The 193,576-nt window shown below is 40.0% G+C and carries 168 protein-coding genes, 1 tRNA gene, 1 pseudogene and 1 other annotated feature (1 of these 171 only partly in view); of the genes and pseudogenes, 51 read left to right on the forward strand and 119 right to left on the reverse strand.

Translation table 11 applies throughout. From position 1 onward, the window contains the following. From IGI50_RS20225 to IGI50_RS20250, 6 genes are all read right to left on the reverse strand, one after another. A protein-coding gene (locus IGI50_RS20225) for a hypothetical protein (RefSeq protein WP_438778315.1) crosses the window boundary here: on the reverse strand, positions 1-2,394 show its 5' portion. 2,100 nt of this gene lie to the left of the window's left edge; 2,394 of the gene's 4,494 nt are visible here — the first part of the coding sequence; it begins with the start codon at positions 2,392-2,394; its stop codon lies off the left edge, out of view. Further along, complete coding sequence (locus IGI50_RS20230; protein ID WP_035019375.1) at positions 2,387-2,776, reverse strand: hypothetical protein; 390 nt, start codon at positions 2,774-2,776, stop codon at positions 2,387-2,389. Before IGI50_RS20230 ends, IGI50_RS20225 begins: the two co-directional genes overlap by 8 nt. Next, positions 2,766-3,845 (reverse strand): DUF916 and DUF3324 domain-containing protein, encoded by a 1,080-nt coding sequence (locus tag IGI50_RS20235; protein ID WP_438778316.1) that lies wholly within the window; start codon positions 3,843-3,845, stop codon positions 2,766-2,768. Before IGI50_RS20235 ends, IGI50_RS20230 begins: the two co-directional genes overlap by 11 nt. A gap of 68 nt (positions 3,846-3,913) precedes the next feature. After that, entirely contained in the window at positions 3,914-4,597 is a 684-nt protein-coding gene (locus IGI50_RS20240) for a WxL domain-containing protein (protein WP_028020192.1), read from the reverse strand. Between the two features lie 369 nt (positions 4,598-4,966). Further along, positions 4,967-6,073 (reverse strand): tyrosine-type recombinase/integrase, encoded by a 1,107-nt coding sequence (locus IGI50_RS20245; RefSeq protein WP_438778317.1) that lies wholly within the window; start codon positions 6,071-6,073, stop codon positions 4,967-4,969. 752 nt (positions 6,074-6,825) lie between these two features. Continuing rightward, positions 6,826-8,268, reverse strand: coding sequence for a sialate O-acetylesterase (locus IGI50_RS20250; RefSeq protein ID WP_438778318.1), 1,443 nt, complete (start codon positions 8,266-8,268; stop codon positions 6,826-6,828). A gap of 178 nt (positions 8,269-8,446) precedes the next feature. Here IGI50_RS20250 and IGI50_RS20255 point away from each other — a divergent pair, with 178 nt between their 5' ends. After that, entirely contained in the window at positions 8,447-9,244 is a 798-nt protein-coding gene (locus tag IGI50_RS20255; RefSeq protein WP_218257377.1) for a MurR/RpiR family transcriptional regulator, read from the forward strand. A gap of 103 nt (positions 9,245-9,347) precedes the next feature. On the opposite strand, the gene IGI50_RS20260 is transcribed toward IGI50_RS20255, so the two are convergent. The 13 genes from IGI50_RS20260 to IGI50_RS20320 all read right to left on the reverse strand — a co-directional run bounded on the left by IGI50_RS20260 (position 9,348) and on the right by IGI50_RS20320 (position 25,955). Beyond that, positions 9,348-10,190: a histidine phosphatase family protein gene (locus tag IGI50_RS20260; RefSeq protein ID WP_438778319.1), complete on the reverse strand. Its 843-nt coding sequence runs from the start codon at positions 10,188-10,190 to the stop codon at positions 9,348-9,350. 18 nt (positions 10,191-10,208) lie between these two features. Further along, positions 10,209-11,594 carry a glycoside hydrolase family 1 protein gene (locus tag IGI50_RS20265; RefSeq protein WP_438778320.1) on the reverse strand — a complete coding sequence of 462 codons (1,386 nt, stop codon included), beginning with the start codon at positions 11,592-11,594 and terminating at the stop codon, positions 10,209-10,211. Positions 11,595-11,635: 41 nt separating this feature from the next. Next, on the reverse strand, positions 11,636-13,045 hold the full coding sequence (locus IGI50_RS20270; protein ID WP_438778321.1) for a PTS transporter subunit EIIC: 1,410 nt from the start codon (positions 13,043-13,045) through the stop codon (positions 11,636-11,638). A gap of 408 nt (positions 13,046-13,453) precedes the next feature. Beyond that, positions 13,454-14,314: a PRD domain-containing protein gene (locus tag IGI50_RS20275; RefSeq protein ID WP_438778322.1), complete on the reverse strand. Its 861-nt coding sequence runs from the start codon at positions 14,312-14,314 to the stop codon at positions 13,454-13,456. 10 nt (positions 14,315-14,324) lie between these two features. Continuing rightward, complete coding sequence (locus tag IGI50_RS20280) at positions 14,325-15,779, reverse strand: glycoside hydrolase family 1 protein (RefSeq protein ID WP_438778323.1); 1,455 nt, start codon at positions 15,777-15,779, stop codon at positions 14,325-14,327. Further along, entirely contained in the window at positions 15,779-17,617 is a 1,839-nt protein-coding gene (locus IGI50_RS20285) for a beta-glucoside-specific PTS transporter subunit IIABC (protein ID WP_438778324.1), read from the reverse strand. Before IGI50_RS20285 ends, IGI50_RS20280 begins: the two co-directional genes overlap by 1 nt. Before the next feature lie 395 nt (positions 17,618-18,012). Continuing rightward, positions 18,013-18,753 (reverse strand): winged helix-turn-helix domain-containing protein, encoded by a 741-nt coding sequence (locus IGI50_RS20290; protein ID WP_218257381.1) that lies wholly within the window; start codon positions 18,751-18,753, stop codon positions 18,013-18,015. Positions 18,754-18,818: 65 nt separating this feature from the next. Next, on the reverse strand, positions 18,819-19,049 hold the full coding sequence (locus IGI50_RS20295; protein ID WP_438778325.1) for a hypothetical protein: 231 nt from the start codon (positions 19,047-19,049) through the stop codon (positions 18,819-18,821). A gap of 13 nt (positions 19,050-19,062) precedes the next feature. Then, positions 19,063-22,302 carry a hypothetical protein gene (locus tag IGI50_RS20300; protein ID WP_438778326.1) on the reverse strand — a complete coding sequence of 1,080 codons (3,240 nt, stop codon included), beginning with the start codon at positions 22,300-22,302 and terminating at the stop codon, positions 19,063-19,065. After that, a complete protein-coding gene (locus tag IGI50_RS20305; protein WP_438778327.1) occupies positions 22,289-22,642 on the reverse strand; it encodes an LPXTG cell wall anchor domain-containing protein in 354 nt (117 codons plus the stop codon). The genes IGI50_RS20300 and IGI50_RS20305 overlap by 14 nt, the downstream gene beginning before the upstream one ends. A 5-nt stretch (positions 22,643-22,647) precedes the next feature. Beyond that, entirely contained in the window at positions 22,648-23,691 is a 1,044-nt protein-coding gene (locus tag IGI50_RS20310) for a DUF916 and DUF3324 domain-containing protein (protein WP_438778328.1), read from the reverse strand. A gap of 60 nt (positions 23,692-23,751) precedes the next feature. Beyond that, positions 23,752-24,396 carry a WxL domain-containing protein gene (locus IGI50_RS20315; RefSeq protein ID WP_438778329.1) on the reverse strand — a complete coding sequence of 215 codons (645 nt, stop codon included), beginning with the start codon at positions 24,394-24,396 and terminating at the stop codon, positions 23,752-23,754. A gap of 443 nt (positions 24,397-24,839) precedes the next feature. Further along, positions 24,840-25,955 carry a tyrosine-type recombinase/integrase gene (locus IGI50_RS20320; protein ID WP_438778330.1) on the reverse strand — a complete coding sequence of 372 codons (1,116 nt, stop codon included), beginning with the start codon at positions 25,953-25,955 and terminating at the stop codon, positions 24,840-24,842. 632 nt (positions 25,956-26,587) lie between these two features. On the opposite strand from IGI50_RS20320, the gene IGI50_RS20325 reads away from it, so the two are divergent. After that, complete coding sequence (locus tag IGI50_RS20325; protein WP_438778331.1) at positions 26,588-27,286, forward strand: hypothetical protein; 699 nt, start codon at positions 26,588-26,590, stop codon at positions 27,284-27,286. Between the two features lie 148 nt (positions 27,287-27,434). On the opposite strand, the gene IGI50_RS20330 is transcribed toward IGI50_RS20325, so the two are convergent. From IGI50_RS20330 to IGI50_RS20350, 5 genes are all read right to left on the reverse strand, one after another. Beyond that, positions 27,435-28,049 carry a CPBP family intramembrane glutamic endopeptidase gene (locus tag IGI50_RS20330; RefSeq protein WP_438778332.1) on the reverse strand — a complete coding sequence of 205 codons (615 nt, stop codon included), beginning with the start codon at positions 28,047-28,049 and terminating at the stop codon, positions 27,435-27,437. 14 nt (positions 28,050-28,063) lie between these two features. Beyond that, positions 28,064-28,375, reverse strand: coding sequence for a heavy metal-binding domain-containing protein (locus IGI50_RS20335; RefSeq protein WP_438778333.1), 312 nt, complete (start codon positions 28,373-28,375; stop codon positions 28,064-28,066). A 1,189-nt stretch (positions 28,376-29,564) separates the two neighbouring features. Next, positions 29,565-30,251 carry a nucleotidyl transferase AbiEii/AbiGii toxin family protein gene (locus IGI50_RS20340; protein WP_438778334.1) on the reverse strand — a complete coding sequence of 229 codons (687 nt, stop codon included), beginning with the start codon at positions 30,249-30,251 and terminating at the stop codon, positions 29,565-29,567. Next, on the reverse strand, positions 30,236-30,448 hold the full coding sequence (locus tag IGI50_RS20345) for a hypothetical protein (RefSeq protein WP_218257386.1): 213 nt from the start codon (positions 30,446-30,448) through the stop codon (positions 30,236-30,238). The genes IGI50_RS20340 and IGI50_RS20345 overlap by 16 nt, the downstream gene beginning before the upstream one ends. Further along, complete coding sequence (locus IGI50_RS20350; protein ID WP_438778335.1) at positions 30,445-31,314, reverse strand: type IV toxin-antitoxin system AbiEi family antitoxin domain-containing protein; 870 nt, start codon at positions 31,312-31,314, stop codon at positions 30,445-30,447. The genes IGI50_RS20345 and IGI50_RS20350 overlap by 4 nt, the downstream gene beginning before the upstream one ends. A 141-nt stretch (positions 31,315-31,455) precedes the next feature. On the opposite strand from IGI50_RS20350, the gene IGI50_RS20355 reads away from it, so the two are divergent. The 3 genes from IGI50_RS20355 (at position 31,456) to IGI50_RS20365 (ending at position 33,293) form a co-directional block, all read left to right on the forward strand. Beyond that, positions 31,456-31,794: a hypothetical protein gene (locus IGI50_RS20355; protein ID WP_028020614.1), complete on the forward strand. Its 339-nt coding sequence runs from the start codon at positions 31,456-31,458 to the stop codon at positions 31,792-31,794. A gap of 927 nt (positions 31,795-32,721) precedes the next feature. Then, positions 32,722-32,952, forward strand: coding sequence for a type II toxin-antitoxin system PemI/MazE family antitoxin (gene mazE, locus IGI50_RS20360; RefSeq protein WP_438778336.1), 231 nt, complete (start codon positions 32,722-32,724; stop codon positions 32,950-32,952). Next, complete coding sequence (locus IGI50_RS20365; RefSeq protein ID WP_438778337.1) at positions 32,952-33,293, forward strand: type II toxin-antitoxin system PemK/MazF family toxin; 342 nt, start codon at positions 32,952-32,954, stop codon at positions 33,291-33,293. The genes mazE and IGI50_RS20365 overlap by 1 nt, the downstream gene beginning before the upstream one ends. A gap of 134 nt (positions 33,294-33,427) precedes the next feature. On the opposite strand, the gene IGI50_RS20370 is transcribed toward IGI50_RS20365, so the two are convergent. Together IGI50_RS20370 and IGI50_RS20375 are read right to left on the reverse strand one after the other, a co-directional pair. Then, positions 33,428-33,625, reverse strand: a complete 198-nt coding sequence (locus tag IGI50_RS20370) for a CPBP family glutamic-type intramembrane protease (RefSeq protein ID WP_143142301.1) — start codon at positions 33,623-33,625, stop codon at positions 33,428-33,430. Positions 33,626-34,554: 929 nt separating this feature from the next. Continuing rightward, positions 34,555-34,980, reverse strand: a complete 426-nt coding sequence (locus IGI50_RS20375) for a MarR family winged helix-turn-helix transcriptional regulator (protein ID WP_438778338.1) — start codon at positions 34,978-34,980, stop codon at positions 34,555-34,557. 105 nt (positions 34,981-35,085) lie between these two features. On the opposite strand from IGI50_RS20375, the gene IGI50_RS20380 reads away from it, so the two are divergent. After that, complete coding sequence (locus IGI50_RS20380; RefSeq protein WP_218257417.1) at positions 35,086-36,084, forward strand: YhdH/YhfP family quinone oxidoreductase; 999 nt, start codon at positions 35,086-35,088, stop codon at positions 36,082-36,084. 615 nt (positions 36,085-36,699) lie between these two features. On the opposite strand, the gene IGI50_RS20385 is transcribed toward IGI50_RS20380, so the two are convergent. The 6 genes from IGI50_RS20385 to IGI50_RS20410 all read right to left on the reverse strand — a co-directional run bounded on the left by IGI50_RS20385 (position 36,700) and on the right by IGI50_RS20410 (position 46,782). Continuing rightward, positions 36,700-38,115, reverse strand: coding sequence for a Cna B-type domain-containing protein (locus IGI50_RS20385; RefSeq protein WP_438778339.1), 1,416 nt, complete (start codon positions 38,113-38,115; stop codon positions 36,700-36,702). A 72-nt stretch (positions 38,116-38,187) separates the two neighbouring features. Beyond that, entirely contained in the window at positions 38,188-39,555 is a 1,368-nt protein-coding gene (locus IGI50_RS20390) for a hypothetical protein (protein ID WP_438778340.1), read from the reverse strand. 1,010 nt (positions 39,556-40,565) lie between these two features. After that, complete coding sequence (locus IGI50_RS20395) at positions 40,566-41,879, reverse strand: family 20 glycosylhydrolase (protein ID WP_438778341.1); 1,314 nt, start codon at positions 41,877-41,879, stop codon at positions 40,566-40,568. Between the two features lie 59 nt (positions 41,880-41,938). Further along, a complete protein-coding gene (locus IGI50_RS20400) occupies positions 41,939-42,799 on the reverse strand; it encodes an ROK family protein (protein ID WP_060789571.1) in 861 nt (286 codons plus the stop codon). A gap of 4 nt (positions 42,800-42,803) precedes the next feature. Beyond that, positions 42,804-45,476, reverse strand: coding sequence for an alpha-mannosidase (locus IGI50_RS20405; protein WP_438778342.1), 2,673 nt, complete (start codon positions 45,474-45,476; stop codon positions 42,804-42,806). A gap of 16 nt (positions 45,477-45,492) precedes the next feature. Then, on the reverse strand, positions 45,493-46,782 hold the full coding sequence (locus tag IGI50_RS20410) for a glycoside hydrolase family 125 protein (RefSeq protein WP_438778343.1): 1,290 nt from the start codon (positions 46,780-46,782) through the stop codon (positions 45,493-45,495). A 155-nt stretch (positions 46,783-46,937) separates the two neighbouring features. Here IGI50_RS20410 and IGI50_RS20415 point away from each other — a divergent pair, with 155 nt between their 5' ends. Both IGI50_RS20415 and IGI50_RS20420 read left to right on the forward strand, forming a co-directional pair. Then, on the forward strand, positions 46,938-47,978 hold the full coding sequence (locus IGI50_RS20415) for a GntR family transcriptional regulator (RefSeq protein ID WP_438778344.1): 1,041 nt from the start codon (positions 46,938-46,940) through the stop codon (positions 47,976-47,978). Then, positions 47,971-50,112 (forward strand): GH92 family glycosyl hydrolase, encoded by a 2,142-nt coding sequence (locus IGI50_RS20420; protein ID WP_438778345.1) that lies wholly within the window; start codon positions 47,971-47,973, stop codon positions 50,110-50,112. Before IGI50_RS20415 ends, IGI50_RS20420 begins: the two co-directional genes overlap by 8 nt. 56 nt (positions 50,113-50,168) lie before the next feature. Here IGI50_RS20420 and IGI50_RS20425 read toward each other — a convergent pair whose 3' ends face one another. From IGI50_RS20425 to IGI50_RS20450, 6 genes are all read right to left on the reverse strand, one after another. Continuing rightward, positions 50,169-51,674, reverse strand: a complete 1,506-nt coding sequence (locus IGI50_RS20425; RefSeq protein WP_438778346.1) for a response regulator transcription factor — start codon at positions 51,672-51,674, stop codon at positions 50,169-50,171. After that, entirely contained in the window at positions 51,664-53,394 is a 1,731-nt protein-coding gene (locus IGI50_RS20430; protein WP_438778347.1) for a sensor histidine kinase, read from the reverse strand. The genes IGI50_RS20425 and IGI50_RS20430 overlap by 11 nt, the downstream gene beginning before the upstream one ends. Next, positions 53,387-54,001 (reverse strand): YesL family protein, encoded by a 615-nt coding sequence (locus IGI50_RS20435; protein ID WP_438778348.1) that lies wholly within the window; start codon positions 53,999-54,001, stop codon positions 53,387-53,389. Before IGI50_RS20435 ends, IGI50_RS20430 begins: the two co-directional genes overlap by 8 nt. A gap of 225 nt (positions 54,002-54,226) precedes the next feature. Further along, complete coding sequence (locus IGI50_RS20440; RefSeq protein ID WP_060789578.1) at positions 54,227-55,687, reverse strand: ABC transporter substrate-binding protein; 1,461 nt, start codon at positions 55,685-55,687, stop codon at positions 54,227-54,229. Between the two features lie 23 nt (positions 55,688-55,710). Next, positions 55,711-56,634, reverse strand: coding sequence for a carbohydrate ABC transporter permease (locus IGI50_RS20445; protein WP_028020592.1), 924 nt, complete (start codon positions 56,632-56,634; stop codon positions 55,711-55,713). A 10-nt stretch (positions 56,635-56,644) separates the two neighbouring features. Further along, entirely contained in the window at positions 56,645-57,589 is a 945-nt protein-coding gene (locus tag IGI50_RS20450) for an ABC transporter permease (protein WP_028020591.1), read from the reverse strand. Between the two features lie 257 nt (positions 57,590-57,846). Here IGI50_RS20450 and IGI50_RS20455 point away from each other — a divergent pair, with 257 nt between their 5' ends. Next, the gene (locus IGI50_RS20455; protein ID WP_438778349.1) at positions 57,847-58,956 is read left to right on the forward strand and encodes an ABC transporter ATP-binding protein; all 1,110 of its coding nucleotides are present in this window, start codon (positions 57,847-57,849) and stop codon (positions 58,954-58,956) included. A 175-nt stretch (positions 58,957-59,131) separates the two neighbouring features. On the opposite strand, the gene IGI50_RS20460 is transcribed toward IGI50_RS20455, so the two are convergent. Next, positions 59,132-59,626, reverse strand: a complete 495-nt coding sequence (locus IGI50_RS20460) for a hypothetical protein (RefSeq protein WP_438778350.1) — start codon at positions 59,624-59,626, stop codon at positions 59,132-59,134. A gap of 241 nt (positions 59,627-59,867) precedes the next feature. Here IGI50_RS20460 and IGI50_RS20465 point away from each other — a divergent pair, with 241 nt between their 5' ends. Next, positions 59,868-59,969, forward strand: a complete 102-nt coding sequence (locus tag IGI50_RS20465) for a type I toxin-antitoxin system Fst family toxin (protein ID WP_373278400.1) — start codon at positions 59,868-59,870, stop codon at positions 59,967-59,969. A gap of 358 nt (positions 59,970-60,327) precedes the next feature. On the opposite strand, the gene IGI50_RS20470 is transcribed toward IGI50_RS20465, so the two are convergent. Continuing rightward, positions 60,328-60,675 (reverse strand): hypothetical protein, encoded by a 348-nt coding sequence (locus IGI50_RS20470; protein WP_438778351.1) that lies wholly within the window; start codon positions 60,673-60,675, stop codon positions 60,328-60,330. 28 nt (positions 60,676-60,703) lie between these two features. After that, positions 60,704-61,099 carry a VOC family protein gene (locus tag IGI50_RS20475; RefSeq protein WP_438778352.1) on the reverse strand — a complete coding sequence of 132 codons (396 nt, stop codon included), beginning with the start codon at positions 61,097-61,099 and terminating at the stop codon, positions 60,704-60,706. A gap of 681 nt (positions 61,100-61,780) precedes the next feature. On the opposite strand from IGI50_RS20475, the gene IGI50_RS20480 reads away from it, so the two are divergent. From IGI50_RS20480 to IGI50_RS20500, 5 genes are all read left to right on the forward strand, one after another. Beyond that, complete coding sequence (locus IGI50_RS20480; RefSeq protein WP_028020996.1) at positions 61,781-61,990, forward strand: hypothetical protein; 210 nt, start codon at positions 61,781-61,783, stop codon at positions 61,988-61,990. An 11-nt stretch (positions 61,991-62,001) separates the two neighbouring features. Next, complete coding sequence (locus IGI50_RS20485; protein WP_010746621.1) at positions 62,002-62,214, forward strand: DUF2922 domain-containing protein; 213 nt, start codon at positions 62,002-62,004, stop codon at positions 62,212-62,214. A 63-nt stretch (positions 62,215-62,277) separates the two neighbouring features. Next, positions 62,278-62,661: a hypothetical protein gene (locus tag IGI50_RS20490; RefSeq protein WP_438778353.1), complete on the forward strand. Its 384-nt coding sequence runs from the start codon at positions 62,278-62,280 to the stop codon at positions 62,659-62,661. Positions 62,662-62,706: 45 nt separating this feature from the next. Further along, positions 62,707-63,309 carry a DUF2922 family protein gene (locus IGI50_RS20495; RefSeq protein WP_438778354.1) on the forward strand — a complete coding sequence of 201 codons (603 nt, stop codon included), beginning with the start codon at positions 62,707-62,709 and terminating at the stop codon, positions 63,307-63,309. Positions 63,310-63,392: 83 nt separating this feature from the next. Further along, complete coding sequence (locus IGI50_RS20500; RefSeq protein ID WP_111945260.1) at positions 63,393-63,485, forward strand: type I toxin-antitoxin system Fst family toxin; 93 nt, start codon at positions 63,393-63,395, stop codon at positions 63,483-63,485. An 87-nt stretch (positions 63,486-63,572) separates the two neighbouring features. On the opposite strand, the gene wecB is transcribed toward IGI50_RS20500, so the two are convergent. From wecB to IGI50_RS20540, 8 genes are all read right to left on the reverse strand, one after another. After that, positions 63,573-64,685 (reverse strand): non-hydrolyzing UDP-N-acetylglucosamine 2-epimerase, encoded by a 1,113-nt coding sequence (gene wecB / locus IGI50_RS20505; protein ID WP_222227503.1) that lies wholly within the window; start codon positions 64,683-64,685, stop codon positions 63,573-63,575. A gap of 98 nt (positions 64,686-64,783) precedes the next feature. Further along, on the reverse strand, positions 64,784-66,088 hold the full coding sequence (locus IGI50_RS20510; RefSeq protein WP_438778355.1) for a glycosyltransferase family 2 protein: 1,305 nt from the start codon (positions 66,086-66,088) through the stop codon (positions 64,784-64,786). 409 nt (positions 66,089-66,497) lie between these two features. Continuing rightward, a complete protein-coding gene (locus IGI50_RS20515; protein ID WP_438778356.1) occupies positions 66,498-68,489 on the reverse strand; it encodes an Ig-like domain-containing protein in 1,992 nt (663 codons plus the stop codon). A gap of 34 nt (positions 68,490-68,523) precedes the next feature. Next, positions 68,524-69,891, reverse strand: coding sequence for a pectate lyase-like adhesive domain-containing protein (locus IGI50_RS20520; protein ID WP_438778357.1), 1,368 nt, complete (start codon positions 69,889-69,891; stop codon positions 68,524-68,526). 472 nt (positions 69,892-70,363) lie between these two features. Further along, positions 70,364-71,212, reverse strand: a complete 849-nt coding sequence (locus IGI50_RS20525) for an aldo/keto reductase (RefSeq protein WP_438778358.1) — start codon at positions 71,210-71,212, stop codon at positions 70,364-70,366. Positions 71,213-71,229: 17 nt separating this feature from the next. Then, the gene (locus IGI50_RS20530) at positions 71,230-71,973 is read right to left on the reverse strand and encodes an SDR family NAD(P)-dependent oxidoreductase (RefSeq protein ID WP_438778359.1); all 744 of its coding nucleotides are present in this window, start codon (positions 71,971-71,973) and stop codon (positions 71,230-71,232) included. Between the two features lie 721 nt (positions 71,974-72,694). Further along, positions 72,695-73,480 (reverse strand): class I SAM-dependent methyltransferase, encoded by a 786-nt coding sequence (locus tag IGI50_RS20535; RefSeq protein ID WP_148405752.1) that lies wholly within the window; start codon positions 73,478-73,480, stop codon positions 72,695-72,697. A gap of 45 nt (positions 73,481-73,525) precedes the next feature. Continuing rightward, entirely contained in the window at positions 73,526-74,008 is a 483-nt protein-coding gene (locus IGI50_RS20540) for a GyrI-like domain-containing protein (protein ID WP_028021010.1), read from the reverse strand. Between the two features lie 268 nt (positions 74,009-74,276). On the opposite strand from IGI50_RS20540, the gene IGI50_RS20545 reads away from it, so the two are divergent. Next, positions 74,277-75,746: a helix-turn-helix domain-containing protein gene (locus tag IGI50_RS20545; RefSeq protein WP_438778360.1), complete on the forward strand. Its 1,470-nt coding sequence runs from the start codon at positions 74,277-74,279 to the stop codon at positions 75,744-75,746. Between the two features lie 134 nt (positions 75,747-75,880). Next, positions 75,881-77,368, forward strand: a complete 1,488-nt coding sequence (locus IGI50_RS20550) for a helix-turn-helix domain-containing protein (protein WP_438778361.1) — start codon at positions 75,881-75,883, stop codon at positions 77,366-77,368. A gap of 146 nt (positions 77,369-77,514) precedes the next feature. Here the strand turns inward: IGI50_RS20550 and IGI50_RS20555 are convergent, their stop codons facing one another. Together IGI50_RS20555 and IGI50_RS20560 are read right to left on the reverse strand one after the other, a co-directional pair. Further along, positions 77,515-78,732, reverse strand: a complete 1,218-nt coding sequence (locus IGI50_RS20555; RefSeq protein ID WP_438778362.1) for an MFS transporter — start codon at positions 78,730-78,732, stop codon at positions 77,515-77,517. Between the two features lie 146 nt (positions 78,733-78,878). Further along, the gene (locus IGI50_RS20560; protein ID WP_438778363.1) at positions 78,879-81,272 is read right to left on the reverse strand and encodes a sugar-binding domain-containing protein; all 2,394 of its coding nucleotides are present in this window, start codon (positions 81,270-81,272) and stop codon (positions 78,879-78,881) included. A gap of 115 nt (positions 81,273-81,387) precedes the next feature. Between IGI50_RS20560 and IGI50_RS20565 the strand changes: the two genes are divergently transcribed. After that, entirely contained in the window at positions 81,388-82,350 is a 963-nt protein-coding gene (locus IGI50_RS20565; RefSeq protein WP_438778364.1) for a helix-turn-helix domain-containing protein, read from the forward strand. 16 nt (positions 82,351-82,366) lie between these two features. On the opposite strand, the gene IGI50_RS20570 is transcribed toward IGI50_RS20565, so the two are convergent. Then, a complete protein-coding gene (locus tag IGI50_RS20570; RefSeq protein WP_028021016.1) occupies positions 82,367-83,383 on the reverse strand; it encodes an AraC family transcriptional regulator in 1,017 nt (338 codons plus the stop codon). A gap of 281 nt (positions 83,384-83,664) precedes the next feature. On the opposite strand from IGI50_RS20570, the gene IGI50_RS20575 reads away from it, so the two are divergent. The 4 genes from IGI50_RS20575 to IGI50_RS20590 are packed head-to-tail and all read left to right on the forward strand — an operon-like array spanning position 83,665 to position 90,403. Next, on the forward strand, positions 83,665-85,350 hold the full coding sequence (locus tag IGI50_RS20575) for a glycoside hydrolase family 3 protein (protein ID WP_438778365.1): 1,686 nt from the start codon (positions 83,665-83,667) through the stop codon (positions 85,348-85,350). Positions 85,351-85,368: 18 nt separating this feature from the next. Continuing rightward, the gene (locus tag IGI50_RS20580) at positions 85,369-88,194 is read left to right on the forward strand and encodes a family 78 glycoside hydrolase catalytic domain (protein WP_438778366.1); all 2,826 of its coding nucleotides are present in this window, start codon (positions 85,369-85,371) and stop codon (positions 88,192-88,194) included. Next, positions 88,187-88,843 carry a beta-phosphoglucomutase gene (pgmB, locus tag IGI50_RS20585; protein WP_438778367.1) on the forward strand — a complete coding sequence of 219 codons (657 nt, stop codon included), beginning with the start codon at positions 88,187-88,189 and terminating at the stop codon, positions 88,841-88,843. Before IGI50_RS20580 ends, pgmB begins: the two co-directional genes overlap by 8 nt. 15 nt (positions 88,844-88,858) lie before the next feature. Then, on the forward strand, positions 88,859-90,403 hold the full coding sequence (locus tag IGI50_RS20590; protein ID WP_438778368.1) for a family 43 glycosylhydrolase: 1,545 nt from the start codon (positions 88,859-88,861) through the stop codon (positions 90,401-90,403). Between the two features lie 43 nt (positions 90,404-90,446). Here the strand turns inward: IGI50_RS20590 and IGI50_RS20595 are convergent, their stop codons facing one another. Genes IGI50_RS20595 through IGI50_RS20620 form a run of 6 tightly spaced genes read right to left on the reverse strand, consistent with a single transcriptional unit; the run spans position 90,447 to position 98,178 of the window. Continuing rightward, entirely contained in the window at positions 90,447-91,310 is an 864-nt protein-coding gene (locus IGI50_RS20595; protein WP_438778369.1) for an ROK family protein, read from the reverse strand. A 10-nt stretch (positions 91,311-91,320) separates the two neighbouring features. After that, entirely contained in the window at positions 91,321-92,691 is a 1,371-nt protein-coding gene (locus tag IGI50_RS20600) for a glycoside hydrolase family 1 protein (protein WP_438778370.1), read from the reverse strand. Positions 92,692-92,702: 11 nt separating this feature from the next. Continuing rightward, positions 92,703-93,494 carry a MurR/RpiR family transcriptional regulator gene (locus IGI50_RS20605; protein ID WP_010743966.1) on the reverse strand — a complete coding sequence of 264 codons (792 nt, stop codon included), beginning with the start codon at positions 93,492-93,494 and terminating at the stop codon, positions 92,703-92,705. Between the two features lie 11 nt (positions 93,495-93,505). Next, the gene (locus IGI50_RS20610) at positions 93,506-96,127 is read right to left on the reverse strand and encodes a glycoside hydrolase family 38 C-terminal domain-containing protein (protein ID WP_438778371.1); all 2,622 of its coding nucleotides are present in this window, start codon (positions 96,125-96,127) and stop codon (positions 93,506-93,508) included. 49 nt (positions 96,128-96,176) lie between these two features. Next, positions 96,177-96,632 (reverse strand): PTS sugar transporter subunit IIA, encoded by a 456-nt coding sequence (locus tag IGI50_RS20615; protein ID WP_028021023.1) that lies wholly within the window; start codon positions 96,630-96,632, stop codon positions 96,177-96,179. A 13-nt stretch (positions 96,633-96,645) separates the two neighbouring features. After that, a complete protein-coding gene (locus IGI50_RS20620; RefSeq protein WP_438778372.1) occupies positions 96,646-98,178 on the reverse strand; it encodes a PTS fructose transporter subunit IIC in 1,533 nt (510 codons plus the stop codon). A gap of 280 nt (positions 98,179-98,458) precedes the next feature. On the opposite strand from IGI50_RS20620, the gene IGI50_RS20625 reads away from it, so the two are divergent. Beyond that, on the forward strand, positions 98,459-99,406 hold the full coding sequence (locus IGI50_RS20625) for an alpha/beta hydrolase (protein ID WP_438778373.1): 948 nt from the start codon (positions 98,459-98,461) through the stop codon (positions 99,404-99,406). Positions 99,407-99,461: 55 nt separating this feature from the next. Here the strand turns inward: IGI50_RS20625 and IGI50_RS20630 are convergent, their stop codons facing one another. The 4 genes from IGI50_RS20630 to chvE all read right to left on the reverse strand — a co-directional run bounded on the left by IGI50_RS20630 (position 99,462) and on the right by chvE (position 103,695). Continuing rightward, entirely contained in the window at positions 99,462-99,785 is a 324-nt protein-coding gene (locus IGI50_RS20630; protein WP_438778374.1) for a PTS sugar transporter subunit IIB, read from the reverse strand. An 11-nt stretch (positions 99,786-99,796) separates the two neighbouring features. After that, positions 99,797-101,002, reverse strand: a complete 1,206-nt coding sequence (gene mmsB, locus IGI50_RS20635; RefSeq protein ID WP_028021026.1) for a multiple monosaccharide ABC transporter permease — start codon at positions 101,000-101,002, stop codon at positions 99,797-99,799. Beyond that, entirely contained in the window at positions 101,002-102,534 is a 1,533-nt protein-coding gene (gene mmsA, locus IGI50_RS20640; RefSeq protein WP_010743973.1) for a multiple monosaccharide ABC transporter ATP-binding protein, read from the reverse strand. Before mmsA ends, mmsB begins: the two co-directional genes overlap by 1 nt. A gap of 69 nt (positions 102,535-102,603) precedes the next feature. Next, positions 102,604-103,695, reverse strand: a complete 1,092-nt coding sequence (chvE, locus tag IGI50_RS20645) for a multiple monosaccharide ABC transporter substrate-binding protein (protein WP_028021028.1) — start codon at positions 103,693-103,695, stop codon at positions 102,604-102,606. A gap of 223 nt (positions 103,696-103,918) precedes the next feature. Here chvE and IGI50_RS20650 point away from each other — a divergent pair, with 223 nt between their 5' ends. From IGI50_RS20650 to IGI50_RS20660, 3 genes are read left to right on the forward strand one after another with little or no spacing between them, the layout of a single operon-like run. Beyond that, complete coding sequence (locus IGI50_RS20650; protein WP_261661034.1) at positions 103,919-104,884, forward strand: ABC transporter substrate-binding protein; 966 nt, start codon at positions 103,919-103,921, stop codon at positions 104,882-104,884. 9 nt (positions 104,885-104,893) lie between these two features. Beyond that, positions 104,894-106,339, forward strand: coding sequence for a sensor histidine kinase (locus IGI50_RS20655; RefSeq protein ID WP_438778375.1), 1,446 nt, complete (start codon positions 104,894-104,896; stop codon positions 106,337-106,339). Continuing rightward, a complete protein-coding gene (locus IGI50_RS20660; RefSeq protein WP_438778376.1) occupies positions 106,332-107,864 on the forward strand; it encodes a response regulator in 1,533 nt (510 codons plus the stop codon). Before IGI50_RS20655 ends, IGI50_RS20660 begins: the two co-directional genes overlap by 8 nt. Positions 107,865-107,934: 70 nt before the next feature. On the opposite strand, the gene IGI50_RS20665 is transcribed toward IGI50_RS20660, so the two are convergent. The 9 genes from IGI50_RS20665 to IGI50_RS20705 form a co-directional block, all read right to left on the reverse strand. After that, positions 107,935-110,319 (reverse strand): phosphoketolase family protein, encoded by a 2,385-nt coding sequence (locus tag IGI50_RS20665; RefSeq protein WP_438778377.1) that lies wholly within the window; start codon positions 110,317-110,319, stop codon positions 107,935-107,937. Positions 110,320-110,482: 163 nt separating this feature from the next. Continuing rightward, positions 110,483-111,907 carry an L-arabinose isomerase gene (araA, locus tag IGI50_RS20670; protein ID WP_438778378.1) on the reverse strand — a complete coding sequence of 475 codons (1,425 nt, stop codon included), beginning with the start codon at positions 111,905-111,907 and terminating at the stop codon, positions 110,483-110,485. Positions 111,908-111,935: 28 nt separating this feature from the next. After that, complete coding sequence (locus IGI50_RS20675; protein ID WP_060789377.1) at positions 111,936-112,634, reverse strand: L-ribulose-5-phosphate 4-epimerase; 699 nt, start codon at positions 112,632-112,634, stop codon at positions 111,936-111,938. A gap of 12 nt (positions 112,635-112,646) precedes the next feature. Then, the gene (locus tag IGI50_RS20680; protein WP_438778379.1) at positions 112,647-114,236 is read right to left on the reverse strand and encodes a xylulokinase; all 1,590 of its coding nucleotides are present in this window, start codon (positions 114,234-114,236) and stop codon (positions 112,647-112,649) included. Positions 114,237-114,400: 164 nt separating this feature from the next. Further along, positions 114,401-115,483 (reverse strand): GntR family transcriptional regulator, encoded by a 1,083-nt coding sequence (locus tag IGI50_RS20685; protein WP_438778380.1) that lies wholly within the window; start codon positions 115,481-115,483, stop codon positions 114,401-114,403. Between the two features lie 184 nt (positions 115,484-115,667). Continuing rightward, entirely contained in the window at positions 115,668-115,952 is a 285-nt protein-coding gene (locus IGI50_RS20690; protein WP_438778381.1) for a DUF1905 domain-containing protein, read from the reverse strand. Positions 115,953-116,049: 97 nt separating this feature from the next. Then, positions 116,050-116,146: transfer RNA gene (locus tag IGI50_RS20695), tRNA-Sec, on the reverse strand. A gap of 146 nt (positions 116,147-116,292) precedes the next feature. Then, positions 116,293-116,655 (reverse strand): DUF1622 domain-containing protein, encoded by a 363-nt coding sequence (locus IGI50_RS20700; RefSeq protein WP_010743984.1) that lies wholly within the window; start codon positions 116,653-116,655, stop codon positions 116,293-116,295. Positions 116,656-117,141: 486 nt separating this feature from the next. Further along, positions 117,142-119,208: an LTA synthase family protein gene (locus tag IGI50_RS20705; protein ID WP_438778382.1), complete on the reverse strand. Its 2,067-nt coding sequence runs from the start codon at positions 119,206-119,208 to the stop codon at positions 117,142-117,144. Positions 119,209-119,637: 429 nt separating this feature from the next. Between IGI50_RS20705 and IGI50_RS20710 the strand changes: the two genes are divergently transcribed. Continuing rightward, positions 119,638-120,156 carry a hypothetical protein gene (locus IGI50_RS20710; protein WP_438778383.1) on the forward strand — a complete coding sequence of 173 codons (519 nt, stop codon included), beginning with the start codon at positions 119,638-119,640 and terminating at the stop codon, positions 120,154-120,156. 27 nt (positions 120,157-120,183) lie between these two features. Further along, on the forward strand, positions 120,184-120,387 hold the full coding sequence (locus IGI50_RS20715; RefSeq protein WP_010743987.1) for a helix-turn-helix domain-containing protein: 204 nt from the start codon (positions 120,184-120,186) through the stop codon (positions 120,385-120,387). A 31-nt stretch (positions 120,388-120,418) separates the two neighbouring features. On the opposite strand, the pseudogene IGI50_RS20720 reads toward IGI50_RS20715, so the two are convergent. From IGI50_RS20720 to IGI50_RS20865, 30 genes and pseudogenes are all read right to left on the reverse strand, one after another. Continuing rightward, positions 120,419-122,069, reverse strand: a pseudogene (locus IGI50_RS20720) (IS1182 family transposase). A 151-nt stretch (positions 122,070-122,220) separates the two neighbouring features. Next, on the reverse strand, positions 122,221-124,023 hold the full coding sequence (locus tag IGI50_RS20725; protein ID WP_438778384.1) for an ABC transporter permease: 1,803 nt from the start codon (positions 124,021-124,023) through the stop codon (positions 122,221-122,223). A gap of 11 nt (positions 124,024-124,034) precedes the next feature. Next, positions 124,035-124,787, reverse strand: a complete 753-nt coding sequence (locus IGI50_RS20730; protein WP_010743989.1) for an ABC transporter ATP-binding protein — start codon at positions 124,785-124,787, stop codon at positions 124,035-124,037. Positions 124,788-124,835: 48 nt separating this feature from the next. Beyond that, complete coding sequence (locus IGI50_RS20735; RefSeq protein ID WP_028021041.1) at positions 124,836-125,195, reverse strand: YxeA family protein; 360 nt, start codon at positions 125,193-125,195, stop codon at positions 124,836-124,838. Positions 125,196-125,398: 203 nt separating this feature from the next. Then, complete coding sequence (locus tag IGI50_RS20740; RefSeq protein WP_010743991.1) at positions 125,399-125,944, reverse strand: CD3073 family putative ECF transporter S component; 546 nt, start codon at positions 125,942-125,944, stop codon at positions 125,399-125,401. Next, entirely contained in the window at positions 125,934-126,443 is a 510-nt protein-coding gene (locus IGI50_RS20745) for a CD3072 family TudS-related putative desulfidase (RefSeq protein ID WP_438778385.1), read from the reverse strand. Before IGI50_RS20745 ends, IGI50_RS20740 begins: the two co-directional genes overlap by 11 nt. A 12-nt stretch (positions 126,444-126,455) precedes the next feature. Beyond that, positions 126,456-127,832: an L-seryl-tRNA(Sec) selenium transferase gene (gene selA, locus IGI50_RS20750; RefSeq protein WP_438778386.1), complete on the reverse strand. Its 1,377-nt coding sequence runs from the start codon at positions 127,830-127,832 to the stop codon at positions 126,456-126,458. A gap of 15 nt (positions 127,833-127,847) precedes the next feature. After that, on the reverse strand, positions 127,848-128,972 hold the full coding sequence (locus IGI50_RS20755; protein ID WP_438778387.1) for an aminotransferase class V-fold PLP-dependent enzyme: 1,125 nt from the start codon (positions 128,970-128,972) through the stop codon (positions 127,848-127,850). A gap of 53 nt (positions 128,973-129,025) precedes the next feature. Beyond that, complete coding sequence (gene selB, locus IGI50_RS20760) at positions 129,026-130,906, reverse strand: selenocysteine-specific translation elongation factor (RefSeq protein WP_438778388.1); 1,881 nt, start codon at positions 130,904-130,906, stop codon at positions 129,026-129,028. A gap of 4 nt (positions 130,907-130,910) precedes the next feature. Continuing rightward, entirely contained in the window at positions 130,911-131,177 is a 267-nt protein-coding gene (locus IGI50_RS20765; RefSeq protein ID WP_438778389.1) for a DUF3343 domain-containing protein, read from the reverse strand. A gap of 30 nt (positions 131,178-131,207) precedes the next feature. Beyond that, positions 131,208-131,798, reverse strand: a complete 591-nt coding sequence (yedF, locus tag IGI50_RS20770; RefSeq protein WP_438778390.1) for a sulfurtransferase-like selenium metabolism protein YedF — start codon at positions 131,796-131,798, stop codon at positions 131,208-131,210. 14 nt (positions 131,799-131,812) lie between these two features. Continuing rightward, on the reverse strand, positions 131,813-132,835 hold the full coding sequence (gene selD, locus IGI50_RS20775; protein WP_438778391.1) for a selenide, water dikinase SelD: 1,023 nt from the start codon (positions 132,833-132,835) through the stop codon (positions 131,813-131,815). A 218-nt stretch (positions 132,836-133,053) separates the two neighbouring features. Further along, positions 133,054-134,628, reverse strand: a complete 1,575-nt coding sequence (locus tag IGI50_RS20780) for a hydantoinase/oxoprolinase N-terminal domain-containing protein (RefSeq protein ID WP_438778392.1) — start codon at positions 134,626-134,628, stop codon at positions 133,054-133,056. Next, the gene (locus IGI50_RS20785; RefSeq protein ID WP_438778393.1) at positions 134,616-135,713 is read right to left on the reverse strand and encodes a DUF917 domain-containing protein; all 1,098 of its coding nucleotides are present in this window, start codon (positions 135,711-135,713) and stop codon (positions 134,616-134,618) included. The genes IGI50_RS20780 and IGI50_RS20785 overlap by 13 nt, the downstream gene beginning before the upstream one ends. A gap of 3 nt (positions 135,714-135,716) precedes the next feature. Then, positions 135,717-137,009: a cytosine permease gene (locus tag IGI50_RS20790; protein ID WP_438778394.1), complete on the reverse strand. Its 1,293-nt coding sequence runs from the start codon at positions 137,007-137,009 to the stop codon at positions 135,717-135,719. A gap of 141 nt (positions 137,010-137,150) precedes the next feature. Next, positions 137,151-138,632, reverse strand: coding sequence for a PucR family transcriptional regulator (locus tag IGI50_RS20795; RefSeq protein ID WP_438778395.1), 1,482 nt, complete (start codon positions 138,630-138,632; stop codon positions 137,151-137,153). Positions 138,633-138,835: 203 nt separating this feature from the next. Next, positions 138,836-139,714, reverse strand: coding sequence for a TSUP family transporter (locus tag IGI50_RS20800; protein WP_028021054.1), 879 nt, complete (start codon positions 139,712-139,714; stop codon positions 138,836-138,838). An 18-nt stretch (positions 139,715-139,732) separates the two neighbouring features. Continuing rightward, entirely contained in the window at positions 139,733-140,749 is a 1,017-nt protein-coding gene (locus tag IGI50_RS20805; protein ID WP_010744008.1) for a proline racemase family protein, read from the reverse strand. A gap of 246 nt (positions 140,750-140,995) precedes the next feature. Further along, complete coding sequence (locus tag IGI50_RS20810) at positions 140,996-141,475, reverse strand: glycine/sarcosine/betaine reductase component B subunit (RefSeq protein WP_438778396.1); 480 nt, start codon at positions 141,473-141,475, stop codon at positions 140,996-140,998. A gap of 26 nt (positions 141,476-141,501) precedes the next feature. Beyond that, entirely contained in the window at positions 141,502-142,239 is a 738-nt protein-coding gene (prdD, locus tag IGI50_RS20815) for a proline reductase cluster protein PrdD (protein WP_438778442.1), read from the reverse strand. 197 nt (positions 142,240-142,436) lie between these two features. Further along, entirely contained in the window at positions 142,437-143,162 is a 726-nt protein-coding gene (gene prdB, locus IGI50_RS20820; protein WP_081630564.1) for a D-proline reductase (dithiol) protein PrdB, read from the reverse strand. A 3-nt stretch (positions 143,163-143,165) separates the two neighbouring features. Beyond that, positions 143,166-143,471: a CBO2463/CBO2479 domain-containing protein gene (locus IGI50_RS20825; protein ID WP_035019875.1), complete on the reverse strand. Its 306-nt coding sequence runs from the start codon at positions 143,469-143,471 to the stop codon at positions 143,166-143,168. A gap of 9 nt (positions 143,472-143,480) precedes the next feature. Beyond that, entirely contained in the window at positions 143,481-145,379 is a 1,899-nt protein-coding gene (gene prdA, locus IGI50_RS20830) for a D-proline reductase (dithiol) proprotein PrdA (protein WP_438778397.1), read from the reverse strand. A gap of 25 nt (positions 145,380-145,404) precedes the next feature. Beyond that, positions 145,405-146,694: a proline reductase-associated electron transfer protein PrdC gene (gene prdC, locus IGI50_RS20835; protein WP_174520513.1), complete on the reverse strand. Its 1,290-nt coding sequence runs from the start codon at positions 146,692-146,694 to the stop codon at positions 145,405-145,407. Positions 146,695-147,232: 538 nt separating this feature from the next. Next, the gene (locus IGI50_RS20840; protein ID WP_438778398.1) at positions 147,233-148,594 is read right to left on the reverse strand and encodes a peptide MFS transporter; all 1,362 of its coding nucleotides are present in this window, start codon (positions 148,592-148,594) and stop codon (positions 147,233-147,235) included. 25 nt (positions 148,595-148,619) lie between these two features. Next, on the reverse strand, positions 148,620-149,501 hold the full coding sequence (pepI, locus tag IGI50_RS20845) for a proline iminopeptidase (protein ID WP_010744017.1): 882 nt from the start codon (positions 149,499-149,501) through the stop codon (positions 148,620-148,622). Positions 149,502-149,516: 15 nt separating this feature from the next. Then, positions 149,517-150,593, reverse strand: coding sequence for a M24 family metallopeptidase (locus tag IGI50_RS20850; RefSeq protein WP_010744018.1), 1,077 nt, complete (start codon positions 150,591-150,593; stop codon positions 149,517-149,519). 528 nt (positions 150,594-151,121) lie between these two features. After that, positions 151,122-151,586, reverse strand: a complete 465-nt coding sequence (locus tag IGI50_RS20855) for a threonine/serine exporter family protein (protein ID WP_010744019.1) — start codon at positions 151,584-151,586, stop codon at positions 151,122-151,124. Positions 151,587-151,665: 79 nt separating this feature from the next. Further along, complete coding sequence (locus tag IGI50_RS20860) at positions 151,666-152,424, reverse strand: threonine/serine ThrE exporter family protein (RefSeq protein ID WP_028021063.1); 759 nt, start codon at positions 152,422-152,424, stop codon at positions 151,666-151,668. A 132-nt stretch (positions 152,425-152,556) separates the two neighbouring features. Further along, on the reverse strand, positions 152,557-153,627 hold the full coding sequence (locus IGI50_RS20865; RefSeq protein WP_028021064.1) for a M24 family metallopeptidase: 1,071 nt from the start codon (positions 153,625-153,627) through the stop codon (positions 152,557-152,559). Between the two features lie 195 nt (positions 153,628-153,822). On the opposite strand from IGI50_RS20865, the gene IGI50_RS20870 reads away from it, so the two are divergent. Further along, positions 153,823-155,724: an alkyl/aryl-sulfatase gene (locus IGI50_RS20870; protein ID WP_438778399.1), complete on the forward strand. Its 1,902-nt coding sequence runs from the start codon at positions 153,823-153,825 to the stop codon at positions 155,722-155,724. A 64-nt stretch (positions 155,725-155,788) separates the two neighbouring features. Here the strand turns inward: IGI50_RS20870 and IGI50_RS20875 are convergent, their stop codons facing one another. The 5 genes from IGI50_RS20875 to IGI50_RS20895 all read right to left on the reverse strand — a co-directional run bounded on the left by IGI50_RS20875 (position 155,789) and on the right by IGI50_RS20895 (position 162,667). Then, positions 155,789-157,303: a chloride channel protein gene (locus IGI50_RS20875; protein WP_438778400.1), complete on the reverse strand. Its 1,515-nt coding sequence runs from the start codon at positions 157,301-157,303 to the stop codon at positions 155,789-155,791. Positions 157,304-157,361: 58 nt separating this feature from the next. Beyond that, positions 157,362-158,447 (reverse strand): replication initiator protein A, encoded by a 1,086-nt coding sequence (locus tag IGI50_RS20880; RefSeq protein WP_438778401.1) that lies wholly within the window; start codon positions 158,445-158,447, stop codon positions 157,362-157,364. 652 nt (positions 158,448-159,099) lie between these two features. Beyond that, complete coding sequence (locus IGI50_RS20885; RefSeq protein ID WP_010744024.1) at positions 159,100-159,639, reverse strand: hypothetical protein; 540 nt, start codon at positions 159,637-159,639, stop codon at positions 159,100-159,102. 12 nt (positions 159,640-159,651) lie between these two features. Next, complete coding sequence (locus IGI50_RS20890; RefSeq protein WP_010744025.1) at positions 159,652-160,500, reverse strand: ParA family protein; 849 nt, start codon at positions 160,498-160,500, stop codon at positions 159,652-159,654. Positions 160,501-161,599: 1,099 nt separating this feature from the next. Continuing rightward, positions 161,600-162,667 (reverse strand): iron-containing alcohol dehydrogenase family protein, encoded by a 1,068-nt coding sequence (locus IGI50_RS20895; protein ID WP_060789445.1) that lies wholly within the window; start codon positions 162,665-162,667, stop codon positions 161,600-161,602. A gap of 202 nt (positions 162,668-162,869) precedes the next feature. Next, positions 162,870-163,102 (forward strand) — a binding site (T-box leader). A 93-nt stretch (positions 163,103-163,195) separates the two neighbouring features. Here IGI50_RS20895 and IGI50_RS20900 point away from each other — a divergent pair. The 12 genes from IGI50_RS20900 to IGI50_RS20955 all read left to right on the forward strand — a co-directional run bounded on the left by IGI50_RS20900 (position 163,196) and on the right by IGI50_RS20955 (position 176,011). Next, positions 163,196-164,020, forward strand: coding sequence for a MetQ/NlpA family ABC transporter substrate-binding protein (locus tag IGI50_RS20900; RefSeq protein WP_028021069.1), 825 nt, complete (start codon positions 163,196-163,198; stop codon positions 164,018-164,020). Positions 164,021-164,037: 17 nt separating this feature from the next. Further along, positions 164,038-165,051, forward strand: coding sequence for a methionine ABC transporter ATP-binding protein (locus IGI50_RS20905; protein WP_060789446.1), 1,014 nt, complete (start codon positions 164,038-164,040; stop codon positions 165,049-165,051). Continuing rightward, positions 165,051-165,713, forward strand: coding sequence for a methionine ABC transporter permease (locus IGI50_RS20910; protein ID WP_060789447.1), 663 nt, complete (start codon positions 165,051-165,053; stop codon positions 165,711-165,713). The genes IGI50_RS20905 and IGI50_RS20910 overlap by 1 nt, the downstream gene beginning before the upstream one ends. A gap of 89 nt (positions 165,714-165,802) precedes the next feature. Continuing rightward, positions 165,803-166,093 (forward strand): hypothetical protein, encoded by a 291-nt coding sequence (locus IGI50_RS20915; protein WP_438778402.1) that lies wholly within the window; start codon positions 165,803-165,805, stop codon positions 166,091-166,093. Positions 166,094-166,180: 87 nt separating this feature from the next. Then, complete coding sequence (trhA, locus tag IGI50_RS20920; RefSeq protein WP_060789448.1) at positions 166,181-166,816, forward strand: PAQR family membrane homeostasis protein TrhA; 636 nt, start codon at positions 166,181-166,183, stop codon at positions 166,814-166,816. A 621-nt stretch (positions 166,817-167,437) separates the two neighbouring features. Further along, positions 167,438-169,630 (forward strand): GH39 family glycosyl hydrolase, encoded by a 2,193-nt coding sequence (locus IGI50_RS20925; RefSeq protein ID WP_438778403.1) that lies wholly within the window; start codon positions 167,438-167,440, stop codon positions 169,628-169,630. Between the two features lie 240 nt (positions 169,631-169,870). After that, complete coding sequence (locus IGI50_RS20930; protein ID WP_438778404.1) at positions 169,871-171,274, forward strand: MFS transporter; 1,404 nt, start codon at positions 169,871-169,873, stop codon at positions 171,272-171,274. A 147-nt stretch (positions 171,275-171,421) separates the two neighbouring features. Further along, the gene (locus tag IGI50_RS20935; RefSeq protein ID WP_438778405.1) at positions 171,422-172,519 is read left to right on the forward strand and encodes a Gfo/Idh/MocA family protein; all 1,098 of its coding nucleotides are present in this window, start codon (positions 171,422-171,424) and stop codon (positions 172,517-172,519) included. 22 nt (positions 172,520-172,541) lie between these two features. Further along, entirely contained in the window at positions 172,542-173,420 is an 879-nt protein-coding gene (locus tag IGI50_RS20940) for a sugar phosphate isomerase/epimerase family protein (RefSeq protein WP_438778406.1), read from the forward strand. 8 nt (positions 173,421-173,428) lie between these two features. Next, positions 173,429-173,836 carry a C-glycoside deglycosidase beta subunit domain-containing protein gene (locus IGI50_RS20945; RefSeq protein ID WP_438778407.1) on the forward strand — a complete coding sequence of 136 codons (408 nt, stop codon included), beginning with the start codon at positions 173,429-173,431 and terminating at the stop codon, positions 173,834-173,836. Positions 173,837-173,863: 27 nt separating this feature from the next. Beyond that, positions 173,864-174,919 carry a Gfo/Idh/MocA family protein gene (locus IGI50_RS20950; protein ID WP_438778408.1) on the forward strand — a complete coding sequence of 352 codons (1,056 nt, stop codon included), beginning with the start codon at positions 173,864-173,866 and terminating at the stop codon, positions 174,917-174,919. Positions 174,920-175,099: 180 nt separating this feature from the next. After that, the gene (locus IGI50_RS20955; RefSeq protein WP_438778409.1) at positions 175,100-176,011 is read left to right on the forward strand and encodes a sugar phosphate isomerase/epimerase family protein; all 912 of its coding nucleotides are present in this window, start codon (positions 175,100-175,102) and stop codon (positions 176,009-176,011) included. Between the two features lie 270 nt (positions 176,012-176,281). Here the strand turns inward: IGI50_RS20955 and IGI50_RS20960 are convergent, their stop codons facing one another. Then, the gene (locus tag IGI50_RS20960) at positions 176,282-177,457 is read right to left on the reverse strand and encodes an AI-2E family transporter (RefSeq protein ID WP_060789449.1); all 1,176 of its coding nucleotides are present in this window, start codon (positions 177,455-177,457) and stop codon (positions 176,282-176,284) included. A gap of 140 nt (positions 177,458-177,597) precedes the next feature. Between IGI50_RS20960 and IGI50_RS20965 the strand changes: the two genes are divergently transcribed. After that, positions 177,598-178,140, forward strand: a complete 543-nt coding sequence (locus tag IGI50_RS20965; RefSeq protein ID WP_438778410.1) for an acyl-CoA thioesterase — start codon at positions 177,598-177,600, stop codon at positions 178,138-178,140. 133 nt (positions 178,141-178,273) lie between these two features. Here the strand turns inward: IGI50_RS20965 and IGI50_RS20970 are convergent, their stop codons facing one another. The 5 genes from IGI50_RS20970 to IGI50_RS20990 form a co-directional block, all read right to left on the reverse strand. Then, entirely contained in the window at positions 178,274-179,146 is an 873-nt protein-coding gene (locus tag IGI50_RS20970; RefSeq protein WP_438778411.1) for a cation diffusion facilitator family transporter, read from the reverse strand. Between the two features lie 540 nt (positions 179,147-179,686). Beyond that, complete coding sequence (locus tag IGI50_RS20975; RefSeq protein WP_438778412.1) at positions 179,687-180,583, reverse strand: alpha/beta hydrolase; 897 nt, start codon at positions 180,581-180,583, stop codon at positions 179,687-179,689. A 3-nt stretch (positions 180,584-180,586) separates the two neighbouring features. After that, a complete protein-coding gene (locus IGI50_RS20980) occupies positions 180,587-181,471 on the reverse strand; it encodes an alpha/beta hydrolase (RefSeq protein ID WP_438778413.1) in 885 nt (294 codons plus the stop codon). A gap of 2 nt (positions 181,472-181,473) precedes the next feature. Then, a complete protein-coding gene (locus IGI50_RS20985; RefSeq protein ID WP_438778414.1) occupies positions 181,474-182,880 on the reverse strand; it encodes a PTS transporter subunit EIIC in 1,407 nt (468 codons plus the stop codon). Positions 182,881-183,044: 164 nt separating this feature from the next. Continuing rightward, complete coding sequence (locus IGI50_RS20990) at positions 183,045-184,034, reverse strand: substrate-binding domain-containing protein (protein WP_438778415.1); 990 nt, start codon at positions 184,032-184,034, stop codon at positions 183,045-183,047. Positions 184,035-184,394: 360 nt separating this feature from the next. On the opposite strand from IGI50_RS20990, the gene IGI50_RS20995 reads away from it, so the two are divergent. From IGI50_RS20995 to IGI50_RS21015, 5 genes are all read left to right on the forward strand, one after another. Then, complete coding sequence (locus IGI50_RS20995; protein ID WP_438778416.1) at positions 184,395-185,093, forward strand: MarR family winged helix-turn-helix transcriptional regulator; 699 nt, start codon at positions 184,395-184,397, stop codon at positions 185,091-185,093. A gap of 33 nt (positions 185,094-185,126) precedes the next feature. Continuing rightward, complete coding sequence (locus IGI50_RS21000) at positions 185,127-185,567, forward strand: GNAT family N-acetyltransferase (RefSeq protein ID WP_028021078.1); 441 nt, start codon at positions 185,127-185,129, stop codon at positions 185,565-185,567. A gap of 48 nt (positions 185,568-185,615) precedes the next feature. Then, entirely contained in the window at positions 185,616-185,786 is a 171-nt protein-coding gene (locus IGI50_RS21005) for a hypothetical protein (RefSeq protein WP_010744040.1), read from the forward strand. A 225-nt stretch (positions 185,787-186,011) separates the two neighbouring features. Continuing rightward, a complete protein-coding gene (locus tag IGI50_RS21010) occupies positions 186,012-186,317 on the forward strand; it encodes a PD-(D/E)XK nuclease family transposase (protein ID WP_438778417.1) in 306 nt (101 codons plus the stop codon). A 99-nt stretch (positions 186,318-186,416) separates the two neighbouring features. Next, on the forward strand, positions 186,417-186,749 hold the full coding sequence (locus IGI50_RS21015; RefSeq protein ID WP_438778418.1) for a hypothetical protein: 333 nt from the start codon (positions 186,417-186,419) through the stop codon (positions 186,747-186,749). A 168-nt stretch (positions 186,750-186,917) separates the two neighbouring features. On the opposite strand, the gene IGI50_RS21020 is transcribed toward IGI50_RS21015, so the two are convergent. Together IGI50_RS21020 and IGI50_RS21025 are read right to left on the reverse strand one after the other, a co-directional pair. Beyond that, positions 186,918-187,064, reverse strand: coding sequence for a hypothetical protein (locus IGI50_RS21020; protein WP_187373415.1), 147 nt, complete (start codon positions 187,062-187,064; stop codon positions 186,918-186,920). Between the two features lie 31 nt (positions 187,065-187,095). Next, complete coding sequence (locus tag IGI50_RS21025) at positions 187,096-187,413, reverse strand: YrhK family protein (protein WP_438778419.1); 318 nt, start codon at positions 187,411-187,413, stop codon at positions 187,096-187,098. 483 nt (positions 187,414-187,896) lie between these two features. On the opposite strand from IGI50_RS21025, the gene IGI50_RS21030 reads away from it, so the two are divergent. The 3 genes from IGI50_RS21030 (at position 187,897) to IGI50_RS21040 (ending at position 189,851) form a co-directional block, all read left to right on the forward strand. Beyond that, complete coding sequence (locus IGI50_RS21030; RefSeq protein ID WP_438778420.1) at positions 187,897-188,433, forward strand: hypothetical protein; 537 nt, start codon at positions 187,897-187,899, stop codon at positions 188,431-188,433. A 454-nt stretch (positions 188,434-188,887) separates the two neighbouring features. Beyond that, positions 188,888-189,298 (forward strand): DUF4430 domain-containing protein, encoded by a 411-nt coding sequence (locus IGI50_RS21035; RefSeq protein ID WP_438778421.1) that lies wholly within the window; start codon positions 188,888-188,890, stop codon positions 189,296-189,298. Continuing rightward, the gene (locus IGI50_RS21040; protein WP_438778422.1) at positions 189,261-189,851 is read left to right on the forward strand and encodes an ECF transporter S component; all 591 of its coding nucleotides are present in this window, start codon (positions 189,261-189,263) and stop codon (positions 189,849-189,851) included. Before IGI50_RS21035 ends, IGI50_RS21040 begins: the two co-directional genes overlap by 38 nt. A 162-nt stretch (positions 189,852-190,013) precedes the next feature. Here IGI50_RS21040 and IGI50_RS21045 read toward each other — a convergent pair whose 3' ends face one another. The 5 genes from IGI50_RS21045 to IGI50_RS21065 all read right to left on the reverse strand — a co-directional run bounded on the left by IGI50_RS21045 (position 190,014) and on the right by IGI50_RS21065 (position 192,824). Next, positions 190,014-190,589 carry a DUF2922 domain-containing protein gene (locus IGI50_RS21045; RefSeq protein WP_438778423.1) on the reverse strand — a complete coding sequence of 192 codons (576 nt, stop codon included), beginning with the start codon at positions 190,587-190,589 and terminating at the stop codon, positions 190,014-190,016. A 54-nt stretch (positions 190,590-190,643) separates the two neighbouring features. Continuing rightward, positions 190,644-191,027, reverse strand: a complete 384-nt coding sequence (locus IGI50_RS21050; protein ID WP_438778424.1) for a hypothetical protein — start codon at positions 191,025-191,027, stop codon at positions 190,644-190,646. Between the two features lie 63 nt (positions 191,028-191,090). Further along, a complete protein-coding gene (locus IGI50_RS21055) occupies positions 191,091-191,303 on the reverse strand; it encodes a DUF2922 domain-containing protein (protein ID WP_438778425.1) in 213 nt (70 codons plus the stop codon). An 11-nt stretch (positions 191,304-191,314) separates the two neighbouring features. After that, positions 191,315-191,524, reverse strand: a complete 210-nt coding sequence (locus IGI50_RS21060; protein ID WP_010744070.1) for a hypothetical protein — start codon at positions 191,522-191,524, stop codon at positions 191,315-191,317. Between the two features lie 379 nt (positions 191,525-191,903). Then, complete coding sequence (locus IGI50_RS21065) at positions 191,904-192,824, reverse strand: sugar-binding transcriptional regulator (protein WP_010744053.1); 921 nt, start codon at positions 192,822-192,824, stop codon at positions 191,904-191,906. 159 nt (positions 192,825-192,983) lie between these two features. Between IGI50_RS21065 and IGI50_RS21070 the strand changes: the two genes are divergently transcribed. After that, a partial coding sequence (locus tag IGI50_RS21070; RefSeq protein ID WP_438778426.1) for a class II fructose-bisphosphate aldolase occupies positions 192,984-193,576 on the forward strand: 593 nt, incomplete at its 3' end.

Here is a 193,576-nt window from a genome sequence, read left to right on the forward strand (position 1 = left end):
GACTCTGTTTGTAATTGCTGGCGTGGTATCCGCTGTAATTGTTGTCCAAGTCGAATTGTTGGTACTGATCTGAATATCCGTTGATGTTGGATGAGCAGCTACGTTCCCTACATTATAAGTAGCGCTCACTTGAGCTGTTGCATTGTTCGCAGCCGTTGGCGTATTCAGGGTTGGAACTGCGGGCTGATTGACTGTATTTGCGGTATAAAAATACGCACTCCATGCTGAATATCTCCACGTTCCGCCATAATCCTTGATGGCAACTCTACCTTTATACCTTGTTCCAGCAACTAAGTTAGGTACTGTTACATTGTGATAGGTTCCTCCTCGAGAAACAGTGTGCGTTAAATTCGTCACCTTATCCTGAACCGTCGCTCCATCATCAGAAGTTACTTGCACTTTTCCTTGCCCACTCGTTTGGAAAATATCTCCCGTATAGGTCGTTCCCGTCATATAAATGGCATTATGGGTGGCTGTTGTCTGCGTGAATGTCGGGGTTCCAATAGATAATGTCATTGCTCCCGTGGTAAATTCCCGAGCAGTTGAATAGCCTGACCACACATTACTGGCATTTCGAACACGATAGCGCACATAATACTTTGTTCTAGCATTGAGCTTTGACAGGGTAAAACTTACACTTTTGCTACTAGTATTAAAAACTCTGTTCGTAATTGCTGGGGTTGTATCCGCTGTAATTGTTGTCCAAGTCGAGTTATTAGTACTGATCTGAATATCCGTCGATGTAGGATGTGCTGCCACATCTCCAACATTATAGGTAGCACTCACTTGTGCTGTTGCGTTATTTGCTGCACTTGGTGTATTCAGCGTTGGAGCTGCAGGTTGATTCACTGTATTAGCAGTGTAAAAATACCCGCTCCATGGAGAATAACGCCATGTTCCTTCATAGTCTTTTATCGCCGTTCTTCCCTTATATCGTGTTCCTGCAGTTAATCCCGACACAGTAGCACTGTTGTAGGTTCCCCCTTGAGAAATTGTATGACCTAAGTTTGTCACCTTATCTTGAACGGTTGTTCCATCGTTTGAAGTTACCTGCACTTTCCCTTGTCCACTCGTTTGGAAAATATCTCCAGTGTAGTTCTTTCCAACCATTGGAATCGTGTTGTGAGTCGCACTTGCTTGTGTAAAAGTCGGAGCAGCGATAGATAATGATACCGCTGAATCTGTCTTAAATGTATAGGGAGAATAAATACCTTTTGAATCAACGGAGGAAGTCTCTTGAGGATGATAAAATTCCGCTCGTCCAGGTGCTGGTCCCCCACCCTCATAGGTTTTAAAAAGCCAAACATAATATGTTGTGTTTGGTTTTAGATTTGTCATTGTTCCTCCCCAATAAGCTGACGGTGTTGAGGCTCCACCTGTATGATTATTTATCCACGGTGTGACCACATTAGTTCCTTCACCCTTCAACTGTAGCCACAAATCTTTGGGTATTCCGAGAGAAACACTAGATGTATTGGCGCATAAATTTTTAATTCGATTAGGATCAGTACTCCATACCGCATAACGCGTAGAACCTGCATCTTCATATTTATGACGAAGATATTTAATAGTAGCTGTTCTAGAAGTTATCCCAGATATTGTGACATTCGCATATGCCTTATTATAATATTGCCCATTATATACTACATCACTTACTGCTCGCGGACCAATAAGAGTCGGTGTCTCGTCTTCACCTTCATTCTGCGATGCTGGTGTCGCCATTTGAACTTTTTTATCACTTGCTTCTTCCTCTTCAGTTTGGTACTCATTATCGGATCGTTCGTCTTGCTCTAAAAGACTGTGTCCTTTATGAATTGTGCGTACTAGGGATTGCTCTTCGGCCAATTCTTCTATCACATAGTCCAAAATAAATCGATAATTTTTATCTTCTGAAAGATCACTATACTCAAAGTGGAAAGCCTGCTCATTTAAGACATGATTCTGTCCAGCCTCAAATTCCTTCACTTCATGCCATTCGGTGTTTTCCTCTTTAGCCTGCAAAACCATTTTTTTAATGATTGTTGTTGACTCATCGGAGGATTCAGAGCTTCGTTGAATTTCTCCACTTAGCCCTTTCTGATCTATTTCTGCTTGGACAAACGGTTGTGAACCATTTTCTTCATCTTTTTTTGATAAATCCCGCTCATCATAGTTTTTCTCTGCATAAATCTCTTGCTCCTGCGCTTCGACAATTGGTTCTTCCTCAGAATCTGCTGTTTCGTTTGGCGCTCCCAGCACATCACTAGACATAGTCGTCAGCGTATTAGTAGAGGCTTCTGTTTGACTCTGGGAGTTCTGTGTCCCCTGTGAAACGGCTATACTAATCGCCGGATGAATCACCGTACTAGATAAAAAGCCTACGAACATAAAAAATGAAACCCATTTTTTATTCACATCCATCCCTCCTTCTTCGTTCATAATTGCCAATGAAGAAAAAGAGCAAAGTAAATAGGAATGTTGTCCATCCTAGACAAGACAGAACACTATTATATTCTTCCCCAGTGGTGGGCAATCTTCGCTGACCTGAATAGGCTAAAAAAGATTCATCTCTCTTTTTTTCTCTTGTATGTTTAATCAATGGTAGATCAGTCGTTGACTCACCCTCTCTCTCTCTTTCTTGACTAGAAAAAGTGATTGTCATCGTTGTACTAGTGGCACAAGACTTTATAGGGTCTATAAAAAGAACGAGGCTAATTATTATCCCAATGAAGAAAGAAATTGCCATTCTCTTTTTTTTCATCTCTTCACCTTCTTTTTGAGATTTTTTAAGGTACATTCCATTTTTTACTCCGCACATAAAGGCAACCTATCAAGATAATGCTAACCACTCCTATCAAAATAGTGACAAGCGGTACCCATTCCGGGAAGGTAATCGTAAAGCTCGCTTCCTCGTTGATCTTTTTCGCTTGCTTTTCTCCAATAGTAAAGTCTTTTTTCCATTCCCATGTATTTGTCCCTGACTGTGCACGCACTTGGAGAGTATATGTGCCGCTTTTGATCGGATCAATCCCCCAATTCGTTGAAAAATCAAATTGAGAATTTGGTGCCATTCGCATATTATTGGCTGTTCTCTTCTTAATTACCTCACGGCTGCCCTTTTTGTATAATTTGGTCTCAATCATTAAATCTTTCAATACTTTTGGTTCAGGATTTTGCATTCGAGCTTGGATCACCCGCTTCCCCTGATGCACTGTGGAACGGACTTTTAAGAGGTTCAAGGAAGAGCCATCATCATAAACTTCTGAGTCTTCCGTAAGCAGTAATCCGATACGATATCCAAACGTGGAACTCAGTCCTTCTTTTTCTTCTGACGAATCAGCTTTCATGATGCAAATCGTTCCCCCTTTAACCCCTGAAAATTTTTCATTGGGAGGATTAACACTAATTGTTACAATTTTCTCTTCATAATTTTTGACGGTTACCTCTTTCTCGGAAACGGACGTTAATTCTTCGACAGAATCTGTCAAAGTGGCATCTCTTTCATAGTCATCACTATCGTAATCAATCGAACCGTTTTGATTGGTATACGCATTTTTTACATAGATACTGACAGTTGCTGGCGCGACGTTTGTACTCCTGATTTTTATCGATAGTTCTTGCGGCTGATTCGGTTCAACCTTAATAAAATAAAAGCCCTTTTGAGAATCGATTTGTGTAGCAGTTTGTACAGGCTCTACCGCAAAGCCTACATCATTTTCAGGTTGTGTTGCTTTTTCCCCCGAGCTCCCCGCTTCTTCTGCTAAACTCACAGTGCTGAATAGAAAACAACTGGAAACTATCAATAAACAACAAAAACTCTTTTTAACTAGAAATAAAAGATCTTTTATGAGAAGCTTTTTTTTCATTTAATGGTTCTCCTTAAATAAAAGAAAGAGAAGAGAACAATCCTCTTCTCTTTCACTCAGTAAAGTAATTAGAATGAATCAGTTAACGCCCAAGTGATATTTCCTTGGAATGATTGTCCGGCAAACGCAGTATTTGAATCGCCGGCAGCCAATTCTAATGTCATTGAATCGATTGGCAACGCATAACCATGATCACTAATACTTGAGTCCGTCTTCGCTAACTCAGTAGTCGTTCCATCCAAGGCTAACTCCGCAACACCTGCTGTGATGCCACTGCCTACAGTAATATTTGCGGCATTGGTTGTTGTATTCGCAGAAGTAGGAGCACTAGGCGCGCCCCAATCTTTCATACTTCCTACTGCAACTTTGATCTTCCCTGAGTTGATCACTTGTGCAGGAGCGACTGGGTTGGTTAAGTTAGAAGCACTGGCAGATAATGTCCACTCATTATTTGTAAGAGCAGTATCTCTTCCATCATATAACGCAACATACTTTCCGCTTGTGCCGATTGATTGTGTCAGTGCATTTCCAGCAGTATGTGTATTACCAAAATCGACAAGGTTTGGAACAAAGCGCAATTGTAATTCATCCGGATCTGGGTTGGGGTTAGGAATAAGCCCCTCTGCCTCAAATTGAACCCGTACTGGTGTGTCCAACGTATCCGCAAATCCTCCTATGCTCCCAGCAAATGCCAAACCCAGAACGGATAGGCTAGCTAAACTAACGACTAATTTTCCTTTCAAATCTTTCATTAAAAAACACTCCTTTTTTTATTCTAAACAGAAAGAAAAGTTTCTGTTTTAGCAAATAGATGACTTTCTGTTAAAATAGATCCGTGATACTGATACGCTATCTCCATTCGTTTACTTTTCACTTGGTTTTGTTAAAACCAAGGTAGAAGTCAAAAACACTGATAGATAAACACATTAGAGGAGATGCCTGACGGAAGTTGACGGTAAATGAGACCGCGATAACCCTTCACGAATGATCGATAGCTCTATCTACTATAAAAAGAATCGCTCGCATTTCAACAATAAACAAGTAAGCGCTTTCACGAATTTTAAAAAAAGCTCTGCCCGAATATTGCCTTTTTTAAAATTTTTTTGTTATTGGTTAACAAACTAATGTAAGAGTTTCTCCATTTGATAGACCACTTGGACTCGCTGCTCAATCATGGAATCCGCATACGTGTCTAGCGTCAACCGTGTAGAAGTATGCCCCAACATCGCACTCACAGATAAGATATCGCTTTGTGCTTCCAAGCAACGTGTCGCAAATGTGTGGCGCAATTGATGAAAGTGAATGCCCTTGATCCCTGCTTGTTCACGCAACCGATGAAAGTGATACGTTAGCAAACGCGGTTCGATAGGATGATTCTTATGGGAAAAAACATACCGACTCTTCGCGTTTCTTTTTTGTTGAAGCAACAGCTTCCTTAGCTTTGACCCAAAAGGAATGATACGAACAGCCGCCTCTGTCTTAGCCGTGTCATAGAGTAGTTGTGTTTTTCGTTTCCCGACTGATAACGCGAGCCTTTGATAGGTGTGGCTCACTTGAATCACATTTCGCTCAAAATCAATATCCGACCAGCGTAAAGCGGCGATTTCCCCGATTCTTAAGCCTGTGTATAATGCTAAGTACGTTGGTAGCCCTCGTACTCCACCTTCCTTTAGAGCGGATTTTTCCAATCGCTGCTGCTCTTTTTTTGACAATGCTGGAATTTTTCTTTTCTTCTCCTTTGGCAATTGAATAAAAGTAAATGGATTTTCCTTCAAATACATCATTTTTATTGCTCGGTTCAAGCACTGACACACTATTTGTAGGATCACTTTCATCGTAGAGACCTTCAACCCCCGACGGCTCCACTGTTGGACCATTTCTTGACCATCCTTTGAGGTTAATTCATTTAACTGCTGACTTCCCAAAAAGGGAAAGACATACTTCGTTAATTTGTATTGGTAATTGGCAAATGTAGCAGGCTTGACGCTGGATTGGATTTGCAGCAGCCATTGATTCCCCCACTCCTGCAGTGGGATACACAGCTCTCCCTGTGTATTTTGAATGCTTTGATAGCGAACCTTCAATGGATAGAGCTTCATACGTACTTCTTGCAATGATCGACCATACACATAGCCATACTTTACTTGTCCATTAGCCTTACGACCTTTTCGATACCGACCTTCCCAACGACCATCCTTTCTTCGATAGATATTCTCTCCTCTGCGCATACGATTTCCCCTTTTCTTTGACGGCGAAATTGACGCTCTATATATAGGGTCTTTTCTCCGTTTTTTAATTGTTCATTGTATATACCGATACTTTTTATTTAGCAAAAAATGAACTTTAATAACTTTTCGCCAAAAAAACATTGAAATGTGACTTTAATTAACTTATAATTACGTCGACAGTTAAAAATAATCTGATTTTCGTTTTTTAAACTTAACTTTTTCACTTGGTTTTAACAATACTAAGAAATTTTTCATTATAATTATTACTTAGGTAAGTTTCAGCTTAAAAAGTATCTCCTCATATTTGAGGGGATACTTTTTATGTATTCATTGGTCCGTTTATTCTTACTAACGCTATGTATGTCTAGTAATATACCGTGTGAAAACTTATCGTTGGTTTACAAAATAATCGTAGATGTATATAGATAAAACTTTATTTTCGACAAATAAAAAAGGCATATCCGATGGATATACCAAAATAATGATGGTTTAATTTATAATTATTTATTAATCTGACCTTCTTCAGAAAAGCGAGCGTGCTATTCATACTATTGGGAACGGGTATAAAAAAAGAGACGCCGATTGTTACCGGCTGTCTCATACAAGATTATAAATTTTTGACTTCCCCATATGTCATGATCAATGAATGGTTTCCTAGGATTTTTTTCTCTTCAATTTTCAGCAAAAAATCCATACCCTAAGGTAAGCTTCTGTCCATTTCTTTTAACCGCTTTTTCTTAGAGAATTTCCGCTTATGGTCTTTCAAAACGAAATGGAGCGACGGGATAACCTACTTCATTAAAAAGAACTACATCGGGTGCATTCTCCCAAGCATAAGAAATTTTATGACTGCTTGAGGTTGTTTCAATGAAAATTTTGTTTTTCTCCAAAGTTAGCTTTTTAATGGATGTATCAAGTTCGAAAATTTGATGATCCTGCAATTCGAGTGAATTGGCGTATTCTACCTCAATACTGAGTCCCGTTTCACACCAATCAGCAATTTTTGCGACAGGCGCGCTAGGATAATATACCTTGTCTACTATCTCACCCACTCTTTGTCCCAAAAGAGCTTTTTCTTTCGGATGAATATCATCTACTTCACCACAATCAAGTCCTGTGATTAAAAAGAGACTGTCCAAATCTTGAATCGCTTGCGCTTGGGCCTGTCTCACAGTCGCCCAATCATGCTGAGGTTTATCCTGACACAAAGGAAGCTGGATGATATAGAAGGGAACTTGTTCCATTAAATCCTTGCGCCAGCGATGAATCAATCGATTAAGCAGGACGGAATAAAGATGTCCTTTAGCGGTGTCCTCTTCTCCCTGATACCAGATGACTGCTGAAAAGCTGAAGGGCGCAATTCGTTTAAACATTGTTTGATATAACCCTCCAGGCCGATTGAAGAGATAGGGATTTGCTGGTGGTGGCCAAGGAGAATGACCGATCTGTTGTTTAATTTCTCCTAAGGTCAACTCAGGATGCTCTCTTATCCACATAGCTCTTTTTTCCGAATACTGTTGATAGGATTGAATATATTCCTTGAATTCCTCGTCAAAGCTTTTTTTATTTCGACCCTCTATTGCTTTAGAAAAAGGACTCATGATCTCTTCATTCAGCACTGCTTCCTCCGTCAGATCTTCCTCGCTGATCCAACAACTAGCACTCGTCCCCCCTTTACTGCATACAACGATTCCAATAATTCGATCGGGATGATTCTTCTTATGCTCTTTCATTGAGTAATAAGCGATCGCTGATAGTTCACCCAAATTGTCAGAAGTCAGTTTTTGCCAGTTGCCATGTGCTTCTTCTATTTTGAGCTCATACTCAGGCGTATCTACTACGTGAAAAAAGATTTTTTCATCACTGATACTTGAGCGCTCTTCTAAAAAATGCTTTTCCTCTGCCATTGTATATTGCATATTTGATTGCCCGGCGAAGAGAAATACGTCCCCATATTGCACTGAAAATTCTTTTGATTCTTCTTCTGCAATAATTCGTATCCTCATAGAGGTTCCATAATCTTGCGGAGGTAAGATAAATGAAAACTCACCTTTGTGATTGCTCCGTCCTTCCAAAATCAAGGTGTCTGCAATTAGCTTGATTGTCTGATTTGGTAATGTTCTGCCACCAACAATATGATTCTTTTCTGCTTGAAAAACCGCATTGTCAGTAACTAATGGATTCATTTTTAACATAGTTCTCAATTCCTTTTTATTTAAAATTATAATGATGGATTGTTTTTCTTAGCAATACGTTTTCTATTGTTTCTGTCAAGTCGGGTTGAAACATGTTTCTACATCTATATTCAGTTTGAAATTTGTTACTTTTATTGTTACGATAGTTTTAGGAAGACGAAGAAAGGCGGTACAATCAATGCAAAACATTGAAGAAGCAATCACGATTCACTATACTAAGATGTCAAAAACAGATAAAAAGATTTTTGAAAATATCATGGCGGACCCGCCAAAATTTGTCGGACTCTCTATTCACGATATGGCGAATCGCTTTGATGTTAGTTCACCAACAGTTTTACGAGCAATCAAAAAAATCGGTTATAGCGGATATCCTGAATTTAAGTTAGCCTTGGATGCATTTGTAACAGAGAAAAAGCAGGAAGAAACGCCTGTTAAACATTCCTTATTTCAAGAAATTATTGGTACCTATGAACGCTCCTTTGCCAAATTAAAAAAAGAAAATATGGAGAAGGACCTTATTGAGGTCGTCGAGTGGATGATGGATTCACAGGATGTAAAATGTGTGGGCTTTGATAATACTGGTTTGGCCGCACAACAACTCGTTTATTCATTATACTCTCAAGGCGTTTTCTATGAAGCGATCACTACAGAGACACAGATGCATTATTTGAGTCAAACGATAAAAAAAGATTGGGTCTACATCATTTACTCTGTAACAGGCATGGCTCTCTACAGTGAGTTAATAGAAGCCGCAAATTCGGCGGGAGCAAAAACTATCCTAATCACAATGAATAAAGACGCTGAAATTGCTGATCAAGCAACGAAAACCTTTGTTTTACCAGCCGCTTCAACTTACTTAAGAGATGACGGTTCTTTGAGACAATTAGATGTTCGCTTTGAGCTATTTCTATTTTCTGAAATCATCTCTTACTATTATAATTGGGTAAGCGACCAACGAGAACAAATGATGGATTAGAAAAGACCGTAAAAAACGCGAATTTGTTTTTTACGGTCTTTATTGAAGAAAATCCAACGAATTCTTTTAAACAATTTTTCTTATTCGTTTACTTGAATAGCTGCTAATTCTTCGCCCCTTTTTCTGCATAACTCATATCATTGACTGATTCTACTCTCCATTTTCCGTCATGATAGATAGCTTTTGAAATACTTGCATTTTCTAACCCAGACATTGGAATTTTACTAGAGACACTCGCATCTAGTTCATTTAGCAGTGTCGCTAAAGTCATTCCGTGAGAAACAATTAAAATTGATTCATCGCCATTTTCACTTGCTTTGTTTACGATCTCCTTCAATGCTTCAGTAGAACGCTTCGCAACTGTTTCATAATCTTCAGCCGGCCAGTTACTATCTTCTTGAACATTTTCTTTGTCGATCTCCGCTAGATCATCTGAGAGTTCTTTAATGAACCCTGTATAGCCGCCACCTTCATTCGCTGCTTTTTTTGTATATTCATCTGCAGAAAGATTCTTTCTCTCGGCAATCGCTTTTACCGATTCTGCACCTGACGTGGCTTCAAAGGTACCGAAGTTGAACTCACGTAGACGTTTGTCCTTGAGAACCTTTTCATTTTGCCCTGCATTATCCATAATAATTTCGGCTGTTTCAATAGCACGTCCGCTGTCGCTGCTATATACTTTGTCGAACTTAATAGTATCCCCAATCCCTTTGCCAACATCCTCCGCCACTTCAATGCCTGCTGGTGTTAATGGCGAGTCACTCCACCCTTGTGATCTTCCAGTTGTATTCAACATTGTTTTTCCGTGTCGGGTGAAATAAACCGTGACTTCTTCCCTCTCTGTTGATGGTACCTCAGTAGAACCCGTACTTTCTCCACTAGACGAACAACCGGACAGTATCCCTATGGATAATAGACCAATAATAATTTTTTTGGCTAGATTCATTCGTTTCTCCTTTCACAGCTACAGTGTTTCCCCATTACTCTCAATTACTTGCTTAAACCAATTGAAGCTTTTCTTTTTGTATCGCTTTAAGTCCATTAGATCTGTTTCATCGCGATTTACATAAATAAAGCCATAGCGTTTCTTCATTTCTCCTTGTGAGCTGAGGATATCGATAGGTCCCCAGGTAAGAAAGCCCATCAAATCAACGCCGTCCTCAGCGACTGCCAATTTCAGCTGTTCAACATGATCCCGCAAATAATCAATTCGATAATCATCTGCAACAGTTAGATCGTCATTCAAGCTTTCTTTGACTCCAATCCCACACTCCACTGTGAATACGGGTATTTTGTAACGATCATACAGTTCCTTTGCCGCTAATCGTAATCCCTTTGGATCAATGATCCAACCCCATTCACTCACACCCAAAAACTCATTTTTCGGTTGTGTACCATCTAGAAAAGAATCTAAAAAAGAATTAACGGTAATATCTGCACCTGTTTTAGCCATTGCGCTTTGATAATAGCTAAATGGTAAAAAGTCTACCACTCCTTCTTTTAGATACTGTTTATCTCCAGCAGTGATTTCTGGCATAATCCCATTTTTCTCCCAATCATGAAGCAAATCTTGCGGGTATTCCCCATAAACAAAAACATCCGTTGATTGATAGGTCATTCTACGATTTGCAATTTGTGCACTCAAGATCGCATCAGGATTACAGGTTTCTGGATAGAATGGAGAGAAGGCGACCATCCCCCCTACCTTTGCATGAGGGGCAAACGCTTTGACTAAGTGCTTCACTGATGCTGAAGCCAAGAATGAATGATGCTGCGCCTGTGCTTCATACTTCGCCAATTCTTTAGGGTCAATACCCGCTGGTAATAGATCGCTCGTCAATGTATAGGCGACATTTTGCTCATTGATGGGGATATAGTAATTCACTTTTTTACCAAAATGTTTGATAACGACTTCCGCATATTCCTGATAAGCTTCTAAAACTTTTCTCGATTGCCAGCCCCCATATTTTTCAGCCAACGCATCTGGCAGGTCAAAATGATACAAACAAACGATCGGTTCAATCTGATGAGCGAGCAATTCATCGATCACGCGCTCATAGAAGTCCAAGCCTGCTTGATTTACCTTTCCTTCACCATCAGGTAAAATGCGCGCCCAGCTTATTGAAAAGCGATACGAATTGAAGCCCATTTCAGCAAATAGTGCGATGTCTTCTTTATAGTGATGATAAAAGTCTATGCCGTTTTCCCAATCAGATGACGTTTTTGCATACGTTCGTTTCTTTTTTGTATCGTATACAGTGAGACCTTTTCCATCCTCATCCCAAGCACCTTCAGTCTGCATACTTGAGACAGAGCCTCCCCACATAAAATTCTCTTTAAATGTAGTCATAATCATTCTCCTCAATTTCGAATACAATTTGTTCCTATCGGTTAAGCAACTTCTTCATCCTCTTTCCAGAAGAAATAGACAAGACCAAAAGATAGAACAAGAGTGACGATAATTCCAATCACTAATCCATAAAATCCTTGATCGATTCCATTTGGCCCGATGACACTTGGCAGCAAGAAGATTCCTGCGATCAGCGCATAGCCTTTTGTCCCCATCAAACCAACAATCAATCCGCCGACAACAGCACTAACACATCCTAGAATAAATGGTCTTCTTCTAGGTAAATTAATTCCATAAATCGCTGGCTCTGTAACTCCAAAAATCCCAGAGATAAACGCTGGGTAGGTCAGCGCCTTCAATTTCTTATCCTTCGTTTTCAACATAACTGCCAAAACTGCTCCAACCTGACCAAATATCCCGATGGTCGTCGCTGGAATCGTCATATCATAGCCGAGGACCGCCAAATTATTCAACGTGATCGGAACGATCCCCCAATGGATTCCAAAGATCGTACAAATCTGCATCACACCTGCTAATACAGCAGAAGTAACGACTGGGCTCAGGTTATACAAAGCTTGTGTTCCTGCGCCAAAGAGCTGTGAAGCCCATGTTGCGATCGGTCCAATAATGATGAAAGTTAATGGAATGACGATCAACAGTGTTCCAGCAGGTACGAAGAAGGATTTCACAACATCAGGGACCATTTTTTTCAGTCTACCTTCCACTTTAGCAGCAATCCAAGTAGCGATAATAATCGGAATAACACTTGACGCATAGCTCATCAAGATGACTGGTATACCTAAGAAGGTCAAATGAACAGGCGATTCAATTATTGTTCCAGAAAATAAAGTATAAAGTGGTTTTTCCGCCATGATTCCAGCGAGTGTCGGATAAACCATTGATGTCCCAATCGCCATACCAATAAGAACATTTCCCTTAAATTTTTGTGCTGCTGTATAGCCTAAGAACACTGGGAAAAAATAAAAGAAACAATCTCCGATAACCGTTAGAATCTGATAGGTTCCAGAAGTCATGGTTAATAACCCAGTCGCTACAAATACCGTACTTAATCCCTTGATCATCCCAGTTGCAGCTAAAATACCTAAGGTTGGGGTAAACACGCCCGAAACTAGATCAATGAAACGGTCGAAAATCGAGGCGTTCTTGTTTTCTTTTTTTGTATCGTCGACACTTTTTTCTTCATTAATAGTAAAAATGGTGTTGATATCGTTATAAACATCGCCAACAGAATTTCCAATAACCACTTGATATTGTCCACCGCTTTGAACCACAGATACTACTCCATCAGTACGTTTTAAGATACCCGTATTCGCTTTCCCTTCATCCTTTAATTTGAATCGAAGGCGAGTCATACAATGACTCAGGTCAATAACGTTCTCTTTTCCCCCAACATTTTGCACGATCGTACGTGCCAATTCTTCATATTTCATTGTTCATTATCCTTTCCATATTTATCATTCAATTAGTTGAAAAATAAGTGCATTTACTTGTTTTCGTATACCTTTTACCGAACCTAAGCCGCCGACATAAACCCTTTTTCATCGAAAAACACTTTGCTCAGATGTAAACTCCTTTCGTCATTTTAGAAACTTATTACTTAATATCGAAAACACATGAAATATATTACATTTTCATGATAGCGGTTTCCAGATTGGTTGTCAATAGATTTTGAAATTTTTATCTGCATTAATCTCAAACATGTAATTAATTACAAACATCTAGAGGACTGGACTTCTTTCTTTATCAAAAAAAATACTATTCTAAAAAAGCTCTTCTAAACAAAAAAAGAGACGCCGATTTTTAGGCTGTCTCTCATGAAATCATTTTTTATTTTGAACCTATTCAGATTTTGACTGATCAATCGCCTCGCTATTCATTAAGCGATTGATATGGACGGTCAAATAAGCGACCTCTTCTTTTGTAATCGGTGTTTTGTGCAGCAGCTCGACATAGTCCTTCGCTGTAAAGGCAATCGTGAGTGCCTTGGGGTAAAGTGTCGCTATCTGTTCAAAAAAGGATCGGTCCTCCTCCACCAGCATTTTCTCTTCAAAATAGCGTTCCACAAAAAATTTTAAATGGGTTAAGAATCGCTGGTAATGAATATCGCTTTTATCAAATTCAATCCCTAGCTCATACCGAACAATGTCTGAAATACCCGAAACTAACTTCGCATACTCCATCCCTTTACGATTGGTGTAATCACTGCTTTGGGCATTAATGATATGGAAGGCAATGTTCGCTGCTTCCTCTTCTGGCAAGACTACGCCTAATCGCTTTTTCAAGACTTTTAACGCATAGGTTCCTACTTCAAACTCTTTTGGGTAATAGTTTTTTATTTCCCAGAACACACGATTCATAATTTGCACATCATTTTTTTGGCGTTCGATCGCAAAGTTTAAGTGATCACTCAAGGTGAAATAGACACTGGAATTCAGCTTACTATCCAAACCTTCTTCTGCCTTTTCCACAATGCTTTGGGTGATTTCTAAAAAGATTGGCGGGATGGATTCCAGCAGCTTCACATATTCCTGTATTTGAGAATTTTCTACCGGAATAAAGACTTTATTAATCACATCTTGTTCTACCTGTTGGCCGATTTTTCTTCCATAACCAATCCCTTTTCCAAAAAAGACATATTCTTGGTGTTCTTCATCTTCAGCCAAAATCGTATTTGCATTCAATACTTTTTTGATTTTCATACCGAAGCTCCTATCCTAACTCTTCACCATTTGTTTCAATAACCTTCTTGTACCAATAAAAAGAATCTTTTTTGTATCGTTCTTGAGTCCCGTTCCCTAGATCATCTTGATCCACATAGATATAGCCATATCTTTTACTGATTTGAGAAGTTGAGGCACTGACTAGATCAATCGGCGCCCAGCTTGTGTAGCCAAATAGATCGACACCCAGCTCGACAGCTTCCTTCATTTGTTGGATATGCTGCTTAAGATAGCTAATACGATAGTCATCATGCACCTTCTTATCCTCTGTCAGTTCATCCTTGGCACCCATGCCGTTTTCAACAATAATCAATGGCACTCGATAACGATCGTAAAGTTCAAGTAGAGAGATTTTTAATCCTATTGGATCAATTTGCCAGCCCCAATCCGTCGAAGGAAGGTATGGATTTTTCACACCCATGACCGTATTTCCGGCTGCTCGTTCTTTTGAAGTATCTGCTGACTCTGTTCGGGACATATAGTAACTAAAGGCTAAATAATCGGCGGTATTTTCTTTTAAGAGTTTATCATCATTTGGTTCTTTTTTGAGTTCAATTCCTTTAATTTCTAAATATTTCTTGTATAACGGTGGGTATTCGCCTAATACTTGAATATCCGCATGAGAATGATTGTCTAAATTGCTATTTAAGGACAATAACACATCCTCTGGATTACACGTATTAGGATATGTCGTCAATTTTGTCAGCATACAGCCCATTTGACTGCCTGGAATAAGCTCATGACATTTCTTAGTAGCAATAGCCGCCGCTACATATTGATGATGTAAAGCCTGATAGATCGCCTCTTCATAAGAATAACCCTCACACTTATCCTCCACGATTCCCGCTGTGGTGAATGGATGTCTTCCCACACTATCTACTTCATTGAAGGTCAACCAATACTTGACATACTCACCGAATTCTTTAAAGCAGACTTCCGAAAATTTCACGAATAGCTCTACCAGCTTGCGGTCTACCCAGCCATTGTATTTGTCCGATAATTCCAAAGGCATTTCATAATGAGACAGCGTAACAATCGGTTCAATCTTGTATTTCTTTAGCTGTTCAAAGACTTTCTTATAATAATCAATGCCCAGCTGATTTGGTTTTTCTTCTTCACCCGTGGGGAAAAGTCTTGTCCAAGCAATTGATAACCGTAATGTTCTAAAGCCCATCTCCGCGAAAAGCTCGATATCTTCCTCATATCTATGATAGAAGTCGATTCCTCTTCTTTTAGGGTAGTATTCTGTCGTTTTATCGCTTTTGGCCTTTTCGATAATTGCTGTCGTAATCGTATGGTGCGCCGAATAGTCTTTCACATCTACTTTTGGCTTATAGCTTGCTACATCCGCCACAGACAGCCCTTTGCCATCGACATCCCAAGCTCCCTCGACTTGATTGGCCGCAATCGCGCCGCCCCACAAAAAATTTTCCTTAAAACTCATTAATTCTCCATCCCCAATCTATCAATCGCAAATAAAGGTAATTCCTTACTTACTTCTTCTTGTTCACTGATTTTTAGTTTTACATTTTTCGGATTTGTGACAATAATCATCGTGGTCGGATCAAATCCTGACTCGATAATTTTTTCTAACTCAAAGGAAAGCAACAGGTCGCCTTGACTAACTTTCTGCCCTTCTTGAACATAGCTCGTGAAGTATTTTCCTTCCAGGTTCACTGTATCAATGCCGATATGGAAGAGAATTTCCACCCCATCCGCTGTTTTCAACCCTAATGCATGCTTTGTGCTGTACACCATTTCAATGACTCCATCGATAGGAGCGAATAGCTCGCCTTTAGAAGGAACGATCGCCACACCGTCACCCAACATCTTGCTAGAAAAAACGTCATCCTTCACCTCTGATAAAGGCAAGACTTTACCAGCCAATGGTGCGTTAAAAACGAGTTCATTTTCATTTTTTTCAACGTTTTCTTCTTCCAAATCACTTACTGGCTCTTTCCATAAAACAAAGGCTGCGATAAAAGATGCCGCAAATGAGACGACTAATCCGATCACCGCATTCATTAAGTTTCTAGGAAGCTCATCGGATATGAACATTGACAAACTGGCAAGACCAGGTCCAACCGCTACATACGCTTCTACGCCAAGTATGCCGACTGTCGCTCCGCCGATCAGACTTCCTAGCATAACACTGTATAAGACGCGTTTGTGTAAGATCGTTACCCCGTATAGCGCAGGTTCTGTGATTCCAAATAGGGCAGAAATAGCTGCCGATACTGCCGTAGCTTTCATTTCTTTATCTTTAGAACGGAGTGTCACTGCAAAGCAGGCACCAGATTCTGCAATGTTATGCGCCAATGATGCCGCATTATAGATCAATTCTTTCCCTGTTTCTCCAAGAGAAGTAATCACATATGGGATCATCGCTTTATGCATCCCTGTGACTACCATGAATGGTAAGAATGCCGCCAGTAAGGCAACGGCAATCCAGCCAAAACGAGCAAAGACAGCCATGATAACACTTGCGAAGCCTTGACCAAAGGTATAGCCGATTGGTCCAAGAATGAATAATGTTAATGGAACAACAATAACAAGTGACATCATCGGAACAAAGAAGCTTCTGATCACTTTTGGACTGATCTTCGTAAAGAAGCGTTCAAGATACGCATAAGAAATCGTACATAAAATAGCTGGGAACACTTGATACGCGTAATTGATATTTTGCAGGGACAATCCGAACAAGCTTGTTCCTTCTGTTAACATGGTGGTCAGACCCGGAATCAATAAACCACCAATCGCTGAAACAGCGACTAAATTGTTCACCTTCATTTTATTGGCAGTCGTAATCGCAACTAGCATGGGTAAGAAGTACAGCGGCGCATCTCCCACAAAAGTAAGAATCTGATAGGTTGATGTTGTTTTATCTAATACACCGACTAGATTCAAGAGCATCAATACTGATTTCAAGATCCCTCCACCGGCAATAGCTGGAATCAATGGTTGGAAAATACTGATGACAAAGTCGAGAACAACAGCTGAAGGCTTCTGATTTTTCTTTTCTTCTGTTGTTGACGTTTTCCCTTTGATCATCTCTTGCAGCTCATTATAAACTTCAATCACGGCATTACCGATGATAATCTGCGTTTGAGCTGTCTGGTTTACTCCAAGCACCCCTGGAATTTTTTTGATTTTTTCTACATCAACCAGTTCATCCTTCACTATAGTGAATCTCAATCGTGTAGAGCAATGCTCCAAATGAGAAATATTCGACGGGCCACCAACCGCGTCCAGGATCTCAACCGCTACTTTTTTTTCATCCATTTTAACAACCTCCTGATTTTTTTAATAAAAAAAACCGAACTAGACCTCCAACAATTTGTTTGGAAATCCAATTCGGTTATGCCTGTAATCAAATACAGTTACATGCCTTTTATTAAGTTGCCTAATTATAAACACAGAAAAATGAAACCGTCAACATTTTTTTGGAACTTTTTTTAGTCGAAGCATCGATAGTACGCAAACAGCCCTTCAATAAAGGCCTCTTCCACTAAATCCATAGGAATATCCTTACGAAAAACACTCAACACTAGCAGTAAAGCAACAAAAAAAAGAGACGCCAATATCTATCAGCTATCTCGCATAAAATTATATTTTTTTGTGTATCTATGAACCGATGACCAATAAAACCTATCCTATGTTAATAGCTCCCCCTTGTGCTAAGCCTTGACTAAGTAATCCTTGTCAAACACCCCTTGTGTCAACATGTAGCCGCTCCCCCAAATTGTCTGCAGCATCTCTGGGTCGAATCCTGCGATCTGCAGCTTCATCTTGATCCGCTTTATCAAGACAGAAGTTTGCGAAAGATGCGAATTATTCGGTGCCTCGTTCCAGAGACGTGCGCATAATTCTTCTCTTGAGACCACGCCGCCTTTTGAACGAATCAGACAATCCAGCATGGTCTGTTCTCGCTTAGTCAGGCTCTTTTTCAATTGCAGAAGGTTGCCGCTTGGCATGGCTTGCTCGTTCTTATAGAGAAACACGATGTTCGTTTCATCCTTTTGATACGGTGCCAGCTTCTCTGACAGCTGCTCGCGTAAGAGATCAATCGACTGATTGCCAGACAACCAATCCACCACACCCAATTTCTTTAGATGCTCTTCTTCACTTGCGGAGGGCTTATTGCCAGATTTTCGCAGCAACGCCCGTTTGTCCGACTTTAAGATCGGCAACAGCTCACGAATTTCAGAATCCGCCAGCGTCTCACTCAAGATGACCGCCTGATAATTCAACAGGTAGCCCTTCAAGGCTTCCTGCTTAGCTTCTGCCTGATAGACACTGGACTTTAAACATTCCAACAAGTCCACAGAACAAAAGACTTCGTAATTCAGGTGTTGGAGCTGCTGCTGCAGGGGTTGCTCAATGACTAAATTCTTGGTCAAAATCAAAATAGGTTTCATTCATCTGCCTCCTAAAACTATTTTTTAAAGGAAGTAAGTGGCAAATTCCACTTACTCCCCTCATTTTAATTTCCTAAAAAGTAATTCAACTGCGCTTGCCAATCAAGGTAAAGGAAGATCGCCGCACCGATCGCCACCAGCATGATGAACAACAAGCCGCAATCGACTAATAATACCATCGACTTCTTCCCATGCTCCAAGCGTAAGCGACTGTCCTTGATGAAGAACAACAAGAAGCTGATCAATCCCCCTAAGGCAATCGCGCCGAAGACTCCCAGCCATACTGGAATCGTCATTTATTATTCCCTCCTAAGGTGTGTCGTCTAGACTCCAAACCAAGTTTCCAGCATACATTCCAGTTTGGTTCGCTGGTACATCAAGCGTCACACTGCTCCAGTCTATTTCTGTTCTGAACAGACCTTGTGCATCATTCGGATTTGCAATGCTCCATAAATCAATCGCTGGCGCACCAGAATTTATGTTTACTGTTCCTGGTGATCCGGTAACACCCGTCGTATAATTTGACCAAGTCACACCATCATCGATGGAGTTTTGCAAATTGATGTCCATGGATAAAGTAGCCCAAGGTAAGAGAACACTTGGATTGTCACTGCGTTTTAATTGATCCAGTTTCGCTGTTAATTTCCAGCCTTTTGTGGTAATCGTATTATCTACTTCTACATGATTCTTTTGACTAGCCGCATCTAGGGTTGCTGTCTGCTGGAAAGGTTCATTCTTCAACATACCAAAATCAAATTTAGGCGCATCAATGAGTTCCATGCTCGCAGGTCCTAGTGGCGTTTTGAATGATTCAGAAGCTGACCATGCAGACCAACCGCCCTTGTTTTCTACTCGATACTGTACATAATAGTCGGTATCTGCCTTTAGCTTACTGATAGCAAAAATGCCCTTCGTACTTGATGTATCAATTGATTGACTGTCCAGCTGCGGCGTTGTACTACCATCAATTTCTTGCCACGTAGCATCATCCCGACTGATCCTAACTTGAACTTTATCCGGATGTGCTGGCGATGTACCTGTTGGTCCAATGCCATAAATACCTGAGATATTTGCATAGGCATTGTATTTCCCTGCTGGTGTTGGTAAAGAATCTACAATTGGTTGGTTCACTGTGTTTTTTGTATAAAATAGCCCAGCGTTTAAAGAATCTACATACGTACCAAGATCGTTTTTAAGTCCTACCTTCGCTTGATAGGCAGTCCCTGCTGTTAGACCACTAAGTGTTTCCCCCTTATACTCCCCATTAAGTATTTGATCATGTTGCAAATTACTAGTAACTAGTGTCCAAAGTGTTCCATTATCATTAGATATTTTAATCTGGCCTGTATTAGAATTTGACGCATCAATCGAAACATGTCCGGTATATGAGCCGGTATTCATAGTGATTTGATTCGTTGTTGCATTTACTTGATCAAACGTTGGTGTGGAAACACTTAAAGCTAATCCCCGAGTCGTAAATCCTGATGAAACAGCCCATGGAGACCACGCATTACTAGCATTTTTAACTCTATAACGAGTAAAATATTGTGTACTTGGAGCCAAACCAGAGATTGTATGCGTTACTGTTCTTGTCGAAGTATCAAAGCTGCTTGTAGACGGAACTGTTTCCCAACTATAATTTTTAAGTATTTGTACCTCTACAGAAGATGGATGGGCTGCTCTAGTACCAACTACATACTCCCCTGTTAACGTTGCTGAGGCATCATTACTGGTAGTAGGAACATTTCGAGATTTCAAAATAGAGGATTTTACACTATTGGGTGTATAAAACGTTCTCTGTCCGGATTCCCGCCAAACATCCAACCAATCAGGCAATAACATTTTCCCATAATACTCATTTCCAGCGGTCAAACCACTGACAGTTCTTGTAACATACTCACCACCAGAGAAGCCTACATCGCTTATATGATCTCCCCAAGATGAAGTTCCAAAAAGTTGAAGCTTTCCTCCTGTACTCCTAAAATTGAAGGAGGTGTCTCCTGTGTAGGTACCTTTGCTCATTACAACAGCATTAACAATTCCATCCGATGCCGTAAATGTAGGAGTAGAAATATATGTTAGTTCTTTTGCATTAGATTCCACAAAATCATAATGAATGTAAGACGATGCGTGTTCCCCATTGTCAATTTGATGATCACAAATAAGGTGTGCACCAACAGGGACTCCAGTTATTTCTACAACTGTGCTATTATAAGACCAAACAGTAGTTTTAGCGGTACTGACGTCAATTTTTTTTATTATTCGACGATTATTCGTCAGACTATTTAAGTACCCATGCTCTGCTGTACCAGTCTGATTTAGCTTACCTTTAGTCAAATCTCCATAAATTTGATTAGAGCTCCATCTAGTATTTGAAAATTGAATGTAATACGAATATGGTCTGCTATTTACCCCATTCTGCATCTCCTGATCAGTAATACTAGAATTTGCTGCCGTAAAAGAGTAGTAATTCCACCCTAACTTTACATACATAGTCACTTTTGTTTTACTGGTATACCTTGCACTAACAAGAGATGGATCATCAACAACAGCCTTCGATACATTGGTACTATAGTTATATTGTTCAGAAGTTGCGGGAGTTGCAATTGATAAGTCTTGGCCCGATAACGGCATAATCCCCAACCCTCGTTGAAAGGCCTCACGATACATCTCTTGCATCTTAGGAATTTGACTATTGTTTCCTAAGGTGTTTGGACTAGTTGTATGTACCGCTGGATCAATCATGATCGGTTCTTCTTGTGTAGATTCTCCTTCTGGTCCACTGCTCTCGACGGTACGGTCTTCGGTGGAATCAATAACTTCTTTAGTTGATTCCGTGGTCTCTTCTGGAACAACCTCTGTACTTTCTTGTTCCGTAGAAATTTTTTCCTCAGATTGTTGAGACTCTTCTTTTTCTACTTTGGTGACTGTACCGATCTCTAATGACGCTTTTTGGTTCTGCTCATCATTCGTTGCATACTTAATCGTATACTCCGCAGCTAATCGAAAACTTGCTTCGCCTGTTTTTTCTACTCCTTCTGAATAAGCAAAAGGAAATGCTGATTCGGTGACATTTATTCCATTGTCATCAATGGGAAAACGATGAACCTCTTCCCAACTGCCATCTTCTGCTCGACGTTGAAGAATCAATGCCGATAAGATTGTTTGGCTTTGGTTCTCTTCTTTTGATTCTGTTCCAGCAGAGACATCTCCTTGAATCGTTAAGCCATTTTCCAACTGCTTTTCTTGAAACACGATAGCTGGTATCGCAGAATCGTTTGTTGCTTCATCCAACAATTGCCGATCCTCAAAGGAAAGAGCTTTCTCTTCTTTTGGCTCAACTTCACTAGAAGTAGGCGCTGGATCAGGAATCGATGGCAGGCTTGGAGAGTCGCTCTCTTTCGTCGGTGAGTTCTCGGTTGTTGTGGTTGTTTTTACCTCTTCACTTGGCACTGTATCCGCAAAGACTGCTCCACTCATCACCATAGTATTGAGCAACAGATAACCCACAGTAATTAGGTTCAAAACCTGTTTCTTAGTTCGTTTCATTTCTGTTTCCTCCTTCCTTCGAATCCTCATCATCCTTGATTCGGAAGAATAGAAACAGCCAGAAACAAACCGCTAAACACAGAACACCTAGCCGATTTGCCCAATTCGTGTGAATCATCCCTGTTTTTGGCAAAGTGCCATATCGAGTAGGATAAGACTTATAGCCAGAAGTCAAAGGCAAAACATTTTCTTCTGGTAGAAACGGTACTTCCTTTGGCGCTGGTTGATTTCCCGCAAAGCCAATCCCAATATCTCCTGTTTGATTTTCTGACGCATAAGCAGATATCGGCAAGAATAAACTAACTATCACCAACAAAAAGAACCCCTTTTTATGCTTCACACTCCTCACTTCCTTTCATGCCAAGTTTGTTGCCGACGCTTCAAATAGACGGCCAAGCCAATTAGACTAAGCAACAGAATCCCTGCTGTCCAAGGAACCCATTGTGGAACGACTAACTTAAAGACGGTCTCTTCATTGATCTGATCTGCTCGCTCTTTTCCGACTTTGAAAGTTTCTTCCCACTTCCATGTCCGGCCATCTCCCTTGGCTTCCCCAGTAAATACATAGGTTCCTGCTTCAAAACGTTCCAAACCTAAAGGCAGTTCAAAGTTAAAATTCGAATTTGGTGCCACCGAGAAATTTTCCATTTGATGTTTTGCCAGAACTTCGGATTCCCCTTTTCGTGTGATCTGCCCGTTGATAGTCATTTCTTGCAAAACCTTTGGTTGATCATTTTGAATTTTCGCAGCAATTACCTTTCGCCCATTGGATAAATCCAAGCCCACTTTTTTCAAATGCAACTCCGAACCATGGTTGAATTGCTCTTCATCTTCAGTTAACATCAAGGCAATCACACGCGCATATTCTGGAGTCAATCCGCTTTTGTTTTTCTCGGATTCTTCCCCTTTGCGTACAAACCGCAAAGAACCTAGCTTTACACCAGAAAAGTTCTCTTTAGGCGGCGTAATTTCATACTCAACAATTTTTTCTTCAAAGTTCTTGACCGTGACTTCTTTGACATTGTCTTTGACTTTCACCAAACTAGTAATTGGATTCTGTAAGCTTTTATCCAGTTTTGGCTTTGGATTCGCATAATCAATCGCACCAACGGAACTGCTGACCGCATCATGAACTGCCACACTGATTGTCACTGGTTCTTTCTTTGTACTTTTTACCTTTACTTGAATTGTTTGTTTCTGTGCCGGCTCTACAGATAAATAATAATAGGTCTTGGTCTTATCTACCTGATTTTCAGGGATAATACTTTCTACTGTAAATCCCGCTGGATCTTGTTGTTTTTTTTCTGCATGACCAAGTATTGGGAATAAGAGACTCCCAATAATCAGCAGAAGCAAGCTACCTTTGATGATCTTCAAGCGCTTCGTCATGACATCCTCCTCCAATAAAAAAGGGAGAGGAGACTCCTCCTACCCCTCTTTGTCTTTCTATTAGATTGTGTCGTCCAATGACCAAGTTAATTTACCTGCATATTGTTTACCTGCTTCTGCGGCATTTGCAGGAACATCTAATTGAATATTAGCCATTTCTAACGCTGAGAACCCTTGATGTGTACCAACTCCACCGGTACCATCTTCCATAACTTTTACCGCTGTAGCACCTTGTGCTAATGTGAAGTTAGCTGCTGTAACAGCTGCAGAACCTGTTGGTGCAACAATTGAACCAGCTGCTTCAGGAGCATCTGTTCCTTGGTACCCTTGTTTAACAGAATCAAATTTTAATTGTGCGCCGGTTAATTGCGTTGCACCACTCATCAAGTTACTTAATCCCACACTTAATTCCCATTTATCTGTACCGCCGCCACGTGTATCATCAACAACCACATATTTTTTCAATCCTGATTGTTCATTGAAGGTCGTTCCTGCCGTACTGTTCGTCGTACCAAAATCCAACTTGATTGGCGCCCATTTAATTTGCAATGGTCCAGGATTGACACCGGGGCCATGATTAGTAAAACCAATCCCTACTTCAGAATCTTTACTGTCTACTGATGCGGCTAATGCCGTTCCTCCTGCCACAAACATGCCTAAAACGGTCGCGCTGGCTAACATGCCAGCTAATAATTTTTTCTTCATTTCTTTTCTCTCCCTCTTTTTTATTTTTTGAGATTTATATACCAAACAGCAAGGAGCCATTGATACCAAATAACTGAACTTTCTACTAAGAGAAATGGTAAACTTAGTCCATGTGTGTGATTTTCTAACAGTCAGAGGCTTTCCTGTTTTAATTAAAAATAAGGGGTTTTTATTTAGGAGCTTATTTTCAAGTGGATCGTGAGATGACGGCGACATTTGACGGCTTTGCGGTGAATGCAAAACTTAATTAAATAACAAAAGTGGAAATTTACGACTTATTAATCTTAATATTTTCTTAATAATTAAGCTGTTTTTAGAATAAATGTGCCCTCTTTTGTTCCTCAATTCATGGTAACGCTTACTTGGGATGGACAAAAAAAGTGCTTTCCCGAAAAAGAAAATTAACTTATTTTCATTAAACTTTATTTGATATTTAATAATTTCTAACCAGCAAGTGCCTCAATGGCGTAGACAGCTGTGACCCGTTCCTCCATCATGGAATCCGAATACACATCTAACGTCATTTTCGTGGAAGAGTGACCAAGCAACGCACTCACTGAGGCAATTCCAACATTGGCTTCTAAACAACGAGTCGCAAAGGTATGACGGAGTTGATGGAAATGAATGTTCTCCAGTTTGGCTCGCTTCCGAACTTGATGGAAATAATGCGTCAATAGTCGTGGCTCGCAACCTTTTCTTCCTATAGAAAAGACAAACTCGCAGGTTTTCTTTTTTTCTAGTCTCTTTAGTAGTTCCTGAACTTTTTGATTCATCGGAATAATTCGATGTGACGCTGCACTCTTCACGGAATCATAGCTTACTTTTGTCTTCTTTTCTTTGCTCGTTTGAATACGAGTACAGGTTTGATTCACCGTGAGAATCCCTCTAACGAAATCAACGTTCTCCCATCTCAACGCCGCCACCTCGCCAATCCGCATCCCTGTGTTCAGTGCTAAGGTTGCTGCTTGTGCTTTGTCATCGTTACACCTTTCAACGGCTTCCATTAAATTCCTCTGTTGTTCACGAGTTAACGCACGCACTTTTTGAACTCTTCTTTTTGGCAGGTGCACAGAATCACAAGGGTTTATGTACAACAGCCCTTGTTTTCGTGCGTCATTTAGCGTCTTTTTCAATAAACAAATAATGATCTGAATACTAGTTGGTGATAACTTATTTTCCGCAAACTGATCAACTGTTTCTTGAATTTTTTTTGTTGTCAATTGATATAAAGGAATGTCTCCCAAATAAGGAAGAAGATACCGTGACAATTTGTAGCTATAATTTGAAAACGTTGAGGCTTTAATTAATCGTTGAACGTCTTTTTTCCATTGAATAATCCATTCGTTGTAAGTCATCAAACTTTTTCCATATAACTCCATCATACGTTCCGCTTGTTTTTTTAAGGGGAACAGTTTTTCTTTGACTGTTTGGTAAGATTTCCCGTAGACATAGCCGTATTTTAGCCGACCATTGCTCTTTCTACCGATCGCATAGCGACCTTCCCAACGTCCGTCTTTTCGATAGTAGATGTTGTCTCCTTTTATTGTTTGGTTGTTCATAAAATAACCACTCTTTCTCTTAGATTTGACGAGCTTTTTTGACGGTCACTGAAATTGTTACTTTTCATTAAACTTTCTTGGAGATTTTCACCTTTTACTAATCCAAAAAGTTAAATTCAAACAATAACTTTTAAATTATTATTGCATTCTCCTTTATATTATTTTATAATTTGTAATGTAAAGTTAGTGACACGCAAATCTATGATGTTTTTTTCTGGTTATTTGTCAGATTTCTTATTTTTAATTAAAACAGGAAAACTGAATATTAATATTTTTGCGATTTTCGCTTGTTTTTTATTTTTTTCACAGAACTATTTCAACCACCAAAGAAGTCTATTTCTTTGGGGATTTTTTGTGTGTTTTTTTCACCTTCTGCTCTCTCCCATCAGACAAGATGTATTTTTTTATCACTACATCCTACCCAAACAATAACACCATTATAAATGACTTCCCCACATTTATTAATGTTTTATTTCATAAATAAAACGCTATTATTCTATTCTTTTAAATTAATTCGTTTAATTATATACAACAAAGCCCCTTTCATTGCATTATTTTTTGATTTTATTTGAAAAATTTGATTCCTCATTTTCGGCTATACTATAGACATTAAAGATTGAGGAGTGATGCACATGTCAAATGAAACGTTAACTGGGAAAATTTTGTACAACAAACGGATGTCTGAAGATTGGTTGGAGGTAATGGAGGATGCGCCTGCTTTTGATCGTTTTGATTTGAAAGCGATCTCAGCGTTAGTGATCGCGCCTTGTGAGTTGGGGACGCTGATCGTTCGTGAAGAGGAACGTTCTTTTTGTGAGAGTAACCCCTTAACGACTCTTCGTGAATTTTATCGTACTCATCGCTTATTTGATTATTCCATGACGCGGCGGTGTTTTTCGTTGATGGATGGCTTTTCTTCCTATAAAGCCCCTTTTGTGAATTGGCACTATGCCTTGTGCCCTTTGGAGCAGCCGGAGAATGGTACGTGGGTGAATCCATTGGCTGTCTATGAGGTACAGACGGTTCAGGGCGTCTGTTTTGCGGAATTAACCAATGGTCTGGTGTTGGAGCTGCCGATTCAGCGACGCAGCTTTCTGGAACAATCAGAAAAGGCGCTGTACACTCTTGGGTATTTGCGGAGAGAATACACCCTCACCTTGAAATATGATGGTGTGCCATTGGACTATCTGTCTCTGCCGAATACTCCATTTCTAAATACTTTACGAGAGCGGCCATTGTTGCAGGTGTGGACAACGAAACGCGGGGTGTTCCAACAGAGGTATCTTAGTGAAGTCCTACAGCATAAAGAGAATAGCCTTGCCATTAAATAAAGGCTTCTAAAATAAATGACACCTTTTTGAAAGGATAATTAACGAGCATTCACACTACTCTTCATTCAGTGGAGAGTAGTCTTTTTTCAAACAAAATACCCCATCATCGCTGGGATGATAGGGCTCTAAATAGTTGTAGAATTTTTTTCTATTTCAAGGCCACAGGAATCATGCTCAATAGATCAAATAGATAGTGGCAGATCCAAGAAACCCAAACAGAATTCGATCGCTTCCATACGAAGTTAAGAACTAGGCGAATCGGCATCAAGGTCAATAATAATTGAAGCGGATGGAAACCATATGCCGTAGTATGCCAAAAAGCAAACAGGATAGACACGATAACAGACGCGACCTTAAAGGACAGTCCTTTGTTTTCTAACGCGATCAGCAAATTCGTAGAAAGTAGTTCTTCTCCCATCAGCATGAATGGCACTTGGGTAAAGATCATCATCATAGAAAGTGTCGAATCTATCGTGTTCGTGGTTGGTTTTCCTGCAATGGCATGAAAGATAATTCCAAATACGATCCCAGTCACCATCGTCAACGGAACGCCGTACAATAAGACTTTGAATTTGAAATGCTTGAACTGCTGCAGGAACTGTTCCTTGAAAAAGACAAAGCCGATAAGTCCCGCAAATACCATATTAAACAAAAAACCAACTGATTGGATCAGCTTGATTATTGGTGAAAGAAACACAAGTGCGACAAGAATCGTGAGTCCAATCGCCAGATTTGCTCTTTTTTGACTATCCATCGTCTCCATTTTTTTCTCCCCCTTTAGACATACTTCACTGCTGTACCGTAAGCAGCGACGGTCTGCATATCTGTCCCAATCGAACCTGAGTCAAAGCGCATCATTACTATAGCATCCGCGCCTAATTGCTCCGCGTTCTCTATGAGTCGTTTGATCGCAAACTCCCGCGCTTCCTCCAGCATCTCCGTATAGGCCTTAATCTCCCCACCGACGACATTTTTCAGGCTTGCGCCAATATTTTTAAACACGTTTTTGGATTGTGTTGTTAGTCCGAACACCTCACCGATAATTTCATAGTTTTGACCTGGAATGGTTTCTGTCGTTGTCACTAGCATATGCGTAATCCCCCTTTATCATTTATTCTTACCGCTTAAAATAAATCCGAATTGTTTCTATACGTTCTTATTTATTAAAGACAGTATAGTATGAAGCAGGTGAAACACCGTGCATATATGCTCAGGCCGTTTTTGAGGATGTTGCAGATTTGTTGATGGTTCTTGCTTTTTGTCACTGTATTTCTTTTTTTCTGTAGGAGGAAATATTTTTGAAGAGACGTTCTTAGATGGTTGTATTGGTAGGTTGATGTACTATGAGATCATGGCTTCTCCATGGATATTTTCAGAGTAAAGAAAAGCCTTCCTGTTAGCTCTTTGGTGTTTCTAGATATGATTTTTGTCTTAAGGGGATTTACTGTATTAGAAATAGAAACATATTTTCAAAATAAAAATGGCTTGAACTAGTTTCATATCAGACCGTCATTATCTAATTTTTTTGATGTTAGCTTCATAGCGCTTTAAAAGATTACGGATTCTTTTTTCGTTCTCTCTCTTACTTTTCAGAAAAGTTACTGCTGATTGCCCCATCAGAACAACTGATTTTTCTCTTCTGATTACTTCCTTATCAAACACTTCCTCTCTACTTTTGACTCTACATGATTTCTAAACAATTCCGAGAATTCCGAAATTTCTTATTAAAATCCAAAATATTCGAATGGATTAACAAGTAAATCAACTTTCGTAGGAATAAAGCTGAATGTCTCTGATATGCCGAAGAAGATCAACTACCCAAAAGAGTAGTTGATCTTCAACTGTTTTTTCTTCTAAGAGAGTTCTAAGACCATCTCCTAGAAGAAAAGCTATAATATATATCCTGGATCTGTGTCAATAAAGTGGACTCATTTATTGAGAGTTTTTTTTGAAACCAATCCACTCTCGAGTTGTTTCATGATTTCAGACAATCGTCAAACCAAAACCGTTTGACCCTTCTCTGAAACCACGAAAAGAGATTCTCGTAGATTCGTTCAAAAATTTTGCGTAGTTATTGCGCGTGCTGCCGAGCTAGATCTTCTGCCTGTTGTGGTGTTAGATAGCCAATTGCTCCATGTATTCCAAAGTTTCGAGTACCGTATTAAGCTTCGTGGTTTTAATTCTAATCCTCCCTCATTTTAAATAAAACAATTTTGGTTCAGTGGAATTTTAGACTTATTTGTTGGTGCGAATTAAGCCACGGTACGTTACCTTTGCATTATTCTTTTGTTTCGTTTCTATATTTTTGTAAGGCAATTATATACTCAATGAGTTCATCTATTATTTCGCCCCAAGAAAGTGATTGAGCATATTCTCTATTAGTAATATAGTTTTGCCACAAGCCTTTTTTGAAATTCTGATTGTCTTTAAGTTCATTTACCAAGTATAGCCAATCCTCAAAATCTGCATCTTCAATTTGGTCATGTCGGAAAATCCATGTTTTATTGAACGCTTCATACAGATTTTCTAATGAAGGTTTGTTGGGATCGTTAAGAAGTAAGTGAATGTCATAGAAATCTTTCATACGTGTGTTTTGAATCCCAAGTGCAAAGATTGTTTCGACTTTCTCAGCTAACACAGTTTCAATAGGATAAGAATATATAGTGATTCGCTCATTCTCTCCTTTTTGTTCTTTAAAGGTCAAATTGAAGGTAAGCACTTTAGGTTCCGGCGTAACAACGTCCCCTACACCTAAATCCAAATCAAAAGCGATTTTTGCTGTACTATTGAGGTGCTGCATAGTTAACTTTGCTCGAAATCCAGTATACTTTCTTTCATGTTGTGAATCGCTAAAGTTCCCAAGTTCGAATGAAACGTCATCGTTTAAATCTATAGTTATTATTTCTTCCAACATTGATTTTACAGATTCTCTATCCGCAGCGATGTCCTTTACAAGTGCATCCAAATCTTTGGTCGTTCTATTTCGATTTTATAAATTGTTCCAAGTAGGAATCCACCTTTTAGAATCAATTTATCTTTGTATGGACTGGCTTGCACTCTTAACAAAAAGCGCTCAGTAGCATAGCGAATCCGTAATTCTTCTGCACTGGCTATACTACCTTTTTTAGCTTTAATTAAGTCTCTTAGTCGATCCGAATTCATTTTATTTCACCTCGAGATCTCAAAAGAGTTAAACATTCGTCTAGTCTTTTTTTTACACCTTGCTCATCAGCTATGCGGCGCAGTCTAAGTTCCTTACTTTGGGGATTATTCATATATCTTTTTACAGCATCAAACATAACCTCAGCTTCAGTGTACGAAGAAGTTTTTAGAATGTCAGCGATTGTTCGTTCAGGAGTGGTAACTCTTACTTGATTTCCAAAAGTAGTCTCAAAAGTTTCTATTTCAGAAGCCTTTATCTCATTATTTCTTGCTATATGAATCGAATCGTTTCCTGAGTAATGGACGATTACTCTAACTTTGTTATGAAAAGTACTTGGTGCCTTTGATACAGTCAGATGAGGGCTTTCTCCATCCCACACAAATAATTGGTTAAGGTTGTAGGTCTTCGGTAAACTCATGATTGTAGTTTTAGGAATGACATCTGTTAAATCATGGAAATATAAAGCAGTTTCGTGTGAAATTACGGCTTTTGAATATTGTTGTTGAAAAATGTAGACTCCATCTAAAGCATTTTTGGGTGAAATATATACACTTCCTCCATACATGGATTGAAATCCATACTTAGATAGAAAAAGTTTGGCTTTGTAATGTGTTAGTCCAACGGTGCCCAATCTTTTTTTGATAATAATTCCCTTTGAATCGACGACTAATTTCAAGAAGGTAAATTCGTCAGTATCTTCAGCAGGAAGCTCATCAAAATCAATATAGCGGCTCAATCGATCGCCCAGCGTAAGTTGTTCTAAAAATTCTTGTACATCTTTTAAGGCTTCAGGGTTCATTTCTTTTACTGTATCTAAAAGCCTATTAATTTCTTCTGAGTGATCGAGATTACTTCTGTTAGTCATAGACTCCCCTCTTTCCTCTAACTAGATGATTTCCGTACTATATATTTAATCGTTTGAAAAATTGGGAAATACCTCTATTTATTTTAACACAAAACTACAATTAGTTGTGAATATATAGTTAGTGATTTAAAAGTTTAATTATTGTTCTTCAATTTTTGTCGCTTTTATTTTGTCGAAGTTGATGAACACCAGACTTTTACGTATTTTTACAAGAAAATCGGATCACCCATTCCAGATCCAGCCTATAATAAACTGATGGAAGATATTGAATCTGGAGAATTTGAACCAACATTGGTTCAAATTATAGGAGTGGGAGTAGTTGGAGTCGCCGCACTAGCGCTAGTTTTCTTTGCTGCTGACGTCATAGCTTTTGTTGGAACAATAATTGTAGGGATTACAGGTGCTGTTGTCACAGTTTCCGAAGCATTATTGGTAATAGGTAAATCAATAATGGGAATTTTTGCTCAAATAGTGGGATAATTAAATGGAGTCGCCTTTGTTGAAATTAGGCGGCTCCCTTTTTTTAGACTGAGAAGATATATGTAAAAGCTATGATCAAGAATAGTATCACAAATAAAATACCATTGATGTATTTCAAATACACTTTTCTTATGTAGCCTTTTTCTGACTCATTAATTTCAATCAGAACATTCTGTTTTTTTACTTTAGTAACGATATAGTTTTCCTTTATTAGAGTATAGGTATAAATAAACTTTTTATAACTAATTAGAAATCCGATGATGGCTAGAATAAATGAAATATAGCTGAATAAATAGTATCCTCTTAAAGCAAAGAAACTCATGGGGATTATTAACAATATGGCTACCATGGCAAAAATATTTGTCAGATTAGTATATCTTTTGTATTTAACTAGCCTATGATCATTAGATATAAAATTCGGTATTGCTTTACTATTGTCTAATTTCCCTTCAATTAATTTGGATTTTGATCGTAGGAATTTGTCATTTTTAACTCTATAAATCATAATAATTATGTATGAAAAACCAAAAAATATTGACGCAATATAAAAAAGCAAAATGCTCTCTCCTCTGCTAATTCGTTCTGTAAATTAAGTATATATCATCTAATGAATAAGCATACATCTACACTCTTGAATGGACTTGAGTCAAGATCTTGGACACATTTTTGTAGAGTCGATTACAACATTTTTCTTTTTCATTTTTATCTTCAGTGCTATAAACAAGGGTAAAAACTTCCATCTTTAACACACTACTTTTAAATTTTTAGCTACGGTATGGAATAGCAGCTTTTTTTTTTGACAAAAAATTTAACTACAGGTATAAAGCGAACATAAATTTTGATGTGGGGTTATGAACATATATACGAACGTTCAACATTTGTATAAGATAGTTTGCATTGTATAATTGAAGTAAAGGGGGTGATACTATGTTGACTACAAAATCTAGATTACAGGGAAGTTCAGTTGTAATTACTTTGCCGTCGGATAACGGAAAGATGCCTCCAAAGAACCAAGAATATATAGTTGTTTATTCTGAGGATGGAACAATTACGTTAGTTCCTAAAATTGAAGATCCATTTAGTGATGGAGAAGAAGCAGAGTATTATGAAAAAGATGAATGGAAGGATTTGTCTCCTGAAGGGAGAGAACTCTTGTAATGACTGAAAAAATTAACTACATACCTAAAAAAGGTGACATTGTTTGGATCGATTTCGATCCGTCAGCAGGAAAAGAAATTCAAAAAAGACGCCCTGGACTAGTTGTATCTAGATATGACTTTAATCGCAGAACACTGTTTGCAGTCATTTGCCCAATCACTTCTACTGTAAAAAATATACCCACACGATATTCTTTGCTTGAGGAATTAGATACAAAAGGACAAGTAATAATCTCTCAATTGAAATCATTAGACTTCAAAGTGAGAAAACTGAAAAAAATTGAAAACTTACCGATACAAGATATGGCAAAAATTGATCAAATAATCGAGTATATCTTTTAAACATAGTAATGAATGCCTTTTTCTGTAGGCGTCCATTACTATGTTTTTGTCTCTGACCTAAAGCAAATAAATCTCATTTCGCATCCTATCTTTCATACGCGGAATTACAACGAAAAAGTATATAGAATAGATGGTTATATTCGCTGTTGAGAGCAAAGATGCAAAATTATGAAACTCACTATTACACCAATTATAGGAAAATCTTTTATCCAATCATCTATAATAGCTCCCCGAAAAAGTATTTCTTCCATGATTGGAGCAGCAATCGCCATCATTCGAACATTTATTATTGGGCTTTCTTGACCACAACGATCTATCATTCGCTGTCGCATTCCCCTTAGTTTTCTAATATTCACTTATCTTCTATAAGCAAGCATTCGAAATATGTGCAAAATTTCTTTTAGTGAGAAACCCTTTGTAAAAACGAATAAACCCTAGATTTTTGATAAAATAGACTTATAAAACAAATCGGGGTGGTCGATACGTGTAAAAAATCTATAGTAGCGCTGTCACTAATTCTTTCTGTATTTGCCTTAGCAAGTTGTACAGCGGATAAGGAAAAAATTACTGAACAATCCGAAACCATTTCTTCGTTGCAAAGCCAAAATAGTTCATTAAAGAAAGAACTTTCAGATCTTAGGGAAATTAAAAGAGGTGAAACGGTTGAATTATCTGGAATCGTTCGAGTGGGAAAGACGATATCGGCAGGGTATTACAATATAGAATCGAAAAGCGATAAGGAAGACAGATTTTTTTTCTATAAAGACAAAGAAGCTTTTGAAAAAAATGAGTCAAAAAATGAATTGCTAATCCCTGATTCGAGTGGACAAAAGACAAATATGCGGTACAACTATAAACTGGAGGAAGGGAATATACTAGAAATTCTAGACCCTTTATTTTTTTCCAGAACGGGATAAAGTGCAGGCTAGTCTGGTAAGGTGAAATTGAATTCTACCGAAAACGATCGTTATTTATGGTGTGGTGTTCCCTCAGCTCTATGGATCGTAACCTTATGAACAATAGAAACCACTATTATAATGCTTAAAATGCAACTTATAATAGTGGTTTCTACTTCCGCTATGATTAGTCTTTGTTTACTGCTCTAAACTCAGCATATCCTTCATAGTACTAGCATTAGTTCTCTTGAAGAAAGTATCATGATCATCAATTTAGTCTGTTAAGGCTAGTTTTAGTAATTCGTTAATTAGAGACCTGTTCTCTTATCACTGGATCATTCTAATCTGAGGTGCGACGTATGAACTTACTTAATCTCAGAATGAATGAGCTTAGTCAATAGTTGCTTCAATAACTCTGCGTCTTCTGGAGAAAAATCTTTGAGGACCTGTTGATTCATTTTCTCGGTTGCCCCTTCAATCACCTCTCTCAGGTCATCGGCTTTTTTCGTAGTACTTACAAATATAACTCGTCTATTGTCAGGATCAACGTCCCTATCGATAAGTTCTAATTTCTGCATTTTATCGAGAAGACCGGATATTGTGGGGGCTTCTAGATAAAGTTTTTTTCCTATTTCTTTAGGTGTCATTTTACCGTTAGGAGCGGACCAAATGCAGGTTAAAATCCCTGCCTGCGCAGAGGTAATCCCTTGTTCTTCTAACAATTTACTATAATATTTGAAAACTTTATGTTGAGAGACACTCAATAAAAAGTTCATACAATTTTCTACCATCTTAAATCCCTCCATCAATCGTTGACAGAACCATAATATCATGATAAGTTCTCCTTGGAAATATTTTTGTTACAAAACTATTTTGTTGAAGAAAGGAATTTAAACATGGATACATTTAAAGCATTGGTAGTAAGGGAGAACGAGGAAGAAATCAGTTATCAAGTAGAAGATCAAACAAAAGAGGATATGTTGGACGCTGGGGAAGTTCTGATAAAAGTTGCCTATTCTTCCGTCAATTACAAAGACATGTTAGCCGTACAAAAAAATGGAGGCGTCATCCGCAACTATCCTATGATTCCCGGTATTGATTTAAGCGGAACAATTGAAGCGTCCACGGACCCGAATTATTCTATAGGACAGCAAGTTTTAGTCACTGGATATGATATGGGGATGACACATACTGGCGGGTTCGCTGAATATGCGAGAGTTCCTTCTTCTTGGGTCGTACGATTACCCGAAGATTTATCGATGAAAGAAGCAATGATCTTTGGGACTGCTGGCCTAACCGCTGCTCTTTCTGTCTATGAGTTAGAAAAAAATGGTATGACACCTTCTCTTGATCAAGCCATTTTAGTAACTGGAGCCACAGGCGGTGTGGGTAGTATTGCACTACAAATTTTATCTAAAGCTGGATACAAAAATATCACTGCACTGGTTAGAAAAGAAAATCAGATCAACGTCGCAAAACAATTAGGTGCACATACGGTGATTCTTTTAAGTGACTTTGAATTCACTAAAAAGCCACTGGCTAAACAAACCTTTCATTACATTTTGGATACTGTGGGTGGAGATTTGGTATCAAGTTTACTGCCTTATGTTTATTATCAAGGAAGTGTTTCCTTATGTGGTAATGCTGGCGGGATTAAGTTAACTACAACTGTTCTCCCCTTCATCTTACGTGGAATTAATCTTATTGGTATTGATTCAGTGAACATTTCTCAAGAATACAGACAAATGATTTGGTCTAAATTGGCTCAAGAATGGAAAATAACTGATACTACACTATTTACGGCTATTTCATTAGATGAACTTCCTAATACTATTCACTTGTTAAAAGAAGGAAAACATCTTGGTAGAACCATTGTAGATATCACAAAGAAATAATCCTAAAAGAATCAGATAGAAAATGAGAAGTTTTCATTTTCTATCTGAATAGATGAAGGCCTTCTTTCTATAGATGAAATAAAGGCTCGGATGAATGAAAAAATATAAACGACATCTATCTTCAAGTAGAACGAGATTTATCTGAAATTGTGTTTTATATACAAGAATTCGGCATCTATGTTAGCGATAGTACCAAATTTCTAGACAGAATCTATCTTGCTTTTGATTTTTTGCAAATAACACCATTGTTGGGCCAATCTTTAAAAATTAAAATTGATGTGCCAACAGATAGCCATGTTCCAGATTCAAAGGACGGAGACAAGCAATAATGGGTTGTCTTTTTTTTTGCTGATTTGTGAGTGTAATATGGATGCGATAATTTCCCAGCAAAAAAGCTTATAGCGTGTGAATCCTTTGTCTTCATGTAACCATTTTAAAGAAAAAAGTCCTATGAAAGAGATGATCCATTCTACCTCAGACATTTCCCGCACTTCTTATTTGATGAAATAAAAAACAGCCCAATCATCGCTAGCGATGATTGGGCTTCATAGTAATTATAAATAGACAGAGTTGGTGTGTGGATAGTTTCCAATGATGAGTTGGAGATTACATCCACTATTTATTGCGTCCTTTTTTTAGGATATATAACATCAGTAGTACAAGAATAATCCCACCAATGATGGTCCACCCACTTGTTTTTTGTTCTCCAGTCTTAGGATACGTCTTATTCGTTACTTCTGAGTTATTAGATTTTAAATGCTTTTTCCTAGGTGTATTCGGGTTTCCTGGCTTATTAGGTATAGTAGGTGATAATGTATTGGTAATTTTAATCTGATAATGATTATCCGCAATTTTTTCTAATTTTGAATAGGTTGTTTTATACCCATTAACAGTTACTTCGTCAATTTTGTAACGATCATCTATTGCCAAGTCTTTAAAAGTTCCTCTCCATTGGTCCTTCGCAGAAAGCTGAAGGGTAGCAACTTCACTATTTGCCGCGTTTTTATTCTTTCCTGGCAACGATAACTTAACTGTTATATCTTTTGGTAACTCTTTTCCCTTCGTATTTTTCCATTCTTTTATCACATCTATTTGCATCTTTGGTTTCTCAGGTGTAGGCGGTGTTACAGCAGTATTCGTGATGGTCAGCTGGTAATTTTGATCATCTACTTTTTCTAGATCTGAATAGGAAACATCATAACCAGAAACCTTTTTTTCTTTTACTTGGTACTTATCATTGACTGGTAGATCTTTAAAACTGCCCTTCCATTCATTTTTTTGAGTGAGAGTTAATGTAGCAATAGGTGTTTCCTTATCAGGTAACGTTAGTTCTACCACGATCTCCTTTGGTCGATTTTTATCATTGTTATCTTGCCATTTTTTCAGCACATGAATGGTCATTTTATTCTCTTTCGTAGGCGGTGTCAGTGCTATTGGTGAAATGGCTGATGGTAAATCAGGAATATCTTTCGTATCAAAAAGCGGTGTGTCCCATTGATTGAGATATTGCTGCGATTTGTTATCTTGAAATGGATATGCGGCAGTATTTAATCCTTTCACCGCTTCTGCATAATCCACTAGCTGGTCATGCTTACTGGTCAAACCATTTTGCAAAAATTGTTTATACAACTTCACGAAATCATTATAAAAATCAATTTTCTTTTGACTAGATAATCCGTCGATTACCTCTATTGATTCCCCTTTATACGAAGCATAGAGAGCATTCAGATCTTTCGTTAAATCTTCGTTCAGTGTTTTGATTACAGGATCATCCGCCGCTAAATCACCGGAAGCAGTCAAATTGGCGATACTCTGATTCAGGGTGCCTATATCAGCTTGTATTTCTGATTTCAGCATACCTGCAATTTTTTCATAGGTAGCCAGACGCTCTTGATAAGTTCCTTCTCCTTTATTGTAACCCGCGACAGCTTGATCTAAATCTGTACTTGCAATGGCTCTTTGAGCGCTGAATAACACCCCAAAGACAGCGAAAAGAGCGAGGAAAAAGGCAGAAGCTATTTTTCTTTTCATTTTATCTCCAACTTTCTTTATGAGTCGTGGCTTAGTAAAGGATTACTTACAGCTAATTTTTGGTATCACTTACTAGTTAGCCGGCGAACTAGGTTCGACACTACCACTAGGCGGATACTCTACACTAAAATCTGAAAGATAAGCAGCCACTGATAACTTTGGCAAGCCGCTAAAGTAAGTCTTTTCAGAGACTCGATTTGCGCCCATTGCCGCATCAAAGATTGGTTTATTATAAGTCGTTAACCCTGCATAGCCTTTCTGGGTAGGAGATACGGCTATCCCAGCAGAATCTGTCGCTCCAGCCGAATTGGTGATTTTTTGGAAGGTTGTGCTTGCTTTTCCAAGCGCGTCCCAATCAGTACCGTCTGCTAGTCCAAACTGTGCAGCTATCGTATTTCCACTGATATATTTTTCTACTGTTCCTAGTTTGTTTAAAAAGGTGCCATTTATTCCATTTGAAAGAGGTGTTCCAGGACTAACATCCATGGGCAATATTTCCGCTGTTTGACTCGTTTCTACCGGTTTATTAGAACTGGTGAGTGTTGCATTCTGATTACTTACTAAGTAATCATACCGTACTCTGTTAAATACAGCGTTTAGATCATTCATTGTTCGGCCAGAGATAACAACATAATCAAATGGATAGATGTTCCCAGTTAACAGATATTTCTCATTGACGGATACTTTCGAGTATTTTCGATTCAACGAATCAGCAGATTGATTCATTATAGCCGAATAGAGATCAAATGAAAGATCCCCTCCTTTTGCTGCATCAACATAATTCACTTTAAACGTGTAATTATTCGTTTCTTTATTGACTTGTACAGTGACTTCAGATGCACCAGATTCAACGATTTCTTGGATCATTGGGTTTTCTTTTTTATTTTTGTCATAGTATTCAGCTAAAGAAAGATTGTGGAGCGCACAATACTTTTCAATGACGTTCTTTGCTTTCGCGACAGATTCTGAACTGCGTAAGCCCGTCACCAAGACCGTTTTACCTTCTTCAATAGGAGTTACTTTCGATAAGCCCCCCTCTGCATTAAACTCTGCTATGTACGCTTTGAACGTACTAATATCGTCGCCCGTAGAAAAAAATTCATAAAAACCAGACATATCCAGCTTCACTGCTGATCCAAATATCAGCGCATTCGGATAGGTATCTGCTGGGATGGAACGTAAATATTCCGGTTTAATCTGGTAGTCATCAGTGGCTTGCTTTAAATCGAAAGATGCTTCCGTGGGATCAGATGACTCATCTTTGAGACGATAAACAGTTCTTCCTCCAAAATTGTCGCTGACTAATCTTCTATCACTAGCAACAAAATCTAGTGCCTGCTGAATCTGTGAAGATGTAGACTCTGCAGCACTCGTTTGTGAATTATAGAACAATATTGCGCAAAAAAAAGCAGCAATAATCTCTAACTTATAAATTTTCATGCTAACTCTCCTTTCGATAATGACAACTTTATTACTATTAATAGTTAACAAAATCTAACATCAAATCCTTTTATTTTCAAATAATTAGACCTTTTTCTTTTACAATAAAATAGGTGTCATTTTTCTGTTTTAGTTTAATGAATAATGACTAATTTATTCACAAATGATTTGAGTAACGTTTCGCAAAAGAAGATGGGAAATTTTCTTTGCTTGATTGATTATTTCAACCAAATTTTCCTCTCCAAACAAAAAAACTAATGACCTGTATCAGTCATTAGAGTTAATCTTGATCTTTAATATATCCTTTTTTCATAATAGTTACCCCAAAAAATTGATTGTGATGCCGTCAGGAAAATGACTTTACTCTATCAATTTTTTGAGTTTTTTTACTGCCACACTCGTAGCTTTCTGAAACCATTCGCAGAGCAAACGAGTTCTAATACATATTGATTTTTCATTGCAGGTGATTAATTAGAAACTATTTTTAGGCTCATCTTATAACCTGGTAGGTGTTGAAGTACCTGTGGTCTTCACCAATATTTCAGTAGCACCAAATATTACTAGTATCGTATGATAGGGTATGCTTTAACACTGTTTGCTCTTTTTTTCGTTGGCTATAAAACTATTTTAACTATCACTTTCCGTTTTTATAGTTGTTGGATCATCTGTAAAAGCGGAATTCACATTCTTATCTTTTTCAGATATCGTACATGTAAACAGAAAGAAGGAAATTGTCATCATATTCTAATTGGTATTTCTTTTTAACCTTTATCTTCTCTGTGTAACCACGCTACAACATAATAGCCTTTACCTAAAAACTAATTGTGGTAACCGCTATTTGCTTTAAGGTCGTTTGGTTTCTAAATAAATGTAATTTTTAAATAATTTATTTTTCTATTTCACCTTACTTTAGGATTTCAAAAATTTTCATATAATGAGATTTACCCAAAATTCCAAAAGTATTTTAGGATTTTCTATTAGTAACATTTGATTTACTTATTCTTCCCTTCTCATCTCATCCACTGTTCAAACACTTCTTGATAATCGTCTTTCTTATTTTTATCGCCATACACCTTTTCGCTCAGTGCGGCTTGCAGCCAAAAAATATCAGCAAGGACTTCGTGGGATGATTTGGCTTTGGGAATATCAGCCCAAACGGAAAGAGCGACTCCTTTGGTCTGATTTTGTTTCTTCATTTTTTGATCACTCGCAAAGGTCGTTAATTGAAAGTGCTCGTTGATTTTTTCATATGTGGGATACTGGTAGCCGGCTGCTTCGCCGAGCACGTAATAAAGAAAATTGTCATTGTGATTTATCATGGTGTATCCGCGAGTTAAATATGTTTCGATTGCAGCCATGTGCGGATTCCAACGTGTCCAATAGGAAACCTCGCATTGGTTCGTTAAATGAATGTGTTCTTGGTCATCGTTTCGATAGAAGCCGTCGTTCCACACTCTAACGGTGAATCCAAATCCATTTAGATAATGAATCAGATCGTTGACGTACTGGATGAAGGGGTTGATGCCGCTGGCGGTGCTGCCAAGCTTCAAAGCTGTCGAAGTTAGACTTGGATATTGGTCGAGTTGATCAAAGTCGACAAATTCATCGGCGCCAATATGAAAGTACCGGCTTTCTTGAAATAATTCCGCAAACTCTTGATAGATTTCCTTGATAAAATCGACCGCCTCGGGATTTAATATATCCAGCGCGCTGGTTTCGCGGCTACCATCAGTCTTCGGTAAACACCATTCAAGATGATGTGTTAAAAGCTGGCGTACATGTCCGGGTGTGTCTATGTCTGGAATGATCTCTAGATAAAACTTCTCTGCATATGCGATTAATTCACGAATCTCCTCTTGACTTAAATGGTTGGGGCTGCAGATTTCTGGGTGAAGGAGTGACTCGATGCCAAAGCCTTCATTTTCCGAAAAGTGTAATTGGAGATGGGTAAATTGAAAAAGTGCCAGGCTGCGAATCAAACGTTTGAGCTTGGCTAATGAATAGTATTTTCTGCCAATATCCAGCATCAGAATTTGTTCTTCTAGTGCAGGCTGAATTGTTTGAGGCTGGCTTTTCCCCATTAACTGCTGGAGAATCAGGCGAACGCCCCCCCGAAACAAGCTGCTGGGGGTTTTCCCTGAAAGACGATTTGATGTTAGGCTGATCTTTGTCTCTAGCGTTGGCTCAATCGCTAAAATCAGGCTCGTCTCCGGTCGGCTTCTAAATTGATAGCCTAGTTCAGTAAATAGCTGTATGATATTTTGACGGACTATTTGTGTGGCGCTGTTTTCGGCAATCAAACAACGGTCGATCGTTTTCATCATTATCTTCCCTCAATCAAAAGAAGCTGAACGATTCATTCCTAGTTCAGCTTCTTTGTTTTTTAGTTTAGTGCTTCTTCTGCTAGTAAAAGGCAGCCGATAATGCCGCTCTCATTTGGCAATCCCCAGCGAACGATATACTCGCTGGCTGGCGGAGTTTCCAGATAGCCGGACATTTGGTCGACAAACGATTGACGTATTTTCATCAGCATCTGATTTTGATTCATCACTCCACCGCCTAAGACGATTTTTTCAGGCGCTAAAATTAAGCTATAGCTCATCAATGCTTGCCCAATGTAATAGGCTTGAAGATCCCAGATAGGGTGATCCTCTGCCAGGTCTTGACCTTTGATCCCTGTACGAGCTTCCAATGAGGGGCCGGCTGCTAGGCCCTCCAAGCAGTCTTTGTGATACGGACAGGTGCCATCATAATCGTCATCCGGGTGACGTTTTATGTGCATATGACCCATTTCTGGATGACCGATTCCTGAAAAAATGTTCTCATTAATAACGACTCCGCCACCAATGCCTGTACCGACAGTTAAGTAGATACAACTTTTCTTGCCCTGAGCCGCTCCTTTTTTCAATTCGCCATAAGCCGCCGCATTCACATCGGTTGTCCAAGCGACTGGAATGGCATACCGTTCCTTGATTTTGCCTAGAAAATCTACTTCTGACCAGCCTGGTTTCGGCGTTGCCAAGATGTAGCCGTAGTTGTCTTTGCTGGGATCGATCCCGATCGGACCAAAGGAACCAATTCCCAAAGCGGATAGCTCATATTGATCAAAGAACTCAAAAACTTCCGCAAAGGTCGCTTCTGGAGTCGTCGTTGGGATACTGATCTTCTTTACTAAGTTTTGTTGCTGATCGCTGACGGCGCATACAAACTTTGTCCCGCCTGCTTCTATACCACCAAAATACATTCTGCTACTCCTTCATCTCTAGGGTTTTAATTTCATATGGCTGCAGTTTGGCTTCGTATGCGCCGCAGCGTTCTTCTAAAAGATTCAACAAATGAACGGGCGATTCTCCGGCTTTTTCAATCGTGATATCTGTTGGCTGATCGCTTAGATTGTAGCCGCGCAGAATCAGTGCCTCATCGGCTTTTCGCCGTTTTAATGCGGTGACTTCAAAACACTCGCCGCTTACTGTCAAGTAGTTTTGAGCTGAATTCAATCGACCTTCGTGAATAGACGTTTGCTGTGTCACAAAAGGCACTTGTGCCCCATGGGCTTGCTTGTAAGTCTGATAACGAGTTGCTGGCGCACCGTGGAGTTCGATCCCGAAGTTGAAGGTGTGGTTTCCGATACACTGTGCTTCAGGTGTTGGGAAATAACCCCAATCGCCTAATTCACCGACACAGCGCAGCAGCGTCAATGCCAAAGTATCTCCTACGACCTCGTACTCATTCAAGCCAAAATTAGACAGAGTGACTCCAAATTCTTGATCGTGTAAATTAACAAAAGCGTGTTGGTGTTGTGGATTGGTTGGGTTTTCCCAATGTTTGGCGACTGTATTCGGACGAACCACCGTTTCATAAATGCTGTCTGCTTCATGGGTAGCTGTCTGAATCGTTGTTGGAAACAGCACTCGTAAGCGATGATCCTGTGCTTGATTATTGACAGTCGTTTCAAAGGCTACTCGGCGGTTATAGGCGTCCATAGTGATATCCGTTCTGATTGTAAAGGAGATTGTCTCATTGGAGCGCTGCGCCTTTCTTTCTCTAAAATCCACCACCATTTGTTGTTCTAGCGTCAATCGTTCTTCTGCTGATTTAGGTATCTCCATTTCGTGGATCACGCGAATCGTCGCACGTAGCGGTGTATCTTCGACGATTTCAACGTGATGTGCAAAGGCCGTGGATAGGATCGCGTGATCGTTTTTTGGTTGTTTGAAAATGTACTCATTGGCAATATCACCAACGTCTTCAAACACTAACAAATCTTCCAAGGTCTTCCCTAATTCTTTGTCCGTCAACCGGAGAGAGCCGTCAGAAGCGACCGTTAATTTGACCCACTCGTTTTCTAAAACACGACCGTCTTCTTTAATCAAGGTTGCTTCCGAAACGGGGGCAGCACCTTCAACTAAGGCGAAGCTTTCCCATGAAAAAGCAGCTAAATCTTTGACTTCAACGGAAAGGGTCACGTATTTCTTCATATAGGGAATCCGAAAACGATCCTTTGGCAGATCATAATCAAAACGAATCTGTTCTTCAGAAAGAAATGCGGGAACGCTCTGCCCCTGATGGTTGACCACGTGATACAGTTGTTTAGCTTCTTGGGCCAATGTCTCATAGCCCTCTGAAGGGTATTGCTGGTGGAAAGGAATTCGTTTCACTTCAACATCGACCTGAGCAGTGCCGCTTTTAACCGTGCCCGCCGTATTGAACACCACAAAGGGACGGCTGCCTTCTGGAAATCCGCTCGTATCGATTGTCGCAACCAATTGTGCCACGGCTTCTTCAGCCAGGTATTTTCCCACTTCATTGGCTTTTTCAAAGCGAGGCAGCATTTCCCGATGAACTTCATCTACCGAGCAGCCGCAAATACTATCGTGAGGATGGTTTTGCATCAAGGTCTTCCATGCGTAATCCAACTGGTCATGAGGGTACTCGCCAGTTACTTCATAAGCCATTGAGGCTAAAGGTTCCGTAATGTTTTCTAATTGCCGGCTGACTTTCGTATTCCATTGTTTTAGATACACTCGAGCAGAAGCCGTATTGGCTAAGGTGAACCAGCCGTCGGTCTCCTGACTCGTCAGCTCTCCTGTTACCTGTCCGATGTCTTCTGGCAGCTCCTTTTGAACTGCTGCCAGATACTCTGGGAAGCTCGCGTGGATGAATTCATACTCTGGATACAACCGATTGGCCAAGGCAATCGCCTGCGAGAGATCCTTTTGAACCGGCTGATGATCGACCCCATTCATCATCAGTAAATGTTGAGTCGACGCATACTTTTCGACATCTGCCAATTTTTGATCCCAAAAAGCTTTTGCTGCTGTTTCTTCCGCCGGAATTTCATTGCCGTTGCTGTACCAGTTGGCAAACAATAAGCCAAAAATTTCCGTTCCATCGGGACCTTGCCAGTTCATTTCTGAATATTGCGAAGTGTATTGATCCTCTAATACCTCATTATCAAAACCGATTGGTTTGACCCCGCGACCAAATGCTGCCGCGTTTAAATTTGCTTGCTTCATCATTTGCGGAGTTTGTCCCATATTTCCAAAGGTATCTGGAAAATACCCCAGCATCACGGGCGTGCCCCATTTCTGGCTTTCTTCCATCCCAATCAACATATTTCGTACATTGGATTCCGAGCTAATCAAGAAATCATCCTGCAAAATATAGAAGGGACCAATTTGTAGTTTTCCTTCTGTGATCGCCTGCTGGACCAAGGCTCTTTTTTCTGGTCGAACCTGTAAATAGTCATCTAAAATAATCGTTTGACCGTCTAAGTGAAAGCTGTGGAACGCCGGATCCTTCTCGAAGAGCTCTAACAAGTCATCCATGAGCTGGACCAAACGCATATGATGCTGTTCATAAGCCATGTACCATTCGCGGTCCCAGTGGCTGTGAGAAATGATATATACTTTTTTCTTCATCAACGAATCTCCTCTACTACTTCTCTACTCGAATATCGAAATAATCCATTACTAGTTCACAAAACATCATGTTTGCCCACGAGAACCATTCTCGCGTGTATTGATTGGGGTCATTGACATCAAACCCTTCGTGCATCAGATGCGTTCCACCGTCTGTCGCCACCAGCTGATCCAAAATCCGAGCTTTTTCTTGTTTATCCGCAGTGGTCATCCCTTCCATCGCCAAAGCGATCGGCCAAACATAATTTTCTGGTGTATGGGAAGAACCAATCCCCTTGGCAAATTTTCCTTCATAAAAATAAGGATTTTCGGAACTTAGCAAGGTTTTTCGAGTCGCAAGATAGGTCGGCTCATCCAGTTTTCCGTAACCAAGATAAGGCGCTGAGATCAAATTCGGCACATTGCTGTCATCCATGATGCTTCCATTGCCCTTGCCATCTACTTCATAGGCGTAAATCGTTTCGCCTGCTTGATTGACCGTTCGTCCATGCCTTTCGATCCCCTGCTGAATCTCCTCCTTTAATTTGCGAGCTCTAGCTACGATCTCTTCGTCTATCAACACTTCGCTAAAAAGTTCTTCCAAATAGCCTAAAATGACAACGGCAAACATATTCGATGGAACCAAATAGCCGTATTTACACGCATCATCACTTGGTCTAAAACCTGACCATGTCATCCCAGTCGGTACCACCTCTGCTCCCCGACCTTGATTGATCAGCGTGTCTTCTTGACGGGTCGTATCCCGTTCAAAAGTATACGGTGAATAGTGATGGTCCTGCTCTGTCTCGAAAACGCTTAAAATTTTGGTCACGCCGTTCACAAAGTCTTCATTGAACTGATCTTGTTTTCCAGTATTTTTATACAATAAGTACGCTAACTGAACAGGGTAACACAGGGAATCAATCTCATATTTACGTTCCCAGATCCAGTCATTCATCTGTGTGTGGTCCGCTTGATGACCGGCCTTGTTCGCCGTTTCGTTAAAAGCATTGGCATACGGGTCAATATTAATATAGAAGAATTGTTTCTTGACCAAACCAGAAATCATCGCGGCTAACTCTTGATCTTCTTTCGCAATGACTAAATACGGGCGCACTTGAGCGGTCGAATCTCTTAGCCACATCGCTGGAATATCGCCAGTCAATAGAAACGTTGTCCCATCTTCTTGGCGCTTCACGGTGGTCAATAAGGTATTGGCAAAGGCCGCGTTAAAATTCTCTGCCCAATCAGCATGATCATTGCCACATTTTTCAGTAATTTGTTCCATAAACCGAGTAACCGACTTTGGTATACTTTTATAAGTCATAAATCATCATTCCTCCAAATTTGATATATCATTTATAGAGATGATTATAGCTTAATGTTTGTCCGTTGTCTACGCTTCCATTCAAAAAAATGCCTCTTTACAGAAATAATAAGTATGGTAAGATATTCATATGATATATCAAATAGGAGGGAACTATGGAACCTTTATATCAAACAATCCTAAATGATCTTAAAAATCAGATTACCAACGGCAGCTTCCCGCCCGGCAGTCAACTTCCCACGGAAAAGGAACTGTCTGACACTTATGAAGTCAGCCGCATCACCTCTAAACGCGCATTAACCGAACTAGAAAAAATGGGGTTGATCGAGCGGACACGGGGAAAAGGGAGTTTTGTCAAAGAGCAGACACCGCAAAAAACGACGACCAAAAGAATTTTATTTCTGTTGCCCTTCTCCAATGATCTATCCCTAGGAAACTTTTCTGCCGGCCTGTTCCCTGTACTTCAACGGGAAGGATTTGAAGTGATGATGACGAATTTTGATTATCTGACCAGTCATCAAGCGAATGATATCGTACAGGAATTTGATGGAATGATCTATTATGCAGATGACGAGAGTCAGTATTTAGACCTGTTGTATGATCTTTCTTTCCAGCAATTTCCGATTGTTGCCTTAGATAAGCAGCTCCACGACTTGTCATTGCCAACGATCCTGTCAGACAACTTTGCTGGTGGAAAAGTCGCTTGTGATCACCTAATTGAGAGCGGCCATCGACGGATTGCTTATATTTTTGGGAATAGCCATCCGCCGCAATCGACGCGCCAACGTTACTTAGGCTACATTCACAGCCTAAAAGAGCAACACCTCTCCTTTCATACGACGTTAGAAGATCAACAGGCAAATCCCGATCACTTACTGGAATATATCACGGTAAACGAGATTACCGCTTTGGTTTGTGAGAATGATCTAGTCGCGATTGAATCGATGCAAGTCCTAAAACAAGGCGGCTTTGAGCTTCCACAACAGCTGTCCGTTGTCGGATTTGATGATATTCAGGCTGCTTCACTGGTGGATCCGGCTTTGACGACCGTTTCTCAAAATTTCAAGCAGATCGGGGCATTGGCTGGCGAGGCCTTGATGGATTGGATTCGCACTGAACAACAGCCGGAAAGCCAAAAAGTCGCCGTCACTTTGATTACACGACACTCAACAAAGGAGCTTTTGACAAATGATTGATACGATTGACACTCGTCACGGAACTGCTAATCAACATAGCTTTTCAAATGGCAATTGCCTACCCTATACTGGTGTTCCCTTTGGCATGAACTATTTTGTTCCACAAACCACCGACCAAAAAGGCAGTTGGTTTTTCCATCCTGAAGATCGGGTCTTTCAAGGCTATCGTTTGACCCATCAACCTAGTCCTTGGATGGGGGATTTCAGCCACATGGTGATGACCCCGTTCAGCGGCGCGTTGCCGGAGCTTTCTCTGTTCCACGCCCAAAGCTCTTATCGACCTGAAGAAGCTGTCTTCTCTCCTTATCAATTGAATATCCATCAATTACGCTATAGTCTCCATTCGACTTTGGTTCCCAGCATGTACGGCGGTCTGTTAGCGTTAGACTTTAGTCAAGAGGAAAATGGCCTACTGTTGACACTACCGGGGCTTAAAGCCGTCCGACAGGTAAATGCCCATGAACTTCAGATCAGTCTCGTGAATTACAGCGGCTGTGAAGACCCAGATTTCACTATTTACCTGACTTTCCAATTTGCTGAGCCTGTTTTATCTTTCACTGAAGCGACGAAAGAGGAAAACACCTTTATCCAATTAACTTTTGGGTCCGTGAAGCAGCAAGTCGTCCGTTTCGGGACATCGTTTATCAGCCAAGCACAGGCTTCTCTGAACCTAGAACGTGAAAGAGCCCACGACTTGCAGGACTTTTTAAGCAGCAGCAGACAAGCATGGACGAGCTATTTTGATCGTATTCAAGTGGAACACACAGATCCGAAACAAACAAAAACCTTTTATCACAATTTGTACCGAGTCTTCTTGTTCCCTCAAACCTTTTATGAAATAAACGAAGAGAGCGAAAAAATTCACTACGATACCTTCAATCGGGAAATCAAGCCGGGGGTTTTATACACTAACAATGGCTTTTGGGATACCTACAAAACGGTTTACCCGTTGTTTTCGTTGATTGCTGAGGAAAAATACGGTGAAATGCTGGAAGGCTTCTTGAATAGCTATGAAGAGACAGGCTTTCTGCCAAAATGGTTGTCGCCTGATGAACGGGGCTTGATGCCGGGAACATTGATTGATGCCGTGATTGCAGATGCTGCCATGAAAAAGATTCGTCCTGATTTGATGCCCCGCTTTTTAGCCGCCATGAAAAAAGGCGCGACAGTCCAAAGCGAAAGAAACAATTATGGGCGACAAGGAACCTTAGATTATCTGAGGTATGGTTATGTTCCTAGCAATTATCATGAATCCGTCAATCATACACTGGATTATGCCTACAGTGATTTTTGTATCAGTCAAGTGGCCAACACACTTGGAGAAACTGTAACTGCCACGGCTTACGCGGAACAATCCTTGAATTATCGAAACATTTTTGATCCTACTGTCGGCTTCATGCGGGCAAAGGACTCCGAAGGCCAGTTTCGGAAAGACTTTTCACCGATTCGTTGGGGGAAAGATTACGCAGAAGGCAGTGCGTGGCAAAGCAGCTTTGCGGTTTATCAGGATTTCCAAGGGTTGATTCAGCAAATGGGTGGAAAAGCCGCGTTTACAGAAAAATTGATTGAACTCTGCAACCAACCCCCGAGATTTGATGTGACCGGTTATGGGTTTGAAATTCATGAAATGAGCGAAATGGCCGCGATTGAATTTGGACAATTGGCCCTTTCCAATCAACCAAGTTTTCACTATCCTTATTTATTCAGTTATGTCGGCAAACCTGAAATGGCTCAGCCACTCATCAAGAATCTACTGACCGAATGCTTTAGCTCCGAAAGCGATGGCTATCCGGGGGATGAGGACAATGGTAGCATGGCCGGCTGGTATTTATTCAACTCGTTGGGCTTTTATCCAGTGACACCTGGAAGCGGGGAATATGTTATCGGTATGCCACTAGTCAAACGTGCCGTACTGGCCCTCTCTAATGGGCAAACGCTAACGATTACGGCAGAACCCAACCAGCCGCAGCAACAATTTATCCATCAAACCACTCGCAACGGCATGCCTCATCAGCCCCTCTTCTTCACCCACGAAGACCTGATGACCGGCGGAACAATCGATTACCAACTAGGGATCGTTCCAAATCCGAGAGACTATCAAAAAAATGAGCTGCCCTTTTCGTTAAGCAACTAAAAACAGACCGGAAAATCTTACAAGATTTTCCGGTCTGTTTTGGGTTTGAATTCCAGTTATCCCTCCTGTTCCGTGTCTTCGCTAATAACATTTGAATATTCCTTCAAATACTGCTCACGAAATTCTTTTGGGGTGATGCCGTTGAGTTTTTTGAACATTTTTGAAAAATAGTTGGTATTGTTATAGCCAATCTCATCGGCGATCTCATTGATATTTTGATTGCTGTAGAGCAGCAATTGTTGCGCCTTTTTAATGCGGATCTGGTTTAAATATTGTGAAAAGCTGTTGTTCATTTCTTTTTTGAACAGCTGTCCCAAATAGACCGCATTCAAATGCAGGGTGTCAGCGACCATTTTTAATGTAATGTCCTTGGTATAGTCCTTACGAACCATTTCGATGACCTCTTGAGTAACTTCTGAAATCTGTTTTTCTAGCGGTTGTTCACTTACCGCTTGCAGGACATTCTCCAAAACTTGCTTCAAGCGATAGACGGTTTCGCTTTGGCGAATCTGCTGAATCGTTTCTTCATAGATGACTTTGGTCGCCGTCGGGTACTGACGCGAAATGTCAGTGAACAATAAAAAGGCAATATACCGCGCATTTTCCGGTTGAAGGTGCTGCCGATGAGCTTCTTCAAAAATAGTATCCATCTCTTGTTGAATTGTTTTCGCATCGCCGATCATCAAAGATTTATTAAACCCTAAAAATGAAAATTCCTGTTCATTCAAGTTCTCTACCAAATCCTGCTTATGACTAGGCAGTAAATCAGGATAAAAATTTTTTAACGCTTCGATTTGTCGGACTTTTTCATAGCTTTCATAGACGTTTTCCCAATCGGGGATCGTTTCTCCCGTATAGATGACGATATCCCGGTATTGCCGTTTTATCTCAGCCAAAAAACGTTTTAATTGTTCTGCATCCCCTTGGAAAATCAAAGTGATCTGTTGATTTTGCTGAGAACTTCCAGCGATGATCAAACGCTGGTGGTTCTCTTTTAGCTGTTGTGTGATTGCCTGTAGCTGTGGAGCATCACTCAGTAATTTGATTGCTGTGAAGGGACCCTGTATGGGCAGCTCCAAGTCCGCCATCAGCTCAAGAAACTCCTGCTCATTCATCTCATCATTCAGCCAACGACCGATACTGCTTTCACTATACAACTGCTCCTGTTCCTTGCGATGCTGGCGTTCGGTCAACTCTTGTTCTATCTTCGTCACAACTTCCGTGAGTTCTTCTTGATCGACGGGTTTAACTAAATAATCCTTCACTCCTAGTCGGATCCCTTCCTTTACATACTCAAACTCTTGATAGCCTGACAAAAAAATGGCGGCAAATTCATCTCCTCGTTCATACGCCGCCCCGACCATTTGGATGCCGTTCATTTCTGGCATCGTGATGTCGCTTACGACAAGGTCAACCGAATGAGCCCTCAAGTATGTCAAAGCTTCGGTACCGGTTCGAGCGGTGGCGACAATTTCAAAGCCTAGTTCCTCCCAAGGAATGATCTGCTTCAATCCCTCTAAAATCATATATTCATCATCGACTAGTAGAACTTTATACAACATGTGCTTTTCCCCCTTCCACGCGAATCGTAATCGTCGTCCCTCGATCTATCTGGGATTCGATAGACATTGAGAATGTACCATCAAAACAGTTTTTCAACCGTTCATAGACATTTCGCATCCCAATTGACGACGTTTGCTGATCCTCAGGCATCCTTAGATTTGCTTGTAATTGCTGTAAGGATGTTGACTCCATTCCTTTACCGTTATCAATCACCTGAATCACGATATCTTCCCCTTCAAAAAAGGCTTTGACACTGATAGCATTGTCATTGCGGGTATAGTCGATCCCATGAACAAAATAATTTTCAATCAATGGCTGCAAACTAAATTTCGGAATCACCAGTTGCTCCAATTCCGGCTCAATGGTGAAACGATACGCAACCCGATCCGGATAACGCATTTGATACAAGTAGACATATTTCTCGCAAAAGGATAGTTCCTTTTTCAGGCTTGTCGTCTTTTCTTGAGTCGTATTGTTCCGCAGCAATGCTGAAAAGGCATAGACCACATCCGCTAATTCCTTTTGTTGCTTACTTAACGCGTACATACGAATATACTCCAAGGTATTGTACAGAAAATGCGGATTAATCTGGGATTGGAGCGCCCGCATGTGAGCATCCCGCTGCTTAATCTCCAATTCATAGTTTTCCTTGATGTATTGATCCAAGCTGTCAATCATATAATTGATCGCTTGCGAAAGATCAAGCAACTCATCTTGGACTAACCCAAGATCGATTCGTTCTTGCAGACGCCCCTCCGCAACACTATGGGTAATGCCTACGATCGTCTCCACTTGCTGAAAATAGCGTTTAAAGGTGCGATGCAGGATTAGCAAAAGAAGGCTCGCCAGTAAACCGCCTAATAGGATAATCAGGCTAAAGGTCTTTACATTTTTCCACCAAAGAACCTGTTTGTTCGCGACTAAAACATACGAATAGGTCTTGCTTGTTTGCCGATCGATCACATAGTAATTCTTACGAATCGCTTGCGGAACAGCCCCACGTCCTTCAATGCCTTTTACCAGTGCTTGATATTCCTTGTCGGTTACTTGATGATGGGTAGAGAATTTGACTTGATCGGCACTATCCACGATAAATGCGTCAATCCCTTCATCGACTAAAGATTGAGCCAAATCGCCTAATACAGCGGACTCTGAAAAAACACCGTAGATTTGGCCGATCGTCTGAAAACTATATTGATCCACGATTGGACGATTGATCAAAAAGCTCGTCTTTTTCGGCAGCTTACCTTGTAGCTTTTGCCCGTTATGATTCCTTTGATCCGCTTTCAAATAATTGTTTGAGCCATCCAAGGTGACGAATAGTTCCTCCAAATCAGGAAAGGCAGTAAAAAATCCGCTGATCGTGGAAGAAACCCGCGTATCCTTTTGATAATCGTCCCAGTATTTTTGGGTAAACTCAAAATATTCTGATGGAGACAAATTTAAGTATTTCCGAACATTATCCACCGCCGCATTGGAGCTGGCTAATTCCATGTAAAGGTAGCTCATGGTATTTTCCTTATCTGTCGCATAGCTGTGAATCCGGTTTTCTAAAATGTACATATCGTTCATCAATTTCTTGTAATTCGAATCTGCAGTAAAAACGCACAAAGCAGCCACTACCAGCAGGATGATTCCCACTAGCAGAAGGCTGTATACTTGCATCAAACGATTCATTAAGTGTGTTTTCTTCGTCAATCGAAATCTGCCCTTACTCATAGGAATTCAACTTCTTATCCACCAGCTGACGATTGTCCTTCGTAGCATACCCACTCCAGATTACTAGCAGTGAACAAGTCGCAAATAGCATCAAGCCCTTGAAGTACCAAGTCAGCACAAAGATGCTGGCCACGCCAAACAAGACTTTTAAAAAAACACCAAAATTTAAAAAGACACTAATAAAGGCTAATTTCAATAAATTCCCGGTAGAAATATCATAGCTGGTCTCATACTGAGTTGTATAAAGAAACAGCACTCCGACTAGCAACAGCACAAAGAACAATAAAAACGTAATGATCATCCATAACAATCCTTGGATCTGTGCCGCTAAATAGAGGTTGTAGGCCAACACGAAGGTCAAGGCTGCAAATAAACTAAAATGCAGATTCCCCCGTTTAAAATTCTTTTTCCAACTGCTCAAAAAACGTTTGAAGGTGATTTCTTGATAGTTGATCCCTTGCTCTGTCAGGAGGTCGTTCATCGTTTGAAAGGCTGGTCCGATGCCAAAAACTACGCCTCCCATTAAAGAAAACAAAAGAAAATATAGATTCAATTTAATAATCGTCCAGATTACATAAAATAGCCGTTGAATGCCTGTACTGGCCATGTCTTTCACCTCATCATTTCTGAAAAATGTTCAAATCTTAATCCACAACAGGAGTGTGAACTAAGATCTAGACATTTGTCATATAATAACATGAATCTCATAATAAAGAAGAAATAAAAGCCTTTTCTTAGAGAACCGAAGAATTTGCTTCCAAGATCGTTTTGACCTTGAAAGCAAATCTACAGAATTCAGTTCAACAGGATGCGTTTCATGTTTGAATAACGTTTATTGATTGTCTTTCATGTATTGATCCAATTGAGTTTGCATTTCTTTTTGGGCTTTTTCCCAGCCTGCCGCTTTTAATTCTTTGATCAATTTTGGCAGATTTTCTTTTGGATCAATCGAACCAGTATTCAAGTTCGCTGCGTAACGGTTCATGACATTCATCACGTTAGATAGCTCTGTTTTGAACCCGTCTGTTTTAGCGTTGAAGCCTAAAATTGGGGACGTTGCGGCTTCTTCAATACTTTGATCACGTTTTTGGATCATTTCATCCGTCACTGTTTCGGAAGTATATAGAAGCATATTGTTCCCAGTATTCCAAGCATCCATGTGGGCCTTTGGTTTGTAGCCGTCCAACAACTTGATCTTCTTGTCGCCGACTTTTTCCCACGCTTCGCCTTCAATTCCCCAAACTAAGCCATTTAACAATTTAGGATCGGTATTCAACAGGTTTAAAAATTCTACTGCTTTTTCTTTATTTTTCGAAGTATTCGATACGACGAAGTTCGCCATTTGGGCTTGAGCCGTTGTTTTCAATTGGTTCGTGATCGGACGAGAAGTAAGTGGTTGACTAGCTGCTTGAGAAATAATCGTATCCCCATAATCCAACGGTCCTTGTGTTTCTTCACGCATGAACCACGTGTTTCCTTCTAGTGGGTAAGCTTTTGTATCTGTTGCCGCATCTGAAGGAATCAGCCCTTCTTGATACCATTGATGCAACACTTCTAAATTCTTCTGGAATTGAGGATCTTCGTATTGATTGATGATCTTCGGTGACCCCTCCGCATCCACCTTGACAGCAAACGGATAATCCTTGCCTAATGGATAGTCGAAGTTGCCAGATGCTTTAAAGTTTTGACCAATCGCAAACGCCGCGATATTTGGTTCTTTTTCGTGGAACTGTCTTAAGACGTTGGTTGCTGATTCGTAAGACCCGTCAACTTTGCTGATATCCAGATTGTATTTCTTCACGAACTGGTCATTAAAGGTCAATACTTGTTGCGCCCACGTATTTCCGTATACTGGAATCGCGTACAATTTTCCATCAACTTCATTGCCTTTTTTGTAGGTCTCTGGCAATTGATCCATGTATTCTTTGGCATGGGTCTTCGAAAGCTCCGTCAGATCTGCAAAGGCACCTTTTTGTGCATTCGCAACGTATTGGTAAGCAAACGCGAGGTCATAGCTCTCTCCCGAGTTAATGATCGTCGGCATTTTCTTTTCCCAGTCACCCCAACTAATGTACTGTAAGTCAATCGTTACGCCGATCTTATCTTTGATCTGCTTGTTGGCGATCTTCATCAATTCATCATAGTTATCTGGCTTATCTCCTACCTGATACATCAACAATGTTTTTGAATCTCCGCCGCTGGCTTCCTTTGAATTTGCCGAGCTGCAGGCCGTCAAGCCAACGGTCGCAAGTGCGATGGTCGCTATCCCTAGTACTTTTTTCCACGCTTTCATTTTTCCACTTCTTTCTGTATTGTTTATTCTTTGACTCCGCCAATTGTTAAGCCTCCAACAAAATACCGTTGGAAGAATGGATAGGTTAACGCAATCGGTAGGGTTGAAACCACTACGATTGCCATCCGAGCCGATTCGCTCGGTAACGCCGCTAGTCCTCCTTGAATCTGAGCACCGAGACCAGCGTTTCGCGCCAAGAAATCCAAATCATTTTGGATCTTCATCAACAAATATTGTAATGGAACAAGACTATCTTTTTGGATATACAGCAACGCATTCAACCAGTCATTCCAATAGCCTAAAGCTGCAAAAAGACTAATGGTCGCAATTCCAGGAACCGCTAGCGGCAAGACGATCTTAGTAAAAATCCGCATCTCACTAGCCCCATCGATTCGCGCAGACTCAATAATACTATCGGGAACCGTCTTTTTAAAGAACGAACGCATCACTAAGATATTGAATGGCCCTAATGCGAGGGGCATGATCAATGCCCAAATCGTGTCGTTCAAGTTCAACAGATTTTTAACCACTAAGTAAGTGGCCACCATCCCTGGCGTGAACAGCATCGTGATTAAAGCAAAAATCGTGAAAAAACGCCGGAAGGGAAAGTTAGAGCGAGAAATGACATACGCATATAGCGACGTCATCGAGGCGTTCACCACTGTTCCCAATACTGTTACAAAAACGGTGATGCCAAATGCCTGAAAAATTTTCTTGCTCATTTCCCCCGCAAAAATATAACTATAGGCTGCCATCGAAAATTCTTTTGGCCAGAAACGATAGCCCATCTCCGCTAATGAGGCTTCCTGCGTCAGTGAAATCATGATGACAAAGAAAAACGGCAAAACACAAGAAATCGCAAATAACGCCATCACAATATTAAAGATCAAATTGACTGTCGGATTAAAAGAGCGAATTTCAACTTTATTGATTTTTTTCTTCTTCATTGAGTGCCTCCTAAAATAGTGCTGAATCTGGTTCAACTTTTCTAACGACAAAGTTCGCCATCAGCAGCAATATCGCACCCACAACCGATTGATACAGGCTGGCCGCCGAAGACATTCCCAGATCACCCGTCGACGTTAAACCGTTGTAAATGTACGTATCTAAGACCGATGTCACTTGATACAGCGCGCCGGAATTTCGCGGAACATTGTAGAACATTCCGAAATCCGCACGGAAAATTCCTCCGATGTTCATGATTAACAAAACAAGCATCATTGGAACGATTTGAGGAATGGTAACATTTTTGATCTGCTGCCACTTGCTGGCGCCATCTACCATCGCCGCTTCATAATACGTCGGGTCGATTCCCATGACGGAAGCATAATAAATGATACTATTGTAGCCGAGACTCTTCCAAACATTCATGATGACGAAAATCAACGGCCACCAAGTCGGATCATTGTACCAATTGATTGGATTTTTCCCGCCATTGGTCAACCAATGATTGATGATCCCTTTATCGGGGCTCAAGAAGGCATAAACGAAATACCCGATGACTACCCACGATAAGAAATATGGCAGCAATGACATCGTATGGTAAACCTTCACTAATCTTTTATTTCGCAACTCGCTCATGATAATCGCAAAGGAAATCGCGAAGAACAAATTAAATGCCAAGAATACTATGTTGTATAAAAGTGTGTTGCGAGTAATCAACCAGGCATCCTGTGAAGCGAATAAAAATTTGAAGTTATCAAAGCCGACCCATTCACTCGTCATCAAACTATCAATAAAGCCGTTTGGTGAAATGTGAAAATTCTTAAAGGCTACGACATTGGCGAACACTGGAATATAAAAGAATAATATGAACCAGAGGAAGCCCGGCAACGCCATTAAGATCAACGCTTTATAGCGCCAGACATTCTGCCAAAAACCGACTTTCTTTTTTTTCTGCATCCCTTCAACTCCTTTCGAAAGTAATGATATCGCTTTCTATCGGTAGAAGTAATGAACAAATTTAAGGTATGTTGCAACAAATTAAAGGAAAGTAGAGAAAGTCATTTTTGATCGAAAGTAATTGTGATAAAACGTAGATAGCTTCTTTTTCCATTTTTTCTATTAAAGCAAATGAAAGCGATACCTACTATTAATTTGTTTTTTTGAAGAAAGTGGGAAAGAATAATTGAAGGATGAACGAATTGGAGGAACCACGAATGGTTGAAATGGCTTTAAAAAATGTCTATAAACAATATGACAACAATCCCAAATACTCAGTAACAGACTTTAATTTAGATGTAAAGGATCAGGAATTCATCGTCTTTGTCGGTCCTTCCGGCTGTGGAAAATCAACCACTTTACGCATGATTGCCGGATTGGAGGATATTTCAGAAGGCGAATTTTCGATTGGTGGAAAAATCATGAACGAGGTGGCACCGAAAGACCGCGACATTGCTATGGTTTTTCAAAACTATGCCCTATATCCTCATATGACGGTCTTTGATAATATGGCCTTTGGTCTAAAATTACGGAAAATCAACAAGCAGGAAATTAAAAAACGCGTTGATAATGCGGCGGAGATTTTAGGCTTGACGGACTATCTAGACAGAAAACCTGCAGCTCTATCCGGCGGACAGCGTCAACGGGTCGCTCTAGGCCGAGCTATTGTCAGAGATGCTCAGATTTTCTTGATGGATGAGCCTTTGTCCAACTTGGATGCCAAACTGCGGGTAGCGATGCGAGCGGAAATCGCGAAATTGCATCGCCGTTTAAAAACAACGACGATCTACGTGACCCATGATCAGACCGAAGCAATGACCATGGCGGATCGAATCGTGATCATGAAAGATGGCTTTATTCAGCAGATTGGTTCGCCGATCGAGGTCTATAATTCTCCAAAAAATGTCTTCGTGGCAGGCTTTATTGGTTCTCCTGCAATGAACTTCTTCAATGTCACCTTATCGCGAGGAGTCATCACTGACCACCAAGGATTGCGTCTAACCATTCCTGAAGGAAAAAATAACCTCTTGGTTGAAAAGGGCTACGAAGGCAAAGAATTGATTTTCGGTATCCGCCCAGAAGACATCCATACTGAACAAATCGCGATCGATACTGCCCCAGAAGCCACCGTAAAAGCGGAAATCGTCGTTTCCGAGTTATTAGGTGCTGAAACTATGCTCTATTCTCGTGTTGGCGAAACCGAATTTATCTCGCGGGTAGATGCTCGTGATTTCCACCACCCTGGAAAAAAAATCGATTTGGCCTTTAACTTGAACAAGAGCCATTTCTTCGATAAAGAAACAGAAGAAATCATCGAGGTGAGTTAGAAGCCGCTTCTTAAACTCTTTATTACCAAAAATCAAACATCCCTAGTAAACCAAAATCGAATGAAGATTTTGATTTTGGTTTACTAGGGATGTTTTACTATCTTTTTTTACTATTTGAATCAAGTAGTCAATAAAACCGTCTGAAAATATTCACCAAATCGTATTCCTCCATGAATTACTCCACTCTGAAATAACTTATTGGTTTTGAGACCCCTTCTGTTTTCTCTCTAGTTGTTGCTGAAAAGAAAACTATTTCATTCTGGGACAACTGTTTAAGATTAAATCTAGAATCTGTTCTTTTTAGTGGTTTTAGCATCCACCGATTGTCTGAAGTTAAATGTTCAACAACTTCAAACTCAACCCTTTCATCCTCGTTAGGATTCTTCGCATTTTTTATCTCAAGAATAAAATCATTGTCTATTTTTTTGAACTCAATTACCTGAGATAGCTCCTCTGATTCCCATTTTCCGGAAAGACTCTCCAAAAATTCAGATGTGTCTATAGGTTGCATAACCGAGGAGGAATGAACAGTTGATATTTTTTGTGTCGTCTTATTAGGCGAATTCTTTCTTGGTACCACAAGCAATAGTAAAATCAAGAGCAATAGAAATAATAACCCTAAAAGTTTGTTCCTGTATCTCCCCATACTAAACCTCCTGATTTCATCCAAAGGAATACATATTGTTCGCGTTACCTTCATAATTAAAAGAGCGATTCACACCAAAAAATATCGTTCTTTCACCTTAAATCGGCCTACGCAGCTGCAGAACCAAAACTTCTCGGCGGATGTCCACCAACACTTTTTCAGCGAAAATATTCGATGATACTAGGAATTTTAGGATTATTGCTCTCTAATCTTCCTCGTATGATATACTAACACAGGCAACTTGCCACGTTGGGTGGTGAGGTTGTTGAAAGATTTAATTTCGTTGGTTGTCGCACCTATTTTCGTAGGTATAGTTAGTAAACTATTTTCTTCATGGCTAGATAAGAAGGACAAAGACGATAACTAAAAGCAGGTTGCTATTCTAGCCTGATCGTTCGTACTCGCAGCGAACGAAAAAATAGCCGTTCCCTTTCGTCGCAGTCAGGGGACGGCTTTTTTTAGTGGTGCTGAAAGATTTAATTTCGTTTCGCAAATACATTTTATCATGAAAACAGTGAAAACTCAATTTCTCACTTCAGCCATAAACAATTCGTGTCTTCGAGTATCTACACGCTTTTAATCATCATTATAGTACAACTAAACTACTTGGCAACTACAATCCTTATAAAAAAGATCTGCCTCTATTTTTTTATTAAGTAAATGCCACATTTTAAAAAGTGAAAAGCGGTTCATACATGTTTTTCATTGATTTAATTCATATAACTTCAAATCGGCCTACGCAGCTGCAGAACCAAAACTTCTCGGCGGATGTCCTCCAACACTTTTTCAGCGAAAATATTCGAAGGCACCATGAGCTTCTTTGGAATCTTCTGACTGTTCACCACATGACGCAGCTGTTCAGGGATTAAATAGATCGTATCTTCCTCAAAGACCTTTATCTTGTCGATGAAGGCGGATGTCACTTGATAATTCTCGCCAAAGTGTACCTGCATCTTCGCAATCGGTTCACGATACTGTGAGAACACAAACATTCGGCTGCCCGCACTGCTCACTACTGTCGAAGGCAAAATGTAGACTACCTTTTGTTTTGAAGGTTCCGTTTCGTTATCCATCGTTTGTCTCCTTGTTTTGCTGGCTCTATCAAATGACAATCATGTTCCATACAATGCCGTATTTGTCTTTAACTGATCCATGGAAGGGGCTGTAAAAGGTCTTGGTCGGTGGAAGATAGACCTCACCCGCTTCTTTCAGCGCATCAAACATCGCTGCCGCCTCTTCAACACCGCTTGGATTTACCGTCAAGTGAACGTTATTCCCCACTTGAAACGGAATTGAAAATTCGTCCGCAAAGGTAAACGGCGAACCAAACAACTCCATTTCTCCATGAAGAACATAGTTACTCACGTCTTCCTCCACGCCTTCTGGGATGTAGTCTTGGTACCTTTGGATTGTTAGTTTTTCTCCGGAAAAGACTTCTTCATAATACCGCATCGCCTCTTCGCATTGTTTGTTGAATAGAATGTACGGTGTTACCATGCTTTATCGCTCCTTTGGCTTTGTTTTTTTACTAAGTTATCGTTGAAATAATTAGCCACCAACCCACACCTTATCCTCAATGCCAGATCCGTATACGTTTCTTCAATTGCGTATGCAGCGAGTTGCGAAAGCTTACAACCACCTGTGAACGTATGGAATTTTTCTGAGACAGCTATCTTTTTAGGTAGTAGGGTTTATCTTGTTTCCAAGGAAATTCGATCAACTATAGCTAGGCTGTTGGTAGCGTATCCATTTTATCTTGAGACTCTATTTTACTATATTTCGTGAGAGATAAAAATTGAATTCCTCCTCTTTTCATGAAAGCTAAATATTAAGAAAACATTAAGTACAATAAAAATAATCAGTTTGTCTCAAGTATTTTTTAAGAAAAGTTCAACAGAATTCCTCACTAAAAACATTGATATATCAATTTTTATCAACTAAGCATACACCCCTCTTCGTTGTCAAAGTGCCGAATTCTGCATTTGGCCCTGAATTTTGCAGGGGATTGGGTGCTTCTTTTTTTCAAAAGCCTATGAAATCGGGATTCTTCAAAAAAATTTGGTCGCTAACCCTGCAAAATTGACCCCTAAATGTAATTTTCGCGGTTTTGACCTAGTTTTGTTTTGTGCCTTATCGTTAAGTCACCGGCCGGAACAAAAAACACATGGAGGAATAAACATGATCCAAAAACTAAGCACCAAATTGCAAGTCCAATTGTCTGTCCCTGGAGTGGAAAAACTAAAGAAAATCACTTTTTCAAACGTTGTGGACAACCCTGAGGAAGCAGAAATCATCAAACTAGGGGAAATCATGACGGAGCTAGACCAAGACGACACCTTGTTAGATGGCGTGATCATCACCAGCCAATCTCGTGTGACAAAAAATTAGGAGGAAACTAGATGAAAAAACTTGTATCGATCTTTAAAACCAGCGGCGGACGTTCTCAAACGTGGAGCTATCCAAATCCAGGAGAAGGTAAAGCGCCAGAGGATATTCGCAGTATCTTAGAAAAAATGACGTTGCTGCATTTGTTCAATAAGGATGGCGAAAAGTTGTATAACGAAGTCGTCAGTGCTAAGTATGTAGAAACTGTCGAAACAATCATTTTCTAATCAATGAATTTGAGGAGGCGCGGCTTAACAGTCGCCTTCCTCTACAAAAAAGGAGGAGACCTTATGAATGAACTGACCCTTTCGTACCGCCAATTGTTCCATTTGAAATCAACCACCTTGGAAAAACGTATCAAAGAGTATTACTACAGTACACAAAACAGCAGCCTAACGATTAAATACATTTTAGCTTTACGTGTGAGACACCAACTCGGTGCGGAAGAGTTTGCTTTCATTCTGAAGGATCTTGTCCGTGAGATCTTTATGAACACGAAAGCTACTCGCACCATGAAACGCTTCTTTTACTATTTCCAAGATTACTTCATGGCACCTGAGTGGCAAGCATTAAAAATGAGAACCTTCCCTGTCCGTAATTTCGGTGAAAAAGCCGTGTCCCTTGTCCGTTCCTTGATCACAAAAGTACGTCCCAATGAAACGAATGAACCTTGATAGAAGATGACCTACGCTAAAAAATTGAGAAAGGAAAATACAGCTATGAGACAGGATTTAGTGGCAACCTTTACCAACGGTTTAGGAAAAACACATGACTGGAAATATAACAATCTAAAGAATGATCTGCCGATCCCCGTCATCAAAGAAGCTTGCGAACTCTTAACGACATTAGACATTTTTGAAGAAAATGGCGTAAAACTATTTGATTCCGTGGTTACTGCGAAGATCATTACCACCAAAGAAACCGAGATTTTCGATAAAGAAAAGGAACCTAAAGAAGAAAAAACGGTTCCTTCTCCAAAAATAGAGAAAGAACCGGAAATGCCCGCTGTTAAATCAGGAAACAGCTACGATTATTTGTTTAATACATCGAGAACTGCGATTGCTAAAAGTTTGGAAGAACCAGCAGAAACAAGAAACGACTTCCCTTCATTAATAATACCTGCACCACAAATCGGAGAAAAAACAATTACATCATTAGAAAATACTGCTGCTGAGAATTCTTCTGATCTTTCGGCTGCGCAGTCGAATGTTCCCGAACAAGAGAGTCGGCAAAAAGGCTTTTCCGCTTGGCTTCGTCGAAAAATCAATCGAAACAAGGACGACCCAGACATCCGCTCTCGAAACGGTGACCCCAGCAGCTAAATTCTGCCCTTCTCAAATAAATAATGCGTAGGTCTATCTTGCTCAAGTCGTCAGCCTCCACATCGGAGAGGAGGTGATGCACCTTGAGCGAGCTGATTCGATATGTCCTCGCTCCGCTCTTTGTGGGGCTGATCATTGCCCTGGTCAACCACTGGTTGAGCGGGCGTGATCCGTGACGACTGAAGATACTACATCTGCGATCCTGCGATCGCAGATGTTCAATTCTGAATTTTTAAACTTCTTCTTAGTAACTCATTGATTATTTACGATCGCAGGCTTAAATATATAGCATCAAGTATCTTTTCGCTGGCATACCCATCTCCGTAAGGATTGGCTGCTTCACTCATTTGTTGATAAAGAACATTGTTCGTTAACAATTGCTTTGTAGTCTCATATACCTTTTGCTCACTGGTTCCGACTAGTTTTAGTGTTCCAGCTTCCACTCCTTCAGGTCGCTCAGTCGTTTCCCTTAAAACCAAGACCGGTACCCCTAAGGATGGCGCTTCTTCTTGAACACCGCCAGAATCTGTTAAGATCAGAAAACTTTTCGCGGCAAAATTATGAAAATCCGTTACGTCAAGGGGTTCGATTATTTTGATCTGATCGGACTTATTTAATACAGATTCAGCAATTTTTCGAACAGCTGGATTTTTATGAATCGGAAAAATGATTTGAATATCTGGAAAATCATTGATCAAACGATTGATTGCTCGAAAAACTTCTACCATCGGTTCTCCCAAATTTTCTCGACGATGCATGGTTAGCAAAATATTTTTCTTCTTTTCATCTAGATTTTCATTCTTGTAGTGATCAACAACCGTATACCGCATCGCATCTATCGCTGTGTTGCCAGTTACAAATATTTTTGATTCAGAATGATTTTCTGTTAACAAATTGTTTTTGCTCACTTCAGTCGGTGCAAAATATAAATCCGTTAGCACGTCTGTCAATTGTCTGTTCATTTCCTCCGGGAAGGGAGAATATTTATCCCAAGTTCTCAAGCCAGCTTCTACATGTCCCGTTGGAATTTGGTTATAAAACGCAGACAAAGCAGCAGCAAATGTCGTAGTCGTATCACCGTGAACTAAAACAATATCTGGTTTTTCTTTTTTAAGCACCCCGTCCAATTCCCTCAGGACTTTGTTGGTAATAGACGACAACGTCTGCTCTGTTTCCATCACCTTAAGATCAAAGTCAGGAGTAATCTCAAATACCGATAATACTTGATCCAGCATTTGTCGATGCTGTCCTGTAGAAACGACGATTCCTTCAAATCGATCGTCTTTAGCTATCGCCTTTACTAAAGGTGCCATTTTTATCGCTTCTGGTCTTGTGCCGAAAACGACCATCGCTCTGATTTTACTCACCAAGATCATGTCCCCTTTACCTATAGACTGATTAAAAAGAAAGCAATTATTCCAATTACTAAGCTAACAAATGATAGATTTCTTAAATTCAAATGCTTTTCCATCTTCTACCCCACCTTTTCAAATTTCGCATTGTGCGTTGTTTTATTCCATTTATTTTGAGGTTTGAACCACGTCACAAACCCAAAAACCTGTGCAATCATGTAAGTAATCGAATTGTAGATAAAACTATAAACTAAGCGGCAGAATAGCAATGCTTTTCTCCAAAAATTATTCTGCGCCTCGAAGTACGGTGTCGCTTCTTCAAGAAAATAGACTGTTGGAATAATCAAAAAGTTTAAACATTCCATAGATACCCAAAAAACAAGCAATGAAAAAATATGTGGAAGATAGACGAAGAAGCGATTATCAATTAAAGAAAAAGCAAGAATGATTAAAAAAGCAACAGGTCTTACCATTGAATAAGAATAGAAAAGTGTTTCAATCTTGCTCATTAATTCTGGTAAACTTCGTGATTTGAACCATGAGATCAACTGTTTAACCGTCGTTGTGAAGGCAACATACCAGTGGCCTTGTGCCCAACGTAATCGTTGATTATGACTGGCAATAAAGGAATTCGGTTTTTCATCATGGACGACTGCAAAATGATTCCAACCACTTTTCATTCCTTCTATGGATAATTCAACCTGAAGTTCAAAATCCTCTGTGTAGCTTCTGGGGTTCCACCCACGTTTTTTCAAGTATTTTGTGTCTAGTATAAAACCTGTGCCGCCGATGGCAGAATTCCACCCTAAAACATAGTTTGCATATTGTACGGCTCTATTTGTAATGAAATAGACAGCAGCATAGCCCGATGCAGTTATCGAGCTGACAACATTTTTCATACCAAGATACCCTTGTATGACAACAAGTTCAGGATGAGCGATACTTTGAGAGTTCATTTCCGTAAGATAGTTAGGCTCAACAATGTTATCTGCATCAATAAACGCGATAAAGTCATAGCGCAACCAGTCACCTGTATCAATATACTTGGCGATCGCATGGGGCTTGCCTCTGGGTTCGTCTGGTTTGGAGACATTTTCAAAGACTTTGGCTTTCCCTAAACTTCTAACAATTTCCGCCGTTCTATCCGTGCAATTATCTGCAATGACCACGATGTCAAATAGATCTGGATCATACTCCTGATCAATGAGTGACTTTACTGTATCTGCAATAACATCCTCCTCGTTATGTGCAGGAACTAAAAAGAGAAATCTTTTTTGCGGCGAAACGATTTCATAATCTCTTTTTGGTTTTTTTAAGCCGAAAATGGATAGAGCTGTAAAAAATAGTAGATTCCCAAAGACAATAATGATCAAGATGATAGAAATAAGTACTAATGGTTCAAATAAAAAATTTGGTAATCTAAACATAATGTAACCTTCTTTCCATATATTTATGAGTTCATAGTTTACACGAAAAAATATAAACGACCATAAATTAAATGGATTTCAATATCATAATGTGTGTTTTTTTATTTCCTTCGAATTTATAATTAATATTAAGAAGGATTAATCACAAACTAGAGTCTTCAATCGTCTTCCGTATGAACTCATTTTACATAAATAAGTATACTTATTTATTTCAAGCTTACAAATAATTAGTATCCTTGTGTTTTTTCGTTTAAAAAATAGTATTATTATTATTTATTCTGATGAATTCGTTATATATTTTAATTTTCTCATTTAGCAGAACTTTCTAATATTGATAAAAAAATCACACTTATGACCATTTCAAAAGAAAAAGTCCTGATACATTTTGTATCAAGACTTCAGATTCTCTTTATTGAATGATCAAATAGCCTACGCCATTTGTATTTATTAAACTCAATTGTTTCCCATTGCCAATATCGTTACTTTCAATCTCGTTAAAGTTTGGATGGTAGTCTCCAATTGTTCGTGTTGTCGCTCCAACATTTAAATCTTGTGTTACATCCACGCCATCTGTTGTTTTCAAATTGATTGAAAGCTTGTATTCCCCACCTTCAAGCGTATTTAATTCTGTGTTTTCTAAAATCCCTTGATACCCGTTGAACACACCGGAATTGTACCAATCGATATTCGTACAGTTAAAGGATTTTACAACTTCACCTGCATCATTTACTAGGTTCAATGTTTTTGTCACGTTTTCATTATTGGTCAAATCAAATTCTGCGTTATCGATTGAACCTTCAAGAACCAATCCATAGGGCTGCCAGTAGCCTAGTTTAAAGAAGTTCACCGTTTCCGTCGCCAGATGTGAAACGGTTTGAGAAACTGTTGGGCTTTCGTTGCCATCGATCACTTGAATGACATCAATTACAGTACCTTCCACCTGCGGATTAATCGGCATTGTCCATCTTAAATCAGAACCTACAGTAGTAGTACCGAGTAGCTGTCCGTTGATAAATGCATTTATTGTAGCACCTGCTTCACCCAATCCCGTCAATTGCTTATCCTTGTCATTCACCACATTCAAAACAGGCGCTGGGACAATCACTTCTGGTGTTTCGATAAGTAATTTGTAAGGATCGTTATAGGTCATTTTTGCTTGTAAATCTGGGATGTTTGAGTAAATCACATGATTGATCTTGCCGCCATCCATACCTAGCATAGCGTCGAGTGGCTCATTTACTGAAAAATCAGGTGTTTCAGTAATGCTTGTTTCCCATCCACTAATTTTTTCGGCTTGAATCTTCATCGTTCCGGCATCAGGGAAGTTAGTCACTAGGTTGCCGACTTTTGAGATTAATTCGATTTTTTTCGGATGATTAAATTCCGCCACACTATCTTTAGCGAAATGCAGGACATCGCCTGTTCCATTGACACCGTGATTCACAATGAAGCTCGCCCCTTCATTTACTTCAAGAAGACGATCGATATCCACAGTCGCTTCAGTAGTATGGGCATCGGTTTGTCTATTTACAGTAAGCGAAGCATTGCTTTGTACAGTTAAATCACCAAATCCGTTCACATCAGACAGCTCACTTGCACTATTTATCGTCACATCAGCATTCGGTTTAATGATTAGATCTAGAGAATCATTCGCATTGTTAAACACACAGTCATCTTCGTTAGTAATCGTTACTTTAGCGTCATTATCAACCACCAAGTAAGGCACACCAATATTCCCACCGTTGAAGCTAAAGGTTGAAAGTGAATTTTTTTCGTGGGTCAGGTCAAACTCACCAGAAATCGTCACCCCTCCTACTTGAGCAAATTCTTGGACTGGAGAAGAAGCATTTACATTTTTTACATTAATCTTGTTCGTCCCGCTAAAATTTGCAAACCCTTTTTGATTATAAATCATTTGCGGACCTGTATATTGAATGTTTTCAAACTTAAGAGTGACTCCACTTAATGAATCTCTAATACCAATGGGACCATAGTAGTTTTTCCCTTGAATAATCGCATTCTTTAATGAGACTTTCTTTGTTGTGCTATCCTGTGGAAGATTGATTGTATCTCCAATAGAACTAGAATCTTTTTCTACTAGTGTATTCCCTTGCATATCGATAGAAACGTTCTCTTTATTCTTATTCACTACGATTCCACTAGACAGGACGATGTCTCCTGATACCTTAATATCCGTTATGCCATTATCTTCTTCAAGTGCTTTTTTTAACTCACTAAATGTTAATACCTCAGTGGCATCATTTTTAACTGCGTGTTGAACATTTTCTTCGGCAAACACCCTACTTATAGGAAAATGGAGTCCTCCGATTCCTACAGTTAAAATCGCTGAAGTAATGAATAATCTTTTAGTAATATTTTTTTTAGCTACCGAACACTTCATATTTTTTGTCCCCTTTTACTCATTTTTAATATTTTTAATAACCGCCAACAATTTTAGAAACATCACCAGTGTTGTAGTTATTTGCAAAATCTTGATTATTACTTGTCATGTTTTCTTGTTTGACTGTATTTTCATAGCCATCTAAGCTAAAAGAAGCCTCTAATGAACCTTCATAGCTATTTGTTGGTTCACCTGTGGGGTCAGAACCACGTTCCCAAGTTCGGATACCTGTCGAAGATTTAATGTTGACTTTCGTTTTAGATAGCCAACTTCCCATAACAGCGCCTTTTCCTTGTTCGTTTAAATTGGTCATACTAAATCTTGACCCTTCTTCAAAGGTCAATTCATCACCAGTTATTACAGTCCCTTGGTTTCCGCTGCTGGTAACATCAAAAGAAGCTCCTGACCGTACAATAATTTTCCCATTTGTAGCCTCAGCACCTTCCTCCACCGTTCCATAAGAGATACCGATGAATTCACTACCATCTAAAAATTCAGCAGTGCTCTGATTATCCATATGCAGAGCCGCATTCAAGCGCCCTCTGAGTTTTAAGAACCCTTCGTTTGTAAGCTTGAACTTGCTTCCCCCTTGCAACCCTTTGTTTATTCCGTATGCTGATAAGTTTCCGTCTTTCGCTACATTTAGCTCCGCTCCTTCACCAGAAAGATCAATGCAACTCGTCAAAAGTCCAAAACCGATCATAGTAACATTTGCATTTGGTTTTATGGTCAATTTGTTCCCTTGATAGACTTCTTCCAAATACGCAATGCTAAAGCAGACTCCTTCCATAATAAGCTCTCCATAAGGTAGATAAGTCATTTGATTCCCTGTGACATGAATATTATTGTAAGTGACCCTTACTCCCTTTTTATCGCTCCAGAAAAAACCGAAAATATTTGTTTTCTCAACAGATAAATCACTAATTTCAGCTTCTCCATTTTCCACATCTAACTTAATATCGTGTGAATTCATATCGAGTTTATGCCCATTCCCCATTACTACTTTTCCTGTAACTGGAATATAAATATTCCCATCCAATGTTATATCCGCAATAATATTTACCTCTAAAAGTTCAGTAGTAGTCAATGCTGCTTTTAACTCTTCAAAATTCGATACGTTAATTTTCTTAACACTATCATTGTGAGAACTGGAAGGATTTAAATTATTGTTATTTCCTTGTACAGCCTCAGCACAATCTGGATCAGAGTTCATTTCATTTAATGCCTCTGATATTATGGGGTTCGTTTTAATTCTTTCCCAATCTGGGGTATCAAGAGTATTTTCTGCATTGGATGATATTCCTGAATGATTTGTATTTTCTTCAGCAAAAGCTGTATTCATACATAGAGCATTCTGAAATAACATAATACCTAGCAAACCCATTGTGATTCTTTTTTTCATTTGTTATCCTCCTAGTTATAGTAATCGTTTACAAAAATAATTATACCACATTAAATCAACTAAAAGTAAAATATAATAAAAAAATTAAAGTTATTTTATTATTTTTTTCAGACAAGTCGTTTTAATTAAAAATAACGTATTTTTTAAAGAAATTTAGTTAATAAAAAAGATTTCCGTAAAAAAAGTTTTGAAGGTGCAAATACTGTTTTTTCTTTTCGCCAACCAGCAGCAATTTTCGCTGTTGATTGCTTGATTCTTATTTATTTTGATCTTTGTTTTTATCTTTGTCATTGTCTTGATATATCGCCATAGGTGTGTGTTATTTCATACCTTCACGCTTTGCATGTATTTACTTCGTCTGCTACTTATATTTCTTCGAAAGCCAAAGGACGCCACGAAAAAGACCAACGAATCCTATCGTTGGTCTAAACGTATTATTGAATTTTTTGTAGAAGAGAGACTCTTTAGAAGCTTAAAAATCTACCTGATCAGGATTTTTAGCACTTCCCGCTAATCCTTTTAAGCCATCAATGATTGCCATGTCCTCTGGTTTTATTTCAAAGTCAAAGACTTCAAGGTTTTCTTGAATACGCTCTTTGTGAACTGACTTCGGTAATGGTAAGAACTGATGCTGCAGGCTCCAGCGTAAAACAATTTGCGCAATGGAGCGATTGTATTTTTCAGCGATTTCTTTTAATTCGCCTACTTTAAAGATTTCACCCGTTCCTAATGGACTATAAGCTTCACTTAAGATGTCATGCGCCTGATTGTACTTCACAACTTCTTGCTGCTGATCACTAGGATTTAGAAAGATTTGATTGACCATTGGTTTTATTTTCGCTGTTTCATACAATGCGTCTAAATGGTGTGGCAAGAAATTAGAAACACCGATGGCTCTGATTTTTTTCTGTTCTACCGCTTCCTCCATCGCTCGCCAGGCTTCTGCGTTCCCTTCCTTCCAATTTTCACGAATGGCTAAGGGACTTGGCCAATGAATCAAGTAAAGATCGATGTAATCTAGGTCTAAGTTTTTTAAAGAGTCATCAATCGCTTGTTTCGCGGCATCATACGAATGTCCTTTACTTCCCAATTTTGTTGTGATAAATAATTCTTCTCGAGGGACTCCAGAGGCTTTTATTCCACTACCTACAGAAGGCTCATTCCGATAGGCTGATGCGGTATCAATATGGCGATACCCTGCTTCGATTGCCCATTTTACCGACTCTTCAGCAACCTCGCCATTCGGTGTTTGCCATGTACCAAAGCCGATGACAGGAATCTCCACTCCATTCGATAATGTATAGGTACTGTTTTTGTTCATACTCGTTCCTCCTAAATCTATTGTTTTTTTTCGTATTCCCGTTCCAATAAGGACAGAGCTTCATCTAATGTTTTTCCGGCAAATTTCTGAGCAGAAATCCACTCACCGCTTACTCCCTTTTTAACAAAAGCGCCCAGAACCATTCCTGGAATTACACTGCCTACTTCATGATGAGCCTCCGCACCCCCAAGATCTGTCCGTACCCATCCAGGATCTGCTAGATTGATTGTGACATCTTTCGTTGCTAATTGATTCACTAGATCCTTTGTTAGTTTATCCAAGGCACCCTTTGATGCTGCATAGGCTCCTTGTTCAGGTTGATTCTTAATGCCGCTTGTTGTGTTGATGATTCTGCCAAAGTTTTGCTCCAGCATTTTTGGTAAGAACCCTTCTATTAAAAGCATCGGTGCAATGACATTGACCCGATAAGTACTGAGATAATCATCAACAGCTACGCCCCAATAATTTGTTTGTTTTTTCGGCTGAACACCGGCGTTATTGAACAAAATGTCAATCGTCACCTTGCTTGAAACGAATGCAATCATCTGTTTAACCTGCTGCTCGTCGGATAATTCCGCCGCAACAGAAAATGCTTGAACACCCAATTCTTCTAACTCCTCAACAAGTGGGCTCGTATGCTCCAGCTTACGACTGTGCACGACAACATTGACACCCTGCTTTGCCATAAATAGCGCTATCTCTCTGCCTATTCCCCTGCTTGCGCCTGTAACAAGCGCCCATTTGTTTGTTAAATCCAACATTCTCATTCCCCCCAACAGTTCTTTCGATGTTTCTGTATAATCCTATGTAGAAGGTATTCACGAACCTATCGAACACCTTCGTAGTAACTCTCTCACTTTCCCTTATAGAAAAATGAAAAGCGGAAAACGGTTCCTAAAATTGATTATACACTTTATCTTTTGTTTGTAAATAACTATATAGATATAATTTTTTAGAGTTGTTTATCCATGATAAAGCATATGATGGTTCTTTTTTAGAACAATACAAATTTACCTAAAAACACTAACTTATTAACATTTTTAATCTTCTTTTTTTATGATAAATAAGTCCGGAACTCTTTTAAAAACATATAGTTTTTCGTTATTCGTGATTAAGATTTTTATTTAGCCCTTCATTAATACTAATCTCCTAAAAATTGATCGACGTTCAGTTACTAATTCTTTACCAAACCGAAAAGTTCACCACCAACTTCTCGATAGCAATCTAGCACAGCACCTTATATACAAATTTTGAAAAGATTGCTTAAGGAAACGGCATACATAACGTTTTTAGATAAATACTACAAACGATATCGTATACAATGAATAGCCTGGCTATACGAAAACATATTAATCGCCACTCAGTACTTTACTAAATAAAAAAAAACAGCTCAAGGAAGCAATTGCTTTCTTGAGCTACGATAATTATAAAACACCTAGTCTCTTTTATCAGGGGGAACACTTTATTTTATAAGTCTACAGCCTATTTCCGACAGACCAGCACCGCATGATTGCTGGTTCCCGCACAGGAGCTGCTGTTGTACATATAGTCCATTATTTCGGTCCAAACCGCATATTTTTCCTCGTCCATACTGTTTATGCCTGTTGGATTGAAGAAGAAATCTACACCCGCATTACGGACGACCGTTAATCCCTCGTCTGTTGCGTCTTGCACCATCTCCTCTGGCATAGTGAAATAGAAAACATCCGGAAGATGGTCATCTATCCCCTCTACAAATACTGAATGATTTGTGGCAGCATTGGGATAGTTTACCTTCATATCATCGTCAAAGCACGCTCGCAGATAAGCGCCTACTTTATTGATATAAGCAAATAGAATTAAGCCGCCCTCTTTACAGACTCGCTTACTTTCTGCGATTACCTTCTTGCGTTCATTGGGCTGCAAATGGTACATGGGACCAAAGACTAACACAATGTCATAGGTGTTTTCTTGAATTTCTGGCAAATGAGTTGCATCTCCAACAGCCGCCTGAACATTCGGGAGTTGGTGATCGACTATCTTTTTCTGGAACTGTTTGATGTGTTTTGGCACAAGATCAATTCCCTGATAGGACTTACATTTCTCTGATAAATACAGTCCATAATAGCCTGTTCCGCAGCCTAACTCAAGCACTGTTTTTGAGGAGTCGATATAAAAATCAAGCAATCGTTTTGTATAGATAAACTCGATCTGATCAGCTCTACTGCCGAAGGCTCTCTGTTCTTCTTCAAAGTGATCATAGTTTGAAATAATTGGATTGTGTTTCATTCTCTGCTCCTTTTTGTTTTCACTTTTATCGTTCTTTGTTTATCTTCAATCACTAGATTTTTTTACAGAAATCCATATTTCCGATAAACTGTCTGGGTAGCTACCGGCTCCTTTGGGATAAACCTCTAGCTGGCAGCCTGCCGGCTCATACTCTGAAGCCGGAAAAAAATCAGAAAAGATCCAGGTCCAGCAGTCTTTATCCGCCGTGTTTTTAACATTTAAGGAAGCACTGCGGAACTTTATCCATAATGAAGAAGGAAGCGTAAGAGTTGTGTATCCTGAAGGAACCGTCTCTGCATGATAGGGTGTCGCAATGTAATACATGTAACCTTCCCCATCGAAAGATTCGCCATCAGCTAAGCCAATCCATTCTTTCTCATCAGAAGTAGAATAAGTGGTTAGTTTCGCAAGCGTCCCATCTTTTTGACACTTCTGCCAAAATAAATCGGCCTTCACCTGACCAACTAATTGCATCTCACCCTTGCCCAACAGTTGGAAGTCTTCCATCGTAACAACTTGATAATCCATTCCTTTTCCTCCTCTATTCAGTAAAGACATTACTAACCTTTATTTTATGTACTATATACAAAAACAGATATTATCTATAACCATTATAATCTAATAAAACATTGTAAACCATAGGAGGAAAAGCCACTCATGATCGCTTCAAGCACTACTGGAAAAAGATCACAGCTAATTTTTATTGAATTTGTCTTCTAATTCTCTCGTGATCGTTCTTCTTTATCTATTCAAATAGATAGTATAGTATGAATTTATTGCAGGAGGAATGGTTGGCATGGACTTTAGATCATTATTAGATAAACCCTTATTATATGAGTTTTCTATCTTAGATGTATTGTTTCAACATGATAGTTGGGTGACCATCAACGAGATTGCCGCTGAAACAGGTTTTAATAGAAAAACAATTATAAAATACCTAGCACTTATTGATGAGTATCCAGAACTTAGCGGATTGATTAGGAAAAAAGGCGCTGGTATTCAACTGAAAATGAGTAGGATCGATTATACCAAAATAAAAACCTCTATTTTAAAAAGAAGTGTTCCATTTGCTATGATTGATAAAATTTTAAAAAATGGCTCTTTTTCTATGTCGGATATTTCCAAAGAAACGTATTTAAGTGAATCAAATATTTATCGCTATATGAGGAAACTAAAGAAAATTCTAAACTCCTACAACATTGATCTGGTAAAAAAAAGAAACCAATACAGATTGATAGGAGACGAGAGAACCATCCGTTTCTATTTATACTTATTCTATTGGCAAGTGTATAAGGGGGTCTCTTGGCCTTTTTCTGAAGGACTGAGGAAAAAAGTAGCAGAGGATCTGCAGATAGTCGCTCAAAAAGCAGGCATGTATCTAGCTGTTCCTTTCGAAAACCAACTTACTTTAATCGTTTCCATTAATTACCTACGCTATAGAACTCGTTGCTTCATTCATAGAGAGGATGCCTTCGAGCAGCTATACGCCTTGAATGAAACGATCCCTGCCTTCAACCAACTAAATCTTTTATTTACTACAAACTATCATATGTCAAAGGATGAGACGCATTTGTTTTTTTTCTATCTTTTAACTCGGCCCTCCTTCTACCATTCATGGGACTATGCGGACCACTTTATAGAAAATCATCAACATGATAAAACCGAAATAGCTAAAGCCTCAGAGCGAGCCGCAAAAGAGATGAAAAAACAATTTCCGTTGCTACACATAAAAACGGATGCAGATTCGTCTTTTTTTAAAAGTTTATTTTCCATTCATTATCACACGATGCTATTCAAAGAATTTACCACTGATATCAGTAATTACAAGCTTACGCCATATATAAATAGGAATTTCCCACAGCTAAAAAAAGAGATCGTGACAGTGAGCCAACACTTGACGACCACCGATAAAAATCCCTGTTTTGAACAAGAAGACTATTTGATTACCCATTATTCAATCCTATTAGCAAATATTCTCTCAGAAACGCACTTTGAGAAAAAAATTTATTTAAAAATGGAGACGGATTTTCCTTTCTTCATCGAACGCATTGTGAAAAACCAGCTGCTCAATCATTTCAAAAATACGTATCATTTGATTTTCACCGAAAATGAACAAGAGTACTTTGATCTACTTCTTACTGTGCCCGGTAGTCATGTGTTAGAACAGTCGATTGCTAAAGAAAAAATTATATATATAACTCCAGAATTAACCATTCAAACCTATAAGACGATTTCTAGAAAGTTAAGAACCCTCATTCAAAAATAATTATTTGTTCCTTCAGTCTAACTAGACTGAAGTTTTTTCTTTTTTTGGTCTGTTCTTTATGCCATTTAATAATAAAAACAACCAGTTTATCAGTGTTATCCTATAATATGAATAAAATAGAAACGAGGGAAACAATGGATTTTACATCATTATTAGATTATTCATTACAATGCGAGCTCAAAATTTTAGATACACTCTATCAAAATTCCGGCTGGATTACACTTTCCGATTTAGAATTCCAAACTAACTATAATAAGAAAACCATTAATAAGCATTTGAAACTGCTCTCTGAAAAAGAGGAGCTTTTAGAGACTGGAAAGCTTTTAATAAAAAAAGGCGCAGGAGTAAAACTTTGCCTGACAGAATTTGAATATAAATTGCTGCTAAATAGCGTTTTAAAGTCTTGTGTGCCCTTTACTCTCATTAAGTTGCTCACAGAACATGGTTCCGTCTCTCTCAACAAAATCAAAGCAGAAACCTTTTTAAGTGAATCATCGATTCAGCGACAGATGACAAAATTAAAAAAGCACCTTCACAAGTATGGCTTAACGTTGATCTATTCTAAAGGGCAGTATTTATTTTCGGGAGAAGAGCATACTTTACGATACTATCTTTATTCTATTTATTGGAGCGTTTATCGGGGGATTACTTGGCCCTTCTCCTCACAGTTATTCGATAAAATCTCTTCTGATGTTGAGGTCATGACTCAGTCTCTGTCAAAATCCCTCGCAACATCTACCTGCAGCCAGCTTTCACTTATTCTAGCTATTAATTTTTTTAGGTATAAATCAGGGAATCCAGTCGTTTTGAAAACAGAGTGGGCACTCTTAAAAAAAATAAATACGACCTACTTTGCACCGTTTAAGATGGTTCGCGCGTTACTTGTTCGCTCCTATCGTTTATCCGTGACAGAAGCACATTTCTTTGTCTTCTATTTGTTGACGAATGCAGATTTTTACTCCCAGAATATGGGCATACTAATTATGAAGGGACATGAGGAATTAGCGACAGAAATAGCCTCTAGTGTAACAGCCGTTTATCATCATTTAGAGCCGCTTGTTCGTGCTAGCTGCTCAAAAAGAAAAAAAGCACGGATAAAGGAAACCTTGTTCTCAGTCCATTACCACGCAACGCTCTTCCCACAATTTTCTTGCGACATAACGAACTACGACTTAAATTTATACATAAAAGATAACATCCCCTCACTTTATCAAAAAGGCCAAAAAATATATGAACAAGCGAAAAAAGAAGCAGCTTCTCCTATTTTTGACGCTAAAAACTATCTTGTCACTCATTATTCGATCATCTGTGCCTATTTGACTTATGAAACTTATTTTGAAGAACCCTTTGTCCTTTTTTTGGATACCGACTTTCCGGCGCTTGTAAACGAACTTATCAAAGAAAGCTTAAAAAATCATATCAAACGATATTTCAATATTGTATTTGCGGATTCTTTTTCTGATCCTATAGATATTTTACTCACTGTCCCTTTGAAAGATCGATCTACCTACACCATCCCAAAAGTGTTCATTTCTCCCCAAATTAAACACAGTGAACTAAAACAAATTTATCTAAAAATCAGCGAACTGAATGAGCTGCGAAAACAAGAGTATAAGAGCTAAGCTTTTTTTGCCCTTATACTCGATTACTAAGTAATGAATGAACACCGTATTAAAAAGTTTTTTCTGCTACGCATAGAAAAAGGCAAAAAACAGGCTCATTCACATGGAATAGAGCCTGCTTTTTAGCTTGCGAACAAGCCTCTCCTTTATGCCTCTCGTACTCCTTCAGCTTTAGGAATTGCTGCCTGTTCAGACTTTTTTTCGATCCGACTTCCTAAGCGAGTAATCAACAAGACTACTGCCATAAGACCACTGATTACGATCCCTGCAAGATATGAATTGGTTCCCGCAGAAATTTTTGTTGCGGCAAGGAGCATCGGTGCTGCAAAACCGGCTAAAGAGGAAATCAAGGTGTTCATAGCGATGGCTACTGGAAATTGTTGATGATTCGCCAAAATTGATAGTTCAAACGGAATCGTCGCATTCACCATAACGATCCCCATCCCTGAAAACATATTACCAACGATATGCAAAACAGGATTGTTGAAGAAGACAATACAGATATAGGACAATCCAAAGGCGACAAAGCCCCAAGCCATTGTGTCTGTCTTCGTAAGTTTACGAATGTATTTCAATCCGAAGGCGGTGCAGATTCCCCCAACATTTCCTAAAGCAGTGACCATCGCGGTATAGGCGGTCCCATTCCCCTTTGAAGCCAATAAAATTGATTGATTCGCCATAAAGATCATTAGACAAAGAGAGGTAACAAAGGTAACGATCAGCATCACATATATATAGCCATTTAAACTTTTCACTGTTTTGCCAAAGCTGACTGAGTGTTGCTTGGATACTTCCTCTTCAGATAATTTTCGATCCTTAGGTACCAGGACTAACACCACCAACAAGATAACAATGGCTGCACCGTAGACCCAGAAAAGATTTTGCCAGTTTGTACTTCCTAAGACACCGCCAATAGCAGTAAAGCCCATCATTCCTAGGTTGTTAAAGCCCACTGCCCAACCCATGACAGTCGCTCGTTCTTCTCCTTCAAAATGCTCCTGAAGCAATACCGGACCAACATTACTGATCAAGCCAAGTCCAAAGCCTAAAGCGATCATGCATGCTAGAATAATATTCAGGCTGCTGTTGTAAAAGATCGGCAATAACCCACTAATGGCGACAATAGCGACAGACAGAACCCCGATATTCTTACGAGTTATTTTGTAGGTGAGCCAAGTAAATAGCAGCGTGGCTATTAATTGCCCCAACTGGGGAATTGAACTAAGCATTTGAACCTTTGAGATCGGTTCCTGTGGAAAAGATTTCGAAATAGCGGCAATCGCCGCTCCTACGACAGAACCGGACATCAGTAAAAGATTCATACTTAAGATACCTAAAGCTAGAGATATTTTTTTCTTATTCATAATAATTGCGCTCCTTCATCTTTTTTGTTTCCGCTTTCAATTGATAACCAAAGTATAGGCTAGAAAAAAACGCCTCGCCATATGCAAAATTCATGCGCTTTGTGGTCTTTTCATAGGTGGTTCTTTTCTGCCTACTACTTTGCACGCTAATCTTGTAGTGTCGCTTTGATCTGACTAGCCTTTTCTCCTGAACGAACAATCGCCAGGGCTTTTCCTTGAAATAAACGGACACTTTCCAAACTATTCGCCGCTTGATTTATTGGATCTCCATTTGCCAAACCGACAACTTCTCCGTTTTCGACACAGATAGACAGGTTGTTATCTGCTGTGGGAACCACTCGCTGTTGCTCATCTATTCCTTCTAACTGATAAAGACTGTACTCTTTTCCTGTAAAAATCCGTTCACAGCGAATGGCTTGTACCGTACCACTTGTTTCACGACTCACTTCAGCGATTCTTTCATCCTGTTCGTACGCTATTGCGGTTAATGTCCCTTCCTCATAAGGAACTTCCCAATCCGCGCGGCAATCCTTTACAGGTTTTCTGCCATAGCCTTTTCCATTAACAAATACCTCAACCTCGCTCACGTTGCTAAAGACACGAATAGCTACTTGCTCATCAGCAGTGCGTTCTAGCCCCTGCTGATTCCAATGAGGCATCACATGCAGAACCGGTTCTTTACGCCAAAAGGCTTGATAGTAATAATAGTAATCCTTGGGAAAGCCGCATAGATCAGCGATTCCAAATTGTGAAGAAATAGCCGGCCAGCTAAAAGGAGAAGGCTCGCCATAATAATCAAAGGCTGTCCAAAGAAATACGCCGCCCATATATTGATGTTCAGCTAAATATCTCATGACCTTTTCCGGCTTCGCTGTTCCTCCCGCTCCAGGGTCTTCCGGTCGTCGTTTTCCCGGTAAGACCATAGAAAACAGCGAACCAAAATTCGAACACTGACACTTCTCTTCATCGTCTTTATACACACCTCGAGTAGAAAAATAAGACGCACTTTCCGTACTCATCATCGGCAAGTCTGGATGTTTTTCTTTAATTTTAGCCGCACCTGGTCCCATCACATCGGCTTCTGGATAATTGACGCCCAGGACATCATAATTGGCCAGATACTCTTCATTTACTAGCCCCGCGGGATTAAGCAATTCTGCCGAAACAACTAAGCTTTCATAGTTGTTGCTTTTAATACAATGCACCAGCTTTTTAGCAATCCGGCTGCCCATAGTTGTATTGCCGATAACTTCCTCATTCGCTGCGGACCAAAAGGCTAGTGAGGCGTGCATCCGACTTTTCTTCACCATTTTTTCCAAATCGGCTATTCGCCAAGGCGTGCTTTCTAGTAGGCGATTTTCATTCATCAATAAAATTCCGAAACGATCACAGGCAGTTAACAGCTCCTCAGAGGCAAAATGATGGGCGCTGCGCCAAGCATTTACTCCCATTTCTTTCATTGTCTTTATCTTATAATCTACGATATCTTGGTTCAATGCGACCCCTACTCCGGCAAAATCTTGGTGTTCACATACTCCCCGCAGCTCATAGGCTTTTCCATTTAAATAAAAGCCTGCTGTGTCGTAATGAAAGGTACGAATACCAAATGATTTCCGGCATTCGTCTGTCTCCATTTGAAACACCGCTTCGTAAAGATGAGGATTTTCTGGGGTCCAAAGTGACGGTTCCGGCAATTGAAAGGTTTCTTTTAATAGCCGTTTTTCATAGGGCGCTAAGGTCTGGATACCTAGTTGAATCACCTGATCGTTGATTTTTATCACTGGCGAAACAGTCACGGTATCCGCTGACTCGTTCTCTACCAAGAGCTCTGCGCCTAACAATGCTTGCTTCTCTTGAATTTCTTTCGTGTAAATATAAACACTGTCATAGTCAAACGAGACCAACGGCAAGTATTCTACCCACACGTCACGATAAATCCCTGCCCCTTCGTACCACCAGCCTTCTGGGCCGGTCGTCGTGTCTACCCGCACCAGCAATACATTCGTGCCTTCTTCTCCGTATTTAGCCATCTCGGTGACATCAAAAGAAAAGCTCGTGTATCCGCTATCATTCTTTCCTAAATAAGCGCCATTCAGCCAAACTTCCGCTGAGCGCATCACACCCTCAAAATGAAGGACAACTCTACTAATATTTAAAAGACTTGATTCTAGCTGGAAAGTCTTACGATAATATCCGATCCCCTCTTCCTTTGAACCTGACATCAGCAGTTCTGGGTCTTGTTTAAACGGCTGCCTCACTTTCCAGTCATGAGGCAGTGTTAATGTTTGCCAATGCTCATCAAGACCAGAAGTAAAATCGGTGCCAGCTAAATTTTTTAATCCTTGAAGGGGATCCCCCTGCGCGATCAGCTTGAGAAAGTGCTCGCCTCCTGCGCCATAGGTCACCGCAGCTCCAGTTTCTCCAGCTAATGGCGCGGTTAGTCCGCCTAACGCATGGGCTTTTTTCGCTGTTCTTTTCGGGATTCCTACTTCCCCGTAATGAAATTGCCAATGCTGATTGATTTTTTTCTTTTCTCGCATCTTCGTTCCTCCTCTGATATCCCCCATTCTAGTTCGTCAATCCCTGTGATATAATGAAAAATACCGACTTGAAGAAAACGTTTCCTGCATTTTTCCGACCTTATGGAGGTGTCCAATGACAAACGATCCTTTTTCTGAACTGCATTCCACGAATAGCGAGCTGCCTCAGATCAGTACCCGCTCTCCGATCGCGATTTTCTATAAGCAAAAAATTGGTGAGACGATTCTTTATACTAAAGTGCAGGATGGCGACATTACGGCCTTTGAAGATGAAGAATATCAAGCATTGCACAAAAACCAGAACTTTGAATTGATGTATGTCCTACAAGGCGAGCTGACTAATTTCATCGAGGACAAGGAATATCAATTTCACGCTGGCGAAGGCTGTTTGCTAAATACTCAAATACTGCATCGAGAGATTCTTTCGGAAGGCTGCAACGTTGTCTTTTTAAATTTATCTCCCGCGCTGCTTAGAGAGCTGCTGGCTATTGACTCTGGCGAGGGACCAATCTTTCAATTCCTGCAGCAAAATTTGCAATCCGATTCTCAATGGAAGCGCAGCTATATTGAATTTTCTCCCTGCTTGCCTTATCAAAGCGAAGGCTTCCACGTTATCATAGATTCCCTGCAGTTAGAAGTTGCGACTTCCAAAATTGGCCGCGCTTATTTTCAACGAGGATTGATTTTACGCTTATTAGACGCTTTAGAGAACGCCAATCAGTTTTCTTTGCAGCAGGTGGATCTGGATTTGTCAAAGGAGGATTACCTCGTAAATCGCGTGATTCATCTAATCGAAAGTCGCTTCGGCAATATTTCCCGCAAAGAACTCGAAGCGTCTCTCCACTATAATGCAGAATACTTGAATCGCTTATTAAAGCGCCAAACAAAAATGACCATTGTCGGATATGCGCAGAAGATCCGCACACAAAAGGCGCAGCAATTATTACAAACCACCGATCTGACGATTCAGCTCATCGCTGAGCGCTTGGGCTTTTCCAGTGAAGCTTATTTTTATCACTATTTTAAAAAGCAAACCGGACTTTCTCCCAATCAATACCGCCAAAAATTTACGCTCTAAAAAACCGATTGACGCATCAATCGGTTTTCTTCGTGTTAAAGGAGTATTTCTCACGATATTCTGTTGGTAGGATTTTTAAATTTTTGCGAAACATCTTATAAAAGTAGGAGGGATTTTCATACCCCACTTTTAAAGCAATCTGTTCAATCGGAGCATTTGTATAGGTTAGATATTCAGCAGCTACATTGACCCGCTGCAGATGAACCAATTTGATAAACGTAAGACCTGTGTGTTTTTTTAAGTAAGAGGAAAGGTAATTGGGATTAAAGCCAAAATGCTGGGCCATCTCCTCCAAAGTTATCTGAGCGTAATTCTTTTCAATATACAACAGTAAGGACAATAGATTGACCGATCCATCCTCTTCTCCAGAGATGACCTCCTGTTCATTTGCGGCTGAACGAATGAGTCTAGCAAAGAGGGTCAATAATTCCAAGCGAATGAGTTGATTCGATTGTGCATCTGGATAGTAATATTCCTGAATGATGTCGTCCACCAGTCGATGAATCTTAGTGTCCTGATGTGTTCGAAACAAACGATAAATATTTTCTCCCTGTGTCTCATTTGAGAGGAGGGAAAAGAGCAAGGAGGAGACTTTTTTCGTCACACGATCCTCATACATAAAATGATAATCATTCAACGTGAAGGCGGTATCCTTTAGGGTTAGATTAATTACAATGCTGTCTGCTTTAATCGGCTCAACTCGATGAATCGTGTGGTTGCCAATGATAATTAAATCATTTTCTCGCAGATGCAGCTCATCATTTTTTGTAATGACTGTGCACTCGCCTACAATCGGAACGATGATCTCTACATAGTCATGGATATGATAGGGAATAAAAGATTTTACCGGCTGAACAGAAATAGCGATTGATTGCGGATTCACCTCTAACGAATCATCCAGCGTATGAAAAAATTCATACACCGGCTCGTTTTTCAACACACCCGCCTTTTTAGGCTTCATTTCCGGTCCTAACTCATCCCAGTTACGTGGCTGGTTTTTCTCCTGTAAAATGTTTAATACCGTTTCCTCCATAGTCTCCTCTCCTTTCAAAAAAAACGCTCATTTCCTGCACTAAGTCGAAAAATTACAGGTTTGCTCTTCTTAAGTTGTTTTTTTCTATGACGTCGTCTTCTGACTTCGTCTAAACTATCTCATGAATGAATCCTTCAAGCAAGACACATTTTTCGATAAATGAAAGGAGCTGTGAAATGAACACATACCAGATGTTTTTTCGCAATGGTTGCCGTCTTTTTTCCAAGCTAGAATGAAAGCGTGAACACGTATAGATAATAATAATGGGAGGCTCATCATTCATGGTAGATTTAACGAAAAAACCGTATTACTTAACAGAAAAACAGGTTCAATTGCTGCAGCGCAAGCTTCAGGAGATGACTTTGGATGAAAAAATTGGTCAGCTCTTTTTCGTCATTGGTCAGGATGAAGACCAAGTAGACATTAAGGAATTTGTCCAAACCTATCGTCCTGGGGGCATGATGTATCGCCCCGCTTCAGCAGACAAGATCAAACGACAATTAGCCACGGCTCAGGAAGCCAGCGATATTCCATTATTTTTTTCCGCAAACCTAGAATCAGGCGGGAACGGAATAATTTCTGAGGGCACATGGTTCGGTATGCCTTTGCAAATTGCGGCTACTGATGAGCCAATACATGCCTACGAATTGGGAAATGTTGCCGGGAGCGAAGCCGCTCAGGTAGGCTGCAACATGTCATTTTCACCCATTGTTGATATTGATAAAAATTTCCGCAATCCAATCACCAACACTCGGACCTTTGGCAGCGATCAAGAGCGAGTCCTTCAAATGGCTGCGGCTCAAATCAAAGGACTCCAGGAGAATGACATTATCCCTGTCATTAAGCACTTCCCTGGCGATGGTGTCGACGAACGTGACCAGCACCTTTTAAGCACGGTCAATTCCTTGTCTGCCGATGACTGGATGGCTTCCTATGGTAAAATTTACCAAACATTTATTGATCAAGACATCACCAGTATCATGATCGGGCATATCCTGCAGCCAGCCTGGGAAAGAAAACTTTCACCAGAAATCACCGATGCAGAGCTGCGACCAGCCTCAGCCTCAAAACGATTGATTGACGGTCTGCTGCGGGATGTACTTGGCTTTAACGGCTTAGCAATCACCGACGCTACCCCAATGATCGGCTATAATGCCATTCTCCCTCGAGAAGAGCTGTTGCCGGCGACAATCAATGCAGGCATAGACATGATTCTCTTCAATAAAAATATCGATGAAGACTACGCCTTTATCAAAAAAGCAGTGGAAAATGGAACCTTGAAGCTGGCTCGAATCGAGGAAGCGGTGTTGCGGATTCTGGCTACTAAGCTGACTCATGGCCTATTCGAAGCAAAGCCCCCAGAAAAAATGACAGTGAACCTTATAGAGCATGCCGAAAAAGCAGCAGCGGCAGCGAAAAAATCAGTGACTTTAGTCAAGGATCGCGATCAGCTGTTGCCAATGACGGTGGCGCGTTACCCTAGAATCCGGCTAGTTGTTTTAGGGGATTCAGATGACGGCGGATTTAAAGAAGGCGGAAAGGTTTCCGATCACTTCCAAACCCAGCTGGAAGCACTTGGTTTCGAGGTGAGCCTATATGACCGCCAGCAGTTAGATTTTCATGAGATTTTTGAAGAAGGCATTGCAGAAATGAAGGAAAAATTTGATTTAGCGCTTTATGTCGCAAACATCGAAACCGCCAGCAATCAAACAACGACTCGTTTGGATTGGATTCATTTGATGGCGGCGGATGCACCATGGTTTATGAAATCCGTTCCAACTATTTTTGTCTCAACGGCCAACCCGTACCATCTATTTGATATTCCAGCCGTTTCTACTTATATCAATACCTATACTGGAAATAAAGCTAGCATTGACGCAGTGATCAGAAAAATGACAGGGACGGAAGCCTTTGAAGGGATCAGTCCTGTTGATCCCTTCTGCGGAGATTTTTCTACAAAATTATAAGAAAAGAGGCGTGTAATTATGAACATTTCCACCATTTTAATCAATCACATGATCGAACCGATCGGGTTTCAGCTTGATTCGTTGCGAATCGACTTCACTGTGGAAGCAGATCAGTACACAGAAGTAACCAAACAGCTAGTCATTTGGACAACCTCGTATGAACAGCCCATCTACAAAAGCGACAAGGAAAGTTTTGAAACGAATTTCTTTGATGTACCATTGGACCTCACTCCTCGTACTCGTTACCACGTCGAGGTCTCCCTTTATGATTCAGACACGCTTCTTTGCGCCAAAGAAAGCTTTTTTGAAACCGGGAAAATGTCTGAGCCCTTTGAAGCTGAATGGATCGCTCATCCAGATAAGAACATTCAAAACACACTTTTCAAAAAGGACGTTTGTGTTCCATCGAAGGTCACTAATGCACGACTGTATGCTACAGGATTAGGTATTTATGAAACGTATATCAACGATGACAAGGTGGGCGATGAGTACCTATCTCCTGGAGTTACGGCTTATGACCAGTGGGTTCAAGTTCAAACCTATGATGTGACCGAAGCCTTTCAAAAATCAGATCAGATCAAACTAAGCTTTTCTACTGGAGATGGCTGGTATAAGGGAACTTTAGGCTTTGATGGCGGGAAAAAGAATATCTATGGGGATCAGCAGCAGGTTATCGCAGAATATCACCTTCGCTACGAGGACGGCAGCACAGAAATCATCTCTACCGATGCCACTTGGCTGACAACTAGCGGCAAGGTTACAAAATCGGAAATTTACTATGGCGAAGATCTAGACGATACAATTATCCCTGCTAATTGGCAGCCTGTGATCGTCTCAGAAAAAGACAAGGCTCTTCTACAGGATCGGTTAAGTTTACCGGTAAAAATCATGGAACGCCTCCCTGTTCAAGAAATTCTTGAGACTCCTGCAGGTGAGCAAGTCCTTGATTTTGGTCAAAATCACACCGGCTGGCTCGAGTTTTATAATCGCGAACCGAAGGGAACAAAGCTTGTTTTCCAAATGGGGGAAATTTTACAGGGAGACAATTTTTATCGAGAAAATTTACGAGAAGCGCGTGCCGCCTTTGTCTATACTTCTGACGGAGAAGAGAAATGGGTGCGCCCTCACTTTACCTTTTATGGCTACCGCTATGTGAAGGTCGAAGGCAACACGCAACCACTGGAAAAAGCAGATTACCAATCAGCAGTATTATACTCCGACATGACAACGACAGGTGCCATCAAAACAACGAATCAAAAAGTCAATCGACTCTTCCAAAATATTTTGTGGGGACAAAAAAGTAATTTCCTAGACATTCCAACGGACTGCCCCCAAAGAGATGAACGCTTAGGTTGGACAGGCGATGCGGCAGTGTTCTCTAAAACAGCAGCATTGAACATGAATGTCTTTGCTTTCTTCAAAAAATACGCTAAAGATGTCGCCGTCGAACAAAAAATTTATGACGGCATGGTTCCTATGTATGCTCCCGCAATGGGAAATACAGATGGCGGAGCGGCGGTTTGGGGAGATGCCGCTACGATTATCCCTTGGAATATGTACCAAGGCTATGGCGATCCAGCCATCCTGCAGCAAAATTATTCCGCAATGAAGGATTGGGTAGAATGGATTGGCCGTAACAGCAAGAGCAATGACCTGTGGACAGGCACCTTCCAATTTGGTGATTGGCTTGCCTTGGATGGTGAGAATCCTGCCTTGCCTACAGGAAAAACGGAAGAAGACTTTATTGCCTCGGTTTATTATTTCTATTCCAGCAGTATCGTAGCCGAAACCGCAGAAATTTTACAGCGTTTTGAAGACACCGTTTATTATCAAGAGCAGGCACAACGAATCTTAGAGGCCATCAGAAAAGAATACATCACAGCAAACGGTCGATTGGCGATTGATACACAAACTGCCTATGCGCTTGCATTACAATTTGGACTAATCCCTGAGTCACAGTGCTCACGTGTAGTGGCAGATTTAGTTGCTCGTTTGAAAAAGGACAACGATCATCTGAAAACAGGGTTTGTTGGTACTCCCTTCATTTGTCAGGTCTTATCTCAATATGGCTACCATAAGCTTGCCGCAAAGATTTTTCTTTTAGAAGATTTCCCAAGCTGGCTTTATGCGGTAAATCTCGGCGCTACTACGGTCTGGGAACGCTGGAACTCTGTCCTGCCTGACGGTTCCATGAATCCTGAGGGAATGAATTCTTTAAATCATTACAGCTTCGGCGCGATTATGGAATGGGCCTACAAGTATTTGTTAGGCATTCAAGCTGCGGCCCCAGGTTATCGTGAAATTACCTTCGCTCCACAATTTGATTATCGTTTAAAACAAGTGAGTGGACATTTTGACTCCCCTTATGGAAGAATCGACGTCGCTTATCAAATTGAAGCGGACAAAGAGCACACTATCAAAATCAACTTGACTGTTCCCTTTGGTGCTTCTGTAAAGGTCACGTTGCCTAGAGCTGAGACTACTTCGATCACGGTAAATGATCAATTAAAAGAAAACGACGGCTTCGTGTTAACCTGCGGTACCTATGCTATCAGCTATATTCCCACTGAAAGCTATGTGGAGCATTACAGCAGTGAAACACCTGCCGCGGAAATCATGGCGGATGATCTTTTGGTTAAAAAAATTGATGCGGTGGATCCTGTGCTAAATTTCTTTAAAGCAGACCCTGAAGCGATCAAAGGTGGACTAGGTACGATGTCATTGACTAAACTAAATACACTGTTGCCTTTTATTCAAATCTCACCAGAAAATCTTGCAAAGATTAATGACATTTTGACCACTACTCCTATTCTCAGCGAACGGGAGGAGGTCTCTCTTGTTTAAAGGTGTCTTATTTGATTTAGATGGTGTCATTGCTGATACCTCCACGCTGCATTTTGAAGCTTGGAAAAAACTCGTGTATACGTACTTTTCGGTGACTCTTCCAGATTCTATAGAGGAGAAAACAAAAGGAGTCAGTCGTACTGACTCCTTAAAGGTGATCTTAGAATCTCTCGATGTAGTTGTTTCCGACAGTATGATCCAACAGCTGCTCCAAGAGAAAAATGAATGGTATTGCAACTCGCTGAATACCTTGTCTTCCAGCAATATTTTACCTGGAATAGCCCCGTTCATTTCCGAATTAAAGGAGCAGAAAATGAAGCTTGCCTTGGCCTCTGCTAGTTTGAATGGCCCTTTGATTTTAGAAAAATTGGCCTTAAGTACTGCCTTTGACGCTGTCGTTGATCCAAGTAAAGTGGCCCACGGAAAGCCAGCACCGGATATTTTTATTGCCGCGGCAGAAGCCCTAGGTTTGACTCCGACAGCATGTGTCGGTATTGAGGATTCTGTTGCTGGCGTCTCGGCTATTAACAGCAGCGGCGCCTTTTCGATTGCAGTCGGGAAAAATCCTCAATTGCAATCCGCTGATCTCATCCTTCCATCAACCGCGGAGTTACGCTTAGACACTCTTCGTATAGCTTATTCGAACTAAAAAGGAGTTTTTCATATGATCGAAAACTATCAAAATCCGATTCTAAGAGGAATGTACCCTGATCCAAGTATTGTTCTAGTCGAAGATACGTACTACATGGTTAACAGTACTTTTGAATATTATCCAGGCATTTCTCTCAGCAAAAGCACCGATTTATTAAACTGGACAAAGGTTCCAGGCATCGTCACAAAAAAAGAACAAGCGGATTTATCGAAAGCAAAATCGAATGAAGGCATCTTCGCTGTCTGTATTCGTTTTATCAATAATCATTTTTATGTCATTACAACAAATTTCGCGGAGTTCAAAAATTTTATCATCAAAGGCAGCCTTAATGATCGGGGCGAAATCATTTGGGAGGATCAGCGAATCGAGATCGACATTATGGGGATCGATCCTGACCTATACCACGAAGCGGATCGAACCTATGTCACCTTTACAGGCTTCATTGATGATAAGGGGACTAAGGCGATCCAACAAGTAGAAATCGATCTTTCTACTGGAAAAATTCTGCGAGGACCAGAAGTAATCAGCATGGGCACTGGCGGACGAGATGTGGAAGGTCCCCACATCCTCAAACGAAACGAGGCTTATTATCTTTTAGCAGCTGAAGGCGGAACGGGTGTTGGGCACATAATCACAATGTTCAAGTCTACGAATCTTTGGGGACCCTTTGAAGACACGTCTGGCATCAATCCTCTTTTTACCAATCGTGATCGCGCAAACGAGCCTTTGCAAAACATTGGACATGCGGACTTGTTCCAAGACACTGAAGGAAATTGGTGGTTGACCTGTTTAGGCACGCGTCCATCAACCATTGGGTTTAAGCAAATAACGAATATGGGCCGTGAAACACTCCTCTATCCTGTCATCTGGGATAAGGAATGGCCGGAAATCAATCATGGACTTCCTAGCGAAATTGTGGATATGACCTCTTTTCCAAGCCATCAACGCGTTTTAGTAAACCAACAAAAGCTACCATCCTTTTACGATAACTTTGAACAGGAAACGTTGTACCCCGAATGGCTCAGTCTGCGAGATACACTTGGCAAAGACGTATTATTAAAGAACAACACCTTAACGATAAAAGGGCGTCCCACAACCGTCGAACAAGAAGCTACACCCGCATTTCTGGGCATTCGACAAACCGAAAAAGCGGAATCATTCACTGTCAATGTTGCTGAAACAACAGCCATCAATGATGGGCAAATCGGCCTACTCAGTTTGATTAATGACACGCATTTTGCTGCTATTTTAGTGAAGCAGCAGGCGGATGGGTTCATCGTCTCTCGTTACCAAAAAGTGGAAGATTTAACCATTGAAGAAATACTTGGTACGCTTGATTCAACACCAACACAGTTCAAATTAATCAATCGTCCCGCAACTAAAACCTTCCTTGTAACGGATGGACAAAAAGAACAACGCTTTGAAACAAGCGCACTTCATTTTTCAAACGAAGCCATCGCCGCTTTGAACACCGGCGACATCCAAGGAATGTATGCCTTAGATAACGCTGAATTTGTCATTGAAAATGTCCAACGACAGACAGTTGATAAAGAATAAAGCAAAAACCAAGGCATTGTCTTTGTCGACAGTGCCTTGGTTATTATTTATTCCTCTGCAGCTCAAAATTCAATGCGGCACCGATTAGATTCGCATTGTTTTGAAATCTGCAGCACTTGATTGTCGGCATGATTTCTTCGACGCCTTCTTTTTTCAACAGCTCAAACAGTCGATTGGATAGCTCCTCTGCCAATTCAGGACGCTTGGAGATACCGCCGCCTAAGAGAATTAGTTCAGGATCAAACATGACTTGTATAGCATAAAGATTATTGGTCATGATTTGATATATCTCGTCTAAAAGGGATGTAGCCAGCAGATCCTTCTTTTCTCTTAATATATAGAGTTCTTTTCCATCAACACAAGTATGTGTCTGTTCCGAATAAACCTTAGCCGCTTTCACCAGTGTCCCATTTTGACTGAAGGTCTGTGTCTGTTGACTCTTCAGCAAGCCTATCTCACCGCCGAATAGGTGGCTTCCTTTATATAATTTCCGTTGAACAAAAAGCGCCCCGCCAACTCCTGTCCCTAAGACAACAAAGGCAATATTTTGCGCGTTCTTCCCCTCACCGAGTTCTACTTCAGCAATTCCAGCGCAATTTGCATCGTTTTCTATGGTTACCGGCAGATTAAAATACTGTTCCAGCTCATCAAAAATTGGTCGTTGGTGAATATAATCCACTGCGCTAATCCCCAGGATCTTTCTCTGCTCCTGATCAACTGCACCTGGGGCACTAATCGCGAGACCTTCAAATGTTTGATCGTATTTTTCAATTGCCAGCTGAAGATTTTCTAAAAACGCCTCAAAGGTATCTGGGGTGGAAAATGCGGAAACTTCACTTAACTTGTGCTTTTCCCAAACGCCATGCTTCACAGTAGTTCCACCAATATCAACTACAACTAAACTCATCTGCACTCACCTAGAATCCATTATTTTCACTTACTTGTTGAATCCATCGACCACTTTTCTTTATAGAACGTTCATGTGTCGTTAAATCTAATCGATAGAATCCATACCGATTTCGATAGCCATTTAGCCACGACCAGCAATCTATGAATGTCCATGCATGGTATCCAAAGCAATGACTTCCTTCACTAATCCCCTTATGCAAGTAAGACAAATGTTCTTTCATAAAAGCGATACGATAGTCATCTTCAATTTCTCCAGCGTCATTCATAAAGCGTTCTTCGTTCGCTACGCCCATACCATTTTCACTAACATACCAAGGAATATTGTTGTACTTATCTTTCATCATCATAGCCACATCATAAAGCGCTTCAGGATAAATTTCCCATCCACGATAAGGATTCATTTTTTTATCTGGCCAATCATACGCCGCATAAAAATCTGAAGGCATTTTTGCGGGAACAGTTGGAGATTCAGGAGCTTGTACTCGTCTTGGCTGATAATAATTTAATCCGATAAAATCCACTAAATTTTCTCTAATTCGCTGGTCATCTTCCTCCTTCACCTCTGGCAACAGACCATTTTCTGATAATAACGTGACTAATTCCTCAGGGATTGTTCCTAATACTGACGGATCTAAAAAACTTCGAATATTCAATAAATCGGAACGAAAAGCCGCCAACTGATCTTCATCAGAGGCACTTCTAGGATAGGTTGGAGAAATATTTAAAATAATGCCGATTTCTCCAGTTTCTATGACCTCTCTAAACACCTTTACCGCCGCTTTATGGGCGAGCAAGGTGTGATACCCCACTTGAATCGCACGCTTGAAATCAACAATAGCGGGATAATGATATTGATACAAATATCCGCACTCTATATGAACAAGCGGCTCATTGAAGGTCGTCCATTTCCCAACAAGATCACCAAACAACTCAAAACAAGTTTTTGCATAAAAGGCAAAGGCTTGAACAGATACTCGGTTTTCCCATCCCCCCTGTTTCATTAGCCACATGGGTAGATCAAAATGAAAGAGGTTAATAATTGGTTCGACACCATTTTCCAGCATCGTTGAAAAATAATTTCGATAAAATTGAACAGCTTTTTGATTAATCGCCTTTCCATCAGGGAGCAGACGCGCCCATGAAATGGATGTTCGAATGGAGTTCAAGCCAATCTCCTTCATTCGCTGACAGTCTTCTAGATACTGGTTATAGATATCAGAGGTGACACTTGGTCCTTGATTCTCATAGAAGTTTTCAGGGGACACTCGAAACCAATAGTCCCACGTTGTCTCAGTTTTTCCAAAGCTCAAACTTTCCCCTTCTGTTTGAGGGGCTGACATCGCCGCACCCCACAAAAAATTCTTCGGAAATTTTTTCATGTTTACTCCTTTTATTTGTGCAATATTTGTTCAGACTCTAACCACTGGGAGATCGCATCTGAATATAAGTGAATATATCTTTCATAAACCATGTCCAGTTGGATAAGAATTGGGATTTGCGGAGAAATATTTCCCAACGCTTCTTCTCGCGTAAAGCTTGCGGCGATTAAAACAACATCCGCATGAGGAACTAGCTGAGAATAACGATTGGACGTGATCAATAAAATCGGGACCTTTCGATCTTTGGCAATCTTCATAGCCTCTAGTAGTTCTTCGTCATCCCCTCGTAAACTCGAAACCACGATTAACTCATCCTTATTTGCAAAATGTGCGGACATCAAAATCGAATTTTCATCAGCAATCACTCGTACATATTTGCCAACCCTAGAGAATTTGAATTGAAAGTCAGCACCAGCATAAGAATTGAACCCTTTCCCAAAGAAATGAATAATTTTATGCTGATGGAGCACCTCACAGAAAGCGTCGACTACTTCTTGTGAATAATTACTATCGCTGCGAGTTGCCAGCGAATGATACGCTGCGGTTATTTTTGAAGAAACAGAGACACCGGAAGCTTCATTATCTAACGACAGCTTGTAGAGAAAAATCAATTCTTTGTAATTATTCAATCCAATTTTTTTACAAAATCTTGTAATAGACGCTTTCGATACAGCTAAATGCTCGGATAACTTGTCGATCGTCATGGACGGCTGTTTACTTAGTAAATAATCAGCGATCACTTGCTCAACAGAAGTAAAATTCAAGCGACAGGATTCGATTAAAATAAAAATGTCTTCTTGCATAGAGATTCTCCTCAATCAACGATATGGATCGTTTTTATTTGGCCTGGTTTAAAGGTACCTAGAGGAATAGTATCATTTTTTTCAGTTGAAGAAATAGCCTTTCCTTTAAGATCGACAAATGTGTAACTCATCTCATGCGTTCCTTTAATCGTTCCACCCTCAACTTCCAGACGAACATCCGGATTGTATACACGAACATCAAATCCCGCACCTTCTGTCGTCTTCGTCAAGGCACTAAACACAAGTGTGTCACTATCAATGGTGATCCCTTCCTTTGAAGTTACTTTGTTTTTTAACGGATTCGACACAAAATATTTCAGCGTCGTTGTAAAACGATTCAGTTCCTGCAGCTGATAATAAGGGCAGCTTATCGCATAATCTAAATACTCTTTAGCAAGCTTTGCCGGCTGATATTCCTTATTCAGCTGAAGAGAGAATTTGAAGGTCATTTTTTTCTGCAATTGGCTGTCAGGCGTCGGAATATATTTGAATTCATTTCCCGAAGCCACACCAGGCCGTCTCAAGAGATCCGGTCGACCAAGATAACCGACAGAGCGGAATAAAGTCAGTGCTATGGTTTCAAATCGTTTTCCCACAAACTGGTATTCTTTAATCCCCTTGCTGAAAACTGTCCAGCTAGAGTTGGAATTATGACTGTTTACATACGTCAGCATAGGAAATATTGCTGTTGGTTCTTCTCGCCAGCCTAATTCTTTCCAATCATGAATATGCGGATCTTCAACCTGTCGCTTCACTGTGCCGAAGGGCGTATCCGTGTAAGAAAAATCATTCTCGTGTGGGGTATTGATCAGCACTCTCATACGGTGATCACACGCCTGATTGTCTAGCTCTAGATGGAATTGAATCTGAGAACTTCCTTTCATCAACTGAATCGTCAGCTTATACGGGATCGCCTGTGTTCTCTTTTTCTCCTGACGTTCCTGTAAATCCTTCGCGATTTTCCACTCCCCAGATATGGTTAATTTTTCCATTAAGGTATTTTGTACTAAGTCGCAATTGGCTTCCTTTAAATCTAGTGAGTAGCTATGATCCGCATATGGAGGAGAAAAATCATAGGTATCCCCTTCATCGCCACTGTCTTCAAAAGCCAAAAAGTGACTATAGGTTTTTCCATTTCTCTTATCTACTAGTACTAAAGCGCCTGCTTCATAAATAATTTGATAGTATTCATTTTCGATTGAATCAACTGGCGAGGCTTCGCTAGAGCACTCAGTAGATTCTTCTAAGCTCTCTACTACTTGATACGTAAGGAAGCTAAGTGCTGGAACTTCTGCTTCTAGCAATACTTCATGCACGAAGTAGTAGTCATCTGTATCCGCCAGCTTTTTCTCCCGACGAATAGAGCCGGAAAATTCTTTTCTTGTATTCAACACCTCAAATGGGACTTCGTTGCCATCTTTTTTCAGTGAGATAGAGGAAAACGGTGTGGATACTTCACACTTCATCACTTTTTTGTTTTTCCATGGCAAGGTATTAAAAACAACTAGCTCTCCTTCTGAAATAATCGGACGGGATTCCGCAATTTTTCTCGTCAAATAATCCACTAAAGAATAGGACAACTGATCGGCTTCGACAAAACGCTCCAGAATGATTTGATTGGTTGGGTCACTATTGCATCCGCCAGCCGAATCATGTGCCTGATTTTTATTCAACAGCTTCCAAATCCGATCTAGCAACCCTTTTTTATAGGGAATACCATAGGTTTCAGCCATCACCATTAAAGGTTCCGCTTGATAAAGCATACGTCTTTCAACCTTGTCATTTAAATATTTATGGTCGTATCGTGAAGAATAGATCGATCGATGTATTTTTGAGACAGAGCTGGAGATAAATTCTCCTTCGACCGTTGGAAGCTCTTTCTCCTTAACGGCCTCAAAAAACAATTCATAAGTGCTCTCCATCAATTCCACATCGGTCAATTTATCATTGTATCGCTCTATTCGATCACGCAAATTGAAATCGACATAGCGTTGATCACCTCCTACTGGTAAAACTAACGACTCACTAACCGCTCCCTTGGAGATCGTTTCAATCAACGATTGTGCATCATCTGAATAAATCAATCCAACTCCGACAAAATAGCCGTCCTTTATATTGGAGGTTAATACACTTGAACCATCTTCCGCTTTCCAATGAAATTCTCTCTTAGTAGTAATCTCATTAGGCACACCACGCCAAAAAACTGAATGCTGAATACCGAATCCGTTATATATTTTAGGCATGTCCTTGCTTTGTCCAAAAGAGTCTGGAAGGTAGCCAATATTCATATAACCTCCTAAGGATTCTGCTAACTTGATCCCTAGATTCAAATTTCTAACAATCGATTCTCCCCGAACAATTAATTCATCCGTTTGCGTGTACCAGGGACCAATGGCTAATTTTCCGTTTTTTACCAATTGTGTCAAGCGTTCCTTTTTCTCTGGAAAGCTTGCTAAATAGTCATCTAAAATGCTCATCTGACCGTCTAATAAATAATAATCGATTTGATTTTCTTCTAAAGCCTGCATTACTTCATCTAAATGATAGACCAACTGTACAAATGACTCGTTGGTAGTGAAATACCATTCAAAATCCCAATGGGTGTGATGTATTACATGAACTTTTCTTTGCATAAGTGCCATCCTACTTCATAAGTTATTCTTCTCGGTATTATCTGACGCATTAAGAGAAATCAATTTGATCAATAATTTCTGCTAGTAATTCTGGGTTATCCTGCTTTAGAACTCCGTCTCTAAACTCTTGATCAATTAATTTTCTAGCGATTAAGCTTAGCAATTTCAAATGCTCTGTTGCCCCTTCTTCTGGGATGGTTAAACCAAATGCTACTTTTACAGGCTTCTTATCCAAAGAATTCCATGGAATATCATGAGCAAACTTCAGGAGAAATAAACCGGGCTTCTTATTTACACTGCTTTTGCAGTGAGGGATAGCGATATGATCTTTGAATCCTGTCGTCGCCTCCTGCTCTCTTTCCTTTAATCCATTAAAATAGCTCTCTTCATCAGATACGAATCCAGCGTCATAAGCAAATTTCGCAAGACTCTTGAATGCCTCTTCCTGAGTGGTGGATGTTTCATCAAATAATATATGCTCTTGATTAAATACTGCTTTATTCATTTTTTCTACCTGCCTATTCGTTTACTGTTTCCATCATTTGATCGTGTTCTTCTTGCTCTTCTTGTTCAATGATACTATCCTCAACTATCTGCTTTCTGGTAAATCCAATAAGCAGCCCCGTGGTTAAAATTCCAGCACTAACGCATAAAATCCATGTGATAAAAGGAATCGGCTGTTCTATATAGCCAATGAATGTTCCTAAGGGCGAGCCAATTCCGCCATAGAACTTACATCCTGTCGCGGCCACTAATCCGCCAGCAACGGCTGAACCTACTACGTTAGAAAAAATCATTCTAATTGGATCTGCAGCGACGAAAGGAATCGCTCCTTCTGTGACCCCCACGATCCCCATACCAAAAGCGGCACTTGCGGCAATTTTTTCATTTTTAGAGAATTTCTTTTTGAACAAAATGGTTGCTAACCAAACCCCTAGAGGCGCTACTGAAATCGCTGCTTGCGTAGCTGTACCGGGTACAAAATTTGCGCCATCAATCCCATACTTTGTCAACGTATCCGTAAAAATAGCCGTTCCAAATACCAGTGCTGTTTTATTAATTGGACCGCCTAAGTCAAACCCAATCATGGCGCCGCAAATGGCACCGATCAAAATAGGCGCTCCAGCATAATTATTATTTAAGTTCGTCAACCCTTGATACATCGCATCCATGCCAATAGCAATTGGATTCCCAATGATATAAAGGACGATTAATGTAATAATAGCCGTAGCGATAAATGGAATGATCATAATCGGTACAATTGGTACTAATAGCTTCGGCCATTTGATTTTCTTTAGCCCTTTTACAAGATAGCCAACAATAAAGGCAACCACAATCGCACCAATGAACCCTCCTCCAGCTTCCGTATTCAGAAACTCTGGATCATTTACGAGGTACGCACCAATCATAGCTGGAGCGATTGCTGGTTTGTCGGCAATCGAATTCGCCACAAATCCGGCAAACAGCGGAATCATCAATTTAAAACCAATTTGTCCAACGTAAAACAGCTTCGACATCAAGAAACCCATTTGTGTTTTATTGTCAAAGCCCCAATTAACAATCCGGCCTAGATCATCTTTTTGAAACGCATACAAATTGGCGATGGTCAAAATCAAACCAGCCGCAATGACCATCGGTACCATGTAAGAAATACCACTCATAATATGGGTGAAGAAATTCACCTTCTCCTTATCATTTCCTATTTGGATCTTTCCGACCTTTGATCCTTTTTTCCCAAAGACCTGCGCCTCTTCAAATGCTTGCTTGATCAACGCCTCAGAATCCTCTATCGCAGGAATCGACTTCGTAACAAATAACGGCTTTCCTGTGAAACGAAGCGGATCGATTTTAATATCCGAAGCGACGATGACTACGTCAGCCTGTTCAATGTCTTCAGCAGTCAGAACATTTTCTGCCCCGATCGCTCCATTCGTTTCCACCTTTATTCCATAGCCCATTTTCTTAGCCGCCTGTTCAAGTGATTCTGCGGCCATATAGGTATGAGCAATACCAGCCGCACAAGCAGTTACAGCAACAATTTTTCTCTCCATCTTGTTGTCCCCCATCAATTTATTTTCCATATGAAGAGTAACTTACTATTGTCTATAATTAAAGCGGTTTCTGTTGTTTGGGTACTAGTATCAGCTTTTACTATTTAATTTGAGATTTCTTTCAATTCATCATTGATAGAAAAAATGGGCGTTTTAAGCTTTAGAAAGCCATACATGGCACTGTTTCCATCATTCGTCCATTCCTGAACAAGCTGATGTTTTGATAATGAGAGCGGTTCATACTATGATGTTTGGACAACACAGGAAAGAAGGAATTGATATGACGGAAAGAATTTCTTTAGAAAAATCTGCTTTAGATTTTAGTATTGCCAATGAAAAAGAACCTTATATTTATCAATTACCCGTAAATGACGCACGCGCACTGTTAGAGCAAGTTCAAGATTCTCCTGTAAATAAATTAGAGGCCGATACAACGGACGAAAAATGGGACCTAGGTAATCACGGAATCATTAATGTACGAACGGTAAAACCAAAACATACGACGGAAAAATTACCGGTTATTCTTTATATTCACGGCGCTGGCTGGGTGCTAGGGAGTGCCCACACACATGATAAATTAGTGCGAGAATTGGCGGTTCGGACAAATTCTATTGTGTTTGTTCCTGAATATGACCGTTCCCCAGAGGCAAAATATCCTGTCGCGATCGAGCAAAGCTATGCGGTTCTTCTAAAGCTTGTGGAGGAGGCAGAAGGACGATACGATACAGATCGGCTCACCATAGCTGGCGACAGTGTTGGCGGAAATATGGCGACGGTTCTCACGATGTTGGCGAAAGATCGCAAGGGTCCGAAAATTAAGCAGCAGCTGCTTTACTATCCTGTAACAAATCACGGATTTGATACGGAATCCTATCATCAATTCGCCACCGACTACTTTTTGGCAAAAGAGGGCATGAAATGGTTCTGGGATAATTACCTTCCTGAGGGACAGGACGCATCCATCAAAACAATTTCTCCTTTACAAGCGACCAAAGAAGACTTAACAGACCTTCCAGCCGCGATGATCCTGAACGGTGAAGCGGATGTATTAAGAGATGAAGGTGAAGAATACGCTCGTCACCTGCGAGATGCCGGCGTGGATGTCACGCAAATTCGATTCCAAGGCATGATTCACGACTTTGTAATGGTCAATTCAATGGATCAAAGCAATGCGACTAGAGCAGCGATGGATGTCTCTACGGATTGGTTGAATAAACGAAATAAATAGCTTGTATACGTGAAAAGGGTCGAGAAAAATTTTTCTCGACCCTTTTTACTGTATTCTATTCTAAAAAATTTGTGACAATATCTTGCAGCACTGCCTCGCCATTTAACGTTTCGTAATCTTCTTTTTTGATCATTTTATAAGCTACTGCTTTATAATTTAAAAAGTCTTTCAATCGATTCACTTCGTATTCTGACTGTGGGCCTATCATCAGACCATCAATGTGCTGATTTTGAATGGCTTGTTCCGCGATAATGGCTGGAGCGGAATACACTCGAATAGGAATGTTTTGCTCATCTGCGGCTGTCTGGATGTTTTTTACCAGCAGACCAGAAGTAATCCCTGCTGTACATATGAGTAAAATACGTTTTTCATCAGTCATAAAGTTGCTCCTTAAGAGATTTTGCGTTTTTTATTATAAATATCTAGTACTACGGCAAGAAGTAAAATCAACCCTTTGATCGCTTGCTGCCAGTCCACACCAATCCCTAAAATCGACATCCCGTTATTCAGAACACCCATCACCAAACCACCGACAATTGCTCCAGTAATTGTACCGATCCCGCCTGAGGTAGACGCACCACCGAAGTAAACAGAGGCCATGGCATCTAATTCAAGAGAAGTCCCTGCTTGAGGTGTCGCCGCGTTCAATCGCGCCGCTAAAATCAATCCAGCTAAAGCAGCCATCATCCCCATATTTACGAAGACCCAAAACGTGATTTTTTTCGTCTTGATCCCAGATAATTGCGCCGCTTTTAAATTTCCGCCGGTCGCATAAATTTGACGCCCAGCAACCGTGCTATTGGTTAAGAAACCATAGACACCAACGATAACGCCTAAAATGATTAGGATAACTGGGAATCCTTGATACGCGGCGAAAATGTAGCTTAATCCTAAGACAATCGCGACCGTCAATACTGATTTAAAAATGAAGGCATTCATTGAAGGAACTTCAAATAAATTCTGTTTCCGTTTTTCCCGCGCCTTCCATTGGAAGAATACTAAACCTAGGGCCAACACCGCTCCCAAAATCAGGGTCAAAAAGTGCATACCTGAAGAAGAAACAAAAACTTCTGGCAGATACCCTGTAGAAATCTTTTGGAAGGCTCTTGGGAAGGGCGCCAACGATTGTCCGCCTAAAACGACCTGTGTCAGTCCACGGAACATTAGTAATCCAGCCAGTGTAACAATAAATGCTGGGATCCCAACATACGCGACCCAGAATCCCTGCCAAGCACCAATCAATGCCCCGATTGCTAAACAGATAGGAACAGCGAGCCATGGACTCATATGATTGTTCACCATCATCATCCCGGCGATCGCGCCAACAAAGGCCATAACCGAACCAACAGATAAGTCAACAAATCCCAACAATACAACAAGCAGCATACCGGCTGCTAAAACTAAGATATGGCTGTTTTGCAATACGATATTGGTGATATTTAACGGTCGTAGAAAAATGCCGCCGGTCATTAATTGGAAGGCGATCAATAACGCGATCAAAATAATGACCATACTATATTTACTAAAGATATCCAATACTTTTTCTTTGATATTTATGGTACTTCTTTCTTTGCTTTCCTTCGTTGCATTCTCCATTAGGATACTGCCTCCTCTTCCATCGTCATCAAGTTCATCAAGGTCTCTTGATTTGCGTCTGCTCGTAAGACTTCCCCAGTCATAGTTCCTTCATTCATCGTATAAATACGGTCACACATCCCGATAATTTCCGGCAGCTCCGAAGAAATAATGCATACGCACTTGCCTTGTGCCGCCATTTCTTCGATGATCGTGTAGATCTCATATTTGGCTCCCACATCGATCCCACGAGTCGGCTCATCTAAAAACAACACATCGGGTTCAGTCATCAACCATTTTGCTAAGACGACTTTTTGCTGATTCCCACCACTTAAGCTGCCAACATTTTGAAACACGTTATTGGCTTTTGTCCGCATTTTCTTTCGATAGCTTTCCGCTTCCGTGACTTCTTTTTCTTTATCTAAAACACCGCTTTTGCTTATTTTTCCTAAACTGGCAATGGTTGTATTTTCACGAATGTCCATTAATAGGTTCAATCCCAGTGCCTTACGGTCCTCAGATACATAGGCCAATCCATTATGTATGGCTTGAGAGACATCTTTGATTTTTATTTCTTTTCCGTCCTTATAGATTTTTCCGCTGATATTGCTGCCATAGGAATTGCCAAAGACGCTCATCGCAAACTCTGTTCGTCCTGCCCCCATCAAGCCCGCGATTCCAACGATCTCTCCTCGACGAATAGTGAAATTGATGTGATTATTCATCACTCTGGCAGTATCAATTGGATGATGCACTGTCCAATCCTTCACTTCGAAAAATACTTCGCCAATGTTTGGGTGACGATCTGGGTAGCGGTTCGTGAGGTCTCTTCCCACCATTCCTTTGATAATCCGTTCCTCAGTAATGTCTTCATTTTCTAGGGTTTCAATTGTTTGACCGTCACGTAAAATGGTGATTCGATCCGCGACATCAACGATTTCATTTAACTTATGAGAAATAATGATCGAGGTGATCCCCTGATTCCGAAATTCTTTGATCAATTCCAGTAGATTGGCGCTTTCCTCTTCATTCAAAGCAGCCGTTGGTTCGTCTAAAATCAATAAGCGTACATTTTTCGAAAAGGCTTTTGCGATTTCCACAAGCTGCTGATGTCCTACCCCTATTTGTGAAACAAGCGTATTCGGGTTAATTTTTAAGCCGACTGTTTTAAGTAAGTTTTCTGTCTTCCGTTCTGTTAAGTTCCAATCAATAATGCCATGCTTCGTCTGCTCATTGCCTAAAAAAATATTTTCCTTAATCGATAGGTACGGACTTAATGCCAATTCCTGATGAATGATGACGATGCCCTTCTCTTCACTGTCTCGCAACCCTTTGAACTGACAGGTTTCGCCGTCATAAATAATATCGCCTGAATAATTGCCATATGAGTACAAACCACTTAACACATTCATTAATGTCGACTTCCCAGCGCCATTCTCTCCACAAAGTGCATGGATCTCTCCTCGTTTGATACTTAGGTTGACATCATCCAAGGCCCGAACACCAGAGAACTCCTTCACGATGTTTTTCATTTCTAAAATGTAATCGGCCATTTCTCCACTTCCTTATTAAGAGGATCGAGAAAAGTACGAAGACTGCTCATACTTTTCTCGTTCCCTTTTTTATTCGCTTAAGTCTTTTTCTGTATAGTATTTCGTATCGATCAATTCCTGCTTGTAGTTTTCCTTATCTACAGACACTGGCTTCGCTAAATAAGTAGGAACGACTTTTTCTCCGTTATCATAGGTTTCTTCATCGTTCACTGGCACCTTCTTGTCGTCGTGAATCGCTTCGATCATTTCCACAGTGTTGTCTGCTAATACACGTGTATCCTTAAAAATCGTTTCGGTTTGATCACCAGCGATAATTGATTTCACTCCTGCGATCGTTGCATCTTGTCCAGTAATTACGGGAAGCGGCTTATCTGCTGAACCATAGCCAACACCTTTCAATGAAGAGATAATTCCTAGACTGATTGGATCATAAGGTGACAACACAGCATCCAATTTTTTATCGGTATAATTAGCACTCAATAAGTTATCCATCCGTGACTGAGCGGTTGAGCCATCCCAACGCAAGGTCGCGATTTGATTGAATTTCGTTTGACCAGATGGGACTGTTAGCTGTTTACTGTCAAAATAAGGTTTGAAGACGGACATGACTCCGTTGTAATTAATCAGTGCATTATTATCATCTGGCGATCCGCCAAACAGTTCAATATTGTAAGGGCCTTTTCCATCCTTCAATCCTAATTTTTCTTCAATATAAGATGCTTGCAGAACACCTACGCCGAAATTATCAAAGGTAGCGTAATAATCAACATACTTAGAATTCATTAGTAAGCGGTCATAAGCAATTACTTTGATATCCGACTGATGTGCTTTTTCTAAAACATCGGTAAGTGCGGAGCCATCAATGGATGCGATGACTAAAGTATCGACACCCTTCGTAATCATGTTCTCGATTTGCGCTACTTGATTTTCGACCTTATCTTCTCCATATTGTAGATCTGTTTTATACCCTTTCTTTTTCAATTGCTTCACGATATTGTTGCCATCAGCGATCCAGCGTTCTGCTGATTTGGTCGGCATAGATACTCCGACATAGCCTTTGTCGCCTCCTGAAGCGTTTCCTTTACCGCCGCAGGCAGCTAGCGTTGGCAGCACCACTAGTAAGGCAGCTGCGACTAACATTTTCTTGAACCCTCGTTTCATATTTTTCCCTCCAAAACATATTTGATAGACTTAGTTTACGATTAACAGCAAACGCTTTCATTAATATTCTTATTTGATTTCTTGAAATATTCTGGAAGTTTTTTTCGAAATTCTATATTTCTTGGATTTTTTTTGGTGATTCTTGACATTCTTTTGAAATGCCTAAACATGTTAGAATTAGAAATGATAGCGCTATATAATAGAAAGAAAAAGGAGCAAACAAGTGAAAAAAATCCAAGTTATTCTGTTGGTACTTTTGGCTCTCCTGCTTACGGGCTGTCAAAACAACGAACCCTCAGAAGATCAAAATGAACGCACAATTGGTTTTGCTCAAGCTGGTACAGAAAGCAATTGGCGCAAAGCACAAAATAAATCCATCACCGAAGAACTTGAAAAACAAAATTATCAAGTGATGGCACGAAACAGCTTTTCAGATCCTAAACAGCAGTTTCAAGACGTGATGACCTTTATCGCTTATCAAGTCGATTTGATCGTTCTCTCACCGATTCAGGAAAATGGGTGGGAAACCGTTTTAGAAGAGGCAAAAAAAGCGGGGATCCCTGTAATTATTGTTGATCGCAACATTGCCACGGAAAGAACCGATCTGTTTCTGACTCATATCGGCTCAAGCTTTAAAGCTCAGGGGGGACGAGCAGGCTTATATGTCTCGAATTATTATCAAAAAAAAGAGAAGGAGTCCGTAAACGTTTTTGAAATCAAAGGGTCGGACCATACTTCTCCAACACGTCTGCGCCATGATGGTTTCGCTGAGACGGTCGGACGTGATCCTAGAATAAAGATCACCCAAACTATCACTGGTGATTATATCCGATTAAAGGCAAAGGAGGCTTTTTCGGAGGCGATCAAAGCAGGAAAACTTCAAAATATTGATGTCATCTATTCTCATAATGATGAAATGACGTTAGGTGCCTTAGATGCTCTTGAAGCAGCGAAAATGGAGAACAACTTTGTGATCGTAAGTATTGATGCCCAAAAGGAAATGATTGATTTGCTGAAGCAGCACAAAGTCAATTGTGTAGTGGAATGCAATCCTTTTATGGGCGAGCTGGTGGCAAATACCGTTAAACGCTACTTCGCTAAAGAAACAATTTCTGAGGATATTTATGTTTCTGATACTGTTTTTTCTGATCAAAATCCTCTTTCTACCATCCCACCAAGAAATTATTAGGAGGCGGCCATGAAAAAACAGTTAAGTATAAAGGCACTTCTTCAACGAATCAGCTGGCTGATGTTGATTTTATCCATCGTTCCACTAATTATCAGCGTCTTGATTTATACGCGTTACCTCTTCACCTATGAACGCAGCATCAGCAATATCTCTGAAGCAAATCGAATTGCAAACGATGTGGAAGAAAATATTATGGAGGAAGCCTGGAGCCTCACCTATGGCCAAACGAAGCCAAGTGAGTTTACCGAAAGCAATAGTGTTCGCCGAGTAAAGAAAGAAATCCGACAAATAAAAGAGAACACACAAAGTGCTCAGGAACGTGCGACATTGAATATTGTGATTCGTTCGTTAGACAATGTGAACAGCTTCTTAGAAAAAATCGTTGGAAATGTCCAGCAGGATGCACCATTTAATGAAAATCAAGAATTAATGAATCAAGTCGAAGCCGCTACCAAACTCGTTCATGATATTCTTCAAGATTTTGTTACCGTCGAGATTCAGCTAGCTGCCAATCATAGTGAACAGGTCCGGCGTTCCATCATTGTTTTGTCTATCATTGAAGGCGTGATCATCTGTTTGATCATTCTATTTACAAGAAAAACCAATCAACGACTAGTCAAACAAATTCAACAGCCGATGGATGAAATGATCAAAATGGCAGACGCCTTATCCGATGGGAAGCTCAACTATCGAATTAAAACATTGCCGGGCAACGAACTGTTAAAGCTAAGCAACAGCATGAACGAGATGGCAGATAACCTCGTAGTGCTTTTAGAAGAAAATGCCTTGAAGCAATACAACCTTGCGCAAAGTGAAGTACGAGTCCTTCAGGCACAGATCACCCCTCACTTTATTTATAACAGTTTAGATGCCATCCTTGTCTTGGCGGAAATGAATGACGTGGATAAAGTCAAAGAGATGACCTATGCCCTCTCCGATTTCTTTCGAATTTCTCTGAGTCAGGGGCAGGATTGGATTCCCGTGGAAAAGGAAATCAAGCACATTACCGATTATTTAGTCATCTTACAAATTCGCTATGGAGATTCCTTGACCTATTCGATTGAAATTGAAGATAAAATCAAGAACTACTCCATGCTGAAAATGATCTTACAGCCCCTTATTGAAAACGCGATTTATCACGGAACAAAGCTGGTACGAAGGACTGGAAAAATCATTGTACAGGCCTTTTTAGATGACCAAAGGCATATCCACTTTTATGTTATTGATAATGGAAAAGGCATTCCGCCAGAGAAGCTGCAGGAAATCAATTTAGAGCTGAAAAATGGCTTGGATACTGATTTTAATGCTGGCTATGGCCTGTTTAACGTAAATAAACGCCTGCTGCTTTATTATGGCAAACAAGCGAAAATTGAAATCACAAGCATAGTAGATACTGGGACGACGGTCCACGTAATTATTCCTATTATGGAAGAAGGAGCCCTAAAAGATGTTTAAGGTATTTATAGTCGAAGATGAACACTTGATTCGTGAATCGTTAAAGCGAAACTTAAATCAGCTGGCAGAGACACTTCCCCTCGAAGTTGTTGGGGAAGCAAGTGACGGAGAGGTAGCCCTTTCTCTGATCTTAGAGGAGCAGCCAGATATTCTATTAACAGATATTCGCATGCCCTTTATGAACGGTATCGAACTGTCTCAGGAAGTCAAAAAAAGCTTTCCTGCTACAGAAATTATCTTTATCAGCGGGTTCGATGAGTTTACCTATGCCAAAGCCGCGATTCACTTACAGGTCGCGGAATATTTACTAAAGCCCATCAAGCACGACGAATTAAAAAGCAGTCTCGAAAAAGTAATCGCACGATTGGAGCAAAAAAAGCAGCCCATTCCTGTTGACACTTATTCCTTCGATGTCCAAAAAAATCTTTTTCTAAATGCGATTTTTGGCAATCAGTGGTCTACCTCTGAAGCAATCGAAGAGGCGCGTCGTTTAAACAGACAAATCGCAGGTAAAAAATACATCGTACTTCTTGTCACCAACTATCTCAACAAGAACTTTGCGGATTATGAACGCTTTCGAGAAAAACTATCCCGACTATTTCATTCGGATGAGGAGCTGCTCTTCTCCTGCCTCTCCTCCCGCTTCATTAAAATCATGATCTTTCATCCAAACCAAGCGACACTCTTAAAAAAGGCGGAGGATACAGCGATCAAACTATACTCTGAACTAAACACAGGTGAATCCAATCTCGTCGTGGCGATCGGTCACCCGGTAGAACGAATCAGCGAAATTGAAAATAGCTATGAAACAGCGAAGCAGCTGTTGGAATATTCCGTGATCAAAACTAAGCAAAACGTTCTTCATTATCAAGATTTTAATGAGCAATTCCAAAAATACCAACAGTCGCTTCCGTTAAAAGAGAAGCTCGAACAAATCAGTAACAAGGAGCTTCCGCACCTCGTCGAAGAAATTATTCAGAAAACAGAGAGGGACGAAAATCCGTTATTATTTAGGCTATTTTTACTAAACCAACTAAATCCGCTGATCAGCGAACGAAATAAACAATCAAAAGAGCCTTTCCCGCTTCCTTCACAAGGAAAGCTGTCAACGATCGTTTCCGACACGCTTTTATTCCGTACCTATATTGAGCAATCGCTGGCCTTTTTAAAAAGAACAATCATTAGTGACAGTATGGGACAATATCGCGAGCTTTTAGAACACTCTATCACTTACATTAAGCAGCATTTCTCAGATTCAGACCTGACCTTAGGCAGTGTGGCGACACACATTAATTTAAGCAGCTCCCATTTCAGTACAGTATTCTCACAGGCACTCGGGAAAACGTTTATTGAATACTTAACCGAACAACGACTTACAGAGGCAAAACGCTTATTAAAGGAAACGGACTGGAAATTAGCAACGATCGCCTCAGAGATCGGCTACAATGATCCCAATTACTTTAGCTATATTTTTAAGCGGAAAGAAGGCCTTTCACCAAAGGAGTATCGCAAGAAAATTCAATAACAAGAAAAAAAGAACCGCAATCCGTCCAGTAAACTGGCGATGATTGCGGTTCTTAGTCATTCAGCTATTCTTAGCTAAAATGATATTCTTTACGTTTCAAGGCTTCCCATTTCCAGTCTTCAACTTCTGGAATGTCTCGGCCTTCTGTTCGAATGAAGTCATGGTGCTTTGTTAATGTTTCATCCATTTCGTTAGAGAACGATTGTGCTTCTTCTCCGTAGACAGCGTTAGCCGCATCCTGTGCTAAGTGGAAGCGATCTAATTCGCTGAAGACACGCATATCAAACGGTGTCGTGATGTCCCCATTTTCACGGTAGCCATGGATACGCAAGTTATGATTGTGACGATCAAAGAAGATATCACGAACCATCCCTTCGTAGCCGTGGAAAGCAAAGACGATTGGTTTGTCCGCAGTAAAGATTGCATCGAATTCTTCATCTGTTAATCCACGAGGATCAATATCTGGATGACGTAATTTCAAAATGTCCACTACATTGACAAAACGGATCTTCAAATCAGGGAACTGTTTGTTTAAGATCGATACAGCGGCTAGAGCCTCTAAGTTTGGTTCGGTCCCTGCGGCTGCGATCACAAGATCTGGTTCTTGCCCTTCGTCGGTACTTGCCCAGTCAATGACCTTCAAGCCTTTTTCAACGAGTTCTTCTGCTTCATCGGCAGAGTAAAATTGTGGACGTGGGTGTTTACTTGAAACAATTAGGTTGATAACTTGTTTGTCTTGCATCGCTTTATCCATTACCGCCATCAAGCTGTTAGCATCGGCTGGCAAGTATTCACGGATAAATTCAGGTTTCTTTTCAGCTAAATGAGTCAAGACGCCTGGATCTTGGTGCGTATAACCGTTATGGTCTTGTTGGAATACAGTAGATGTCGCGATCAAGTTCAATGCTGGATATTCCTTATGCCATGCATGGGCACTAGCCTTACGCATCCATTTGAAGTGTTGTGTCAACATAGAATCCACCACGCGCAAGAACGATTCGTAGCTAGCAAAGAATCCGTGACGTCCTGTTAAGACGTATCCTTCTAAAAAGCCTTCCGCTTGGTGTTCAGACAATTGACCATCAATTACCCGACCGGCAGATGATTGCCATTCGTCGGTACTGTTTTTTGGTTCCATCCATTGACGATCGGTTACATCAAATACTTTGTTTAAGCGATTTGATTTTGTTTCATCTGGTCCAAAAATTCGGAAGTTCGTTGGGTTTTCTGTAATCATATCGCGAGCCTGTTGACCAAAGACGATCATATCTTGTGCCATTACCGCACCCGGGGTCGTTGTATCAATCGCATATTGCTTCCAATTTGGCATCTTCATCGGTTTTGTATCGATCCCGCCGTTTGTAATTGGATTGGTTGACATGCGACGATCGCCCTTTGGTGAGATCTCTTTTAATTCATCAATGATCTTTCCATTTTCATCGAATAATTCTTCTGGACGGTATGATTTCAACCAATCGACTAATTTATCGGCATGTTCCATGTCTTCTGAACCAACTGGAATTGGCACCTGGTGCGCACGGAACGTTCCTTCTAATTGTTCGCCATCCCACGTTTGCGGACCTGTCCAGCCTTTAGGGGTACGGAACAAGATCACTGGCCAGTTCGGCATTGCCGCATCTTCCGCTTTGCCTTTGCGAGCTTCTGCTTGAATTGTTTTGATTTCAGTAATTACGTTGTCTAATGTTTCAGCCATAATTGGGTGAACTTTTTCTGGATCTGTTCCTTCAACAAAGTAAGGTTTCCAGCCAAGTCCTTCGAAGTATTTCTTCAAATCTTCATCGCTTTTGCGAGAAAGAATCGTTGGGTTAGAAATTTTTCCGCCATTTAGGTAAACGATTGGCAATACCGCACCGTCGTTTACTGGATTGATAAAGACATTTGAGAACCAGCCGCCAGCTAATGGACCTGTTTCTGCTTCACCATCACCGACAACTGTCGCAGCAATAACATCTGGGTTGTCTAAAATTGCGCCGGTCGCATGAGACAAGGCATAGCCCAGCTCGCCGCCTTCATGAATAGATCCAGGAGTTTCTGGCGCCGCATGAGAAGCGATCCCGCCTGGGAATGAGAACATTTTGCATAATTTCTTCAAGCCGGCTTCATCTTCAGTGATTTCAGGATAGATCTCTGTATAGCTGCCGTCGATGTAGGAATTGGACACCATTACTTGTCCGCCGTGACCAGGGCCTTCAATGTAGAACATGTTTAAATCGTATTTATTGATTGCACGGTTTAAATGCGCATATAAAAAGTTTTGACCTGCGATCGTTCCCCAGTGACCGATAGGATGCGTCTTCACATCTTCTTTTTCTAGTGGTTTTCTTAACAGCGGGTTATCCTTTAAATACATTTGCGCGACTGAGATATAGTTCGCTGCACGCCACCAAGCATCGACTTTTCCTAAGTATTCCTTTGAATCAAAATTAGTTGCCATGAGTAAGACTCCTTTTTAGTCATTTTTACTTTTATTATTTTAGTACAATATACCTTTAATTACCAGAAATGTAAATACCTTTTCGAAAATTAATAGTGATTTTTACTTTTATTAGTCGAATAAAATATTGGCTCAGAAAAATCCAAGCCAATATTCTTATCTCCTACTTGATAGTAACGTATTCTAAATCAACCAATTTCGCCCAAGTAATGATCTGTTCTGTCGTCAAATTCAACGAAACAACCGTATGATGTCCCCCACCTGTTTGAATCCATTGGCCGACACCATCATGGAAGTTTGGTTTTACTTTCCACAATACGCGGGCAACTGGCAAATTCGGCGCAGCTTCTGTCGGTTCAAAAGCTTCAACCTCATTGATCAATAATTTATAGTGGGTACCAAAGTCCGCCATTGAAACAACTACACCGTCCCCTGCTTTTCCATCAAATACTAAGCGCGCAGGATCTTCGCGGTCACCCATTGATAATGGGGAAACAACAATTTTTGGTTTGTTCACGGCTAAAGTCGGATCGACCTCCATCATATGTGATTGCAGAATCGCTTCTTTGCCGGCAGCCAATTCGTATGTGTAATCTTCCATGAAGCCAGTGTTTTCGTTGTGGGCCATTACTTTCATTAAGCGATCCAAGGCCGCTGTTTTCCAGTCACCTTCCCCTGCAAAGCCGTAGCCTTCAGCCATTAAGCGTTGAACAGCTAATCCAGGTAATTGCTGCATGCCGTACAAATCTTCAAAGTTAGAGGTGAAGGCGTTGTAATCACCCGCCTCTAGGAAACGGCGAATCCCAATTTCTTGCTTTGCCTGTACCTTGACATGGGCTTCCCATGTGTCATGATCATAATCACCATAATCAAAATCATATAATTTTTTGTATTCAGCAAATAGCTCATCGACTTCTTCCTCTTTGACAGCCTCTACATACTGCACTAAATCACCGATACCAAAGTAGTCAACGACCCAACCGAATTGAATTTGCGCTTCGACTTTATCCCCTTCAGTGACGGCAACATTACGCATATTGTCCCCAAAGCGCGCTACCTTAATATTGAAGCTTTCATTGTATGCGACAGCGACATCCATCCAGTCAGCGATTTGTTGTTGCACACTATCCGTTTGCCAGTAGCCGACAACAATTTGATTTTGTTTTTTCAAGCGGGCATTGATGAAGCCGTACTCACGGTCTCCATGAGCCGACTGGTTCAAATTCATGAAATCCATATCGATCGTATCCCAAGGAATGCTTTCATTAAATTGTGTCGCTAAATGCAGCAAAGGTTTTTGCAATAATTTTGTGCCGCGAATCCACATTTTTGCTGGTGAGAAGGTATGCATCCAAGTAATGACACCTGCTACATCATCACGATAATTGACTTCCTTCATGATTTTTGTAATCGTATCGGATGTTACCGCTAATTCCTTCAAGACGATTGAGTACTTCATTTTCCCGCTGTCATTCAGACCCTTAACGATTGCTTCTGCGTCTGCCTTCACGCTCTTTAATGCTTCTTCTCCATATAGATGTTGTGATCCTACGACAAACCAAAATTCTTTTTTGCTTACTTCTAACATTCCTGTTCGCTCCTTTATAATAGTGAGTTTAATTTCCTTGCCCGTAATAGGCATTTTTTCCGTGTTTTCTTAAATAGTGCTTATCTAAAACTCGTTGCGGCAGCTCCTCTGCAAAGCTGTTTAACTGACGCGCAAAGAGATTCATCTTCGCTACTTCGTCCAAAACGACCGCATTCATAACGGCACTTTTAGCATCTTTCCCCCAAGTAAACGGCCCATGTCCGTGAAGTAAAACACCAGGGATTTCCATCACATCTATGTCTCGTTTCTTGAAGGTTTCGATAATGACCTTGCCTGTTTCATGTTCATATCCGTCATCTATTTCTTTTTGGGTTAAAAATCTGGCACATGGCACCGTTCCGTAAAAAGTATCTGCATGCGTGGTTCCCATCGCTGGTAAATCCAATCCTGCCTGCGCCCAAATCGTTGCCCAAGTAGAATGCGTGTGACAGATACCGCCGATTTCAGGAAAAGCTTGATATAAGACCGCATGGGTTGGTGTATCTGAGGAAGGATTTAATTCTCCTTCAATGACAGTATTCTCTAAATCAACGACCACCATATCCGAAGCCTTCATTTCGTCATAGCTTACGCCGCTAGGCTTGATGACAAAATAGCCGGTCTCCTTATCAAAAGCACTAACATTTCCCCAGGTATACTTGATTAATCCTTGCTTTGGTAGTTCTAAATTCGCTTGAAAAACTTCTTCTTTTAGTTGTTCTAACATGGGACTCTCTCCTTATTTCAACGCTTGGATGGCTTCTGCTTCAATCTTCAGACCTTTTTCATACCGTTCAATAAATTCGCTATAGCCCTGCAGATCCTCTTCCTTCGGCTCAAGTGTTACTCCTTCACTGCCTGCGAACACCTTCTGCTCTAAGAATTCTGCTAGTGTGAGCACTTCCTCCGACTGATAGGCCGCTAGCAAAGCAATACCCCAAGCACCGCCTTCGCCAGCTGTTTCCATCACGGTCACAGGCGCTTCCATTGCTGAGGCTAAAATTCGTTGACCGACTTCAGGGGTCTTGAAGATTCCGCCATGTCCGACTAATTTATCAATTCGAATTGTTTCCTTTTTCAAAATTTCCATCCCGATTCGCATCGCTCCAAAGGCACTGGATAAATGCAGACGCATGAAGTTCGCTAAGTCAAACTTGCTCTCAGGTGTACGGATAAATAATGGTCGTCCTTCATTCATTCCGGTAATATTCTCACCAGAGTGATACCCATAAGAAAGCAGCCCTCCACAGTCAGGATCCCCCTCCAAAGCCTTTTCAAACAGTGTGGTATACAGCTTTTCTGTACTAATATCCAATCCCAACGCTTCAGAAAATTCTTTAAATAAATGGACCCAAGCGTTAATTTCAGAGGAACAATTATTGGTGTGAACCATCGCCACGAGATCCCCCATCGGCGTCGTCACCAAATCTATTTCTGGGTGAACTTCTTTTAACTTCTCCTCTAGGACGATCATGGCAAAGGCCGAGGTTCCAGCTGAGACATTTCCCGTTCTTTGACGCACACTGTTCGTCGCAACCATCCCAGTTCCCGCATCTCCTTCAGGGGGACAAAGCGGAATCCCTGGCTGCAATGTTCCTGTAGGATCAAGCAGATATGCGCCTTCTTGCGTCAACGTTCCAGCGGCTTCTCCTGCAAGCAGCACCTTCGGTAATACTTGACTTAATTCTTGAGTAAAGGCCGTTCCTTCAGTCAACTGGCTAAAAATTTCCACCATTTGTTGATCATAATTCTTTGTCTCCGTATCAATTGGAAACATGCCGGAGGCATCGCCAACACCCAAGACTTTTTGTCCGGTCATCTGCCAATGAATGTAGCCTGCTAAGGTGGTCAAGAAGTGAATCTCGCTTACATGCTCTTCCTGATTTAGAATTGCTTGATAAAGGTGCGCGATACTCCAGCGTTGTGGAATGTTGTATTGAAAAGCCTCCGTCAGCTTTTCTTCCGCTTCGGCTGTGATGGCATTGCGCCAAGTTCTAAAAGGAACCAGCAATTCATCGTCTTTATCAAAGGCCATATAACCATGCATCATGGCACTAAAGCCGATCGAGCCGATCGTCGACAAAGTTTCACCATACTCCTCGAAGACTTCCGTTGCCATTTTGCGATAGCTTACTCGTAAGCCCTTCCAAATATCCTCTAATGAATACGTCCAAATTCCATTTTCTAAGGCATTTTCCCATTCAAAGCTTCCTGCAGCAATCGGCACCAAATCTGATCCAATCAAGACTGACTTGATTCGTGTAGAACCAAACTCGATTCCTAAAGCTGTCCGGCCATCCATGATATCCAGTTTGATTTTTGCGATCATTTCCTTCGTTTTGATAGGAATCTCCTCCCTTGCTCTCTATTTGTTACCGTTATCATACAATTTATGTACGTACATGTCAACCGATTATTTATTTTTGTTCGTACAAATATTCCGTTGAACACGCAAAAAAAGCAGCTCCTACTACGAGCTGCTTTTTTGATGATTTATAATGGTGTGACTGAATCTCTTTCAATTAACGTTGGTTCATAGAGGATATTCTCTGGATCGCGACCTTCTTCGATCGCTTCGATGATCCAATTAGCCGAATCCTGTCCCATCTGTTCCTTCGGATGATTCAAGGTCGTAAGCTTCACATTCCCTATTTTGCTCAAGGCAGAATTATCATTTCCAATTACCGAAAGCTCTTGAGGAATCTGTAAGCCATTTGCACTTAGACGATCGATTAAGCTGCTAGCCACCTGATCGTTGTAGCAAACAAGCCCTGTAATCTGAGGCTCTTCTTTCAATCGCGCCTGGACCTGATCGAAAATGGTTTTTCTTGTTTCTGTTTCAAAGGTAATGATGTCCTCTGGAGAAAATTGGATACCAGATTTCTCACAGGCCTTAATGAATCCCTTCATCCGATATTTCCCTTGGAGGTCATCTATTTTTGTGACTAACAGCAGCTTTTTATGATTGTTTTTGATCAAATAGTCTGTCGCTAAAAAGCCGCTCTCAACATCATCTACGCAAATAAAAGGCGCACTGATTTCTTCGTAAACAGCATTGATCATAACCATCGGAATCCCCTGCTCTCTTAAGCGAACATACAGTGCTAGATTCGGATTGTACTGATTACTTTTGGTCGGTTCAACGATCAACCCCTCCACCCCTTGAGTGATCATTTTTTCGATACATTGCTTTTCTTGTTGAAAATCATTATTCGTGCTAGCTAATAAAAGCGAATAGCCTTTTTCCCTTAACGTCTTTTCAATGCCGCGAATAATCGAAGGGAAAATGTAATCAGATAAGTAGGTGGTAACAACACCAATGGTTTTATGATTATTGCTTGGCGCTTTACTTTCTTGTTTATACTTTATATCTACGTAAGTTCCCGAACCCTTTTCTTTTCTAAGAAAGCCTTCATTCACAAGCAAGGCAATCGCTTGGCGGATCGTGTGTCGGCTTACCTGATAATCTTTTTGTAGCTGTAATTCTGGCGGAATCGCCGTATTTTCTTTGTATTCACCAGAAAGAATCCTTGATTTCAATTCATCGGCGATCGTCTGATATTTTGATTGGTTCATAGCCTGCCCTTTCCTTCACTAAGTATTTGTATACAGAGTAACAGAAAATTCAAAATATCGCCATATATGTCCGAACAAATTTTCATCATTCAGTTCATTTCCATACATATCTATGAGTATTTCTTTCCTTGTTCTTACGAAAACTTACTCTAACTATCAAAATAGCCTTTTAAACAATTGGCTTTTATTCCATGGCAAAAACACGGACAGAGACAGTATCACCGATATCTTTTTCGATCTTCTTTCGAATATCCTTCCGAATTCCCAAAATATAGCAAATACTGCCGTCTTCGTTTTTTACGCCCATGTTTACGATACTCCCTTGGTAGTCAAAACCATCAAAGGTGGCGCGGACTTTGACACGCCCTTTACCAAATTCTTCTCGAATGTCGTAAGGAAAAATAATATAGGCGCCCCCTTTACCGACTTCAGAAGCATATATCTGGGATTCAAATTTGTATTCCTTCATTACTTTAATCTCTCCAATCCTTTAAAAAATAAAAAACCGATGCTCCTCTACTTAGAAAGAATTCTAAATCTAGCAACATCGGTGATTAAGGTCATATTGGCGGGAATGTGTGGGAATCGAACCCACCCAAGAAGCTCCTAACTCCTCATACTGGTTTTGAAGACCAGAGGGAACACCAGAACCCATCCACTCCCGAAACAAAATAATCATACCACTCCTTCAAGCGGGAATCAATAACAAATCGCAAAGAAAAAAAGAAAGAAATAGTCTTCCATACGTTTACTTCTTTCTTTTAAAAAATTACTAACTTATTGAGTTATCCTTCCACATCATTTTCTTTCTATCTCTTCGCTTCTTCATCAGAAAATTCACTGATTTCCTTATTTAAAAAATAAGAAATCATCGTTCGGATGACGACAATCAATCCCAATTTGATAATGTCTTGAAAGGTTGGATTAATGATCGTTTCAATTATATCCGCCACGATTAGAAACTCTAAGCTTAACAAAATATAGCTGCCTAAATAAGCCTTGATGTATTTATTTTTTTGTAAAACAGAAGAAAATTCATTGTTGCTTCCGTGATGAAGCAGCTTCACAAAAGCAAGCACTGCTCCCACGATAATAATAGCAATTGATAGGACATCCAGTAATAGAACGATCGGATGAAAAAATGTTTGAATAATATGCTCAATAGCTGCCATACCCACCCCGCCTTTTTCCACTATAGTTCTATCTTAAGCCGAAACAGTCTCTGAATCAAATGGATCGATTGTTTTACGTTTTCTTAGAACCTTTTAAGCAAGCGATAAGCTTCACTATCTAGAGTAGGTTTTATCTTAATTTTGAAGGGATGATTATTATGCTGAAAACTTTAAAGGAACGTACCCCCGCTTTTTTAAAAGATGCCTTTTATGACTTACTGATTTTATCGCTTTCCCATTTGTTTTATCAAATAATCAGCCAATTGCTGAATCACTAGATTGGCGGGAATGTGTGGGAATCCAGCCCTTTTTAAAGGTTCTATCAACGAGAAATAGACGTAGAAGAAAACGCGCGTTTCTATTTTCGCTTCACAGTTGCTTCAACGAAACCTGTCATAAAGTTCTATCCTCTAAATGCTTTTTGGCTTTTCCGAAAAGTTGGGCACAAAAAAGAAGCATCCTTCCATTGGATACTTCTTCTTGAACTTACTGTATTGGCGGATAAAGGTTGGCGGTCGTTTTGTTACCATTCTTCGAGTAAAGACTGGTTGATTGACTACCCTTTTCTTTTTCAATCGCCGTATTTTTCTTATCTAAATCATGATAATCGTATTTTTTCGGATCGACGGGCGTGAAGCCTTCTGGTGTGTAGAAACGCAAGAGATTTTCTTGGTTCAACTTATCGGATAAGCTTAAGGCTTGTTTGACCTGCTTCTGCTGCTTATCGATCTCCGATTCAATATTCAAGGCTGTTGGATCAACCTTCTCACCGGTTTTATTGTCATAGGTCTCTCCGCCTAATTCCGTGTAATTTGGTGAGACAAAGTCCCCGTTTCGAAAAGCAACGGTTTGATCATGCTGAGGTGAAAATAAATCCGTCCCAAATTGAATATATTTTTTCGTATCAATGCCCATTAAATGCAGCAGCGTTGGTAAGACGTCAATTTCGCCGCCATATTGATGCTGGATACCGCCCTTTGTATAGCCGGGAATATGGAACATCAATGGTACTCGCTGCATCTGCGCATCATCAAATTTATCCCAAGTCGTTGGATCTTTTCCTAGTGCTTTAGCCAGATCCTTATTATTGCTGTCGGAAATTCCAAAGTGATCTCCGTAGATCATAAAGATCGAGTTTTGATAGATCCCTGAAGCTTTCAGATAATCAAAGAATTGACGCAAGGATTCGTCTAAATAGTGAGCCGTGCGCACATAGTCATCCACTGTACTGTTGCCTGTTTTTAAAGCTGGGAAGTTGAAGTTCTTATCATCCGTTAAATACGGTGTATGATTTGTTACGGTTAAAAATTTCGTATAGAAGGGCTGTTGCAGGTGCTCTAAGTGCCCCACCGTTTCCTTCAGCATGTCCTTATCCAAAATGCCATAGCCTAAACTTTCATCTGACTGATTAAAGTAGGAACGATCAAAGAAATTTTGATACCCTAAATTTTTATAGACATGGTCGCGATTCCAGAAGCTGCCAACATTCCCATGGAAAACTGCACTGGTATAGCCGGCTTGCTGATTCAAGATTGCTGGCGCTGCTTGGAAGGTATTGTCTGAACCTAGTTGCGTAAACAATGACCCCTGTGGCAACCCAAAGGTCCCTGTTTCCAGCATGTTTTCTGCATCGCTGGTCTTGCCTTGACCAACCTCATGGAAGAAATTATCAAAAGCCAGCGTTTGCTTGTTGTCATTTTCCAAACTGTTCAAAAATGGTGTAACCTCTTGTCCATCCACCTTCATATTGATCAGAAATTGTTGGAAGCTTTCCAAGTGGATCACAATAATATTCTTTCCCTTGGCGATGCCGTATTTGCTTGGATCAGGAGCTGCGTAATGACTTTTCGTATATTTTAAAATGTCTGTTAATCCATTGCTTGATGCATGGGCACGTACACTGTTTGTCTGCTCCGTTTTGATCCCATCGTAAACAGTAAAGGCGTCTAATCCTAAATATTTAACGATATAAGACCGGTCAAAGGTTCGTTGCAGTAATTGTGGGCGATTCGCCTCACTTAACGATAAATTGATTGAGAAGGTCAAGGCTGCTAAACAGCTGACTGCTACTGCGAAAGTTTTTTTGACGGGCTTGCTGACGATTTCCTTTCGTTTCGCAAAAATATAAATCAATATTCCTAAGAAAGCGAGTATATCTACCCAATAAAAAATATCATGGGGTTTCATTAAAGCGAAGGAGCTGCCTGAAATTCCCTGTGATACCTTTGAAAATCCTAAAATCGATTTGATCGTCACAAAATCAGTAAACTCGCGATAAAAAATCACGTTCAAATATAGGATCAAGGTATTTAACAGATCCATCAAAAACAATACGATCAAGGCTGGCTTAATTTTTTTGACGTAAAGAAACACCCCAAAAAGCAGCAATGTCGTAGCAATTGGATTGATCCATAAAATGAAGTATTGAATGGACCCTTCCACACCTAATGAAAAATCTACATAGTAGGCTAAGATCGTCTTTGCCCAAAACAGCACGCTGACCGTCAATAAGATAAGCCAACGATTGGTAAAAGCTTTTTTTACCCGGTTCATCCGGAACACTTCTTTCCTTATTAAATTGTCCGCTATTACTATAGAGCAGAATTAAAAAATATGCATTTTTATATGGGATTCGGTAGAGAATTTTATATTTTTTGAACGAAAAATGATCTTTCCTTCAAATTTTAAGGAATGAACCGCTAGTTAATTGACTTTTCGTCGTCAAATGAAAATTTCCTAAGACACAAAAAATTCATAATCTTAATAATTATCCATAAAATAACAAAATAGTCCAGCCTTTATCACTCTTTTTTCTAGGGTAAGACAACATTCCTTGGGAAATCACTAGAACACTCCTAAATGATTCGAATCTCTTATTCGATATATTTTTATCGTTTTTCGATAAATTTTTATTGACTTTGTTTAAATCGATGGGTATAGTTAACTCAACAAATAAATCAAAGAAATAAGGAGTGTATGAAAATGAATTCAGAAAAAAGTGTATTTAAAGGGTTGAAATGGGTATTTAGTTTTTTTGTTGGTATTATGGGGATCGCGGCTGTAGGATTGCTGGTGATGGCCGTTCTCTTTAATCTTCCTACTGTCTCACAGGAATTATCTGTTGTCAGTGTAGACAGCCTGCCTTTTGGGCGCTATACCTTTGATATCTTGTCTTCACCGATTTTTCTCTTGCTGCTGATAGCAAACATTATCTTGTATGGTATCCTGTTCTTGTTTGTCCGCAACTTCTTTAAGAATCTAGAAATGGACTATATTTTTGTAAGAGATAATGTCGAAATGGCTAAAAAAATCGCTGTCATCATGTTGCTATTATCTATAACTTCAGGTCTTCCTGATTTATATGCCTCTTTCCAAGGCTTTGCTACAGACAGTGCTCTCATGGATTTGACCTATATTGTCGGTGCGGCGATTGTTTGGGCGCTGGCGAAAATTTTGGAAAAAGCCAATTTGATCGCAGAAGAAAATGAATTGACTATTTAAGCGAGAGTTACAAAAGGAGGCAAAATAATGATTCAAGTAAATTTAGATGTCATGCTGGCAAAAAGAAAAATGTCGTCCGGGGAGCTGGCAAAGAGAGTCGGTATGACCAATGCCAATATCTCTGTGCTCAAAACCGGCAAAGCAAAAGCCGTCCGTTTTTCTACCCTTAATGAGATTTGCAAGGTACTGGAATGCCAGCCAGGAGATATCTTAGCCTATATTGAAGAATAGAAAGGGTCTGGGACATAAATCCTAAGCTCAACTAAAAACAGGGATCAAAATCGCTTTTTCGATTTTGATCCCTGTTTTTTTATAACTTGATTTCCCCGTATTGCTCTCATGTTGCCTATTAAGCATCATTTTCTTCATATTGACTGCCATTAAGGCGATCCCTACTTCATTTTTTACTTTGTCTTTCCCTCGAACGGAAAAGCGTGTCCATTTCAAACAAGCCTTCAGATGACCAAAAGTTGATTCCACGTCAATCTTACGCTGGGCATAGATTGCACTGGTTTCTGGTGCTGAAAGCAAGTCTCGTTGTTGCGCTTTGAAATATTCTAATGACGGATTGACTTTGATTTTTCTTCGATAGCCGCCTGGTGTGAATGCCTCTGGTAGTTTCTTCTGATTAGCATCCTTTGCTTCGGCCACATATTCTTTGAACTCTCGTTCAAATCCGTAGTCATCTGTTTCTGTACGATAAGTGTTGAAGTTGAAGCGAACGCCTTTAGGATCGACGTAGTAATCATCCGTTTCAAAATAGTCCCAGTTCATGACTTTCTTTTCGTCGGCTTGCCATTTCTTACTCTGTTCCTTGATCATCGTGCTATAAGGAATCAACGGTGTCTGTTGAGGAAGCTCATCCTCAAAGAAGCGATAATTACTTTCTGAGCCATAGCCTGCATCCGCTACAATGTAAGGGGGAAAGGGAGAAATTGCGCCTGCAACGTTTCTAAAAAGGGTTGAAGGGTTCGAGTATCTGTAGGGTTCGCAAAAAGATCATACCCTAATACATATCGGTTGTTCGTAGCGATTTGAAGGTTATAGCCAGCTTTCAATTGCCCATTACGCATGTGATCCTCTTTCATTCGCATGAATGTCGCATCTGTATCTGTCTTGGAATAGCTTTTGCGATCACCTAGAATACGATACTGGTGCTCATATTTTTGAACACGTTCTTGATGGGAGCGGAAATGTTTGAGCTGAGCCTTTGGCAGTTTGCGTTTGGAGCGAAGCTGCTTACGAACAGAACCGACAGGTTCTTGTTCAATTGCTTCGTCGTATTGTTCGACTGTTTCAGTCAAACGAGTAGTGAGCGCATGAATTTCCTCTTTTGATAATTCACCATCAGATTCCCGTTCAAGTGCTGGGATGATCTCTTGTTCGACGAGCGTTTGATAAGCTTCTAAGGATTTTTTTTCTAAATTCTTGTGATTTTTCTCTATGGCAGTTTTCCAAACAAAGGTGTATTTATTGGCCGCAGCTTCAATTTTTGTGCCATCAATAAAAATAGCTTCTTCGGTTATTTGATTCGTTTCTACCAAGTGCGAACGCAGTTGGACAAAACAAGTCTGAATCAGAGGCAACACCCGAGAATCGACTCTGAACCGATTGATTGTGCGATAACTAGGTTCGTGCCCTTGCGCGAGCCACATCATTCGAATACTATCTTTCATCAACCCTTCAATCTTACGACCAGAGGTGATTGATTGCGCGTAAGCGCATAGAAGCAACTTCAACATCATGCGCGGGTGAAAAGAGCTCGCCCCGCGATCATGTTTGAAAGCCTCAAATTCTGAATCCGGGATGCTCTCAATAAAAGAATCGATGAGTCTAGCAATATCATTTTCAGGAATGACAAGTGTAAGATCTAGCGGTAAAACGACCTGATTTGTGTTATACTTTTTAAACATAAGAGAACCCTCCAGACTTTTTGTTTCGACGCTTTAAGTTTATCAGAGAGTTCTCTTTATTTGTAGGGAAAATAAATAGGCATCAGAGAAAATCGATGATTTTCTCTGATGCCTATTTTTATGGAGCTGGATTTATGTCCCAGCCCCTTTTTTAGTCCTCGTGTTTCATCACAATTCCTGTGTAGATCCATACTGTCAATAGATAGTAGATAAAGTACAGGACAAAGAAAATCAAGAATGGCAGCCAAATGTTGCTGTAAGGATCACTCATCAATGTTTTAAATAGCTGCAGACCAAATAATACATGTGTAACGCCCAACAATCCCGGCACTAAAAATAGAATACCGATCTCTTTACGAATCGATTGTTTTAAAAGCTTACGACGTGTTCCAATTTTTTCCAGCATACTGTAGCGTTGAATATCGCTTTTTGCACCAGATAAAATTTTGAACATCAGACAGCTGGCCAACATTGTTAAAAAGGCGATACCTAGGAAAAAGCCCATAAATTCAAAACCTGAGAATAACGCATTATACAATTCATACACCAGCGCTTTTTGATTCATACTGCCCATATCTTTATTAATGGTCGGGTTTTTAACAAAATTCTCTTCCGCTAACTGTTTTAAAGCGGCTTTATCCTTCGAAAAATCTGACACATGAATCAGACGGAGTTCTGTGGCTTTCATTGGTAACGCCGCAAATTCTTCACTGGACAAAAATTGATGCTTCTTCGTACTTTGCTCGGGTAGCTCTAACGAACGCAGTTGATCCGAAGCAGTCAGATCCTTCGCCAGTGTTTCTCCATCATAGCTCTTCTTTTTCGTTTCTCGGCTAGTAGTAAATTCCTTCGCCATGAACGGCGTTTGATTGAATTGCCCGCGATCATAATAAATAGTGTCCTTATCTTCCTTTTGTTGATAAGCCACATCCGAGGTCGCGTCAATCTTCTCCAACTCTGAGGTGTTGAACGCTTGACCATTATTCAAAACTAAATCATAAGCGGAGGTTGCATCTGTCATTTTCATGATCTCATTGTGGAACCCGAGTCCCACAGTGATTGCTCCTAATGCCAGCGCAAAAAGCATCGCTACCATGGATAATATCCGCGTGTAATCTTGGATACGGAAACTTAGCTGTGACAGGGTAAAATTGTTCAATTTCTTCAAGGCGATACTGTCGCTGCGCTTCAAAAGATCCAATACAAAAATCAGGATCGAATGAAAAACAAAGTATGTTCCTAAAACAATCGTAACCAACGCAATAATCAAAGCTAAGAAGGCTAAGGTCATTACCTGGGTCATCATGTAATAGCCAATCCCTAAAAAGGCAATACCCGCAATAACTTCAAGAATCAAAGTAATTACTTTACGGTTTGCAGGGAGCGGTGTTTCACTTGCCCGCAGCAGATTCAGGATCGGTTTTCTCACGATCGTCATGGCATTGACAAAGGCCGCTATTAAGAAAATAACGGTGAAAAAGATCAATGTAAAGAGAACTGCAGAGGAATTAACCGCTGTAAAATGAGTGATCTTAATCTCTAATTGCTTGACCAATAACTGCTGTACAACACCACTCAAGCCGATACCGAGAATCACTCCGACTAAAGTAGCCCCAACGCCCACGACAAAGGTTTCAATAAAGATCAATTGAGCAATCTTTCGTCCTTTTGCACCAAGCATCATAAACATCGCATAATCCTTTTGTCGCATCGACATCAAAAACGAGTTCGCATACAAAATATATACGAAGGTGATGATCGAAAGCAGTACCGTCCCTAGATGGAAAATCATAACCACTGAATTAATCATAGAATTGTTTTTCAAAAAGGCCTCGTTCGTTGCTAAGCCTTCGAACATATAAAAGATTCCTGAAGCGACAACTAAGCCTGAAAACAGCACCACGTAATCTCTCAGGCGTCCTTTGATCCCAGTAAGTGATAATTTTAAAAGCATCGAAAGTCCCCCTACTGTTCCAAGTTACCGAGAATGCTTAAAATCTGACGATAGAAAGCTTCTCGTGTTTGATTTTCACGTTTAACCTCTTGATAGATCACTCCGTCTTTGATAAATAAAATCCGTTGACAGTAGCTAGCGGAGAAAGGGTCGTGAGTGACTAATAAAATCGATACCTGATCCTTTTGATTCAATTCCTCCATCGTATCCAATAGATCGCGAGCACTGTTGGAATCCAGTGCTCCTGTCGGTTCATCTCCTAATAGGATCGTTGGCTGCGTGATCAAAGCCCGAGCGGCAGCGACACGTTGCTTTTGCCCTCCTGAAATTTGAGCAGGATAGCTATTCAAAATACTGTCGATTGACAATCGTTTGGCTACCTCTGAGACTCTGCGATGTATCTCTTTGGCCTTCACGCCTTGTAAAGATAAAGGAACCGCGATATTTTCCGCTGCAGTTAAATTTTCCAGCAGGTTAAAATCTTGAAAAATGAATCCAATTTCGCGACTACGAAAATCAGCTAGCTTGTTGCCTGATAATTTTGTTACATCCGCTTGGTTGATTCGAATCTTCCCATCTGTAGGCTTATCCAAAGTAGCCAATAGATTCAATAACGTTGATTTACCTGAACCGGATGCTCCCATAATTCCGACAAATTCGCCTTTTTCAACTTCAAAAGAAATTCCCTTTAAGGCTTGCGTCTTTTTCTGATTGCCTTTTCCATAGGTTTTCTTTACTTCATTCACTGATACAATTTTTTCCATACTTTCACTCCTAATTGCTTCTTTTTCTCTGTACAGTCCGCGAAATGATCAAACACCTAATTTTTCCGCGGCCTTTTTCGGAACCTCTTTTTGTTGCACCTCTTCGTAAGAAGTTACGCCCTTCTTTTCGTTCCAGGTAACTTTAAGAAACGCTTCGCGACGTAAAGGACGAGATTTTGAGGCATTGAAATCCAGCATTTTTTTATTGCCAGCTTTGTCATAGCCCGGCAACGAATAGCTATAGTCTACATATGTATTTCCACTCGTATCCTTCTCTTCAATTCGTTGACCGTCTGTCGTGATTTGGACATAATAATCATCGCCGCCCTTCACGACTTTATCTGCTATTTGTAAGCCTACATAGGCGATGACAATTAAACTAACTAAACCAATCAAAATTTTTTTCATCACTGATTGCTCCTTTTTATTTCTAGGGCTACTATAAAATATTCCTAGACTATCAACCATTGAAACAACCTAAATTCGTCTAACATTTTTGTCATTTGGCAAAAATAGGCAAAAAAAATAAGCTAGTCTCAACTGTTCTGGTTGATCCTAGCTCACCTTAAAATTTCCAGACTAAGCACCTTAGTCGTAGAAGCTATTCATACTCATTTTACTGCAAAGCGTTTCATTTGCGGTAATTTAACAAACCACGCGACTAGCAGACACGAAACAATCTTATCGACGACATTCCCCATAACTGCACCCCAGTAAGTTGCACTGATCATTTCCTTCCCAGAAGCTCTGAGTGCCATGATCACGATATCCGTACCTGATCCAGTAAATCCACCGAATAGTGCTAGACGAATCGGGGCACCGATCATTGGACAAATAAAGGCTAATAAAATTCCTGCAATCAACGCTTGTTTATAGCCAAAGCCATTTTTCGCCAATAATGCTACTACAATGGCTACCGCTACATTTACCAACGCAAAAGGAATGGAAAGCGGCCCGCTAATTAATCCCATTAGTAAATTGGTTGTTACACCCGTGATGATTCCATACCCCATCCCAAAATTGGCGGCAATAAAAATCGTGCCCATTGTATCTAAAAACAATAATGGAATCTTCAACATAGATACCGCTTCACCCAGTACTACATTTAATACGACTGCAATGGCACACATTGCGATCACTCTTGCTTTACTGTTCATTCTTTATCCCTCTTTCTAAAAAAACGTGTAACTGTTCTTCAAATTCTCCCTGATCGTCCTCCCTGTACCAAGTGGGTACCTCTAAATATTGGGTCGCGATTTGCCGCTGCTCGCATTCCGTAAAAAATTCTTCCATCAGAACACCCCGCTGTCCACTGATAGAGCAATTGGGACTTTCATTGATCCCGATAATTCCCAGATACTGGTAGCCCTCCGCTTGATAAGCTTGAATTTGCTGGATAATGGGCGTTAGCAGCTCTCGACATTTTTGACGGTAGTTTGGCAAATCACGGTACTCCTCATAGGTCATCGGTGGACGATCGCCTCCCAGCACGATAAACTCTGGACAGGGCAGCTGAAGCAAGGCAATCCCGCGACTCAACAGATCAATCGCAAAAGGAAATGCTCCACGTGCCCGTTCCCAACCGTGAATCACGGCGTTTTGGTTCAAAACACAATGAGACACGACAACCAATTGTTTCTGTGGTTGAATCGTCATCCCTCCTTCCATTTATTTAAAAATTTCTTGCAGGGTTTCTTGAATCAGCGGAAATTCATCCAAAGCAATCGTCCGCATATCTAAGAAATTGCAATCATTTTTTACCCTTGTAATAATTGGTGTTGCTGCAAATCGTAGTTTCTCCTGCAGAACATCCGCTGCAAATCGTTCACTGCTTAAAACAACCGCATAGGTCGGCAAGAGATGTTCTGGATACGAACCGCCGCCAATTTTACTGCTGTCTTTTTCGATTTTCACACTTAGCTCTGTAATGAATTGCAGCATCGCAGCCAATTCCGCTGCTTTTCCTAAGCAATCTTCTTCACTCAGTCCGATCATTTGTAATGTCGGCACAGATTTGAGGGCTTCCTTTTCATCAAGGTATAAAGATAAAGTCGCTTCCAGCGCACTTAACGTCATTTTATCAATACGCAACGCCCGTAAAAGCTGGTTCTTCTTCATCTTCTCGATGTATTCTCGTTTTCCGACAATGATTCCTGCCTGTGGTCCTCCTAATAATTTGTCTCCGCTGAAGGTTACAATATCGCAGCCCTGATCCAATACTTCCTTCACAGTCGGCTCATAAGGCAAACCAAAAGGACGCATATCAAGTAGCAGACCGCTGCCTAAATCATTGATCAGCGGTAAATTATTCTCGTGAGCTAGTTCTGCCAAATTCTCCAATTTCGGACATTCGGTAAAACCAACAATGCGATAATTACTGGTATGCACCTTTAGAATCGCCCCAGTGTCTTCATTCAACGCCTTTTCATAATCTGCTAAATGTGTTTTATTCGTTGTTCCCACTTCTACGATTGTTCCACCGCTGGAGGTAATGACATCTGGAATTCGGAAGGCGCCGCCGATTTCTACTAGCTCGCCCCGTGAAACCAGCACTTCTTTTTCCTGTACCAGTGTACTTAAGACTAGCAATACGGCCGCCGCATTATTATTTACGACCAAGACATCTTCTGCTCCCGTGAGCTTTTTCACGATTGATACTAAGTGACTATAGCGAGACCCTCGTTTGCCGCTTTCCAGGTCCAACTCCAAATTTGAATAATGAAAACTAGTCGCTAGCAGCTGCTCCTGTGCTTTTTCGCTTAAGGAGGAGCGACCTAAATTCGTATGAATGACTGTTCCAGTCCCATTTATCACACGACGTAATGAGAACTGCTTTTCTTCCAACTGCTTATGAATCATTGCGATAACTTCTTTTTGATCAATCACAGTTTTTCGTGTCCCATCGACCACTGATTCCCGAAGACGTGCGACTACTTGCTGTGTTGCTTCTTTGGCTTTTCCGTGGGGATAGATCGGATCAATCTGCTTCAATAAAACATCCACGGAGGGCAAGCTTGCTAAAATATTTTGAATCTCTTTTGACATAAGCCACCTGCTTTCTTAGCGTAACGCCAGATTTTTTATTGCAGCCAAGGTCTTATCTACTTCAGCCTTGGTTGTAAAACTTGAGAAGGACAAACGAACTGTTCCGCGATCCGCGGTTCCTAACGCTTCGTGCATCAAAGGCGCGCAATGATAGCCTGGACGTGTAGCAATCTGATACTCTTCCCACAATAAATCACTAACGATTGCCGACTCTGCATCCTTGATGTTCAATGAAAAGACATCCACTCGAGGACCTGTGAAATCCCCATAAATCGTTAACCCCTCAATTGTTTGCAGCTCCTGATAAAAATAAGCCCCGAGTTTTTCCGAAGGTTCGCGGTCTTTCAACCACTGGATACTCGCTGTTAAGCCCGCAATTCCGGGAATATTCATCGTTCCTGCTTCCAATAGCGTCGGCAGCTCCTTAGGCTGTACCTTCGAAAAGGACTGCATGCCGTCCCCGCCGGTCAATACCGGTTCCAACGGTAAGTCTTTTCGCAAACACACACCGCCGGTCCCCTGTGGTCCATACAGCGACTTGTGACCAGTAAAACACAGCGCCGAGATTTTCCCGTCGCTGAGATCGATTGGGACGACACCAGCTGTTTGAGAGGCATCAATAATTAGATAGAGTCCCCGCTCTGTACAGAAATCCTTTACCCATTCAAGGTCCAATAAATTCCCTGTAACGTTGCTCGCGTGATTACAAACTACTGCCTTTGTTTCTGAACGAACTTTTTCTGCGAACTCCTGATAGTTCAGTCGACCAGTCACCGCTTCACTGGAAATAACGTCGACGCTGGCCCCCTGTGCTTCTAATTGATACAACGGACGCAACACAGAGTTGTGCTCCCAAGAGGTCGTCACCACATGATCTCCCGGCTGAATCAACCCCTTTAAAACTTCATTTAAAGAAACGGTCGCGTTGTTAGTAAACGCCACCTCATAATGTTGGTCTGCGTTAAGTAGGGCCTTCACCTGATTGCGCGCCTTCTCCGCTACTCGAAACCCTGCCAGCGAATAGCCGTGGGCTCCGCGAGAGGGATTCCCGTACTCGCCGGTTAGAATTTCCGCCATCGCCTCTGCCACCACCTTAGGTTTTTGAGCCGTCGTGGCGGCATTATCCAAATAGATGCCCATTATTATCCCTTCTTCCTTTAATGGATTTTTTCCTACAGAAGTCTACTAGTCAATTACTTGCCTAGTATTCGATAATTTTCCACACGCTTCGTGATCTCCTGTTTGTCCATATACTCTAGGATCAGCATTGAAGACTTACGGCTCGAGTTGGTTAAATCACGGAAATCACCTAGTATCATTTGCTGGTGCTCGCCAATATACTGCTGAATCAATGCCACCGCTTGATCAAAAACTTCACCTAAAATGACATACTCGTGGGTCAAAAAAACGACGGTTTCGCCGTTCAACGCTTCTAAAACTTCCTCTGCGTTTTTGTCTAAATCAAACAATTCTTCCTTCTTGACTGGTGTATAGCCATTTTTTGCTAAAGTCTTTTCGATCTTTTCTTTCGCCGCCTGCTGGTACTTGTTAAAGGTCACTTCAAAATCAATCAGCGCCAATTTATCATTCGTTTCTTTGACTAGCTCTCCTTTCATTAAGCCGATCAAAGCAGATATTTCTTTTTCAGCTAAGACGCCTCGCATCCGCGAACGAAATTCCTCTAATGGCATCCCGAAACGCAAACGATACTGCTTATGATAGGCGGATAGAATTTCTGTTGCCTGATCTGCTAATTTTTGGTAGCTGACTTGCGCCAAATAGCCGACTTTGGTTTCAATTATTCGCTCTTCTGTCACCATCTCTGTTAAGATCGGCTGCAGTTCTTCAAGGCCTACCCCCAAATATTCCTGCAATTCCTTTTCCTTCGTAAACGGCTGTTTCTTGTTCACCATGAAATCTGCGATTAACTCATCCAGACTGCCCTCTTCTTTTGCCTTCAGGCTCTCTAAGATTTCCACCTTGAACCGGCGATGCTTATGTGGGGCAGCGTCTAAAACTTCGCCGCCAGCGATAGTGTACATTGGAGAATAGGAGCGTAAAATGAAACGATCACGTTCTTTGACTGCGACCTGCTCTTCTAAACGCAACTGTAAAAAGCCATCCTCTCCTGGGCCGATCCAATCCACTCCCAGCGGAACAGTCCGTGCCATGACTTCACGAGTGCCGATCAATAAACGAACTCGATCCCATAAACCAATACCACCTTCTACTTCAGGCAGGCAGGTAACTTTTACATCTAACATCCAAGTATCTTCTAATTTTTCCGACACCGACAAAACATCGCCCCGTTGAATCTCATCTGTCGCGATATTTGCTAAGTTCAACGCCGTTCGTTGGCCGGAACTCGCACTTTTCACATCTGTTTCATGTACCTGAATATTACGTACTCGTGTTTTTTTCTGACTCGGATACAAATATAAGTCATCTCCCGCATTAATCGAGCCATCTAAGAGCGTTCCCGTAACAACCGTCCCAAAACCCTTTACACTAAAGACACGGTCAACATTCAAGCGGGCAGAGCCGCTGCCTGAACGTTCAGGAACTTCCTCTGAATGCTCCTGGATTTTTGCCAGCAGCTCTTTGATTCCAGTACCGGTTACAGCGTCGGTTTCAATCAAATCAGCTTCAGCCAGAGGCGTGTCCGCCAATTGCTCACGAATATCTTCAATGACTAGCTCTTTTAGATCAGGATCAACGGTATCTACCTTCGTTAAGACGATCAAAAAGTCCCGGATGCCCAATAACGTTAATATGTCGATATGTTCTTTGGTTTGCGGCATGATGCCTTCAGCAGCGTCAATCACCAGCAACACCAGATTAATCCCAGGCAAACCAGCCACCATGTTTTTAATAAATTTTTCATGTCCCGGTACATCCACGATACCAACCCGTTTTTTGTTCGGCAGGTCTAGATAGGCGAAGCCTAAATTAATCGACATCCCCCGCTTTTTTTCTTCACTCGTCGTGTCTGTCTCGATTCCGGTCAAGGCTTTGATCAAGGTCGTTTTCCCATGATCGATATGCCCTGCTGTTCCAATTACAATATTTGCCATTTCGTTATCCTTTCTGAGTCAACGTATAGTCGGTTTTCAACCCCTCTTGGACGGCATGATAAAAGCCTTCTGAAGCAATCTCCGCCTCAGTAAGCAAAGACCTTAACATTTCTTCTTCAGCCAAAGGATATTTCAAAGAAAAGCCGCAACTAGCATGAATCTTTTCCGGTGTGGGAATGATTCGAACGGCAAGTTGGGCTTCCTTCGCAATTTCCTCAGCTTTCATGGCCTCTCGGGTTGAATAAAATAGCGCAACACCGTATGTCTGCATAAAAACTGCTCCTTTTTCATCCTCTTGTTCTTATGGTTTAACGATCTTCGGAGCCTGACGCATCATTTCTACGATACGATACATATTCGTAACTTCACCGACAGCTGCTGTCAATTCATAGAAATTCAAGCACGCGCCGCAAGCGTAGATTTCTACCCCTCGATCAGCCAAACCTTGAATATCCTCCAATGAGTCTGAACCTTCTACGACGGATTGCACACCGCCATTGTAGAAAATAACCTTTTCTGGCAGTATATCCTGTTCAGTCAGAGAGTAAATGAATCCCTTCAACAGGTTCTTTCCTAGTTCATCTGAACCGCGTCCCATTACATTCGTATCAACCACAACAATATAATCCTCTACCGTTGCGATCGGTTCCGCTGCTTCAGGTACTTCCTCGGTCAAATCCACATTTGCTTTAGAAATAACCACCGTGTAATGATTCGGCGCATCTTGATCCATCTGATAAATATAGCCTAATTGTTCCGCCATTTTTTTCAAATTCTGTGTGGCAATCTCGTTATCTACTAGTGTTTGTACAACTTCATGCTCCCGTAAGGCCTTCTTCGTTTCAATAACTGGTAACGGACAAGCTTTGCCTAAAGCATCGATTTTAAACATATTTATCCACCTCTCTAATAAACAATCAATTCTTTGTCTTGTTGCTCAATCACAGACCCAAAATCCTGCGCAGGAATCCCCGCCGCTTGTAACTCTTTTAGCAGAGCGTCTACTTCTTCAGCCGGCACACTAACTAACAGCCCGCCAGAGGTTTGCGGATCGAATAATAATTCCTCAATCCCAAAATCATCAATCTGAAAATCAATTTTATCCTCCATGAAATTCCGATTACGCTGGCCACCAGCTGTTAGGATAAATTCTTTGGCTCCTTGATAAGCCTCTTCAAAATAAGGCAGGTCTTTCGATTGGATCTCCGCACTAAAGCGATCATTCAACATTTCATGCAAGTGTCCCGCTAAACCAAAACCCGTCACATCCGTACAACTGTGAATGGAATACTTGCGGATGATTTCCATCGCGTATTTGTTCAGTGTCTCCATGCTCGTGGTGGCTTTCACAAATGCTTCTTCGCTAATTTCTTCAGCACTATAGCCCACCGTTATGATACTGACACCCAGCGGCTTCGTCAAAATCAAATGGTCTCCCAATTGACACGTATTGTTTTGATAAATTTTATTTGGATCGATCGTACCGGTAACAGACAAGCCATATTTTACTGACTGGTCATGAATCGAGTGCCCGCCAGCTAAAATCGCGCCAGCCTCTTGGACCTTCTCTGAACCGCCTCGTAAGATTTCTTTTAAAATGGTCAACTCTTTTTCTTCTGGAAACGCGACGATATTCAGCGCTGACAATACTTCGCCTCCCATCGCATAGACATCGCTCAATGCATTTGCGGCCGCGATCTTACCGAATAGATACGGATCAGTAACCATCGTCGGGAAAAAATCTAATGTCTGGATAATCGCTAAATCATCACGCAGTTTAATAACAGCAGCATCATCTGTGGAATCAAATCCTACCAATAAATTTTCACTGGTTGCTTTAGGTAAATCTGCTAACAGCTTCCCTAAATTTCCTGGACCGATCTTTGCGTTGCAGCCACCACAGACGATTAATTGTTGGACTGTCTCCATGTTTTCCACCATCCTTCACGCTCTCTATTATAACAGTTTACTTTTTGTTTCTCTACGTCTATTTACGCCCAATTTATAACGATTGTCACTTATCATAAAAACGTTTTAAATAATGCTGCCCGCTTTATTAGAGAAGCATAAAAAGTGCGTCACCTAGATATTAGGAAACGCACATTGTTCACTTATTTTCTGAAAAACTGATGGATTAGCTGAGCGGTTTAGCTCCTAACTTTTTCCATTGCTGTTGCTTTAGAAAAGCTTAATTTCCCCGCCACTTTTACCTTGATGTTCACGGCTTGCTTAGGCAAATAAGCTAGTGGAATAACCTCTACAAAAACGGTCTTCAGAGTATCCTGAGAAGCACCTGATGTTACCGCCGCTTGTCTTGCAGCTTCAATCGCGATGTCTACTACTTCCTCTTGAGTATGATGCTCCAAAGAATAAACAGAATTTACTTCACCCGCTACCTCACCTAAAGCGGCCCCAATAGCGTTCGCGGCATCATAATTGTCTGGAATAATGACTTCAGATACACCCGCCATTGTTTCTGGCAAGATGATACTTCCGCCGCCAACTAAAATGGCCGGGATCTCTTGACTATCCGTTTTCATCTGATCAATCGCATCTTCAATCAGTTCTTTTATTTTTTCCTTGGCTTGAAAAACCAGCGCTTCATCCAACTTCTGTGAAATAGCTCCATCAACAGGGTGGTCTGTTTTGTTCGCAATGGCGATATCTGTTGTGCACAGAACCTTTCCGCCAAAGGATAGACTCTCCTCTAAGATTCGGTAGCCTAAGCTATCTGGTCCGACTCTAAAAGGCTCCTCCTCATGAATAAGCGTCCCGCCGCCTAATCCAATAGAAAGTACATCAGGCATTCGGAAATTTGTTCTGATTCCTCCAATTGTCGTCGCTAATGACGATTCTCGAGGAAAACTGTTTTTTAGCACCCCAATATCTGTGGTTGTTCCACCGACATCAACAACTAGAGCATCCGTCAAAGAGCTTAAATGTGCGGCCCCACGAATGGAATTCGTTGGCCCACATCCGATGGTCAATACTGGATAATTCAAGGCTTTTTCTAAATCCATCAAAGTACCATCATTTTGACAAATATATACAGCTGCTTCTAGATCGTTATTCTTCAACGCCTCTTTTAATCCAGAGATCATTTGAGCAATTGTTTCTGTAAGAGCTGCATTCAAAATGCTCGCATTTTCTCTTTCCAGCAATCCTACTGAGCCGATTTCACTAGACAAAGTAACTGGCACGCCGAGTTCTTCTTGAACGATCGCAGCCACTTGATTTTCTTGCGCATTACTTACAGGGGAAAAGACGCCAATAACTGCAACTGCTTCGACTTTTCCTTTCATCTGTTGACAAATTTCTCGAATTTCATTTTCATCCACTTCTGCGATCTTATCGCCATTGTATTCATAACCGCCAGAAGCAATAAAAGACTGCGCACTCATCTGGCTAGCAAGATCCTCCGGCCATCCAACCATTGGCGCAACCGCCGTTGTCGCTGGCTTGGCTAGACGAATTATGCCAATCTTACTCAATTCTTTTCTTTGGACAATGGCATTTGTACAATGAGTCGTCCCTAACATCACTACACTGATTTTTTCTGTCGGAATGTTCGTTTCTTTTAGAATCTTTCTTATCGCTACATTGATCCCCTGACTGACATCCTCCATCGTAGGGCTTTTAATTTTTCCTATACAATTTAATGATTCATCTAAAATCGCGCAATCTGTATTGGTCCCGCCAACATCAATTCCTAATCGATACATATACTTTCTTCTCCCATCAATTCTTCCACCGGTGTGTACTCTATTTCGTAGCCAAAATATTTAGGACCCGCTACTTCAATGCCTTTTTCTGTTCGCCACTTAGGATCACAGGCTAGAGCAATCACATGAACTCGGGAACCATACCGTAAAGTCTCTGTTGTAATCGGTTTTCCTGTCTCATAATCCAACGCACAAATCAAATCTGGTGTAGATGCAAGAACTTTCCCATTTTTACTAGCCAACAATAGTTCATTTTGAAAAAGTAACTCTAGCTTCTCTCCTTTGTTACAGCCAATTCCTGCTAACGTGGCTTTTCCTTTTGTAAAGCCACCTTCGACATTACGTTCGATATGATCAATTTTTCCTTCAAACAAAGAGAAGCCATTTAAAAGAGATAATAATCTTTTGACTGGAGAATCAATTTCATTCAGACTTGATAATTCTTCTCCAATTTTTTTAGCTAGTGATAACGTACCGCCGATACCGCATTCTTTAACAATTTTTCCGGGAAAAATATTATCAGCCATGTTCGCACTCCCACCCATGACATCTGTAACAGCACGAGCAATCTTCTCTGACCATGCTCCATCTTTCGGATAATAAATAATCCGATTTCCCTGACTATCTGCCATTGACACAATCTCTGGTTGGTAGCCCTTCAAAAAGAAGGTCACCATTTGGGACTCAGGAAAAGCTCGCCCCATCGCATCAGCATCAACAATTGGCAGACCCATCTTAGCTGCACAGGCAATTGGCAGTAATGAGTTTCCTCCTCCAATTTCAATGGGCATAATCGCTTGCGTTCTTTCCGGAAAAAAATCTTTTAACGCTTCGGCAGGCGCATATATTTCTTCTTCTGAAGCTATTTTTTCATTCGAAACAGACGGTGCACCGATAGAGCCGACAGGCATAACTAACTCCTCATCATCTAACTCGTCCAGCTGCAATACTTTCACTGGACCATATTTTTGAATTGCTTGCATCGCCATTAACTTACCAACAAAAGGATCGCCACCTCCGCCAGTTCCTAATAAAGTTGCTCCAACTGAAATATTCTCTAAATCTTTTTCCGTGATCCATTCCATAAGTTATTTCCGTCCTTTAGTTAATTTCGTTAAAACAAAATAGCAGATCCCTGCTACAATAATTCCGTCCAAAGCAGAAACATTGGTTAAGGTGAATAGTCCAAAACCTGCAGGCGGTTGACTTGTCATAAAAGCAACCGTACTTCCAATCACCCAAGAAATAATAGATACCGGATAATAATCCTGTAGCTTCTCCTCGTAGGAAAACTCATACTTTTCTTTATAAAGAAAATAATCAATCATATAGATTCCAGCAATTGGAGAAACTAACACTGTAACAATCGATAAGAAGTTTTCAAACATTCCATAAATACCAAACATGGCCATCAAAATCCCTAAAGAACCACAAATAACTGTGATCACTTTAGGATTCACTCGTTTGAATACGATTGAAAAATCTAAAGAAGCCGAATAAAGATTGTTCGTATTCGTCGTCCACTGCGCCAGCGTCAAAACTAAAATAGAGGGAATCCCCAAGCCTAAAGCAAAGAATACCGCCGTAAGATCAGCCGTCTTCATAACCTTTACCAGAATCAATGAAATAATGATCATAAAGCTATTCCCGATCGTAAACCCGACAAACCCTGCAATCATCGCTTGTTTAGGATTTTGCGCCCATCGAGCAACATCTGGAGCCATTACTACCCCTACCATATACACGCCGATTACAAGAGAAACCGCCAAACCAAAAGAAATCGTTGAAGCTTGAGGCGGGATAGCTAATCCCGATGCGCCATTTTTATTGATTGACATAATTGTTGCCACGATAATCAATGCCGCCAATAGTGGAACCGAATAAGTACACAGCTTTTCAATCGCTTGATAGCCCCAAAACGCGGAAAGCATCATTAAACCGCCGCCAATTAAAGATAGCAACCATGATGGAACAGTCGTACTTGTTAATTGACTAATCGCTGATCCGATATTCTCTGCAAAAAAACCAATTTGAACGCCAAACCAGCCTAAAGATGAAATTCCCATAATGGCTCCCATCAGCGATGCACCCTTCTTGCCAAAAGAAATTCTGGATATCATCCCTGTTGACAAACCTGCTTTGGCCCCAATATAGGTTGTACCAATCGCTAGCACACCTAAGATAATTGACCCTATTGCCACTGCTGCGATAGCTGTCCAAAAGGCCATGCCTTGAGACAACGCGACCCCCATAAACATTCCTGACAAGTCGATACCAATTGCAATCCAAACCATACTAATTGATAACCAACGTTTTCGATCTTTTTCAGGGACTCGTTCTCTCTCATAATTTCCCGAATTCGTTTCTACCACTTCTTCCATAATTTCCCCTCATTTCTGAATATTCTGATAAATAAATATTTTATCATTATAGCTAAATGAGAAAATAATGGCTATGTTATTAAGACAAAAGAAAGGAAGTCGTTTTGTCCAATTAGACAAAACCAGCTTCCTTTCAATGTTTTATTTATATTTTCGATAATAAATCAAGTTTTTTATCAATAAGTAGCGTGATGCTGTATGAGAAAAAGATAAGCCTAATCGTTCTTGTGCTCGTTTCAAGCGATATTTAATCGTATTATTATGCAAAAAAAGTAAATGAGCCGTATCATTTATGTTTTCGTTACAATCTAAAAAGAATGCTGCTAAAGTATCGATCAACTCCTCCTCTAAATAACGATCTAAAAAAATAGAGGCAGTTTCTTGTGTTACATCTTGCAGCAAGTAAAGATCTTCAGGATAAAAATAGTGCTTTCGCGGAAAGACCCGCTTACTATCCTCTATTTGAGTTTCTATATGGTTCATTTGAGACGAAACAGAACTCAAACCCATGAATTCTCCACTAATAAAAACATACTCTGAAGGCAAATCATTTAAAGAGAACGCAGCATACGGTACTTCTTCTGAAACATTGACAATCACCCATTCCAGATTTCGCTCTTTATAATAGATTCCCTTCAGCTGAATATTGCGTTCACTTCTCTTCGCTGTTTGTCTCTCGAAACAATACAATCTTAAGGGCCTGCTTCCATCTACGCCTTCTTTTTGAGCCAATAAATCAGCAGTATGATAATCTCCTGTCTGACAAGCCGAAAAGAATTGCTGTCCCGTATTTAACAACTGTTCTTCTCCAAAATACTTAATTGTCTTTTCGATAATTGTTTTTATTCCCTCCAGCTGTTTTTCTGCCAAAGGCTCCTTTTTAAAAATCGTTAAATAATACTGATTTTCAACAGCCGTTAGGTTCAAATGAACATCCGTTTGGAAATAATAAATCTGATTAAACTCTATCGGAGAATTTTTCACTCCCATAGCTGTATTTTTTTCTGCAATGATTTCTCTCAAGCTTTGATCTAGACTTCGTGGCCATGTCTTTGAAAGTAGAACCTCCTCCTCACGGCTCTTAATGAATAGGCTGCATTTGAATTTGTCGGATAAAATGCTCAGTGCGGTCTCAATTTGATTGGGCGGTGGCAAATGACGAATGGTCTCTATCAAAATGTCCAGATGCGGTTCTAATTCGTTTTCCTCTTCATTAATGTATGATAATGCTTCGGATATAACTTCACTGTACCGCAGGTCAATCCGGTTTACGGGCATTAAAATTAAGACCATGTTCAGTTCATTCATTTTTTCAATCAATTTCTCCGAAACATCCGGCATGATCAGTCCAACATAATAGAGGACAATTCCCAGCTGATTATGCTGATGTAAAATGGAAACAATCTCAAGCTGTTTCTCTATATTTTTCGCAATTTGAGCAAATGAGGTAAGAACCAGTTCGTTTCCCGAATACTCTCCCTTAATAGGCATCTGACTATATAAACTTGGTTCCGAAACCTCTAAAACAGTGATTGTAGTAACCAAACATTGGCTTTGAGACTCACCAGCAATTATTTTAGCCTCTTTCATTGAAGGCAGTCTCAATATATCTTGAACATTCATTTATCCTCCTCCAATCCTGAAAACGTTTGGCTTATTCTATCAAAAAATAAATATAATTTCATTGTTTTTCAGTATTTTTCGAGCCACCATTCATTGAACAGAAAAAGAACCCTGCTTGAAGCTCTTTTGGCTTCAGACAAGGTTCAACATAGTGATTATTTTTCAGCAACCGTTTAAAATAAGACGGAAGCTTTTACTTTTTATTACGCTGCAGTTGCTGGCTTACGACTCTTTAAGATATAGGTAATACCCGTATATACAATTACACAGATAATGATCCAAGTTAAAATATCTAAATTCAAGCCAGTGACAAATTTCGCTGCAATAATTACACCGATAATTCCACCAATAGTAATAGCTAAACTAACTTTACGAGCATAATCTCCCTCTTTAACAAAGTTAATACTTGCGACTGGCATTAAACCTGCACAAGATCCCATCATTACAGGGAAAGCTACTAACGGACTTAATCCCAACATATACACCATAGCCATACATGGCGCATATAGACCAACACCAATTGTCATCAACGCACCTAAAATAAAGTTAATGACAATACCAATTACTAATTTGATTCCTGTCAATGCAGTTGCAGTATTTCCTTCCCCTAACATATTCAACATGCCGGTTTGACGTAACGCCATAAGAACTGCAGTAACAATCAATGCCCAGCCCATCCAAAATTGAACTTTCTTTTCTGGCAATTTCGTTACAAATTTAGAACCGATAAATGAACCGATCGTCGCTGAAATAATCAAAGAAAATAGCGTCATAGGTGCAACATCAACAACTGTTGTAAAGATGAACGCTTCAACCAATACCGGAATGGCATGGGCAACGTTTAATGTACCTGGAAGTAGACGGTCAGCACCTAATTGTTTAGTAAAATCTAACAGCATTGCTGTTGGTGCAAAACTTCCGATCCCTAAAGTATCTAAAAAGTCAGTAACGAAACCAATAACTCCTGATACAGCCCAATTCCCATGACCTAAATCGCTTTTATGTTTGACTAAATCCCTTCCCATTACGAATGAATGCATTAAAATCAAACCAACATAAATCGCTAATAATAGTGTTACCATATTACCCCTCCTTCATTTCTATCCTAAAAGGAATCCATCCTTCAAGGAATCTTTCGGATCAACTAAGAATGAGTTGTATCCAGTGACATACGCGGAACCCGTTACACGAGGAATAATTGCTTTGTATCCTCCGACTTCTGCTTCTTCAACAATTTCACCTTTAAACTTCGTGCACAAAATACTTTCATACACAAATGTGTCGCCAACTTTCATTTCGCCCTTGCCATATAATGTCGCAAGTTTTGCACTTGTACCCGTTCCACAAGGAGAACGGTCCACTTGTCCGTCACCAAATACAACAACGTTTTGATAGGTCGCATCTGGGCTTGTTGCTGGACCATAAAATTCCACAAGGTCAACCGTCTTGATGTGATCCAGTGTCGGGTGTTGGATCTCGATTTGCTCATTTACTGCATCACGAATAATCATGCCGAGTTCATTAAATTTCGACGCGTTTTCTGGTTTGATTTCTAGACCGATGGATGAAGCTGGCAAGATAGCAAAGAAGCTTCCACCGAAGGAAATATCCATGGTCAATTCACCGATTTCAGGAACATTGACGGTTACATTTTCTTTATAAAGGAATGATTCCACATTCTCGAATGATACTGACTCTGCTGAGTAGTCTTCATCTAAATGCACCGTTCCGTGAACGATTCCCGCTGGTGTATCCTGAACAACTTTTACTTCACGGTCGCCTTCTTTTACATCGATCCAGCCTTGTTCAACCGCTGAGGTCATTGCTGCAATCGTATTATGACCACACATATTCAAATAGCCGCCTGAATCCATGAAAATAATGCCATAGTCAGCTTCTTTGTGAACAGGCTCTGTAATAAAGGCACCAAACATATCACGGTGTCCACGTGGTTCCAGCATCAACATTCTACGCAAGTCATCTGCTTCGTTTTCTAAATACGCTCTCTTTTCAGCCATTGTTTCTCCAGGGAATTTTGGTATTCCACCGATGATTAAACGAGCAGCTTCACCTGCTGTATGTGTGTCGATTGCTGAAATCATTTTTGATACTTTCATGATTGCCCTCCTTGTTCGTATTAATGAATGATTTTTCCTCTTGAAAAAATCGTCTGTTTCTCACGCCGTATATCATTCTGCTAAAGTATTTGTACTTTTATTTACTGCGAAAAGCAGAACTGACATCCTTATTCATGTTAAGGTATTGATTTTTTTTGTCAAAAAATCGTTTGATTCTCATGCTGTATAGCCTCTTAAGGCTTTTATATTACTAGTGCTTATCTTTGTGAAATGCAGATCGGATAATTAACGTATCTGTTGATTGTCCTTACGCATTTTTAATTTAATTGACGCAAGCGCTTTAACTGCATCTCGTTGATTGATCGTATTTTCACCAACTACTTCTGTTTCGATACCAGCTTCTGATTTATTAAAGTCTAAAACATGCTTCGTAAAGTCATTTTCTACAACAAATTTCGCTTGTGTACCAATGAACTTAAGTCCAATCACACTGATATCTCTCCGTCCGATTTCTTCTAAGGTGTTCGCAAAATCTACATCCGAATTTCCCCAGCCATCCGTTGTAGCGATTACACCATTCGTGCGCATTCCTTCTAACCAGGCAGCGGTTCGCTGTCCGACTAAATACTTCATGGCATTACTTTGGGGTGTCCCTACTACAACGACTCCTTGAAAATCAATGTCAGGATCTTTTCCTAGAAGATTGACGAGCGGATCTTGAAAGTGATGCAGTGATGTTTCCTTCGTTGATGGGCCTATTCCCATAACGCCACCACCTATCCGTTATTCAGTTAAACCATGGAACGAATCGCTCCATCGCGATACTCATTTGCTGTTAGGAAGACGGGCATATTGTTCATATCAATGATAGAACAGCCACCCTTAAAACCACTTGGTTCATTTGGATAAAGCAGCATATCATACATCGCCCCTTGACCAGCCACTTGTTTGACCAAAGCAACTTTAGGTTTTCCAGGATTGATATTCTCTTCATACACATGTGACTCGCAAGAATCTTTGCCTTCTAACATCTTCATTCTTTCACGAATTTCTTGGATAAAATCATCCACAATCGCAAACATTTTGAGACAGAGCTCACGATTAAAAGGAGTCCCCTTTTTCGCTAATAGATCTACTAAAATGATGTAGTCGTCAGCGTTAGGCGTCCCTGCTCGATTCAATACTAAATGATCACGCAAAACACCTTCAGACGAGCCAAATTCATGCATTTGTTCTCCATCCTCGATCGCTCCTGTCATAACGACAGAAACACCGGTAAGTGTATGCGTGATCCCTGAACCCAACACACCCAACACTTTCGTGGAAATCGGAATGATATCCATGATGGTGTTGGTTTCAACATCATGTTGGTGTGGTGGGAGTAATCGAATCGTCAGCTTCTGAATAGCGGCGTCCTTACAGTCAAAGTCTTGATCAATTTGTAACTGATTTGGTTTGACACGAAAGCCGTCTCCAACGGAAACTTCTTCCATGTGAAACACTTTGATCTTTAAAGTTTCGCCTCGCATCATTCACACCTACTTTCAACGTAAGCGGCGATTAATAAGTAGCGTCTCCAGAAACAAGTCGAAAATTCACAAAAATTTGAAAAGCACCAAGTAGGTACCAATCAACATCAGTTCCTACGTCACTGTGTTTCTTGGCAATTTTAGGAATTTTTGCCTTATTTCTCGACGCAGAGCACTTATTAAATCAGCCTCTTGATTTAGACGTGGGCAATGTATTCATAAGGTAATGGAACAATTTTCCCTGGCGTTTCGATTGATACTAATGCTTCTAGAGTATCCTTCATGATACCTGTCTGCATTTCAATGTTATGTGGTTCACCTGCATTGGCGCCCATTGGTACGCGTGGTGCAACGGCACGTGGAGTACCATTTTGACGTACAACTGGTGGTAATGCGGCGATTAAAATAGTAGGAATTCCCGCTTCCTCAATAGCTCTCTGCACGATCACGGCAGTTCTATGACAGGTTCCTCAGCCAGCGGTTAAAATAACTGCATCGACTTCTTCTTCTACTAATTTTTGAGCGATAGCTGGTCCAGTCACATCGTGGAATGCGTCTTGGTCTCCACCACCACCCATAAATGCGTAGTGTACAGGGGCAGATTCTTTAATGAATCCTTCCGCTGCTAATTCGTGTAGACGGTCTAATGGGAACATTGCGTTAATGTCGCGGTTTGCATCGGCATTATCGTATCCACCATGAGAAACCATCAATTCATCTGTTGATGCTGTATCTGGTACTTCACGGAAAGAAGTATCTCCCGCTAAGTTAAACCGTTTATCTGTTTTTAAGTGTACGCCGGCTGCTGTTGCTAATGCCACACGCATTTCTTTAAGCTCTTTTTTCACAGGGGTAAAGACAGATTTTGGCGTAATCGGCACAAAAATTTCTGACTGTAACCCTTCAAAGACTGTTAAGCCCATGTGTTAATTCTCCTCTCCTGCTTCTTCACGTTTTCTTCTGGCTTCGGCCCGACGACGTTCATGCTCATAAATAGCAGTTTTGTAATGCTCGTCCGGCTCTTCCGCCAAAACTTCTGGATAGGTCATTAAAAACCCAACTTCTTGACCGATTTCTAAATCATATTCAGAAATGATCATTCGACGGGGTATTTTAAGCTGGCCTAATCGACCCTTTAAGTCGATCGTAACGCTGGCATCGTGAAGTTCAACGATGATCCCTTCAAACATTTGTTCCGTCGAAATATATTTGAGTTTGTTCATTCCATCCATTACTTCACCTTATTCTACTTCGTAAATTTCTTGGCGTTTTTTACTCTTAGGCAAGACTTGTTCATTATCTACTAGGTCGATCTTCTTACCAGTAGTCTTTTCAATGATTTCAATGTTGTTTGCTTTCACATTTGGGTTCCATTTACGTTCAGCGGCTTTGATTGTTCCGCCACCCATTAATGTTTTCAACATTGCTAAATCACGAATTGCGTCTTCTTTACAAAGTGTGTTGTTTGAAAGGATTTCATTTTCGATCCCTTGCATAGATTTGTTGTTATCTACCATTGCAATCATTTCTGGGTTCCCAACAACTAGCGCACCTTGTACAGCCGAATAAGAGTCTCCGACAACTTTAATGCCGCGTTTACCGATTTCTTCGATATGAGAAGCAAAGTCGATATGGTTGTTACCAAATCCTTCAGTAGTAACAATCGCGCCGTCAACGTCCATTGCTTCGATTGTCATACCTAAACGTTTAGAAACATAGTATTTTTCAGTATTTGCTTGCGGAGAACCAACAAACATAACACCGACTAAATCGATTTCTTCGTCTTCCATCGCTTCACGTACTAATGGTTCTCTCCAATAGTGACGAGAAGTTTCTTTTGATGCTGGTCCAATACATGTTAACGCGTGGATACCACCATCTAATACTTCTGTTGGCGCTAAAATAATTGGCAGATTTCCTAAGTCAACGTTAGGTTTTGCTCCCAATGTTCCAACTGGTTCGATTGGCATAATCAAGTTATCGTGCATCGCACCTTGACCCATGATTTCTTTAACAATGATCACGCGTTTGTTACCAATACGACGTTTTTGTACGATTTCATCTTGCGCTACCACTAGAGATTCGTCTGCTTTTTTAACAGCTTCACGAATTTCTTGTGTAATGTAGTCAGATGCTTTATGAGCGGCTAATGGTCCAGGACGTTCCATATTCGCGCCTTCTTTGATTGTTACTTGTGTTTTGATGAAGATTTCGCCTTTATCTGGTGCACCAGGACGTCCCCACATGATGTTACGGTCTAATTCACCTTCAGATGAACCGAATTCTCCGATTTGTACACCATTTGCATCTGTTCCTGTAAGAACCATAACAACGCCATCTAACACACGAGTAACGCCATGGCCGATATCCGCACCATCAACTTTGGCAGCGATTGGTTGTACGTCCATGATCGTTTCACTATATTCGTTGTATTTATCTGGTGTAATAATTTCAAAAGTAACACTTTCAACTAGTTCTTCTAGTTCTGCTGCTTCCGCACACATATCTTCCATTTTACGTAAAACTAAAGTTGTGCCGTCAATTTTCGTTTCCTCACCAAAGATCACTTTTTCAATCTTCATGTGGTCACGACGAACTGAACGAACGACTTTTTCTTCTACTTTCGCTTCTGGAGCTGCAGCTTCTTCAGCTGGCGCTGGAGCTTGTGCCGCCTCAACTGGAGCAGCTGGTGCTGCTGGAGCAACGCCCATTTGACCTGCAATAGCCATTGGCACTTCTAAATCAATGCCGCGTCCTTCAGCAATATGGATCTTGATCGTTTGTCCGCCAACTGGCGCAACTGGTGCTACCGGAGCAATAGGAGCAACTGGTGCTGGAGCAGCTTCTTCAACAGGAGCTTCCTCTTCCGTTGCTTCTTCAGTGTCTTCAGAAACACCATCTAATAATTCTCTTGTTAATGGAACCAACGCATCCGTTGTTTCTTTCAATGTGGTACCAAGTACCTGTTCGATTGTTAGAGTCGCTTCAGGCAATTCTAATAAACCTGAATCCTCTAAATCTGGGAAGATCGCTGGATCTTCTAAATCATCTGGAGCAATTACTTTGCCTGCTTCTGCACGGCAACATAATACTGCAGGGTCTTTGGCATGTTCTTGAGCAGTTTCTGCTGTAATAGACATTCGTTAAATCCTCCTAAAATTTTGTTTAGTTTGTAGGTAATTTACGATATAGTCTGTGACCATCTGCCCGCAGTACATGATCTGTATGATGATAAACCGGAACTCCTAACCTAGGAGCTACACCCATGACGGTGTTCGTTCAATCGGAACAGGATCCAGTCATCACTACTTCTGCTCCTTGTTTCTTCAAGGACATTACAGTAGCAGCTTGACCTGGACAAATACCTGGCAAGGCACATCTATATCTTCCATTTACTTCTACCATTCGCTTGCATCTTTCAGCAGCGACAACTTCTGCGCCCATGTTATTCGCGATTTCAGTCATTCGTTCCGCTGACCCGCCACATTCGCAGATCAAAAGACCAACCTTACGACTTTCTTGAGGGAACGGCATTGCGACTAATACGCCACCACTTGTTTTAGTGATGGGTGTCATCTCATCACCGCTTCTTCCAGTCATTGGTCCGCCGATAACGATCTCGCCATGTGGTTCAACGTAACCACCGACATTATTGATCAATGTTTTGACCGGTGTTCCGATTGGCACGTCAACAAAGACAGTTTCCTTTTGTTTTACACGACCAGAAACAGTCACGTCTTTGTCAATGAACGGTTTGCGATCTTCAATTGCTTCTGCGATTCGTTTGATCGTTTCCACATTGTCGATCACTGCACCAACTTCAGTTGGAAGCTGGCCTGGTTCTAAAACAATGTCCATTACTTCACGAACGATCATACGCTCATCCCCTGCTGGATAAATATCCGGCAATTGGTAAACGTCAAGCGTTGGTTCGTTGTCCACTGCTTTTAATAAACGCGTTACTAACACACGGTGTTTGCCTTTTACCGCAATCACCCCTTTAGGCGCGTTCGTCATTTCCATACAATACTTCATCCCGCGAATCAATTGATCGATATGTTCGCTCATTTGCTTCACGTTATGAGCTAGCAACGCTTCACATTCTGCCCCGTTTGCGATAAATGTTCCTTCTGGAATATCACAAGCTAGCTTTAAGAATGTTGGGAAACCTGCTCCCCCAGCACCGACAATCCCTGCAGCTTCGACTGCCTTTGCATACGAATCTGTTTCTGGAATAGGCAGATAGTTAGAAAAATCTTGTTCCTCATCAATCGTTAGAACAATATTGTCTCCATCTACATCTACTACTTTTCCAGAAAAACTTGCATGGATGTTTGCACCTAAACCATTCGGCTCAGCAATCAGCTGTCCACGTTGAACTTGATCACCAGCCTTCACGATTCCTTTACAAGGAGCGCCGACATGTTGTTTTAATGGTATAAGAATTTGTGTCAAATTATTTCACCTCCCTGCTTTTTTGTTTGTTCGAACTTGAGCAAATCAGCCACCCGTAGTTCAAGTAAATGATAGCACAATCACCGAACTAGTAAAAGGTCGTTTCCTCAATATTTTGATATTTTCTGACAAACTACTTTTCAAATTGTCTATTTTTTTGAATTCTCTAATTGAATTTTCATCAAACTTTTCAAATAAGCAAAAAACGTTTACAAATACTAATTTTACACTATTCATGAAGATTGTATATTGTCGACAATCCCTACAAATCCTTAGTATGCCCTTTATTTGCACGCGTTATTTCACAAATTTATTCAGTAATAATTACCGTTATTTAACTGCCTGATTTACTCTCATTATCGGCATGCTCTATAAATTATTTTTATCAATAATCACACTTTTTTTAACTTTGATTTATATGTATAATCAATCACATAATGTAATGCTTTCCTTTCTTCCTCTAGTCAAAAGAATCATTTCCATTAAAAAAGCTCTCACCTTTATAAGGCAAGAGCTTGATGAAACTGATTCAAAAAAATTATTCGGCTGTTTCTAATTTGTCTAAAGTTTTACTGCCAACCCATAAGATTAGACCAAGAACAATAACGATTGCACCTAAGATACCATAACCCATTTGGAAGTCGCCAGGTACATCTGTTTCTAACATGCCATAAATGATTGGATAGATCATTTGAGAGAAGAATACCGCTATTGTCCAGAATCCTAGCAACATTCCCATGAATTTCGCGGGTGCCAGTTTGGAAATGAAGGAGTTCCCTAATGGAGAGAAGACCATTTCACCGACAGACATTAATAGGCTGACCAAAACAAGCCACATAATTCCAGTACTACCTTTTCCTACGATATCGGCAATAACCATTACCACATAAGAAACACCTACGAGCATCATACCTAGAGCTGTTTTCTTAAACATACTCATATCGCCTTGAGGACGAGCAGCTAATTTTGTCCATAAACGTCCCAAAATTGGGCCTAAGATGATACATGTCAAAGCGTTCATTGAATCAAAATAAGACGTTGGAACCTTGAAGTTCCCCACTACCCAGTTTGCACGTTCTAAGAACCCAGCACCATCACCATAGCCAAAGTAGTAGTACGCTGGCATGTAAGCCATATACCAAACCATCCAAAAAACAACTGAGAACATTGTTACTAAGAAAATGGCAATCATCCGTTTTTTGTCACCTGAAGTTAACTTCTCATCCGCCCCATCGGCTTTTTTACCAGCCGATTCGAATTTACGTTGGTCAACTTTAAATGGTTTTTTACCGGCATCACCCAAGGCGCGCCCATTAGCAACAAACCAAATAGCATCGAAAATTAATAATAGCCCACAAATCAAAAATACAAAGTTGAAACCAAATGGTTTAATCAATAAAACCAAAAATGTTGTTCCGATAAATGACCCGATATTTACGAATGAATACTGAATCGAGAAGGCTTCATTTAACTCTTTCTCATCATCAAATAGCAACCCATTTACCCCGGAAAGATTGCCTTTAAACAAACCTGTTCCCAGAGCTACTAAAACAGTCATCACAACTACCATGCTCATGGAATTTGCCCAAAAAGCCAAGGAATAGCCGACACCCATCATTAACATCCCCACAGGAACACAAATCCTTGGACTGATCCAATAGTCGGCGATAATTCCCCCGATTGTCGGTGTGATATAAGTTGCAGCTACGAAGTAGGCCGAAATCATTGCACCTTGTGCTGTTGTCATTCCTAGACCACCTGTTGATGCGCTTGCTCGTGTTGCGATCCAAATCGCCAACATATATTTCGCTGTGTAAAAGGCCATACGTTCAAATGTAAATCCTAACGCACAGACATAAAACCCAAAAGGTTTTTTTGATTTTACTGGAGTTGTTTCCACTATCATTCCTTCTCTCTTTTAAAAATTAATCGTTTGCTGCTAACCATTCCGCTAACAGTTTCATGTATTTCTCACGTTCTTCAACAAAAGGCATATGTCTGCTGTAAGCAAACAGCTCCCATTTTGCTCCTGGAATCGCGTCATACATCGTTTTCGCTACTAAAGGTGTACACAAATCGTTTGTGCCGCTAGTAACAAGTGTCGGGATAGTGACATCATGTAATTTTTCTGTGTAATCATATCCCTGCAATGTTCCCTCCGGCGAGTATTCGTTTGGACCCCAAGCTGTAACATAGCTTTCTGTACCTGCGACTTTTTCGCGCCACAATGGTTCTGGATCCTCTTTGGTGAATACTGGCGCCGCGTGGCGTACCATGAAACGGTCATTGGCAGCTAGATAAGCAGGATCATCGTATACGCCGGTTTCTTCAGCTTTTGCGATTGCTGCTTGATCTTCTTCCGACATGAATTTGATCATTCGATGTTGTTCTTGCGCCCACAGCTTTGCAGAAGGTAACGTACTAGAAAGGACCATACTCTTGATCCCCTTCGGTGCGTAATCGCAAACATAAATGATTTCCAACATTCCGCCCCAAGATTGTCCCAATAAATGAACTTCATCAAGACCCAAGTGTTCCCGTAAAGCAATCAGCTCATTGACCCATGTTTCAGCCGTCCAAAGCTCTGGCTGTGAAGGGACCGCAGATTTTCCACAACCTAATTGATCATACATGATGATCTGGCGGCCATCGACCGCCATTTCATCAAGGACTTCAAAATAGTTATGGGTTGATCCGGGTCCACCGTGCATGACAATCAATGGTTTCTTATTGCCTGATTGTTCACCAACAATTCGGTAATAAGTTTTATGCCCTAGATATGGCATATAGCCTTCTTCGATTTTCATACGTTGCGCGGCCTCCTAACCGATTACTTCTAAGTCTTTAGGATAATGATTCAAGTTTTCACAGCCGTCTTCTGTAACGATGACTAAATCTTCGATACGTACGCCCACTTCGCCTGGAATATAGATTCCTGGTTCAATCGAGAAGACATTGCCGACTTCAGCGACGTTATCGTTTGCTCCTGAAACATCGCCCGCTTCATGGCAATCGATTCCGATGAAGTGACCTAGACGATGTGTGAAGTATTCGCCATAGCCTTTTTCAGTGATATAGTCACGGGCAGCTGCATCAATATCAGACAATTTCACGCCTGGTTTTACTAAATCAATGGCACGTTGTGCAGCTTCTTTTACGATTTCATAGACCTCACGACCTTTATCAGAGACTTCTTTGTAGAAGAACGTCCGAGTCATGTCAGAGGCATAAGAATTCTTGATTCCCCCGATATCTAGAATGACAGAATCACCCGGTTTCACTTTTGAATCATCTGTTTCGTGATGAGGATCGGCTGCATTTGCGCCATACCCTACGATTGGGTCAAATGAGAAGCCTGTATTGCCTAATTCTTTGTAGATTTCGCCTAATTTGTCAGCCATTTCAGCTTCAGTCAATTCTTCCGGCAATAGCTTTTTCAAACGATCAATCGCGATCTCGTTATCTGCTTGCGCATCACGCATCAATTGTTTTTCTTCTTCGTCTTTAACAGCACGAACTGCGTCAGTTACTTCTGATCCGTTACCTAATTTGGCATCTGGAACAAGTTCTAACAAACGTAATAAGAAATGGGCAGGCCAATTCTTATCTACACCAATTTTTTGGTCAGTATCAACATACTCAAGCACTTTCTGCACAGCGTCGTCGGTATCATCAATAAATACTTTTTCCACGCCCAAGTCTTCTTCGATTGGGAATAATTTGTTAACGATCAATGTGTTCTTGTTCTCTGGAGTAATCACTAATACTAACAACCGTTCACCAGGATGAATCCAGCGACCAGTTAGATAGAAAATAGTTGTTGGATCTGAAACTAACAGTTGGCCATAACCTTGTTCTTTCATTTTTTCAATTACTCTTTCAACGCGACGTTCTTTCAAAATGTTTCACTCCTTTTATTGATATTGTTTGCCTGCTGGCATTATTAAAAACAGCTCTGTTTTCACGTAGCTGTTAATAATCATCTTTTCGCGGAATCGAACTGCTATGCAACAGTCTGGAATTAGCAATAAAAAATTGTTCAACTATTCACCTATCACTAGTTTTAAAATAACCATAAAATCATTGGGATTTCAAGTATTTCTGAGAAAAAATTTAAACTTAATTATTCGTATCCGCTTCCACTAGTTTACTATATCTTTTCGCTTATTTAAACGATTCTTAAAACTTTTTTTCAAAATCAGCGCTTATTTAGAATATTTAGAAAAATAAATGAGCCTAGTTGTATTATTTCTCGAGTAATTTTGCACCTTATCTCTTTCTCATGATTTTGTTTTTTTATTAAAAAAATGGGCAGAACAATAACATCTTAAAAGCAAATCATTGTATTTTTAATATTTTAAATACAAATAAAAAAACAGTTCTGTTATACAACAAAACTGTCTATAAAAACTGTTCCTATCATTTATTCACGACAATGAATTTTTATTCTTTTGCATTTTGTGATAAGAGTAGAAAAATTTGGGCGATAATTCATACCCTGCTGTAATACCCACAGCGATTGCGATCGCAATTTTTAAAACTTGGACACCAATTTGAGCCGCTTTGATGGAATCACCAATAAAAAAATTATAGGTAAAATTATAGATACCCATCCCAGGGACGAGACAGAAAATTCCGCAAATCAAGAAAATCGTGACTGGAGCTTTTAATGCAAATGATGCTTCTCTTGAAAGATAGATCAATACTAACGAAGCAATGAATGTCGCCGCTACTGGCGCTACAAAAAAATGCATGATAAACAAATAAATGAACCAGCCACAAGCACCGATAACACCGCAATGAACGTAGTAACAACGTGGAACCTCAAATAAGATCGCAAAAGAAATCGTTCCTAAAAAACCTGCTAAGATTTGAAACAAGCCATTTATCATTGGCTGCACTCCTTTCCATCACTATGGTAAAATGACGAATTCAATTTTTATTGGATGATCATTTCTTTTTTTATTCCTATCATAGAAAACTAAAAACACGTAAGACCAGTCCAACACCTACGGAGACACAAAGAGCTGTAATTAAAGCATAAATCATTTGCCCCCAGCCCGAGCTATAATCCCCATCAAACAAGTACCGAATACCATTCACCACAGCAACTCCTGGCAAAAGAGAAATAATTCCGCCGGTGATAAGACTCGTCAGCTGCAGCACAGGTATAAAATGAACGAATAAACAAGCCAAAATACTAACGAACGCACTGCTCGTGATAGTAGAAATAATATCTGACATATTAAACTTCGGTAATAAATACATTGAAAAACAAGCCAATAATACACCTAAAAAGAGCGCGCCGATTGTATCCCATAGACTTCCGCCAAAAATAAAACAAAAGCTGGCACTGCCAAATGCATAAGCAAAAATTTTTAAAGGATTCGAAGCAAAGGATTCATGCTTGATTTCCTGCAACCATTCATTGGCATCTTCTGGACTTAAACGCTTTTCGGTCAATCTTCGTGACAAGGTATTAATCTGTTCGATTCGCCCTAAATTGATCGGTGAAATTGGGATATCCCGAACACGGGCTTGAACAGTCGCATCTTTTAACCGCGCCGTCATAAAAATACCATTGATCAATACAAAGCTATCAAACTCTTTCAACTCTAAAGCCTCTGCAATATGACGAATGGTCGTCTCGATCCGTTTAATCTCCGCACCATTTTTCAATAATGTTTCGCCAATATCATAGACGAAATCAAACGCTTCCCGTTCATTCATCGGGCTTCCCTCCTTTTCAAACGAAAAAATCCGTAAATTTATACAGCCTCTAACGGTCATTTTTTAATAATTAAGTGTGAAAAAACGACGACAGCTCCTGCCGTCGTCGTCTTAGTATAGCTTATCCCACGCTTATAATTCAATCAAATCATGAGAAATACTAATCATATTTTCATAGCCGTCATCCGTAATTAAAACTTGGTCCTCAATCCGTACACCGCCCCAATCTGGAATATAGATTCCCGGTTCGATCGTCATCACCATACCTGTTTCTAAAACATCATCATATTGTTCATCAATGTATGGTAGTTCATGTACGAACAGACCAATACTGTGTCCGATGTTTCGATAAGTATATTGCGGATATTCGGTTCCTTCCAGCGGTTTCAATGAGGCTTGATAAATATCTTTTACTGCTGCTCCGTTCTTCATTACCGCTTCCGCTGCTTCCAAGCTTTGTTTTTCTAATTCATACACTTCCCGTTGCTTATCCGTAGCTTTTCCGACAACAACGGTGCGTGTCATATCAGACATATAGCCTTCATATTGACAGCCAAAATCCATTAAGACAAAATCGCCATATTCAATTGATTTTTTTGATGGGATCCCATGTAATAACGACGTATTCGCTCCAGAAATCAAAATATTTCCATAAGGCTGAGTGTCCGCGCCTTCTTGTACCATGTACATCGATAGTCTAGCTGCTAAATCTTTTTCAGTGACCCCAACTCGGATGTCATCCAAAATTCGATTAAAAGCCCGACAAGAAATTTCACAAGCGTTGCGCATATATTGAATCTCTTGCGGAGACTTAATTGCACGCATACGATCAATCACACCGCCAGCTTGTACGAACTCAGCTGTTGTTTTCGATGTAAAATCAGAATACATATCATAGGTTAGATAATCCGCTTCGAAAGCGATCGTTTTTAAGTTTTTCTCACTAGCCAAACGGGCCACAGTGTCTCCGACAGTCCGTCCCGGCAAGCGCCAGTTGATGATTTCATACTCTGGTACTTCAATGTCCGCTTGTTCAGTATAGCGCGGATCTGTCAAAAAGTATTGTCCCTCTTGTGTGAGCAAAATAAATGAATCGTCTCCTGTCCAGCCGCTAGTGAAACGAACATTTACTCTTTTGGCAATAAAAAAAGCATCCAGTTTCTCTTTTTCCAAATACGCACGAATCTTTGCTTCGTTTAACATTGTCACACGTTCCTTTCTGTTTTGAAGTTCTAGCCTTCTAATGAATAGAGTAGCAGTCAGCAGAAGTTTGGTCAACGCTTTCAAAAATAAGTTTTGCAAACATCTAGGATTCAGCAGGAATTTGACACACTTTTAAGAAAACGCTTACTATATTATTGGATGCTGCTGTTTATTACTACCGAGGAGGAAAAAATTATGGAAAAAGCAAGTCGCTGTACTTGTCAAAAGAACCAACAGATGATGGATACGTTACCTTTTGATAGCAATTCTGAATTGGCATTAGCCCAACAAAATTGTGTTGCCGCTTTTGATAAGCTTGAAATTAAACAAGACGACAAAATTATTTGGAGCCAAAAAGCATATTACTTTTTAGAAAAAGATTGCCCAGATTCAGCAAATCCAAGCTTATGGGAAAACGCCCGCTGCAATCACCAGACAGGCTTATTTCAAGTAACCGACAAAATTTTTCAACTTCGCGGATTCGATATGGCTAATTTAACACTGGTACTATCTCCCAAGAATACTTGGTTGGTTTTTGATACCTTGATGAGCATTGAATGTTCTAGAGAAGCGATTGAATTTGCCAATCATTGGTTCGAAAACAATCATTATCCAACAGTGGATGACCATATTGCCTGTATTATCATCAGCCATTCACATGTCGATCATTTTGGTGGCATTCGCGGGCTGTTTCCTGATTTTAAATTAGATCCAACGATCCCCATTCTAGCACCAGTAGGATTTACTGAGGCGGCCATCTCGGAGAATCTGATGGTTGGTAAAGCAATGGGCAGAAGAGCTGGCTATCAATATGGAACCTTTCTTGAGAGGAACGCTACAGGGGCACTATCCATCGGAATTGGACAAGGACAATCATTAGGGACCGTCAGCTTTGAACTGCCGACAAAAGAAATTACTAAAAATGAAACCCTCACGATAGATGCGTTAGAATTAGTCTTTCAATTAACTCCTGGTACAGAAGCCCCAGCAGAAATGAATACATTTCTTCCCCAGTATGAAGCACTTTGGATGGCAGAAAATTGTACCTGTACCATGCATAATTTATATACTCTAAGAGGAGCACAAGTTCGTGATGCAAACGCTTGGTCAAAATATCTATTAGAGGCTAATCATCTATTCGGTGACCGTGCGAAGGTATTATTCCACGCTCATACTTGGCCCCGATATGCCTATGAAGACTCCAATACCATTAGTGATTATCTCATTTCACAAGCACGACTATACAAAGGAATCCATGATCAGACCTTATGCGCTATCAATAAAGGCTATACAATCAATGAAGTTGAACAGCAGATTCACTTACCAAAATCCTTAACGGAGAAATGGTATTTACGTCCTTATTATGGAACGCTGAGTCACAATAGCAAAGCTGTCTATCAGAAATACATGGGCTGGTATGATTCTAATCCCGTCAATCTCGATCCATTGCCACCTATTGAGGAGGCACAAAATTTCGTTCGCTATATGGGTGGCGCTGCGAATATTTTAGAGAATGCAGCCATCGATTATCAAAATGGAAAGTATCGTTGGGTAGCGAAGGTTACTAATCTCATCGTGTTTTCCGATCCAAGTAACCAAGAAGCACGCCTTTTATGTAAAAAAGCACTTACTCAGCTAGGGTATCAGGCAGAATCCGGAACTTGGCGTAATGAATATTTATCTGGTGCCCTTGAGCTAGCTAATGGTGCGTCAAAAGATCCCGATTCCTATGCAAATAGTTCACAAGATATCATTAGTCATCTTACAGGTGAAATGCTGCTGAATTACCTTAGTTTATTGACTATCTCTACAGAGAAACAGCTATCCGGAGTCGTTCTTTTTGAAGATGATTGGACATTTGAAGAAGGCATGTATCAACAATACACTTCTTGCTATCATCTGGATTATTGGCAAGGAATTTTAACCTATTATCCAGTTCACTCAAGCCATTGGAAGAATGACACGCCTCTTTTCCACGGGAAAAGAATGGCATTTATGGATCAACTGCTGAATAAACCGATAAAAGAGCTGGAAGAATGGCATTCAGTGTTTGAAATCAACACCGTCGATCGCTATTTCAATCTCATTGAGCCTTAAAAACTTTCCGTAAAAAATACAAAAAATCAGCAACAATTGATCCACGGATCAATTGTTGCTGATTTTACTTACGACGATGACGACTCATTCGAGTCATTGGTGTATCAGAAGTCGTTTTGTCTGTTTTAACGGGTGTTTCCTTTTTCGGCTCACGCGGTCTTTTGGCTTCTTTCCGTGCTAAAATCTCTCGTTTTGGCTCCGTCACACGCGGCTGCAGATCTGCTTTTTCAGCTTTTTTACGATCTGCTGCTTTTCTTAGTTCCGAAACATCCCGCGTCTTTTCCTCATTTTTTACCGATGGTTTTTTCGTCCGTTTCGGTAGTTCAGGAAGTTTGAAGGCTTTGATGGTCTGTTCCTCGTGGAAAAAAGGAACCCGCTGTAAAAATAGATTGCCTAAATATCCGGCCAACCAAATCCATAAGAACAGCTCCACTGGGAACAACAGTAAAAATAGACACGCGGTTGCTAGAGGCTGCTTCAAAATCACCGCACAGGCACTCGCTGTAAAAACAGCCACCAATAATCCAGGTGAGTATGGAAGCAGATTCGCAAACGCTAATCCTGTCGCGATACTAGCAAAAATCATTGGAAAAATGGTCCCGCCGCGCCAGTTACAAGCCAAACAAATCATTGTGATGGCCACTTTACCGAAGCCAATCAATAGTAAAAGGAAAAAGTTCATTGTCTCTGCTTGACGAGTAAAAGACAATAAATTATGCTCACCAGAAAATAGAAAATACGGAGAAATCGTCCCCAACAAACCTAAGAGAAGGCCGGAAAAAATAGCTAAAGGTAGAGGATTTCGAATTCGTTGATTCAATTTCTCCCCTCGTTCCCGCAAAACTAAGAAAAATTTTCCAAACAAAGCGCCTAAGAGAATCATTGGGATAACCAGTAATAAGCCTTGCCAAGTAAAACTACTCTCCATTCGTCGAATCGCAAAAACCTGCTCTTGATTAGGAAAAATACTATACGTTAAAAGATATCCAATAAAACCAGTAAAGGTAGTAAAAATATACAAAACGTATTTCTGTAGTTTACTTTCCGTAACAACTTGCCAATCGTCCCGTTCCACTGAACGCCCGACACCAAACAGCGGGGTCATAAAGATAACACCCAGCGAAGTTCCGACACCAAACTCAATCAGATCAGATCGCTGATCTTCAGCAATTTTTCTTCGATCAGCAACGTAGGTAATTAAGCCGCCAAGTAACGCGACTAGTGCAGCCTCTGGTCCTAAGCTTGCACCAAAGAATAAGACAATCAAGGAACCTAAAAGATTCCTTATCAGCTTTCCATCGTGATAATCTATTCGCTTCGTCTCCTGAAATTCTTCAAAAGATTCTTCCAGCGTCCGAGGGTAACGGCCGAAATGTTTAACAAAAAAACCGATTGCCACGCCCCCGATAGTACAGACAATCAAGGGATAAAATCGCGGATCGCCAATCGCTTTAGGCAAGATCTGCCATATCAATTGATTTCCCAGCTCCGTCAGCCCCATAAATAAAGCCACAATGACTCCAACAGCAATCCCTAAAAATCCGCTGTAGCCAAAAAATGCTAGTTTAAACTTATTCATAAAAAATTTAACCTTTCTCTAGATAGACTCCGCTACATTATAACAAAGGTTTGGGTTCTTAGGAGACTTTTTTAGCGACTTTTTGTGATTTTACAGGCTTTTGTCGCGTATTTTTTTGCTGAATCGTCAATTGCACAAATGAAAGCGTTTGTTGCAGTTCTGGTGTTAATTGATAATGATCGACTAAGTATTGGCGTGTCTTTTCCGTAAAGAAGCCCTTCATGAATGCAAAGAAGAAGCCTTCAGGATTTTTCACTGTCTTAAAGCGATACATTTGCTCTAATGCTTTCGCAATCGCGTCACTGATATCTGATTTAAAATACTCATTGTGTTCAAAGGTTAGCACTTCTGCTTCAGCAGGGAGTCCAGCGTTGATATATTGCTGCGTACTTGCATATTTCGCCTTAAAAATCGTGTCAACAAACCAACGTGCCTTTTGATAATTGCCTTTGCAAAACGGCAAGAATCGATTAAACGCCTGTTGCGGCAATAAATGTGCATAGCGCGCACTTAGCCCTTCTATGAGGCTATCCTCTTGAGAAGTTTGGGTATTTTTTGTCGCGTTGCGTGTTACTTTTGTTGCACTTGTGGTTTGTTTTGCTAAATGTTTTTTTGTACTTGTAAGCAAATTTTGCGTGTTCGAGGACGCAGATTCTGCTTCTCTATCCACAGTGGATAATTCCTCTTTAATTTCTACTTCTTTGTTTTCCACAGGAGCCAAGGATTTAGTACTTGTATAATTTTTGAAGGACAACTGTACAACAACATTTTTATCTGGTGCTTTAGGATTTGCGACATAGATACGATAATTTTTAAGTCCATGTCGAAGAACCTGGATTAAACCAGCTTCAATTAGGCTATTCTTCAAATTTGTGACTTTCCGTTCAGAAACGCGTAATAATGTTGCAGCTTCTTCATTGGAAAAATAAATGTATGGATGCCCGGATTCATCAAGCCAGCTACCATCTTTTTCTGCATGATAAATACTACATGTCATACGCATGGTGTACAAAGCATGAAGCATCATGGCTTCAATGGAAAGAGTTTTATATTGTGGATTGTTGATTAAGTTTAAATCAATTGGAATATAATTGCCGTTGGGTAAGTTTGCGGCGGTCATGATGTTATCTAAATTTGTGGACATGACAAAAAAACCTCCTTAGTTCACTCTCAAAGTTGTTACGAAAGTTTTAAAGGAATGCTTACTGTCACAAGATATCTGATTGAGAAAGTAACCAAAATATGGTATACTTAATAAAGGTTAGGCAAACACCAATTTTTCTAACCCTTATAAGTTTATCTAAATGTGACAGGCTAATTCGCCAAAATTAGCTCAAACCTTTGAGTTTAAAGATCGCCAAATCTTTAAACTCTTTTTTTTTCGTTTTTTTCTACATGTATAGAATAATTGATTGAAAGCCTGTTGTAAAGCGATTCCCAACCATCTTTTTTTAGAGTAAACTTTTATTATGTTTATAAAAGCATTTGAGGTTTACTATAATATTGGGATAAAAACAATTTGGGTTTACTTTATTAAATGATATAAAAGTATTTTTGGTAAACTTCAATTAAAGTAATCGTTCTCTTGTTCTCAAGTAAGAATGTGGATAAAAAGTAATGTGGATAAGGGCTTCTTTAGTTATCCACAACTTATAAATTGTGGAAGGAATTTTTTTAAAAGTAAACTTTTAAAATGTACAAACAATAATAAGGGTAAACTTAAATAACAGATAACTTTAAAAAAAGTAAACCATAATGCAGAAGAAAACATGCATTGCGGTTTACTTTTTTTATGGTTATTTCTCATCGTTTTCTAATTCTTTGAATAACTTTTGGTATTTTGGCTTCTCTTTATACTCCTCCATAGAGGCTTCTTCGAGCTGATTTAAGAAGTTTCGGTCATCTCTTGATAGTCCCTTTTCAAGATAATAGTCATATAAGAAGTCAATCATTTTATCAGGTGTATAGCCATCAAACTTGGCGTTGATCAAATTCTGCATACGAATCTTTGTACGGGCTGAGATTTTCTGCATTTCTAAGGCTTTTAAGCGCGGATCATAGTATTGACGCTTACGTCCTCTCTTCCCGACCTCTGTTTCATGCTGCTGAGGGGCTGGTTCATGAGTAATCGTTCTTTCATTTAAATGTCGAGGTTCTTCACGAAAAGAAGTACGCCGAAAATCAGTTTCAGGACTTAAGGTTCTATTTGCTAAGAGGTCTTGAGAGCTGGGTTTCTTTTCCTCTTTATCTTGATTGGAATACTCAGACATTTTTTCAATGCCCTTATTCTTTTTATTCGCCGTTAAAAGCGAATCGAGCTTCATTTTTTTCGCCATTTAACGTCTCCCCTACTCTTCACCGCTTAATATGAGGCGATGTTCATCAATTTCGTCCAAAATATTAACGAAAACTTCGTGTGCGCGCTTGTCCCATTGCTCAACTTTGCCGTTTTTGTTGATTTCATAGGTAATTCCGGACCCATCATAGCGTTTCAAACGGCTCTGATTTAAAACAACAGTGTCTAAAAGATGGGCACCGTAGATTTCCCTTGCTGCGGTATAGATCTCTTGGTCAACAGAATCCCGTTTTTGCATCATAAATGGAACGATGCCTACAACTTCTAAGTCTGTATCGTATTGTTCAATGAAGAAATTCATATAATCGATGTAGTTTTGTGCCCCTTTTAAGGATTTTACCTGAGTTTGCAAAATAACGATAACATACTCTGCTACATACATAGCGGCATTCGAATAGGTACTGATAGTTGGCGGGACATCGATATAGATCACATCATAGATATTCTTAAGTGGTTCAATCAAGTCTTCCATATATTTAAATTGAGACAATTTGTCACCTGGATACTTCTCGATCATATAATCTGGAAAATCAGAAAAGGAAATGTTTGCTGGGATTAAATCTAAATTTGGCATAATTTGATAAATAGAAGATTTTATATCTCCAGTTCGAACAGCCTCCCAGATGGTTGCATCGAATTCATCAGGTAATGTATCATTTCCGAAATTTTCTGCAGTTAGAGATAATACATCACTTGTATTCCCTTGAGGGTCTAAGTCGATAACTAATGTTTTTCGATCTTTACGAAAGGCACTCTCGAATGAGAGCATCTGAACAGTCGTTGATTTACCGACGCCCCCTTTAAAATTTCCTACTACATAGGTTTCAGCTTTTTTTGGCATAAAAAGTCTCCAATCATAATTTCTCTATTAAAGTTTACTATAAAGACTTCCAAATATCAATAAGGTTTACTACAATTGTTCTAAATAAGGTAAACTATAAAAATTAGATAAATTAAAGTAAACTGTTTTTTCTCTAAATAAAGTATACTTTAAATCTCCTTATAAAGTATACTTTAAATAATAAATTAGAGTTTACTTAAATATAGATAAAGTTTACTCTGTAATAAAATTGAGTTTACCCGTATTTTATTTATAGTAAACTATATTAATTAAAAAGTCTACTTTATTGTACGTATAATACTGTTAAATAGGCATTTATAGTAGTAAAAGGTAAACTTAAATAATTAAATAGTATACCTTATTAGAAAACAAGGTATACTTTAAATTGAGTAATTATTAAAAAAGTAAACCTCAAACTTTAAAGGTTTACTGCAAAATATGAATAAAAGGTAAACCATATATAAATAGGTTTACCTTAAAAAATCCATCTGATTAAGGTAAACTTATATTATTGGCTCTTCTAAGAGTAAACCTTTATTAGACTAAAAAGTAAACTTAAATTAAAATCAAAAAGGTAAACCTTGAATAAAAAGTATACTTTAAATTTATATAAAAGGTTTACCTTATAAAAACGAATTTAAGTATACTTTTAATGATTTAAAGTATACTTAAATGTGTCTAATAAAAGTATACTTCTATAACTTTAAATACAGTAAACTTTTATCTATTCTTTCAAATAAATGCAGTAAACCTTAAAATTAATGCTGATAATAAAAGGGATATAGCGAAATGAATTACAGTAAACGTTAAATTGTAGCAAATGGAGTAAACTTTAATTGATACGATTTTTGTCAACTATTAAGGTGTACTCTAATCATTAAAAGTTTACTTTATATAAAATGAATGGAGTAAACCTTATATTTACTAGTTCATGTATCTTTATAAAGTAAACTACAAATAAAGTATTGATTTAAAAGGCTTATATACGGTTAACTTCATTTATATGATAGATTTTTATTAAGGTAAACATTAATTGTTTAAATTAAGGTAGACCACAAAAAAACCAATGAGGTAAACCTCATTGGTTAAAAAGTAAACTTTATAAGGATTCAACGATTTGAATCGCTTCGTAGATCTGATCGGCTGTGATTTTAGGGTCAACCATATTAAATGTTTCATTAGTGGAGGCGGCGTGATTAATGACAGGTTCCAATGCTTCTTTAGAAGTGTTCAGGACGTTTAACTCTTTTAATTTCAGAGGAAGTCCTGTTTCTTGATAAAAAGCCTTCAATTTTTGGATCTCGTCTAAATTGTTCGTATGAGCCAATTGAACAAGGATACCATAAGCAACCTTCATCCCATGAAGCTGTTCATGAGTGCTTTCAAGATAGGACAGGCCATCATGGATAGCATGAGCGCCAGCTGAACGTCCGAATGAGGCAGCAAACCCTCCCGTTTCTCCAGCTAACCCAATGATAGTGTCTGTCACACGGCTGAAAGCAGGCGTTGCTTTCCGATGCTCAAGGTCATTAATCGCTGGGACAGCATCTGCTAGTAGAAGCTCCTGAATCGCTTTAGCACTGGCGATTCCTAAGCGAACGTAAGCAGACTTTTTATCCTCTTCCAGATTTCGAGTGATTCCTTCAATTTCATACCATTTAGCTAACGTATCGCCAATACCAGCAACAAAATAGTCCTTGGGTGTTGCCAAAAGAAATTTTGAATCCACCAAAGTTAGAAATGGTGCGCGCTTCATGAAGCCCATTGCCTTAAAGGTACGATTTGGGTGATAAACCGCGACAATGGGTGTAAAAGGGGCACAATTCGAGATTAAAGTGGGAATGACCATCAGCTCCGCGTTTAGTTCTTCTGCGGTCATCTTCGCTGTGTCAATCACACGGCCGGCACCAATAGCTAAAATCAGTTCTGCTTGTCCAATTTTATTCGCTAGTTCAACAGCATTTTCGTGGCTTGAGCTGCCGTCGTAGCGATAAGTAGGGTAGTGGAGCTCTTTGCGATAGTATTTCTTGAATGCGTTAGAGGATTTTTCCCCTGTAATAACGGAAATTTTCTTAAATCCAGCTAAATAGCTGGGTAAATCCTGCAAAAGGCCTTCTCCGCAGGCGTAGCGATTAGCGCCTGGTCGTACTTCAGTAGTGATGTCCATTGAATTCAACTCCTTATATGTTATCAGAATCCGCTTTTTCCATAAAGCATGTCTGAATTTCACTGATATAAAATAAAAAACGGTGAGATTTCAACTAGTTTATTCCTTGTTAAAATTAAAGTCAACTGTGTTTTTGATGATAAAAAGTATTGACAACGGTTATGGGAACGTGTAAGATACGATTTAACAATTTGCTAAATGAAGAAACGTGATGAAGAGAAAAGTATAAATCACAAAACATCAAAGAGAGTCCGAGTAGGTGGGAGCGGATATGTGGAAGGATTTAGAAAATGGTCTCTGAATGGCATTGTCGATAAGTAGGCAATGACGGGGCAGCGCTCGTTAACAACGCTCAAGTATGGTTGTACTTGTTGAGGCAATAGTTGTGAGGCTGTTGCAAATGAAGGTGGTATCGCGAGTTAGCTCGTCCTTTTCCAGCACATAGTGTGTGGAAGCGGACGGGCTTTTTTCTTTGCTCATTAGCTTATTGACTGAAAAACAGGACATCAAAGTAGGAGGAAAATGAAGATGAAAAAATTAGGTAGAGGGATTTTATTAGGAATAGCAGCATTGGCAGTGAGTGGTGTGTTGGCTGGCTGCGGGGCGAAAGGGGAAGCACAGCCGTTAGATGAAAAGAAGGTAACGATCGGCGTGACTTCGGGACCACACCAGGAAATTTTGGAAGAGGTTGCGAAACAAGCGAAAAAGGACGGCATCGAGATCAAAGTTAAGAGCTTCGATGATTACAATACGCCGAATACAGCACTAAATGACGGCGATTTGGATGGTAACAGCTATCAAACACTGTCCTTCTTGGAGCAGCAGGTGAAGGACAAGGATTATAAAATTGAAACAGCCTTTAAAACAGTGGCTTTCCCATTAGGGGTTTACTCTAAAAAACTTTCTAATTTAAGTAAACTTCAAAAAGGAGATAAAGTGGGTGTACCTAATGACCCAACCAATGAATACCGTGCATTGAAGCTTTTAGAAGAAGCAGGGGTCTTGAAGCTGAAGGACGGCGTTGAAGTAAAGGCGACAAAGAATGATATCGCAGAAAATCCGAAAGATATCGAAATCGTTGAGCTGGAGGCTTCTCAAATTCCTTCACAGTTAAATGAGTTGGCCGCTGCAGCAATCAATACAAACTTCGCCTTTGGAGCTGGACTGACCATCAATGAGGATGCGATCTATCATGAACCATTAGAGGACAATCCGAATTACAATGTGTTTGCCGTGCGGACAGAAAACAAAGACGACAAAATCGTAAAAGAAATCAAAAAGTATTATCAATCGGATGAAACAAAGAAATTTATTGAAGAAAAATTCAAAGGTTCTGTTGTTCCAGCGTTTTAATTATAGGGAGGATTCATATGATCGAGCTTAAGCAGGTATCAAAGGTTTATCAGCAAAAAAAGCGCCGCATCGAAGCGGTGAAGGACGTTGATCTAACCATTGAAAAAGGGGAAATCTTTGGAGTAGTCGGGTATTCAGGTGCCGGAAAATCCACTCTAATCCGCATGATCAACTTTTTAGAGCCACCTACGACAGGAGATATTCTGATTAATGGGCAGAATTTACGAGAACTAAACAAAAAAGAATTATTGTTAACTAGACGGAAGATCGGCATGATTTTTCAGGGGTATAACTTACTGTCTACGGCAACGGTTTATGAGAATATCGCGAAACCCTTAAAGCTGGAGGGGGTCCCCAAAGAGGTTATCACGGAACGGGTAGCAAAATACTTGGACTTGGTTGGGTTGACAGATCGAAAGGATAATTATCCTGCACAGTTGTCAGGCGGGCAGCGGCAACGAGTGGCGATTGCTCGAGCGTTGGCTCATGAACCAGAGATTTTACTATCAGATGAGGCGACGAGCGCCCTGGATCCAGAAACGACGGAATCCATTTTGGCTTTGTTGACGAAGATTAATCAGGAGCTGGGCATCACGATATTTCTAATTACCCATGAAATTGATGTGGTTCAACGAATCTGTGATCGTGTGGCGGTAATGGAGGATGGCAGGATCGTCGAGGCAGGCCCTGTGATCGATCTATTCACCCGTCCGAAAGAGGAAACGACAAAACGGTTTATCGGTGCCAATGAGGGCTACAACGTCCCAGAAGAGGTTTTAGCCAGCTATAAGGGGAGTGGACGACTTGTCCAGCTGCAATTTATCGGAGAAGAAGCCACAGAACCAGTTTTAGCACGGGTCGCGAAGGATTTTCAGTTGAGTCCCAATATTCTAAGCGGCAATATCGGCTATTTGAAGGAAAAGCGTCATGGACAACTCTTGGTTCAATTTGACGGTGGAACAGAGACAGACTTTCATCTGGCGAAGGAATATATCAGAAGCCAAGGTGTCTTGATTGAGGAGGTTGTTTAATGAGTGAGTTTTGGAGCCAATGGGGAAATGTAGTCGTCGAAGGATTAGGACAAACGCTTGTAATGGTCTGTGTAGCCCTTGCACTGTCAATTATTATTGGAATCCCATTAGGTGTACTGTTAGTAATTGCTCGGCCAGGAGGACTGAACAGCAATCTTCCTTTGTATTCGATTTTGAATAGTGTGATCAATGTTTTGCGTTCCTTGCCCTTTATTATTCTTTTATTTTTGATTTTGCCATTAACCAAGCTGATTATGGGGACAACGATCGGAGTTCAGGGCGTGCTGTTGCCGTTGATTATCTATACAGCACCGTATTTGGCTCGATTGGTTGAGACCTCCTTGCTGGAGGTGGACAGCGGGGTGATTGAAGCCTATCAGGCGATGGGGATTAGCCATTTCCATATTATTCGCAGTGTGCTGCTGAGAGAAGCACGAGGCGGGATTATCCGCGGCTTAACGATTGCGATGATTGGTTTGATTGGCGCGACGGCGATGGCTGGCTTAGTCGGTGCAGGAGGGCTAGGCAGTATCGCTTACCAATATGGCTTTTTACGAAATGAGCCGGGGGTGATGTACACGACTATTATTTTATTGATTGTCTTGGTGCAAATCGTTCAATCCTTGGGAAATACGATAGCAAAGAGCTTGGATCGAAGTTAAAATCTAGCGGTGAATGGGGAAGCTTTTCAACCCGATTCACCGTTTTCTTTTTGCTATAATAAAGGAGAATGTAAAGATGCGAGGTGAACATGTTGAAGGCCAAGGATTTATTAACGGCGATTCAAGTCGATGCGGCAGGGGAAATGAAAAAATTGTCTTCTTATAGATACGTATTTGTGAATGATGGAGAAAAACAGACCAATCATTTAACTGTGGAGGTAGAGAATGATGCCATCATTTTGAGCAAACAAGCGGATCAATTATTGACCTTGAGTCACTTGATCACCATTTTGAATGAGGAAAAAGAGGCGGAAATTTTTGTTGGAGATGAGCTAGTATTCGGCTACAAGCTTATTAAACAAGGAATTGTACTAGGATAATCCATCATCTAGTTTTAAAAACTAGTTTGAATTATTTCGTTAACTATGATATAGTGTCTTTAATAAATCATTCGAGGTGACAATGAAATGGATACACAATTTAGCAGGAAATATCTAATCACAAATGAAGTGTTAAATGCAGTTACGCATGGGATTGGCGTGGTGTTGAGTATTGTTGGGTTTGTTTTTTTGCTGAAGAAGGCCGATAGCGGGCTGCATTATGTATCATTTATTGTTTATGGTGTTTCGCTGTTGATGCTATTCTTAGCATCGACCCTGTATCACAGCTTGATCTTTACTAAAGCAAAGAAAGTCTTTCAGGTATTTGATCATTGTTCGATCTACCTGTTGATCGCGGGGACATACACGCCTTATTGCTTGTTGTATATTAAAGGAGCGATCGGGATTGCACTGTTGAGTGTGATTTGGTTAGCGGCGATTGTTGGGATTGTCTATAAGAGCATGACATTAAGCAAAGTGAAGTCCGTATCGAAGCTTTCTACGATCATCTACAATGTGATGGGGTGGGCAGTCGTCATTGCTTTGCCAAGTCTGTACCAAAGCGTCGGTCTGAAGGGGCTGCTATTGTTGGTCGGTGGCGGAGTTGCTTATACCGTTGGTTCTGTCTTTTACAGTATGAAGAATCGTCGGTACATGCATGTGGTTTGGCATCTATTCGTGATGCTGGGCGCGATGCTGATGTTTTTCTCGATTTACTTATAAAAATTATAGTCAAAAGGAGCTGTATCCAGGCGGATACAGCTCCTTTTTCTATCAAATTTATCAAGAGCGCTCGAGGAAATGCGCTATGGTAGATTCAACTTACATGAACAGAAGAGAGAGGTATTTGGGGATAAATTTCATTTAAACGTTGAATATTACACTAGAAAAGTAGCATATTAAGCATTTTTCATCTTCGGATCACTTTTATGAATATGCTATAATTCAATTTATATCAGCCTCAATAGTGAGAAGAGGCTGAGTATCTTGAAATACATATTGTGAAAAACTTTATTGTTGCATGTTACTCTCACTATTTATGTTTAACGGGTGATGCGATTACTACAAAAAGACCAATTATAAAAAAAGTAGGTAGAACGAATGAAATTTACGAATCCGTGGGATATGTTAGAGGTTAGACTTGTCACAAAAAATGAAACGGTACAGTATTATGATAATCGTGTTCACATTATTTATGTACTCGTTGGAGAAACAGCAATTGATTACGACAATAATTTCGTTTCTTTGAAGAAGGATGATTTTATATTATTGTCACGCTCGATACGGCATGATCTATCGTTCTCTTCTTCCTCGATCGTTTTTGAGCTGTCGTTTAACTATTCTTTGGTTAATGAAATTGAAGATAATCACTATGATCTATCCTATTCCGGAAACTCTGTAACGGAGGGATCTTTAGTAGATGAAGAAATTAAATCGGGAATTAATTCTTTAATTGAGGCCTATATTTTTAAGGAGAAAGGAAAGGCATCAAGTCTTTTAAGACAATATTTCTCTCTACTAGAATTACTAGAGGATAATTATATTCATCGAAATAAATTAAATAACATTAAGTCAATGACAAAAAAAGTTGAGGAGCTCAAGAACTATCTTGATAACAATTTTGATCAAGACATAAGTGTTTCTGAAATCGCTGACAAACTGTACGTTTCGCAACACTACCTTTCTAGAAGTTTTACGAAATTGTTTGGAAAATCAATGACAGAGTATTTGATAGAAAAAAGGTTGGCGAAAGTTAGAGTAGATCTTTTAAAGACAGAGAAATCCATTACAGACATTGCCTTTTCAGCAGGATTTAATAATATAAATTCGTTTAATCGACTTTTTAAGAAGCATCAGGGACTAACTCCAAGCACCTATCGAAAAGAGGTCAAAGCGCAAGTAAAGGTTCACTCCAAACCAAATGAAGAAAGCGAAGATTTTTCACATATAAAAGCTTATTTTGGTCAAAAAGCAAAGCAATCTTTGGAAGAAACACTTCAATTAACAAGTGCCACATTGGAAGAACATGATCTAGGAAAATCGCTGATCAATTTAGGGTATGCCGAGGATATTCTTATGTCAGGGTACTATAAACAATTAGAGATGGTGGCTAACTATGGATTCTTTCATTATGGAAGATTGTGGGGATTGTTAAGCAATAGTGTTCTTCCAAAAATCGAAGGTAGATACGACTTTACCAAAGTTGACATGATTTTATCTTCAATCATTGATGCAGGGCTTATCCCATTCATCGAATTAGGTTTTAAAGGCAAAACAATCTATAAGACCCACGGCGAACCGATTATCCACACACCTTACACACTTCATTCAAAAGCTATTGAGGACATTTTAGAAAGGTACAGTGCTTTTTTCAACCATTGTAAAAAGAAATATGGAGAAACTGCATTGGATAAATGGATTGTCGAACTATGGAAACCTAGTAAATTAGTAGTTAAGACAAATGATCTATCTGACTTGATGAAGATTAAAAACGGAAATACTTATGTTAATATCTCAGAGGATACGGGATATCTATGGTTTTTCGATAAGGTTTACACAGAGATAAGAAAAATCAATTCTAAGATAAAAATTGGTGGCTGCGGCTTAGGCTTGGATCTTGAAAAGCAAGATGTAGAAAAATTTTTATCAAACTGGAAAAAGATGGGAACCTTTCCAGACTATTTTAGCATTTCATTATTCCATATGGATGAAATTAGTCAGTCGCTTTATACAGGGAAAAGAGCGAACCCTATTTCACCAGATACGGAATACATGATAAATAGTGTAAAGGATTTCAAAAAATTGCTGAATCAAATTAAGAGAGAAATCCCCCTATTCATAACAGAGTTTAATGTGACGATCTTAAACAGACACATCATAAATGATACGGCCTTTAAGACAACCTATATTATCAAAAATATACTTGACGTAAAGAATGAAGTAGATATGATGGGGTACTGGCTATTGTCTGATATATCAACTACTTCCTATGATACAAATGAACAAGAAATATTTGGTGGAGCTGGGATACTGACAAAAACAGGGATACCAAAACCAGGGTACTATGCTTTTGATTTTCTCAATCGTTTGTTTTTAGAGGTAATCTATAAGGGTAAAGGTGTATATTTTACGAAAAAGAATAGACATCATTTTTCTGGATTGTTCTATTTTTATAATCATTTGAATACCACTTATTATTATAATAGTGAAGGCGATTTTCATGAGAAAAACGTTTATTCTATTTTTAAAAGAAAAAAGAGAAAAAAATGGCATTTGAAAATAGAGGATGTGGAGCCGGGAAATTACACGGTTCTATCTTTTAGGATTGGCAGAGAGCATGGGAGTTTGTTAGAACGAATGATAGAACTTGGAGAAAATACCGAGCTTTCTCAAGAAGAGGTTGATTTTCTTTGGCACAAATCTCGCCCAGATCTTACCAAAAGTATTATTGAAACGAAAAATAATGAACTCCATTTTTCGCTCGAGCTAGAATCACATGAAGCACTATTAATAGATTTTCGTCGAAATCAGACATAACTGTTGAATCAGTTGTGTCTTTTTTTCTTTTTTAGAGTATTTCTATCTCACTACTTTTAGTAAATAGTTATTTTAGAAAAGTCAAACCTGAATGGTACGGATGTGCCAAAGTATTATAACAAAACCTGTTTTGGCATTCGAGTACTATAGATTTCATGTGAGAATACAAAGAAACTTAAAAGGAGAGAGGTTAATATAAAAATGTAATCGATTACAAACACTATAACTAGGAGGACTACAATGGCTGATAGAGAAATGGAGATGGAGCCTATGATGCTTCAGAGAAAGAAAATTTCACGGGTTAGCATGATACTTTATGGTTTAGGAGATTTGGCTAGTCAATTTGTTTGGACTTTTACTGGAACTTATTTAACTGTGTTTTACACAGATATTGTTGGTCTAGCTCCAGGTGTTGTATCGATTATCATGTTATGCGCTCGTCTTTGGGATGGAATCAATGATCCGATGATGGGTGGTTTTGCTGAGAGGACTAAAAGCAAGTGGGGGAGATTCAGACCGTACATTTTGTTTGGAACACCTTTTTTAGCAGTGTCTACAGTTCTCACTTTCACTGCTCCTTTTGGAAATGGGTCGACAGGTATTGCTTGGGCTGCGGGGACATATGTGATATCAGGCATGCTTTATACACTTGTAAATATTCCATATGGAGCATTGCCAGGGGTAATGACAGAGGACGCGAATGAAAGAAATGAATTAAATGCTTGGCGTTCAGTAGGGATGAATGTAGGAATGATTGTTGTGAATTTCTTCTCCTCCTTCATTATGTTGAAATTTTCAGAGGGTTCAGAGGTTGCAACGGGTCGAGGGTATTTCTCTACAGCAGTCATTTATGCGATTATTTCGATTCCGATGTTTCTCGCTGTTTTTATTTCGAGTAAAGAAATTATCAAAGTTGCTGACGATAAGCGCAAAATTCCTATCAAGGAAACATTTAAAAATATTGTTGGAAATAAATACTTGATGCTTCTATTTGGGATCATGGTTTTGCAAATGTCAGGATTTATGGGGAGAATCGCTTTAACCAGTTATTATGTGATCTATTGTTTAGGGGCGTTTACTTTGATTGCTTTGTTAATGACGATACCATCCATTGGCGGTGTGATTGGTTCGCTATTAGTCGTCCCTTTGGTTCGACGTTTTGGAAAAATAAAAATGTTGGCGATTCCATTAGTGATTCAAGGTATTGCATTAGTGATTATTTATATTGCGGATTTTGATAATTTACCGTTGATTGTTTTTGGTCATATCTTGTTTGGGCTCTTTAATATGGGAGCACCAATCACGCTCTCAATGATTGCTGATGCGGTTGATTATCAGGAGCTAAAAACGGGTATTCGCACGGACGGTACCGCATACGCAACGTATGGTTTAGCGACGAAATTAGGAAATGCTATTGGAGCGTCAGTTGGTTTGCTTATTATGGGACACTTCGGGTATCAAGCAAATGCGCAACAAACGTCAGAAGCCCTTCAAGGGATAAATCTGGTTGCCAATTTATTACCAGCGTTCTTATTCTTTGCTGCCGCAGGTTTATGCTTTTTTTGGAAAATGAGTGATTCTGATGCAGACAATATTAGAAAGCAGCTTGATGAACGTCGTGTGGAGCAAGAGTTAAGTGAATAAATATGGATGTGGTTTTGAAATGACTTGGATTCTTTTCGAAGAATAATGTGTGCAAATGAATACCATATCGGAGTGTTCTGATTGAGAAGTGCTGTATCAGAACAAGTAATAGACTATTTATGTACCTAAGCACTAAGGAGGAAAAATATGTCAAAATTAAAAATTGGAATTATTGGCTGTGGCGGAATTGCTCATAGCAAGCACTTTCCAGCATTAGCCAAACTATCAGATGAAGTTGAGATGACGGGCTTTTGCGATATCGTCCTTGAACGTGCAAAAGAAGCCGCCCGACAATATGGAAGTGCGGATGCGTTAGTAACGGCCGATTATAAAAAGCTGTTAGAGGACAAGAGTATTGATGTAATTCATGTCTTAACACCGAATAATTCGCATTCTTTTATTACTGTGGAGGCTTTAGAAGCAGATAAACACGTGATGTGTGAAAAACCAATGGCAATCAACTATGCAGAAGCAAAAAAAATGTTAGATGCGGCGAATAAAACAAAAAAGAAACTAACGATTGGTTATCAAAATCGATTTAGATCGGATTCTTTGGTTACGCACGAAGCTTGTCAGAATGGAGAACTGGGAGATATTTATTTTGCTAAAGCTCATGCGATTCGAAGAAAAGGAGTTCCAACTTGGGGCGTTTTTCCTGATAAAGAGAAGCAAGGAGGAGGCCCACTAATTGATATTGGTACTCATGCACTCGATCTAACCTTATGGTTTATGGACAACTATAAACCTAAGCTGGTTTTAGGCTCGACCTATCAAAAATTAAAAGATAATCCAATGGCCAACATGTTTGGTCCATGGAATCCAGAGACTTTTGAAACGGAAGATTCTGCATTTGGTCTAATAAAGATGGAAAATGGCGCTACAATCTTTTTAGAGGCAGCATGGGCACTAAATATGATTAATCCTAAAGAAGCACAAGTGACATTATGTGGAACAGAGGCTGGAGCTGAGATGTTTGGTAAAGCCTATTTGGATGAGGGATATGTAGTGTTTAACAAAGCGGACCACAATCAATTAGAGCAAACACAGCCTTCTGATGCAGGCGGAGTATTTGGGTTCAGTGGAGAATCTACTGAACAAAGAGATGTTGAAGCTAGACAATGGATTGATGCGATCAAGACAGGCAAAGATCCAATGGTAAAGCCTGAACAAGCAATCGTTGTTACGCAAATCTTGGAAGCAATTTATCAATCTGCAAAAACAGGAAAAGTTATTGAATTTGATTAATCGAGATTTTTTAGGAGGAAAAATGATGAAAGAAGGAATCAAACGAGGAGTCACTGCCTATAGCTACAACAAGGTTTATGGCATCTCTATGGATTTTGATGATATTTTGAAGGATATTAGCGATACGGGAGCGACTGGTGTTGAAATTTTAGCGAATTCGCACATTCCCAGCTATCCGAATGTTAGTGATCAATGGATCGAAGAATGGCATAGTAAATTGGCGGAGTACGCGTTGGAACCAGCTGAATATGGGCATTGGGTAGATGCTCGTTTGTATAAAGGAAGAGAGCTGAGTACAAAAGAAAGCATTGAAATGTTGGAACGAGACTTTGTTTTAGCCAATAAACTTGGCTTTAAGGTACTGCGTACCAAGCTTGGGGTTATTGACGATACATTAACACCTGTAAAAAATTGGCGTGAATTTATAAAGGGCGCCTTGGGATTAGCAGAAAAATATGATGTTCGCATGTGCCCAGAAATCCATAGTCCAACGATTCTTGATTCAAAAATGATCAATGACTACGTTGAATTTATTGAAAAAGAGAAGACAGCGTATTTTGGTCTGAATATTGATTTTAGTATTTTTCAAACAGGTGATAATTCATTGATTGGGTTTGGAGCAAATGATTTTGTTGGTCCACCATGTGAACATAGCAAGGTTGAGGAGCTCGTTCCGTTACTAAAATATGTTTATGTCTGTCATGCCAAGTTCTTGCGAATGGATGATCATTTCAATGAAGTCGTTATTCCGTACAAAGAGATCATTGATATGCTGATAGCAAATAATTGGAGTGGGTATCTCATTAGCGAGTACGAAGGAGCGAAGGCGGATATTCCTGGGCACACGTCAGAACAAATAAAACGTCATCAACTTATGATGAAAAGAATGTTAGGAAAGTGAGGATTACGATGTTAGATAAAGAATGCATTCAGTCAAGAGGCTTCCGAAATACCGTCACAAATGATGAAATTTCAGGTTTCCAATTTGATATACGCTTGATGTATTATCGCGGATTATGGTTGTCTCAGATTCGACCGATTTCAGTCAAAATTGATGGAGTACCAATCCCTCAAGAAGATATCCTTTGGGAAATCGAAGGAGAAACATATAAACAGGAAGACTTAGAGAAGATTGGCGATATCCAATGGAACGTGCTAAGTCCTGCAACCATTCATGTTAAAAAGAAGGGGGGGCTTGAAGAAGGATATCATGAACTTGAAGTGGATCACAGATTCAGTTCTTCTTATATGCCTCCAGCGATGGATGAGGTGTTGAGCTTCGGTTCTCACCAAAGACGATTACTTTTAGTTTCTTAATACGTACAATGGAAAAGAGGAAATATTATGCTGCACTTTGGCATCATTGGATTTGGCTTCATGGGTCAGACTCATGCGGATACGATTAAAAATTTGGACTATGCAGAATTAATAGCTGTTTGTGATATAGATAAGAAAAAAATGCAGCCAGTAGGAGAAGGTGTCTCTACGTATTTAATAGCAGACGATTTACTCGCCGATCCAAACGTTGATACTGTGATTATTGCCGTACCAAATCATTTGCACTTGCCAATGGTAAAAAAAGTTGCTGAAGCTGGAAAAGATATTATCTGCGAAAAGCCTGCGGCGATGAATGCGGAAGAATTTGAACAAATGATTGAAATCACTGAAAAAGCAAACGTCCGTTTTACTATTCATCATCAACGACGGTGGGACAAGGATTATCGCTTAATCAAGGAAGTAGTAGATAGTGGCGGCTTAGGGGATATTTTTACAATTAAAAATGCCCTTTATGGATTTAATGGAAATATGCATGACTGGCATGTTTATCCTGAGTTTGGCGGTGGAATGCTTTACGATTGGGGTGTTCATTTACTTGACCAAATGCTATGGATGATTCCTGGAAAGCTGAAATCGGTTTTTGCGGATGTAAGGAATGTTATCAATACAGAGGTGGATGACTATTTCAATATTCAGTTATATTTTGATAGCGGAATCACCGGACAAATTGAATTAGGAACCTATTTCTTAAATGAAAAACCGGGGTGGTTTGAGCGCCATTGGTTTGTTGGCGGCAGTCGTGGCAGTGCGTATGTAGATGGTTTTAATCCAGAAGGGAAAATTGTTCGAACCAGTGAATTGTTGACGAATGTTCCAGGAAAGATCACGATGACTGCGGCAGGGCCAACACGCTCATTTGGTCCGCCGCCTGAAGGAAGATTAATCACAGAAGAACTTCCAAACATAGACGTCAATCATGAAATGTTTTTTGAACATTATCAAAACCATGTTGTGAATGGAGAGGAACTAGTGGTTAAGCCGACGGAAATCTTACGATTAATGAAATTGGTGGATGCGATTCGCATTTCGGCGAAAGAACATCGGTCAGTAGATTTTGAATAGATAGCGTTTAGCATTATTTAAAAGGATAGACGGTGCGGTCATTTTAGAGTGTGTGTTTTAATTGCAAAATTTGATAAAAGTAAGAATAACAGATGAACCATTGTTGTTCGAAGATGCTCACTGAAATGTGACCGCTACGATAGTTTGAAATTGATCGTAGTATAGAAAGAAGGCGGAAATATGAAATTAGGTTTGGTTTCAGCAATTTTGGATCAAAGCAATTATTTTGAAATGATCGACATCGTGGCAGAAAATGGCTTGGAATGTGTAGAAGTAGCTTGCTGGCCAGCAGGGAAGGCTGAACGACGTTATGCAGGCGTTTCGCATATTGACACAGAAAATCTGACAAAAGAACTAGCTGAAAAATATAAATGTTATGCCGCAGAGAAGAAAGTCGTACTATCCGCGTTAGCTTATTATCCCAACCCGTTAGATGAGGATTTAGCCAAACGTCAGCAGGTGATTGATCATATCTATTCGGTTATTGATGCGGCTAAATTAATGGATATTAATTTAATAACGACTTTTATCGGTCGGATGCCGACAAAAACGATTTCTGAAAACTTAAAGGAAGTAGAAAAAGTTTGGAAGCCTATTGTTAAGTATGCTGAAAAATTGCAGGTGAAGATCGCGATTGAAAATTGTCCGATGCTCTTTACTGAAGATGAATGGCCAGGGGGACAGAATTTGATGACCACCCCCGTACTGTTTCGAAAAATTTTTGATTTACTAGACAGTGATTATCTTGGTCTGAATTTTGATCCTTCACATTTTGTTTGGCAGCAGATGGATTATTTAGCACCTTTATATGAATTCAAGGACAAGCTGTTTCATATCCATTATAAGGACATTAAGCTTTATTGGAGCAAGCTGCAAGAATCTGGAATAATGGCGACACCGCTGGAATACATGAGCCCCAAATTGCCGGGATTAGGTGATGTAGATTGGGGAAAATACGTTTCTGCATTAACGGATATTCGGTATAGTGGCTATACGTGCATCGAAGTTGAGGATCGCGCGTATGAATCTGATTATGAAGATGTCAAACGTTCGATCAAGCAAAGTACGCACTATTTGCGGAACTTTGTCTAATAACTGTAGTTTAAAAATAAATTAACTGCTTGAAAAACGATTTCTCTGAATGGTGAAGTAAGTACTCAAGCAGTTTTTTGTGGAAAATTTTTTTAAAAGTAAGATGTACTTTTAGTCAATTTGCCATTAATAAATTATGAAGCAAATTGACTGAATGTTCTTTTTTGAAATTTTGATGGCTTTATCTAAAGGAATTCAAGGATTCCACTTATATTTTAAACAAAAACTGGTGTTGGTAGCCTTTTACCAACACCAGTTTTTTTAATGTATCTAGAGATAATCATCTTCTGAAAAGCCGGTATTGCGATAAGCGCCTTCGTCAGAAAAATACTTGTTGTAGCGTTGCTTGAATTTTCGGAAGATGAAAACGACCAATAATTTGATCATAGAATAGATCGGAATTCCGAAGATTACACCGACTAGCCCTAAAAGATCTCCCATCACCAATAAGACCACTAAGATCGTAATGGGATGAATCTTTAATTTGTCTCCCATCACTCGAGGAACAACCAGGTCTCCATGGAGAAGCTGGACAACAAACCAGGCGATGACGAATTTGACCACCATGAAGGTTGAATCCTGAAAAGCGATGAACAACCCGGGTAAGAAAGCCAAAAACGATCCGATATACGGAATGATGCTTAAGATTCCTGCGGCAAGTGCGATAACTGTGGCATACTGCAACCCCAGCAATAAGAAGACCACCCAATAAATTAAGCCTAAGAGCAATGAAGCGATGACTTGACCTTTCAAAAAGGCGCCTAATTGTTGATTCGCGATCTTGATTAGGGACTGGCTGTCTTTTCTAAAGCGAGGCGGAATCATATCAATGACCGCACGATAGAGCTTGTGGGGACTTTGAATAAGAAAGAACGCAATGATCGGCCCGGTAAATAAGGTGATAGCGGTACTAGAGACCGCTGAGAAAATTGTTCCTAAGCCTTTCGCTCCGTCTTGCCAATTACTACCTAAATAATTTAATGCTTCCTTCGCTAGCTTATCAATGGAATCCAGAGCTTCACCTGAGGATGCCGCAAAGGGTGTCGTATCCAAAATATTCTTAATCCCGTTTTGAAAATCATCGACATATTTAGGAAATTGTTTTATTAAGTCCTGTGCCTGATCTTGGATGACCGGTACGAGTCTCGCACCTCCAAAGAAAAGCAAACCAAAAATCACCACATACGTAAGCACAATGCTGAGGGTACGGGAAAGCCCCTTTTTACTCAAGAAGTTGACCACGGGATTCAGTAAATAATAAAGCAATAATGCGAAGACCATCGGCGGCAGAACTGTCGTAATGATGACCACGATCGGTCTAAAAATAAAGGAAACAGTATTCAATAAATAGATGGCTAGAGAACTTAAAATAACCAGCCCGATAAGGTAATACGATGTTTTACCGCCAAAAAATTGGATAATCTTCGAGGGTTTTTCTTTTTCCATAAAATGGACCTCCTCCTTTAACTTCCAGTATACCGAATGTCCGTAAAACTGTATACTTTCAGAATTTTTGAAAAAAAGGTAAGAAGGTGGGATAATTTACAGGAATTGAAGAAAAATAATGCAAAGAAAGAGTGAATTTTTTGACTGAAACAAAAACCTGTCGGGAATCTCGTGTGATTCAGACCCACCGAATTTTCCCTTTTGATTTGAATCCTTTTGGCTATTTATTTGGGGGAAAGTTAATGACGTTGATCGATGATGCCGCGTCTATTTCCATTTCTCGCCATTGTCGCAGAGGCGCAGTAACAGCATCCCTAGACAATCTGAATTTTCTAAAACCTCTTCATGCCAATCATTCCGTTTGTGTGAAGTGCTATGTGTCCGGAACACACAATAAGTCGATGGAGGTCTTTGTGAAGGTCATCGGCGAAGATCTCGCGACTGGAGATCGCTATTTAGCAGCTACTTGCTTCACCACCTTTGTCGCAGTGCCTTCTCACATGAATGAAGAGACGGAATTTACAGTTCCAAAGGTCCTCCCAGAAACAGAGGAGGAAAAAATGGTGTGTGGAGGCTATGAAAAACGTCGAAACCATCGATTGAAGGAACGGGATGATTATAAAAAATTCGCGGCGCTGCTATCGACGGACTTGCCTTGGTCAGATGAGGGAACTGGGGATTAAAGTATAACTGCGTGTCAAAGAGTAGGAAGAATTGAGTTTTCTTAACTAATAAATTCAATCATCCTCTTTATAATAACAGAATAATCGTAAAGGAACCTTCTGAGTGAGCGGCTCGGAAGGTTCCTTTTTTCAACTATTCACTTGGTTCCACATGGACATCCGTCTCGAAAACCTGAAATTTATCCCGCAGTAGATTTTCGATCTGATCAGCGACATCATGGCTTTCTTTGACGGTTAGCTCTGGTCGCATAGTCACGGTGACATCAAGATAAATGTTGGAGCCATAGCTTCGTCCTTTGATGTTTTTGACTGATTGGACTTGTTGGATGTTGCGGATGGCCTCATTGAATTGATCTAATTCCTCTTGATCGAAGCCGTCAGATAAGGTAAAGACGCTTTCTTTAAAAATATCGATCGCCGTTTTTAAAATCAGCAGCGCGACAACAATGGCCGCGACGCTATCGAGCCATCCTAGATTAAAGGACGCGGCAAAAACAGCGATAGCAGTACCGATACTTGTCCAGGCATCGCTGCGATTGTCCTTTGCGGCAGCCAGCAGACCAGGACTTTTAACTTCCTCCGACAACCGTTTATTGAAGAAATAGACACCATACATAATAACAGCAGAAACGAGTCCAACAATGGCTGCAGTTATATCGGGGGATTCCATCTTCTTGTTGATTACAGAAAGGATGGAGCTGTAGAGAACCTGCAGACCGACTAGCAGCATAATAAAAGAAGTCACTAAACTTGCGACATTCTCTGCCTTCCAATGTCCATAGCGATGCTCCGCGTCCGCAGGCTTCTGTGAGATACGAAGGCCGATTAAAACTGCGACGGAAGCGAGTATGTCTGTAAAGTTATTCAGACCGTCAGCACGCAGGGCTTCTGAGTTCGCCATATTACCAACGATCAGCTTCATTGCAGAAACGAGGATGTAGGCAGCGATACTAATGATTGCACCAAGTTCTGCTTTTTTTAATTGTTCATAACGGTTATTTACCATAGTTTTTTACACCCCAAAAATTAAAATGTTTTATCACTATACACGTTATTTGATAGAGAAAACAAGGGTTTTTGCAAACTGTAATCATTTTGGGGCAGCTAAAAAAACAAACAGATTTCACCTGAAAAAACCTGTTAGGGAAGCTAATTTTATTCCTAAGGATTCCTATGTAACAATTTTTCTGGGTCAATTGTTGATGGGAACTTTTTAGATTTAAATAGCCGATTTCTTTCATAATAAACAGCTTACTTACAACTCGATAACTAGACCATTCCTTACTGCATTTAAAATATTTTCAATAAACTGGTTAACCTCCTATAAACAATAGATTTGAGCAAATAGTCGGTGTAACAATTGAAAATTTATTTTCGCGATCTTCATTACGCTCTTTTTAAGTAATTGCTTCGATTTTTACCCAATTGAATGAACAGATATGGATTACCACAGCATTCAAGGAATTTTAGTAGAAAACAAGTATTATTTGAAGCTAGATTTATATCTCAGTCTTTTTTTCTTAAGATTTGAATTTCAATTTTTTATTCAATTAAATAATTTTGATTGAATAAATTTCTCCATCAATTCCCACGCTTTTTTTGATTGTTCCTCATGAAATTCCTCAAACCATTTATGTGTGAACCCGTGCATTGTATCCTTAAACTCTTTATATTCTACTTCGACACCACTTTTGAGTAATTTTTTTGCAAATGCTACTTCTTCCTGTTTCAAGGAATCATATTCAGCTGAAATAATAAGGGTAGCAGGAAATATATTACCATCCGCATTAATTGGTGAGGCTAACGGATTTGCTGTATCATCATTCTTATTGAAATACCAATTAAAATACTCCTCCATTCTAGAAACAGGAATTGATTTATCTTTGTCAGTGGTTTTTCTATTTGAAGGTGGGGCATCCTGTCTTAAAACAGCGTAGTCTGCAATTAGTCCTTTGATAGTAAGTTTTTTTCTAGTGTCATTTAATACGCACAGTGCTGTTGAAATATACCCTCCTGCGCTATGGCCCATTAATAGGACATTATTTTTTTGAAGATTGTATCGTTTGCTATTCTCAAGAACTTGGTCAATAAAATCATAAGCGGAAAGGATTGGTAGTGGGAACTTGTACTCAGGAGCGACTGCATAATCAACATTAATAACTGCTACGCCAACCTTATTTGCGATCTCTTGACAATAAATACCATCCTGTTCACAATAACTTAGTACCATCCCGCCGCCATGGAAGTTAAAGACAACAGGCAAATTGGCTTGATAATCGTATCCTTCAGGTCTGTAGATATACCCATCTATGTATCCACAGTGTTTAGAAAAATAAGAAATCTTCTCAATATTGTCTTTTAATCTTTCTTGTTTTATCATGTCACAATACTTTTTTTCTTTTTTCAATCTATAATCAAAAATTGTTTTATCTTCTTCCAACATTCGTTATATTTCTCCCATCCAATTAAAAACTAAAGGTAACCACATACTAATAGATATATTTATATCATCAGGCTTATTGGCATAGTGCTTATTACCACATGCCAATCCATGTCGCCCCTGCCTGAAAAGATGATATTCACAGGGGCGTCCAATATCTTGAATTTTTTTTACTAAAGAAGTGGTATACTTCGCATTCGTTACAGTATCTTCCGTAGTATGCCAGATAAATAGCTCCGGAATTTCTGATTGAAGGTAGTTTTCAACCTCTAATTCTTTGCATTGTTCAAAAGTTGGACTTATACTTTTATGCAGACATTTATTCATCATATCCTTTTGAAATTTGGATAATTCACTATTAGTGAAATGATCCATTCTAGCATTCAGCATGGGATAGCATAAAATACTTCCTCTAGGTTTTAATTCTTTTGATTTTGGCACAAATTCTAATTTGCTTATTAATTCATCCTCATTCCATCTAAAGGCCTCCATAGCAACGATATGTGCTCCTGCTGAGAAGCCCATTGTAAAAACATGATCGTTGTCTATAAACCACTCTTCAGAATTTTCTTTGATAAGAAACAGGGTTTCCATAAGCTCGAGTATTTGCGATGGATAATACCCATTGGCATTTATTTCAGCTAACTCGTTGGAATAAGCTTCTCGACTTTTAACAAATGTGGAGTATCTTAAAACAAAACAAGCATAGCCTTGGGACAAAAATTGCATTGCCACGGCTTCCCCTTCTTTTATCGCAGAGATCATATAACCTCCTCCAGGGCAAATAACTACTGCTGGCCATTTCCTATTAACTTTGTATGAAATGATGGGGTCTGGGATGTACGCCTCAACAAATGCAGTATCATTTAATTCTATTTTTTTATGAAACATATTTACCTCTCTAATCCAGGTTCGTCTTTTTCAAAACCAAAAAGATACGTACAGACAGCAGCCACAACAAGTGCAATCAACGAAGCGATGATGCCGTTATACAGATTACTTGCAGATTTCCCTACGAAAGCGAGTGTTGCCGTCACACTAGATGAGGGTACGAGCGTTGCAGAGATTACTCTAGTGAGCCCACCATACAAACCACCTGCAAAGCCTCCAGCTATCAATCCTATAAATGGTTTTTTATAGCGAGTGCATATTCCATAGATTACAGGTTCAGAAGTTCCAGCAACTATAGCAGTGATTGCATAGCTAGCTGCTAAAGATTTTTGTGACTTGTCTTTTAATCTGAAGAAAGCACCTAGCGCGACTCCCATGACAGAAAAACTAGCATAGCAAAGAGCTGGCCCTGCAAAGCCATCCCATCCCTGAGTAGCAAAGATTTGGAAAAGAGCTGTAATGAGGACCATGTGCATACCAGTCATTACAAGAATTGGATACAAAGCAGAGATAATCGCTACACCTAAAAATCCAATATAATTTTGTAACCCTAAAAGACCGTTGACAACATAGTTTCCTAAAAATGCGCCTGCCGGTCCAATGAAACACAAAGCTAGTGGTAGCATAACAAGTATGGTAAATGCGGGTGCAAATACACTTCTTATCGAACTATGAATATGCTTATTAAAGAAGTTCTCTACATAACTCATTACCCATACAGAAAGGATGGTTGGAATGATTGTTCCACTGTAATCAACCATGTAAACAGGTAGTCCAAAAACTGTAAATTTTGCGCCCTCTGTAACCATTTGTATAAGAGTTGGGTGGATTAAAATTGCTCCTAATAGGATTCCTAAAACAGGTGTAACACCAAATTTTTTAGCTGCAGAATAACCTACAATTACTGGGAAAAAGTAAAAACCTGCGTCTCCGACAAAGGTCAGTAGAGTAAAAATATCGCTTTCCACTGGAAGTAAATTTAATAAATCTGGTCCTAAAATAGCAGTAAACATTTTGAAAAGGGCACAAGCAACGATTGCGGGAATAACAGGCCCCATCGTTCCAGAAAGACCATCGAGAATTCCTAAACCTACGGATTTAAAAATATTTTTTTTACTTTTATCGGACAAAGCTTCAGGTTCATTCTCCTCTGTTCCTTCATTTAAAAGAAGAGCTACCTCATCAAAAACAGCATTGACATCGGCACCAATAATTATCTGCAGCTGATCTCCTACCTTCATAACTCCGAGGACTCTAGGCACCTCTTTTAACTCATCAATATTCACGAACTCAAAATTCTTTATATTAAAACGGACTCTAGTTGCGCAGTGTAGTGCATTGGAAATATTTGTTTTTCCACCAGAAAGTTCAATAATACTTTTAGCTGTTTCTTTAAAATTTTCTGACATGATTTTCCTCCAAATTCTTAAGCATGGCCTGTGCTTACTAATGTTAACGTTTACACCATTAATAGTAAACTTGTTGACTAGTTAAGTCAACAAGTTTACTTAAAATAATAAAATAAAAACAGTATCCTTAAAAAGAATACTGTCTTTAGACTAGTTCACTCGTTTTATGTCGTTTGTTTTTCAATCAAGGCAACAGGTATAATAATTTGTTTGTTCCGTATATCAGAAGTTTCATCACTATCTTTTTCAATGATATCAATCAAAGACGATACTGCTTCATAGGCTATTTGATTTGTATTTTCAGAGATCATTGTTATCTCTGGAAAGCTATAGGAGCTTAACATCTGACTTCCATAGGTAACAATTTTTAGATCTTCGGGAACAACAATCCCCAAGGATTTACAGACTTTTAAACACTGAATAGCCAGAGTATAGGATTCAACAAAAAGGCCATCTGCCTCGGGATTCTCAATAAACATTTGAGTGATTACACTGGGGACATCTTTATTTCTTTCATTAATTCCAGTAAAGTAAGACCGGAGTTTCTTACCGTTTTTTTCTAATTCTTCAGCAAAACCTTTGTATCGATCGTCATTATATTCTCCTACCTGATAGGCGGATATATATAATAAATTTTTGCAGTTCTTCATCATTAAATGTTTAGCTGCTATTACTCCTGCCAAAATATTATCTGACTTAATTGTCGGTATGTTTTCGGAAAGCTGATGTCCTATAGTCACAATTGGAAGATTTTCATCTATAGGTAAATTGGCATCATTTGTAAAGCTCCCATAAATGATTCCGCTAATTCTTTTTTCTCTTAACTCTTCAAAAAAAAGTTCTTCTTTTTCTTTATCATATAAAGAACTACAAATCATCAAACTGTAACCAAAACTATAGGCTGCTTGTTCTAATAATGAGACTAGAACACTGTAATAAGCAATATGTCCTGTGGGAAACACAGCTCCTATTGTTTTAAAAAACTTTTCATCTAAAATTTGATTTTCTCCAGGTATTGAGTATCCCCATTCTTTTGCAACCCGAAATACTTTTTCCTTTGTACTATCATTAAATTTACCTTTTCTATTAAGGATTCTAGAAACGGCTGCTTTAGAAATACCAACTTCATCAGCTATATCTTGTATTGTTGCCATAATTTCACCTTCTTTAGTAAACTTTGTTTACTTCTTAAGAGTTAGTATATCATATCTCTTATAAAAATTAGCAGAACAATTTTTCATGATAGACTGATAAATCCACCTTAAAAAAGGAAGGTTAAGAACCTCTATAGCAGTAGCGTTCGCTAAATTTGGTCATTCTGGGTATTACCAATAGATAGTAAACAAATAAAAAATACAAGGGAGAAGTCCTTTTTCCATTTAATTCGTCAAATAAATGTAAAATTTTTTGATTTAATCCATTGACAATGATTAGGTACCGAAGTATACTGGGTTCAAGTTAAAAGGTTAGGTACCTAAAATATAGGTACCGAATCAAAAGGAGGAAGACTAGCGATGAGTGAGTATACAAAAGAATTATTAAAACGATTATCCTATGTAGGAAGCGCCAGTCGTCGTTTAATGGATGTTGGTAATTGTCAGAAGAGCGCGCCAACGCAGCAGTTGGTTTTAGATATTTTAGCAGAAGAAGACGGGGTAACATCTGGTGTTCTAGCGGAAATCTTGGATATGCGACCAAGCTCCGTTACAGAAATTTTGAATAAACTGGAAAGTCGCGGCGAAATCGAGCGTCGAGAAGATGAACAGGATAAGCGCATCAAACGAATCTATATCACCGAAATCGGTCGTGAAAAAGCCAATGTGAATAAACCGCAGGAACGGTCAGAAGAATTTTTTGCAGGCTTAACCGACGACGAAATGCAAACCTTAGATCAATTGTTGAATAAGGTGATTGATGGGTGGAGTGAAGATTTCGGCGGTCGTCCGGAGTTTCCAAATGACCCATTTGAAGCGATCGAAGCCTTAAAAGCGATGCGCATGCAGTTTGATCCTCATATGAAGGAATTTGGTCGGATGTCGCCAGCTGATCGTCGCAAGTTAAAACGAGCATGGAAGGAACAAATGCGAAATCAATTTGGCAGAGGCGGTTTTGGTCCTGGTCCTTTTGGTCCCGGAGCTGTTGATCCACACGAAGGCCCTCAGAAAAAGGGGCCCCATGATCAGCCCGATAATAGCGATTGGGAGAATTGGTAAAGAACGACAGAAATAAGAAGGAGGTCGTTGACAATGAGAATTGAAATGGCTGAATTATTTAGCAAAGAACATACCAGCGCAGTGAAATTGCGGAAACAGGTATTAGGCGGAAAGATCGATTGGGACAAAGAAAAGAAGCTGCATGTCTTTGTCGCAATTGAAAATGAGGAAGTGGTGGGCACCGCAGCGATCCAGTTGTATCCTTTCGGTATCGCTCGTGTACGCCAAGTAGCGGTTTCACCAGCGTTTCAAGGACAACATATTGGGGACCGATTAATGACACGTGTAGAAGAATTTGCCCAAGAGCAAGGACACTTCAGAATCGTTTTAACCGGTCGCAAAACAGCTCAATTGTTTTACCTGAAGCGTGATTATCACCGAGTATTGTTCCCTTTTACAAAGCATGAGATTGAATTTTTGTGGATGACGAAAGCATTACCAGCAGTGGAAGCCCCAGTTTTTTCAGAGAATTGACGTAGTATTTGTCCGCCTCCCTGAAAAGAGAGGCTAAAGGAGGAATCCATGATGAAGGAATTATTTGATCCAAAAAGAAAAGAAAACGAACCAAAAAAACATACTGGCAAGGAATTTGAAAAATTGCGCATTGAACTTGAAGCAAAGTCGCGATTATTTACTACCTCGCTAGGAATGATCAATTATCAAAAATACCATGATCTGTATGATTTTGGGTAAAAGAAACAGGAAAGAAGTTTTGAGGACATCACGAGATGTCTTCAAAACTTTTTTATGTATCAGCAAAACAAAAAGGAATTTCCTCGCTAAAACCGCCTCATTCCGCGTATTTTAGCAGAGAAGAACGTTGATAGCATGCTATAATGAAGGCAAGAAATGTCTTTCGGCTTGGAATAGCGAGCTATTTGAAAGGCAGGAAAATCATGCAGAAATATTTACCCACCAATGACCTATTGTTCAAAAAAGATGCTGACATCCGAAGATTCCTCGCATATTCTAAAAGCTTTTGTCAAAGATTTGTTAGGTATAGAATTCAAGACCCTGAAGCCAAAAGAAACGTACCATATAGACAGCTATAAGAAATCCTACGAAGAAACCGATATCTTTCGGACCGAGGTAGATATTTTAGCCATTGCTGATGATGGCAGTCATACGACGATCGAATGTCAGATTCAGTCGCACGCGTTTTTCCACGAGCGCTCTGTTTTCTATTTGTCAGAAGCGTTTCGTTCTCCTTTTGGCAACCAATAAGCTACAGAAGTAGAGAAGAAAAATAATTTTTCAAGCCTGCGGCCAGCTTATGGTATCAATAGCATAGATTTTCATCTATTTGATAAACAGGAACAAGCTTTGCAATTGTTTCGATTGTTGAATGAAGAAACCTATCGACCATTCTTGAATAAAGAAACCAAGGAGCTGCTGATGCTGTGCTTTTTAAGCTTGAAAAATCCGCATATCGATAAACGAAGTGCGGAATATCATTGGCAATATTTCTTAAAAACTGGCGAAACAAAAAACGATGCCCCCGATTATATCCAAGAAGCCAAAAGAAAAACCGATTTCTTAGCATTGGAAAGCGAGGAAAAAGAGATGATCATGAAAATCGATAAGTCTAAAGCTATCCATGATGCAGTGTTAGCAACGGCGATAGAAGAAGCAAAGGAGCAAGGTGCAAGGTCGTGAAGAAGAACGTCGAACCCTTGCAGTTAAATTGTTGAAAACAGGACTTAGTATAGAGTAAGTTTATGAGGTTACAGGATTGAGCATTGACTTCTTAAAAAAATTAAAGAGTGAATGAAGGTAATAGAACAGCGGACCATCTAAGTAATGAAATGGTCCGCTGTTTTATTACTACCGCGCATGCAGCCACCTATGTAAAAACTGAGAAATAAGGATAATGACGACTATTCCGATGATCGCGGACAATAATGAGTGCTGTCCGAATAACAGCCAAAGGACAATCGCGATGATTTCCAGACCAAAGATTAAGTAGTTCATAATATAGCTCCTTTTTCTGAGTAGAGAGACATCACGTGTGAGCATCTTTTTTCTTTTTTTCAGCCTTCAGATCATCGTAAATGAAAATATTTTTGATAATCCGAAGAATCGGTCGAATCGTTAGAAAGATCGAGCCCGCTAAATAGAAGTACATGCCGATTCGATCAGGAATGGATGTCAATGCGGCCACGCTGCCGATAATGTAAAAGAACCCCGTCAGCAAATCAACTGTCAGCGAAAGAATCGTGTATCTATTTTGAAAATAAAGCCGAAATCGCTTCCCCTGAATCTCAATATCTTCTTCAAGATCCGCCTCGACTTCATGGGCTTTTCGTTCTATTTTTGGCATGTCAGTTATCAAACCCTTCAAGATTTTTTAGTAATTGATCATTGTACTATCAATTCAGTGAAAGAGTAACTATTCTGCCTATGGGTTTATGTTTAGGTCAATGAAAATATCATTCAGGGAGACAAAATGAATTATAAAATCGGCGTACTATAAAATGACTAGTTAAAAGTGTATATTGGAAGTTTATAGCCAATAGATTAAAAAACATACATTGTCTTTTGGAAGGTTGAATAAAAACTAAATCAAGATTAAAGTATAATTACCTAACGTCAGAAAAAACGGAAAGATTTTGATTCTATTTTTGTTCCTTAATATGTAGAGAGAGTTTGGAAACAAAGATAGCATCAGCTGCCTGAAAACCTATAAAACGTTATGTAAGGAATAAACTCGGTGTAGTAAATATACTTAAGCTGTTGATTTTAGACTTTGGTGTGGGCGTTTCAAGTACGGGGATTATTCACTTCAGAAGAGGACGGAGAACTATTGAACAGAAAAATGATCCTACCGATATTATTAATCGGTTTTGTATTAGCCGGGTGTTCACCCAAAAGCATTTCTAAAGAAAACGATGCTTTAGAATCAATCGAGGTAACTAAAAATGACCCCAAAGAAGTCGAGAAGATCTTAGCAAGTGATACCGACTATACTGGTGAAAATTATACCAACATTGACTATGTTGAAGAAAAGAGTCAAACCTTCGACTTTAATAACTCTTTAGAAACATTAAAAAAATACTCTTGGTATAATGATTCTGTTATCTTAACATTTAATAATGATGGAACCATCACATCAAGTATCATTCAGGGAAGAAGAAATAATATTAAAACAGACACTTATGGAACGTATTCTATTCATGATAATATTCTCCAAATACAAATAGCCGGTTTTGAGAATAGACCTACTATTATCTCCAATTATTCTTTTGAAATCTCAACTATTCGTTCAAATACAATAACTTTCGAAGATACATCAAAGAATCCCGAAAACACTCTGAATCTTACTTGTGTATCTAAGCTTTAAAAGCAAAAAGAAGAAAAAGCTAGTTGAAAATTTTTTTCCTAGTAGTTTTCGAGATGTTATGAAAAGGAGGTACGGAGTGAAGAAAACTAAGTGTATAAAAGGCAAATTTTTCCTACTTCGTATTACTTATTTGTTTTGTCTCGCAAAATAACATGAGATTGTCTTATTAGTGTTTATTTCAAGAGCTATATCTGTTATTTTGAATGTAGGGAAATTCGTTTTCTTCGTTTATAGAAGCACTTTGCGAGTAAAAAATAGAATAAAATTCAATCAGCTGCTAGGAAAAAGGTGAAATTCCTTTACAGTCCCTTTCTACTGTGATGCGTAAGGCAAAGTCAGACACTACACTTGATTGATAAAAACAAGCAATATCAGGGTCGTTTGTTTCAAAAGCAGCTTTAAGACGCCCAGTTCGTTTGGGTGTCTTTTTTAAGAATTTAAGGGGGATTGACGCATGAAAAGAAAAAATCTGGTTTTTGTATTATTATTGAGCTTGCTGTTATTTAGCGGATGCGAATCAAAACAAGCGGGGTCAACGGACACGTCTCAATCAACAGAAAAGGTCGCAGCCAGCAGCGAGAAAGCAGCGATGAAGACAAGCATAACCTTGCTGGATGGGGAAAAAGAGCTGTCGAAAAAAGACCTGTCATTTAAGGATGGCGAGTCCTTGTTTGATGTGCTAAAGGAAAATTATTCGATTGAAGATGATGAAGGGATGATTACCGCAATTGATGGGCACGCGCAGGATGCCAAAAACAATAAATACTGGGTATTCACGATCAATGATGAACAGGTAAATGTAGGAGCAAAAGACGCGAAGTTGAAGAATGGCGATCGTGTGGTGTTCAAGCTTGAACAATTCTAGTCGAAGCATCTATTCCACCTTTTCGTTAGGTGTAAAGGAATTAAGCCTGCTGTCTATGATGGTTGCCTTGTGTGTAGTTAGCCGGACTTTTTTTCAGTTTATCGTGAATGTGCAGCCGGTTACCGCGATCCTATTGATCATCACTATTTACTGGGGATCCTATCAAGGCTTGATAGTCAGCATTCTATCTATCCTCATTACTAATTTTTACATGGGGATGGGCGTTTGGACGATCGCTCAGGTCGCTACGTACTTCTTGCTTATTTTGCTAACGAGTTTGCTAAAAAGAATTCCTAAGTTTAAGGCGAGTCTCCTTCTACAAGCTATTTATGCCGGAATCACTGGGTTGCTCTTTGGGTTCCTTATTTCACTAATTCAAGCCCCGTTTCTTGGAATATCGGCTTTTTTACCTTATTATTTGGCAGGCATTCCGGTGGATACGATGCACGCTGTTGGGAATATCGTCTTCTATCTACTACTAACCCCTGTTATGAAGCGTTTGTTGGTCCAAACCATTCAGAGGTGGCGGAGGGAAAGTAAACATCATGGATAAACGCATTGAGTCTTTTTAAGGCTCAATGCGTTTTCTTTTTTGATGAACAAATCTTGAGAAAGGAAATTTTCATTTTTTGTCGAAGGCTCCTTCAATGTTCAAAAAAGAGTTCAAAAAATTGATCAAATGACCTACGCTTAATTTATTTGAGAAGGGCAGAATTTAGTTTTGGGAATGGTTCTGAGATTGGGGGCCTTCTTTGTTTCGATGCTTCTTCCCACGAAGCCAAGACAGTAGACGCTGGCGTGTCCTTGTGTTTTCGGCTGAAAGCAGCGGCGGCTGAAGATACTCTGGAGGGAACGCAGGCTCGGCACAGGCAGTATTGTCTTTAAATGATGTGTGTTTATGTTTTAGTATTGTTGGTTCTATTAATGAATGTTGGCGAATTAGCTTGTCTGCGGGTGCTTTTGCTGTCTCCACAACGGTATTTTGTACGTGTTCAGCTGGTGTTCGCTGAGCTGTGTTCGTGCCTCTGCACAGGGACTCGGAGTTGTCTGTAATTTTATTGGCTTCATTGGTAGTATCAAAAATCTCAGTTTCTTTGGTAGTAATGATCTTGGCTGTCACCACGGAATCAAATAGTTTTACGCCATTTTCTTCAAAAATATCCAATGTCGTTAAGAGTTCGCAAGCTTCTTTGATCACTGGTATTGGCAGATCATTCTTTAAATTGTTATATTTCCAGTCATGTGTCTTTCCTAAACTGTTGGTGAAGGTTGCCACTAAATCCTGTTTCATAGCCTTCTTTTCCTTTCTCAAATTTTTTTGCGTATTTGCGTAGGTCATCTTCTATCAAGGTTCATTCGTTTCATTGGGACGTACTTTTGCGATCAAGGAACGGACAAGGGACACGGCTTTTTCACCGAAATTACGGACAGGGAAGGTTCTCATTTTTAAGGCTTGCCACTCCGGTGCCATGAAGTAATCTTGAAAGTAGTAGAAGAAGCGCTTCATGGTGCGAGTAGCTTTCGTGTTCATGAAAATCTCACGGATAAGATCTTTTAGAATGAAAGCAAACTCTTCCGCACCTAGCTGGTGCCGTATTTTCAAAGTGAGAATGTATTTAATCGTTAAGCTGCTGTTTTGTGTACTGTAGTAATACTCTTTGATACGTTTTTCTAAGGTTGTTGATTTCAAATGGAACAATTGGCGGTACGAAAGGGTTTGTTCATTCATAAGGTCTCCTCCTTTTTTGTAGAGGAAGGCGACTGTTAAGCCGCGCCTCCTAAAATTCGTTGATTAGAAAATGATTGTTTCGACAGTTTCTACATACTTAGCACTGACGACTTCGTTGAAAAGCTTCTCGCCCTCTCTATCGAATAAATGAAGTAACGTCATTTTTTCTAAGATACTACGAACATCCTCTGGCGCTTTGCCTTCTCCTGGGTTTGGATAGCTCCACGTTTGTGAGCGACCACCGCTGGTTTTAAAGATCGATACAAGTTTTTTCATCTAGTTTCCTCCTAATTTTTTGTCACACGAGATTGGCTGGTGATGATTACGCCATCTAACAAGGTGCCGTCTTGGTCTAGCTCCGTCATGATTTCCCCTAGTTTGATGATTTCTGCTTCCTCTGGGTTTTCCACAACGTTTGAAAAAGTGACTTTCTTTAATTTTTCCACTCCTGGGACAGACAAGTGGACTTGTAGTTTGGTACTTAATTTTTGGATCATGTTCATTCCTCCATGTGTTTTTTTGTTCCGGCCGGTGACTTAACGATAAGGCACAAAACAAAACTAGGTCAAAACCGTGAAAATTACATTTAGGGGTCAATTTTGCAGGGGCAGCGACTAATTTTTTTTGAAGAATCCTGATTTCATCGTCTTTTGAAAAGTAGAAGCGCCAAATACTCTGCAAAATTCAGGGCCAAATGCAGAATTCGGCACTTTGACAATGGAGAGGATTGTATGCTTAGTCGGTGGATGTTAATTTAGCAATGTTTTTCGTGTGAAAGGACCTGGGAAGATTTTTGAAGTTCTTGAAAATAGGGAGTTGCGTTCCATTTAGCCTAATATTTTCTTAATAGTTCATGAACCACAAAAAATCGCTGAGCTACAAAAGCTCAGCGATTTCTTCATCAATAATTAAGTCAGTAATAAAATTCATTTTCAGCAAGGTATGAACACTTTCAGCCTTGTCTTTTCCAGTCGCGACGATCGCGACACGAGGAATCTTCTGAATATCCTTCAGCTCAATGCCTAGGAGACGTTGGGAGAAGCCTTTTTTTAACGGAGTACCATCCGCAGTAAAAATCGTACTGCCAATATCTCCAATCGCATGCTCTCTTTTAAGCAGTTCGGCCTCTTCTTCTGAAATATATTTCAATTTTTTATAGGTGGAAGAGCGAATCGGGTCGCTGACACCTAGGATGGCGAGCTCCACCTTCTTTCCTTCTTCGATCACGTCCTTGATCAGCTCTGTGTGAAGCAGCGTTTTCTTCATTTCTAAGGTATCGGCGATGGCCGGCGCGTAAAAATAAGAAACCTCGCAATGATATTTTTCAGATAAGATAAAGGCTAAGTGATTCGAGTGAAAACGCACCTCTGAAAGACCGATTCCTCCAATTAAGGGTGTAATTTTTAAGTGGTTGAGGTTCAGCATATTGGCCTGTTCGACATACTCATGGAGCGTTGAGCCCCAGCCGATCCCTAACTTATTGATGGATTCCAGCATCGGTTCGATCAGATCGACACAGAGCTTTCCGGCCGCAGCCTTCATATTTTTTTGCGATTTTGCGGCGATTTTAATGTTCTTTAATCCATATTTTTCTAATAGTCGTTCCTGCAGCTTCAATAGATGCAACTCACTGTGTTGAATCGTTATTTTCACGACGCCTTTTTCTTTGGCCTCATGCAGCAATGAAGCAACGGTGGGGCGTGAAATCTTCAATTTTTTGGCGATGTCACTTTGTGTGGCTTCCTCTTCGTAATACATCACAGCAGCCTTTAACATTAAATCTTCTCTATCCAGCACTCTCATCGACCTCCTGTTTATCGTGTAACATATGTTCCGATTCTATTTTTTTTATATCAAATGATATCCCTGAATGCCATTGACTTTTCTACTTAATGATACTACACTTTTTACAAAAGTAAATACTAATTTACAAATGTAAAAAAGGAGAGGATTCTTTTGTTAGTAAACTCGAAAGAAATGCTGTTAAAGGCGAGTAAAGAAGGCTATGCAGTACCTGCAACAAACTTTATCGATCTGGATTCTGCTCGGACGTTTGTCACTGTGGCGGAAAAATTAAATAAACCATTGATGCTGCCATTCGCACAAGCTCACAAGGATTTAATCTCGTTGGAGGAGGCTGCGCTAATCGGCAAGTATCTAGCTGAAAAGGTTTCTGTCCCGGTTGTTTTACACTTAGACCATGGTGAAGATTTTGATTTCATTAAACGCGCGATTGACTTGGGCTTTACTTCCGTCATGATCGACGCCTCGAAGGAAAGCTTAGAGGACAATATCAAGATCACTAAAAAAGTCGTGGAATACGCCCATCAAAAGAACGTAACAGTCGAAGCGGAATTAGGCCATGTAGGCGCCGGCACGAATTATGAAAACCACGAAACCACCGATTCGATCTATACAGAGGTCAAAGATGTGCAACGCTTTATCAAAGAGACGGACGTCGATTCCTTAGCCATCTCAATTGGAACCGCTCACGGCGCGTATAAAGGAACGCCTGTATTGAATTTCGAACGCTTGGCGGAGATTAAAGA

Origin of the sequence: Enterococcus sp. DIV0170, from assembly GCF_051710765.1 — a bacterium.
Taxonomy (GTDB): domain Bacteria; phylum Bacillota; class Bacilli; order Lactobacillales; family Enterococcaceae; genus Enterococcus_A; species Enterococcus_A raffinosus.

What these genes read in the sequence shown, in the direction of transcription:
- IGI50_RS20715 (WP_010743987.1), top strand. Translation starts at nt 120,184, where the DNA reads ATGATTCAAGTAAATTTAGATGTCATGCTGGCAAAAAGAAAAATGTCG.
- IGI50_RS21010 (WP_438778417.1), top strand. Translation starts at nt 186,012, where the DNA reads ATGACCTATTGTTCAAAAAAGATGCTGACATCCGAAGATTCCTCGCAT.
- IGI50_RS20310 (WP_438778328.1), bottom strand. Translation starts at nt 23,691, where the DNA reads ATGACGAAGCGCTTGAAGATCATCAAAGGTAGCTTGCTTCTGCTGATT.
- IGI50_RS20315 (WP_438778329.1), bottom strand. Translation starts at nt 24,396, where the DNA reads ATGAAGAAAAAATTATTAGCTGGCATGTTAGCCAGCGCGACCGTTTTA.
- IGI50_RS20780 (WP_438778392.1), bottom strand. Translation starts at nt 134,628, where the DNA reads ATGTATCGATTAGGAATTGATGTTGGCGGGACCAATACAGATTGCGCG.
- IGI50_RS20405 (WP_438778342.1), bottom strand. Translation starts at nt 45,476, where the DNA reads ATGAAGAAAAAAGTATATATCATTTCTCACAGCCACTGGGACCGCGAA.
- IGI50_RS20550 (WP_438778361.1), top strand. Translation starts at nt 75,881, where the DNA reads ATGGATTTTACATCATTATTAGATTATTCATTACAATGCGAGCTCAAA.
- IGI50_RS20535 (WP_148405752.1), bottom strand. Translation starts at nt 73,480, where the DNA reads ATGAAACACAATCCAATTATTTCAAACTATGATCACTTTGAAGAAGAA.
- IGI50_RS20805 (WP_010744008.1), bottom strand. Translation starts at nt 140,749, where the DNA reads ATGAAAGTATCAAAAATGATTTCAGCAATCGACACACATACAGCAGGT.
- IGI50_RS20600 (WP_438778370.1), bottom strand. Translation starts at nt 92,691, where the DNA reads ATGAAAAAATTTCCGAAGAATTTTTTGTGGGGTGCGGCGATGTCAGCC.
- IGI50_RS20565 (WP_438778364.1), top strand. Translation starts at nt 81,388, where the DNA reads ATGACAAACGATCCTTTTTCTGAACTGCATTCCACGAATAGCGAGCTG.
- IGI50_RS20285 (WP_438778324.1), bottom strand. Translation starts at nt 17,617, where the DNA reads ATGGATGAAAAAAAAGTAGCGGTTGAGATCCTGGACGCGGTTGGTGGC.
- IGI50_RS20490 (WP_438778353.1), top strand. Translation starts at nt 62,278, where the DNA reads ATGAATGAACTGACCCTTTCGTACCGCCAATTGTTCCATTTGAAATCA.
- IGI50_RS20280 (WP_438778323.1), bottom strand. Translation starts at nt 15,779, where the DNA reads ATGAGTTTTAAGGAAAATTTTTTGTGGGGCGGCGCGATTGCGGCCAAT.
- IGI50_RS20930 (WP_438778404.1), top strand. Translation starts at nt 169,871, where the DNA reads ATGGCTGATAGAGAAATGGAGATGGAGCCTATGATGCTTCAGAGAAAG.
- IGI50_RS20975 (WP_438778412.1), bottom strand. Translation starts at nt 180,583, where the DNA reads ATGTTGGAAGAAGATAAAACAATTTTTGATTATAGATTGAAAAAAGAA.
- IGI50_RS20250 (WP_438778318.1), bottom strand. Translation starts at nt 8,268, where the DNA reads ATGTTAAAAATGAATCCATTAGTTACTGACAATGCGGTTTTTCAAGCA.
- IGI50_RS20605 (WP_010743966.1), bottom strand. Translation starts at nt 93,494, where the DNA reads ATGCAAGAAGACATTTTTATTTTAATCGAATCCTGTCGCTTGAATTTT.
- IGI50_RS20485 (WP_010746621.1), top strand. Translation starts at nt 62,002, where the DNA reads ATGAAAAAACTTGTATCGATCTTTAAAACCAGCGGCGGACGTTCTCAA.
- IGI50_RS20440 (WP_060789578.1), bottom strand. Translation starts at nt 55,687, where the DNA reads ATGAAAGCGTGGAAAAAAGTACTAGGGATAGCGACCATCGCACTTGCG.
- IGI50_RS20870 (WP_438778399.1), top strand. Translation starts at nt 153,823, where the DNA reads ATGGAAAAAGCAAGTCGCTGTACTTGTCAAAAGAACCAACAGATGATG.
- IGI50_RS20415 (WP_438778344.1), top strand. Translation starts at nt 46,938, where the DNA reads ATGGAACCTTTATATCAAACAATCCTAAATGATCTTAAAAATCAGATT.
- IGI50_RS20745 (WP_438778385.1), bottom strand. Translation starts at nt 126,443, where the DNA reads ATGACGATTCAACCACAGAAACAATTGGTTGTCGTGTCTCATTGTGTT.
- IGI50_RS20545 (WP_438778360.1), top strand. Translation starts at nt 74,277, where the DNA reads ATGGACTTTAGATCATTATTAGATAAACCCTTATTATATGAGTTTTCT.
- IGI50_RS21060 (WP_010744070.1), bottom strand. Translation starts at nt 191,524, where the DNA reads ATGATCCAAAAATTAAGTACCAAACTACAAGTCCACTTGTCTGTCCCA.
- IGI50_RS20630 (WP_438778374.1), bottom strand. Translation starts at nt 99,785, where the DNA reads ATGACTGATGAAAAACGTATTTTACTCATATGTACAGCAGGGATTACT.
- IGI50_RS20445 (WP_028020592.1), bottom strand. Translation starts at nt 56,634, where the DNA reads ATGAAGAAGAAAAAAATCAATAAAGTTGAAATTCGCTCTTTTAATCCG.
- IGI50_RS21035 (WP_438778421.1), top strand. Translation starts at nt 188,888, where the DNA reads ATGAAAAGAAAAAATCTGGTTTTTGTATTATTATTGAGCTTGCTGTTA.
- IGI50_RS20335 (WP_438778333.1), bottom strand. Translation starts at nt 28,375, where the DNA reads ATGCTAGTGACAACGACAGAAACCATTCCAGGTCAAAACTATGAAATT.
- IGI50_RS20350 (WP_438778335.1), bottom strand. Translation starts at nt 31,314, where the DNA reads ATGACTAACAGAAGTAATCTCGATCACTCAGAAGAAATTAATAGGCTT.
- IGI50_RS20755 (WP_438778387.1), bottom strand. Translation starts at nt 128,972, where the DNA reads ATGGGCATCTATTTGGATAATGCCGCCACGACGGCTCAAAAACCTAAG.
- prdA (WP_438778397.1), bottom strand. Translation starts at nt 145,379, where the DNA reads ATGTCTATTACAGCAGAAACTGCTCAAGAACATGCCAAAGACCCTGCA.
- IGI50_RS20795 (WP_438778395.1), bottom strand. Translation starts at nt 138,632, where the DNA reads ATGAATGTTCAAGATATATTGAGACTGCCTTCAATGAAAGAGGCTAAA.
- IGI50_RS20320 (WP_438778330.1), bottom strand. Translation starts at nt 25,955, where the DNA reads ATGAACAACCAAACAATAAAAGGAGACAACATCTACTATCGAAAAGAC.
- IGI50_RS21025 (WP_438778419.1), bottom strand. Translation starts at nt 187,413, where the DNA reads ATGCCAAAAATAGAACGAAAAGCCCATGAAGTCGAGGCGGATCTTGAA.
- IGI50_RS21055 (WP_438778425.1), bottom strand. Translation starts at nt 191,303, where the DNA reads ATGAAAAAACTTGTATCGATCTTTAAAACCAGCGGTGGTCGCTCACAA.
- selA (WP_438778386.1), bottom strand. Translation starts at nt 127,832, where the DNA reads ATGTCAAAAGAGATTCAAAATATTTTAGCAAGCTTGCCCTCCGTGGAT.
- mazE (WP_438778336.1), top strand. Translation starts at nt 32,722, where the DNA reads ATGTTGACTACAAAATCTAGATTACAGGGAAGTTCAGTTGTAATTACT.
- selD (WP_438778391.1), bottom strand. Translation starts at nt 132,835, where the DNA reads ATGGAGACAGTCCAACAATTAATCGTCTGTGGTGGCTGCAACGCAAAG.
- IGI50_RS20515 (WP_438778356.1), bottom strand. Translation starts at nt 68,489, where the DNA reads ATGAAGTGTTCGGTAGCTAAAAAAAATATTACTAAAAGATTATTCATT.
- IGI50_RS20735 (WP_028021041.1), bottom strand. Translation starts at nt 125,195, where the DNA reads ATGAAAAAAATTTTGATTGGTTTAGTTAGTTTAATTGTCATCGCCTAT.
- IGI50_RS20470 (WP_438778351.1), bottom strand. Translation starts at nt 60,675, where the DNA reads ATGGATAACGAAACGGAACCTTCAAAACAAAAGGTAGTCTACATTTTG.
- IGI50_RS20785 (WP_438778393.1), bottom strand. Translation starts at nt 135,713, where the DNA reads ATGGAATGGATCACGGAAAAAGATTTAGAGAATATTTCAGTTGGAGCA.
- trhA (WP_060789448.1), top strand. Translation starts at nt 166,181, where the DNA reads ATGGATACACAATTTAGCAGGAAATATCTAATCACAAATGAAGTGTTA.
- IGI50_RS20955 (WP_438778409.1), top strand. Translation starts at nt 175,100, where the DNA reads ATGAAATTAGGTTTGGTTTCAGCAATTTTGGATCAAAGCAATTATTTT.
- wecB (WP_222227503.1), bottom strand. Translation starts at nt 64,685, where the DNA reads ATGATCTTGGTGAGTAAAATCAGAGCGATGGTCGTTTTCGGCACAAGA.
- mmsB (WP_028021026.1), bottom strand. Translation starts at nt 101,002, where the DNA reads ATGGAGAATGCAACGAAGGAAAGCAAAGAAAGAAGTACCATAAATATC.
- IGI50_RS20395 (WP_438778341.1), bottom strand. Translation starts at nt 41,879, where the DNA reads ATGATGAAAACGATCGACCGTTGTTTGATTGCCGAAAACAGCGCCACA.
- IGI50_RS20905 (WP_060789446.1), top strand. Translation starts at nt 164,038, where the DNA reads ATGATCGAGCTTAAGCAGGTATCAAAGGTTTATCAGCAAAAAAAGCGC.
- IGI50_RS20900 (WP_028021069.1), top strand. Translation starts at nt 163,196, where the DNA reads ATGAAAAAATTAGGTAGAGGGATTTTATTAGGAATAGCAGCATTGGCA.
- IGI50_RS20235 (WP_438778316.1), bottom strand. Translation starts at nt 3,845, where the DNA reads ATGAAAAAAAAGCTTCTCATAAAAGATCTTTTATTTCTAGTTAAAAAG.
- IGI50_RS20590 (WP_438778368.1), top strand. Translation starts at nt 88,859, where the DNA reads ATGATCGAAAACTATCAAAATCCGATTCTAAGAGGAATGTACCCTGAT.
- IGI50_RS20935 (WP_438778405.1), top strand. Translation starts at nt 171,422, where the DNA reads ATGTCAAAATTAAAAATTGGAATTATTGGCTGTGGCGGAATTGCTCAT.
- IGI50_RS21050 (WP_438778424.1), bottom strand. Translation starts at nt 191,027, where the DNA reads ATGAATGAACAAACCCTTTCGTACCGCCAATTGTTCCATTTGAAATCA.
- IGI50_RS20435 (WP_438778348.1), bottom strand. Translation starts at nt 54,001, where the DNA reads ATGGCCAGTACAGGCATTCAACGGCTATTTTATGTAATCTGGACGATT.
- IGI50_RS20375 (WP_438778338.1), bottom strand. Translation starts at nt 34,980, where the DNA reads ATGGTAGAAAATTGTATGAACTTTTTATTGAGTGTCTCTCAACATAAA.
- IGI50_RS21040 (WP_438778422.1), top strand. Translation starts at nt 189,261, where the DNA reads ATGGCGATCGTGTGGTGTTCAAGCTTGAACAATTCTAGTCGAAGCATC.
- IGI50_RS20410 (WP_438778343.1), bottom strand. Translation starts at nt 46,782, where the DNA reads ATGACTTATAAAAGTATACCAAAGTCGGTTACTCGGTTTATGGAACAA.
- IGI50_RS21000 (WP_028021078.1), top strand. Translation starts at nt 185,127, where the DNA reads ATGAGAATTGAAATGGCTGAATTATTTAGCAAAGAACATACCAGCGCA.
- IGI50_RS20810 (WP_438778396.1), bottom strand. Translation starts at nt 141,475, where the DNA reads ATGGGAATAGGCCCATCAACGAAGGAAACATCACTGCATCACTTTCAA.
- IGI50_RS20970 (WP_438778411.1), bottom strand. Translation starts at nt 179,146, where the DNA reads ATGGTAAATAACCGTTATGAACAATTAAAAAAAGCAGAACTTGGTGCA.
- IGI50_RS20300 (WP_438778326.1), bottom strand. Translation starts at nt 22,302, where the DNA reads ATGAAACGAACTAAGAAACAGGTTTTGAACCTAATTACTGTGGGTTAT.
- IGI50_RS20960 (WP_060789449.1), bottom strand. Translation starts at nt 177,457, where the DNA reads ATGGAAAAAGAAAAACCCTCGAAGATTATCCAATTTTTTGGCGGTAAA.
- IGI50_RS20385 (WP_438778339.1), bottom strand. Translation starts at nt 38,115, where the DNA reads ATGAAAAGAAAAATAGCTTCTGCCTTTTTCCTCGCTCTTTTCGCTGTC.
- IGI50_RS20940 (WP_438778406.1), top strand. Translation starts at nt 172,542, where the DNA reads ATGATGAAAGAAGGAATCAAACGAGGAGTCACTGCCTATAGCTACAAC.
- IGI50_RS20685 (WP_438778380.1), bottom strand. Translation starts at nt 115,483, where the DNA reads ATGAACCAATCAAAATATCAGACGATCGCCGATGAATTGAAATCAAGG.
- selB (WP_438778388.1), bottom strand. Translation starts at nt 130,906, where the DNA reads ATGGCAAATATTGTAATTGGAACAGCAGGGCATATCGATCATGGGAAA.
- IGI50_RS20275 (WP_438778322.1), bottom strand. Translation starts at nt 14,314, where the DNA reads ATGAAAATCAAAAAAGTATTGAATGCAAATACGATTTTGGCTGAAGAT.
- IGI50_RS20915 (WP_438778402.1), top strand. Translation starts at nt 165,803, where the DNA reads ATGTTGAAGGCCAAGGATTTATTAACGGCGATTCAAGTCGATGCGGCA.
- IGI50_RS20690 (WP_438778381.1), bottom strand. Translation starts at nt 115,952, where the DNA reads ATGAAGGAATACAAATTTGAATCCCAGATATATGCTTCTGAAGTCGGT.
- IGI50_RS20945 (WP_438778407.1), top strand. Translation starts at nt 173,429, where the DNA reads ATGTTAGATAAAGAATGCATTCAGTCAAGAGGCTTCCGAAATACCGTC.
- IGI50_RS20520 (WP_438778357.1), bottom strand. Translation starts at nt 69,891, where the DNA reads ATGAAAAAAAGAATCACAATGGGTTTGCTAGGTATTATGTTATTTCAG.
- IGI50_RS20625 (WP_438778373.1), top strand. Translation starts at nt 98,459, where the DNA reads ATGACGGAAAGAATTTCTTTAGAAAAATCTGCTTTAGATTTTAGTATT.
- IGI50_RS20765 (WP_438778389.1), bottom strand. Translation starts at nt 131,177, where the DNA reads ATGCAGACATACGGTGTTGCGCTATTTTATTCAACCCGAGAGGCCATG.
- IGI50_RS20995 (WP_438778416.1), top strand. Translation starts at nt 184,395, where the DNA reads ATGAGTGAGTATACAAAAGAATTATTAAAACGATTATCCTATGTAGGA.
- IGI50_RS20580 (WP_438778366.1), top strand. Translation starts at nt 85,369, where the DNA reads ATGAACATTTCCACCATTTTAATCAATCACATGATCGAACCGATCGGG.
- IGI50_RS20740 (WP_010743991.1), bottom strand. Translation starts at nt 125,944, where the DNA reads ATGAACAGTAAAGCAAGAGTGATCGCAATGTGTGCCATTGCAGTCGTA.
- IGI50_RS20800 (WP_028021054.1), bottom strand. Translation starts at nt 139,714, where the DNA reads ATGGTAACACTATTATTAGCGATTTATGTTGGTTTGATTTTAATGCAT.
- IGI50_RS20610 (WP_438778371.1), bottom strand. Translation starts at nt 96,127, where the DNA reads ATGCAAAGAAAAGTTCATGTAATACATCACACCCATTGGGATTTTGAA.
- IGI50_RS20990 (WP_438778415.1), bottom strand. Translation starts at nt 184,034, where the DNA reads ATGGCAACAATACAAGATATAGCTGATGAAGTTGGTATTTCTAAAGCA.
- IGI50_RS20710 (WP_438778383.1), top strand. Translation starts at nt 119,638, where the DNA reads ATGAATTCAGAAAAAAGTGTATTTAAAGGGTTGAAATGGGTATTTAGT.
- IGI50_RS20700 (WP_010743984.1), bottom strand. Translation starts at nt 116,655, where the DNA reads ATGGCAGCTATTGAGCATATTATTCAAACATTTTTTCATCCGATCGTT.
- IGI50_RS20475 (WP_438778352.1), bottom strand. Translation starts at nt 61,099, where the DNA reads ATGGTAACACCGTACATTCTATTCAACAAACAATGCGAAGAGGCGATG.
- chvE (WP_028021028.1), bottom strand. Translation starts at nt 103,695, where the DNA reads ATGAAACGAGGGTTCAAGAAAATGTTAGTCGCAGCTGCCTTACTAGTG.
- IGI50_RS20345 (WP_218257386.1), bottom strand. Translation starts at nt 30,448, where the DNA reads ATGAATTCGGATCGACTAAGAGACTTAATTAAAGCTAAAAAAGGTAGT.
- IGI50_RS20675 (WP_060789377.1), bottom strand. Translation starts at nt 112,634, where the DNA reads ATGTTAGAACAACTAAAAGAAGAAGTTTTTCAAGCGAATTTAGAACTA.
- IGI50_RS20680 (WP_438778379.1), bottom strand. Translation starts at nt 114,236, where the DNA reads ATGATCGCAAAAATCAAACTGGATATCATGGATGGCCGGACAGCTTTA.
- IGI50_RS20790 (WP_438778394.1), bottom strand. Translation starts at nt 137,009, where the DNA reads ATGGAAGAAGTGGTAGAAACGAATTCGGGAAATTATGAGAGAGAACGA.
- IGI50_RS20255 (WP_218257377.1), top strand. Translation starts at nt 8,447, where the DNA reads ATGCAAAACATTGAAGAAGCAATCACGATTCACTATACTAAGATGTCA.
- IGI50_RS20825 (WP_035019875.1), bottom strand. Translation starts at nt 143,471, where the DNA reads ATGGATGGAATGAACAAACTCAAATATATTTCGACGGAACAAATGTTT.
- IGI50_RS20450 (WP_028020591.1), bottom strand. Translation starts at nt 57,589, where the DNA reads ATGCAGAAAAAAAAGAAAGTCGGTTTTTGGCAGAATGTCTGGCGCTAT.
- IGI50_RS20265 (WP_438778320.1), bottom strand. Translation starts at nt 11,594, where the DNA reads ATGACTACATTTAAAGAGAATTTTATGTGGGGAGGCTCTGTCTCAAGT.
- IGI50_RS21020 (WP_187373415.1), bottom strand. Translation starts at nt 187,064, where the DNA reads ATGAACTACTTAATCTTTGGTCTGGAAATCATCGCGATTGTCCTTTGG.
- IGI50_RS20575 (WP_438778365.1), top strand. Translation starts at nt 83,665, where the DNA reads ATGGTAGATTTAACGAAAAAACCGTATTACTTAACAGAAAAACAGGTT.
- IGI50_RS20245 (WP_438778317.1), bottom strand. Translation starts at nt 6,073, where the DNA reads ATGCGCAGAGGAGAGAATATCTATCGAAGAAAGGATGGTCGTTGGGAA.
- IGI50_RS20295 (WP_438778325.1), bottom strand. Translation starts at nt 19,049, where the DNA reads ATGACGATTCCAGTATGGCTGGGAGTCTTCGGCGCGATTGCCTTAGGG.
- IGI50_RS20655 (WP_438778375.1), top strand. Translation starts at nt 104,894, where the DNA reads ATGAAAAAACAGTTAAGTATAAAGGCACTTCTTCAACGAATCAGCTGG.
- IGI50_RS20260 (WP_438778319.1), bottom strand. Translation starts at nt 10,190, where the DNA reads ATGAATCTAGCCAAAAAAATTATTATTGGTCTATTATCCATAGGGATA.
- IGI50_RS20430 (WP_438778347.1), bottom strand. Translation starts at nt 53,394, where the DNA reads ATGAGTAAGGGCAGATTTCGATTGACGAAGAAAACACACTTAATGAAT.
- IGI50_RS20330 (WP_438778332.1), bottom strand. Translation starts at nt 28,049, where the DNA reads ATGGAGACGATGGATAGTCAAAAAAGAGCAAATCTGGCGATTGGACTC.
- IGI50_RS20230 (WP_035019375.1), bottom strand. Translation starts at nt 2,776, where the DNA reads ATGTACCTTAAAAAATCTCAAAAAGAAGGTGAAGAGATGAAAAAAAAG.
- IGI50_RS20400 (WP_060789571.1), bottom strand. Translation starts at nt 42,799, where the DNA reads ATGTATTTTGGTGGTATAGAAGCAGGCGGGACAAAGTTTGTATGCGCC.
- IGI50_RS20615 (WP_028021023.1), bottom strand. Translation starts at nt 96,632, where the DNA reads ATGAATAAAGCAGTATTTAATCAAGAGCATATATTATTTGATGAAACA.
- IGI50_RS20420 (WP_438778345.1), top strand. Translation starts at nt 47,971, where the DNA reads ATGATTGATACGATTGACACTCGTCACGGAACTGCTAATCAACATAGC.
- IGI50_RS20495 (WP_438778354.1), top strand. Translation starts at nt 62,707, where the DNA reads ATGAGACAGGATTTAGTGGCAACCTTTACCAACGGTTTAGGAAAAACA.
- IGI50_RS20365 (WP_438778337.1), top strand. Translation starts at nt 32,952, where the DNA reads ATGACTGAAAAAATTAACTACATACCTAAAAAAGGTGACATTGTTTGG.
- IGI50_RS20425 (WP_438778346.1), bottom strand. Translation starts at nt 51,674, where the DNA reads ATGTTGTATAAAGTTCTACTAGTCGATGATGAATATATGATTTTAGAG.
- IGI50_RS20555 (WP_438778362.1), bottom strand. Translation starts at nt 78,732, where the DNA reads ATGAATAAGAAAAAAATATCTCTAGCTTTAGGTATCTTAAGTATGAAT.
- IGI50_RS20895 (WP_060789445.1), bottom strand. Translation starts at nt 162,667, where the DNA reads ATGGACATCACTACTGAAGTACGACCAGGCGCTAATCGCTACGCCTGC.
- yedF (WP_438778390.1), bottom strand. Translation starts at nt 131,798, where the DNA reads ATGTTTAAAATCGATGCTTTAGGCAAAGCTTGTCCGTTACCAGTTATT.
- prdD (WP_438778442.1), bottom strand. Translation starts at nt 142,239, where the DNA reads ATGCGAGGCGAAACTTTAAAGATCAAAGTGTTTCACATGGAAGAAGTT.
- IGI50_RS20480 (WP_028020996.1), top strand. Translation starts at nt 61,781, where the DNA reads ATGATCCAAAAACTAAGCACCAAATTGCAAGTCCAATTGTCTGTCCCT.
- IGI50_RS20525 (WP_438778358.1), bottom strand. Translation starts at nt 71,212, where the DNA reads ATGAACAAAAACAGTACCTATACATTATCGAATGGAGTGGAGATTCCT.
- IGI50_RS20510 (WP_438778355.1), bottom strand. Translation starts at nt 66,088, where the DNA reads ATGTTTAGATTACCAAATTTTTTATTTGAACCATTAGTACTTATTTCT.
- IGI50_RS20950 (WP_438778408.1), top strand. Translation starts at nt 173,864, where the DNA reads ATGCTGCACTTTGGCATCATTGGATTTGGCTTCATGGGTCAGACTCAT.
- IGI50_RS20455 (WP_438778349.1), top strand. Translation starts at nt 57,847, where the DNA reads ATGGTTGAAATGGCTTTAAAAAATGTCTATAAACAATATGACAACAAT.
- IGI50_RS20730 (WP_010743989.1), bottom strand. Translation starts at nt 124,787, where the DNA reads ATGGAAAAAATTGTATCAGTGAATGAAGTAAAGAAAACCTATGGAAAA.
- IGI50_RS20570 (WP_028021016.1), bottom strand. Translation starts at nt 83,383, where the DNA reads ATGGAGGAAACGGTATTAAACATTTTACAGGAGAAAAACCAGCCACGT.
- IGI50_RS20985 (WP_438778414.1), bottom strand. Translation starts at nt 182,880, where the DNA reads ATGTCAGAAAATTTTAAAGAAACAGCTAAAAGTATTATTGAACTTTCT.
- IGI50_RS20595 (WP_438778369.1), bottom strand. Translation starts at nt 91,310, where the DNA reads ATGAGTTTAGTTGTAGTTGATATTGGTGGAACTACTGTGAAGCATGGC.
- IGI50_RS20370 (WP_143142301.1), bottom strand. Translation starts at nt 33,625, where the DNA reads ATGCGACAGCGAATGATAGATCGTTGTGGTCAAGAAAGCCCAATAATA.
- IGI50_RS20390 (WP_438778340.1), bottom strand. Translation starts at nt 39,555, where the DNA reads ATGAAAATTTATAAGTTAGAGATTATTGCTGCTTTTTTTTGCGCAATA.
- IGI50_RS20665 (WP_438778377.1), bottom strand. Translation starts at nt 110,319, where the DNA reads ATGGCAACTAATTTTGATTCAAAGGAATACTTAGGAAAAGTCGATGCT.
- IGI50_RS20880 (WP_438778401.1), bottom strand. Translation starts at nt 158,447, where the DNA reads ATGTCCACAAATTTAGATAACATCATGACCGCCGCAAACTTACCCAAC.
- IGI50_RS20860 (WP_028021063.1), bottom strand. Translation starts at nt 152,424, where the DNA reads ATGAATGAACGGGAAGCGTTTGATTTCGTCTATGATATTGGCGAAACA.
- IGI50_RS20560 (WP_438778363.1), bottom strand. Translation starts at nt 81,272, where the DNA reads ATGCGAGAAAAGAAAAAAATCAATCAGCATTGGCAATTTCATTACGGG.
- mmsA (WP_010743973.1), bottom strand. Translation starts at nt 102,534, where the DNA reads ATGGCCGATTACATTTTAGAAATGAAAAACATCGTGAAGGAGTTCTCT.
- IGI50_RS20705 (WP_438778382.1), bottom strand. Translation starts at nt 119,208, where the DNA reads ATGAACCGGGTAAAAAAAGCTTTTACCAATCGTTGGCTTATCTTATTG.
- IGI50_RS21045 (WP_438778423.1), bottom strand. Translation starts at nt 190,589, where the DNA reads ATGAAACAGGATTTAGTGGCAACCTTCACCAACAGTTTAGGAAAGACA.
- IGI50_RS20270 (WP_438778321.1), bottom strand. Translation starts at nt 13,045, where the DNA reads ATGAAATATGAAGAATTGGCACGTACGATCGTGCAAAATGTTGGGGGA.
- IGI50_RS20890 (WP_010744025.1), bottom strand. Translation starts at nt 160,500, where the DNA reads ATGCCAAAAAAAGCTGAAACCTATGTAGTAGGAAATTTTAAAGGGGGC.
- IGI50_RS21005 (WP_010744040.1), top strand. Translation starts at nt 185,616, where the DNA reads ATGATGAAGGAATTATTTGATCCAAAAAGAAAAGAAAACGAACCAAAA.
- IGI50_RS20380 (WP_218257417.1), top strand. Translation starts at nt 35,086, where the DNA reads ATGGATACATTTAAAGCATTGGTAGTAAGGGAGAACGAGGAAGAAATC.
- IGI50_RS20910 (WP_060789447.1), top strand. Translation starts at nt 165,051, where the DNA reads ATGAGTGAGTTTTGGAGCCAATGGGGAAATGTAGTCGTCGAAGGATTA.
- IGI50_RS20855 (WP_010744019.1), bottom strand. Translation starts at nt 151,586, where the DNA reads ATGATAAATGGCTTGTTTCAAATCTTAGCAGGTTTTTTAGGAACGATT.
- IGI50_RS20725 (WP_438778384.1), bottom strand. Translation starts at nt 124,023, where the DNA reads ATGCTTTTAAAATTATCACTTACTGGGATCAAAGGACGCCTGAGAGAT.
- IGI50_RS20530 (WP_438778359.1), bottom strand. Translation starts at nt 71,973, where the DNA reads ATGTTGGATTTAACAAACAAATGGGCGCTTGTTACAGGCGCAAGCAGG.
- IGI50_RS20540 (WP_028021010.1), bottom strand. Translation starts at nt 74,008, where the DNA reads ATGGATTATCAAGTTGTTACGATGGAAGACTTCCAACTGTTGGGCAAG.
- araA (WP_438778378.1), bottom strand. Translation starts at nt 111,907, where the DNA reads ATGTTAGAAGTAAGCAAAAAAGAATTTTGGTTTGTCGTAGGATCACAA.
- IGI50_RS20885 (WP_010744024.1), bottom strand. Translation starts at nt 159,639, where the DNA reads ATGGCGAAAAAAATGAAGCTCGATTCGCTTTTAACGGCGAATAAAAAG.
- IGI50_RS20865 (WP_028021064.1), bottom strand. Translation starts at nt 153,627, where the DNA reads ATGTTAAACGAAGCAAAGATTCGTGCGTATTTGGAAAAAGAGAAACTG.
- IGI50_RS20620 (WP_438778372.1), bottom strand. Translation starts at nt 98,178, where the DNA reads ATGGAGAGAAAAATTGTTGCTGTAACTGCTTGTGCGGCTGGTATTGCT.
- IGI50_RS20875 (WP_438778400.1), bottom strand. Translation starts at nt 157,303, where the DNA reads ATGAATAAGTTTAAACTAGCATTTTTTGGCTACAGCGGATTTTTAGGG.
- IGI50_RS20660 (WP_438778376.1), top strand. Translation starts at nt 106,332, where the DNA reads ATGTTTAAGGTATTTATAGTCGAAGATGAACACTTGATTCGTGAATCG.
- pepI (WP_010744017.1), bottom strand. Translation starts at nt 149,501, where the DNA reads ATGAAAATCGAAGAAGGCTATATGCCATATCTAGGGCATAAAACTTAT.
- IGI50_RS20290 (WP_218257381.1), bottom strand. Translation starts at nt 18,753, where the DNA reads ATGAAACCTATTTTGATTTTGACCAAGAATTTAGTCATTGAGCAACCC.
- IGI50_RS20980 (WP_438778413.1), bottom strand. Translation starts at nt 181,471, where the DNA reads ATGTTTCATAAAAAAATAGAATTAAATGATACTGCATTTGTTGAGGCG.
- IGI50_RS20325 (WP_438778331.1), top strand. Translation starts at nt 26,588, where the DNA reads ATGTCAAATGAAACGTTAACTGGGAAAATTTTGTACAACAAACGGATG.
- IGI50_RS20240 (WP_028020192.1), bottom strand. Translation starts at nt 4,597, where the DNA reads ATGAAAGATTTGAAAGGAAAATTAGTCGTTAGTTTAGCTAGCCTATCC.